Source organism: Comamonas resistens, assembly GCF_030064165.1.
Taxonomy (GTDB): Bacteria; Pseudomonadota; Gammaproteobacteria; order Burkholderiales; family Burkholderiaceae_C; genus Comamonas; species Comamonas resistens.
The window spans coordinates 2,782,191-3,012,876 of the sequence record NZ_CP125947.1; the positions used below are offsets into that span (position 1 = coordinate 2,782,191).

Consider the following 230,686-nt stretch of genomic DNA (forward strand, 5'->3'; position numbering starts at 1 on the left):
CAGCTGGCTCAACAGCTGCGGCTGGGCTGCGGATTGATCCCGGGTTTCGCCGCGATCATTCTCCAGATCGAACAGCTCCCAGTGACCGTCAACCGGGCCCAGTGGCGGTGCGGTCCAGCGCGCCTTCCAGCGGCCGTCGGCGCTTAGCAGCATGGCGTGGCCATAGCTTTCCTCGCCGAAGGGGGTGTTGCGCACCGGCCCCGATGCGGCCACCTTCAGTGCCTCCACCAGTGAATGGCCGGTCACCGGGTAGACATTGCGGCCCTGGTAGACCACCTTGCCCTTGTTCTTGTCGACGCCGGTTTTCGGATCGATTTGCGCCGCTGCCGGCTTGCTGGGCGCCTGCACGCCCGCCAGCGCCAGGAACGTCGCGGTGTTGTCGGTCACATGGGTGAACCGGGTGAAGGGCGGCAAGCTCTTGGCCTGGCCCGGCAACTTGACAATGGCTGGCACGGAGATGCCACCTTCGCCCATGGTGCTCTTGTACAGGCCCAGCGGTGCCGCGCTGACCTCGGCCCAGCGGGTGCCGTAGGTCAAGCCGAACGGGAAGCGGATGGTCTGGGGCCGGCCATAGTCGGTGCCCAGTTTCTCGTAGGTGCCCGGCTGTGCGTTGGCGATGTCGGTCGCGGTCGGATCTTCTCCCGAGTCCATTGCCCAGCCCTCGGCGCCATTGTCCGACTGGAACATGATGAAGGTGTTCTCATACTGGCCTGTGTCCTTGAGGTGCTGGATCAGCCGGCCGATGTTCCAGTCGAGATTCGACACCATGCCCGCATAGATCTCCATGTAGCGCGCCTGAGACTTTTTCTCGTCCGCAGACAGGCTGCTCCAGGACTTGATCACGCTGCCCGCGTCATAGTCCACGTAGCCGCCCGCCGGGCTGTTCAGGGCGTTGATGTACTTGGCGTTGGGTTTGCCGTTGTTTGGCGTTGCTGGCGAGGCGGTCAGTGTCTCGGGCAAGCCGGCATTGGGCGTCAGATTGCCGGAGATCACGCCCAGCGCCTGCATGCGGGCGATGCGCTCCTGGCGGATGGCGCCGTAGCCACCGTCGTAGCGGCCCTTGTACTTGCTCAGCCAGGGCTCCGGTACTTGCAGCGGCCAATGCGGCGAGGTGTAGGCGGCATAGGCGAAGAAGGGCTTGCCGTCCTTGCGGTTGGAGTCGATGTAGGAGATCAGCTTGTCGGTGAAGAAGTCCGTCGAGTAGAACTGCGCCGGGCTGCCACCTGCGCCTCCCGGCTGGCCGGGCTGGCCCGGCTGCACATATTTTCCGTCTTCGGTGTAGTTCTTCGAGCCCGCCGGCTCATGGCCGAAATGGTTGACCGCCGCACCGCCCAGCAAGGTGAAGCTGCGCTCGAAGCCCCATTGATCGGGCGTCTTGCCCGAAACCAGCGCCCCGGCTGTATCACCAGCCAGCGCCGAGCCCAGATGCCACTTGCCGGCGATATAGGTGTGGTAGCCGCCGTCCTTGAGCAGCTGTGCCACCGACAGCGCGCTGTCGTTCAGATAGCCCTCGTAGCCCGGCAAGCCCTTGCGCTCGTCCTGCGGCGCGCCCATCGTGCCTTCGCCGACCAGGTGGTGGTCCGTGCCGGAAATCAGCATGGAGCGCGTAATGGCGCTGACGGTACCGGTATGGTGGTTGGTGAGAATACGGCCGTCGGACACCAGCGCGTTCAGATTGGGAGTCTCGATCTCGCCGCCGAAGGCCTGGATGTCCGAATAACCCAGGTCATCGGCCATGATGTAGAGAATGTTGGGCCGTTGCGGCGCCTTGCTTTCCTGCTCTACGGGTTGGGCCACCGCAGCCTCCTGATCGGAGCCGCAGGCGGACAGCGCCAGGCCGACCGCCACCGTCAACGCAGCGACGGTGAAACCGTGCTCCCCTGCCGAAAAATGCTTACCTGTTGCCATGTAGCGTAAATCCCTCTGGTTGATATTGCGAAAGCGCCAGATGCTATGACCAGGTATTGAGAAAACAAAATACCGATACGCTGTTTCAATATTCCCAGGCACATTAAGATGTTTTCCTTATTTTCAAATACTGAAAATATCCAACATCACCCAACCACACCGCAATCATCAGATTCTCACCACATCTCCTCTCGAAAACGAGCTATGACAAGGCTTACACAGAGGTTGAGGCTTCAAGAACTTTCTCAAAAAATGTCATGAACCCTGCATATTCGGCCATTCAAGACCTGCAACCCATTTTCTAGCTTCAATAAACAAGCCTATTTTCAGTTGATATTCTTATAGACTCTATAAGATATATTCAATATCAAATTCAACGGCCACTTAACCCAATCCACAAAATAAATCCGAGTCGTCGAGACCACGGCTGGAACCTATGGGTGCTTTACAGCGCACCGGCGGTAGCGGTGGCTGGCATTGCCAGCCAAACCTGACAAGCGCCGTAGGCATGACAACGACAATGCGCTTGTGTTCTGGGCTGCCCATGCCCTGGCCCGCGCAAAAGCCTCGCGCAATCCACCAACGGTCTTGCTTTTGCCGCAATCCGCTCCAACTACCGGCGACGGCCTCATTTGCCGACATCCGAACCGTGACCCAACCCTCGCTCTTTCAGGCTGCCATCGGCGGCTACCCCGATTCGCCCCAGTACGCGGGCGGGCGCTTTCGCAACATCCATCCGCGTCCGGCCAACAGTCCCAAGCCCGACGCCAGGACGCTATGGAACTTCTTCTTCAACAAGCCGGCTGACTCCGAGCCCCGCAAGGCGCTGCCTGTGCTGCCCTTGAGCACCGCCGCGCTGGACGCCGCGCCCGAGCGCAGCCTCTACCGCCTGGGCCATTCCACCCTGCTGATGAAGCTGCGCAGCGGCTGGTGGCTGACGGACCCCGTGTTCTCGGAGCGCGCCTCGCCGCTGTCGTTTGCCGGCCCCAAGCGCTTTCATGCGCCGCCCATTGCACTGGATGAACTGCCGCCGCTGCGCGGCGTGCTACTCTCGCACGACCATTACGACCACCTGGACCGCGCCACCATCCGCGCGCTGGCTCCCAAGGTGGGCATCTTTCTGTGCACGCTGGGCGTGGGCGACCGGCTGGCGGCTTGGGGGGTGCCGGCCGACAGGATCGTGCAGCACGACTGGTGGCGGGGCAGCGAGGTGGACGGCCTGCGTTTCACGGCCACGCCAGCCCAGCATTTCTCGGGACGCGGACTGCGCGACGGCAACCGCACGCTGTGGGCCTCATGGGTCATCGAGGACCTGCAGCCGGATCAGCCGCTGCGCGTGTTCTTCAGCGGGGACGGCGGCTATTTCGACGGCTTTGCCGAAATCGGCCGGCGCTTCGGCCCTTTCGACCTCACGCTCATGGAGACCGGCGCCTACGATCCGCACTGGCCCTATGTGCACATGCACCCGGCCCAGACCATACAGGCCCACAAGGACCTGGGCGGCCGGTGGCTGCTGCCCATACACAACGGAACCTTCAACCTGGCCATGCATGCCTGGTGGGACCCGTTCGAGCAGATCCTGGGCCTGGGCCGCCAGCACGGCATTGCTATCGCCACGCCCATGATGGGCGAGCGCCTGGACCTCAATGCCCCCCAGGCAGGAACACCCTGGTGGCGCGCCTGTGCCGACACGGCGACAGATTCGATATCCCCATCTCCGGCCGGCGATGTGACCCGGCTTGATTCCCGGCCTCAGCGTTGAGACATAAAGGCTCGCAAGCCTATATCGGCGCGCGGCACAACACCGTAACTCCACGGAGCAAGGCAGAAAAATGGCATGTTAGAGTTTGTTCGGCACCGCCGACACCAGCTGGCTCCCCCTGATCGGCGCACAACATAAGAACCTGCCCCAAGGAGACGCCCATGCCTTCGCTTGCGCCATGCGCGGTGAACCGGATTGCCACGGATGCTTTTCCCGCCAGCCAGCGCCTGGACCAGTGGGAGGCGTACAACGCGTCTTTTCTGGTCGGATTGCGCTGCTCCTCCTTCTCCGACGAAGGCCTGAAGGCACGGCAGAGCAATATGGCCGTCGGCCAGTTGGCCCTGGCCGACATCGATGGCAATGCCCATGTGATCGAACGCACACCACAACTGGTGCGCCAGCATCCCAAGGAATCGGTCTTCGTCTCGCTGGTGCTGAGCAGCGGCGCCTTCTTCTATCAGGAACACAGCTGCCTCCACCTCGTCCCGGGCGACCTGGTGATCTATGACACCCGGCATGCCTACCTGTTCGGCTTCACCCACCAGATGCACCAGTTCCTCGTGGATACGCCAGCCGACTGGTTCTACCGGGACTGCAGCCGCGCGCAACTGCCAGGCCCGATCCGCATTGCGGGCGAAGCAGGCAGCGGACGCGTGCTCAATCATGCGTTCAAGAATCTGGTGGGCGATGCCATGGCCCGGCCCGAAGGCGTGGATCAGGATCGCATGCAGTTCGAGGCCTGCGATCTGCTGCGCGCCATGATGGCCGGAGAGGCCGCCGGCAGCAGTGCGCTGCGCGCCTCCCACCTGCTGGCCGCGCGCGCCCATATCGACGAACACCTGCACCGCCACTCAATGGATGCCCACGAAGTGGCAACAGCCGCAGGTGTCTCCCTGAGGCACCTGAACCGGCTGCTGCAAGCCGAGGGGCGCAGCGTGACCCAGCTGATTCTCGAGCGCCGCCTGGAGCGCGCAGCCATGGAGTTGCGCCAGGCGGCGCTGAACCGTTACAGCATTGCCGAGATCGCCTACCGCTGCGGCTTCGCCAGCCAGGCCCACTTTGCACGCACATTCCGCTCACAGCACGGCATGACGCCCACGCAGATGCGCGAGCAGCCCGGGCGGCACCGGGCTTCAATCTAACGACAGGCGCCGATAGCCCAAGAGCTACCGGCAGAACGCCCGGCCAGAAACCTCAGGCACAGGCTTCTTGCTGCGGCTGCACCAGCACCTTGATGGCGTCGCCGGCGGAAGCCAGCCGCTCAAAACCGTTCTGTATGGCGGCCTCCAGCGACACGGTATGGGTCACAATCCGCTCGGCATCCACGGCCCCGGACGCCATCAGCTCCAGCAGCTCGGGATACAGACCGCGGTAGCCCACGCTGGAAGTGATGCGCAGTTCGCGGTTGACAAGATCGAAGGTATCGATGCTCGCCTCGGGCATCAGCCCCAGCAGCACGGCTTCACCTCCCTTGCTCAGCACACCGAGAGCCCCTTTCAGCGTCTCGGGACGGCCTACGGCTTCGAACGCTACTGGAACGCCCACCCCGCCCGTGAGTTCACGCACCTGCTGCACCGCATCGCCCAGGCTGGCATCAACCGTGTCGCTGGCGCCCACCTCGCGCGCCAATTGCAAACGCCGGGGATCGACATCGACGGCAATGATCCGGCCAGCCCCATGGTGCCTGGCCATCATCACCAGCAGCAGGCCTATGGCCCCCATACCGAAGATGACGCAGTCATCGCCAGGACGCAGCGCGCTTTGGCGCACCCCATGCAAGGCCACGGCGGCAGGCTCGGCCACCGCAGCCTGCCTGAAGCTCAGTGACCGGGGCAGTACATGGGCCATATAGGCGGGCACCACGGCTTCCTCCGCCATTCCGCCATCTCCCATGAGTCCGACAAAGCCCATGGATTCGCAAAGGTTGTACCGTCCTTCACGGCAATAGGTGCAGTGGCCGCAGCGGTATTCCGGCTCCACGGCAACTCTGTCCCCTAGCTGCAGCCCTGTCACATCGGCAGCCGTCTCCACGACGGTGCCGCAGAATTCGTGGCCGATGACAATGGGCGCCACGCTGTTCGACAAGGGATGCGGAGCCTTGACCGGTATCGAGTCCGGCCCATGCAGGTATTCATGCATGTCGCTGCCGCAGATCCCGCAGTACGCGACCTCGATACGGATTTCTCCGGCCTTCAAAGGCCTGCGCGCGATGATTTCCAGGCGCAGATCGCGCGCGCCATGCCATTTCAGCGCTTTCATGCTTGCGACTCCTTCAAGGCTGCAGCTCGCAGGCCGTTACCAACGCGCCCTGGCGCTGTTTCCACCAAGCCCAGGGAAAGCATGCCTGCCAGCAGGGCTCCCGCCGCCGCCACCCACATCACCACATCCAGCCCCCACCGGTCGGCTGCCAGCCCGGCCAGCGTCGGGGCGACAAAACCGCCGATCAACTCGCCAACGCCCATGATCATCCCCAATGCCGTGGCCATGGCTGCGCGCGGAACGGTCTCGGCGGGAATCGTGGCCATGAAGAGCGTGAAGCAGCCCAGGCCGGTGTAGGTCAGCAACAGCAAGCCACCCAGTACCACCGGCGATTGGGCATATAAAAAGGCCAGCGGACAACCCGCCGCGACAAAGGAGAAAAAGATCAGTGCCGGACGGCGACCTATACGGTCCGAGATGGCAGGTACGGCAAAGCCCCAGATGACCCAGGCCACGCCCATGCAGCTCATCACCGCACTCATCGTGCCCGGCTCGAAGCCCTTGGCATTGATCAGATAGGTTGGCGCAAAGGAAATGATGATCACGAACCAGGCCATGAAGACGCAGCTGATCAGCACGCTCAGCCAGATATTGCGTTCACGCAGCAGGGCCCAGCGTGGTCCGGCCTGCGCCTCTCCAGGCTGGCCATCAGTGCGGTCGCCCTGGGTGTTACGCACATGGCGCCAGATGAGTGCTGCGGCAATCAACCCCGGAATGCAGGTCAGATAGAAAGCCGTGCGCCAGCCATAGGCCACGGCCAGCGAGACGATGACCGGCGGCGCAATCACGGCGCCCAGCAGGCCCGCCGAAGAGCCCTGCAGCAGACCCATGTTGAGACCGCGTCGGCTGGGCGTCGAGGCTTCGACCATCAATGTCTGCGACAGTGGCAGCACCGGCCCTTCGGCCAACCCCATCAGCGCACGCAACAGCAGCAGACCGACAAAGCCGCCCACCAGGCCCGACAGGGCCGAGCACAGGGAGAACATCAGCACCGAAAGAATCAGCACCGTTTTACGGTTGCCCTTGCGATCGGTGTAAGCCCCGAAGAATGCACCGGAGGCCGCCCATGCCAGCGCCAGAATGGACGACAGCATGCCCAGCTGGGCATTATTCAGATCCAGCTCATTGGAAACAAAGGGAAATAGAAATGACAGCGCCAGCCGGTCGAAAAATACAATGCCGAAAGTGAAGAATAGAATGAGCAGCAGCTTGTTCTCATAGCTCATCCACCCGCTCTTCCGGTTTTCATCTTGATTATTCATGTCTCGCTCCATACCTTCTTTGACGTGCTACTTCACCTCACATGAAATGCCCGCATTTTTTTGATGGATTGTTGATATTTTTAATAATTAACGGAAAAGCGTATCCACATAATCTGCACCTATACCGACCTTCTCATAATGCTTTCGGCATAGGTCGATATAGCTGTGGACGTCAAAATATCCATCGGGTTTGCCATCCTCATCCAGCCAGATCAACGGCCCCTTGACGATAAAGAATGCTCGCATGGGCTGCTCGTGCTCATAGGCCACCAGCGTGTGGCCTTCGCCAGGCGTCTCGTAGACAAAGTCTCCGGCGTGGGCCGTCCAGTCATGCTCCAGATAGCCCCACTTCCCGGAAATGGTATAGGCGAATACTTCGTGCGGATGGTAATGGCGATTCACCAAGCCAGCTTCCTTGGCCATCAGGATATCGCACCACTTATTTTGCGATGGAGAAATCCAGAGGGGCCGAGAGAAAACAGTTTCGGTGAAAGGAACGTAATAGCGTTCATCTTCAGTAGGCGCATTCTGTATATAAACCTCCGGTTGCGCATCAGGCTGAAAGCAATTGGGAATAGGCTTCAGATATTTCCAGAATTCATTCGTGGCTTTTTCAGGCATTTTGTCTCCTTGGATAAAAATTGACGGACGTCATAATCCTATCCATCAGAAAATTTCTGATTTTCCTCTGCCGGACATGGCGTTTGACTCGTTTGGACACGCCTTGAAATAACGCACCTGAACATGAATGCGGCCAGCCCCTCCGCATCAGATCGATCCATACCACGAGCAATATCGGAAATGCCCAGGACCTGACCGAGAATGTCGCCATGGAAATTTCGCGCACTTCACGCCATCTCGCCGTCTTCGGCATCGCACTGGGCACCCTGCTGCTGGCTGGCTGCAGCACGCCGCCTGGCGGCAATACCGCCGTTTCGCAACAGACGGACCCATCGCAGCCCATACCGGCAATCGAGCCCAAGTCGACACCGACACCTGCATCATTGGCTTCGAGCGACAAACGCCCGGACTGGCCGGCCTGGGTCACTGCCGATTGCACGCCCTCAAGCCAGATGGACCCGGGCCCACAGGCCCGTTACCGCAAATCGCCGGTCATTCGCGCCAACTGGTTTCCCGACGGCTTGCGCACCATGGTGGTGTTTAGGCTTGAAGTGACACCTCAGGGCGAATTGGGCCGTGTGGCCTATCTGCCTGCCGATACCGATCCGCGTATCGTGAAAGCCATCACACAGTCGCTCAGGAGCTGGAAGTTCAAGCCCGGCATGCGCCAGGGCCATGCCGTCACCAGCTGCGTCGAGCAGCCCTATGAGCTGATATTCCCACCCCAGCCCATCCCTGCAGGCCCGGATAGCGCACCTTAGGACCTTTGTATCCTCGTCCCGAGAAACATAGATGCTGGCTACTCTTGTTTTTCCTTCATCGAAAACCCCATATCCGGCAAATTGCAGTGGTGCGGCCTGGTATTCGGCAGCTAGAATTCCACTGGTCAGGAGAGAGTGCCAGCGGCTTCAAGCCGTCCGGCACCGCCGAAGGCGCAGACAGCTCATAGCGGCTGTCAAAACGCTCAGGCAAAAGGACTGACAAGCGCTGCAAGCCAATAAGGCCCAGCGTTCCTTGCTGGAGAGAGATGCCAGACACCAGCGCTGGCATCCACCGAAGGAGCAAACCACTCGTGTTCATCGCGTGGTGAATCTCTCAGGTAAAGCGGACAGCAGGGCAAGCCCGCCATTCACGGCATGACCTTTGGGGTTCAGCCGTGCATGGCCACTCATCTTGGTTTGACCACCGGAGCGCTTGCCTGTGACTGCTGCCACTTCTTCCGATTCCGATCTGCGTTCCACACCGCTGTTTGCCCTGCATCAGAAACTGGGCGCCCGCATGGTACCGTTCGCCGGTTACTCCATGCCGGTGCAGTATCCGCAGGGGCTGATGGCCGAACATTTGCATACCCGCAAGGCCGCCGGCCTGTTCGATGTTTCGCACATGGGCCAGTTGCTGTTGCGCGGCCCCGATGCCGCCGCCGCGCTGGAGTCGCTGATGCCCGTGGATGTCATAGGCCTGGGCCTGCACAAGCAGCGCTACGGCCTGCTGCTCAATGAGCAAGGCGGCATTCTGGACGACCTGATGTTCGTCAACCGTGGCGATGACTTGTTCCTTATCGTCAACGGTGCCTGCAAGCAGGCCGACATCGCCCATATCCAGGCGCATATCGGTCAGCGCTGCGAAGTCATTCCCCTGCCCGATCGCGCCCTGCTGGCACTGCAGGGCCCCAAAGCGGCAAGCGTGCTCGAGCGCCTGATTCCGGGCGTCAACACCCTGGTCTTCATGACCGGCAATCATTTCAGCTGGCAGGCCCAGGACTTCTACATCACGCGCAGTGGCTATACGGGCGAGGACGGTTTTGAAATTTCGCTGCCAGGTGATGCTGCCCAAGCCTTTGCCGAAGCCCTGCTGGCTCAGCCCGAAGTGGCGCCTGTGGGCCTGGGCGCGCGCAATTCGCTGCGCCTGGAGGCAGGATTGTGTCTCTATGGCAATGACATAGATACCACGACCACCCCGGTGGAAGGCGCTCTGAACTGGGCCATCCAGAAAGTGCGCCGCAGCGACGGAGAGCGCGAAGGCGGCTTTCCCGGCGCAAGCATCGTGCTGGAGCAGTTGCAGAATCCCGAACAACTCAAGCGCAAGCGCGTGGGTCTGATTGCACTCGAGCGTATTCCCGTGCGCGAACCTGCGGTGCTGGAAAACATGGACGGTCAGCACATAGGCCACATCACCAGCGGCCTGCTCAGCCCCACGCTGAACCAGCCCGTGGCATTGGCCTATGTAGAGCCTGACTACGCGACCGCGGGCACCGAAATCTTTGCCATGGTGCGCGGCAAGCCCGTGCCCATGAAAGTTGTGGCCACACCGTTCGTGCCCACCAACTACTTCCGCGGCTAAGCCTGCCCACGCACAAGAGACAGACCAGTTTGCCGAACAGTGCTCAGAACGCCGCTAAAGTGCGCACTGGACCTTTCTCAAATCTCTGATTCCCCCTGAATCCCCCATCTGGAGCCTCCATGAGCATCAAGTTTTCCAAAGAACACGAGTGGATCAACGCCGCTGACACCAATGCCGCCATCGTCGGCATCACCGTTCATGCGCAAGACGCGCTGGGCGATGTTGTGTTTGTGGACCTGCCTGCCGTGGGCGCCACCTTCAAGGCCGGCGATGTGGCTGGCGTGGTCGAGTCCGTCAAGGCGGCAGCCGACGTCTATATGCCCGTGACCGGCGAGATCGTCGAAGTCAACGAAGCCCTGCGCGATGACCCTTCGCTCGCCAACAGCGACCCGCTGGCTGCGGGCTGGTTCTTCAAGGTCAAGATGAGCAATGTGGGCGAGCTCGAAGGCCTGATGGAAGAGACCGCCTACAACGATTTCGCCAAGGACAACTAAGCATATCAACGGCCTTTGCATTGCAAAGGCCGTTTTTGCATGCTGCCATGAACACCACTTTGTACTTCGACGACTCTGAAGTCGGCCTTGCTCGCGAAACCAGCCATCCGGCCTTTGTGCGCATTGCAGGTCAGGACTTCTATTACGACTGCGGCGATGATTTCAGCCCCTTCGGCAATGATGACGGCAGCGACACCCTGGCCGCTCTTGAAGAGTGGTATCAGGAGCAGGCGCACGGCAAGCCCGTCAAGGCTTCGCGCTTTCTGCGCCAGCAACTGAGCGACTGGGATCTGCCTGTGCCCAAGGATATGCTGACCCGTGACGATGCGGCCAGGGCCCAGTGGCTGGCTCGCGATGACATGAACCAGAGCTATCTGCGCTCGGTCTGCCGCGCCCATGTGGCCACTGCCTTTGGTCAGCTCAAGATCACCGGCAGCATCGATGCCGATCTGCAAAAGCAGGCCCTGCTTGCCCTGGCCTGCCAGCAATGGCTGAACACCGTGGCACGCAGCAAATATCCCGATTGGGAATATGCCGACCAGGAAAGCGAACGCCTGGCTCTGATGAACACCGCGCTGGAACAAGCCAGCGCTGCTTGAAGCACCGGCTGTATGTCTTGAGGCATATGGCATTCACGCATGCCCGGCATGCAAACTGTCAGTCACAGTATTTGAGAATAGGTCCCTCCCATGCTGATGTCGCCCCCCGCCCCTGTCGCTTCGCTGGAGTCTCTGGAAAACGCGAGCGAATTCATTCCCCGCCATATCGGCCCAGATGCCGATGAGCAACAGAAAATGCTGGCCGCCATCGGCAAGCCCACATTGGATGCCTTGATTCGCGATGTGATGCCCGACTCCATCGCTCGCGCCAAGCCCATGGATCTTCCCGCTCCGGTGACCGAAGCCGCTGCACTGGCCGAGCTCAAGACCATCGCCGGCAAGAACCAGGTTCTGAAAAGTTTTATCGGCCAGGGCTACTACGGCACGCACACACCGGGTGTCATCCTGCGCAACATCCTCGAAAACCCCGCCTGGTACACGGCCTACACCCCTTATCAGGCCGAAATTTCGCAAGGCCGCATGGAGGCACTGGTCAACTTCCAGACCATGGTGACCGACCTGACCGGCATGCCTATCGCCAACGCCTCCATGCTGGACGAGGCCACGGCCGCCGCCGAGGGCATGACACTGGCCAGGCGCTCGGTCAAGTCCAAAAGCAACCGCATTGTGCTGGCCGGTGATCTGCACCCGCAAACGATCGAAGTCATCCAGACCCGAGCCCAGCCCATCGGTATCGAGGTGCTGGTAGCCAACAGCAAACAGGAATGGGAAGCTGCTTTGGCAGGCGACTTCTTTGCCGCCGTCATCCAGTACCCGGCTTCGAGCGGCTGGATTGTGGACTGGAAGGCCGATGTGCAGGCCATCCACGCCAAGCAGGCCGCCGCCATCGTCGCCACCGACCTGCTGGCCCTGACCCTGCTGACACCACCCGGCGAATGGGATGCCGACATTGTGGTGGGCAATACCCAGCGCTTTGGCATGCCCATGGGCGCGGGCGGCCCGCACGCGGCCTTCATGGCTTGCCGCGACGAGTACAAGCGCAGCCTGCCCGGCCGCCTGGTCGGCGTCAGCGTCGATGTGCATGGCAAGCCCGCCTACCGCCTGGCGCTGCAAACACGCGAGCAACACATACGCCGCGAGAAAGCCACTTCCAATATCTGCACGGCCCAGGTGCTGCCTGCCGTGATCGCCAGCATGTATGCCGTCTACCACGGCCCGCAAGGTCTCAAGCGCATTGCCCAGCGTGTGGCACGCTTCACGGCCATCCTGAGCCGAGGTCTGGCACAACTGGGCTATACGGCCCACCACCATGACACGGCGTTCGACACCATCAGCCTGCACACCAGGGACGCTACAGACTCCATAGCTGCCCGTGCAGTTGCCAAGGGCGCCAACCTGCGAAAAGCCTGGAACGAGTACCTTTGCATCAGCCTGGACGAAACAACCACCCGCGCCGATGTGGAGCTGATCTGGAGCATCTTCGCCAAGGACGGCCAGCAGATCCCCACCATCGAAGCCATGGACGAAGGCCCGGCCTCGCTGATCCCCGAAGCCTTGCAGCGCAACTCGGCTTATTTAAGTCACCCGGTCTTCAACACCCACCATTCCGAAACCGCCATGCTGCGCTATATCCGCAGCCTCAGCGACAAGGATCTGGCGCTGGACCGCAGCATGATCCCTCTGGGCTCTTGCACCATGAAGCTCAACGCCACCAGCGAGATGATTCCCATCACCTGGCCCGAGTTTGCCAACATGCACCCGTTTGCACCCGCCAGTCAGTTGCAGGGTTATGCCGAACTGGACCGGCAACTGCGCGACTGGCTGTGTCAGGCCACCGGTTACGCGGGAATCAGCCTGCAGCCCAATGCGGGCTCGCAGGGCGAATACGCAGGCCTGCTGGCCATCAAGGCCTTCCATGAATCACGCGGCGAAGCACATCGCAATATCTGCCTGATTCCCAGCAGCGCCCACGGCACCAACCCCGCCAGCGCGCAGATGGTGGGTCTGCAGGTTGTCGTCACCAGGTGCGACGACAACGGCAATGTGGACATGGACGACCTCAAGGCCAAGTGCGAGCAGCACAGCGCCAATCTGGCCTGCATCATGATCACCTATCCCAGCACGCACGGCGTGTTCGAGACCCAGGTGAAGGAGCTGTGCCAGCTGGTTCACAGCCATGGCGGCCGCGTCTATGTGGACGGCGCCAATATGAACGCCCTGGTCGGCCTGGCCGCGCCCGGCGAGTTCGGCGGCGACGTCAGCCACCTGAATCTGCACAAGACCTTCTGCATCCCCCATGGCGGTGGCGGCCCCGGCGTAGGCCCCGTCTGCGTGGTGGAAGACCTGGTGCCTTTCCTGCCCGGCCATGCAACGGCAGGAGACACTCGCAAAGTAGGAGCTGTCAGCGCAGCGCCACTGGGCAATGCGGCCGTGCTGCCTATCAGCTGGATGTATATACGCATGATGGGCGAACCCGGCCTGAAGCTGGCGACCGAGACCGCCATCCTCAACGCCAACTACATCAGCGCGCGGCTCAAGGAGCACTTCCCCACGCTGTACGCGGGCGAATATGGTCATGTGGCACACGAGTGCATTGTGGATCTGCGCCACTTCAAGGAGACCTGCGGCGTGATGGCCGAAGACGTGGCCAAGCGCCTGATCGACTACGGCTTCCATGCGCCCACGCTGTCCTTTCCCGTGCCCAATACCTTGATGGTGGAGCCGACGGAGAGCGAAAGCCTGTACGAACTGGACCGCTTTATCGACGCCATGATCGCCATCCGCGCCGAGATCGCGGAGATCGAAGCCGGCAGACAGCCCCAGAACGACAACCTGCTCAAGAACGCACCGCATACGGCGCAAACCTTGCTGAGCGCCGACTGGAATCACAGCTACAGCCGCGAAGCCGCAGCCTACCCCGTGCCCGCTCTGCGTCGCGCCAAGTACTGGAGCCCCGTGGGCCGCGTGGACAACGTCTATGGCGACCGCAATCTGTTCTGCAGCTGCGTGCCCATGGAGAGCTTTGCGGATTCCGCCAAGTAAACCTGCCAACGACCGCCGGCGCGGGCAAGCCGCTCGCGCCGCCGTCTCACCCCGGCGCCATCCGAGTTGTCCGCCCCACCAGTCCGGCAGCTCTGCTCATGAACCATTTCATTGACGAAAACAGCTGCCACCTCAATACCATATTGCGCATCCAGCTACGAAAATTAGAGCTGAACTGAAGCCTACGCCAATCCGCTCCACGGCCTGGTCAGCCGCGCCAATACCAGACAGCGGCAAGCGCAAGTGCTTGTGATGCGCCTCACTGGCAGCTTACACTGCCAAGCCCATCCAAGCCTGCGGGTCCGCAGCCCCATGTCTTCGCCCTTGCCCTCAACACCCGACTTGCCCATCGGTTTGACCGATACGGCCTCCGCCGAGCCTGCAGAGCTGCCCTTGCACGCACTGCTCTCCCCCCTTGGCGCAGCAGCAGGCACAGTCACAGAAATCCGCCCCATCATCCCCGAGGATGACGACCCGCTGCACGCCCTGGTCGCGGAGCTGCGCAACTACCAGCACGAGCTGGAGCTGCAAAACGAGGTGCTCAATTACAGCCAGGCTGTGGCCGAAAGTGCCTCGGAGCGCTTCGAGACCCTGTTTGCCAGCATTCCGCTGCCGCTGCTGGTGGTCGACGAATACGATCTGGTGGTACAGGCCAACGCCATGGCCCACCGCGCTTTTCAACCCACGGAAAAAGACCGGCTGCTGATCAACTTCAAGCCCTTTGTCCATGGACAGGATGCGCTGCGTGTCGAGCAGGCCTTTGAGCGCGCCCGCGGCACGGGGCGCGCAGAAGTGCACGAGGTGGTCTTTCAGATCACCGACAACGAGCAGCTGTGCGGCGACCTGCATGTGGCCGGCGTGGCCGTGCCCCAGCAAAATGGCCCGCCCACGCTGCAATATCTGTGCGCTGTCGTCAATCAAGGCCCTTTGCTGGCCGAGCGCCAGGCGCTGCAGGAGCGCAACCAGCAGCTCTATGCCAGCGAGAGACGCCTGGAATCGGTCATCAACTCGGCGCTCGACGCCATCATCTGCCTGGACAGTCGCCAGCGCATCACCGTCTTCAATCCCACGGCTGCGGCCTTGTTTCTATGTTCGCCCAACGACGCGCTGGGCAAGCCGCTTGAGCAGTTTCTTCCCGACGCCTCGCGCGCCCTGGCTTTTGCACCGCTGACCACCCAGGCGGTGCTGGGCGAGATGACAGGCATCACCTCCAACGGGCTTGAGATTCCGGTCGAGGTCAGCATCTCGTTCGAGCGTCACACCAACGGCGATACCACCACGGTGTTCGCCCGCGACCTGACCAGTCGCAAGCGCGCCGAAGCCCAGCGCGGCGCGCTGGAAAACCAGTTGCGCGAATCACACAAGATGCAGGCCGTGGGCACCATGGCCGGCGGCATTGCCCACGACTTCAACAATATCGTGGGAGCAATTCTCGGCAATGTGGAGCTGGCCAAGGCCGACTGCCTGGACAACCCCGCGGCACAGGAAAGCCTGCGTGAGATTGAAAAAGCCGGCCGCCGCGCGCGCGATCTGGTGCGTCAGATCCTGACTTTCAGCCGCAACGACCAGCCCGAGCGCCGGCCGGTGCAGGTACGCGAGATCATGCTGGATACCGCGAGGCTGCTGCGCGTGTCGCTGCCGCCTGCCATCGAGTTGCAGGTGCACGAACCTGTCGGCAAGCTGCCAACCCTGCTGGCAGACCCCACTCAAGTAGAGCAGGCGCTGTTCAACCTCTGCAACAACGCCATGCAGGCGCTGGGCGATGAACGCGGCCAGATTCAACTCAAGGTATTTTGCCTGACGCCCGACAGCTATCACTGCGAGCGCATGGGCCTGCCCGTTGCCGAATACATGGTCTTCATGGTGCAGGACTCGGGCCCCGGCATGGACGCCACCACTCAGCGCCGTATCTTCGAGCCCTTTTTCACCACCAAGCCCGTGGGTCAGGGCACGGGCCTGGGCCTGTCCGTGGTCCATGGTGTCATGCGCACCCATGGTGGCGCCGTCGATGTGCACAGCGAGCCCGGCCATGGCAGCTGCTTCATGCTGTACTTTCCCGTCTCTGCCGGCCACCCTGCCGAGCAGAGCACGCCCTCTGCGGCACCCGCGGCCAGCTCGCCAGTCACGCCGAGCCCCGCAGCTGCCGAACGCCACGTCATCTATGTGGACGACGATCAGGCCCTGGTCTTTCTGTTCCAGCGTCTGCTGCGCCGTCGTGGCTACCAGGTCAGCGGCTTTACCGACCCCCGCGAGGCCGTGGCGGCGCTGCAGGCCGACCCCAAACGCTACGACCTGCTGGTGACCGACTACAACATGCCCGGCTTCAGCGGCGTCGACTTGCTGATGCAGGTCAGGGAGATTCATCCCGCGCTGCCCGTGGCACTGGCATCCGGCTATGTCACGGCCGAAATCGAACAGGCCGCCCTGGCCGCCGGTGCCAAGGCCCTCATCCACAAGCCCAACGATGTGCAGGAGTTCTGCATGACCGTGCACGAACTGCTGAACCCATGACGGACTTGATCTGCCACTATGAAGACGACTGCCTGCTGATTCTCGAAAAGCCCTCGGGCCTGTTGTGCGTGCCAGGGCGTGGCCCGGACAAGCAGGACTGCCTGAGTGCCCGCGCCCTGCAGCGCTGGCCCGATGCCCTGGTGGTGCACCGGCTCGATCAAGCCACCTCGGGCCTGGTGTTGATGGCCCGTAATATCGAGGTTCAACGCCGGCTCGGTCAGGCCTTTGCCGAACGGCAGGTTCACAAGCGCTATGTCGCCGTGGTCGCCGGCCGACTGGGCATCGATCGCCTCCCCTCAGCCGCATGCAGCGCCCCTTTCGCCAGGGACGCCGAGCAAGAGCCGCCTCTCGGCGAAGGCGTCGTCCCCCTCCAGGAGGGAGGCCGCGCAGCGGCTCAGGGGGGATGGAACACAATCGACCTGCCCATTGCCGCCGACTGGGAACGCAGGCCTTTGCGCGTCATCAACCATGAAACCGGCAAAAGCAGCCAGACCCTGTGGAAGCTGCTGGGCCATGAGACCAGCGCCAGCGGCCAGCCCTGCAGCCGCGTGCTGCTGAGCCCCCTGACCGGCCGCACCCACCAACTGCGCCTGCATATGGCCGCCACAGGCCACCCCATATTGGGCGACGCCCTGTATGCGGATCAGGTATTGGCCGCCAGCGCACCGCGTCTGCTGCTGCATGCGGCCGAATTGGCGTTCACGCATCCGGTCAGCGGGCAGACATTGCAGCGGCAATCTGCGCCGGACTTTTAAGCAACATCAATACCCGCTTCGCACCACGGCCACAAGAAGTTGCTGCGTCGCAACATATCACCTTGAAATTGGCATCTTTCGGGTGTGAATTGTCTGTTTTTAAGAGCGTTTGCAAATAGGCACAAATTCATGCCCGTCAATCGCACCCCAAGCTATAGCCTGTTTGCGCTAGCTGCTATGCCCGGCATAGCAAAAAGGCAAGCCTCACGCCAGCCCCTGCATACCCTGTTGCCTTCGGTAACCACTCGTTTAACCTGAACTTCTTTCTGCAGCCCTGTGGGCTGCTTTGTTTGAATAAACGCTTATCGACGTTGAAGGAAGTCCACATGAACGTTCCGTTCCGTATGCACACTGTTGTTGCAGCCCTGGGCCTGGCTGGCGCCGCCCTGTTTTCCACGGCCCACGCCCAGATCAAGATCGCCCTGGTCATCCCCACGACCGGCGCTCTGACGCAGTACGGTGACATGGTCAAGGAAGGCGCCACCACAGCCGTTGAAATGGCCAACGCGGCTGGCGGCATCGGCGGCAAGAAAATCGAACTGGTGCCCGTGGACGATGCCTGCGAACCCAAGCAAGGCCCGGTGGCCGCCAACCGCGTGGTCAACAGCAAGATCGGCTATGTGGTCGGCCCCGTCTGCTCAGGTGCATCCATTGCAGCTGCTCCCATCTATAACAACGAAGGCGTGGTGGTCGTGACTCCCTCGGCCACATCGCCTGCGTTGACCGACGGCAAGAACTACCACTTCATCTTCCGCACCATCGGCCGCGATGACCAGCAAGGCCCTGCCGCCGCGAAGTTCATCATTAGCAACATCAAGCCCAAGAAGGTTGCCGTGCTGCACGACAAGCAGTCCTACGGCCAGGGCATTGCTTCTGCCGTGCGCGATGACCTGAAGAAGGCCAATGTGCCCGTGGCGCTGTTCGAAGGCATCAACGCCGGTGACAGCGACTACTCCGCCGTGATCACCAAGCTCAAGGGCGCTGGCGTGGACTTTGTCTACTACGGCGGCTACCACCCCGAAATGGGCCTGCTGCTGCGCCAGGCTGCCGAGCAGGGCCTGAAGGTCAAGATGATGGGCCCGGAAGGCGTGGGCAATCCTGAAGTCAACGCCATTGCCGGCCCTGCCGTCGAAGGCATGCTGGTGACCCTGCCCGCCGACTTTGCCGCCAACCCCAAGAACGCTGCCGTGGTGAAGGCCTTCCAGGACAAGAAGCGCAACGCTTCGGGCGCCTTCCAGTTGACCTCGTTCGCTGCCACCCAGTCTCTGCTGGCCGCCATCAAGGCTGCCGGTGACAACCCCGCCAAGGTGGCCGACTGGATGCACAAGACCACAGGCGTGGACACCGTTCTGGGCCCCGTGTCCTGGAACAAGCAAGGCGACCTGAATTCCTTCGACTTCCAGGTCTTCCAGTGGCACAAGGACGGCAGCAAGTCCCTGGCCAAGTAATTCCACCGCTTCTTCCGGGGTGCGTAAGGCCAAGGCCCTATGTCCCCGGATGCTTGCTATATGGCCCTCGGGCCTTTTCCTGTTTCAAGGGTGGCATTGCATGTCAGACATTTTTCCCCAGCTGATACAACAGCTATTCAATGGGCTCTCACTCGGAGCCATTTACGCTTTGATCGCCATTGGCTACACCATGGTCTACGGCATCATTGGCATGATCAACTTCGCGCACGGTGACATCTACATGATCGGGGCCTATATAGGCCTCGTCACGCTTTCAGCGGTGGGTACGCAAAGCGGCCTGCCCATCTGGGCCATCATCGGCCTGATGCTGGTGGTCTCGGTCTTCGTGACCGGCGTCTACGGCCTGGTCGTGGAGCAGGTGGCCTACAAGCCGGTACGTCAGAGCCCGCGCCTCGTGGCACTGATCTCGGCCATCGGTATGTCCATCTTCCTGCAGAACTGGGTCGCCCTGGGCCAGGGTGCCCGCGACATGGCCGTGCCTTCGCTGCTGCCGGGGGCCATCAACTTCCACATGGGTGACAACTTCGAGATCTTCATCCCCTACACCCGCGTTCTCATCATCGTGGTGACCGTGGTGCTGATGATTGCCCTGACCATGTACATCAAGCATTCCCGCATGGGCCGCGCCTCGCGTGCCTGCGCACAGGACATGCACATGGCCAATCTGCTGGGCATAGACACTAACAAGGTCATCTCCTTCACCTTCATCCTGGGAGCCATGCTGGCCGCCGTCGGCGGCGTGCTGATTGCGCTGGCCGTGGGCAAGCTCAACCCCTTCATCGGCTTTCTGGCCGGCATCAAGGCCTTCACGGCTGCCGTGCTCGGCGGTATCGGGTCCGTGCCTGGAGCCATGCTGGGCGGAGTGATCCTGGGCGTGGCGGAAACCTTTGCGGCTGCCTATATCTCGTCGGAATACAAGGACATCGTGGCCTTCGGCCTGCTGGTGACCATCCTGATGTTCCGTCCCTCGGGCCTGCTGGGCAAACCTGAAGTGGAGAAAGTCTGATGAAGTACAGCTTTTCCTCCTCCTTCCGCGATGCGCTGATCGCCACGGTGATGACAGCCATCGTCGTCACCCCCATCTTCAGCCTGCACCTGGAGCGCGCCGGCGTGCGCACCGTCATCACTCCCAACTGGAGCATGACCGGCTGGGCCTGCCTTGCCATCTTTGTCGTGCAGATGCTCAAGCCCCTGCTCGCCGGCAAGCTGCCCAAGGTCAACTTGCCAGCCATGCCGCAGATGAAATCGGGCACGCGCAATGTCGTCATCTTCGTGGTGCTGATGATGGCCGCCTCCTGGCCATTCTTCGCCGGCCGCAACGCGGTGGACATTGCCACGCTGGCCATGATCTACGTGATGCTGGGCCTGGGCCTGAATGTGGTGGTCGGCTTTGCCGGCCTGCTGGATCTGGGCTTTGTGGGCTTCTATGCCGTGGGCGCCTACACCTATGCGCTGCTGTTCCACTGGGCTGGCTGGACGTTCTGGGAAGCTCTGCCTCTGGCTGGCGCAGCCTCGGCCCTGTTCGGCTTTGTGCTGGGCTTTCCCGTGCTGCGCCTGCGCGGCGACTATCTGGCCATCGTGACGCTGGGTTTTGGTGAAATCATCCGCCTGCTGCTGACCAATCTGACCAGCTTCACGGGCGGTCCCGACGGCATCTCCAGCATTCCCAAGCCCTCGGTGCTGGGCCTGCCCATGACCCGCTCGCCCCTGACCGAGGGCGGCACGACCTTTCACCAATTCTTCGGTCTGGAGTTCGACTCCATGCACATGGTGATCTTCGTCTATCTGATGGCCCTGTTGCTGGCCATGGTGACGCTGTTCATCAGCAACCGGCTGATCCGCATGCCCATAGGCCGCGCCTGGGAAGCGCTGCGCGAAGATGAAATCGCCTGCCGCTCCCTGGGTCTGAACCCCATGAAGATCAAGCTCTCGGCCTTCACGCTGGGTGCCATGTTCGCGGGTTTCGGCGGCGCCTTCTTCGCCGCGCGCCAGGGCATCGTGAACCCCGAATCCTTCACCTTCATCGAATCGGCCCTGATCCTGGCCATCGTGGTGCTGGGCGGCATGGGCTCGCAGCTGGGCGTGATCATTGCGGCCATCATCCTGACCGTACTGCCCGAGCTGGCCCGCGAGTTCTCCGAGTACCGCATGCTGATCTTCGGCCTGGTCATGATTCTCATGATGGTCTGGCGTCCGCAAGGTCTGCTGCCCATGAAGCGCCACCAGGTGGAGGTGCAGTCATGATCGACCGTGACGCTATCGATTCAATAACTACAACCACAGGCAGGGCAAGCGCATGAGCGAGTATTTGCTGGAAGTCAAAGACCTGTGCATGCGCTTCGGCGGCCTGCTGGCCGTGGACAACGTGGGCTTCAACGTGCGCCCGCAGGAAGTGTTTGCCATCATCGGCCCCAACGGTGCGGGCAAGACCACGGTGTTCAACTGCATCAGCGGTTTCTACCAGCCTTCGGGCGGCTCCGTGGTGCTGGGCGGGCAAAGCATTGCCGGGCAGAGCAGCCACCAGGTGGCCAATCACGGTGTGGTGCGCACCTTCCAGAACGTGCGTCTGTTCAAGAACATGACAGCGCTGGAAAACCTGCTGGTGGCTCAGCACCGCCAGTCCAAGGCCACTCTGCTGGGCGGCTTGTTCAACACCCCCGGCTATCGCCGGGCCGAACAGGAAAAGATAGCCAACGCCCTGCAATGGCTGGATGTCATGGGCCTGCGCCAGTTCGCCAACCGCGAAGCCGGCAATCTGGCCTATGGCCACCAGCGCCGCCTGGAAATCGCCCGCTGCATGATCACCAAGCCGCGCGTGCTGATGCTGGACGAGCCCGCAGCAGGCCTAAACCCCCAGGAAAAAAAGGACCTGCAGCAGCTCATCGACCATTTGCGCCAGCAATATGGCGTGGCCGTGCTGCTGATCGAGCACGATATGAGTCTGGTCATGGGTGTGTCCGAGCGCATTCTGGTCATGGAATACGGCAAGCCCATCGCCATGGGCCTGCCCGATGCCATTCGCAACGATGAACGGGTCATCAAGGCCTATCTTGGAGAAGCCTGATGAGCCAGCATATGTTGCAACTGGAGCAGGTCTCCACCCACTACGGCGCTATCTGCGCGGTCAACCAGGTCAGCCTGCATATCAATCAGGGCGAAATCGTCACCCTGATTGGCAGCAACGGCGCGGGCAAGACCTCGCTGTTGATGACGGTCTGCGGCAACCCGCGAGCCAGCGGCGGGCGCATTGTGTTCGAGGGCGAGGACATCACCCAGATGTCCACCCACCACATCATGCGCCGCGGCATTGCCATCTCGCCCGAAGGCCGCCGCGTCTTCAAGGACCTGACGGTGACCGAGAACCTGCAGATGGGCGGATTTTTTCTGAACAAGACCGAGATCGCCGAAGGTATAGAGCATGTGTTTCAGCTCTTTCCGCGCCTGAAGGAACGCGCCCTGCAACGCTCGGGCACCATGTCGGGCGGCGAGCAGCAGATGCTGGCCATTGGCCGCGCGCTGATGAGCAAGCCGCGCCTGCTGCTGCTCGATGAGCCCACACTGGGCCTGGCGCCGCTGATCATTGCGCAGATCTTCGAGATCATCCAGACCATACGCGCTGCGGGCGTGACGGTGTTCCTGGTCGAGCAGAACGCCAACCGCGCCCTGCAGATTGCCGACCGGGGCTATGTGCTGGAAACCGGCAAGGTGGTGCTGGAAGACAGCGGCGCCAATCTGCTGACCAACGACGAAGTGCGCAAGGCCTATCTGGGCCATTGACGATAGCGAGGGAGCCAATCGCACTCGCCTCAGGGGCCTGGCAGGGAATGTTCTCCGCCAGGCCTTTTTTTTGTTGTCATGAATCGCCCGTAAGATGGCCTGCATGACCAAGCATTTGACGATTCTGACCGGCGGCTCCCGCGGCATGGGTCTGGCCATGGGCCAGCAGTTGCTGCAAAAAGGTCACCACCTTCTGAGCATTTCTCGCAAGACCAGTTCCGAGCTGGCAGCTTCTGCCCGCGAGGCCAGCCAGCTCCTTCAATGGGAGCAGGACCTGGCCCAAAGCGCCACGGCAGCGCAGCGCCTTGCGACCTGGATCGACACGCTCAACAGCGGTGACTGGGCCAGCATCACCTTGATCAACAACGCAGGCATGATTCCGCAGATTGCGCCACTGTCGCAGCTGCCTGCGGCAGACATGATCAATGCGCTGCGTGTGGGCCTGGAGGCGCCGATGGCCATGACAGCTGCATTTCTGGCCGCCACCGAAAGCTGGAGCATGCCCCGCAAGGTGCTCAATATCTCCTCGGGCCTGGGCCGTCGCGCCATGGCCTCGCAGGCCAGCTACTGCACGGCCAAGGCCGGCATGGACCAGTTCAGCAGTTGTGTGGCCCTGGAAGAAGCGGCCAAGCCCCATGGGGCAAAGATCGTGTCTCTGGCACCGGGCGTCATCGACACCGACATGCAGGTGCATTTGCGCAGCGCCGCCAGCGATGACTTCCCCGATGTGCAGCGCTTTTCCCAGTTGCATTCTGCAGGCCAGCTGAGCTCGGCCCAGGACGCAGCGGCTCGCGTGCTGGCCTGGCTGGAGCGCCCGGATTTTGGCACCCAGGTTGTGGCCGACGTGCGCAATCCCTGAGCACCCTCACATTCATCAAAACCATAGCTGCCCGCGCAACTCACCTCTGCGCTGGCAGCTATTTTTGCTTTGGACGCCTAACACAGACCAAGGCCTTGCCGCCGCAATGACAAAAGCCTGTCCGTCCCGCACAGAATCTTGTATCTACATACGCCGGCAGCGGCAATCGGCATGGCAGAATGGTTCACCTGTTTTGGAGTCAGTGCCTGCGCTGAACTGCAAAACCGCAATCCGCGCCGTGGGCCACATCGGCAGCGCTACCTGATCGGAACGCTGCCACCGTGCTAGCTTTTGCAGCCACCCTGCAAGGCAGCGCGCGCGATTGCCAACCCGCCGTGCCGGTACCGCATGGCGCAGGTCTCTTCGGTAAAGACAAATACCCATTGATGGCGGAACCACCCTCCCCGATCATCGAAAAGCCCACCTTCCGTGACTTGGCCCCAGGGCCAGGAGCGTTCCTATTCCCGCATATCCCGAATATTGCGCACTGAGACACTCCGACCTGACAGCCGTTCGCGTCCGTTTTCTCACCCCGCCATAAGCCGGGTGCCGAGGCCGCCGCACACCCTTATCGTCTCTGGAGCTTCTTTTTCATGTTTCGCCAACTGATCACCTGCACCGCCATGGTTGCGGCCACCGGCCTGAGCTTTTCCGCTGCCGCACAAGACCCCGTCAAGGACTACCCGAACAAGCCTGTTCGCATGATCGTTCCCTTTCCGCCAGGCGGAGGCACAGACATCCTCTCTCGCGTGATCTCCAACAAGCTCACCGAAGTCAGCCACTGGACCGTGGTGCCCGACAACCGCGCAGGCGCGGGCGGCACCATCGGCATCACCGAAGCCGTGAAGGCCGCCCCCACCGGCTATGACATGGTCATGGGCCAGAAAGACAATGTGGTTCTGGGCCCCTATCTGTACAAAAGCCTGCCCTGGAACCCCACCAAGGATCTGACGCCCGTAGCCCATGTGGCCTACACCCCCATCGTGATCGCCACGGCTGCCAACTCGCCCTACAAGACGCTGGCCGATGTAGTGGCCGCCGCCAAGAAGAACCCCGCCAAGATCACCTATGGTTCTCCCGGCAACGGCACCAGCATTCATCTGGCTGGCGTGATGCTGGAAAAGGCCTCGGGCATTCAGCTGACCCATGTGCCCTACAAGGGCTCCAACCCGGCCATGATGGACGCGCTGGCCGGCAATGTGGATCTGCTGGTGTCTTCCGTGCCTTCGGCCATCGCCCAGATCAAATCGGGCAAATTGCGCGCCATTGCCGTGACCTCGGCAGCCCGCTCGTCCTCGTTGCCCGATACGCCCACCTTGGCCGAATCCGGCCTCAAGGGCTTCAACGTGAGCACCTGGTACGGCATCTTCATGCCCAAGAACACGCCGACACCCATCGTGAACAAGGTCAATGCCGAAGTGAACAAGCTGCTGGCCATGCCCGAAGTCAAGGAAGCCATCCTGACCCAGGGCGCCGAGCCACAGGCCATGAGCGTGGAAGCCTTCGACAAATTCTTCCAGGCAGACTTCAAGGCCAACAAGGCTATCGTTGAGGCTTCTGGCGCAAGCATTCAGTAACCCCCTGAGCCGCTTTGCTGCTCCCCCCTAAAAGGGGGACGGCAGCATCGCCGCGAGGCGGCTCTTGCTTGCTGCCCTGGCTTGGGCCGTGACAGTTTTATAGACTGCGCCCAGTGGACCAAATCCACTCTTATAAAAAGAAAGACCTCTTGCGAGGTCTTTCTTTTTATCGCCATGGGGAATATGCGCTTATTCGCGCACAACCAGAACGGGAATCTTGACGGCGCCCAGCACGCGCTGGGTGACGCTGCCCAGCATCAGCTTTTCCAGGCCACGGCGGCCCTGAGAACCCATGACGATCAGATCGGCGCCCACGCTGTCCATGGTGTTGACGATGCCGTCGTGCACGGCATGACCTTCGCCAACCAGGGTGTTCACGTTCACGCCTTCGGCTTCCATGATGGATTTGACGGCGTCGAGGGCCGTGTTGGCTTCGGCGGTCGCTGCGCTCAAGTATTGCGACTGGCCATAGGCGAAATCGGCGCCTACACCGGTGAAGGGATAGGGGTCGACCACGTACACCGCCGTCACGGCACTGCCAAAGACCTTGGAGAGTTCCGCAGCCTTGCGTGCCGCCAGCAGCGAAGGTTTGGAGCCATCAACCGGAACCAGGATGTGATTGAACATGGACATGAGCTTCTCCTTTTTGGGTAGCTTGGCGACTCTGCATGCAGGTGCCGCCGTTTCAACAAAGCGAGTCTGCTCCCATCATGCCCCAGCGTCCTGACCTGCATCAACCCCGAAGGGAAATCAGAGGCGCAATGGCTCAGAGGCAGACATGAGCCGCGTCATAGGCATAGCACTTGTCCAGCAGCTTGTGCGATTTATCGGTAATGGTGATGCGAGAGCCGTCGGGGCGCAGCAACGAGACATACTTGAACGCGGGCTCATTGGGCTGGCTTGGCGCATCGCGGCGCACCGACCAGTCTTCCCTTACCGGACCCGATGGCAGCTCCAGCATCACCTGGATTTCCTTGGTGTCGTCAGCCAGACGAATGCACTTGGCACCATCGACCACCGAGACGGCGCCTGCCGGTGCGGCCAGTCCATAAGGGCATTCCTGCAAACCATGAATCGGCACTGCCTCGTCGTTCACCGTGATTTCCAGACCATTGCGAAAGTAGATCGTGGGCTCCTTGAAGGAGGCCTTTACGGAATGGTCTTCAGAAGGCGTGCAGGCTGCGATGGCAGCCAGAGCGGCAAGCGAGGTCAGAAAAAAAGCAGGAAAACGTTTCATGCAGAAAATCGGCTGCACACGATGCGCAGCCCGGGCCTGTTGGAGTTGGTGTGAAGAGTCGCCTGAGGTTGTTCGCCGGGTTTTCTTGGCTTGACAACATCAAGGTGGCGCATCATGCCGCAGAAATGCGTGACTCTTTGTTAACTACACACCTAACATTTTTGTTCAGGCCACCTGTTCTTCAGCGCCTTGAAAGTTGCCGCGCCTGTAGGTCAGCACCAAGGTATCGCGCACGCCACTCTCGCCCAAAGGCTGGATGGGCGTGGTTTCATGAATCATGCGGGCATCGTCGAGCAGCAGCACAGACCAGGGCTCGGTCAAGGTGAAACGCTGGCCGCTAGGACCGGTTGCCTCAAAGACACGCGTCTCGCCACCCTTGACGCCCTGGCGCTGTACCACCACCACCACCACCAGGTCCACGCCATCGCGGTGAGCACCTTCCGGCGTTGGGCGGCCTATGCCATCCGCCGTGTCGATACGGAACTGGTGCGCCTCTACAAACCATTGCTCATGCTGGCCCGCCGGGCAGAACACCTCGTCCGACAGCTCGGCCAGCGACTGCAGCATTTGTGCCCAGACCTGGCTTTGCACGGTTGCCGCCTCCATGGGAGCAAACAGGCGCTGCATGCCGCCGTGCAAGGCGTTGTATTCCACCGGCTGCCAGTGCGCGCGGTGCGGCACCTGGCTCAGATCGTCTGACCTGGCGACAAAGCAGGAATGGCGGCGGCGTCGATAACGACCTCCATCCTTGAGGAATTCATCGGGTGGCAGCGTCTGCCAGTCGGCACTCAAGGCCTGCAGCTCCTCGAGATTCACGCCCATCCATTGCGCAAAATCATCGGGCTTCAGCACGGCAAAACCCTGAGCACGCAGGGACTGTGCGGCGTCGCAGGCCGCTGTGTAGGGAGGAAGAAACGAGATATGCGCCATAAGGTCGGCTAGCTTACTCCTGCAGGCGCCCCGGAAGCCCGGGTGCAACAGCAAAATTTACGCAAGGCTGCATCAACCAAATTGCATGGATGAAAAAACTGCCTGCACCCCCTCGGGAGTGCGGCAGCCAAAGGCGGGCACCAGGTCCGGGGCCCGCCGTTCATCACCACGGTGATGAGAGCAATGCAAATGCCGAATTACACCAGGGGCAGGCCTACATAGTTTTCGGCCAGCGAGGTAGAGCCGGCCTCGGAGTGGACGATGTAATCCAGCTCGGCTTCCTGCACCTTGGTATTGAATTCGCCCTCATTGGGGAAGTTGTGCAGCATGGAGGTCATCCACCAGGAGAAGCGCTCGGCCTTCCAGACGCGGCGCAGGCACTGTTCGGAGTAACGGTCGATGCCGGCTTCGGACTTGTCTTGGTAGTACTCCGTGAAGGCCTGCGACAGATAGCCAACGTCGGAAGCAGCCAGATTCAGCCCCTTGGCGCCGGTGGGAGGCACGATGTGCGCAGCGTCGCCCGCCAGGAACATGCGGCCGAAGCGCATGGGCTCGGTCACAAAGCTGCGCAGCGGTGCAATGCTTTTTTCCAGCGATGGGCCGGTCACCAGATTGGCACGGGCCTCGGGGTCCAGGCGCTTCTTGAGTTCTTCCCAGAATGCCTCATCGCTCCAGTCCTCGACCTTGTCGGTCAGCGGCACTTGCAGATAGTAGCGGCTGCGCGTGGCGCTGCGCTGGCTGCACAGCGCAAAGCCGCGCTCGGTGTTGGCGTAAATCAGCTCGTGCGACACGGGAGGCGTATCGGAGAGCAGGCCCAGCCAGCCAAACGGATAGACCTTCTCGAAGGTCTTGATCTTGTCCTGGGGGGCACTGGCGCGGCAGATGCCGTGAAAGCCGTCGCAGCCGGCAATGAAGTCACATTCGATTTCATGCACCTGGCCGTCTTTTTCGTAGCGCACCTTGGGCTTGTCGCTCTCGAAATCCACGGGCTGCACATTGCTGGCCTCATACACCGTGGTCAGACCCTCTTCGGCACGCACTTCCATCAGGTCGCGGGTCACTTCGGTCTGGCCGTAGACCATCACGCGCTTGCCGCCGGTCAGGCCGTTCAGGTCGATGCGGTGACGCTTGCCCTTGAACAGCAGCTCGATGCCGTCATGGGGCAGACCTTCCTCATTCATGCGCTTGTCGGCGCCAGCCTTCTTCAGCAGGTCGACGGTCACCTGCTCGAGCACACCGGCGCGGATGCGGCCCAGCACATAGTCGGCGCTGCGTTGCTCGATGATGATGTTGTCGATGCCTGCCTTGTACAGCAGTTGGCCCAGCAGCAGACCCGAGGGACCTGCACCGATGATGGCGACTTGTGTGCGCATGATGTATGACTCCTTGTTATGGCTCAAAACCTCGTCAACCGGCTCGCTTGCAATAGCGGTTGCGACATGCCTGCAAGACTAAGTTTTGTGCTGCATCAAGGCACGGGGTTCATGCACTTGTTTGCGCGATAATCGCACAACAAGATCGATAATCGCACAAAACCCTCACCCTACCCTGCCATGACAGACCGCAGCCCCGCCTCCATCGCACCCGCAGACTTCATTGCTGGCCTGGCCAAAGGCCTGGCCGTGCTGGAGAGTTTCGACACCGAGCGCCAGCGCCTGAACGCCACCATGGCCGCGGAGCGTGCGGGCATCACAAGAGCCGCAGCGCGCCGCCACTTGCTGACCCTGGCCCATCTGGGCTATCTGGAAACCGATGGCAGCCACTACTGGCTGGCGCCCAAGGTGTTGCGCCTGTCCGGCAGCTATCTGGCTTCGGCCCGGCTGCCACGCATCGTCCAGCCCATATTGCACCGCCTGGCCGCGCAGACCGGCCTGTCGTATTCCTGCGTGGTGCGCGAAGGGCGTGAGGTCGTCATCGTGGCGCGCAGCGCCGTTCATGAAAAAGGCGAGCGGCTGATGGCCCACGGCCTGCATCTGGGCACGCGTCTGCCCGCACATGCCACATCCACCGGCCGCGTGCTGCTGGCATCGCTATCGCCCGTCGAGCTCGATGAATGGCTGCGCACCTATGACCTGCCCAAGCTGACCGCGCACACGGTCACCGATATCGATGCCCTCAAAAAAGTGCTGGACGAGGTGCGGCGCCTGGACTACTGCCTGGCGCAGGAAGAGCATGAACTGGCCATTCAGGCCGTGGCCGTGCCGCTACGCGATATGCAGGGCCGCACCGTCGCCGCTCTGAATATGGTCACCTCGGCCAAACGTATGAGCGGCCAGGTCATGCAGCAGGAAATCCTGCCCTTGCTGCAGGAAGGCGCGCGAACGCTGCGCCCGCTGGTCTGACGCTATGTTTTTAAAAGCTGCTGGCGCTTGATCAGCATGAATTTCAGATGCCTGAGAGTCTGAGTTCATTGCACCTTCAGCGCCAACAGCCCTCATATCCATAGCAAACACTATGAATGTGCGCAGCCGGACCGCCAGGGGATCGCCGGGCTTGAGGCCTAGATATGCCCGCTCTCCACAGAACAGACCTGCACACTGAGACGACGCAGCAGTTCGGCCGTGCGGCGAATCAGCGGCGTGGACTTTTTCTTGGCCGACTGCACCAGACACAGCGTGCTGACGATATGCGGCGATTTGATGGGCACCTCGACCAGGGCCGAGTCCGTGGCATGGCTGTGCATGGCACTGTCGGTCAAGGCAGCAAAGCCATAGCCACCGCGCACCAGATCCAGAATGGCCGGCACGCTGGACACCTCCCACACCACATTGAGCTTGACCTGGGACAGCGTCGCCTGGGCCTCCATGAGCTTGCGAAAGATCTGGCCGCGCTGGGGCATGATCAGCGGAAATTCGTCCAGATGCTCGAAAGGAATACTGGTACGCCCGGCCAGCGCACTCGCAGGGCCGATCAGGTTCAGCCTCTCTTCCAGAATCGGCGTGACTTCGATATGCGCATGGGGCTCTGGCGTGTAGACCAGCCCCAGGTCCATACGCCCTGAAGTCAGCCATTCCGAGATATTCACGGAAAAGCCTTCCACCACCGCCAGCCTTGCCTTGGGCATCTCGCGGCTGAAGCCATCGATGAGCGGCAGGGTCAGCCGGCGCGCCAGACTGGGCGGCAGGCCCACGGTGATGCGCCCCACAGGTTCGTCCCGCTGACTGCTCAGATCTTCCTTGGCCATGGCCACGCGCTGCATGATGGCGTGGCCATGCTCGAGCAAACGGCGCCCCGCGTCGGTCAGCGTCACACCGCGCCCGGTGCGTATCAGCAAGGTCTCGCGCAACTCCGTCTCCAGTGCTCTCACCTGGCGGCTGAGCGCGGGCTGGGCAATATCCAGCAACACCGCTGCCTTGCTGAAACTACCGACCTCCGCCACCTGAACAAAGGTTTCTATCTGCTGCAAATTCACCGCGCCACCCTCCAAGAAGCCATGCCATTCTGCTATAGCTGCTAGCTTCAGGTAGAACTGCACAGATAGATCCCAGGTGACACAATGGGATACAACTGGGCATAGAAGAATCAAGACAACAAGCCGACGAGATCAACAATGCGTGACAACAACACGCAGCTCACCATCGACAGTCCTATCCAGGGAGACAAAATGACCCATAAGCTCAATATGAGCCGCCGCCAAGCTGCATTCGCACTGGGCGCCATCGCCGCATCCGTGGCAGCCCCCTCGTTCGCCCAAGGCGATCTGAAGTGGCCCACCAAGTCCTCGCGCATCATCAACCCCTTCCCCGTAGGCGGCGGTCCCGATGGCCTGTCGCGCCTGGTGGCCGACAAGCTGGGTCGGGCCTGGGGTCAGCCCGTGGTGGTGGAAAACCGCCCCGGCGGCAACGGCTTCATCGCCATCAATGAATTCAAGCGTGGCGCTACCGACGGCACGGACATGATCCAGCTGGACAATGTCCACATCGCCGCCTACCCCCACCTGTTCAAGAAGCTGCCCTATGACTTGAACAAGGACTTCGAAATCCTGATGCCCTTGTTCCGCAACTTCTTCTTTGTCTGCGTGCCGGTCAACAGCCCTTACAAGACCATCGGCGACCTGATTGCCGACGCCAAGGCGCACCCCGGCAAGCTCAACTACGGCTCCTGGTCCGTGGGCAACCCCGTGCACCTGGGCTCGGCCCTGCTGGAAAACCAGACCGGCACCAAGATGGAACACGTCATCTACAAGGAAACCAGCCAGCTGTACCAGGGCGTTGCCAATGGCGAGCTGACCTTTGCCCTGGGCTCTCTGGGCACTGCAGGCCCGCTGGTGCGTGGCGGCAAGCTGCGCTTCCTGGCCGTGGCGGCGCCCAGCCGCATTGCCGGCTTCGAGAACGTGCCCACCGTGTCCGAATCGGGCGGCCCCAAGGACTTCACCGCCATCGGCTGGAATGCCCTGGCCGTGCGCCCCGGCACACCTCCCGCCGTGATTGAAAAGATCCGCACCGATGTGCGCCAGGCCCTGACAGGCCAGGACGTCAAGGACAAGTTCGCAGCCTTTGGCTACGAATCCTTCAATCCCACGCCTGCCGAGTTCAAGGCCTTCATGGCTTCCGAAAGCAAGCGCTTCGGTGATGTCATCAAGAAGGCAGGTCTGGCACTGGACTGATCTTCCGAGTTCCTGACATCAAAAGCCGCCTTCCCAGGCGGCTTTTTTCATCGTCGGGCGACCCCAAGGTGCCCCTCTTGGAGGGGCCGCGATCCACACGCTGTGGGGAGCTGGGGTGTTTTTTCATGCCCCACTCCATCAACAAAAAAGCCCAGTGCTCAGCGCCGGGCTTTTTTGTTGAACAGCAAGCTGTATGTTACTGGTCGCGCGCCTCAATGGCACGGTTGATGCCCAGGGCCGCCAGCGTGCATAGCGCTCCCGACAGCAGATAGATACCCAAGGCCACCAGACCGAATTTGGCCGACACCCCCAAGGCCACTAACGGGGCGAACGCCGCACCGATCAACCATGCCATATCCGTGGACAAGGCCGCACCGGTGTAGCGGAAGTGAGGCGAGAAGTTGGAGGTCACGGTACCCGATGCCTGCCCGTAGGACAATCCCAGAAGGATGAAGCCCACAATGATGAAGACATTGTTTCCCACCGTACCGCTGCCCAGCAGCCAGGGCGCCAGGAAACTGAAGATACCGATCAGGCAGGCCATGGTGCCCAGCGTATTGCGGCGGCCCACACGGTCGGCCAGCCAGCCAGAGAGCATGATGGCCATCCCCGCCAGAAGTGCGCCAATGATCTGCACCACCAATACATCGGTCACCGACTGATTCGAGTACATCGAGATCCAGGACAGCGGGAACACGGTGACCAGATGGAACAGTGCAAAGCTGGCCAGCGCCGCAAACGCGCCAATCATCACATTCCGGCCTTCGCTGGCCATCAAACGTGTGACGCTGACGGGCTCCAGCTCACGCTCCTGCAGCGCCTGTGTGTAGGATTGGCCCACAACCAGGCGCAGACGAGCAAACAAGGCCACCACGTTAATCGCAAAGGCAACGCAGAACGGGAAGCGCCAGCCCCAGCTGAGAAAGTCGTCGGCACTCAGGCTCGAATACAGATAAGCGAACAGCGCTGCGGCAATGATGAAGCCCAGCGGAGCCCCCAACTGCCCGATCATCGAATACCAGCCGCGCTTGTCCTTGGGCGCCGACATGGCCAGCAGCGAAGGCAGACCGTCCCAGGTGCCGCCAAGAGCCAGGCCCTGCCCGACGCGCAGGATCACCAGCGCCCAGACCGCTTTCATGCCGGCGACTTCATAGCTGGGCAAGAAGGTCATGCCCACGGTGCAGACGCCCAGCAGCAACAAGGCCAGAGTGAGCTTGGTGGCTCGCCCCCAGCGGCGCTGCACAGCCATGGATAGCGCCGTACCGACAGGACGGGCCACAAAGGCCAGCGAGAAAATGGTAAACGCCGCCAGCGTGCCATCGAGCTTGGACAGATCGGGAAACAGCAGTGATGGAAACACCAGCACGCAAGCAATGCCGAACACAAAGAAGTCAAAGTACTCGGACGAGCGTCCGATGATCACGCCAACCGCAATCTCACCGGGTGTGACATCCTCATCGGTATCCGCATAGGCCAGCGTTTCCGAGTTGTCATAGTCTTGCTGAGTAAGACCAATGGATGGATTCATGCTACTCATATAGATACAGCTCCTTGTCTTACTTGTCTTGTCTCACGGACACTTCCGTTCTACGCCCAAGCATGTGCAGCTGCAATAGAGTTTTTGCCCTCGGTGCTGTCGGCAACCGCCTGACCTGATGGCTCTCATGGGGTGACTTTTGACATTTACAAGAGCTTTCTCACCCCTCAATGCGCAGACCTCTGACAACGCTAAGCCCTTGTCGCGTAGCGGATTTTGAGAACTGAAGTCTTGACCTTGGACAAAATGTCCAATGGACAAACGCCTATCCCGTATTACATTTGCCGAGATCCAGTAATCCGCGTTTACACCTAAGCGCGACTTTGTCACGCCCAAAGCATGTTAAAAATCAAGGAAATCCGTGGGCCCGCGTGGCTCTCAGCGGCCGCTTTGACCGCAACCCTCGCCGGTTGCAGCAAGGCCGTCGTCCTCAACCCAGCTGGCGATGTCGCCAAGCAGCAAGGCGATCTGGTCATTACGGCCACTTTGCTGATGCTGCTCATCATCGTTCCCGTCATCTTTTTGACGCTGCTGTTTGCCTGGAAATACCGCCAGTCCAACACAGAGGCCAAGTACGACCCCGAATGGCACCACTCCACAGCGCTGGAACTGGTGATCTGGACGGTTCCTCTGCTCATCATCATCGCTTTGGGCGCCATTACCTGGATCAGCACCCACAAGCTCGACCCCTATCGTCCCCTGGACCGTATCTCCGCCACCAAGGCTCTGGACCCCAACGTCAAGCCTCTGGAGATTCAGGTCGTGTCGCTGGACTGGAAGTGGCTGTTCTTCTACCCCGAGCAAGGCATTGCCACCGTCAACGAAGTGGCCGCCCCGGTGGATCGCCCCATTCACTTCAAGCTGACCTCCACCCACACCATGAACGCGTTCTACGTTCCTGATCTGGCCGGCATGATCTACACCATGCCCGGCATGCAGACCGAACTGAACGCCGTGATCAACAAGGCCGGTGTCTATGGCGGCAAGTCTTCGCACTACAGCGGCGCAGGCTTTGCCGGCATGACCTTCAAGTTCCACGGTCTGGAAAACGAGCAGTTCGATCAGTGGATTGCCAAGGCCAAGACCGAAGGCAAGGCCCTGACACGCGATGCCTACCTTGACCTGGCCAAGCCCAGCGAGCGCAACCCCGTTGAACGCTTCGCCAGCGTGGACGAAGGCCTGTACAACAAGGTCCTCAACCGCTGCGTGGAAGACGGCAAGATGTGCATGAGCGAGATGATGGCCATCGACGCCGCCGGCGGCAAAGCCCATCACAAGACCTCCAGCGTGACCCTGCCCCTGGACGTCTGCACATCCAAAGACGCTGACCGCGTTGTAGCCCTGCTCGACGAAGTCGCCTCCTCCGGAGCTGTCGCACAGCAATAAGTAGCTCACGGTGCGGATGCGCTCACCGCTCAGCCGCTCCAATACGACAAAAGAGACTCAACATGTCTGAAACAACAACCCCGGCCGCCCACTGGCTGTTGGGCCGTATCACATGGGACCAGATTCCCATGACGCATGAGCCCATCGTGCTCATGACCTTTATTGCCGTGGTGCTTGGCGGCCTCGTCGTGGTCGGCGGCATCACCAAGTTCCGCCTCTGGGCTCCGCTGTGGAACGACTGGATCACCTCCATCGACCACAAGAAGATCGGCATCATGTACATGATCCTCGGTCTGGTCATGTTCCTGCGCGGCTTTGCCGATGCCGTGATGATGCGTCTGCAGCAGTCCATGGCCTTCGGCGACAACATGGGCTATCTGCCTCCTCACCACTACGACCAGATCTTCACGGCCCACGGCGTGATCATGATCTTCTTCGTGGCGATGCCCTTCGTGACCGGCCTGATGAACTATCTGGTTCCTCTGCAGATCGGCGCACGTGACGTGTCCTTCCCGTTCCTGAACAACTTCAGCTTCTGGATGACCACAGGCGGCGCCGTGCTGGTGATGATCTCCCTGTTCCTGGGTGAGTTCTCCACCTCCGGCTGGCTGGCTCTGTCCAATCTGGGGCACCAGAGCGGCAGCACGGGTCTTGATTACTACATCTGGGGCTTGCAGGTCGCCGGTGTCGGCACGACCTTGTCAGGTATCAACCTGATCGTGACCATCATCAAGATGCGCGCCCCCGGCATGAACCTGATGAAGATGCCCGTCTTCACCTGGACTGCCCTGTGCACCAACGCCCTGATCGTGGCGTCCTTTCCCGTGCTGACCGCAGCCCTGGTGCTGATGTCGCTGGACCGCTACGTCGGCACCAACTTCTTCACGAACGAGCTGGGCGGCAACCCCATGCTGTACGTGAACCTGATCTGGATCTGGGGCCACCCCGAGGTTTACATCCTGATCCTGCCCTGCTTCGGCGTGTACTCCGAAATCGTGGCTACGTTCAGCCGCAAGCGCCTGTTCGGCTACACCTCGATGGTTTACGCCACCGTGTGTATCACCATCCTGTCCTACCTGGTGTGGCTGCACCACTTCTTCACCATGGGCTCGGGTGCCAGCGTGAATACCTTCTTCGGTATCACCACGATGATCATCTCCATCCCCACGGGCGCGAAGATCTTCAACTGGCTGTTCACCATGTACCGCGGCCGCATCCGCTTCACAGTCCCCATGCTGTGGACCATCGGCTTCATGGTCACCTTCGCCATCGGCGGCATGACCGGCGTGCTGCTGGCCGTGCCCCCTGCAGACTTCGTGCTGCACAACTCGCTGTTCCTGATCGCCCACTTCCACAACGTGATCATCGGCGGCGTGGTGTTTGCCGTGTTTGCCGCCATCAACTACTGGTTCCCCAAGGCTTTCGGCTTCAAGCTCAACGAGTTCTGGGGCAAGGCTTCGTTCTGGTTCTGGCTGGTCGGTTTCTGGGTTGCCTTCACTCCCCTGTACATCCTGGGCCTGATGGGCGTGACTCGTCGTGCCAACCACTTTGACGATCCTTCGCTGCAGATCTGGTTCATCATCGCCGCCTGCGGTGCTGCCCTGATCGCTGCCGGTATCGGCTGCTTCTTCATCCAGCTGGCCGTGTCCATCTGGAAGCGCAAGGAACTGCGTGACGTGACCGGCGACCCATGGGAAGGCCGTACCCTGGAGTGGGCCACTTCCTCGCCTCCTCCCCAGTACAACTTTGCCTTCACCCCCGTGGTGCATGACATCGACGCCTGGACCGACATGAAGAAGCACGGCTATCAGCGCAAGCTGTCCGGTTTCGAGCCCATCCACATGCCTGCCAACACTGGCGCCGGCGTGGTGATTGCCGGCCTGTCCACCGTTCTGGGCTTTGCTCTGATCTGGCACATGTGGCCTCTGGCGATCGCTTCGTTCGCTGCGACCATCCTGGCCTCGATCATTCATACCTTCAACTACAAGCGTGACTACTACATCCCTGCGGCCGAAGTGGCCACAACGGAAGAAGCACGTACCAAGCAGCTTGCAGCAGCCCATGTCTAATACACATATCAACGCTGGCGGCTCAGCCGCCCTGGCTCCACGCGAGTACCACCTCGCGCATGAGCCCCATCCGGAAAACGGCACCTCGCTGGGCTTCTGGCTCTACCTGATGAGCGACTGCCTGATCTTTGCCGCACTGTTCGCCACCTACGGCGTGCTGGGCCGCAACTATGCGGCAGGCCCCTCGGGCAAGGATCTGTTCGATCTGTCGCTGGTGGCTGTCAACACGGCCTTCCTGTTGACCTCGTCCATCACCTTCGGCTTTGCCATGCTGCAAAAGCAGAAGAAGAACGTCAACGGCACCCTGCTGTGGCTGGCTGTCACCGGTCTGCTGGGCGCGGCCTTCCTGGCCGTGGAACTCTATGAGTTCCATCACCTGATCGAACACGGCGCAACGCCCCAGAGCAGCGCCTTCCTGTCGTCCTTCTTCACACTGGTCGGTACCCACGGTATCCACGTAACCTTCGGCCTGATCTGGCTGATCACCCTGATGATCCAGATCAAGAAGCACGGCCTGATCAACGAGAACGTGCGCCGTATCAACTGCCTGTCCATGTTCTGGCACTTCTTGGACGTGGTCTGGATCGGCGTGTTCACCTTTGTGTATCTGATGGGGGTGCTGTAAATGAGCGCACACGATATCCACGCCGGTCACGACGATCATCACGATCACGACGATCTGCACGTCACCATGGGTGACTATGTGAAGGGCTTCATTCTGGCGGTCATCCTGACTGCCATCCCCTTCTACCTGGTCATGAACAACGTCATCACCGACCGCAGCACGGCTGTGGCCGTGCTGGGCCTGTTCGCGGTGGTTCAGGTGCTGGTGCACATGGTGTACTTCCTGCACATGAACGGCAAGATCCAGGGTGGCTGGACCATGCTGTCCACCATCTTCACGGTGATCTTCCTGGCGATTGCGATTGCCGGCACCTTGTGGGTCATGTTCCACATGAACACCAATATGATGCCCGGCCATGAAATGCACCAGGCTGCAGGCCATGCCGATCATGCCGGCCACACGGCTCCAGCCGCCGTCACACCTTGACTGACGACATGAAGAACCAGAGCGCTGCGCAGCAGCGCTCTCCCTTCGCCAAGGCGATGCTCGCGTTTGTGGGCATCGCCTTGTTTTTAGGGTTCATGGCACTGGGCACCTGGCAGGTGCAACGCCGCGCCTGGAAACTCGATCTGATCGAGCGCGTGGACCAGCGTGTGCATGCCGCTCCCGTAGCCGCGCCGAACTCCGCGCAATGGCCGCATATCAATGCAGCCAGCTACGAATACCTGCCCGTCACCGCGCAAGGCATCTGGCTGGACAAGCAAACGGTGCTGAGCAAGGCCTTGACCGAAGCCGGTGCCGGTTTCTGGGTCATGACCCCGTTGCAGCAGCCCGATGGCTCGCAGATTCTGGTCAACCGCGGCTTCACGCCCGAGAAGATGCGCGCCGAGTGGCTCAAGCAGATTGCAGAGGCTGGCCCATCGGGTGAAACCGTCACGGTCATCGGCCTGATGCGCATGAGCGAACCCGGCGGAGGCTTTTTGCGCAAGAACGACGGCAGCACCGGCCAATGGTTTTCACGCGATGTGACAGCCATGACCGAGTCCATGGGTTTGAAGCATCCCGCCCCCTACTTCATTGACCAGGGCGTGCCGGCAGGCAATCCTGCCTACACCCCGCCAGACGCGAATGCCGATGTTCTGCGCCCCGGAATGACGGTCATCCAGTTCTCCAACAGCCATCTGGTCTATGCTCTTACCTGGTACGGGCTGGCAGCGATGGTTGTAGGCGCCGCATGGCTGGTACGCAGACACCACAGAGCCGTGGCACCAGGCTGAAGCCATACACAACCGCCCCAAGCGCCCATCAAGGGCGCTTTTTCATGCCTGCAGTAAAGCCCACTGCGTGCAGTTGCTGTCCCGGCAGGCCTCCTATTGCCTTGGGATGGCCCGGCGGCAATAAATGCCAGCTCGCTCACATACACCAGAACGGCATAGCCCCAAGTCCTGCGGCAGTTGCCAGCTCAAGGACAATGGCGCGGTGAGCAAAAATTCCGATTCCCTATTCCGCGTACAGCGCCTGACCGAGCGGCAGAACATGCAGCTGCTGATTCAGCTGCGCTGGATCGCTGTCGTGGGTCAGGTCATCACGATCTCGCTGGTGCACTATGGTTTTCATATCACCCTGCCCTTGCTGCCCATGGCTTTGGTGCTGGTGGCGCTGGTAGCCACCAATCTTGCCTATATCTACTGGAGCCAGGGCCTGCACCGGGCCGTGACCTCGCGCAGCGTCTTCTACGCCTTGCTGGCCGATGTGCTGGCCCTAACCATACAGCTGTATCTGAGCGGCGGCGCCAGCAACCCCTTTATCTATCTGTATCTGCTGCAAGGCATTCTCAGCGCCGTGCTGCTCAGGCCCCACTACACCTGGTGCGTGGTGGCCGCTTCGTTCGTCGGCGTAATCGGCCTGACCCTGTTTCACCAGCCGCTGCATGTGCAGTTCGAAAGTCAGGAAGGCCTGCCCAGCCTCTATGTAGTGGGCGTGCTGATCAGCTTCGGCCTGACCAGCATTCTGACCATCGTCTTCCTGACCCGCATCGTGGACAATCTGCGCCGCCGCGACACCCGCATCTCCGACATGCGCCAGAGGGCCAGCGAAGAAGAGCACATCGTGCGCCTGGGCCTGCTGGCCACGGGCGCCGCCCATGAGCTGGGGACGCCCATGGCCACCATGTCGGTGATTCTGGGCGACTGGCAGCACATGCCGGCCCTCATGCAGGACGAAGACCTGCGCGAAGACCTGCAGGAGATGCAGCGCCAGTTGCTGCGTTGCAAGTCCATCGTCTCGGGCGTGCTGCTGTCGGCCGGCGAGACGCGCGCCGAGGGCACGGAGAGCACCACGTTCGTGAGCTTTGTGCAGGGCATAGTCAGCCACTGGCAAAGCCATAACAGCCTCGCTCACTTCGCGCTCCACGACCGGGGCGTGGCGGACTTCGCCATGCTCTCAGATACTGCGTTGCAGCAAATGATTTGTAATTTGCTGGACAATGCGCTCGAAGCTTCTCCAGGCTGGGTGGAACTGAGCATGGACAGCGACGGCCAGCAAGTGCTGCTGCAAGTGCGCGACCATGGCCCCGGCTTTGATGCAGCCGTGCTGCAGCAGCTGGGACAATGTCATGTCTCCACCAAGCAGGAGCGGCCTGGCCGTGGCCTGGGGCTGTTTCTTGTCATGAATGTGGCGCGTGCACTGGGCGGTCGCGTTCAGGCCCGCAACCTTCCCGCCAACGAAGGCGGCGGAGCCCTGGTGGAAGTGCGGCTGCCCCAGTCTGCCATGGCGATTTGAAGCGTTTGTTTGCATGCAAGAAGACCGATTACTGCTGCTGGTCGAGGACGATGCAGCTTTTGCCCGAACCCTCAAGCGTTCCTTTGAGCGCCGGGGCTACCGCGTGCTGCATGCCGTCAGCGGCGAAGACGTGCACTCTCTGCTGCTGCACCATCAACCCCAGTACGCAGTGATGGACCTCAAGCTGGCGGGCAATGCCTCGGGCCTGAACTGCGTGCAGATGCTGCACCAGCACAACCCCGAAGCCCTGATCGTCGTGCTCACCGGCTATGCCAGCATTGCCACGGCCGTCGAGGCCGTCAAACTGGGCGCCTGCCACTACCTGGCCAAGCCTTCCAACACCGACGATATCGAGGCCGCCTTCGGGCGCATCGAAGGCCGCACCGATGTGGAAGTCAGCAACCAGACCACCTCCATCAAGACGCTGGAGTGGGAACATATCCACGAGACCCTGGCCGAGACCGGTTTCAATATCTCCGAGGCCGCACGTCGCCTGGGCATGCACCGCCGCACACTGGCACGCAAGCTGGAAAAGCGTCAGGTCAAATAAGCGGCTTAAGCGAGCATTTTTTGATAGCTGACAACGCCTGATCTGCATGACTTTCAGGCACGATTCCATCTGAAACATAGATACAACCAGCGCCAGCCGCTCTTCCAACAAGAGCAGGCATGAAAAAAGCCGACAGCTTCAAGACTGTCGGCTTTGGCTTTTTTGCGCAGCGGCTTATTCGGCAACCACGTTTTCGGGCTCGGGCTTGGGCTGATCCTTGGGCAGCTCGGTGATCTCAAGCTTGACATCACCCTTGCCGTCATTCGCAGCTTCGTCCCACTCCACTTCCAGCCGGCCGCCATTGACCAGACGCCCGAACAGCAGTTCATCGGCCAGCGAGCGGCGGATCGTGTCTTGGATCAGGCGCTGCATGGGGCGTGCACCCATGAGCGGATCAAAGCCCTTCTTGGCCAGATGCTTGCGCAGACCGTCGGTAAAGGTGACATCCACCTTCTTCTCGGCCAGCTGCTGCTCCAACTGCAGCAGGAACTTGTCGACCACGCGCAGGATGATCTGCTCATCGAGCGGCTTGAAGCTGACGATGGCATCCAGACGGTTGCGGAACTCGGGCGTGAACAGGCGCTTGATATCGCCCATTTCGTCACCGGCTTCACGGGGATTCGTGAAACCGATGGTCGCCTTGTTCATGGTCTCGGCGCCCGCATTGGTGGTCATGATGATGATCACGTTGCGGAAGTCGGCCTTGCGCCCGTTGTTGTCGGTCAGCGTACCGTGGTCCATGACCTGCAGCAGCACGTTGAAGATGTCCGGATGCGCCTTCTCGATTTCATCGAGCAGCAGCACCGAATGCGGCTTCTTGGTGACGGCCTCGGTCAGCAGACCGCCCTGGTCAAAGCCCACATAGCCGGGAGGCGCACCAATCAGGCGCGACACCGCATGACGCTCCATGTACTCGGACATGTCGAAGCGGATCAGGTCCACACCCAGAATGTAGGCCAGCTGCTTGGCGGCTTCCGTCTTGCCCACCCCCGTGGGGCCGGAGAACAGGAAGGAGCCAATCGGCTTGTCCGGCTTGCCCAGACCCGAACGCGACATCTTCACGGCGGACGACAGCACCTCCAGCGCCTTGTCCTGGCCGAACACCACGCTCTTCAAGTCACGCTCCAGCGTCTGCAGCTTGCTGCGGTCGTCGTTGCTGACATTGGCCGGCGGAATGCGGGCGATTTTTGCAACGATGGCCTCGATCTCGGCCTTGCCGATGGTTTCCTTGCGCTTGCCTTCGGGGGCAATGCGCTGGGCGGCACCAGCCTCGTCGATCACGTCAATCGCCTTGTCAGGCAGGTGACGGTCGTTGATGTACTTGGCCGACAGCTCAGCCGCAGCCTGCAAAGCCTCCTGCTCATACTTGATGGCATGGTGCTCTTCAAAGCGCGACTTCAGGCCCTTGAGGATGTCCACGGTTTCTGCCACGGTAGGCTCGACCACATCCACCTTCTGGAAACGGCGCGACAGGGCCGCGTCTTTTTCGAAGATGCCACGGTATTCCGTGAAGGTGGTCGCGCCTATGCAGCGCAGCTGGCCGCTGGACAGCGCGGGCTTGAGCAGGTTGGACGCATCGAGCGTGCCGCCCGAGGCTGCACCGGCACCAATCAGCGTGTGGATTTCGTCGATGAACAAAATCGCGTGCGGCTTGTCCTTGAGCGACTTGAGGACGCCCTTGAGGCGCTGCTCGAAATCGCCACGGTACTTGGTGCCAGCCAGCAACGCACCCATGTCCAGCGAGTAGACCACGCCATCCTTGAGCACCTCGGGCACCGTGCCTTCGGTGATGCGCCAAGCCAAGCCCTCGGCAATCGCCGTCTTGCCCACGCCGGCCTCACCCACCAACAGCGGGTTGTTCTTGCGGCGGCGGCAGAGGATCTGGATCGTGCGCTCAACCTCGTATTCGCGCCCGATCAGCGGATCGATCTTGCCGTCCTTGGCAGCCTGGTTCAGGTTCAGGGTGAACTGCTCCAGCGGCGACGCCTTTTCATTGCCGCGTTCGCCACCGGCCCCCTCCTCGGACTCGGCGGGATTCTCGGCCTTGGCAGGCTCCGGGGGTTCACCCTTTTTGATGCCATGGGCGATGAAATTGACCACATCCAGACGCGTCACGCCCTGCTGGTGCAGGTAATACACGGCATGTGAATCCTTTTCACCGAAGATGGCCACGAGCACATTGGCGCCCGTCACCTCCTTCTTGCCACTGCCTGTGGACTGCACATGCATGATGGCGCGCTGGATCACACGCTGGAATCCCAGCGTGGGCTGCGTATCCACCTCTTCGGTGCCATCCACCTGCGGCGTGTTGTCCTTGATGAAGTTGGACAGCGATGCACGCAGATCGTCGATATTGGCCGCGCATGCGCGCAGCACTTCGGCTGCACTGGGATTGTCCAGCAGGGCGAGCAGCAGATGTTCCACGGTGATGAACTCGTGGCGCTGCTGACGGGCCTCGACAAAAGCCATGTGCAAGCTGACTTCCAGTTCTTGAGCGATCATGTGCGACTCCTTTCGGCTTGCTTGGTAATACTCACTGCTAACTAATCTTGGGGCGACTGCCGCTTATTCAACAGGCTCGAATGTCGCCTGCAACGGATGACCGGCTTTCTGGGCCGCCTGCAGCACCTGCTCTACCTTGGTGGCAGCCACGTCCTGCGAATAAACGCCGCAGACACCACGGCCATCGAGATGGATCTTGAGCATGATCTGGGTCGCGGATTCCCGGTCCTTGCCGAAGAATTCCTGCAACACCACGATGACGAACTCCATGGGCGTGAAGTCGTCGTTGAGCATGACGACCTGATACATGCGCGGCGGCTGCAAGCGCTGCCGGCGACGCTCCAGCACCAGGGAGCCACCATCGTCAGGCGTGTTTCTGACCGCTGGTGAGACCGGGGGGATTGACGGAAGTTGGGTTGCCATGAAATCCATTCTAGCGAGCCATAGCGCTGTTTTTGCGCTGGCATATGCAGAGCATTGTTAGGGATTTCAAGGTCGCTTGTGCGGAATCAAGGACTTAGACCAAAAACCACGGTCAAACCCTTATGAACAAAGCGCCTACCGCTATGAAATTAAGTAGCAAGAGCTTTGTGGATTTGCGCAGCATTGCCCGGCGTTGCAGATGAGGGCCGCCAATTGCCGATACCTGCGAACGCCAGGGAACTTTCCAGGCCGGCTAACGACCACAGATCAATCGTAAACAACCTTGACCTGGCCCGTGCCCACCGAGCCATACCAGGCAGCCAGAGCTGCATCACTGGGGTAGAAGCGACTGCTCTCGCCCAGCGCCAGCTCGCAACTGGCCGAGCCGCGCTCATCGCGGCATATCAGATCCAGGCGCACCTTCACGCCATGGTGGATATTGCCGTTTTCGGTCTCTTCGACCTTGGCCGGGAACTGGCACAGCAGCGCCGGCACATCGGGCATGTGCTCGCCGACACTGACCTGCAGATAGCGGGCAAAACGGCAGCGTGCATCGGCCAGGCTCCACATCTGCTGCACCTTCATGCGCAGGCCACCGCTGAAACGGTCGAGCTGCAGGCGGCCCGAAACCACGACAAACTCGTCCTCCTTGAGCACTTCGGCGCAGGCGGCCATGGCTTTTTCGTCAATCGAGGCTTCAATCGTGGCCGATTTGTCGTCCAGCGCAAAAATGCTGAGCTTGCCACGTTGCCCGTTGATGGTGCGCAGGCCGCTGATGATGCCGGCCATGACCTGGGGTTCGCGGCTGTCGCGCATCTCGGCTATGGGTGTGCGCACAAAGCGACGCACCTCCGCCTCGACCTCATCGAACAGATGGCCGGTCAGGTAAAAACCGATGGCTGTTTTTTCCAGCATCAGCTTTTCCTTCACCCCCCAGGGCAGCACGTCGGCCATGGGCGGCTCTGCCGTGCTGGAACCCAGCGCGTCGTCGCCCATCATGTCGAACAGCCCCCCCTGATCCGCATTGGCAATCGAGGTGGCGGCAAAGCCGAAGGCCGTATCCAGCGTGGCCAGCAACGAGGCGCGGTTCATGTCGATGCTGTCGAAGGCACCGCCCTTGATCAGCGCCTCTACCGTGCGCTTGTTAAGCTTGCTGCGGTCCACGCGCAGGCAGAAGTCGAACAGGCTCTTGAACGGACCTGTTTCATGACCGTTGGGGCCCGTGCCCACGCCGTTACGCGCGGCCACTATGGCTTCGATAGCAGCCTGCCCCGTGCCCTTGATGGCTCCGAGACCATAGCGTATGACCTTGTCCGTCACGGGCTCGAAACGGTGCACGCCGCGGTTCACGTCGGGCATCTCGAAGGTGATGCCCATCTTGAGCGCGTCCTCATAGAGCACCTTGAGCTTGTCGGTGTTGTCCATTTCCACGGTCATATTCCCGCAGTAGAACTCGGCCGTGTAGTGCACCTTGAGCCAGGCCGTGTGGTAAGCCAGCAGCGAGTAGGCAGCCGCGTGCGACTTGTTGAAGCCGTAGCCCGCGAACTTTTCCATCAGGTCGAACACCTCGTCGGCCTTGGCCTCGTCGATGCCATTCTTGGCGGCACCCTCGCGGAAGATTCCGCGGTGCATGACCATTTCCTCGACCTTCTTCTTGCCCATGGCGCGGCGCAGCAAGTCGGCGCCGCCCAGCGAGTAGCCACCCAGAACCTGGGCGGTCTGCATCACCTGCTCCTGATAGACCATGATGCCGTAGGTTTCGGCGAGCACCTTCTCCACCAGCGGGTGCGGGTACTCCACCACTTCCTGCCCGTGCTTGCGGGCAATGAAGCTGGGAATCAGGTCCATGGGGCCTGGACGGTACAAGGCGTTCAACGCGATCAGGTCTTCCAGACGTGAAGGCTTGGCCTCCTTGAGCATCTGCTGCATGCCGCGCGATTCAAACTGGAACACGGCTTCGGTCTTGCCGTCGGAGAACAGCTTGTAGGTCGGGTAGTCGTCCAGCGGAATGTTCTCGAAAGCGAAATTCTCCTGGCCCTTGTGGCGCTTCATGATGAATTCGCGCGCAATTTCCAGAATCGTCAGCGTGGCCAGACCCAAGAAGTCGAACTTCACCAGGCCCACGGCCTCCACGTCGTCCTTGTCGTACATGGCCACGGCCGAGGTGCTGCCGGGCTGCTGGTACAGCGGGCAGAAGTCGGCCAGCTTGCCGGGCGCAATCACCACGCCACCGGCGTGCATGCCGATATTGCGGGTCATGCCCTCCAGGCTCTGTGCCATCTCGATCAGGGTCTTGACGTCTTCCTCGCGCTCGATGCGCTCGGCCAGGATCGGCTCTTCCTTGATGGCGTAGGTGTATTTGTCGCCTTCCTTGGGCGGATTGGGCGGATATTTGAGCGTGACGTGCAGACCGGGCTTGTTCGGGATCAGCTTGGAGATACCGTCGCAGAAGGTATAGCTCATGTCCAGCACGCGGCCCACGTCGCGGATGGCCGCACGCGCGGCCATGGTGCCGAAGGTGGCGATCTGGCTCACGGCGTCGCGGCCATAGAGCTGCTTGACGTACTCGATGACACGGTCACGGTTTTGCTGACAGAAGTCCACGTCGAAGTCGGGCATGGACACGCGCTCAGGGTTCAGGAAACGTTCGAACAGCAGGTTGTATTCCAGCGGATCAAGGTCCGTGATCTTGAGCACATAGGCCACCAGCGAACCCGCACCCGAGCCACGGCCCGGGCCCACGGGACAGCCGTTTTGCTTGGCCCACTTGATGAAGTCGCCCACGATGAGGAAGTAGCCCGGGAAGCCCATCTTCAGGATGGTGTCCAGTTCGAACTCCAGGCGCTCCACATAGCGCGGCCGCTCGGCGTCGCGCTTGGCCGGATCGGGATAGAGGTGGGCCAGGCGCTCCTCCAGGCCTTGATAGGACTCCTGGCGAAAGAACTCGGCCTCCGTCATGCCCTCGGGCACGGGGAAGTTGGGCAGTTGGGGCTTGCCCAGTACCAGCGTCAGGCTGCAGCGGCGCGCAATTTCCACCGTGTTTTCGATGGCGCTGGGAATATCGGCAAACAGCTGCTCCATCTCGGCAGCCGTCTTGAAGTGCTGGTCACGCGTGAATTTACGCACACGCTTGGCATTGCCCAGGATTTCGCCCTCGGCGATACAGACGCGCGCCTCGTGGGACTCGTAATCGTCGGGCTTGAAGAACTGGATGGGGTGGGTGGCCACCACGGGCAGGTTCAGGCGGCTGGCCAGCTTCACGGCGGCCACCACATGCGGCTCATCATCGGCGCGGCCCGCACGCTGCAGCTCGATATAGAAGCGGTGCGGGAACATGCTGGCCAGACGCTGGGCAATCTCGGCCGCGCCTTTTTCATCGCCACGGGTCAACGCAATGCCCACGGGGCCGGCCTGCGCGCCGGACAGCACGATCAGCCCCTCACCGAGTTCCTGCAGCCATTCCCATTTGTGCTGGGCCTGGTCGCGCACCACATTGCGCGTCCAGCCACGAGCCAGCAGCTCGGCGATATTGTGATAGCCCTGCTTGCTCTGCACCAGCACGATGATGCGCGAAGCAGGCGCCTCCCCCACGCCCTCCATGACGATCTCCGCGCCCAGCACGGGCTTGACGCCCTTGGATCGTCCCTCGCGGTAGAACTTGATGCCGCCAAACAGGTTGTTGAAGTCGGTGATGGCCATTGCCACCTGCCCGTCTTCGGCAGCCGCCTTGATCATGGCATTGACGCGGTTGGTTCCGTCAACGACGGAAAATTCGGTGTGCAGGCGCAGATGGACAAACATGGGCGCTATTGTAGAAAGAGCGCGCTGTCCCTGCCCGCTCAATGACTCTGCAAAAAGCAGCAAATGACGCAAACGGTCACGACTTCCACAAATCAGGTTCAGACAGGACGCTTGCACCATGGGCGCATTCCTTGTGCATCCTTGCTTGCGTAAGTCCTCACGGTAAAGACTGGCCCAAGTGGCAGCTCATGGCCGCAGCACCCCATTACAATGCCCTGCTTCCGATCCCCCTGTTGCGCTGGTGTATGGTGTAGGTTTCACGCCATCTCGCAGCGCCAGACCGGCCTGCTTCACTTCCAGCCAATGTTTGTCAGAAAACTGTCCACCATGCCGCGTATTTCAACGACTCTAGTCCCTGCCGTGTTAGTCGCCGCTGCCCTGGCGGGCTGCTCCAGCACCAAGGACGATCCAACGGCCAAGTGGACACCCGATCGTATCTATACCGAAGCGCGCGACGAATCCTCTTCCGGGGCCTATGACAAGGCCGTACCGCTGTTCGAGAAGCTCGAAGGCCGCGCTGCCGGCACGCCTCTGGCCCAGCAGGCCCAGCTGGAAAAAGCCTACGCCCAGTACAAGGGTGGCGAGAAAGTGCAGGCCCTGGCGACGCTGGATCGTTTCACCAAGCTGCACCCCGCCAGCCCCGCCATGGACTATGCGCTCTATCTCAAGGGCCTGGTCAACTTCAACGACAACCTGGGCATGTTCGGCTGGCTGACGCGCCAGGATCTGTCCGAGCGCGACCAGAAGGCTGCCAAGGACTCCTTCGAGTCCTTCCGCGAACTGGTGACGCGCTTTCCGGACTCCAAGTACGCTGAAGATTCGCGCCAGCGCATGCAGTACATCGTGAACTCGCTGGCCCAGTACGAAGTCCATGTCGCCAAGTACTACTACAGCCGCGGAGCCTATGTGGCGGCCATCGCCCGCTCGCAGGCTGCCATCAAGGACTACCAGGGCGTGCCCGCCGTACGCGACGCCATGGTGGTGCTGATCAAGTCCTATGACGCTCTGGGCATGACCCAGCTGCGCGACGACGCCCAGCGCGTGCTCAGCAGCACCTATGGCGACAATGCCGAGCTGAAATTCAGCTCCGAAGACAAAAAGTCCTGGTGGAAGCTCTGGTAACAAGCCACGAATAAGAAGCAAAAAAGGCTGCACTTGTTGCAGCCTTTGTTTTTTGACATCGAGGGGTCATCAGCAACCTGCATGGCCCCCTGCCCGCCCAGTTATCCGCCCACTTATCCGGCCTGCTCCAGCGGCTGGGTCAGCTGCTTCAGGGCCGCTTCAAACTCCTGCGCACTGCCCAGCATCCGCATGGGCGGCAGTGCGGCAATCAGCTCCACGCCATAGCTTTTGTTCAGCAAGCGCGGATCGCACACCACCAGTACCCCACGATCGGTTTCGCTGCGAATCAAACGCCCGGCACCCTGCTTGAGTGCCATGGCTGCCTCGGGCAGCATGTAGTCGTGAAACGCAGCCCGGCCGACGCTCTCCAGCCGTCTTGAACGCGCTTCGACCAGCGGGTCGTCCGGCGGTGGAAACGGCAGCTTGTCGATCACTACCAGCTGCAGCACATCACCGGGCAGGTCCACCCCCTCCCAGAACGTGGCCGAAGCCACCAGAATGGCGCCTCGCTGCGAGCGAGCCGCACCAGCTGCCGTGAATCTCTCGACCAGAGCCAGTTTGGGCGCCTCTCCCTGCACCAGCACATCCAGATCGGCAAACAGCCCCAGCGCCGTACGCAACGATTCGCTGATGGCTTGCAGGGCTCTGAGAGTGGTGGTCAGCACCAGGGTGCGCCCACCTATGCGCTGGGCGGCATCGAGCACCAGCTGAGCCGTCTGCTGGCTGTGCTGGGCACTGCCCGCTGCAGCAAAGGCCTGCGGCACATAGAGCGCGGCATGGTTGGGGTAATCAAAGGGGCTGTCCACCGTCAGCACGCGTGCACCCCGCAAGCCACAGGGCTCGGTAAACCAGCTCAGCTGCGCATCATTACCGAGCGTGGCTGAGGTAAAAATCCAGCTCTTTTGCTCATCGGTATTGCGCTGTGCGCTATCAGTTTCTTGACACGACTTGCGCAAATCAGGTTCAGGCAAGACGTTTGCCCTATGGGCATATTCCTTGTGCATCCTTGTTTGCGTAAGTCCTGCTTGAATCTCATCGCCGCTCCTCTGCAGCAAGCGTTCCTGCATGATGCGGGCAATCGACAGCGGGGACTCCAGCATGCGCAGGTGCTGGCGGCCGACCTCCAGCCAACGCACCGAATCCTCCTCGGCAGCAGCGGCAAAGCGCGCAAGCCTGACCAGCAGTTCGCTGCCGCGCTCATACAGACGCCGCAAATCGGCAGCCATGGCCTCCATGAGCGCCAGCGACTTCAACAGGGCCCGCAGACTCTGGCCCAGCCTCACCAAGGCCGCGCGCCAGAGTGTGGCATCCAGACCTTGAGGGGTAACGGCCTGCCAGGGCAGTCGTCCGCCAGCCGGCACCTGCCCCGCCTGCAGCCGCAGTTCGCGCACGGCCTGCTCCAATGTGGCGCACAGCACCAGCCAATCGGCCATGCCGCGTGCATGCTCCTGGGTGATGCGCAGTGCATCGCGCGCATAGCCAATCAGTTGCTGACTGGACAAGGCCTCGCCCGCAAACTGCACGCCGGTGTCGTTGAGCTGGTGGGCTTCATCGACCACCACCACGCCAGCGCTGGGCAAAAGCTGGGCCACACCTGAATCGCGCACATCCAGATCGGCAAACAGCAGGTGATGGTTGATGACGACCACATCAGCCTCCAGGGCCTGCTGCCGCGCCTGATTGACATGGCAGCCTTGCCAGTGAGGACAGTCCGAGCCCAGGCAGTTGTCCTTGGTCGACGTGACCAGCGGCACCACGGCAGAACGCTCATCCAGCGCCACCATTTCCGCCATATCGCCGGTAGAGGTGATTCTGGCCCAGCGCTCCACCTCCGCCACCTGGCGCAGCACCTGCGGGTCTTGCGGGGCGGTGCGCCCTTGCCTCACGCGCTCCAGCCGCTCCACGCACAGATAGGCAGAGCGCCCTTTGAGTCTGGCCATGCGCAGCGGCAACCCCAGGCCATGCACAAGTCGCGGCAGGTCGCGGGCAAACAACTGGTCCTGCAAGGCCTTGGTGGCCGTGGAGACCAGCACGCGCTGGCCGCTGTAGAGCGCCGGCACCAGATAGGCATAGGTTTTGCCCACACCGGTGCCTGCCTGAACCACCAGCACCGCGCTGTCCTCAATGGCCTGGGCCACGGCCAATGCCATCTGCGTTTGCCCCTCGCGAGGACGAAACGCGGGCTCCGCCGCGGACAGAACTCCCGAAGGAGAAAAAGCGGCAGCCACGGTATCCAACAATTGACTCAAGACAGTTTCACTTTCCAGGCGACAAGGCTCTCACATACCCGATGCACCTGCCGGCCAACGATAAAATGCAAGCCTCGCAGACTCACGCACCAAAGCCCCGCATGCCACCCAGCTACCGCATCCAGGCCTCCACCGGCATACACCGTGGCGACCGGGAATATCAGCAAGACCAAGTTCTGCTGATGGCTCACCCCTATGCCAAGGGCTGCATTCTGGGCGTTGTGGCGGACGGCATGGGTGGACGCAGCGGCGGGCGCAAGGCATCCGATCAGGTCATGCTGACGGCACGCCAGCTGTTCGAGCGCTTCGAGCCTTCCCATGAGGACTGCGCCCGCATGCTGCGCACCATTGTGCAGGATGCGCACACCGTCATCCGGCTCACGGCCATTGCCTCCGAACAGGAGCCCCACAGCACCATCGCTGCATTTGTGGTTCTGCCCGACGGCATCTGCCACTTCATGCATTCCGGAGACTCGCGCCTCTACCACTTTCACGGCACTCATCAAGTGCATCGCAGCAAGGATCATTCCTATGTGCAAGCGCTGGTGGATCGCGGCGACATCACTGCGGATGAAGCCCACAATCACCCGCAGTCCAACATCTTGCTGGGATGCCTGGGCGCCGTCACGGCACCGCCCATCGAACACCATGTGATTGAAAAGCTGCAGCCCGGCGATACCTTGATGGCCTGCTCGGACGGCGTCTGGCATTACTTCAGCAGCCAGGAACTGGGCACGGTGCTGCAGGCGCTTTCGCCACGCGAAGCATCGCAATTTCTCATTGAAAAAGCCCGCAAGCGGGCCCAGGGTGGAGGCGACAACCTGTCGCTGGCCATTCTCAAGCTGGAAGCTGCGACTGCCGCCGATTGAGTTTTTCAATCAGAAAGCAGTCCGACCCTTGATGGGCATGCGCTGGCAGCTTCTTTTCCAAGAGCAGCGGGCATGCATCAAGCCTGTAACCGACGTTTTCAGGGCGCAGGCGGCGGCAGCGGTGCTGCCTTCTTCTGGCCAGCCTCCTGCGCCTTCTTCAAGGCACTGGCCTTGTGCGCTGCGGCCTCTTTTTGCTTGGCCTCAAAATCGGCACGGGCCTTGGCCTCGCGCTCGGCACGCCCTTCATCGGCGTGAGCACGGTTTTGCTCGTGGCGACGCACATAGTCGGACTGCTTGGCGGCACGTTGCTGGGCTTCGCTCTGGCGCTGCGCCTGAGCGGCCGCCTCATCCACATCAGGCTTGGCTCCCGCCCCCCTGGGGCCCGATGCCTTTCCTGACGCCTTTTCGCGTTGCTGGGCCTTCATGGGGACAGCGGCGTTCTCGGCCTTTTTTTCCTCGATGGCTTTCAGGCGTTCGGCCGCTTTTTCCTTGCGCTCCACAGCGTTGATTTCCAGCTCGCGCGCACGCAAAGGCGCGTCTTTCTCACGCGCCTCGGTGCGGGCTTCCGCCAGGCAGCCTTCCACGGCAAACTTTTGATAGCAAAGCTTTTCAGCATCCAGGCGCTGTTGCTCTATCACCTCGCGCTTGCCCTGAATCTCCTTGCGTTCAGCCTCCCAGCTCTTGTGCAGGCTCTCGCGCTCCCTGGCGGCCTGCGCCTTCTGCGCCTGCTTGGCTTCTGCGCTGGCGGCGGGTGCCGGAGCAGGTTGAGCAAGCGCGGCGGTGCTGGTCAAGCACATGGCCGCGGCCGAAAAAGCCGAAACTGCCACCAGGCGGCCAAAGCGATCAAGGGAAGCGGAAATCGAGGCAGAGAGTTTGGACATCTTCTTGAACAGGAGACAGGGCACGCGGCCCAACAAGCAGCATCTTAGAACGTGTTCATGATCTCTACGCCGCCGCGTTGGAGCGCAATCGGGATGAGTTCGAAGCGATGGCTCGCTGCTTGCACCGGGGTGCAAGCAAGAGTCAGCGCGAAGAAATCGCCCGATTGCACTCCAACCCTTCGGGACAGAGACTTTGCGGGCGGTCTGCGGCGTTGCAAATCCTCGCAATAGCTCGGCTATTGCTGCGGTGTTGCGCGCGGGGGGCCGCCCCCTAGCATCCCATCCCGCAAAGCCACTGTCGCGGCGCGAGGAGATCATGAACACGTTCTTAGAGCCCCAAGGAATATCGCTCAGGTCAACCGGGTGTCCACCACCCTGCGTTCCAGCGACAGATACTCCTTGGACTGCATCTCGTTGAGACGCGAAACCGTGCGCGGAAACTCGTGGGCCAGCGGGCCTTCGGTATAGATCTGCTCGGGCGGCACGGCGGCCGACATGATGAGCTTGACATGGCGGTCGTAAAGCACGTCCACCAGCAAGGTGAAGCGCCGTGCGGCCGAGGCCATGTTGACATGGAGTTCGGGCACATCGGACAGCAAAATGGTATGGAACTGCGTGGCAATTTCCAGGTAATCGTTCTGCGAGCGTGGGCCACCGCAAAGTTCGCGGAAATCGAACCAGATCATGCCACCCGCACGGCGCTTGGCCGCGATCTTGCGGGTCTCGATCTGCATCACGGGCTCTTCGTCATGGGCTTCGGCCAGACGGTCGAAGGTCTGCTGCATCGCAGCATCGGCCTCCGGACCCAAGGGGCAGTGATAAAGCTTGGCATCTTCCAGCGTGCGGCGGCGGTAGTCGGTACCGTTGTCCACGTTCACCACCTCCATGCGGTCCTTGAGCAAGGCAATCGCAGGCAGTATGCGGTCACGGTGCAGGCCACCGGGGTAGAGGCCGTCCGGCTCGAAATTGGAGGTGGTCACAAAACCCACGCCATTGGCAAAAAGCGATTCGAGCAGCTTGTAGAGAATCATGGCGTCCGTGATGTCGGAGACATGGAACTCGTCAAAGCAGATCAGCTTGTATTTCTTGGCGATCTTGGCACCCAGCGCATCCAGCGGGTTCTGCGTGCCTTGCATGAGGTGCATCTCGCGGTGCACCTCGCGCATGAATTCGTGAAAGTGCAGGCGCACCTTGCGCTTGATCGGCACGGCGTTGAAGAAGCAGTCCATCAGAAAACTCTTGCCGCGCCCCACCCCGCCATACATATAGACGCCCTTGGGCAGATCGGGGTGGTTGATCAGTTTCTTGAGGGCATTGGAGCGCTTGCCCTTATATACAGTCCACGCGTCCGCGCAGCGCTGCAGCGCCTCGACTGCACGCAGCTGTGCAGGATCGCTTTTGAAACCCTTGGCAGCCAGTTCTGCCTCATAGGCCTGTCTTACGTTCACCGTCTTGTCTCCAGATGCTCAAAAAACAATAGCTGCTAGCGCTTATCTATCAAGCGTTAGCAGCCATTTTTATCTGAATTTCAAAAGAAGCTTCAGCTTGCGCGCCGGCACATCACAGCCATGTCATAAACCTGCGCGCAAGGCTGAAAAAACTTAGAAATTCAGCGTGCGCTTGTCCACGGCCAGGGCAGCTTCCTTGGTGGATTCGGACAGCGAGGGGTGAGCATGGCAGATGCGGGCGATGTCTTCGCTCGATGCCTTGAACTCCATGGCCACCACGGCTTCGGAGATCAGCTCGGACACCATGGGGCCGACCATATGGACGCCCAGGATTTCGTCGGTCTCGGCATCCGACACGAACTTGACCATACCCGTGGTATCGCCCAGAGCGCGTGCGCGGCCATTGGCCAGGAAGGGGAAGGAGCCGGCCTTGTACTTCACGCCATCGGCCTTGAGCTGCTGCTCGGTGCGGCCCACCCATGCCACTTCGGGGCTGGTGTAGATCACGAAGGGGATGGTGTTGAAGTTCACATGACCGTGCTGGCCGGCAATGCGCTCGGCCACGGCCACGGCTTCTTCCTCGGCCTTGTGCGCCAGCATGGGGCCACGCACCACGTCGCCCACCGCCCACACACCAGGCAGATTGGTCTTGCACAGATCGTCCACCACGATGGCACCGCGCTCGTCCAGAGCCAGGCCCACGGCTTCCACGTTCAGGCCGTTGGTGTTGGCGGTGCGGCCAATCGAGACGATCAGCTTGTCCACGTCCAGCGTCTGAGCTTCGCCCTTGGCATTGGTGTAGGCCACGGACACGCCCTTCTTGGAGGTCTTCACTTCGCCGACCTTCACGCCCAGCTCGATCTTCAGACCTTGCTTGTCGAAAGCCTTCTTGGCTTCCTTGGCGATCTGTTCGTCCACGGCGGGCAGGAACTTGTCCATGCCTTCGAGCACGGTCACTTCCGCACCCAGGCGGCGCCAGACCGAACCCATTTCCAGACCGATCACGCCGGAGCCGATCAGACCCAGCTTCTTGGGCACCTTGGCCAGATCCAGAGCACCGTCGTTGGACAGGATGAACTCCTCATCGAACGGCAGGCCGGGCAGCGCACGGGCGTTGGAGCCGGTGGCGATGATGATCTGCTTGCCGGTGATGACTTCCTCTTCCTTGCCTGCGACCTTGATGGCGTAGCCGCCTTCAACAGCCTTCTCGAAAGAACCGCGGCCGTGGAAGAAAGTGACCTTGTTCTTCTTGAACAGGTAAAGGATGCCATCGTTGTTCTGCTTCACGATGCCTTGCTTGCGGGCAATCATCTTGGCCACGTCCATCTCGACCTTGCCGGTGGAGATGCCATGGTCGGCAAAGTGCAGCTTGGCATGCTCGAAATGCTCGGAAGACTGCAGCAGCGCCTTGGAGGGAATGCAACCCACGTTGGTGCAGGTGCCGCCAGGAGCAGCGCCACCGGCGGCGTTCTTCCACTCGTCGATACAGGCGACGTTGAAACCCAGTTGTGCTGCGCGGATGGCAGCGATGTAGCCGCCGGGGCCGGCGCCGATCACGACGACATCAAATTGCTTGCTCATGATTCAAATCTCTTGTGTTTGGTGCTTTAAAAAACCCACCACAGGGCTGCGTGGCCAAGGGTGGGTTTACTGCTTGATCGTTAAGGACTCTTGAAGTGGGCGGGGCCGAAAATCAGCAGCCACCCAGCAAGGGCCGTCCCGCAGCGCAGGTGGCGTCCCCCTTCCCGAATTGCAACGCAATTCGAGAGAAGGGGGAAGGCGCGCAGCGCCACAGGGGGTTGATCACAGATCGAACAGCAGGCGCGAAGGATCTTCCAGCGCATCCTTCATGGCCACCAGGCTCAGTACGGCTTCGCGGCCGTCGATGATGCGGTGGTCATAGGACATGGCCAGGTAGTTCATCGGACGGATCACGATCTGACCGTTTTCGACCACGGCGCGGTCCTTGGTGGCGTGCACACCCAGGATGGCGGACTGAGGGGGGTTGATGATGGGGGTGGACATCATCGAGCCGAAGGTACCGCCATTGGAGATCGAGAAGGTACCGCCGGTCATTTCTTCAATGCCCAGCTTGCCTTCCTTGGCCTTCTGACCGAACTCGGCAATCTTCTTTTCGATGTCGGCGAAGCTCATCTGGTCTGCATTGCGCAGGATGGGCACCACCAGACCGCGAGGCGAGCTCACGGCGATACCGATGTCGAAGTAGCCGTGGTAGACGATGTCGTTGCCGTCGATCGAGGCGTTCACGGCGGGGAACTTCTTCAGGGCATGCACGGCAGCCTTGACGAAGAAGGACATGAAACCCAGCTTCACGCCATGTTCCTTGGTGAACTGGTCCTGGAACTTCTTGCGCAGTTCCATCACGGGAGCCATGTTCACTTCGTTGAACGTGGTCAGGATGGCATTGGTCGCTTGCGACTGCAGCAGACGCTCGGCGATACGGGCACGCAGACGTGTCATGGGCACGCGCTGCTCGGGACGGTCGCCCAGCTCTTCCTTAGAAGCGGGAGCTGCCACCTGGGGCAGAGCCACCTTGGGAGCGCCGGTGGGGATGACAGCGCCAGCCTTGATGGCGGACAGTGCGTCACCCTTGGTCACGCGGCCGTCCTTGCCCGTGCCTGCCACATTGGCAGCGGACAGGTTGTTGTCGGCCAGGATCTTGGCGGCAGCGGGCATGGCCACGCCGCTCTTGTCGGCACCGGCGGGAGCTGCAGCAACTGGCGCTGCGGCAGGAGCCGAGGCGGCGGCTGCGGGGGCAGCAGCAGGAGCTGCGGCACCAGCGACGGCTTCGGAGTCGATCTTGGCGATGACTTGCTCTGCAGCCACGGTGGCACCGTCGCCTTGCAGGATTTCGGTGATCACGCCAGCCGAGGGAGCTGGCACTTCGAGCACGACCTTGTCGGTTTCGATTTCGATGAGGATTTCATCGACCGCCACAGCCTCGCCAACCTTCTTCTTCCAGGTCAGCATGGTGGCTTCGGTAATGGACTCGGACAGCTGGGGAACTTTGACTTCAACGATAGCCATTTTGATTCTTTCCAAAAAGTGTTTTGTCTGATACGTGTGCGAACGTAGATAAAGGGGTTACGGCCTTACTTGGTCAGGACAAAACCCTTGAGTTTGGCGAATGCGCCTTCCACCAGTGCCTTTTGTTGCTCTTGGTGCAGATGCGAGTAGCCCACCGCTGGCGAAGCGGACGCAGCGCGGCCCGAATAGCCCAGCTTCTGGCCTTCACGCATGTTCTCGTGGATATTGTGCTGGATGAAGAACCAGGCGCCCTGGTTCTGTGGCTCGTCCTGGCACCACACGATTTCAGTTGCGTTGGCGAATTTTTTCACTTCGGCCGCAAAAGCCTTGTGCGGGAAAGGATACAGCTGCTCGACGCGGATGATGGCGACGTCCTTGCTTTCCTTCTCGGCACGCTTCTTGACCAGGTCGTAGTACACCTTGCCAGAGCAGGCAATGATGCGCTTGACCTTGGCAGCGTTCTTGACCACAGCTTCGTCCTGCTCGGGAATCACGGTCTGGAAACCGCCAGAGGTGAACTCGGACAGCGGCGAGGTCGCATCCTTGTTGCGCAGCAGCGACTTGGGCGTGAAGATGACCAGAGGCTTGCGCAGGGGGCGAACCATCTGACGACGCAGCACGTGGAAGATCTGGCTGGCGGTAGTGGGCTGCACGATCTGCATGTTGGCGTCGGCGGCCAGCTGCATGAAGCGCTCCAGACGCGCCGAGCTGTGCTCGGGGCCCTGGCCTTCATAGCCGTGAGGCAGCATCAGTGTCAGGCCATTGATGCGGCCCCACTTCACTTCACCGGAGGCGATGAACTGGTCGATCACGACCTGGGCACCGTTGGCAAAGTCACCGAACTGGGCTTCCCAGATCACCAGGGTGTTGGGATCGTTGGAGGCATAGCCGTATTCAAAGCCCAGCACCGCCTCTTCGGACAGGATGGAGTCGATCACGACAAACGGAGCCTGGTTGTCGGCCACGTTCTGCAGGGGGATGTAAGTGCCTTCGTCCCACTTTTCACGCTTTTGATCGTGAATCACGGCATGACGGTGCGTGAAGGTGCCGCGACCGGAGTCTTCACCCGACAGGCGCACGGGATAGCCCGATGCCACCAGAGAGCCCAGAGCCATGGTCTCACCCATGCCCCAGTCCACGTTCACATCGCCACGGCCCATGGCAGCGCGGTCGTCATAGACCTTCTTAACCAGAGCGTGAGGGTTGACGGTTGCGGGTAGCGTGGTGATCTTTTCGGCCAGACGCTTCCACTCGGTCAAGGGAATAGCGGTGTCGCCGGCATCGGTCCAGGCCTTGCCAATGAAGGGGCTCCAGTCCACCGCGTACTTGCTCTTGAAGTTGGTCAGCACCACTTCCTGGGTGTGACGGCCTTCGTCCATGGCAGCGCGATAGGCCTTGACCATATCGTCGCCCAGCGTCGCGCCCAGGCCCTGGGTCGCCAGCTTGTCGGCGTACAGCTTGCGCGTGCCGGGATGCTGGCCGATCTTCTTGTACATCAGAGGCTGCGTCAGAGCCGGAGTGTCCTGCTCGTTGTGGCCCAGCTTGCGGAAGCAGATGATGTCCACCACCACGTCCTTGGAGAATTCCATGCGGAATTCCAGTGCCAGCTGCATGGCCAGGCACACGGCTTCGGGATCGTCGCCGTTCACGTGCAGCACGGGAGACTCGATCATCTTGACGATGTCGGTGCAATACAGCGTGGAGCGCAGGTCGCGCGGGTCAGAGGTGGTGAAACCGATCTGGTTGTTGATGATGATGTGAACCGTACCGCCCGTGGTATAGCCACGGGTTTCGGACAGCGCCAGAGTTTCCTGGTTCACGCCCTGGCCGGCAAAGGCCGCGTCGCCGTGCACCAGCACGGGCAGCACCTGCTTGCCGTGGGGGTCATCACGACGGTCCATGCGCGAGCGCACCGAACCTTCAACCACGGGGTTGACGATTTCCAGGTGGGAAGGATTGAACGCCAGGGACAGGTGCATGGGGCCGCCCTTGGCGGACACATCGGAGCTGAAACCCTGGTGGTACTTCACGTCACCGGCAGGCAGATCTTCGGGAGCCGTGTGATCGAACTCGGCAAACAGGTCCTTGGGCATCTTGCCCAGGGTGTTGACCAGCACGTTCAGGCGGCCACGGTGGGCCATGCCGATCACGACTTCCTGCACGCCACGGGCGCTGGCGGAGTTGATCAGCTCGTCCATGGCGGCGATGAAGGACTCACCACCTTCCAGCGAGAAGCGCTTCTGGCCCACGTACTTGGTGTGCAGATAGCGCTCCAGGCCTTCGGCGGCCGTCAGACGGTCCAGAATGCGCTTCTTCTCGTCGGCATTGAACGAGGGCTTGCTGCGGATGCTTTCCAGCTTCTGCTGCCACCAGCGCTTCTGGTTCTGGTCGGTGGCATACATGTACTCGGCACCCAGAGTGCCGCAATAGGTTTCGCGCAGCGCGTTGAGCAGCTCGCGCAGCGTCATGGAGTCCTTGCCAAAGAAGGTGTTGCTGGTATTGAACACCACTTCCTGGTCGGCATCGGTGAAGCCGTAGAACGCAGGCTCCAGCTCGGGAATTTCGGGGCGCTCGGTACGCTTCAGAGGATCGAGGTCCGCCCAGCGCTGGCCGACGTTACGGTAGGCAGCAATCAGTTGCTGGACCGCCGTACGTTTGCGACCCAGTTCGGAATCTGCACCGGAGGCGACGACTACCTTGGTACCACCCTGCTTTGCACGCTCGGCAAAGGCATTGATGACTGGCAGATGAGGAACGTCCTTGGCGTCTGTACCATCCACTGCAGGCACGTGCTGCAGCGCATCGAAGTACTCGCGCCACGAATCCGGCACGCTGCCGGGATTGGCCAAGTAGCCTTCGTACATTTCTTCGACATAGGGCGCATTGCCGCCGAAGAGGTAAGTGTTGCCTTGATAGGCTTTGTAAACCGATGACTGATCGCTCATCTTGCGCTGACCTCCGCTTTCCTTCAGAAAGCATTAGCTGGTTTGTGGAACCTTCCGCGACACGGCTGTACCGATTGGCGGATGCGACTGTGGCTGGGAAGGGCCTTGAGTTGCTCGCGCCATTGTGCCACTGTTCCAAGTTCAACTCTTATAAAAGACCCATATGTTTACGTTCGCAAGCCTCGCTTACATTGAGCGAGCCCGTTGAACAAGGAAAACCATGCCACTTCTACCCCTGCACAAACGCAGCTTCATTCTTCTTTTGATAGCAGTTACCACTGCATTCATCTGGGTTCTATCGGAATATTCCTTGGCAATTTTCTGGGGCGTCGCGTTTGCCATCGTCTTTTCCCCCTTTCACAAACGGGTTGTTGCGCGCATGCCCAACAAGCCCACGCTGGCTGCGATCCTGACTTTGCTTCTCAGTCTTTTCGTCGTCATCCTGCCCATGGTTCTGATCAGCCTCTCGCTGGTCAAAGAGACCTCTACGATCTATGAGCGCATCAATAGCGGCAACACTTCCGTCGGCAGCTATCTCCAGCAAATCTTCAACGCCCTGCCCTCCTGGCTGACGCCATGGCTGGAGAAGCTGCACCTGGGCACGCTTGAAGAGATGCAGTCCAAGCTCTCCAATATTGCTCTGCAGGCCAGCAAGCTGGCCGCCAGCAAAGCGGTAGGACTGGGCCAGAACACTCTGGGCTTTGTCGTCGGCTTCGGCGTGATGCTCTATCTGATGTTCTTTCTGCTGCGTGATGGCAAGTCGCTGACGGAGCGCATCTGGCGCTCCACACCCTTGGCCCCGGAGCACAAGCGCGAGCTGGCAATCAAGTTCACGACCGTGATTCGCGCCACCGTCAAGGGCAATCTGGCCGTGGCCGCAGCTCAAGGCGCCTTGGGCGGCCTGATTTTCTGGATTCTGGGCATTCAGGGCCCTGTGCTCTGGGCCGTGGTCATGGCGTTCCTGTCCCTACTACCCGCTGTCGGAGCAGGCCTTGTCTGGGGGCCGGTAGCCATCTATTTCCTGGCCACAGGCGACACCACCAAAGGGCTGGTGCTTGCAGCCTATGGCACGCTTGTCATCGGCTTTGTCGACAACATGCTGCGCCCTCTGCTGGTCGGCAAGGACACCAAGATGCCCGATTACATCGTGCTGATCTCCACGCTGGGCGGCATGGCGGTATTTGGATTGACAGGCTTTGTGCTGGGCCCGGCGATTGCGGCCCTGTTCATGGCAACCTGGGACATGTTTGCAGAAATCCAGCAGCAGGAAGAGGAAGCTGCAGCAAGGAATGCAGCTCAAAACCCGGTCCAACCGCAGGCAGAACTCCTTGCCGAACCTGTTTCAGTCCCCGCAGCAAATCCAGTGGACGCCAGCCCCGAGCAGAAGAAGCCAGCGACAGAACCCCCAAACCTTTCCTCGGACAGCAAATAAAACGCTTGTTTCCTGCTCCTCGAACGCCGCATTCACACCATTCCTGCGCCATCTGCAGCTATAGATTTTGATTATCAACATCATTGGAATTTCAAAAAATGCTGACATTCAAGAACTTGCAGTTAAAGGCGCACGCCAGCGCTCAAGAATTAAGGGATTGTTAGCACAGCGAATTCATTGTCAAAACGTAAAATTTGCTTTCACATAAAAGCGTTATTTTGAAAAGGTACCCCACAATGGTCCAATTCTCCAGACGCCAGTTCATGAAAGTGACTGGTTCGACTCTGGCGGGTTCCAGCCTGGCGCTGATGGGTTTCTCACCCACAGCTGCTCTGGCCGAGGTGCGGCAATACAAGTTGTCAGCCACCACCGTGACTCGCCAAACCTGCACCTACTGCTCCGTAGGCTGCGGCATCCTGATGTACTCGCTGGGCGACGGTGGCAAGAACAGCCGCCTGTCCGTGATGCACGTGGAAGGCGACCCCGATCACCCGGTCAATCGCGGCACGCTGTGCCCCAAGGGTGCATCGCTGCTGGACTTCGTGCACAGCCCCAACCGTCTCAAGTACCCCGAGTACCGCGCCCCCGGCTCCAGCGAATGGAAGCGCATGTCCTGGGACGAAGCCCTGGATCGCGTTGCCAGGCTGCTCAAGGAAGACCGCGACGCCAACTTCGTTGAAACCAACGAAAAAGGCCAGAAGGTCAACCGCTGGCTGACCACCGGCATGCTGGCCGCCTCGGCCTCCAGCAACGAAGCCGGCTACATCACGCACAAAGTGGCCCGCTCCTGGGGCCTTCTTGCACTCGACAACCAAGCACGTGTCTGACACGGCCCGACGGTGGCAGGTCTTGCCCCGACGTTTGGCCGTGGAGCGATGACGAACCATTGGGTCGACATCAAGAACGCGGACGTTATTTTGATCATGGGCGGCAATGCCGCCGAAGCACACCCCTGCGGTTTCAAATGGGTGACCGAAGCGAAGGAGCACAACAAGGCTCACTTCATGGTGGTCGATCCGCGCTTCAACCGCTCGGCATCCGTGGCTGACTTCTATGCCCCAATCCGCTCGGGTTCGGACATCGTCTTCCTCGGCGGTGTGATCAACTATCTGCTGACGAACGACAAGATTCACCACGAGTATGTGAAGAACTACACGGACTTCTCATTCATCGTGCGCGAGGACTTTGCGTTCGACGAGGGCATCTTCTCGGGCTACAACCCCGAAAAGCGCACCTACGACAAGGGATCCTGGGACTACGAGCTCGGTGACGATGGCTTTGTGAAGGTCGACCCCACGCTGGAGCACCCGCGCTGCGTCTATCAGTGGCTCAAGAAGCACTACGCTGGCTACACCCCCGAGAAGGTGGAGTCCATCTGCGGCACGCCCAAGGAGAAATTCCTGCACGTGTGCGAGAAGCTGGCTTCGACCGCTGAAGCTGGCCGTGTTGCCACCATCATGTACGCCCTGGGCTGGACTCAGCACACCACAGGCGCACAGATTCTGCGCACCGGCGCCATGATCCAGCTGCTGCTGGGCAATATCGGCATCGCTGGCGGCGGCATGAACGCGCTGCGTGGCCACTCCAACATCCAGGGCCTGACGGACCTGGGCATTCTGTCTGCTTCGCTTCCCGGGTACCTGACGCTGCCAAACGAAGCCGAACAGGACTATGGCCAGTACATCGCCTCGCGCACGCCCAAGCTGCTGCGCCCTGGTCAGATGAATTACTGGGCCAACACGCCCAAGTTCCATGTCAGCCTGATGAAGGCCTGGTGGGGCCCTGCTGCGACTGCCGAAAACAACTGGGCATTTGACTATCTGCCCAAGCTGGACAGGCAGTACGACATGCTGCAGATCTTTGAACTGATGACTCAGGGCAAGGTCAATGGCTATATCGCCCAGGGCTTCAACCCCCTGGCGGCTCTGGCCAACAGCAACAGCGTGCGCGAAGGCCTCAAGAAGCTCAAGTTTCTGGTCATCATGGATCCGCTGGTGACCGAAACCTCCGAGTTCTGGAAGAACCACGGCGAATTCAACGATGTGGACTCCGCCTCCATCCAGACCGAAGTGTTCCGCCTGCCTACCACCTGCTTTGCCGAAGAAGACGGTGCGGTAGTGAGCTCCTCGCGCGTACTGCAGTGGCACTGGAAGGCGGCCGAACCTCCAGGAGAAGCCAAGACCGACATTGCCATCATGTCGGCCCTGCATCTGCGCCTGAAGGCCCTCTATCAAAAGGACGGCGGCAAGTTCTCCGACCCCATCACCAAGCTGTACTGGCCCTATGCCCAGGCTGACCACCCTTCCTCGGAAGAAGTGGCCAAGGAGTACAACGGTCGTGCGCTGGTGGACCTGACCGATGCCGAAGGCAAGGTCATCCGCAAGGCAGGCGAGCAGCTGAGCAGCTTCGGTGAAATGCGCGATGACGGCTCCACCCTGGGTGGCTGCTGGATCTGGACCGGCTCCTGGACGTCTTCGGGCAACCAGATGGCTCGCCGTGACAACAGCGACCCCACCGGCATCGGCAACACGCTGAACTGGGCCTGGGCCTGGCCGGCCAACCGCCGTGTGCTGTACAACCGTGCGTCCTGCGACCGCGAAGGCAAGCCGTTCAACCCGAACCGCGTGCTGATCAAGTGGAACGGCAAGACCTGGGGTGGTGCAGACGTGCCCGACATGGGCCCGACCATGCCTCCGGAGACAACCAACCCCTTCATCATGAATCCCGAAGGTGTGGCGCGTCTGTTTGCTCGCAAGGGCATGGCCGAAGGTCCGTTCCCCACCCACTACGAGGCGTTTGACAACCCGCTGGGCTACAACCCCATGTACCCCGACAACAAGCAGGCCGTCACCAGCCCCGTGATGCGTATCCTGGCCACCGCCAAGGACACGCAGGGCGACCCCAAGGACTATCCACATGTGGGTACGACCTACCGCCTGACCGAGCACTTCCACTACTGGACCAAGCATGTCCAGCTGAACAACATCGTTCAACCCGAGCAGTTCGTGGAAATCGGCGAGGCACTGGGCAAGGAACTGGGCATCGAGACCGGCCAGAAGGTCAAGGTTTCGTCCAAGCGTGGCTTCGTGAAGGCCGTGGCCGTGGTGACCAAGCGCATCAAGCCCATGAAGATCGATGGCAAGACCATCCATCATGTGGGCGTGCCTATTCACTGGGGCTTCTCGACAACGGGACGCAAGGGCTATCTGGCGAACAACCTGACAGCCTCCGTGGGTGACGGTAACAGCTTGACCCCTGAATCCAAGACCTTCCTCGTGAAGGTGGAAAAGATCTAAGGAGCAGCTGATGTCATCAACCATGTCTTTAGATATCAAGCGCCGCTCGGCCACCACCACGCCCGCCCCCAGCGCGCGTGGTGCCCACTCGGGCGAAGTGGCCAAGCTGATTGACGTTTCCAAGTGCATTGGCTGCAAGGCTTGCCAGACAGCCTGCATGGAATGGAACGACCTTCGTGACGAAATCGGCACGGTCGCAGCCGGCGTCTACGACAACCCGACGGATCTGACGTCGGAGTCGTGGACCGTGATGCGCTTTACCGAGTACGAAAACGAAGCCACAGGCAACCTGGAGTGGCTGATCCGCAAGGACGGCTGCATGCACTGCGAAGACCCGGGCTGCCTGAAAGCCTGCCCTTCGCCTGGCGCCATCGTCCAATATGCCAACGGCATCGTGGACTTTCAGCAAGACCAGTGCGTGGGTTGCGGCTACTGCGTGACCGGCTGCCCGTTCAACGTGCCTCGCATATCCAAGAAGGACAACAAGGCCTACAAGTGCACCTTGTGCTCCGACCGCGTGGCTGTCGGCCAGGAGCCTGCCTGCGTCAAGACCTGCCCTACTGGTGCCATCCAGTTTGGCACCAAGGAAGCCATGAAGGAACACGCCGCACACCGTGTCGTGGACCTCAAGGAGCGCGGTTACGACAAGGCCGGCCTGTACGACCCGCAAGGCGTGGGCGGTACCCATGTGATGTACGTGCTGCATCACGCGGACAAGCCATCGCTGTACAAGGGCCTGCCGGACGATCCCAAGATCAGCCCCATGGTCTCTCTGTGGAAGGGCGTTGCCAAGCCTCTGGCCATGGCAGCGCTGGGTGCGGCCGCAGTTGGCAGCCTGTTCCACTACATCACCAAGGGACCGAACGACGTGTCCAAGGACCTGGAGGATGAAATGGAGCGCAAGGATGCCGAAGCGCTGAATAAGGAGTCAGGCAAATGAAACGCAACCCTCGCGACCTCGTGCGCTACAACGCATCGGAGCGCGCCAACCACTGGGTGGTAGGCATTTGCTTCATCTTGCTGGCTCTGTCCGGCCTGGCATTCTTTCACCCGGCCTTCTTCTGGTTGACCAATCTGTTCGGCGGCGGCCCCTGGACTCGTATCCTGCATCCTTATATCGGGGTTGTCATGGGCGCGTTCTTCGTCATCATGGCCTGCCGGTTCGCCAAGCTCAACCTCGTTGAGCCGCGCGATATCGAATGGCTCAAGAACGTCAACAAGATGATCGACGGCGACGACCATGACATGCCCGAACAAGGCAAGTACAACGGCGGCCAGAAGCTGCTGTTCTGGGGTCTGGTGATCGGCATGCTGCTCATCGTGACCACGGGCTTTATGATGTGGCGCGCCTGGTGGACCTTGCCCATTGATGTGGTGCGAGCCGCTTCGGTGGTGCACGCCATTGCCGCCGTGTGGATGATTGGCCTGATCATCATGCACGTGTATGCCGCCATCTGGACCCGGGGCACCATTCGGGCCATGCTTTATGGCACAGTGACCCGTGCCTGGGCCAAGCAGCACCATCGCGGCTGGTACCGCAAGATGACGGGTGACAACGACTAAGACCTTTAGTCTCATCCCCTAGCAACCCAGCCGCCAAGCGTTTACCGGCGCTCGGCGGCTGCTTCATTTGGAAACCCTGTCAATGCAACGCATTCTTCAACCTGGCGAGATCGAAGCGCTGGATCACACCAGCTTCCCCCGCGTTCTTCTGCCACAGGCCAGCATCCTGTTTGCCGAGCGCGCCGCGCGCCTGCGCCAGCTCGCCAATGGCAACCCCATTGCCGACTATCTGCTGTTTGTCGCGCAAATCATGGATGCGCAGCACAAGGCGGCCACCAGCAGCGCCGTTGCAGCACCAGACGCCGAAATCATTGCGCGCGCGCAGCAGCACTCCATGCCCTTGCTGCCCGCCGTCGACCATATCGACCCCGCGTGGCAAGCCGTGCTGGATACTATGCTCGATAGCCTGCAATCCGGCGACCAGGCTCTGCCCGAGCCCCTGCAACCGCTGATCCAGGAGCTGCGCGCCATGGGCAGCACCGAGCGCGACGACATTGCCAAAAAGCTGCTGCAAAAAGAAGTAGCCGCCCGCCATGTCGGCATGGCCCCCTTCATCATGGCGGCCCTGCAAGTCGTGTTCACCAAGCGCGCTGCCGACATTGCCCTGCGCGATGTTCCCATGACGGACCCCGCCAGCATCTGCCCCATCTGCGCCAGCGAACCCGTTGCCAGCGTCATCCGCATCGGCGGCAAGATGGCTGGCCATCGCTATCTGCATTGCGGCACCTGCGCTTGCGAATGGCAGATGGTGCGTGTCAAATGCTCGCACTGCGAATCGACCAAGGGCATCCACTATCAAGGTGTCGACGGCGCTGGCGAAGCCGTACTGGCCGAAACCTGCGACGAATGCGGCAGCTACCGCAAGATCGTGAACCAGGAAAAAGACCCCATGGTTGACCCATTGGCCGACGATCTGGCCAGCCTTATGCTGGATCTGCTGATGAGCGAGACGCCCTTTCAGCGTGCCAGTGCCAACCCCCTGCTCTTCGTCGCCGTGGCCCAAGAGCGTCAAGACGAGGCCGACACCGGCCTGATCGATCCTGCAGCCTGAAGGCACAGCTCGGAACCATTCAGGCTCTGGGCCACAATAGCAAGGGCGGCGGGATGCAATCCGGCCGCCCTTTTGCATAGCCCTTCGCAGCACGGTTCATCTTTGACCCAAGCCCCTCTTTGAATCGCATCGTCTCGAAACCTGTTCAAAGTCGCTCTCCTCTATCGCACCTCATGCAGTCCACCGCCGATTCCTCGCAAGCCCAGCAGCCTCTCATCAACCACCCATCGCAACTGCCGGCCGTGGACAAGCTGCTGCTGAGCGAGGCCATGCAGCAGCTGCGCCAGCACTACGGCCTGGACGCCTGCACCCAGGCCGTGCGCGAGGTCATTGGCGAGCTGCGCACACGCGTGCTGGCGGGCGAGGCACTGCCTTTGGACCACTCCCAGATGCTGGCGATGGCTCGGCAGCGGCTGGAAAAGCGCTTTGCCCCACGGCTGCGCCCGGTCTTCAACCTCACGGGAACCGTGCTGCACACCAACCTGGGTCGCGCCCTGCTGCCTCAGGCGGCCATTGATGCCGTGGTGCAGGCCATGAGCGCTCCGGCCAATCTTGAATACGATCTGGAAGACGGCGGACGCGGCGACCGGGATGACCTGGTCGAGTCGCTGATCTGCGAGCTGACGGGGGCCGAAGCCGCCACCATCGTCAACAACAATGCTGCGGCCGTGCTGCTGGTGCTGTCCACTCTGGCTCTGAACAAGGAAGTCATCGTCTCCCGTGGCGAGCTGGTGGAGATAGGCGGCGCTTTCCGCATCCCCGACGTGATGACGCGTGCAGGCGCCAGGCTGGTGGAAGTTGGCACCACCAACCGCACCCATGAGAAGGACTATGCAGGCGCCATCGGCGACAACACCGCCGCGCTGATGAAGGTGCACTGCAGCAACTACGCCATCACCGGATTCACCAAATCCGTCAGCGATGCCGATGTGGCTCGCATCGCGCGTGAGCATCAGCTGCCCAGCTTTGTAGATCTGGGCAGCGGCACGCTGGTTGATCTGCGCGACTGGGGCCTGCCGCATGAAGTCACCGTGCGCGAGACCGTGGAGTCTGGTGCCGACATCGTCACCTTCAGCGGCGACAAGCTGCTGGGCGGCCCTCAGGCCGGCATCATCGTCGGCAGGAAGGCGCTGATCGCGCAAATCAAAAAAAACCCGCTCAAGCGCGCACTGCGCGTGGGCAAGATCACCATGGCCGCGCTGGAGCCCACGTTGCGCCTGTACCTCCATCCCGAAAAACTGGCGCAGGAACTGACCACGCTGCGCCTGTTCACCCGCAAGGCCGCCGATATGCAAGCGCAGGCCGAGCAGCTGCAAGCGCCGCTGCAAGCCGCCCTGGATAATGCCTTCAATAAGGCGTTCGTCGTAGAGACGGCGCCCATGACCAGCCAGATCGGCAGCGGCGCCCTGCCCGTGGAAAGCCTGCCCAGCCATGGGCTCAAGATCCATCCCGCCAGCGGCAAGCAGGCCGGACGCCAATTGACCGAGCTGGAAGCCCGCCTGCGCGCGCTGCCGCGCCCCGTGATCGGAAGGCTGCATGACGACGCGCTATGGCTGGATCTGCGCTGCCTCGAAACCTCGGCTCAGTCAGAATGGCTGGAGCAACTGCCCGGGTTGGCACGGCAGCGCAAGGTTTGACATCGAAAACCGTAGCTGCTTGCGCTTGATGGGTATGCGCTACAGGCCAATTTCACCCTAAGATATTTCAAGATTTCGATAGGCAGACTTCATGATCATTGGCACAGCAGGCCATATCGACCACGGCAAGACCACCCTGGTGGGCGCACTCACCGGAGTTGAAACCGACCGTCTCAAGGAAGAAAAGGCGCGTGGCATCTCCATCGAGCTCGGTTATGCCTATGCGCCTCTACCCAATGGCGATGTGCTGGGCATCATCGACGTGCCCGGCCATGAGAAATTCGTGCACACCATGGCCGCCGGCGCCGTGGGCATTGACCATGCACTGCTGGTGATCGCGGCCGATGACGGCATCATGCCGCAGACTCTGGAGCATCTGGAAATCCTGCAACTACTGGGCGTGAAGCAAGGCACGGTGGCCCTCACCAAGGTGGACCGCGTGCCGCGTGAGCGCATCGATGAGGTGCGCGAGGAAATCGCCGCCATTCTGTCGGTGACGGCTCTTGCAGATTCACCGATTTTCGAGACTGCAGCCGCCCAGCCCAGCGACCCTGGCGTCTGGGCGCTGCGCCAGCACCTGGACCTGCAGGCTCAGCAAATGCCCGCACGTGCACGGGATGGCCTGTTTCGCCTGGCCGTGGATCGCGTCTTCACGCTGCCCGGCCAGGGCACGGTGGTCACAGGCACCGTCTTTGGCGGGCAGGTCAAGGTGGGCGACACGCTGATCCACTCCGCCAGCGGCCAAAGCGTGCGGGTGCGAAGCATCCATGCGCAGAATCAGGCCAGTGAATCCGGCGTGGCCGGCCAGCGCTGCGCTCTCAACCTCGCAGGCATCGCCAAGGACGAAATCGAGCGCGGCGACTGGATGGCCGATGCACGCGTGCTGCAGGCCACTCAGCGTATCGATCTTCATCTGCATCTGCTGACCGAGGCACCACCCATGCAGCAGTGGACACCGGTTCATGTCCATCTGGGCACGCGCCGCACCACGGGCCATATCGCCCTGCTGCAGGACAGCGCCATCGACCCGGGCACCGAAGCACGGGTGCAACTGGTGCTGGACACCCCTGTCTTCACCGTGCCCGGCGACCGTCTGATCCTGCGCAACGCCCAGGCCAGCCGCACCATTGCCGGCGGCATGGTTCTGGACCCCTACGCACCTGCCCGCAAGCGCCGCAGCGCAGAGCGCATGGCCTATCTTGACGCGATGGAGCAGCTTGCGACCCATGGCGACTTTGCCGCGCTGATTGTGCAAGCCCCGCACGGCGTTGCCCTGTCCCAGCTCATGCGCCTGAGCGGCCATGCGCTTGATGCAGCAGCGCCGCTGCCCGGTACGGTAGCCCTGCCCATCGGCAGCGGTGTCGCTGGCGATGCCCTGGTGCTGGACGAACAGCGCTGGCTGGCGCTGCAGCAGCAGATGCTGCAAACCCTGTCCCGCTTTCACGAAAAATCGCCCGACGAACCTGGTGTCAACGCCGCGCGCCTGCGCCGCATGGCTCTGCCCGGCTTGCAGCAGGCCGCCCATGATGTGCTGTATCAGGCGCTGATCGATACGCTGCTGACGCAAAAGCGCCTGGCCAGCAGCGGCGCCTGGCTGCACCTGCCCGAGCACCGCGTGCAACTTTCCAAGGCTGAGCAAGCGCTTGCGCAAAAGCTGCTGCCAGCCATTGATGCGGGTCGCTTCGATCCCCCCTGGGTGCGCGATCTGGCCCGCGATCATGGCGCGGGCGAGGAAGTGGTGAGGCAGTTGCTCAAGAAACTCTCGCGCCAGGGTCTATTGTTCCAGGTGGTCAAGGACTTGTTCTATGCACCCGCGCGCATGGATGAGCTGGCTGCGCTGATCGCGGAGCTGGCTCAAGCCAGCAACAACGGTGAAGTCGAAGCGCGAGCCTTTCGCGACGCTACCGACCTAGGACGCAAGCGAGCCATCCAGATCCTTGAATTCTTCGACCGCATCGGCTACACCCGCCGCGTGCGCGACGCACATATGTTGCGCCCGGACGTGAAATGGCAGATCTCACAGGCTTCAAACACTTCAGGCCTGTAGCCCATGACCCAGCTGCGCTAGCAGCTATGAGATTGATAGAAGACTATTCTGCAGGCCATAGCGCTGCCAGCTCTGATTGCCACTCAATGCTGGCTACAATCCTCTATCTTCTACAAGAGTGAGGCCAAGCCTTCGCTGCTTGCTCAAGGAAGGCAATCGTGCCCGGTGGCGCGGCCGGGCTTCAAACCCGGTGGGGGGCGTCAGCCGCTCCCGGGTTGGTTCGACTCCAGCTGCTTTCCGCCACCCCGCCTTCAGAGCAGCGGCACCACGATGGCCACGCGCCGGTTCTCTGCGGCATTGCCCGAAACCACTGGCGAGGCGCTGCCCAGGCCCTTGACCTCCACGTTCTGCCTGGGCAAGCCGGCCTCCATCAGCACATCGGCCACGGCCTGCGCCCGGCGCAGCGACAGCCTCAGGTTGTAGGCATCACTGCCGCGGTCGTCGGTGTACCCCTCCACGCGCAACCGGTCTATGCCCTCCTTCATCAGCGCCCGGGCAAGCTCAGTGACCTTGGTACGCGCCGATTCCCCCAGTACGGAGGAGTCGAACTCGAACAGCAGCTTGCCCGGCATCTGCAGCTCCCAGCCCTGCTCCGCCGGCTCAAAGCCCTGTGCGCGCAGCACCTGTTGCTGATGGGGTGTCAGCCCCTTGGGCTGCGGGGTCTGACATGCGGCCAGCATCAAGGCCAGCGCCGTGGCCGTACACCAACGCCCCCAGACACCCAAGCGTCCACCATTCCTGACTTTCATCATCCATCCCATATTCATTCCTTGAGTTCTGCCCGTTCTGCACGGCGTGCGAGCTTGGCTTCATACATGGCCTGATCCGCGTAATCCATCAACGCTTCCATCTCCTGTCCGTGCTGGGGAAAGACGGCGATACCGGCACTGACAGAAGGGCTCAGCACCACGCCATTGCCAGTGATCACCGGCTCCAGCATGGCGTCCTGTATCTTGTTCGCCACCACCTGGGCATCGGCCGCATCGCCCACCGGATACAGCAGGATGGCAAACTCGTCTCCACCCAGGCGTGCCACCAGGTCGGTTTCACGCACCAGCGACTGCAGGCGGTCCCCCACGGCCCTGAGCAGGGCATCGCCCGCAGCATGACCGTGAACATCGTTGACCTGCTTGAAGCGATCATTGTCGAGAAACAGCACAGCCAGCTTGCGGCCGCTCTCTTCGGCATCGACCAAGGCCTGCTGAAGGCGTTGTTCGAAATGGGAGCGATTCGCCAGCCCCGTCAGACCATCGCGTGAAGCCTGTAGTTCCAGCGCCGAATTCTGCTGCTTCAGCCTCTCGTGACGCACCTGCAGCTCAGACAGCAGCGCGTTGAAGTCATCCCCCAGTTCATGCAACTCCGCAATGCGAGCCGGGGGCACGCGCTGGTCCATGGAGCGGTCATGCCGCACAGCCCTCGCCACCCTGGCCAATTGTTCCAGCGGCTCGCCGATATCGGCCAGCATGCGGCGCGACTGGCGCATGCCCAGGTAGCCGCTGATGCCCACGCACAAGGCCAGTACCGCAAGGCCGGCGCAAAGAAAGCGCACAAACCCGGCGCCATCGCTGTAAAGCAGCACACGCCCGACCGGCTTGCTGTCCTGGCTGACCACGGCCTCACCGGGCCGCATGCCAATGACGGCGGCCAGCACCTCCCCAACGCCACCCGTTGCGGATTTACCGGAGGACCAGCGCACAAAAACCTGCCCCTGAGCATCGAACACCAATGCTCTGGCCACGTCCTCGCCACGCAGCAGTTGCTCCAGCATCCGGCCCGCCTCGTCGCGATCGTTGAAGACCAGCGAAGCCTCGGCCGTATAGGCCAGGGAACGTGCCATCAACTGCAGGTTGTTGAGCAGATACAAACGCAGCACCACCAACCCGACCAGAAGCAGCAGCACGCCGGCCAGTGAAATGGCCATGCCTGCCATGCGCAAATGGGCGCGGCGGATCACCGCATGCAATGAGGCGTTGCTGCTCATGGCGCCGCCTTGGTTCGGGCCAGCTGCAGCACCTTGGGGCTGATGCGCAGGCTGCTGCGGGCCACCGAATCCAGATTGACCTCAAAGCCCGGCCCTTCCCCCTGGCGCCGCAGGCAGAACATCGCACCGATGCGGCACAGCGCACTGCGTTCGCTGATCGTCAACAAAGTGCGGCTGGCCTCCTGCTTCATCAGGTTGCGCCACTGCTGCTCGTCCACTTCGCCGGCATAAATGCCATCGCAGTCGGAGGTCTTCAGACGCTCGAAGTCCACCTTTCTGACATCGAGGCGCTGGCCGCCAACGGCCTGCCCGGAGCCCTGAATCAATCCGGCCGCATATTCCGTGGCTCCAACCACGCATAGATGCAGCACAGCGCTTTCAGCCGGCCACCGCGTATAGCCCAGAATGCCGATCACGGTGCGCGTCACGGCCTGCACATGCTCATCGCCTGCCGCATCCGCACGGGCCGTCGCGGACGTCCAGGCCAGGCTCGCAGCTAGCAGCCAGGCCCATACACCTATGCGGCGGGCGGGCAGTATTTCTTTGTCTTGACCGGGCTTGCAATCCGACAACATCGACTCCATGAACACAGCGGACTCTGGGCAGGAGGAGTAATACATGTCGGCATGTATTCTCACACTTTGAATTTCGTACATTTTTTCACATTTTTGAGGTGCGCCATGTAAGTCGTTCCCCTGCACTTGGCGCCTTGGCGCACCGCCTGCGGGATACTTGCTGGCTCTCTAGCCCTCTGCCGCGCAGAGAATGCACGGCCTGCCGATAATAGAACCACTTTCGACCGGCCTGCATACCGAACCCCGTTCAAGATCCGCAGACCGGCACGCTAACGCCGTCAGCCAGATTGCATCCATGACCACAGACATCTCTCAAGCTCCCCGACTCACTTCCCTGTCCCATGGCGGCGGCTGCGGCTGCAAGATCGCGCCCGGCGTGCTGTCCGAGCTGCTGGCCAAAAGCAATCTGCCCAAGCAGTTCTTTCCCCATCTGCTGGTGGGCACCGAGACGGCTGACGATGCGGCCGTCTACCAGATCAACGACGAGCAAGCCATCGTCGCCACGACGGATTTCTTCATGCCCATCGTGGACGATCCATATGACTTCGGCCGTATCGCCGCGACCAATGCGCTGTCCGACATCTACGCCATGGGCGGCACGCCGCTGATGGCACTGGCCATTGTGGGCATGCCCATCAATGTGCTGCCCCATGACGTGATCGCCAAGATCCTGGAAGGCGGCGAATCGGTCTGCCGCGATGCCGGCATTCCTCTGGCCGGTGGTCACTCGATTGACTCGGTCGAGCCTATCTACGGCCTGGTCGGTATCGGCATCGTCAATCCCAAGCAGATGAAGCGCAACGCCGATGCCAAGGCCGGCGACGTGCTGATTCTGGGCAAGCCTCTGGGCGTGGGCATTCTGTCGGCCGCGCTCAAGAAGAATCTGCTGGACGACGCAGGCTACCGCGCCATGGTCGATGCCACGACCAAACTCAACCGCCCTGGCATGGAGCTGTCCAAGCTGGCCGGCGTGCATGCGCTGACCGATGTGACCGGCTTTGGCCTGCTGGGCCACGGCCTGGAGCTGGCTCGCGGCGCGGGGCTGACGGCCCGTATCGACAGCGCCAGGCTGCCCGTGCTGCCCGGCGTGCAGGCGCTGGCCGAGCAAGGTATTTTCACCGGCGCATCGGGCCGCAACTGGGCCTCGTATGGCGCGCATATCGAGCTGGGGGCCACTGTCGGAGATGCGCAGAAGGCCCTGCTGACCGACCCGCAAACCTCAGGCGGTCTGCTCGTGTCCTGCGCACCCGATGCTGTAGCGCAGGTGCTCAAGGTCTTCGCCGACGCAGGTTTTGCCGAGGCAGCCATCGTGGGCCAGATGGAGTCCGGCGAAGCCAAGGTTGTTGTCGACTGATCGTCAGCGGCTGCAAAAAAAGGAGCTTTCAGCTCCTTTTTTAATGTCACAACGAGCCACTGCCCTCAAGCAATCTGAGCGCCCAGGCCGCAACCAGACCTCCAATTTCGGCAGCCAGGACTACGTCCCGCAATCGGACTGAGCAATCGAGCCGACAATAGGGTCCGCATTTTTGGACTCTCACCGTGGCAACGCGACCGCCGCGCCACGCCCTCTCATGACAGACAACACAGTGGCCGTTCTGGGCGCCGGCATGGTCGGCGTCACAACGGCCTTGGAATTGCAGCGCCGCGGCATGCGCGTCACGCTGATGGACCGGCGTGCGCCAGGGCTGGAAACTTCGTATGGCAATGCCGGCGTGATCGCACGCAGCTCGCTCATGCCCTTCAACCACCCCAAGCTATGGGGCACTTTGCCCAGCCTGCTCAGGAACCAGAGCACAGGCTTTCGCTACAGCCCGTCCTTTGTCGCCAGCAACCTGGGCTGGGCTCTGGGCTTTGTGGGCCGGGCGCGCCAAAGCGTGTTTGAGGAAACCACGGCCGCGCTCGACGACCTGATTCGTCTGTCAACTGCCGAACACCGGCGACTGCTGGGCGAAGTCAACGCCCTGCACCGTCTGCGCGACAACGGCTGGCTGTTTCTCTACCGTAGCGCCCAGGCTTTTGATGCTCCCGGCGCCCAGCTGGGCCGTGAAACCATGGCCCGCTTCGGCATAGCCACCCAGGCCCTCAACGCCGGCGAGCTGCGCGACCTTGAGCCCGTGCTGCAACCGGTGTTTGCCAAGGCGCTGTGGATTCGGGATAGCTGTTCCGTCAACAGCCCTGGCGCGGTCGTCAAAGCCTATGCCGATGCCTTTGTGGCCCGCGGCGGCCAGTTGCAAACCTGCGAATTACGCACCCTGCGCAGCTCGGGCGAAGGCCGCTGGCAGATCGTGGATGGCCACGGCAATGCGCAGGAGTTTGGCCGTGTCGTGATCGCTCTTGGTCCATGGAGCCAGAAGTTCATGGCCGAGCTGGGCGTGGACATTCCCATGGGCTTTGAGCGTGGCTATCACATGCACTACGCGCCCGGCAGTGCGGAAAATTCGCTGCAGCGCCCCATTTATGACACGGCGGGCGGCTATGTGCTCTCGCCCATGGAGCAAGGCCTGCGCCTTTCCACCGGTGTGGAGCTCAATCGCTGCGACGCGCCCATGAAGCCTGTGCAACTGGACATCACCGAAGCCGCCGCCCGCCAGGCTCTGCCTCTGGGCCAGCGCCTGGAGCACCCGCTATGGATGGGCCGCCGCCCCACCCTGCCCGACAGCCGCCCCGTCATCGACGAAATGCCCGGCCGGCCTGGCCTGTGGCTGGCATTTGGTCACCAGCACATCGGCTTCAGCACCGGCCCCGGCACGGCAGCACTGCTGGCAGCCATGATGCTGGGCGACAAACAGTTGCCCATGAACCCCCATCCATTTCGCGCCAGCCGCTTTCTATGAATATGGTCAAAACAGGCTCCAGCGCTTACCCAGAAAGCGCTGGCAGCTCCTTTTTTAGGAGCATGACAGAGCGGAGACCTCCTATGCACACATCGCCTTAGAATTGCGGCTTCCGAGAAAGAACCGTCATGGCCGTGGCCATGAAGGGCTTTCATTCTTGCAACCAAATGTGGTGAAGATGAGCAAGCCTTTCATTTCGCTATGCCCGGAAATCACTCGGGCAAACGCACTCAATGTGATGGACTGGTTGGAAGACGAGAGCGTGACCCGCTACCTCAGCGATTCCCGCCATGTCTCCCGGTTTATCGAGCAGGTCCTGGACCGGGTCCAGCTGCCCATACTGACCCATCTGTTCAATCAGGGCGGCCGTTTCTTCATGGCCTGCGACCGGCATGACGCTCCGGTAGGCTTTGTCCGTCTCGTCAAGACAGGCCCCGATTGCGAAATGGTGCTGGTTATCGGCGACCGCGAACAATGGGGCCGCAAGCTGGGTGCCAGCGCCATCCGCGAAGGCATGAAACTGGCCTTCTTCGATATGCGGGCCGAAAAGCTCATTGCCAGGATCCACGTCGAGAATGCCCGCTCCCTCAACGCCTTTGTGCGCTGCGGCTTTGTGCTGGAAAACGAAACCTCATCGCTGAAGTCCTTTTCCATGACATCGGAGCACTATCTTCGGTGCCTGCGTGAAAGTGCGATCGACGACCCCACGGGCATCCATATCACCGAGATCGACGAGGCCAGACTCAGAAGCGTCGTGGCGCTGGAGTGCGGCTCGGACATGGTCGAGCTGGAGCACGAGATCGAGCGCGCCATCGTCGTCGATGCCAGGCAGGTCGCTCCCGATATCGTCACCATGAACTCCAGAGCCTTGCTGCGGCTGGACGACGAGGAAATGGAGGTTGCCCTGGTCTACCCGCAGGAAGCAGACCATCGCGCCGGAAATCTATCGGTTTGCTCCGATATAGGCACGGCCATTCTCGGTTACAAGGAAGGGGACGCCATCGACTGGCGCATGCCGGACCGCACCTGCCATATCTGGATCGAGAAGCTGCTCTACCAGCCTGAGGCAGAAGGCGATTTTCATTTGTAGACCCGGTGCCCTCTCAAAACCAGGTGCTGGATTGCGCCCTGTGGTAGGCCACCAGGGCGTTCGCATGCCCATGACCCAGGCCATGTTCAAGCTTGAGGTGCGCGACCTGCTCCATATGTTTTTTATCGCGCAGTCCGTCGAGGACCGCTATCCAGTGCGCAATCGGCTTGCCGTAAGTCTTCTCGATAGACGGGAAGTAAGACGCGGGACCTTTGATCTTTGCTTCATCTGCCATGGACAGCTCCGGTGACTGGAGCTCAACCTTACCGCATACATCGCCTAGATCGCAGCTCTTCGATCAATCCGCAACAAGCTGCGCCATTGCGCTTTACAGCAAATCCGCAGCAGCTTTGATTTCTGCCCGATGTTGCCCTAGCCCTTTATGCGATGGACTCTGGCAGAAGCACAAGCCAGCAGCGCAAGGTAGATGAGAATGGCCGGACCACTCCGTTTCATCCGCCTCACCGATCATCTGCGCCGGTTTGGTCCATGCTCAATGCTCTCGCAACCAGTCAGACCCCAAAGGGTCAGGATAGCGGCTGGTTCACCACTTCTGCCGTGGTGCGGCGGTCGATCTTGCGGCTCAGCACCACCGAGGTATAGGTCTGCTGGATGCCGTCGATGAGGCCGATGCGGTCCAGCAGCGCATCGAGTTTTTCATTGCTTTCGCAGCGTACAAACACCATGTAGTCATACTGGCCGCTGACGGCAGATACCTCCTCCACCTCGGTAAAGCGGTTGAGCGCCTGCATGACGGAAGTCGCCGTCTTGGGCAGAACCCGGATGCCGCAGTAGGCGCGCACGGCAGATTGCTCCATGCGCGAGCCCAGCCTCACACCGTAGCCGGCAATCACGCCCTCTTGCTCCAGCTTCGCGATACGTGCCACCACCGTGGTCCGTGCCAGATTCATCTGCCGCGCCAGATGCGCGGTGGAAGCACGCGCGTTGGTCTGCAGCAGGCGCAGCAATTGGCGATCGGTTTCGTCGAGTCGATATTCCATAAATGGTCCGTTTCTTGTTCTGACACTCAGACTTGGGTCGCCGCAGGGCTGCGGCCCAGAATCCGCCCTAGAAAACTGCGAGTGGCCTCTTGCTGCGGGTTGTCTATGACTTGCGCGGGTGGCCCGGCCTCCACCACCACGCCGTCGCGCATGAAGACCACCTGGTCTGCCACCTCGCGGGCAAATGCGATTTCGTGCGTGACCAGAATCATGGTCATGCCCTCTCGCGCCAGCGCTTGAATCACGCCCAGCACCTCGGCCACCAGTTCGGGGTCCAGCGCCGAGGTTGCCTCGTCAAACAGCATGACCGATGGCTCCATGGCCAGCGCACGCGCGATGGCCACGCGCTGCTTTTGGCCGCCGGACATTTTGTCAGGGAACATATCGGCACGCTCCGCCAACCCCACCTTGGTCAGCAGCTCACGCGCCTTGGCCTCGGCCTCGCGCTTGCTTTTCTTGAGCACGGTGACCGGGCCCTCCATCACGTTCTGCAGCACCGTCATGTGCGGGAACAGATTGAAGTGCTGGAACACCATGCCGGTGCGCGCCCGAAAGCCCGCCAAGACCTTGTCGCCAGGCAGCTCGGTAGCCTTGCCGCTGAAGCTTAAAGACTGCTCGCCCACGCGAATTTCCCCGCCATCGGGCACCGTGAGCAAATTCACGCAGCGCAGCAGCGTGGACTTGCCCGACCCTGAGGGGCCTATCAGCGCAACCACGGTGCCACGCTCCACGGACAGCGAGATGTTTTTCAGGACGGCCAGATCAGCAAAGGATTTCCTGAGGTTCCTGATCTCAATAACAGGAGCATTCATCGCTTACGCCTCCTTGGCTTGAGTGTGATTCTGCTCAATCCGCTTGGCCCACATGGTGGCAGGCAGCAGAATGATGAAATAGGCCACGGCGATAAAGGTATAGACCTCCAGCGGGCGATAGGTTTCATGTGCAATCACCTGACCCTGATACAGCAGATCGGGCACGGCCAGCACCGACAGCAGCGAAGTGTTCTTGAGCTGCATGATGGACTGGCTCATCAGCGGCGGCACCATGCGCTTGAAAGCCTGGGGAAGGATGATGCGGCGCATGACCTGAAAGCGCGTCATGCCGATGGCCTGACCCGCCTCGGTCTGGCCGGGGTCAATGGAGATGATGCCGCCGCGAATGATCTCGGAATAGAAAGCACCGCCGTACAGCGACAGGCAGATGCCTGCAGCCATGGGGGCCGACATTTCGATGCCCGTGAGCACCGGCAACGCGTAATAGAACCACACCAGTTGCACCAGCACGGGCGTGCAACGGAACACTTCGACAAAAGCGCGCAGCGGTGCGGTAACCCATGGATTGCCGGACAGACGGCCCAGACCCACAACCAGGCCCACGGCCAGACCGCCCGCCACACAGATCGCCGTGAACAGCAGCGTATAGCCGATGCCTAGCAGCAGCACCGATTTGTAAGTCCACAGCAGGGAAAAATCCCACTCGTACATCTATCAACTCCCCAGGCTACGCGCTTTGGCAAAGTCGCGGCCCCTATCAAACGAGCAACGGCCACCGCGATCCGGTGGCCGCCATGCTCCTGCACCCGCGCCCGGCCCATGCCCTGCGCGGGCTGTCGCTTAGAACTTCACCTGTGTGGGGAAGCTCTCAGGCTTCACGCCCGCCAGTTTTTCCATGTTCTTGACGATGACAGACTGCACCTCGCCCTTGGCGCGCGCTTCCTTGAGCCAGGCGTTGACGGCGTTCTCCAGGTCCTTGTTGGCGCTCTTTGGCAGACCGATATGGGTGGGCGAAGTGGTCACTGGCTCGGGCACGAACATGCTGCCCACATCGGGGCGCTTGGCCAACAGCGGCTGGGCCAGCAGCACCATCAGAATCTGGCAGTCCGCACGGCCCGTCTGCACGGCCATGGAAGCAGCGCCTGAGCTGTCCAGGCGCGAAATCGTCGCCTTGGGCAGCATCTTGGTTGCGTACTGGTCCTGGTTGGAACCCACATCCACCACGATCTTCACCTTGGGGTCGTTGAGCTGCTCCCAGGTCTTGACCGGACCAAAGCCTTTTTTGCACACGGCAGTCAGCGTGTTGTTGAACAGCATGTCCGAGAAATCGACCATCTCGCGACGCGCCGGTGTAGGGCCCATGCCGAACATCACATCGATCTTGTTGGCCTGCAGATCCATCACCGAGTTGCCCCAGGTGGTTTCCACCAGCTCGACCTTGGTGCCCAGTTTCTGCGCCAGGCTGGCCGCGAAGTCAGGACCAAAGCCCTGCCACTTCTGGCTGACCAGATCTTTGTGGAAATATGGCGTGGCCCCGGAGATCACGCCCACGCGCAATGTCTTGGTGCGCTCCACACGCTGCATGGAAGTCTCTTGCGCCATGGCGGCCGTGCCCACGCACAGGCTCGTGGCCAGGGCCACGGATTTGAGAATTGAAAACTTGCTGACCATACGCCCCTCAGGAATTGAAGAATCAACTTCGATCTGATCCGAAAAAATATCGAACACATCTCGAACCAAAGTGCGCAAAGTCTAAAAGCATTTTTTGATTCTCATGTGAAAGAAGCGACGATATGACGAAAGCATGTCGCCGATATGCATGGAATCAACTAATGTTTATCGACATATAGGTAATATCACTGATGTTTTTGAACCTAGATGATGTGGCTCCACGGCTTGCCATAGCTGCTGATTCGTCACTTGGGACAGGCAAATCGTTGAACATGGTCGACGAGGCTTGCAGACAGGGCTGACAATCTGTTCTCACCCATCGGCGTCCTGGCACAAGATCAAAAAGTGGCGGGAGCGCAGACTGGCTTTGCGCAGGCCGCTATCTTTTTTTGATTTTCCGCACGCAAAGTGCCGGAAAAATCAAAACGACAAAAAACCCCGTTCATTTCCATGAACGGGGTTTTCAATTTTGGCAGGGGAAGAAGGATTCGAACCTTCGCATGCTGGAATCAAAATCCAGTGCCTTAACCAGCTTGGCGACTCCCCTACGATGGACGCAATTGTACAACGACTTTCAGCTACCAATTTCGAAGTAGCCAAAAAATGTGCGCTTGCACAAAAATCGGCGTTTGGAGGCCTCCGCCTTACTCCACCACCACGGCCGTGCCGCTGGCAGACACCATCAGCATGCCATTGCCCTGGCCCAGCACCTCAAAGTCCAGATCCACACCGACCACGGCATTGGCACCCGCTTCGCTTGCGCGCTGTTCCAGCTCTCTGAGCGCGATTTCGCGCGCACGCTGCAACTCCTTTTCGTAGGTACCGGAGCGCCCGCCCACGATATCGCGGATGCCGGCAAAGAAATCCTTGACCACGTTGGCGCCCAGAATCGCCTCGCCAGCGACCACGCCGCAGTAACGGATGATGCGCTTGCCTTCAATGCTGGGAGTGGTTGTCACGATCATGATCTGTCCTGAAGATTGAGATAAGTGCCGCACATGCTACGCCATCTTCATATCCGAAGCAGACATGAAAACAGGCTCTAGCCCATATATTGCATACGCTTGCAGCTACGAAAGATGCACTATGCCCGCTACTGCGCAGGGCATAGCTGAGCACGCATGGACTGCACCGCATCGCGCAGGAAACTCCAGGTCGTGGCGATACGGGGAATCTGGCGTGATTCCGCAGGCATGCTCATCCAGAAGGTGCGGGTAAAACAGGCTTGCTCGGGCAGGACCCGGCTGAGGATCGGATCCTTGTCGGCCACAAACGCTGGCAGCACGGCCAGCCCGGCCCCGGCACGCACGGCTTCGTACTGGGCAGTAATGCTGGTGCTGCGCAGGGCAAAGCGCTCGGGCCGATGCAGGGTGTCTAGCAGTTGCAGCTCACGCGTGAACAGCAGATCGTCCACATAGTGCACAAAACTGTGGTGGCGCAAATCCTCCGTGCGAGCCACCAGCGGCTTGCGCGCCAGGTATTCACGCTGGCCGTAGAGATAGAGACGGTAGTCGGCCAGCTTGGTCACGATGATGGAGCCGCGCCTGGGCCGCTCCAGCGAGATCACGATATCGGCCTCGCGACTCGACAGATGCAGCATGCGCGGCAGCGCCAGCAGATCCACGCTGAGCAAGGGGTAGCGCTGAGTGAGCCGCGCCAGCTCCCCCGCCAGCATCTGCGTGCCAAACCCCTCTGTCGCGCCTACACGCACCAGACCCGCCGGGCCTTCGCTGGCGGAGGACTGTGCCAGCGGACCGCGCTCCAGCCCATCAACCGCGCTTTGCATGGCGTCGGTCACCGTCAGCAACTGGCGCCCGGCTTCGGTCAACCGCCATTGCCCGGACTCCCGCGCAAACAGCACCGCGCCTAGCTGCTTTTCCAACGCCTGTATGCGGCGCGACACCGTGGTGTGCTCCACGCCCAGGCGCCGGGCGGCTGCGGCCATGCTGCCGTTGCGCGCCAGCTCGCCAAAGAAACGCAGATGGTCCCAGTCCATGGCCCTGCCCGCAGCTTATTCGGCCGCAGCCTTGTTCTTGCCGGCCAGCGCCTTGACGGCCTTCACGGCCGCCGTGCGCTTGCGCTCCGCGCTGCGCTCGGCCACGGCGCTGGGCGCCCGCGCGAATTCGTCGTTCTCGTGGATCAGCAGCGAAATCATTTCCATGAACTGGGCTCGCTTGTCGTCAGGCAGGGGATCAAGCATGCGGCGCTGGGCGCGCAGCACCGCCGGCTCGGCCTGCTGCAGCAGCTGGCGGCCTGCATCGGTGAGCGTCAGCAGGCGCACGCGGCGATCTGCCGGGCTGGCGTTGCGCACCATCAGGCCACGCGCTTCCAGCCGGTCGATCACGCTGCCGATGGTCGAGGTGTCGAAGCCGATGGAACGGGCCAGCGTGCGCTGGTCAATGCCGGGCTGGCGCAGTACAGCCGACAAGGAAGCGTACTGCACGGGCGTGACGCCAAAGGCATCCACCTCTTCCATGAACACGGCCACAGCGATCTGCTGCAGGCGCCGGATGTGGTAGCCGGGATAGTTTTCCAGTTCTGCGGGTTGGTATTGCATGTTGTCCTGAGAAATGCCCTGAGTCGCTTCGCGCCCTCTCCTCCAGGCGCGCTTGCGTGCCGCGTCAGAGCCCTGGATCGCGGGCGATATGTAGCGGCCCAGCGATGTTCTCACGTTCGGACGCTGTTCCGGACAAAACCCGTCATCCAGAGCCATATGCAGAAAACCTAGGGTTTACCCAATGTCTTTTTGAATTAAATCAAAACCACACTGATCATCAGCACACTGTTTATTTGCTTTCGGAAAAAGCGGCTGAAAACAGGACGCGATAGGCACCTGGCATCAACCGCTCCGCAAGCCCCCGAGAAAGTGACCCGTATGACCATCAACCCCAGTTCTTCGACTCTTCCCGTTCTGATCGCCGGCGGCGGCATCGGCGGCGTGGCGGCAGCCCTGTCGCTGGCCCGCCAGGGCTATGCGGTCAAGGTGCTGGAGCAGGCACCGCAGCTGGGCGAGATCGGTGCCGGCATCCAGCTCGGGCCCAATGCGTTTGCAGCCTTCGACGCGCTGGGCATCGGCGAGCTGGCCCGGGACCGCGCCGTCTATACCGACGAGATGGTCATGCACGATGCGCTGGACGAGCGCCTGTTGGGCCGCATCCCCACGGGTCAGGGCTTTCGCGAGCGCTTCGGCAATCCCTATGCGGTCATCCACCGCGCAGACATCCACACCTCGCTGCTCGAAGGCGCCCGGGCGTTGGGCAATATCGAGACCCTGACCGGCACGCGCATCGAGCGCGTGGAGCAGGACGGCGAGACCGTCACGGTTTACGACCAGCATGGCAGGGCCCATCGGGGCCAGGCCCTGATCGGCGCCGACGGCGTGAAGTCGGTGGTGCGCCAGCAATATGTGGGCGATCCGGCCCGCGTCTCGGGCCATGTGGTCTACCGCGCCGTAGTCGAAAAGAACGACTTCCCCGAGAACCTGCGCTGGAATGCGGCCAGCATCTGGGTCGGCCCCAACTACCACCTCGTGCACTACCCGCTGCGTGGCGGCGAGCAGTACAACGTGGTCGTCACCTTCCACAGCCGCGAGCAGGAGGAATGGGGCGTGCGCGAAGGCAGCCGCGAAGAGGTGCAGAGCTACTACCGCGACTGCTGCCCGCGCGCCCACCAGCTCATTGACATGCCCAAGAGCTGGAAGCGCTGGGCCACGGCCGACCGCGACCCCATAGGCCAATGGAGCTTCGGCCGCGCCACGCTGCTGGGCGATGCCGCCCACCCCACGCTGCAATACATCGCGCAAGGCGCCTGCATGGCGCTCGAAGACGCCGTGACGCTGGGCGAGGCCCTCAAGCGCTGCGATCACGACTGGCCCCGGGCCCTGCAGCTGTATGAGCGCTCGCGCATCGCCCGCACGGCGCGCGTGGTGCTGTCGGCGCGCGAGATGGGCCGCATCTTCCACGCCAAAGGCGTGGAGCGCCTGGTGCGCAACGACCTGTGGAAGGGCCGCACGCCCGAGCGCTTCTACGACGCCATGGAATGGCTCTACGGCTGGACGGTCGACAAGTGCCTGGCCGAAGACTGAGAGAAGCGGCCCCCATGCAGGAACAGACAAGAAAGAAACCGAAATGAGCATGACCGAAGCCATTCCCTCTCCCGTCAAACTTTCGGCCGTGGCCGCCCCCGGCCAGCCCGAGCCCACGCCGGCGCTGGAACAGCTGTATCGCGGCTTCGAGCAGGAGATGCTGGTGCCACTGTGGACGCAGATCGGCGACCTCATGCCCGCCCATCCCAGCAGCAAGGCCGCCGACCACCTGTGGCGCTGGGACCACCTGCTCAAGCTGGCGGACGAAGCCGGCCGCATCGTGCCCGTGGGCCGCGGGGGCGAGCGCCGCGCCATCGCGCTGGCCAACCCGGCGCTGGGCGGCCGTCCGTTTGCCACGCCCACGCTGTGGGCCGCCATCCAGTACCTGATGCCCGGCGAGGATGCTCCCGAGCACCGCCACACCCAGCACGCCTTCCGCTTCGTGGTCGAAGGCGAAGGGGTGTGGACCGTGGTCAACGGCGACTCGGTGCGCATGTCGCGCGGCGACTTCCTGCCCCAGGGCGGCTGGAACTGGCATGCCCACCACAACGCGGCCAGCGAACCCATGGCCTGGATAGACGGCCTGGACATTCCGTTTGCCTACTACGGCGAGTCGCAGTTCTTCGAGCACGGACGCCTGCACCTGGACCCGCACGAGCGCGCCACGCCACGGCATTCGCGCTCCGAACGCCTGTGGGCCCATCCCGGCCTGCGCCCGGTGGCCCACCTTGAAGAGGCCCCGGTCACCCCGCTGCTGGCCTACCGCTGGGTGGATACGGACCGGGCCCTGAACGAGCAGCTGGCGCTGGAAGCCGAAGGGTACGCCGCCACCGTCAGCCCCGGCCACGCCGCCGTGCGCTACACCAATCCCACGAACGGCCGCGACGTGCTGCCCACCATCCGCTGCGAGATGCACCGCGTGAAAAGCGGCGCCAGCACCCGGCCCAAGCGCGAAGTGGGCTCTGCCGTGTTCCAGGTCTTCGATGGCCAGGGCACGGTCGCCGTGGGCGAGAAGCAATGGCAGGTGCGACGGGGCGACCTGTTCGTCGTGCCCTCGTGGCAGAGCTTCACCGCGCGCTGCGATGCCGGCCAGGTTCCCCTGGACCTATTCCGCTTTGCCGACACCCCGATCTTCGAGGCCGTGCACGCCTACCGCTGCCAGCCCGGCTGATCCATCCATCCCACCGCTGAAAGGAATTTCCCATGTCCCAAGCCAACTACCTGTGGGCTCCCGCCCCTGTCCAGTCCCTGCCCGTGCGCGGCAGCGATCAGCGCCTGCCCATCAACCGCCTGTTCTTCGTGGGCCGCAACTACCATGCCCATGCCGTGGAGATGGGCCGTCCCGTGGACAAGAGCGTGGAGCGTCCCTTCTACTTCACCAAGTCGCCGCAGACGCTGACGCCTTCAGGCGCCACCGTGGCCTACCCGCCCGAAACCCAGAACTACCACTTCGAGATGGAACTGGTCGTGGCCATCGGCAAGCCGGGCTTCCGCATTCCGGCCGAACAGGCCCATGAATACATCTACGGCTACGCCTGCGGCCTGGACATGACCCGCCGCGACCTGCAACTGGTGGCGCGCGACAAGGGCCGCCCCTGGGACCTGGGCAAGGACGTGGAGCAGTCCTCCATCGCCACCGAAGTGGTCCCCATGCCCGGCAAGGTCATCGAATCCGGCGCGATCGAGCTGTCGGTCAACGGCGAAGTCAAGCAGCAGTCCGATGTGGACAAGCTGATCTGGAACATCCGCGAAATCATTGCCGACCTGTCCCTTTTCTACCACCTGCAGCCCGGCGACCTGATCTACACGGGCACGCCCGAAGGCGTGGGTGCCGTGCTGCCCGGCGACAAGATCACGGGCCGCGTGGAAGGCGTGGGCGAGATCGCCCTGACCGTGGGCCAACCTGAATAAGACACGACTTATGCAAATCAGGTTCAGGCATGAGCTTCACCTCAAGAAAGCAGCCTTGGCGAATCCTTGTTTGCGTAAGTCCTATTAAGAGATACACCATGAAGCTCTACAGCTTTTTCCGCAGCGGCACCTCGCACCGGTTGCGCATCGCGCTCAACCTCAAGGGCCTCACGCCCGAGTATGTCCCCGTGGACCTGCGCGTGGACGAGCAGGCCGAGGCGCCCTACAAGGCCGTGAACCCGCAAGGCCTGGTGCCGGCCCTCACGCTGGACAGCGGCGAGACGCTGATCCAGTCGCCCGCCATCATCGAATGGCTGGAAGAGCGCCATCCCACTCCGCCCCTGCTGCCCGCAGAGCCCGAGGCCCGCGCCCACGTGCGCGCCCTGGCGGCCATCGTGGGCTGCGATGTGCATCCCATCAACAACCGCCGCATCCTGCAGACCCTGCGCCGGCAGTTCGGCGCCGACGAGGCCGCCGTCAACGCCTGGTGCGCCACCTGGATCACGGCAGGCTTCGATGCCATTGAAGCCCTGCTGGCCCAGGACAAGGCACGCGGCGTCTTCTGCTGGGGCAACGCACCGACCCTGGCCGATGTCTACCTGATTCCCCAGGTGGAAAGCGCGCGCCGCTTCGGCGTGGACCTGACCCGATGGCCGCTGATCGGCGCCGTGGACCAGGCCTGCGCCGCCCTGCCGGCCTTTGCCCGGGCCGCGCCCCTGGCCCAGCCCGACGCGGCCCGATAAGCACCGTCACCCCATGAATCGGGGAATCCGTAGCGCAAGTCAGCCATGCACGCGGCTGGAAACAGGCCATGTTGGCCTGTTGCGCCACGGCCACCTGCGCCAGCAGCTACCAAAAATGCAGCAAACGCGGGATGCAAGGAGATAAGCAAATGACAGCAGCGAACGCAATCGACGTTCAGCAATTCATCAACCAGCACAAGTTCTCGCGCACGCAAATCGTCACGTTGCTGCTGTGCTTTCTGATTGTTGCAGTGGACGGCTTCGACACCGCCTCCATCGGTTTCATCGCGCCGGCCATAGGCAAGCAGTGGGCGCTGGACCCGGCCCATATGGCGCCCGTACCCGCAGCGGTTGCCTCGGTGTGCGTGCTGTTCATGCAAAAGCGCAAGGACTGAGCCACGACAAACACCCCTCGCCTCTTGCCAAGCCCTGGCGTAGCCCCTTCATATGCCAGGTCTTTTCCCCCAGGTGACCCGCCACACCGGCAGGTCGCCGTTTGGCCCATCCGCAGTACCGAAAAACTTTCAACCAGGAGACAAGCTGTGAAAAACGACCAAACCCTTACCTTTTCTGCGCCAGCCGCTATCAAATCCGGCATTCCATCCGGAAGGCGCACCCTGCTGGCGGCAGCCGCCCTGCTCTCGCTAGGCGGCCCGGCACTGGCGCAGAACGATCCGGCGGCCGGCTTCCCCAGCCATCCGGTCACCGTGATCACGGCCTTTGCCGTGGGCAGCGGGCCCGACGCGGTGCTGCGCATCGTGGGCGAGAAGCTGGCCGCACGCTGGAAGCAGAGCGTGACCGTGGACAACCGTCCCGGCGGCGGCGGCTTTGTAGCCATCGAGGCGGCGCGCCGCGCCAAGCCCGACGGCTATACGCTGCTGCAACTGGACAGCGAACATGTCTCGGCCCTGCCCTATCTCTACAAGAAGCGCAATTTCGTTCCGCTGGAGCACTTCGACCCCGTGGCCCCGTTATTCCTCACGCCGTTCTTCGTGGCCGTGCCCACGAATTCGCCATGGAAGAACATGGGCGACCTGATCAAGGCCGCCAAGGCCGAGCCCGGCAAGGTCAGCTATGGCTCCTGGGGTGTGGGCAGCCCCGGCCATCTGGGGGGCGAATGGCTGGATTACCTGACGGGCAGCAAGATGACGCACGTGCCCTACCGCGAGGTCAGCCAGCTCTTTACCTCGGTGGCCAACGGAGACCCCGCCTGGAGCTTTGCCAGCCTGCCTTCCAGCCAGGGCATCTACAAGTCAGGCAAGATCCGCTACATCGCGGTGGCTGCACCCAAGCGCATTGCCCAGATGCCCGACGTGCCCACCGTGGCCGAAGCCGGCGGGCCCGCCGAGCTGGATGTGAACTCGTTCGTCTCCCTGCTCTCGCCCAAGGGAGTCGACCTCAATGTGCGCAACAAAATCCGCAGCGATGTAGTGGCCGTATTGCAAGACCCTCAGGTCAAAGAAAAGTTCTCTACCTTCGCTTTCCAGCCCATGATCTTCACAGTGCCCGAGATGCAGCAATTCGCCAGGAAAAAGTCCGAGCAATACAAGCTGCTGATTGACAAAGCGCAGATCAGTCTCGATTGAGAACTGCTTGCGGCCATCGGGCCAAGCACCGCCCGGACATATGCTCGCAGCCAGCAAAGCCCCGTCAGCGCCAACTGCGCGGGGCTTTTTTCATTGCAGCGCTTCAGCGGATTTCCGTTCGGCCTATCGAGTGCCCTCAAGGCTGCCGATCAGGACTTCTCCAGCGAAGTCGCCAATCTGGTTCTACCCCTGTTCCCCGAAGCCCAGTTCAATAATCTCGAGGCTCCGATGGAAGCTCTGAAGTGCACCGTTCAGCAGGCTCACCAGAAATCCGAATGCAAGGCCACAGCGTAGCCTGACCTTGAACTCCTGCTGCTGCAGATGCGAATACCGGCCGCCGCATATAGGCGCGATATTTGCCTATTCCCGGCAAAAGTTGCAGCGCCCAAAACGGCTCGTGCACCGCGCTGCAGCTTCCAACTGCGCTCAGGGAACCAGGGCCTTAGTGGCCTGCTTAACCTGATCGGATGCGGATTCAAGCCATACCGGCCCGTCCCATTTCGAGCGGCATGAGTGGAAAAGCTATTCTCCGGAGGAAATCATGCGACGGATCTTTGCCGCTTTTTCAAAGTGATCAAGCTTGTGCCGCTTGATCCACCATTCAGCCGCCTCCATCAGCAGGTCTGGATCATCATTTTTATTGGCGAAGAAAGCGTAAAACGAAAGACCTACGGTCTCCCCTTTCTTCAAGATTTTCTCATCGCAGATGGCAATAGCCTTGGCTCTTAAGCTCGATCTCATACTATTTTTGATCCTGAACCGTTCACAAAACAACTGTCATACAGGCCAGCGACTCCGGCAGCAATTCGCCAGCCTTTCTTATTGGCGGCCAGCATTGCCTCAATACACAGGAGCTGATGCTCAGCGGGTTTATCTGCCCCGATGGTGGCCACAACCACCACCCGCAAGGCGGCTGCCTCTTCCGGCCGAGCCGGTGTCATTCATCTGTCCGCTCCAGCTTGCGCACCTCGGACTGCTCAGGCAACAACTCGGCCCCCTGCGCATCCAGCACCCGCATGATGGGCACGGGCTGGCCCGTTCGACGGTCCAGCAACTGTGAATGCGCCTCGCCCGGCGCAAACAAATGGGTTTCTCCCCATTGGCGCAGGGCCAGCACCAGAGGGAACAGGCTTTGGCCACGCGGCGTCAGCACATAGGCCTGATAGGCCGAGCCTTCGGCAGCGGCCTGCGTTTCCAGAATTCCGGCCTCGACCAGCTTGCGCAGCCGGTCGGAGAGGATGTTGCGGGCCACACCCAGGCTGCGCTGGAAATCGCCGAAGCGGCGCATGCCATCAAATGCGTCGCGCACGATCAGCAGAGACCAGCGGTCGCCTATCAGCTCCACGGAGCGCGCAACGGGACAGGGTTCGGGATTCCCGGATTGGCGGCTGGACATGGAACCTCCTGAATATGCCGATGCGAGCGGACGCATCGCTTGTTGAACGAATTTTGGTTGCATTTTAAAACTACATCGCATAGCATGCAATTGGTTTTAATTTGCAACCAAAATCGCACCATGTCGCTCCTCCATCCAGACTCGGCCCTTCAGACTCAAGCAACTGCGCACATGCGCGCCAGCCTGGTGCTGCTGCTCGCCGCAGTCTGTGGGCTGAGCGTGGCCAATGTCTATTACGCCCAACCGCTGCTGGAGACTCTGGCCAGCGACTTTCAAATCCCGCTGGCCGCCGTGGGAGGCGTGATCACGGCCACCCAGGCCGGCTGCGCTCTGGCCTTGCTTCTGCTGGTACCACTGGGAGACCTGCTGAACCGGCGCCGCCTGATGCTGGCCCAGTTGCTGGCTCTGGTGGCTGCGCTGGCGCTGGTGGGACTGGCCTCGTCCCGGCCTGTGTTGCTGGCAGGCATGCTGCTGGTGGGCCTGCTGGGCACGGCCATGACTCAGGGACTGGTTGCCTATGCCGCCAGTGCAGCCAGTCCGCATGAACAGGGCCGCGTGGTGGGCTATGCGCAAAGCGGCGTCTTTATCGGCCTGCTGCTGGCACGAGTCTTTGCAGGTGCAGTCAGCGACCTGGCCGGCTGGCGCAGCGTTTATCTGCTCGCCGGACTGCTGATGCTTGGCATGGCGCCGCTGCTCTGGAAGCAACTGCCATCGCTCCCGCGTTCTGAGGCGGCCATCGGCGGACTGCGCTATCGCGATCTGCTCGCCTCCATGTTCACACTGCTGCGGCAGGAAAAAGTGCTACAGGTGCGCGGTCTGCTGGCGCTGCTGATGTTTGCGGCTTTCAATATCTTCTGGAGCGCGCTGGTTCTGCCGCTGAGTGGCGCTCCCTATCATTTCTCGCGCACCGCGATTGGCGCTTTCGGACTGGCCGGCGTGCTTGGTGCGCTGATGGCAGCCCGCGCAGGCCGCTGGGCCGACTGCGGCCATGCACAGCGCACGACTGCCGCGGCCTTGCTCACCCTGCTGCTGGCCTGGTGGCCGCTTTCACTGCTGCAGTCGTCACTATGGGCCTTGCTTATAGGCATTGTGCTGCTGGACCTTGGTGGCCAGGCTCTGCATGTGACCAATCAGAGCCTGATTCTGCGCTCACGCCCCGAGGCGCAAGGCAGACTGGTCGGCCTGTATATGCTGTTTTATGCCGTGGGCAGCGGGCTCGGAGCCCTCTCCAGCACCATGGCCTATGCCCGGACAGGCTGGCAGGGCGTATGCCTGCTGGGCGCGGCGGTCAGCCTGCTCGCGCTATGGGTCTGGTGGCTGACAAGGCAGATGGTGCAGCCAGCCTCTGTCTCGCTTTGCAGGCCTGGCCCGCGATGAACGAGGTCGGCCCCGGAGTTGGGACAGGCAGGCCGAGTTGACTACCGCATGGCAGAAAAATTCTATGGACCCAAGAATGGCGGTCTTCCCCTCTATTCGTGCAAATTTGCACACCCTATGTGCATCAAAGAATATTGCATGAGCAAAAGCGCACACATACCATGGGGTACAAATTCACCAACGGAGACACGTCATGAACGCACCTACTTCCGCCAAGGTCCTGGCGCCCACGGTCAAGCTGCTCATCAACGGGCAGATGGTCGAATCCCAAACCACACAGTGGCGCGACCTGATCAACCCCGCCACGCAGGAAGTGCTGGCGCGCGTGCCCTTTGCCACGCCCGCCGAGGTCAATGCTGCCGTGGCCAACGCCAAGGAAGCCTTCAAGACCTGGAAGAAGACTCCCATCGGCGCCCGCGCCCGCATCTTCCTGAAGCTGCAGCAGCTGATTCGTGAAAACATGAAGGAGCTGGCAGCGCTGCTGACGGCCGAACAGGGCAAGACCCTGCCCGACGCCGAGGGCGATGTCTTCCGCGGCCTGGAAGTGGTGGAGCATGCGGCCAATATCGGTACGCTGCAGCTGGGCGAGCTGGCCAACAACGTGGCCAACGGCGTGGACACCTATTCGCTGCTGCAGCCGCTGGGCGTCTGTGCGGGCATCACCCCGTTCAACTTCCCGGCCATGATTCCGCTGTGGATGTTCCCCATGGCGATTGCCACGGGCAACACCTTTGTCCTGAAGCCTTCGGAGCAGGACCCCATGGTCACCATGCGCCTGTGCGAGCTGGCACTGGAAGCCGGTGTGCCGCCCGGTGTGCTCAACGTCATCCATGGCGGTGAGGATGTGGTCAACGCCATCTGCGATCACCCCGATATCAAGGCCATCAGCTTCGTGGGCTCGACCAAGGTCGGCACCCATGTCTACAACCGCGCCTCGCTGGCCGGCAAGCGCGTGCAATGCATGATGGGCGCCAAGAACCACGCCATCATCATGCCCGACGCCAACAAGGAGCAATCGCTCAATGCCTTGCTGGGTGCGGCTTTCGGCGCGGCGGGCCAGCGCTGCATGGCGGTCTCCGTGGCCGTGCTGGTCGGCGATGCGCAGAAATGGATTCCCGATCTAGTGGCCAAATCCAAGACCCTCAAGGTCAGTGGCGGCACCGAGCCCGGCACCGATGTCGGCCCCCTGGTCTCCTGCGCGGCGCTGTCGCGCGTGGAAGGTCTGATCGAGCGCGGCATTGCCGAAGGTGCGGTGCTGGAGCTCGATGGCCGCAGGCCTGCCGTGACAGGCTATGAAAAGGGCAATTTTGTCGCTCCCACCATCTTCAGCGGCGTCAAGCCCGGCATGAGCATCTACGAGCAGGAAATCTTTGGCCCGGTACTGGCCATCGTAGGAGCAGATACGCTGGATGAAGCCATTGCCCTCATCAATGCCAACCCCAATGGCAACGGTACGGCCATCTTCACCCAGTCGGGCGCGGCCGCACGCAAGTTCGAGGAAGAGATCGACGTGGGCCAGGTCGGCATCAACGTGCCGATTCCCGTACCCGTGCCCCTGTTCTCCTTTACCGGCAGCCGTGCTTCCAAGCTCGGCGACCTGGGCCCCTACGGCAAGCAGGTTGTGCTGTTCTACACTCAGACCAAGACCGTAACGGCCCGCTGGTTTGACGATTCCACCACCAGCCAGGGCGTGAACACCACCATCAGCCTGAAGTAAGAACAAGACATGCGACTGCGCCAGCCTCCCGACCTCAAACTATCACCATGGTTTCGCAGCAGGAGGATTGGCGCGGTTCTGCTTTGTCTGGCAGCCGCCGGTGTCGCAGCACAGGACAAGGCGGTTCAGACTGCCAGCGCAGCATGCGATCCAGCCCAGGCCCATCTGCTGTGCCTGAATGAGAAAGCCGCCGCTGCCGAGACTGCGCTGGAGCACAGCCTGAAACAGCTCAACGACCTGATGCCTCCCGAACGAAGCGAGCAACTGCAGGCCCGGCAGCGTGATTGGGCCCAGCGTCGCGACAGGGAATGCACGCCCATGGGCAAATCCGCATCCGACGGCAATGCCCTGGCCCAGGCCGCACTGTGCCGCAGCAAGATGGCCATACAACGCACCGAGTTGCTAGAAAGCCTTCTGCCGTCCACCCAGCAACCGCCAAAGGACGGCCTGGACTGCGCTGACGCGCAAAAAGGCACTCTGGCCTGCCTGAAACAGCAACAGGCCACCATCGAATACGGTGTACATATGCTCTATATCTCCATGGCGCTGGACATGCCCGAGTTCCAGGCCCAGAGATTCCATGCCGAGCAAAAGCGCTGGCTTGAGGAACGCGAACAAAGCTGCAAGCTCAACGGCTACGTGCATGAAAAGGAAGACCAGGTCATCTGCCAGTTCCGCATGGGGCTGGAACGTGTAAAGGCATATCGGCAAGACTGGCAACCTCTGATCAAAGCCGGGGCAAAGCCATGAGTCACAAGCCTCGTTCCACCCAGCTCTGCTCGCCCGGCCTCCCTCTTTCAGCTCGTTCTGCAAATGCGCTGGCAACCATGCTTTTGGCAGCAGCTTTCAGCACCTATGCACATGCCCAGGCCGGCGCCGACTGCGTGCCCGGTGGCACGGTGCAGCAGACCAATGCCTGCGCCATCAAGGATTTTCAGCAGGCGGATACCGACCACCAGATTCTCTATGGCGATGTGATGCGCGCCCTCTCGGCCCATGAGCGCCCGCTCCTGCGCAAGGAGCAAAGCGAGTGGACACGCCACCGCAACACTCTGTGCAAGCAATCGCAGGCTCCATTCGAGGCCCAAGCCGACTGGCCGCGCCGCTATCACCAATGCTTGATCCAGCAGATCAGAGCCCGCGACGATGTACTCAAGCAGTGGCTGCACCAGGGCCCGCCACCATAACTATGAATTCAATAGCTGCCGACGCTTTCCCAATAAGCCCTGCAGCCTCATAAAACAATAAAGGAGACAGAGATGGACTTTGAACTGACAGAAGATCAGCATGCCTTTGCCGACACGGCCCGCGCCTTCGCCCAGGCAGAGCTGGCACCGCATGCGGCCGAATGGGACCGCGAGCATATTTTTCCGCGTGAGGCCATTGCCAAGGCCGGTGAACTGGGCTTTTGCGGCCTGTATGCGCCCGAAAGCGCCGGTGGCCTGGCCCTGCCACGCCTGGATGCGACCCTGGTCTTCGAGGAGCTGGCCGCCGTCGACCCCTCCACCACGGCCTTCATCACCATCCACAATATGGCGACCTGGATGCTGGGCACCTGGGCCACCGACGAGGTCCGCGCCGAATGGGGCGAGCTGCTGACCAGCGGACAAAAGCTCGCCAGCTACTGCCTGACCGAGCCCGGCGCGGGCTCGGACGCCGCTTCGCTCAAAACCCGGGCCGAACTGGTGGGCAACGAATATGTGATCAACGGCGCCAAGGCCTTTATCAGCGGCGCCGGATCGACGGACATGCTGGTGCTGATGGCGCGCACGGGCGATGCACAGTCTGGCGCCAGCGGCATCTCGGCCTTTGCCGTGCCGGCCGACCTGCCTGGCATCAGCTATGGCAAAAAGGAGGAAAAGATGGGCTGGAACAGCCAGCCCACGCGCGTGATCAGCTTCGACAACGTGCGCATTCCCGCCCGCAACTTGCTGGGCCGCGAGGGCGAGGGCTTCAAGATCGCCATGAAGGGGCTGGACGGCGGGCGCATCAACATCGCCACCTGCTCGGTGGGCGCGGCCCAGGGCGCCCTGACCCAGGCGCAAAGCTATATGCAGGAGCGCAAGCAGTTCGGCAAGCCCATCGCCAGCTTCCAGGCCCTGCAGTTCAAGCTGGCCGACATGGCGACCGAACTGGTGGCCGCACGCCAGATGGTGCGCCTGGCCGCCAGCAAGCTCGACGCCGGCGCGCGCGACGCATCCACCTATTGCGCCATGGCCAAGCGCTTTGCCACCGACGCCGGCTTCATGGTCTGCAACGAGGCGCTGCAGTTGCACGGCGGCTACGGCTACATCCGCGAATATCCGCTGGAGCGACTGATGCGCGACGCCCGCGTGCACCAGATCCTCGAAGGCACGAACGAGATCATGCGCGTCATCATTGCGCGGCGTATGCTGGAAGGCGACGCCCCCGAGGCCATCCGCTGACCGTCCATGCCCGCCAAGCCCCTCTCCCCCGAAACCCTGGTGCTGATCGACGCGTTGCGCGAGGCGCTAGGGCATCGAAACGACGTAGAAGAACGCATGCTGTTCGGCAGCTACTGCTTCTTCGTGGACAGCAAGCTGTGCCTGGGCGTGAAGCACGGCGAACTGCTGGTGCGCCTGCCGCCCGAGCGGCATGCCGAATTCATGGAAATGCAGAACACCCGCGAACTGTCACCCGGCGGCGGCATGCAGGGCTACTTCTGGGTGGAGCCCAATGGCTTTGCCACACGCGAGCACTGGCAGTTCTGGCTTGACGAAGCACTGGCCTATAACCCGCGCGCCAAGGCATCGCCGCGGCGCAAGACAGCGGTAAAAACCACACCCCAAACCACCACCGGCCGCAAGCGCCACAGCGTGTTCGACAGCGATCTGTAGGAGACCCCACCATGCCCATCCGCATCGTCCGACTCGGCACACCGCGCACGTCCGGAGAAGGCCTGCGCATAGGCACGGTGCGCCGCCCACCGCGCGGCGTGCCCAAGGCCGAATTCGCCAGCCGCGATTTCTACGATGTGTGGTATCCCGAACTCTCGCCCGAACCCGAGACCATGCAGATCGCGCTGCAGTCGCACCACCAGCAGGACCAGGGCCAGACCGCCGAGGCCGACAAGCTGTGGAAGCAGTTCGACAAGCTGTTCCGCAGACAACTGGCCGAGGCGCCCGCCAGCCGCACGCTTGATGTGCTGGCCGCGCTGTCGCACCACGCCGCGTTCTCGATGGGCTGCTATTGCGAGAACGAGGCGCGCTGCCACCGCAGCATTCTGCGCAGCCTGCTCCAGGACAAAGGGGCGGACATCGTTAGTTAACGAGAAACTCGCCTCAAACGCATTCATACAAAGCGCCAAAAGCTACATATTCAATAGCAAACAAAGGAGACAAATATGCAGATCGCTTTCATCGGCCTGGGCAATATGGGCGCCCCCATGGCCATCAACCTTGCCAAGGCCGGCCACAGTGTCAAGGCCTTTGACCTCAGCGCCGATGCGCTGGCCAAAGTCAAGGCCGAAGGCAGCCAGACCGCAGCCAGCGCCCAGGACGCAGTGCAAGGCGCCGAGGTGGTGATTTCCATGCTGCCCGCCAGCCAGCATGTGGAAGGGCTGTATCTGGGTAGGGACGGCGCACCCGGTCTGCTGGCCAGCATTGCCAAAGGTGCACTCATCATCGACAGCTCCACCATTGCTGCAGCCACCAGCCAGAAGGTGGCGCAGGCGGCTGCTGCTGCGGGCCTGGGCTTTATCGATGCGCCGGTTTCGGGTGGCACGGGCGGCGCCATTGCAGGCACGCTGACCTTCATGGTGGGCGGCACCGACGCCGACCTGGAGCGCGCACGGCCGCTGCTCGAAAAAATGGGCAAGAACATCTTCCACGCCGGCGCCGTGGGCGCAGGCCAGACCGCCAAGATCTGCAACAACATGCTGCTGGGCATTCTGATGATAGGCACCAGCGAGGCCATCGCCCTGGGCGTGGCCAACGGGCTGGATCCCAAGGTCCTGTCCGAGATCATGCGCCGCAGCTCGGGTGGCAACTGGGCACTCGAGGTCTACAACCCCTACCCCGGCGTGCAGGAGGCCAGCGCCGCCACGCGCGGCTACACCGGCGGCTTTGGTACGGATCTGATGCTCAAGGATCTGGGCCTGGCCCAGGAAAGCGCCATGTCCGTCAAGGCCAGCACGCCGCTGGGCGGCATGGCCCGCCAGATCTATGCTGCGCACAGCATTGCGGGCCACGGCCCCGAGGATTTCTCCAGCGTCATCAAGATGCTGCAGAAAAAGGGCTGAAGCCATGGCCCTGCACCATGCCCAACCCGGTGTTCCTGTCCCGGTGCAGCCCTTTGGTGCTTCGCTGCAGGGTCAGAAAACCAGCGCGCTTTTCAAGTCGGAAACCCTGGAGGTGATTCGCCTGGTGCTGATGGCGGGCAAGCGCCTGCCTGTGCACCAGGTTCCCGGCGAGATGACGCTTCAGTGCCTGGAAGGCCAGCTCACCCTCAGCCAGAACGGGAACCACCAGACACTGAGTGCGGGACAGCTGCTGTTTCTGCCAGCCCAGACTCCGCATGAGGTCGAGGCCGTGCAGGACTCGTCGGCCCTGATCACCATCGTGTTGCAAGGCCACGACCGTTAGCCGCCCAGACACATCACTTCGTTAGTGCCGATTTTCGGACTTTTATGCTTCCAGCCCTTGTCCATCAAGCGCTGGAAGCTATTTTTTTTGAGGACATCAACGCCGCCTATCTTCTGGCCTACATCCGCAAGCCGGCATCTGCAGCGTGGCACAAACCGCGGACCTGCGTTTAAGATGCCCCCAGAGGACATGACAGTTACGTTGCTCTCAAGGAGTTATCCATGATGAAGCTGACTGGACAAAGCATTCTCATCCTCGGCGCAGGCAAGATAGGCTCCACCATCGCCGACATGCTGGCCGAGCTGCATTCCGCCACCGTCACGCTGGCCGATATGCAGCCCCCCTCCGCCGGTGGCGATCCCCAGATCCGCACGGTACAGCTGGACATACAGGACGATGCAGCACTGGCCGGCGTTCTGCAGCAGCACTCTCTGGTCATCAACGCCCTGCCGTTTTTCTGCGCCGCACGCGTGGCCCAGGCCGCAGCACAGCATGGCGTGCACTATTTCGACCTGACCGAAGACGTGGCCGCCATGCGTGCCATTCAGTCCATGGCGCCGCAGGCGCGCTCGGTGCTGATGCCGCAGTGCGGGCTGGCACCGGGGCTGATCAGCATTCTGGGCAGCCATCTGGCCCAGCAGTTTGACGAGCCTTTCGACCTGCAGCTGCGCGTGGGCGCACTCTCACGCCACGCCACGAATGCATTGCGCTACCACTTCACCTGGAGCGTGGATGGCGTCATCAACGAATACTGCAAGCCCTGCAACACCATCGCCAACGGCCAGCCTGTCCTGGTACCGCCGCTAGAAGGCATGGAAACACTGGTTCTGGACGGCGAGACCTTCGAGGCGTTCAACACTTCGGGAGGCCTGGGCACGCTGTGCGAGACGCTGCAGGGTCGCGTGCGCAATCTGAACTACAAGACCATACGCCACCCCGGCCACCGTGACGCCATGCATCTGCTGCTGCACGGCCTGCGCCTGATCGAGCGGCGTGATCTGCTGCGTCAGGTACTCGAAGGTGCCATACCCCACAGCCGCGACGATATGGTGGTGATTGCAGCCATGGCCAGCGGCATGCACGGCGGCAGGCTGGAACAGATCACGCGCACGGCCCGCATCTTCGGCGCACCGCTGCGCGGCAAGCAGCGCACAGCCATAGAGCTGATCACCGCCGCCGGCATGCTTGGCGCTGTGGAGCTGTTTGCCACGGGCCAGTTGCCGCAGCAAGGCTTTGTACGTCAGGAGCAATGCACGCTGACGGCCTTGCTGGGTACCTGCGTAGGCTCCTATTTCCAAAGCCTGGCGAGCTGAACTCCCGCGCTTGACCCGCACCACGACCACTCATGCCCATGACCGACACTCTTTCCACCCAGTTTCAGGCCGCACTGACACGCTGCGGCATCGATTTGCAGGCCCTTCAAGGCACGGATATCACCGTGCGCTCGCCTATCGACGGCTCGCAACTGGCGCAACTGGCCGCCCTGCCTGCGGCCCAGATGCCCGAGCTCATGGAGCGCGCCACGCAGGCTTTCAAGCAATGGCGGCTGGTGCCGGCACCGCTGCGCGGCGAGCTGGTGCGCCTCTGGGGCGAGGAGCTGCGCCGCACCAAGGCAGATATCGGCCATATCGTCTCGTGCGAGGTCGGCAAGATCGTGCAGGAAGGCCTGGGAGAGGTACAGGAAGCCGTGGACATCTGCGAATTTGCGCTGGGCCTGTCGCGCCAGCTCTATGGCAAGACCATGGTGTCCGAGCGCCCCGGCCACCGCATCATGGAACAGTACCATCCACTGGGTCTCGTAGCCGTCATCACGGCCTTCAACTTTCCCAGCGCCGTGTTTGCCTGGAATGCGGCGATTGCACTGGTTTGCGGCAACCCCGTGATCTTCAAGCCCTCGGAGAAAGCACCGCTGTCGGGCCTTGCCACCTTCAAGGCGCTGGAGCGCGCCATCGCTCGATTCACGGCTCAGCTCGGCAAACAGGCACCGGCGGGCCTGGCCCAGATTGTTCTGGGCCGCAGCGATGTGGCCGAAGCCTTGGTGGACAGCCCGCAGATCGCCCTGGTATCCGCCACCGGCTCCAGCCGCATGGGCCGTACCGTGGGGCCCAAGGTGGCTGCGCGCTTTGGCAAACGCATTCTGGAGCTGGGCGGCAACAATGCCATGGTGGTCACGCCGGCGGCCGATCTGGACATGGCCGTGCGCGCCATTGTGTTCAGTGCCGTGGGCACGGCCGGCCAGCGCTGCACCACACTGCGTCGGCTGATCGTGCATCGCGAGGTCAAGCAAGCCTTGCTGGACAAGCTGCTGCCCACCTATCGCAGCCTGCCCATAGGCAACCCCTTGCAGTCAGGCACGCTGGTGGGCCCGCTGATCGACAAAGCGTCATTCGATGCCATGCAAAACTCGCTGGCGCAAGCTCTGCAGGATGGCGGCCAACTGCTGACCGGCGGCCAGCGCCAGCTGCAGCAAGAGTTTCCCAAAGGCTTTTATGTGACGCCGGCCATCGTGGACATGCCTGCGCAGACCGCTATCGTTCGGCACGAAACCTTTGCGCCCCTGCTCTATATGCTGACCTATGAGGAACTGGAGCAGGCCATTGCGCTCAACAACGATGTGCCCCAGGGCCTGTCGTCCTGCATCTTCTCCAATGATCTGCGCGAGGTGGAGGCCTTTCTCGGGGCCGCCGGATCGGACTGCGGCATGGCCAATGTGAACATCGGCCCCAGTGGCGCAGAGATAGGCGGAGCCTTTGGCGGCGAGAAGGAAACCGGCGGCGATCGAGAAAGCGGCTCGGATGCCTGGAAGCAATATATGCGCCGCACAACCAATACCATCAACTTCTCGCGCGAGCTGCCACTGGCCCAGGGCATTCAATTCGGCTAGAGGCTAGATCCAGCCAAGCCTTTGCCCCTCAGCGAGAAAACGGATGCGCGTGCCAAGGCATGGGGATAATGAACAGGTTCCGCAGCAATCCGCATTCTGACTGCATGTTTCTGACCTCGATACTTCTGTCCCTATTGTCTCTGCCGCTGCTGTGGCTGGTGCTGCCCATTTTTGTCATGCCACCTCTGGCGTTCTAGCTGGGCTGGATCGGCTTCAAACGCGCAGTGCTGCAAGCCCCGGAACCCGTCGGAACCTTCATGACGGTGCTATATGCCCTGCCCATGGCGCTGGCTATCGCCGTGCTGGTGACAGAACTGTGGATCATGAATACGGGCTACAAAGCCTGAGAAATCACCGAAAAACCGATCCGGAATCTCGCCATTTTCCGCACTGTCATCCAGCAGCGATTGATGCCAGCGCCCAAGCGCGTGACAATGGCTTGTTGTCGCTTGTGCAAGAGGTGTCGTCATGGACCATATTCTCTCCATGCCTGCTCAACCGCTGGATGTCGCGCCGTTTGGCGCCAGGCTCACGAGCGCGCGCTCTGCGGTACTGTTCAAGGCCGAAGATTTGGAGGTTATACGCGTGGTGCTTCGCAAGGGTCAGTCCCTGCCACCGCATCGCGTACCTGGCAGCGTCAGCCTGCACTGCCTGGAAGGCAGGCTTGAGGTGATGCTGGGCCAGAGCATTTATGAACTCCAGCGCGACCAGCTTATCCATCTGCCCCCGGGTCTGCCCCACGCGGTGCGAGCGCTGGACGATTCGTCCGCCATCGCCACCATCGTGCTGTGCAGCAGCGAGTGAGCCGCTGAGCGAAATCAGCGAACCGGCAGAAACTGCATGAATGGCCCGGCCAGCAGCCCCTGGCCGTAGCCGATCACCGCCCGGCGATAGCGCTCCGTGGTGTAGCTTGCGATCAGGTCTAGCCGGCCGATGATCTTGCCCATCTCACGCTCGAAACTCAGGTTTCGGCCGTCGTCTCCCAGCTGGTTGGAGAGCAGCAGGGGCTTGCCGTCCTGTGCACGGCGTGAATTGAGGATCCAGTTGGCAATCTCCAGATTGCGCGCTGCGTTGAAGACATGCTGCGGATCCAGCCCGTCAACCAAGGTGAACGAGGTACGGCCGCCGTGCGAGGTAATCATCATGTCGGCCGCCGCATAGATGAAAGCCGCGACGCGGTCGCCCTCAAAGTCGGGCTGCAGCGCCAGCGACAGGGCTGCGACATCGCGCTTATCCTGCAGCTCATGCCAGGGCTGACGCTCCATGACGGCAATACGCACATAGGCAATGGCCGCCTCGCGGCTCTCGGCAGTCTTTCGCCATTGGGCAGGATTGCGGCGGTACAGCTTGTCCATGATGATAAACAGGCTGTCCAGGTTTTCCTTCATGGCGATGGTCGCCATGCGATTGCTGTCCGACTGCACCAACTCACTGCCGCGAAAGCTCTCCCCTTCGACCTTGCCATGGTTGGTCGGCACGCTGGAGCAGCCTGCCAGCAGCAGCAGGCACGGCAAAGCCAGTGCCGGCCTGAATGGCGAGCCTATCAATGCGGTCTCATGGCAATGGGCATGGGCTGCAGTCATGCAGCAAACATAGCAGCAGAAATGGCGCAGTTGCTGGGTTTTGCGCTACTGCTTTGTTATCAATCGTGAATCCAGCACCCAAGCCCAGGCGATGCGACTATCGACGCAGCTGGCCCAATATCTGCTCCAGCAACTTCCAGGGTGCGATATGGTCGGCCATGGCCACCGGCACACGCAGCATGCTGCTGGTGGCTTGCCTGGGGGAAAACAGCACACCAGGTGCCAGCAGCAACTGGCTGGCTGCCGCCTGCCGGGCCAGCACCTCGGTATCCACGCCGCAGTCCACCCAGGCAAAAGTTCCAGCCACCGGCTCATGCTCGGCATGGCAGCCCAGCGCCTCAAGCTTGCGCAGACAGCGGTTGCGCGCACGGTCCACGCGCTCGCGCAGACGGTCCACATGCTTGCGAAAAGAGCCATCGGCCAGGATATGGTGCACCACCTGCTCCGCAGGCAAGGACGATGTCAGCCCTGCCAGCAGCTTCATGTCGGTAAGTCGGTGCACATACTCGGGCTTTGCCGCCAGGTAACCGACTCGCAGCCCGCCGGACAGGGTCTTGGAATAGCCGCCCACCAGAATGACGCGTTGCAGCCTGTCCATGGCCGCCAGCCGCAAGGGCATGGCGCCCAGAAAATCGGCATAGGTGTCATCCTCGACCAGCAGAAAGTCATGCCGCTCGGCAATGCGCAGCACCTCGTGAGCCACGCCCGCCGACAGGCTCAGCCCCGTAGGGTTGTGCACCGCCGTGTTGAGAATGAAAAGCCTGGGCTTGTGCGCCTGGGCCAATGATTCCAGCGCCACGACATCGGGGCCGCCGGGCAGGCGCGGCACACCGACCACATTGACCCCCATGTACTTCAGCCGTCCGAAGATCAAAAACCAGGCCGGGTCTTCGACCAGCACGGTATCGCCAGGCTTGAGAAAACAGCGCACGATCAGATCCAGACCCTGGGTCACGCCGCCCACGGTCATCAGATTGGCTTCGGGGTGCGCCGGCACTTCCTGCGCCTGCAGGTTGGATGCGATCTGCTGACGCAGCGGCAAAAAACCCTGAGGATGGCCATAGCTGAGAAAGCCCAGCTCCGCACGTGCCCCCTGGCGGCTGATGGCACGCATGGCGCCGGTGATCAGGCCCTGGTCCATCCAGCTGGGCGGCAGACAGCCCGCACCGCCCGTGTTTTCGCCATCATCACGAAAAATGCCGCGCAGCAGATAGGCGGTATCGAACTCCACGACTTCTGCCGGGGCCACGGCCACCGCGGCAGGCTCCATGACGCGGCGCTGTGCCGCCACATAAAAACCGCTGCCGCGGCGCGACTGCAGCAGCCCCTGGGCTGCCAGCTTGTCATAGGCCTGCACCACCGTATCGCGGCTGACGCCAGCGCTCTGTGCCAGTGCCCGCACCGAGGGCAGACGCATGCCCACCCGCAGACCGTGATTGCGGATCAAGCCTGCGAAATGCTCGACCAGTTGCTCGACCAAAGCGGTGCCGCTGGAGCGCATGGGCTGCCAGCCCATGGAGGCGGCAGCCGAATGTGCCGTGGGCTGCACAGGGGCCGCCAGAAGGGGCTCCGCCACTGCGGTGTCAAATTGCATGTGTTGCACGAAAGCTCGCTTCAAAGTGTCATGCTGATGAAAGCAGGCCAGCTCATCAACTGGCCTGCACAAGTGTACCGGCACTGTACTGATTTTAGCAATTAGCATGAGATCCACAAAACGTAACGCTTCAAGGCCCTCATGTCTTACCTGCCTGATTCCGCTGCCTTCATCCTGCCATTGGCCATGTTTGCCTTTGTCAGCTCCGTCACACCCGGCCCCAACAATGTGATGCTCACAGCCTCCGGGGCCACCTTCGGCTATCGACGCAGCATTCCCCACATGCTGGGCATCTGCCTGGGCGTGGTGGTGATGGTGTTGCTGATCGGCGCCGGCCTGGGCAAGCTGTTCGAGGCCGAGCCGCGCATCTACACCCTGCTCAAATATGTGGGTGCGGCCTATCTGATCTGGCTGGCCTGGAAGATTGCCAAGGCTGGCGGCGTCGACCAGGGCCAGTCAGGCAACCGTCCGTTCAGCTTCTGGCAGGCCGCCGCTTTCCAGTGGGTCAACCCCAAGGCCTGGATCATGGCCGTGGGCGTGGTCGCCACCTATACCCCCCGCGAGGGCTTCTTCATGAACCTGCTGCTGTCCGCCCTGGTGCTGGGTCTGGTCAACTATCCCAGCATCAGTGTCTGGACCCTGTTTGGCAGCACCGTGGGCCGCGCACTGCGCACGCCCCAGGCCTTGCGCACCTTCAATGGCGTCATGGCTGCCCTGCTTCTGCTGTCGCTGGCGCCGATCTTCATGGAGCATGTCTAAACTCGGGCCATGCAGCACGCCATACGCCCACTGACCGAATCCGACCTTTGCAGCTATCGCGCCCTGCGCCTGCAGGCACTGAGGGAATGCCCCGCAGCCTTCGGTGCCTCGCCCGCCAGCGAACAGGCACTCAGCGATGCACAGATACTGGGCCGCTTTGCAGGCGCTGCCGGACAGATCATGTGGGGTAGTTTCGACGATATTGGCAGGCTCTGCGCCACCCTGGGCCTGTACCGCGATCTGGGAGAAAAGACGGCGCACAAAGGCCATCTCTTTGCCATGTATGTGGCGGAGCAGGCCCGCGGCCAAGGCCTGGCCCGTCGCCTGCTGGAGGCGGCCATCGAGCATGGCCGATCGCTGAACTTGCGGCAATTGATGCTGGGCTGCAATGCCAGCAATACTGGCGCGCTACGCCTGTATGAGCAAGCCGGCTTTCGCCCATATGGGCTGGAGCCCGCCGCTCTGCATGTGGACGGTCGGTTTTTCGACGAGGTGTTGATGGTGCTTGAGCTGGGCTAGCCCCGGCTCCGCTTCACACCATTCAGCGGCCCACGCCAAGACGCTCCTGGCTCAACCTGCCTGCAGCGCAATGACTTGCTCGGCCAGCCGGGCAATGGCCTCGTCCGAAAGATCATCGGCTTCCAGCACCTGGCGCTGCGGCCACTGCACAAAATGGTTGGACTGCGAGCGCTCGTAATGTGGGTCGTAATGGCGCAGCATCAGCTCCTCAAATAGCGGGGAAAGCTCCCTGGCTCTCGCCCATTGCTGCCAGCGGCCTATGGTTTCCTTGCCTTGCAGCTCCTTGAGCCAGCCCAGCTTGGTGGCCAGCGCTTCGGGGTCATCGCCCAGATAGGCATAGTCGCGCAGAAGATAGGACAGGCGTGCGGCCGTGGTCGCACGTACCTCGATGACAGGGGCCTTGTGCAGATGCTGCACCAGTACCAGCGGCAGGCCCACGCGGCCGATCTTGGCGCTCTCTCCTTCCAGATAGACGGGCTGCGATAGGTCGAATTTTTCCAGCTGGTCGGCCAGCAATGTCTCGAAACGCTTCTGACTGGGCTGCTCAATGCCTGGCAAGCCGCCCAGCAAAGAGCCTTTGTGGTTGGCATAGCCCTCCAGGTCCAGCACCTGCTCGCCGCGTTCGGCCAGCGCGTGCAGCACGCGGGTCTTGGCCGAACCTGTGGCACCGCAGAGCACGCGCATCTGCAGCTGAGGCACCAGGGTTTCCAGCTTTTCGATCACATGGCCGCGAAAGGCCTTGTAACCGCCAGCCAGCTGCTGCGCGTCCCAGCCCACCAGGCGCAGCCAGGTCACCATGGAGCCGCTGCGCAGGCCGCCGCGCCAGCAGTAAACCAAGGGCTTCCAGTTGGCGGGCTTGTCGGCAAAGGTTTCGCGCAGATGGCGCGCCAGATTGGCCGAGACATAGGCCGCGCCCAGGCGCTTGGCCTCGAAAGGACTGACCTGCTTGTAGATGGTGCCGATCTCGGCCCGCTCTTCGTTGCTGAGCACCGGGCAATTGATGGCACCGGGAATATGGTCGAGTTCGAACTCGGCGGGCGAGCGGGCATCGATCAGGGCATCGAACTGGTGACGTTCAGGAACACGAACGGGCTGGCGGTGGGACACGGCAAACTATCCATGGCTGCGCCCATGGCCGCCTCGCAATCGTTGGCAGCCGGGCGATGACAGACGGTCGGGCGCAAGCAATGATCTCTGGCGATCTGGCTCGAAGCTCGGCGACATGAAAAACCCGCCACCCCATCAAAACAAGAGCGCAGCGGGCCACGAAGCAAGGGCGTGGATCGAGCCTCGATACGCACAACGGCCGCGCAATCTGCGCAGATTCGTCATTCCTTGAAAGTCGGTATTTTCGCAGATAGTGCCGAGTCCATCGGCCTCGCCCCCCAAAACCGCACAGGGCGCAGCTGCTTGCACAACTGCGCCCTGTTAGTTCAGAGAAATTTGCCTCCAGCCCTTGTGTATCAAGCGCGGCAAGCTATCAAATCAGAGATTCTCGGCTCTAGCGATCTTGCTCCTTGCGGGCAAAGTATTCTCGCGTGAGCTTCACGATCACGGGCGAGAGCAGCAGCAGCGAGATCAAATTGGGAATCGCCATCAGCGCGTTCAGCGTATCGGCGACCAGCCAGGCAAAGTCCAGCGTGGCCACGGCACCTACAAAGGCGCTGATGGTCCAGAAGATACGAAAAGGCTTTTCGCAGACCGTGCCGACCAGATAGGTCCAACACTTTTCGCCGTAATAGGCCCAGCCCAGGATGGTGGTGAAGGCAAACACGGACAGCGAGACGGCCAGCACATATTTGCCCACGCCGGGCATGGCGGCTTCAAAGCTCTGAGTGGACAACACGGCACCCGTGGCACCCGAGCTCCAGACACCGCTGACCACAATGGCCAAGCCTGTCATGGTGCAGACGATGATGGTGTCGATGAAAGTGCCCATCATGCCCACCAGACCCGAGAACACGGGGTCGCGCGTGGCGCCTGCAGCCTGGGCAATACCGGCTGTTCCCAGCCCGGCTTCGTTCGAGAAGATGCCACGCGCCACGCCCATGCGGATGGCCATCAGCACCGTGGAGCCCAGGAAACCGCCTGTCGCTGCCGTGGGGTTGAAGGCCTGCTCGAAGATCAGCGCAAACGCCGCTGGTATGCGGTCGAAGTACACGCCCAGCACATAAAGCACGCAGATCACATAGGTCACGCACATGGCGGGCACCAGCTTTTCCGCCACGGCGCCGATGCGGGTGATACCACCCAGCACCACGGCACCGGTCAGCACGGCCAGACCTACGCCTGTCACCCAGTTTTCCAGGCCGAAAGCCGTGTGCAACGCCGAAGCAATACCATTGGACTGCACCATGGAGCCGATGCCGAAACCGGCCAGGCCGCCAAACAGCGCAAACAGCGTACCCAGCCATTTCCACTTGCTGCCCAGACCGTTCTTGATGGCGTACATGGGGCCGCCGACCCATTGGCCGTGGTCGTTCTTTTCACGGTACCTCACTGCCAGCACCACTTCACCGTACTTGGTGGCCATGCCCAGCAGCGCCGTCATCCACATCCAGAACAGCGCGCCCGGGCCGCCCACGGCAATGGCCGTGGCCACACCGGCGATATTGCCCGTACCCACGGTGGCCGACAGCGCCGTCATCAGCGCTGCATAGGGCGTGATGTCGCCATCAGCCTTGTCGCCAGGGCGGCGACTGCGCCAGATCATGCGAAAGCCATGCACGATATTGCGCAGCGGCATGAAGCCCAGGCGAATCTGCAGATAAAAACCCGTGCCGAGAATCAGCACGATCATGGGAACGCCCCAAACAATGTCGTTGAGGGTTTTGAAGAGTTGGGTTAACCAGTCCATCGAATGTCGTCAGCCGCCTCCCGTCCGGGCCTGCGGTCCCTTGAATGGCAACAGTCCAGAACATGTCTTTCACCCATGAGCTTGGCCAGCACGGCCGCCGAGATAGACCGGGTAAGTCTGTGGCGCGCCGCACATTTCCTGTTTACCTGTTGGTAAAGCGCCTAACTTTAATGCAGCCAGCAGCCGCTTTCAGGCTTCAGAGGCCTGTTCTTGCAATTCCCCCGTGAATTCCCCAAGCCGGCAAGCGGCCAGAGTCAGGACAGGCGTGACGGCAGTGCCCATGCCCTGCCCAGAAAGCTCTATTTGCGTGAACGCAGCAGCATTTCATCGCCGCTCATCTGCACATCGAAGTGACGCAGAAAATTCTGTCCCAGCAGCGCATCGTCGCTGTCATCGCCGGTATAGCCCGTGCCCACTCGCACATCGCGTACCACCAGGCTGGCCACGCGCACCTCATCGGCCACCACGATGCGACCATCGCGCTCGCCATTGGCCGTACGAAAGCGGGTTTTCTCGCCCCCCTCCAGCCCTGCCTTGGCCGCCAGTTCATCGGTCACGCTGACGGACGAGGCCCCGGTATCGACCAGAAAAGTCACTGCCTGACCATTGACATAGCCTTTCGCGCGAAAGTGGCCATCCACGCCGCGCTCTATGCGTACGCTGCCATCGGCCTGCACCTTGGCCTGGGCAGGCTTGAGGAAATGCTGCATAGCCAGATACATCAGCCCCATCACCACCAGCCAGAACAGCAAAAACATCATGGTGCTGCGCCGCGCCACCGATTGCGGTGTGGGTTCGGAAGAGGAAGTCTTGGGTGGAGGCGTGGCGTTCAGGCGCATGGGCAGATCAGGCAAAGAGTGACCGGAGCATTTTGCCAAGTTCAGGGCCAGGGTCATCATCAATCTGCACCCAGCCTTCTTTGCATCTGCGCGTACATTGCAGGCTGTCTGCATTTATCCACGGCTTGCGCAAACTAGATTCAGGCCAGAGCTTCGCCTCAGAGCAGCAATCCTTGGCGCATCCTAGTTTGCGCAAGCCCTATCCCATATCTTTAGCGCACCATGAACAACAACGCCCTCCCTCCACTGGTTCTGCACTATGTCTTCGACCCCTTGTGCGGCTGGTGCTATGCCGCTGCGCCCTTGGTCAAGGCAGCGCGCAGCGTGCCCGGTGTCACCGTGCAGTGGCACGCGGGCGGCATGCTCACAGGCCCTCACACCCGCACCATCACCGCCGACTGGCGTGAAAAAGTCATGGCCAGCGACCAGCGCATTGCGGAGATGACGGGCCAGCCCTTTGGCGACGCCTACTTCAACGGCCTGCTGAACGACATCGGTGCCCCGCTAGACTCCGAGCCTCCCACCACTGCTCTGTTGGCTGCCGAGGCGCTGAACGGCCAGGGCCTGGAAATGCTGGCTGCCGAGCAAAAAGCCCATTACGTCGCTGGCCGTCGCATCAGCGATCCCGCCGTACTGCGCGAACTGGCTGTCAGCATCGGCCTGGACGCTGCGGCCTACGACACCGCCTACGCAGAGCAAAGCGGCGCGGCAACCCAGAAACATATCGCCGAAAGCCGTCAGTGGCTGAACATGCTGCAGGGCCAGGGCTTCCCCACCCTGGGCCTGGAGTTCGACCACCCCGAGCAGCCCGGCCAGCGCGCCATCCAGCGTATCGATCTTGGCGAATGGCTGGGCGACGTGGATGGCTGGCAGCAGCAGTTGGCCGACTGGGCCGAGCAGGTAGCCGACCTCAAGCAGCAAGTGAGCGCCGATAGCGCACCTGATAGCGCACCCAATGGCGACCCAAGCTGCGGCCCCGACGGCTGCGAACTGCCCCAGCGCTAAGACGCGACGACTCCAAAAACAAGAACAGCCCTGGTAAGGGCTGTTCTTGTCGAGCGAGTCCCAAGCCAGAGACACCAGGCAAGCGCCGCCTCGCGGTGGGGGCGCCTAGCCGAGGGTGTCGTCCCCCTTAGGGGCGCCCGGCCAGGGGAAGGCGCAGGGCCGCCTAGGCAAGCGCCTCGGGGGTAGACAAATTAATCCATCATGGAGATGACCACGTCGCCAAACCTTGAGCAGGAAACCTGGGTCGCGCCATCCATCAAGCGGGCGAAGTCATAGGTCACATGCTTGCTCTGGATGGCTTTTTCCAGGGAAGCCACGATCAGATCGGCGGCCTCGCGCCAGCCCATGTGGCGCAGCATCATTTCGGCGCACAGAATCATGGAGCCGGGGTTCACATAGTCCTTGCCCGCATAGCGTGGCGCCGTGCCGTGCGTGGCCTCGAAGCAGGCAATGCTCTCCGACATATTGGCACCCGGCGCAATGCCGATGCCGCCCACCTGGGCGGCCAGCGCATCCGAGATGTAGTCGCCGTTGAGGTTGAGCGTGGCCACCACCGAATATTCGGCCGGACGCATCAGGATCTGCTGCAAAAAGGCATCGGTGATCGAGTCCTTGATGATGATGTCCTTGCCCGTATTCGGATTCTTGAGGCGGCACCAGGGGCCGCCGTCGATCAGCTCGGCACCGAACTCGCGCTGCGCCAGCGCGTAGCCCCAGTCACGGAAAGCACCTTCCGTGTACTTCATGATGTTGCCCTTGTGGACCAGGGTCACGCTGGGCTTGTTGTTGTCGATGGCGTACTGGATGGCCTTGCGCACCAGGCGCTCCGTACCCTCGCGCGAGACCGGCTTGATGCCGATACCCGAGGTTTCAGGGAAGCGAATCTTGTTGGCCCCCATTTCCCGGGACAGGAAGTCGATAAGCTTTTTGGCGCTGTCGCTGCCGGCTGCGTACTCGATGCCCGCGTAGATGTCTTCCGAGTTCTCGCGGAAGATCACCATATTGGTCTTCTCGGGCTCCTTGAGCGGCGAAGGCACGCCCTTGAAGTACTGCACGGGCCGCAGGCAGACATAGAGGTCCAGCTCCTGGCGCAGCGCCACGTTCAGCGAGCGGATGCCGCCGCCCACGGGCGTGGTCAGCGGCCCCTTGATGGACACGGCATAGTCACGCACGGCAGCCACGGTTTCCTCGGGCAGCCACATGTCAGGGCCATAAATACGCGTAGCCTTCTCACCGGCAAAGATCTCCATCCAGGCAATCTTGCGCTTGGCGCCATAGACCTTGGCCACAGCCGCATCGGCTACCTTGCGCATCACCGGCGTCACGTCCATGCCAACGCCGTCGCCTTCAATGAAGGGGATGATGGGCTGGTCGGGCACGTTCAGCGAACTGTCCTTGTTGACCGTGATCTTCTGGCCTTGCGCCGGCACCTGGATATGCTGATTACCGCTCATGTATACGAATCTCCTGAATCATGAATTTGTATGCAGCGGCATGACCGCCTGCGCTGCGTCCATTCTGTCACCAATGGGTACAGAATTTTTCCGGGAAAGCGGCAAAAGTCGGTCAACGGGGCGACAGGCCCGCCGTTAGATAAGCGTGATGCGGAAGGTCTGCATCGCATTTCAACCTGACCACTGGCTTTACCGCTTTTTTAGGAAATTGGCACACATGAAAAAACTACTCGCTGTCCTGATTGCTGGTTCCTTCGCTGCGGGCGCTTTCGCCCAGGCAGCTTCCACCCCCGCGCCTGCAACTCCTGCGGCGCCTGCCGCCACCGCTCCTGCAGCAACTGCCCCGGCAGCACCAGCAGCCGCTGCAGCAGCTCCCGCCGCCAAGGAGACCAAGGCCAAGCACCACACCGCCAAGAAGCACACCAAGCATTCCGCCAAGAAAGCGGAAAAGGCCGAGAAGCCCGCCGCAGAAAAGCCTGCCATGTAATTTGCAGCGCCTGCACTTCGGTGCGGGCCTGTGAACCATCTGAAAAACCCGCAGCGGCTTGGCCCTGCGGGTTTTTTGATGCCTGACAATGAGGGCGACTCTACCCGATTCAGCCGTTGTTCAGTTATCTGCATTAGGCTTGCAGCTTTCCCCTTTCTCTTCTTTTTGCCCAGCACTTCCCTTCGCCACGCTTATGAAGTCTTTCGCTCTGTTCGCCGCCCCGGGGCGCGCCATTTTCTCCATGCGCTCGCTGCTGCTGGCCGCCGCCGTGGCCGCCGGACTTGCGCAAGTGCCGGCCATGGCGCAAGGTGCCGCGCCGCAGATGAACCTGTCCCGCACCGACCTGACGGCAGGCATGTTCCGCCTTGATGTCCAACTGGCCCAGACGCCGCAACAGCGCGAGATCGGCCTGATGTTCCGCAAGGAAATGCCCCAGCAGGAAGGCATGCTCTTTGTCTTTGAGACACCAGGTGTGCAGTGCTTCTGGATGCGCAACACCTTGCTGCCGCTGACCGCAGCCTTTGTGGCCGACGACGGCACCATCGTGAATCTGGCGGACATGAAACCCCAGTCCGATGACTCGCACTGCTCGGCCAGGCCCGTGCGCTATGTGCTGGAGATGAACCAGGGCTGGTTTGCCAAGCGCGGCATCAAGGCCGGGGCCAAGCTGGGCGGAAAGATTTTTAGTACCCCCTGAGCCGCTGCGCGGCTTCCCCCACGGGGGACGGGGGCGGCCCTTGCTGGCCGTCCCTAGCCTAGGCCACGCCCATTTCATGCGCTCTGGATGACTCCTGCATCCAGGCAACTTGCTGCCATAATCGGCGCCCATGCATATGCTTCGCTCATCGTTTTGGCTCTCCAGGCTGGTTCTCGCCTGGTTTGTCTTGACCATGGGCGTATCCATTGCCGCACCTTTCGTGCAGCCTCAGTCGCTGGAGCTGGTCTGCTCGGCCAGCGGTGAAATCAAATGGGTGCAGGTCGGCGCCGATACGGATAGCAGCCCAGATGCGATGGGCACATCCCATCACCACATCGATTGCGCGCTATGCCTTTCGGTCACTGCGCCGCCGCCTTTGTTCCTGCTGGACCTGAACAGCTCCCAGCAATCGCTTTCCTATGCGCTACGGCCCGTGCCAGCCGCGCATATCGCCTCCGTCACGCGGGCGCCGCTGCCGGCGCGCGGGCCACCTTTCTTCTCCTGATCGTTTTCTCTTAAGCATCGGTCCGGCGATCCGCTGGATGCTGACTGCTGCCCATTCCCGGCGCTGTGTTCCAAAGCAGCCTGCGCCCGCTCAGGAGTTTTCCGTGATTCGTTCTTCCGTCCCCGCGGGGATTGCGGCCAGGCCACGTCTGCGCTTTGCCTCGTCTTTTTCCCATTCACCTCGACTGCTGGCCGTTGCGCTGAGCTCGCTGGGCTCGCTTGCGCCTCTTTATGCCGGCGCCGCCCCCCCAGAGGCCGAACTGGCCACCGTCCAGGTCACCGGGAGCAGCACCCCCATGCCGCTGGGGCCACTGCCGCTGCACCAGAGCGCCGGCACCGGCAGCCGCCTGGGCCTGAGCATTCTTGAAACACCGGCCAGCGTGCAGGTGGTCGACCGCGCCACCATCGAAGCCACGGGCGCGCAGGACACCCAGGAGATGCTGCGCGCCGTGCCGGGCGTGACCGCCTACAGCCCGCCCGGCAATCCGGGCGTGAGCTGGCGCGGCTTCAGCGGAGCCTCTGTCAGCCAGCTGTTCAACGGCATCAATGTGCAATATTCGATTGCCGCGCGCCCGGTGGACAGCTGGATCTACGACCGCGTCGAGGCCATAGGCGGTGCATCGAGCTTTCTCTACGGCGCCGGCGGCGTGGGCGGCACGCTCAACTACATCACCAAGCTGGCCGAGCCCGGCGATTTTTCCGAAGGCCAGCTCACATTGGGCAGCCACGGCCGCAAGCAGGCCAGCCTGGGGCTGAACCGCCGCCTGAGCAATCCGGATGCCGCCAACCGCCACGATCTGCGCCTGGATCTGAGCCACAGCGAGGGCGGCAGCGCCGTGGACGGCGTGCGGCGCCATGCCACGCAGCTCGCAGCTTCGCTGCGCTCGGAGCTGGGCTCCGGCCTCACGCACACGCTGGCTTATGAATGGCAGCGCGAGCGTGTGGACCGGCCCTACTGGGGCACGCCGCTGCGCAATCCCATCGCTGGCGCGGGCACCGGCGCCGTGTCCATAGACCCGGCCACGCGTGAGAAGAACTACAACGCCACGGATGGACTCTATGCCCAGCAGGTGCAGTGGCTGCGCTCCATCACCGAATGGCGTGCCAGCGACCGCCTGCAGTGGAGCAATACCTTCTATGCCTATAGCGCGCTGCGCGACTACCGCAACGTGGAAAACTACCGCTTCAACGCGGACAACAGCGCCGTCATCCGCTCCAGCGCCCTGCTGCAGCGCCACGACCAGCACCTGGTGGGCGACCGCGTGGAAGGCCGCTACCGGGGCGAGCTGGCCGGCCACCGCAGCGACTGGGCCTTCGGCTTCGATGCCAGCGTGAACCGGCAGACGCGCTACCCCAACAGTACCTCGGCCACGATCAGCACGGTCAACCCCTACGACTTCAGCGTGGGCGACTTCTATGCCAGTTCGGGCCTGCAGCCGGGCTTTAACGCCGACCGGGAAAACCGCATCCGCAACCTGGCCCTGTACCTGGAAAACCGCACGGCGCTGACTCATGCCTTGAGCCTGGTGACGGCCCTGAGGCATGAGCGCATCGACCTGGACCTGACCAACCGGCGCAGCGTGACGCCCAGCATGCCCGCCAGCTTCTCGCGCAGCTACCAGCCCACCACCGGGCGCGTGGGGCTGGTGTGGCAGCCTTCGCCCGAAGCCATGCTCTACGGCCAGTTCGCCACGGCGGCCGATCCACCCTCGGGCATGCTGGCCACGGCCTCGTTTGCCGATGCCATGAACAACACCGGCCTGACCACGGGGCGCCAGTGGGAGCTGGGCGCCAAACAGCAGTTCTGGCAGGGCAAGGGCACGGCCACGCTCGCCGCCTACGACATCCGCCGCCGCAATATCGCCACCCAGGACCCGCTGGACTCCACGCGCACCCTGCTGGTTGGCCAGCAATCCTCGCGCGGGCTGGAGGCCGCCGTGGGCCTGGCCATCACGCCGCGCTGGAACCTGCGCGCCGACTGGAGCGTAAACCGCGCCCGCTATGACGACTACCAGCAAGCCGGTGTTTCCATGGCCGGCAAGCGCCCCGTCAACACACCGGCCACGGTAGCCAATCTCTGGACCAGCTACCGGTTCACCCCGGCGCTGCAGCTGGGCGCCGGCCTGCGCCATGTCGGCCGCATCTACGGCGACGCGGCCAACACCCAGTACTGGCCAGCCTATACCTTGCTGGACCTGGGCCTGGCCTGGCGCATCGATCCGCGCATGACGCTGCAAGCCCGATTGCGCAATGCCACGAACAAGGTCTACGCGGCCAGCCTGTCCGGCACCATGGTCTATCTGGGCACGGCGCGCGCGGCGGAGCTGAGCCTGCACGTCGCCTTCTGAGGAGCGGCCATGCAAGCTTCCTTGAAGCGCTGGCTGTTTCTGCTGCACCGCTGGCTGGGTGTGGCGCTGTGCCTGCTGTTCGCCCTGTGGTTCGTCTCGGGCGTGGTGATGATGTATGTGGGCTACCCCAAGCTCACCGAGGCCGAGCGGCTCGCTCATCTGCCCGCGCTGGACCCGGCCTCCACGCTGCTGGCCCCGCAAGAGGCCTTGCGCAAGGCCGGCGTAACGCAACCGCTGGCCGAGCTGCGCCTGAACATGGGCAGCGCCGGCCGCGCCACCTATCTGGCCACGCCCCAGGGTGCGGGCACAGGCAAGACCATCGCCATCGATGCCGCCACCGGCCAGCCGCTGGGGCCGGCCAGCGCGCAAGCGGCCCTGGCCAGCGCGCGCAGCTATATGGCAGGCAACGCAGCGGCAGAGCCCAGCTATGCCGGCACCGTCACGGAAGACGCTTTTACCCATTCGCGCAATCTCGACGCGCACCGGCCTTTGCATGTGGTGGAGCTGGGGGATGCGGCCGGCACGCGCCTGTATGTCTCGGGCAGCACCGCCCAGGTGGTGCGCGATGCCTCGCGCTCCGAGCGCGGCTGGAACTATGTGGGCGCCTGGCTGCACTGGCTGTATCCGCTGCGCGGCGGCCTTTGGGACCGCTACTGGGCCGATACCGTGAACGGGCTATCGCTGGCCGGCATCGCGCTCGCGCTCAGCGGCACCGTGGTCGGCATCTGGCGCTGGCGCTTTGCCACGCGCTACCGCAGCGGCCGGCGCACGCCCTATCCGGGCCGCATGATGCGCTGGCACCATGTCTCGGGCCTGCTGTTTGCGGCCGTCACACTGACCTGGATTTTCAGCGGGCTGATGTCCATGAACCCGTGGAAGGTCTTCGACAGCCCGCGCCGCGCCGTGGATATGAAACTCTGGCAGCCAGAAGGCCTGACGCTGTCGAACGCAGTGCCACCAGCCATGCTGCTGGCTTCTGGGGAGCTGAAACAGCAAACTGTGCGGGAGCTGCGCTGGAGCCAGGCTCCGGGTTCCAGGCTTCAGGTTGTCGCCCATTCGGCTAATGGCAGTCGGCAAGTGCTCGATGCCGCAACCGGCCAAGCCTTGTCATATGACAAGGAGCAACTGCTGGCCGCTGCGGCACGGCTGTCGCAGGCACCCGTGGTGGATAGTCAGTGGCTGACTGGCTATGACTTCTACTACTACGCACGCGCCGACCACACCATGATGGGCGGCAGCGGCAAGCCTTTGCCCGTGCTGCGCGTGATATACGGGGATGAGCGCCGCACCTGGCTGCATATCGACGCACAGACCGGGCAGCTGCTGGGTCAGCTGGACCAGCGCCAGCGCCTCAAGCGCTGGTTGTTTGCGCTGTTGCACAGCTGGGACTGGCTACCTCTGCTGGAGCGCCGCCCCTTGTGGGACGGCGTCTTGATCGTGCTGAGTCTGGGCGGGCTGCTGCTCAGCGGCACCGGTGTGGTGGTGGGCTGGCGTCGATTGCGCAGAAAAGCTGCCTTCTCCAAAAAGAGAGCTGCCAGCGCCTGACACTGAATGATTTCAGAGGCCTTTTCATCTGAAATATATGTCTATTCAGCGCATGCAGCTCCCTTATCGATAGTACCCAGACGCAAAAAAGCCGGCAGCAAGCTGCCGGCTTTTGGCTAGTCAACGACTCAGGCTACCGAGGCGATGGCTGCGTTGAAGGTTGCGCTGGGGCGCATGATGGCATCCATCTTGGCCACGTCAGGCATGTAGTAGCCACCGATATCGGCAGCCTTGCCTTGCACGTCCTTCATCTCGGCCACGATCTTGGCTTCGTTCTCGGCGAGTTGCTTGGCCAGAGGCGCAAACTTGGCTGCCAGTTCTGCGTCCTCGGTCTGGGCGGCCAGAGCCTGGGCCCAGTACAGAGCGATGTAGAACTGCGAACCACGGTTGTCCAGCTCGCCGGTGCGACGTGAAGGCGACTTGTCCTCGTCCAGCAGCTTGCCCGTGGCCTCGTCCAGGGTCTTGGCCAGCAGCTTGGCGCGGCTGTTGTTTTCCTTGATACCCAGGTCTTCCAGCGACACGGCCAGAGCCAGGAACTCGCCCAGCGAATCCCAGCGCAGGTGGTTTTCTTCCACCAGTTGCTGCACATGCTTGGGCGCGGAGCCGCCGGCACCGGTTTCGTACATGCCGCCACCGGCCATCAGAGGCACGATGGACAGCATCTTGGCCGAGGTACCCAGCTCCATGATGGGGAACAGGTCGGTCAGGTAGTCGCGCAGAATGTTGCCGGTCACCGAGATGGTGTCCAGGCCGCGGGCCACGCGCTCCAGCGTGTAGCGCATGGCGCGCACTTGCGAGAGGATGTGGATTTCCAGGCCCGTGGTGTCGTAGTCCTTCAAGTAGGTCTGCACCTTCTTGATCAGCTCGGCTTCATGGGGACGGTAGGGGTCCAGCCAGAACACGGCAGGCATGCCGGAGTTGCGGGCACGGGTCACGGCCAGCTTCACCCAGTCGCGGATGGGAGCATCCTTGACCTGGCACATGCGCCAGATATCACCCTCTTCCACGTTCTGGCTCAGCAGCACTTCGCCGGTGGCGATGTCCACGATATTGGCCACGCCGTCTTCGGCGATTTCGAAGGTCTTGTCGTGCGAGCCGTACTCTTCAGCCTTTTGCGCCATCAGACCCACGTTGGGCACGGTGCCCATGGTCTTGGGGTCGAAGTTGCCGTGCCACTTGCAGAAGTTGATCATCTCCTGGTAGATACGGGCAAAGGTGGACTCGGGCATCACGGCCTTGCAGTCGTAGGGCTTGCCATCGGCCGCCCACATCTTGCCGCCCACGCGAATCATGGCAGGCATGGAGGCATCGACGATCACGTCGTTGGGCGAATGGAAGTTGGTGATGCCCTTGGCGGAATCGACCATGGCCAGACGCGGACGATCTTCCTGGCACTTGTGCAGGTCACGGATGATCTCTTCGCGCTGCGATGCGGGCAGGGTTTCAATCTTTTCGTACAGATTGGCCATGCCGTTGTTCACGTTCACGCCCAGCTGATCGAACAGCTTGCCGTGCTTCTCGAAAGCTTCCTTGTAGAAAATCTTCACGCAGTGGCCGAACACGATGGGGTGAGACACCTTCATCATCGTGGCCTTGACGTGCAGCGAGAACAGGATGCCGGACTCTTTGCAGTCTTCGATCTCCTTTTCATAGAAGGCGCACAGGGCTTTCTTGCTCATGAACATGGAGTCGATGACTTCACCGTCCAGCAGCTTGACCTTTTCCTTGAGCACGATGGTCTTGCCGGACTTGGTTTCCAGCACCATCTTCACGTCACGGGCCTTGTCCAGGGTCATGGACTTTTCGCCGTGGTAGAAGTCGCCCTCGCTCATGTGCGACACATGGGTCTGCGACCACTGCTTCCACTCACCCATGGAGTGAGGGTGCTTCTTGGCGTAGTTCTTGACGGCGGCAGGGGCGCGGCGGTCGGAGTTGCCTTCGCGCAGCACGGGGTTCACGGCAGAGCCCAGGCACTTGCTGTAGCGCGCCTTGATGTCCTTTTCTTCGTCTGTCGTGGGGTTCTCGGGGAAGTTGGGAATCTTGTAGCCCTTGAACTGCAGCTCCTTGATGGCAGCAGTCAGCTGGCCCACGGATGCCGAGATATTGGGCAGCTTGATGATGTTGGCTTCGGGAGTCAGCGTCAGCTTGCCCAGCTCGGCCAGGTTGTTGGGAGCGCGCTGCTCTTCGGTCAGGAAGTCGGGGAACTCGCCCAGAATGCGGCCGGCCAACGAGATGTCGCTGGTTTCCACATTGATGCCGGCAGGAGCCGCAAATGCGCGGATCACGGGCAGGAAGGCACTGGTGGCCAGACGAGGTGCCTCGTCCGTCAAGGTGTAGATGATGGTGGGTTGCTGCGTACTCATCTCTTGTCTCAGGTAATGAAAAGGTGGGGCGTGCCTTGGGCCTTCATCCCGAGCTTGCGCAATGGGGCCTGACACAGCAGGAAGCATTGCTATTTTTTTGCAATGCGTTCCCACGATACAAAATTCTAAGCGCAACCGGTGCAAATTTTTTAAGTCTTGTACAAGACCTAGGGTTTTACATTCACTTTGCCACCCGGTTTTCATTGGGAAATCGGCCAATATCCTTCATTTTCCAACATGTAAAAAATACCGCACTTGATTTGCAAGCAGCTTCACGCTTGCGCACTGCAATATAATTTCGCAATTCGAAAAGCAGGTCTTTGCGTCTTCTGGCAAGACTTGCGTTTCGAAAGCAACAGGTGCCCGAATTCCATTCGGGTTAAACGGGAACAGGGTGCAAAGCCCTGGCTGCCCCCGCAACGGTAAGCAGATCAAACTGTTTCAAGGCTCGCGTCTGACGCGCGGGCCAGTCACTGGTGTTCTACGTGGCCTCATCGACGAGGTGCGCGGCAGCACCGGGAAGGCGAAACAGCATGCCTCGCGCAATCTGCCAGCCCGGATACCGGCCTGTTGAGCGCTGCGCCGCGCGGGCCTTGGCCCAAGGGCCAGCATGTGCAACGACCGCCTGCGGGGTGCAGCGTGATGGCAACAAGCTGATCGCAGGCGCTTTGCAGCGCGGTGCGCCCCAGCATGAAATCGTCACAAGCAAGCAGGCCGGTCAGCTCTCGCTGAACCATGAAATATCTTGTCCTGCCTGCCGTGATGATCGGCCTGGCACCTGCAGCACTGGCTATTGCCGCAGAAACCCGCGCCGAAGAACGAACCGGCCTTCCCCCGGCGCAGCTGCCCACAGTACAGGTCACCGATACCGCCGAAGGTGGCCTCGGTCTGTCTCTGCCCAGCACCTCGGGCAGCCGTACCGGCATTGCCACCCGTGACCTGCCAGCCAGCCTGGAGCATGTGAGCGAGCAGACCTGGCAGGAGCGCGGTGACAGCCGCATGGCCGACATCATCGGGCGTACCGTGGGCATGACACCTTTGTCCCCCACCAGCTACAGCAGCCTGTCCTTTGGTTCGCGCGGCTTCACCGGCACCAACTCGGTCGGCATTGCCGAAGACGGCGTACGCCTGGGCGTGGCGTCCAGCACCACCCCCTACCCTGCCAACAGCTGGGGCTACGAGCGCGTGGAAGTGCTGCGCGGCCCTGCCTCCATCGTCTACGGCACGGGCACCGTGGGCGCGACCGCCAATATCGTGCGCAAACAGCCCACGCGTGAGAGCGTGCGTGAAGTTCTGCTCGGTACCGGATCGCACGGCAGCGCCAAGCTGGGTCTGGGCGCAGGCGGCGCCCTGAGCGACACGCTGAGCTACCGCCTCGATGCCTACGGCCACTACACCCGGGGTGAACATGACATGGCGCGCGCCAGCGGCGGCAAGCTGATGAGCACGCTGCGCTGGCAGCCCACGGCGGCCCTGCGCATGGAGCTGCTGGCCGATGTCAGTGACGAAAAACCTGCACACTACTTCGGCACGCCCACCGTGAACGGCGCCATCGTGCCCGAGCTTCTGGGGCGCAACTTCAACACCGCCGACAGCGATATCCGCATCAAGGACAAGCGTGTCCGTGCCCGCGCCCAGTACCAGATCAATGACTGGGTCAGCGTGAGCAACGAGCTCTATCGCTTCAAGGCCGACCGCTACTGGCGCAATATTGAGGCGTACCAATATCTGCCAGCAACGCAGCAGCTGAGGCTGGGCGATTACCTGGAGCTCTCACATGACCTGGAGCAGACCGGCAACCGCCTGGAAACCGCCGTCAACGCAGGCGCTCACAAGCTGGTTTTGGGATGGGAGGTCAACAGGGCCAAATTCAACTTTGCCCGCAACGACTATGCCGGCAGCGACCTCATCGGCGTGAACAGCCCTTCGCTCACCTACTGGCCTAATTCATCGCCCTTGCTGCCCAGCTTCACCACGGCGGCCACTACCCACGACTTCTACGCCGAAGACGCATGGTCGCTCGGCGATCGCTGGCTGCTGCTGGCCGGCATTCGCCGCGACATGACGGACTTTGACCGCAAGGATCTGACAGGGCCTAATTCTTTCGGCAAAAACCTGGGCGGCACGGCATGGCGTCTGGGCCTGACGCACAGGCTCAACGCGCAAACCAGCCTCTACGGCCAGATCTCGCAAGGCCATGACCCCGTCACCAATGTGCTGACGCTGAATCTCGCCAACAAAGACTTCAAGCTGACCACCGCCCGCCAGGTGGAAGTGGGGCTGAAACAGCAGTTTGCCCAGGGTCAGGGCGAGTGGACGGTCGCTGCCTACCGCATTGAGAAAGATGACATTGTCACCACCGACCTCATCACCAAGCTGCAGTATCAAGGTGGCAGGCAGCACTCTCAGGGTCTGGAGCTGAGCGGCGTTCTTCGCCTTTCCCCCAACTGGCGTCTGGAGGGCAACTACGCCTTGGTCAGTGCCCAATACGATGAACTCGTCAAGAGCGGTGTCGATCTCAGCGGCAAACGCCCGTCGAACGTGCCGCGCCAGACCGCCAACCTCTGGGCTCACTACACCGCCGCAAGCGCCATCGGACGCTGGCAGGCATCGCTAGGCGCTCGCACCGTCAGTCAACGCTTTGCAGATGATGCCAATACCGCCAGTTCTGGTGGCTACACCGTCTGGGACGCAGCGCTGAGCTGGAAGCCTCAGCCGCGTGCGACTTATCGCCTGTCGCTGCGCAATCTGAGCGACAAGCTTTACACCTATTCAGCGATCTCCGGCACTCAAGCCTACCCAGGCGAAGGTCGCCGCGTGGATCTGACTGCAGAGTTCACGTTCTGACCGCGGCTGTCGCAACCATAGCGATTTGATATCAGGAGCTGCTACCGCATGTTGTTCCTTGCATTGACCCTTGTTTAACAATGAAAAACTGTTGCTGCAAGCGTAGAACGCTCTCCTATCTGAAGCACTCCACGGTTGCAGTGCTGGCATGTCTGGCACTGCAGGCCTGCACCGACCATCAAAGCCCGACAGCAAGCCCATCTGCAGGCGGCATGGCCAGAGCGCCCATCACGGTGGAGGTCTGCGGCCAGAGCGTGGTCTATGACAAGGTACCGCAGCGCGCCGTCACCCATGGCATCAACATCACCGAGATGTTTCTGGCCCTGGGCCTGCAGGACCGCTGGGCGGGCTACGGAGGCCTGCGCGACATCAAGCGTCTGCCCGCAGAAATGCGACCGCTGCTGGCCCATGTGCCCGACCTGTCCAACCAGGGCATGAACCTGGAGACGCTGCTCAATGTTCAGCCCGACTTTGTCTTCAGCGGCTGGGCCTATGGCTTTCGCCCCGGGCAGATCACGCCCGCCAGTCTCAAGGAGATGGGCATTGCCAGCTATGTGCTCACAGAATCCTGCATACGCCAGGTTCAGCGCGAAAAGGTATCGCTGGAAGACACCTTCAACGACCTGCTCAACCTGGGCCGCATCTTCGATATCGAAGCCAGGGCAGAAAAGCTGGTGCAGACCCAGCGCCAGCAGCTGCAGCAGATTCAGGATGCGCTCAAAGACGTTGACTACAGGCCCAAGGTGTTTGTCTTCGACAGCGGCACCGACATCCCCGTGACCACGGGCCGCTTCGCCATGCCGCAGGCCATGATAGAGGCCGCTGGCGGGCGCAATATTTTTGATGATCTGGACAGCAGCTGGATGCGCGGCAACTGGGAAGACGTGATTGCACGCGACCCGGACTGGATTGTGATCGTCGATGACGACAGGCCCACACCCAGCGGTAAAACCCAGTTTTTGCTGAGCAAGCCCGAGCTGGCCCAGGTCAAGGCCATACGAGAGAAAAAGCTGCTGCGCCTGGAATTTGCCGAGGCCACGCCCGGCCCGCGCAATGTCGCCGCCGTGCAGCGTCTGGCCCATGCGCTGCATCCCGAGAAAGTGGCGCTGCCATGAATGTCCTGCCCGGGATCGCCGCCCCTTCGGCATTTTTTGCACGGCAGCGCCAGCAGCTGGCGCTATGGATACTGGCCTTGGGCGCCGCTTTGCTGATCTCGCTGACGCTGGCCATCACCCTGGGGCCGGTACGCATTGCGCCGCTGCAAGCCTGGCAGATCACCGCGCATGAGCTGGGCCTGCATCTGGGGCTGGATTGGCAGCCCGGTCAATGGAGCATTGCCCAGCACCAGATCGTCTGGCGCGTGCGCCTGCCCCGCGTGCTGCTGGCGGCCCTGGCGGGCTCCGGGTTGGCACTGGTCGGCGTCGCCATGCAGGCCATGGTGCGCAACCCCCTGGCCGACCCTTATCTGCTGGGCGTGTCCTCGGGCGCATCGGTAGGCGCCGTCAGTGTACTGGCCTTTGGCGCCCTGGCTTTTGCGGGCGAGCTGGCCCTGCCCCTGGGCGCTTTTGGCGGTGCCTTGGCCGCCTGCACCGCCGTCTATTTTCTGGCGCTGGCCAATGGCCGGCTGATGGCAACGCGTCTGATTCTGGGCGGCGTGGCCATTGCCTACTGTCTGGGTGGCATCACCAGCCTGATCGTGCTCACGGCCGATCAGCGCGAGCTGGCCAACTCCGTGCTGAGCTGGACGCTGGGCAGTCTGGCCGGCACCCGCTGGGACGAGCTGGGCCTGCCCGCGGCCCTGCTGCTGGCAGGCATCGTCCTGCTGCTGGCCCAGGCCCGCTCGCTCAATGCCCTGCTGTCTGGCGAAGAAACCGCCGCAACGCTGGGCGTGGACACCACCAACACGCGGCGCTGGCTGTTTGTGCTGGTCTCTTTGGTCACCGGCGTGCTGGTGGCACTGACCGGCCCCATCGGTTTTGTGGGCCTGATCGTGCCGCATATCACCCGCATGCTGGTGGGTTCGGAGCACCGCCGGGTGCTGCCCGTCGCGGCACTGATAGGAGCCATCTTTCTGGTCTGGGTCGATGTGTTTTCCCGCATCAGCTTTGCCCCGGCAGAAGTGCCCGTGGGCGTCATCACCTCGCTATTGGGTGGCCCGTTTTTCATCTGGATGCTGATGCGCAAAAGTGCGCGAGAAAGGCTGAACGCATGAGCCGCCCGGCCGTTCCGAAGGCTCATAGCACCGCAGCGCATCAGCGCGAAGGTACCCCAGTGAGCGAGCCTTCGGTCTCCCCTCTTCTTCAGGCCCAGGCATTGCACTGGAAGGCCGCCGCCGCGCATATCGTGCGCGACATCAGCCTGCAGGTGAGCCGTGGCGAATTCGTGGGTTTGCTGGGCCCCAACGGCAGTGGCAAGTCCACGCTGCTGCGCATGATCTACCGCATCCTCAGACCCGCCAGCGGCACGGTCTGTATGCAGGAGCGCGACGTCTGGCGGCACAGTGCCCGCGACAACGCCCGTGCCATGGCCGTGCTGGCACAGGAAAATGCCAACGAGTTCGATCTGCGCGTGCGCGATGTGGTGCTGATGGGACGCACGCCGCACCAAAGCGCCTTTGACAAAGACAGCGCGCAAGACTTTGCCATCGTCGCCCAGTCGCTGGCGCGAGTGCAGGCCCAGCCACTGGCCGAGCGCATGTTTTCCACCCTCTCGGGCGGTGAAAAGCAGCGCGTGCTCATGGCCCGCGCACTGGCCCAGCAGGCACCGCTGCTGGTGCTGGATGAGCCCACCAACCACCTCGACGTGCGCCACCAGTTCGAGCTGATGAATCTGATTCGCGGCCTGAGCCTGACCACTTTGGCCGCTCTGCACGAGCTGCCGCTGGCCGCGCATTACTGCGACCGCATCTACCTATTGCAGCACGGTGCACTGGTGGCGCAAGGCACTCCGACCGAGGTGCTGACGCCCGAGACCATTGCCCGTGTCTACGGCGTGCGCGCCCAGGTGCACACCAGCGCACGCACGGGCAAGCCCGTGATCGAATTCATGCCGGATGAGCTGCTATGACCCAGACCTGCACTGAGCCCACGCCCTCTTTACCTGCAGCCAACGCCTGCCTGGCCATCGTGGTGCTCAGCCGCGGTGCGGCCTATGCGGGCGGCCTGACGGAACTGAGCGACCTGGCAACACAGCTTGAGGCGCGGCTGGCCGCTGCACAAACGCCCGTGCTGCGTGTGCAACCCGCCTTTGTGGACCGAGCACAGCCTGCCCTGCCCGAAGCGCTGGACCTGTGCGCCGATGCCGATCAGATATTGATCCTGCCCGTCATGGTGCCCGACGAGCCTTCGCTGCGCCGCTGGCTGCACAAGCTCATCATGCGCTGGCGCGCCAAGCAACAGGCTGGAGGGCAAACCGGCAAACACGCCCCTCGCATCGTGTTTGCTCAACCCCTGCTGCAGTTGCCGGCGTTGGCCGAGCTGCTGGCCGCCACCATTCCCAGCGCGCTGCAGCAGCCCGATGTGCCGCAATTGCTGGCCGATGAAGACTGGGAGCGCGACCCCAAAGCCTGGTCCCAAGTGCCGGAGCACCAGCACCATGTGCTGTGGTGCGTGGGCCCGCGCTGCGCGGCCAAGGGAGCCGTCGCGCTGTGGCCGCAACTGGCACGCACCGTGCAGCAAACCCCGCTGCTCAAAAAGCAGGTGATGCTGCTGCAAACCAGCTGCCAGTACCCGTGCAACCACGGCCCGCTGATGATCGCCTACCCCGAAGGCGTGTGGTACGGCCCCATGGATGCCGCGACGATCGAGCCCGTGCTGACAGCCCATGTCCAGCAGCAGGACTGCCCTCACGAACACCTGCGCGTGCATGGACCACAGCCCGCACTGCACGAATAATTTTTCCCTGTCGAATTTCCCTGTTGATCCCCATCCGGAGAGTGATCCATGCAAACCACCAAAATTCCCGCCACCATCGTCACCGGCTTTCTCGGCAGCGGCAAGACCACCTTGATGCGCCATATTCTCGAGCAGGCCAAGGGCCTGCGCGTGGCGGTCATCGTCAACGAGTTCGGCGAACTGGGCATTGACGGCGAAATCCTCAAGACCTGTGCCATAGGCTGCAAGGAAGAAGGCGGCGCGGATACACAGTCGGGCCAGATCTACGAGCTGGCCAACGGCTGCATGTGCTGCACCGTGCAAGAAGAGTTCTTCCCCGTCATGAAAGCCCTGGCCGAGCGCCGCGCCGACATCGATGTGCTGCTGATCGAGACCAGCGGCCTGGCCCTGCCCAAGCCCCTGGTCCAGGCCTTCCAGTGGCCCGACATCGCCAATGTCTTCACTGTCGATTCGGTAGTCACCGTGGTCGATACGCCCGCTGCGGCTGCCGGCCAGTTTGCCCATGACCCCCATGCCGTCGATGAACAGCGCCAGGCCGACCCCAATCTGGACCATGACGCCAGCCTGCATGAGCTGTTCGAGGATCAGCTCTCGGCCGCCGATCTGGTGGTGCTGTCCAAGGCCGATCTGGTCACGCCCGAGCAGCTCGGCCAGGTGCGCGCCATGGTGGCCGAAGAAGTACCGGCCAGCGTGAAGATGATCGAAGCCGTGCAGGGCCAGGTGCCGCTGAACGTGCTGCTGGGCCAGCATCGCGCCGCCGAGCTGTCGATCGACGACAAGCACAGCCACCATGACCATGACGAAGACCATGACCACGATGCCTTCGACTCCCTGCACCTGGACCTGGGTGCCGTGGACCGTGAGCGCCTGATGCTAGCGTTGCAAGCCATCGTGGAGCAACATGGCGTGCTGCGCGTCAAGGGCTTTGCCGCTCTGCCTGGCAAGAAGATGCGTCTGCTGGTGCAAGGCGTGGGCCGCCGCTTTGATGCCTATTTCGACCGTGCCTGGGCCGACGGCGAAGCTACGGCCACGCGTCTGGTGTTTATCGGCAAGCAGCTGGACGCCGCCGTGCTGCGCCAGGCCTTGCTGGGCGCCCAGGCATAAAATCCCAGCAAAATCAGCCTCTATCGCTTTACTGGCAAGCGGATAAAGCTATCTTTTTGAATCATGCACCTGCTCAGCTCCCGCCCCGGCGGCTTTGTCGAAGACGACAGCATCATCACCCGTCTGGACCAGACGCCTGCCGACATGGTGGTGCTCAGTTCCGCCGACACCACGCTGTCGCTACTGGCCGATGCCTACCGGATGTGGCTGCAGGCCGAGCCCCGGGCCGCTGGGTCCACGCCCACGCTGCGCCTGGCCAACCTGCTGCATCTGCGCCAGAGCGCCTCGCTCGATCTGTATATCGACGAGGTGCTGCAGCATGCCAGGCTGGTCATCGTCGATCATCTGGGAGCCGAGTCCACCTGGCCCTACGGCATAGAGCAGCTGCAAAAGCTGGCGCGCCGCAAGGGCCAGAAGCTGGCCATGTTCTCTGGCGACAACCAGGAAGATCCCGAGCTGCTGGCCAAGGGCACGCTTGAGCCCGAGCAAAGCCGTGCGCTGTGGCAATACCTGCGCGCCGGCGGCCTGGGCAATGCACGCGAGTTCCTGCGCATGGCTGCGGCCTGGGGCCTGAACCTGGGCCGCGAGGGCGCGCCCGTGCGGGTGCTGCCCCCCGTGGCCGTGCATGTGCCGCAAAGCTGGCTGGATGACGCTGCAGGACATCTTCCGGGCCTCGACGACCTGCAGGCCCGCTGGACGCCCGGCGCCCCCGTGGCCATGCTGGTCTTCTACCGCTCGCATCTGCTGGCGGCCAATACCGAGGCCTTCGATGCCATGGCCGACGCCCTGCTCGCACGTGGCCTGAACCCGCTTCCGCTGGCCCTGGAGTCGCTCAAGGACGGGCTGTGCCTGCAGACGCTGCGCTCACTGTGCATCACCCACCAGGTGCAGATCATTCTCAACACCACGGCGTTTGCGGCTCTCGGAGAACATGCGCGCACCGGCGAGGCGTCCGACGCGCTGGCGGGCGACATTCCCGTGCTGCAGGTGATTGCCAGCGGCAGCAACCGCGAGGACTGGCTGGCCGACAGCCAGGGCCTGCGCCCGCGCGACATTGCCATGCAGGTGGTGCTGCCCGAGATGGATGGCCGCATCATGACGCGCGCCATGAGCTTCAAGGGCCTGGCCCATCGCTGCGAGCTGACGCAGACCGATGTGATCAGCTACCAGGCCGAGCCCGACCGCATCACCTGGATTGCCGAGCTGGCCTGGCGCTGGTGCCGGCTGCGCAGCAAGCCTGCGGCGCAGAAGAAGGCCGCGCTGATACTGGCCAACTACCCGGGCAGCGAAGCACGGATGGGCAGCGGCGTGGGCCTCGATACACCCGAGTCCGTCATGGCCCTGCTGGAACAGCTGGCGCGCGATGGCTGGAACCTGGGGGATGCCTCCGCCCTGCCGGCATCGGGTCTGGCGCTGATGAAGCAGTTGCAGCAAGGCATTGCCAATGACCCCAAGAAATGGCCGCAGCGCCCTGCAAGCCAGGGCTATTCGCTGCAGGCCTATCAACAGCGCCTGGCACAGCTGCCCGGCGATATGGCCCAGACCATCGCCGAGCGCTGGGGGACGCCCGAGCAAGACCCCATGCTGCGCGATGGCTGGTTCATGATTGCGGGTCTGCAGCTGGGCCATGTCTTCGTGGGCATACAGCCTGCGCGCGCTCTCGATGGACGCAATGACTACGCCAGTTACCACGACGCCGAGCTGGTGCCGCCCCATCACTATCTGGCGTTCTACTTCTGGCTGCGCGATGTATTCGGCGTGGACGCCATGGTCCATGTGGGCAAGCATGGCAATCTGGAATGGCTGCCGGGCAAGAGCCTGGCGCTGTCGCAGCAATGCTGGCCCGATGCCATTCTCGGCCCGCTGCCGCATGTCTATCCCTTCATCGTCAACGACCCCGGCGAAGGGGCGCAGGCCAAGCGCCGCAGCCAGGCCGTAATCATCGACCATCTGATGCCGCCGCTCACGCGCGCCGAAAACCACGGCCCCATGCAGGAGCTGGAACGTCTGGTGGACGAATACTACGAAGCCCTGCTGGTCGACCTGCGCCGCTCCAGCCTGCTGCGCAAGCAGATTCTGGACTGCGCCAGACAGCAGGATCTGCTGCGCGAGCTAGGCCTTGAAGCTGCGGGCGCGCAACCCGATGCCGACGAGCAGTTGCTGGAACGCATCGATGCCTATCTGTGCGAACTCAAGGAAACCCAGATTCGCGATGGCCTGCATATCTTTGGCCATTCGCCCGAAGGCGCTCTGCGCGACTCCACGCTGCTCTCGCTGGCGCGCTATCCGGGCAGTGGTGGCAACGAGCAGGGCCTGCTCAACGCACTGGCCGCCGACCTGCTGCCGGCCATGGACTGGAACCCGCTGGACATGGATGCCGCCGCGCCCTGGAACGGCCAGCGTCCGGCCGTGCTGCAGCAGCAGGACGCCGGCACCTGGCGCCACGGCGGCGACACGCGCGAGCGGCTCGAGCTGCTGGCCCTGCAGGTCATAGCCCGGCCCGGACTAGCCCGCAGCTGGCCGCACACACTACAAGTGCTGACGCGCATAGAGCAGCAGATTGCACCGTCACTGGACGCCTGCGGCCCGCAGGAGCTGCTGCAGTTCTCGCGCGCACTGCAAGGGCTCTTTGTGCCGCCCGGGCCCAGCGGCTCACCCTCGCGCGGGCGCTGCGACACCTTGCCCACGGGGCGCAACTTCTACACCGTGGACACCCGCGCCATACCCACCCAGACCGCCTGGGCGCTGGGGCAGCAGTCCGCACAGCGCCTGCTGGAGCGCTATCTGCAGGAGCATGGCGAATATCCTCAGGCCATCGGTCTTTCCGTCTGGGGCACGGCCACCATGCGTACCGGCGGTGACGATATCGCCCAGGCATTTGCCCTGATCGGGGTGCGTCCCAAATGGGCCGCCGGCAGCCAGCGCGTGACCGACTTTGAAGTCATTCCCGCCGTGGGCCTGCGCCGCCCGCGCATCGATGTGACGCTGCGTATCAGCGGCTTCTTCCGCGATGCCTTTCCCAACGTGGTGCAGATGTTCGATGCTGCGGTACGTGCTGTGGCCGAGCTGGATGAGGACGCCGAGGACAATCCCATCCGCGCGCGCGTGCTGCGGGATACGCAGGCTGCCGTGGATCAAGGCCTGAGCGCCGACGCGGCTCGCGAACAGGCGCTGTGGCGCGTATTCGGATCGCCCACCGGCAGCTATGGTGCCAGCATGCATGAGCTGCTGCGTACCGGCCAGTGGACCGATGCGGGCGACTTTGCACGCCACTATCTGGACTGGGGCGCCTATGCCTACGGCCAGCAGGCCGATGGCGTGCCGGCCCGCGCCGCGCTGGAGCGGCGTCTGCAGGCACTCGATGTGGTGCTGCAGAACCAGGACAGCCGCGAGCATGACCTGCTGGACTCCAGCGAGTACTACCAGCATCAGGGCGGCATGGTGGCGGCCGTGCGGTACCTGGGCGGAGCCGAGCCTGCCGTCTATCACGGCGACCATGGCAATCCTCAGTCGGCCAGAATTCGCTCCCTGGCCGAGGAGATCGGCCGCGTGGTACGCGCCCGCGTCACCAACCCCAAGTGGATTGCCGGCGCCATGCGCCACGGCTACAAGGGCGCCTTCGAGATGGCGGCGACGGTGGACTATCTGTTCGGCTTCGATGCCACCACCGCGCTGGTCTCGGACCAGCATTACGCCATGGTCACCCAGGCCTATGTCGAAGACGAGAACGTGCGCCAGTTTCTGCGCCAGCAAAATCCTCAGGCGCTTGGCGATATCGTCTCGCGCCTGCTGGAAGCCATAGACCGTGGCCTGTGGGAGCAGCCCGGCGAGCATCGCCAGAGCCTGCTGGCCCAGATGCTGGAGCACGAAGAATTCATGGAAGGACAGGTTTCCCAATGAGCACCAACCACGATCCGGCACCCGTATTTCCACTCTCGGCCATACAAGGCCAGCCCGCGCTGGTGCAGGCCTTGCTGCTGGCTGCGATAGAGCCGCAGCTGGGAGGCGTGCTGATCCAGGGCCCGCGCGGCACGGCCAAGTCCACGGCGGCCCGTGCGCTGGCAGATTTGCTGACGCCAGCGCCCTTCGTCACCCTGCCGCTAGGTGCCTCCATCGAGCATGTGACCGGCAGCCTGGACCTGTCCAAAGCTCTGGCGGGCCATGAAGTGGCTTTTGCGCCGGGCCTGATCGCCAAGGCGCACGAAGGGGTTCTCTATGTCGATGAGATCAATCTGCTGCCCGATGCCATCGTCGATGTGCTGCTCGATGTGGCAGCCTCCGGCATCAATCGCATAGAGCGCGACGGGATCTCGCACAGCCATGCGGCGCGCTTTGTGCTGGTCGGCACCATGAACCCCGAGGAAGGCATGCTGCGCCCCCAGTTACTGGACCGGCTGGGCCTGTGCGTGCAGCTGGACAATGCCCAGGATCCGCAGCTGCGCAGCAGCATTGTCAAGGCCAGGCTGCGCTTTGACCTGGACCCCCAGGGCTTTGCCCAGGCCCATGCCGCGCAGCAGCAGGAAATACGCACACGCTTGCAGCAGGCCCGCGCCCGCAGTCAAGATGCGACGCAACTGCCCTGGAGCGATGCCGTGCACGAAGCCGTGGCCCGGCAATGCATTGCGGCCCAGGTCGACGGCATGCGCGCCGACCTGGTCATGTTGCGTGCCGCCCGTGCTCTGGCAGCCTGGCAGGGCAGCTCGGCCATTACAGCCGAGCATGTAAGCGAGGTTGCGCCGCTGGTGCTGCAGCACCGCGCGGCCGAGTCCCGACAATCCGTTGCCAGCCAGGCTCCCCAGCCAGTGCCGCCCGCCGAGCCGCCAAATCCAGCTACAAGCCCTGCCACAAGCCCGACCAACCAAGGCCCTCGCACGGAATCGGCAGCAGACCGCTCATCGCCATCCCCTGCCCCCGCGCAGCAGGACATGAACCAGCCGCCTCCCGGCTGGGGCCGACCACTGCCGGTTGCCACCGTCTCTTTTGACAGCAGCCAGGCCGATGCCATGGCCCAGGCTGCCATGGAGGCCCTGGCCGCAAAAAAAGCCCGCGCCCCCGGCCAAAGCATTTAGTCGCTGCAGCGCAGCGCAGCAGCCGGGGGCCAAGCACGGCAGCGCCGCATGGCCTGGCCACCACCAGCCTTGCCGCAAGATCAGGTGGCGCCCAGATCGACTGGCCGGCCAGCTTGCGCGCGCGCCAAGCCCTGCCGCTGGCGGCCGAGCATCTGCGCTGGCGCCAGCCCCAAGGCCGCAGCAGCAGCCAGCACCTGTTCCTGCTGGACTGCTCGGCTTCCATGGTCGAGAGCTGCGCCTTTGCCCGGGCCAAGGGACTGCTGCTGCAATGGCTGCGCTGGGCTTATCTGCGGCGCGAATGCGTGGCCCTGCTCTGTTTTGGTGCAGGTCAGACCCATTGGCTGCTGCAGCCCACCCGCGCGCCGCGCTGGAATGCCGAGCTGATCGAGCCCCTGCCGGGCGGTGGCGGCACCCCTCTGGCCGCCGCGCTGCGGACAGGCTGGGACATGGCCGCCCGGCACGGGCAGCGACCGTCCTGCCTGTGGGTCATCAGCGACTTTCGCAGTCCCGATGTGCTGCAGCTGGAACGTCAAGCCGACCCAGGACTGTCCCAGATCTGGGTGGATTGCGAATCGGTATCCGCAAACTCCTTGAAGCCGTTCGAGGGCGCAGAGCGTTTGAGCCAAGCCTGGCCTGCGTCCTTCAGGCTCACGCTTTGAAATTTAAGAGAAATCTCACGCAAACCCTTAGCTATCAAGCGCAAGCAGCTCTTGTTTTTGCAGTCGTCCATGCAAAACAGGCCGCAGTTGCGGCCTGTTGGAGACAGTGGTGAGCCTGGCTTCAGTGCTTTGCGGCGGCCACGGCTATGGCCTCGCCATCCTGATCTACATAGTGCATGCCCTTGGGCGAAATCGCCCAGTAGATCACCGCACCCAGACCGGCGGCGATGAACCAGGAGAAGGCCGAGACCGACTCCAGCGCAGGCACGAAGGCAAACGCCAGGGAGATGACCGAAGCCGGGATCAGTGCCTGAATCGCACGGGGGTTGAAGCCGTTGCGATAGTGGTAGGGGCTGCTGATGTCCTGGGTATAGAGTGCGGGTACATCCACGCACTGCTTGCGGATCAGCCAGTAATCAGCCATGACGATGCCGAACAGCGGGCCAAGGAAGGAGCCCAGGCCACCGAGGAAGTAAACGATCACGACGGGTGAGCTGTAGAGATTCCAGGGCAGGATGACAAAGCCCAGAACGGCGCTGAGCAAGGCCGCGCGGCGGAAGTTCAGCAGCTTGGGGGCCAGGTTGGTCAACGCCAGCGCAGGCGCCACGAAGTTGGCCATCAGGTTGACGGCAATCGTCAGAATCAGCAGCGAGAAGCTCGCCATCACCAGCAAGGGCTTGTTGGGGATCTTCTGCACCACGTCGATGGGGTTGTTGATCAAGGTGCCGTCGATGGACAGCTGGCCCCCGGTCAGGATCACCACGATCATGCCGAAGATCATCATATTGATGGGAATGCCCCAGAAGTTGCCCTTGACCACGGCCTTGCGCGAGGTCGTGCCGCGCGTGAAGTCGCAAAAGTTCAGCACAAAAGTGCCGTACAGCGCCACCCACAGAGAGGCGGCCCCCAGCACATGTACCCAGACCGGACCATTGACCGTGGCGAAAGGTGCGGACCAGTGCAGCTTGCCGCCCGTGGTGTAGAGAATCCAGCCGGCCAGCGCGATAAAGGTCATGAAAATCACGGGGCCCGCGAAAGCCTCATATTTGCGAATGCTCTCCATGCCCCAGCAGGCAATCACCACCTGCACCGCCCACAGAATGCTGAAGCTGATCCAGCCCAGCAGCGGCAGGCCCAGCAGGCCCTGCTGGGTCAGGGACTCCAGGCCCGGGAACAGCATGATGAGCAACACATCGAGCACCTTGGACGCCAGATAGGTCTGGATACCAAACCAGGCGATGGCCACACCGCCACGGATCAGCGCCGGGATCTGCGCGCCGCGCGTGCCAAAGCTGATGCGACTCATGACGGGGAACGGGATGCCGGTCTTGGTGCCCATGAAGCCCGACAGCGTCAGCAGGATGAATAGAAACGCCGCCCCCAGAAGCAGGGCCGTCAGAATCTGCCAGCCACCAAGGCCCAGGGTGAACAGGCCAATGGCAAAGGAGTAGTTGCCAAGGTTATGGACGTCGTTGACCCATAAGGTGAACAGGCTGTAGGCACCCCATGAACGTCCTTTTTTTGCAGTGGGAGCCAGGTCATGGTTGTACAGGGCTGGGGAGACTCCTGATGGCAGAGCCTGATCTCGCTTCGGCGTCTGCGCGCCGTGGGGGGAAGCGAACTGCTCGCCCGGATTGATTGCTATGTCTCGCATGTATTGCCTTCGATAAGGGGGCTATATCTCCTTCTGTGCATGCGGCCCGGTCCTTGCGGCCGGGCACGCATTCACCACGACACGGCACAAGCGCGTCGGGTTGCCTCTGCTCGGGCGTTTCGATGGATGCATTGCCGCCATGCCAGGGCGCAGGACAAACAGGTCTCCGCACCTTGAACATCACCTTGTATACATGCAGAAAGAAATGCATGTGAATCAACAGCATCCCTCTAAAGCGCCTTGCACAGACCCGCCTGAGAGCTCAAAGCTCGGACCCGCAGCTTGCTCTTTCAAACACCTGCTCGGCCCGGGCCGCAGTCAAATTCAGGCTAGGGAGGAATCACTTGCATTTATCCCATGCATCTTGCACTTCATCTTGTATACAAAAAGAAAAACAATATGTCCCGGCACATACAAAAAGCGTTTGAACCTTTCCTTTGCCCAGCGCTCGCACGGCCTCAGATCGCCATCAAGCTGCTCTTTTCAGCACCGTTCCTGCTCTCCGTCAGGCCGTGCCCACAGGCCAATCCAGAGCTGCAGGATGAATCCGGGCTCAAAGCGGCCTGCCCCAATCCCCATTCAAGGCCTGATCCACTCGCATAGAATCATTCGATGAAATGGGTACTGCTGTGATCATCAAGGCAACGATTGCCGAGCGTCTGACCGAGTCGATCCTCGCAGGCAAATTGCTGCCGGGCGACCGGCTGGGCGAGCAGGAAATTGCGGACTTGTTCGAAGTCAGCCGCACCCTGGTGCGTGAAGCCTTGATGCAGCTGCGCACCAGAGGCTTTGTCGAGGTGCGCTCAAGAGTCGGCTGGTATGTGGCCGAGCCCTCGTTTGAAGAAGCGCAAGAGACCTTTGCGGCCCGCCGCGTCATCGAGCCCGGCATTCTTCGCAATGCCGGCCGCCCCCTGCAGTCCACGCTCAAGCGTCTGCGCGCGCATATTGCAGAGGAAAACAAGGCCGCACAAAGAGGCGATACCATCGTGCACAGTGCGCTGCTGGCCGATTTTCACGTCTGTCTGGCCGAATGCCTGGGCAATCGCTTTCTGAGCAATATGATGGTCGACCTGTCGGCCCGGACGACCCTGGTTGCCGCCATGTATCAGTCCAGGGTCGAGGAATCCGAGCATTTCAACGACGACCATGCCCGGATCGTCGATGCGCTGTCCGAGGGCGATAACGCCCGGGCCGAGCAGCTGATGCTGGCCCATATCGATGCGCTGGCCGCCCGTCTCGATGAAAGCATGGCCAGCAAAGGCAGCGCCCGCGACCGCTTGCGCTCCATCTTGCAGCCTGAAAGCGCCCCCTCCTCAAGCTGAGCGCTGCACCGCACCATCAGTGGCGCGCACCGGCGCCGAGCAAGATCTCTTCAATCTGCTTGTAGCCGCGCTTGCGCGCATGCTGCAGCGGAGTCACGCCTTCACCGTCGGCCAGATTCACATCGGCCTTGGCTGCGACCAGCTGGCGCACGATCTCCACATGCTCGGGACCGCCCCGGCCCAGCAAAATGGCTTCGAGCAGCGCCGTCCAGTGCAGATTGTTGACATGGTTCACATCCACGCCTGCGGCAATCAGGAGGCGCACGGTTTCCACATGGCCGCGCTCTGCCGCCGGGATCAGCGCCGTGCCGCCATAGCGATTGGTGCTTTTGAGGTCCGCACCATGGGCCAGTGTCGCCCTCAGAATTTCGTTATGTCCGCGTGCACCAGCGTAGAGATAGGGGCTGTCCTTGATTCTGTCCTTGGCATTGACATCGGCACCGGCCTCGATCAGCACCTTGGCAGCAGCCACCTGATTCTTGTGCGTGGCGATCAACAGCGGCGTGGCACCGCTGCTGTCTCTGGCGTCGATGCTGGCCCCCTGCTTGAGCGCAGCCTCTACCTGCGCTGCATTGCCATGCTCTGCAGCAGCGCGTAGCTGCTCTTCAAGAACACCGCCATTGGCGGCAGAGGTGATGGAAGCGAACATGGCGGCAATCAATCCCAGATAAACGGTCAGGCGCTCAAAGAGCATGCGGTTTCTCCAATCAAAGCAATCCAACGAGAGGCTCATGAGGGGCCCTGCTTCTGCCATGATAGAAGCCCGCTTACACATTCAAAAATTAAATTTCAGCATGACAGGCAGCGAAAAACCAAATAGACCACCTCTGGATCTGGACCTGCTGCGTGCTGTGGTCATGGTGGCCGATTGCGGCAGTTTCACCACCGCTGCGACTCGCCTGCATTCCACGCAGTCCACGATCAGCCAGAAGGTTCGCCGCCTCGAAGAATTGGTGGGCCACCAACTGCTGACACGCGGCCACCGCGATGTGCATCCCACGGCTGCCGGTGAAATTCTGCTGATTCATGCGCGCCACCTGCTGGCCGTCAGCGAGCAGCTGCGTGAAGCCCTCGCGGGCGAAGCCGGCGCGACCGTGCGCCTGGGCGTACCCGAGGATTTCGTACGCGACAAGACCATCCCGGCACTCGCGGGCTTCAAACGCCAGCACCCCGGCGTACGCCTGGAAGTCACCAGCGGCCTGAGCCGCGATCTGCTGGCCAGCTTTGATCGTGGCGAGCTGGACCTGATCCTCATCAAGCAGCGCCGTGCCAGCCGAGCCGCCAATGCCTGCCGCCCCGAGCGGGTGCAATGGATTGACAGCGCCGAACACCCTTGCTGGCAGCAGGACCCCATTCCCCTGGTCACTTTTCCGCTACGCGGCCTGTATCGCGACGACATGATTGCAGCCATCGAGGCCATGGGCCGCAGCTGGCGCATCAGCTTTACCAGCACCAGCCTGACCGGCATTCAGGAAGCAGTGGCCAGCGGCCTGGGCATCAGCCTGCTGCCGCCCCGCGCCGTGAAGGCGGCCCATCGGGTCCTGGGCACCGGGCAGGGTTTTGCCTCCGTTGAAGGCTTTGAAATCGCGATCTACCAACGCGCTGCAGCGGATGCCATGGTCAAGGAACTGGCGGCCCTGCTCGAAGAGATCGTCGAGCGCGAAACCCGCTAACTCACCTTCAGGACTCGAATTCAGGCTTGAAAGCCCGCTGATCCGGGTCTCCCCAGACACGGCCATCCCAGAAGCGCCCATGTCGAACGATGGCCCGCTCATAAGGTGCGGCAGCCACGGCCGCCGCAGCGTTGGGTGCACGCACCACCACAAAACTGGCTTCGTTGCCCACCGCCAGGCCATAGCCGGTCTTGCCCAGCACGCCAGCGCCCGCCGTCGTCGCCATATCCAGTGCCACCTGCAGGGCCTCGTCGGTATAAAAACCCGAACGGTAGCCAATCAGCATGGCCCGTTGCAGCATGTCGCCATTGCCATAGGGCCACCAGGCATCCTGGATGTTGTCATTGCCGGTGAACATGCGCACGCCGGCCTCGCGCAGACGCAGGATCGGCGGGAAACCATGGTCGCCCGGCGCATTCGTCATGATGGAGATACCCGCCTGAGCCAGCATCTGGGCCACGCGGTCCAGTTCGGCCTCGCCCAGATCGCCCAGGCCGTAGGCATGGCTTACCGCCACACGGCCTTGCAGGCCCAGGGCCCGGGTGCGCAAAGCAATACGGTCCATCTGGGCCGCGCAGGTCTCGCCAGGCTCGTGCAGATGGATGTCGATCTTGGCACCGCGCCTGTCGGCTATGCCGAAGAGGATGTCGAGCTGACCATCGGCATCGCCGTCCAGCGTCGTCGGGTCAATACCGCCCACCACCTGCGCGCCTTCACGGATGGCTGCGTCCAGATACTCGGCCGTGCCGGGGCAGGTCATGACGCCTGCCTGGGGGAAAGCCACCAGTTCGATATCGATCAAATCCTTCCATTTCTCGCGCGCCTGCATCACGGCACGCAGATTGACCAGGCCTGTGGTCGCATCCACATCCACATGACTGCGCATGGCCATGGTGCCAAACGATGCTGCCTGACGAATCAATGCATCGGCACGCTCGGCAATGGGCTTGGCCGAAGCCAGCGCGCTTTTCTCGATGGCCAGGCGCTCGCGCAGACTGGATACCGGCTGATGCGGACGCCAGCGATCGCCCACAAAGCTCTTGTCGAGGTGAATATGTCCGTCCACAAAACCGGGCAGCACCAGATGGCCAGCGAGGTCTATGACCTCGGCCTGCGCCAGCACCGGGCGTTCCCTGCCCAGGCTGGCAATGCGGCCATCCTGAACGGCAATATGAAGGGGGGAGCCATCTGCAGCGACGGCGTTCACGAACAAGCGGTCATTCATGGAGAGTCTTTGTCTGAACAAGGACCGCCACGCTGACAGAGGCAACACAAGCCATCTCGGCAGCACGCGATCCTCGGGGTTTGAAAACCAGGGAACCGCACGATACGCCGCACGCCAAGCATCTACAAATTAAATATCAAAATGAAATTTATTTGATTTTCAAATGCATTAGCAACTGATCCGCCTGATGGCCCAGCACTCAGACAGGCTCCAGTTCCAGCCTGGCCGTCAGCGCTGTGCGGCCTGCACGGGAGTCGATATTCAGTGTTCCGCCGACACGAGCCATGCGTACCGACATGGAGCGCATGCCAATGCCCAGCCCCGATGCATTGATGGCTGCCACATCAAAACCCACGCCGTCATCCTCTATCTCCAGCAGCAGCTCATCGGCCTCCGGTTGCCTGAAAGACAGCCTCACATGCCTGGCCTGGCTGTGCTTGATGACATTGGTCAACGCTTCTTCAATCAGCCTGGTCATCGCCATGTACTGGGAGGTGCTGGGCGGTGTACGCCAGGTTTGTTCAAACTGCCAGTCGCTGTTCACGTTGAGAGCATCGAACAGATTGTTGAATCTGCGGCGCAGCGGAGCCAGCCACTCCTGCGGCGAGGCCGGAACACGGACTTCCCCCGAAGAATTGCTGTCAATGGTCTGGCGCAAATCATTGCGGATGAGCTTGAGCATGGACAGAACCTGCGGCCTGGTCAGCGCCCCATCACCCTGCTCTATCGAGGCAATCATGTGCACCAATACACCGCCAAGGCCGTCATGCAAATCATGGGTCAAGCTCAGACGTTCTTGCAGACGAGCATTGGACAGCTTCTGCGCCTGAAGCTCCGCCTGCAATTGCTCGGTCTTTTTCTGTTCGCTGATGTCAAAGGTGAAACCGATCAAGGCCGTGGTCTGGCCATGCTCATCACACAGCACATGCACCACCTCTCTGACCCAGATATAGCGGTTGTCCTTGGTCAGGGCACGGTACTCTGCATCATGGTCCACACCGGCAATGGACAGCTCAACACAGCGGGCCACTGTTTGCTCACGCTCTTCCGGATGGATGCGCGCAGCCCAGTCATTGACGGTCTGCCAGCTGTCCTGACTCCAGCCCAGCAAAGCTTCGATCTGCGGGCCTACATAAGCGTATTTCTTGCTGGCCCAGTCAATCTTGAAAGGGATGGCCAGGGTGGACTCCACCAGCGTCTGATACAGACCGTTATCCGTATCGGGTTCAAGGGTACGCAAGCGTTGAATTGTGTCGAACATGGTCAGTCCAGTTGGCTCATGAGAGGGTGCTTCGTAGGTAGATCATTCCAGAACCAGTGAAAAAAACCACCATTAACCTGAAGCAGGGTCTGAGTTCGGATGCGATCCGGCCCCCAGCCGCGCCAGCATGCAAGCGCTGAATTTCGGTTGCCGTGCAGATCAAGATGGCTCTGCCCCTCGGGCTTGGGCGGCACATACAAAGCACTCCCGCAGGGTACCCAAAGATCCGCCAAGTAGATCTTGGCCTCATTTGGCCAATAGCGTCCCACAGAAATCACCAATGGCAGATGCGGGTCTATGGCAGCAAAGACATGCGGAAATCCATGACACTCCAGATCCGTGCAAACTCGGTTCAGCAGGCTATATCCGGTGCCCCGATATGGCGATCTGTGCCCTGCATACATGCCGTACTCATAGTCAATCTGCGAGAGTTTTGGCACGGGGCTGCTCACCCGAATGCCCTGCCCTCTCGCCACCAAGACCATGCCAAACGCGGCAGCAGACTCGGCGGTAGCCCGCATGGCTTTGTAAACCACGGTATCGGCCACAAGCTCCAAACGGGTTTGCTCGCCGTAATCGGATGGGAGACACCTGCACTCTTTTGCGCTGACTTGATACTTGGTTCCCAAGCGGTCGGCAAGCTTGCCTGTCGCTGGCTTAACTTCCTTTATGCCATCAGGAAGCTTTTTCACATAGACCGGTCGCTCGCCGATATTGCAGAAAAACGGGGTCTGCGAAAGGTTCACCTCTGTTCGTTCACACTCTCGAATGAAAAGAGGCGCGTCAAAATATTCCTGTGTCATGTCCAATCCGTCTCAGATAAGGGCATTTGAAGATGCGTGCCTCGCATGCATTCAAGCTTCAGGCAGCACAGTGTCGTAGATATTTGGACCTGAACGCCCTCGCTCTGCGGGAAGCTGAGCTTGAATGAACAGCCGACTGGCCGTCAGTTGGAGCCCCACGGGCTACGAAAAGCCTGCTTCCACGAAATGCGAACAGGGGTTCCAGAAGTTGGGCCGCCATGGCCACGGCTTGTTTGATGGCACGCCCCAGGGTCCAAGCATGAACGCGCCGACAGGACTAAGGCAAGCACGCGCTGCTTAGCTCATCACACGCTATGGATGTCATAGCTTTTAGCGCTTATTCAGAGCGCCCTGAAGCTTGTTTTCACCATAAAGACAGGATCAAAGACACCCAACGCCACTGGCCTTTGCCTCAGGCCATGAGCGTGACCCCGTGCACCACGCAATAGCGGGTCTGGCTACTGCCCGCCAACAAGAGGGTCTTCATGCCAAGGCGCTCACCTGGCTGAAGCTGTGCCGGCTGCGCGACCGCCGCTTCGTCTGCTCCATCGCCGCCGCTGCAAGCGGCTACCAAGCCAGCGGCCAGCACGGCGGCACACAGGCTGGTCCGGGGGGTTCGTTGCTGTCTCCCGCATGTTTTGTTTCATGGGCAGGCATTGGGCCCGAGCCGACGCAAGCTGCCTATCCCTGAATTCAGGTATTTTTCAAGACCTTGATGTCGAAGCATTCATGACGCCTCGCTCCACTCAAAATTCAAGAGGCCATCTAGCAAAAATTTCTGCATGGAGGACCCGGATTCAGAGCAGCCATTCCGAGGGTCAAGCAGTCGTTCAGGATGGGCAGCCCACACCAAAGCAAACTTACCAAAGCGTCCCAAGACTACCCACACTCAAGCGGGACTCGGCAATGCACCAGAGGTTGAGACCTCCGGTGCATCTATGCCGGTTTACTCAGATAGAGAGCTGAGACGACTGGCGCGTTGCGACGGGGTTTCCTCCAGCAACTGCTGGATGACTTCCTGGCGAGTTAACGAAGAACCCGAGGCTTGATAAGTCGCAGGATATCTTTGACCTGTGAATCTTGAGGAGCCGCCTTGGGCTACTGCTTCACGGGCCTGGGCTATGACTTCGGCTCTTGTGACTTCGCTGCGAAAGTGATCGGGGTACACCTTGTAGCCCTGTTCCGTGGTGGTGGCGTGGATATAGCTGTCAGCCATGGCTGGGGCCGCCATCAGGCTCATTGCGAGAGCGGAGAAAGTGACAGCGAAACCCTGGCGAATATGAAGCATGATTGACCTTTCATTGAATAACTCATCTCGCTTCGGACTGAATCGAGATGAGTCATTCTTGAAAAATCACCCCAACAAAATGCCAATAGAACAATGACATTTGAGTCATGTCATTTCGCCTTGTGTGGAGACGATGCTGCTCAGCCTCCTGCAATTGCCAGACGCTCAGGCAATTTATCCACCAGTGCATCCACCGCCAGTCGCGTCTTCAGCGGCAGATGCACGGTATACGGCCACAGCGCATTAATCGCATAGGACACGCTGGGCTGGCCCGGCAGCACCTCACGCAACTCGCCGCTGTCCAGATGCCTGCGCGCCAGCCAGGAAGGTAGCCAGGCAATACCGAAGCCGGCAATCGCGGCATCGGCAATGGCGCGCAGGTCATCCATCTGCAAGCGGGACTTGGGCCGAATGGCCTTCACCTGCCCATCGACGAGAACCTGCCAGTCATGCACCCGCCCCTGGCGCATATAGGCCAGTCCGTCGTGCTGCAGCAAGTCCTGCAGCGTGGCGGGTTCACCATGGCTATGCAGATAGGACGGTGCAGCGCAGAACACCATGTGGTGTTCGCCCAGCCGACGGGCCGCGAGGTCACCGCTGTCCGGTGGCACGCCGTTGCGGATGACCAGATCCAGGCCCTCCTCCACCAGGTCCACCATGCGGTCGCTGAAGGACAGTTCCAGCGTCAACCCCGAATGCTCTCTTGCCAGCTCAAGCAGGATGGGCGCGATGCACAAATGCCCGAACAGCACCGGCATGGAGACCCGCAGCCGGCCGTTGACATGGCCCTTGCCGCTTTCCAGTGCCGCCTCGCCGGTGCGCACGGCCTCCAGCGCCCGCAGGCAGTGGTCATAGAACAGCGAGCCCTCCTCGGTGAGGCTCTGGCTGCGCGTAGTGCGGTGAAACAGCAGCACGCCCAGGCGCTGCTCCAGGCGGGCCACGCTCTTGCCAACCGCAGAGCGGGTGATATGCAGTCCCTGCGCCGCCTGGGCAAAGCTGCCAGCATCAACCACGGCCACGAAAACATCGATGCCGCTCAAGCTACCAGCCACGTATTGCATCCTTTTTGGAACCAATCATGAGAAATACTATCACCACCAAAGACAAAAAGCGCTTGATAAGCTCGATGCATTGATAAAACCACTCTGCATGGAGCATTTCCGTGAGCAAAATCCTCGTTCTTCAGTCCAGCATCAACGGCGCCCATTCCCGAACCAACCATCTGATCAACAGCTTCCTCACCGAGCGCAAGGCCCGCGGCCATGTCGATGAAGTGGCGGTGCGCGATCTGCCCGGCATGAACCTGCCGGTGCTGGACGACGAGCTGTTCCATGCCCTGCGCGGCGCCGAAAACTCCAGCGAGCGTGTCCAGCAAGAGGTGGCGCTGTCCGACCAGCTGATTGCCGAACTCAAGTCCAGCGACCTGCTGCTGATCGGCGCGCCCATGTACAACCTGAACGTGCCGACAGCGCTGAAGAACTGGTTCGACCTGGTGGCCCGCGCCCACAAGACCTTCCGCTATACCGAAACCTATCCGATGGGCCTGGTGGAAGGCGTCAGCGCCGTGGTCTTCAGCTCGCGCGGTGGCATTCATCAGGGGCAGATGACCGACGCCGTCACGCCCTATCTGCGTTCGGTGCTCGGCCTCATGGGTATCGACGAGGTGGAGTTCGTCTACGCGGAAGGCATGGACATCCGCCCACATGGCGTGGAGCAAGGCATGGCCAGCGCCCATGCGCAGATCGCCGAACTCACGGCCTGACAGAAATAGAAATGCCCCACTCCCCTCTGGACGACTCTTAGATAGGAAGATACGCCGGCTTAAAACTCCATGAACTGGAGCCTGCGCTGCACTGCTCGGTAGTCGGCAACTGCCTATGCCCATCCGAGCAGCGAAAGCTATTGGCCAAGCATATGGATCTCGCCGGGAGAAGCGACCTAGAAATTCACAAGAAGGCCGTGAGCGCAGTAGGACAACGAGGTGACCTGTCCAAGCAGCTGAACAAACCGTAGCGACGCCGCATCCCGATTTGCTCTGTGCCTGCGCCATAGCTGAGCAACAAACACATCACATGTACTGCGGCAGCCTAAGGTCTACGAACCAGGGCCACTATCTGCTGTATCTCTTCGCTGCAGGCCTGGGCAGACTGCTGCTCGATCTTTCGATACAACTCAACAACCTGATGCCCTGTCTCTGTAAGCGCCGAGCCTCCGCCGCGCGCACCACCGGTGGTGGCCGCCACTGCAGGGCTGCATAAGGCCTGATTCAGCTCGTCAACCAGCAACCACGCCCGGCGATAGGACATGCCGAGAGATTTTGCCGCAGCGGCAATGGATCGCGTCGCATCTATGGCCTCCAACAACTCGATCTTTCCCGGCCCGATGGCATTGGTTTCCCCTGCGATGACCCGCATACGCAATTTCAGGAATGGCGCATCAACAGCCTCCGGTACTGCTAGCGAGGATTGCACTGTCCTGTGTGAAGTCGACGATCTCGATGACATGTCTGGAAGTGTAATGCGCCCTCTACCAAGTCAGGCTGGCTGCCGCAGAGCATGCACAAATGCGTCGCAAGGCACCCAAGTGGACAATCTGGTGCTTGGCTGCATGCTTTTTCTGGCCGGCGCTGCCTTCGCAATACTGCCCAGACATACAAAGCAGGCCAGGTGTTCCCAGTCTTCGAGGCCCAGCTCGGAACAGAAGGTAGCGTCAAAAGTACGTTCGCCACTAAGCGCAATGGCGCCATAGCCAAGCTGATGAGCCGCATTCAGGAAATTGCTCAGAGCAGCGCCGGCCGCCAGCAGTTGCTCACGTTCGGGTACCCGGGTTCGCGCTTTGGGCGATATCACAAAAGCGAGCAATGCAGGACTACGAGTAGCGTGCTCTCGGGCTCGCTGAAGATCCTTGTCGGATGCCAGAGGATCTCGCCGCAGTTTCTCTCGCTCGAATATGTTCGCCAACACATCTCTCAGAGCCGGAGGAAACATGATGATGCGCCAGGGATGCAGCCCTCCATGGTCTGGTGCACTCATGGCGGCAGCAATCATCAACCCGATCGCTTCATCATCCGGTGCTGGCTCACATAGGCGTTTGGGTGAGACAGAGCGACGCTCCAACAAAGAAGCCACGGCATGCTTTCTTTGACCATATCTAAAGCACTGCTCCAGCGCCCCAAAAGCGCGCGATAAAGCATGGACTTGTGCCATGACCTCGTGCCCCTCTGCCGTCAAGCCAGCAAACCGCCCCCCTGGCTTGAACAGCGCGCAACCGTATTCGCTTTCTACAGCCTTCAGCACTCTTACCAACTCCTGTTCGGAAACAGCACAGGCTTGAGCCGCCCTGGCCCAGTCCTGTTCACGCGACAGGGCCAGAAAGTAGCGAATCTGATCTTGCTTCATGAGTGCTAGTGTCTTCTTGGATGAGGATCGGCATTTGTTCTCACCACGGAGTTTCCAAAATCTCCCGAAATTCCGTTCAGAAGATGTGCTCCATCTTACATTCGTTATATCTTTAAAAATATAACGCTTTCTTTCTGAATGCTATTGCTTGCCATCTATCGGCAAGCCTCTGCTTCGCATTGCACCTACAGCTGTCCAATCGGAGCGCCAGGGTGGTATTGCATATGGATGCCATGACTTACAAGATCAGCCCTTCAAGAAAAGTAGCCGACCGGCTGCCTCAGGCCGGTTGCAACTGTCGCAGCTCGGCCCGGAGCGAGCGTTGGCTTGCCCTGCTCACATGCCGGTCTTCCCGCATCTCCGCTTTCGCGCGCAATCTCACGATGCCTGGTTTTCGGGACAACTAAACCACGGCAGTACCGAATGGCTCGGGCCGCCGCGCAAGCAGATGGGACAGCCGCTGAAGCCCCTTTTGCAAGCGTCCACGGTCCTTGATGCTGCCCAATGAGATGCGAATGGCATTCACGGGGTCGTTGCTGGTTGCGCCAGTGACGAATGCCTCCGCTGGCGTAACTGCTATGCCCTCGCTTTCGGCTGCAAGCGCAAGCTGCGAGGAGCGCCAATACCCCGGCAGCTCAAGCCATACATGCAGGCCGTCTCCAGCACCGCTGTATCGCCCCGCCAAAATATCCCTGGCCATCCGGTGGCGCAGACGTGCCTCCTTGCGTACACCATCCATCAATCCGTCAGCCGAGCCGTCGAGGATCCACTGCGTGGCGAGGGCTGCCGTCAGAGGGGCGACCATCAACGCAAATGATCTGAGCGCGGTCAGGAAACGTTCGCGTTCCTGCGGGTCACGTATGAGCACGAAGGCGACGCGCAAACCGGGCGTCAGGCATTTCGACAGGGTTGAGATGTAGTACACCTGTTCCGCAGCAAACGTGGCAATAGGCGGTGGCGGGGCATCGGCAAGCAGCCAGTAGGGATCATCCTCGACGATGCCAACATTGCAGCGCTTGGCGACCTGGGCAAGCTCCTTGCGTCGGTGCTCAGGAATGGTGATGGCGGTCGGATTCTGCAGCGTCGGGTTGAGGTAGACCAGCCCAGGCTGATGCTGGTGGCAAGCCTGCTCCAGCATCTCAGGCACCATCCCATACTCATCGGCCTGCACCGCAATAACGTGCCGGCCGAATTGAGCTGCGGCCTTGCACAGACCGGGGTAACTTGTGGGCTCGGCCAGGATCACATCGCCAGGCTCCGTCAGCGCAAGTATCAGTGCAGCGATCGCTGCTTGAGCGCCCGGGCAAACAACGATCTGCTGCGCATCCAGCGATCCAAACATCGGTGCGAGCCACCGGGCTCCGGCCTGACGATCAGAGTCACTTCCCCCGCCCAGGTGATAGTTCATCAGCAATGCCGCATCTGTCCTCATCAGCACCTGCGACAAACCTTGTTTCAACAGGTCGTCGAAGTCCACGCCATCCGGCGGTGGTGGGGTGTTCATGCTGAGGTCGAGGACAGCGGTCAATTCGACCTTCGGCGCCGCAACATAAGTGCCCCGAGCGCCGCGGCCTTCCAGCAAATGGCGGCGCCTGGCTTCGTCGTATGCGCGCGTGATCGTTGTCAGGTCGACGTCCAACTGTGCTGCCAACAGACGCTGTGGAGGCAGACGATCACCGGGCTGCAGCGATCCGTCCGCCACTGCCGCCTGCAAGGCATCCGCGATCTGCAAAAAACGTGGCCCACCTTGCGCGGCCAATCGCGGCAACCAGATGGGCGCATGATCATCTTGCATGGATTCTTGCCAGGACATTTTGTCCCGATGTATGGAAATTGCTTTTGATTAGTATGTCCCTGAACGTGCAGCAACACCATTCTTGTATGGCCGTCGCTGACGTTTGTGCCTCCCTCATCTGGGAGGTAGAGCGCATCGCGCTAGATAGTGCCAAATCATTGGCTGGAAATTCTCAAAATGATGATCGATTGGGTCCCTGTAGTCTTCGTTGCGTTCAAAGCTCTTATCTTTGGCGCATGCATGTTCTTCGCCATCAAATGGCATTACGACCAAGGGAAGAAGAAGGGTGTGGAAACGCGTGCGCTGCTACTCACAATGGGCAAGGTGGCTGCCGTTTTCGTGCTGGCACTCCTGGGCGTGCTGACGTTTACCTTCGGCATTGCCAAGATGCTTGACATGGATTTGAGCCTTCCATGATGGCAAAGACCGCTCAACCGGTATCCAGTGGTGCGACAAACCTTGCATCCGCCGGACGACCATGATTTGCAGCTGCACTGCCCCCTAGCCAGATCGGATGAAACCCAAAAGACTCCGAGCCATTGTTTTGGTTTAGAAATAAATCTTAAAACAGATGGCATTGGAGGTCATCGCACTCAAAGCAAGACGATATCGTATTGCTCCTGCGCCATCACGGTTTCCGACTGCAACGAGATAGGCTTGCCGATAAAGTCCGACAGGCTGGCCAGATGCTGGCTTTCCTCGTCGAGGAACATTTCCACGACCTTGGGCGAGGCCACGACGCGGAATTCACGCGGGTTGAACTGGCGGGCCTCGCGCAGGATTTCACGCAGCACTTCATAGCAGATGCTGCGCGCGGTCTTGACATTGCCCTTGCCCGAGCAGGCAGGGCATGGCTCACACAGCATATGGGCCAGCGATTCACGCGTACGCTTGCGCGTCATCTCGACCAGGCCAAGTTGCGAAAACCCTCCCGCCATGGTCTTGACGCGATCGCGGCCGAGCTGGCGGCGGAACTCCGACAGCACCTCGTTCTGATGGTCCTCGCGTACCATGTCGATGAAGTCCACGATGATGATGCCGCCCAGGTTGCGCAGACGCAGCTGGCGCGCGATGGCATGGGCCGCTTCCAGATTGGTCTTGAAGATGGTGTCGTCAAAATTGCGCGCACCCACATAACCGCCGGTATTGACGTCAATCGTCGTCAGCGCCTCGGTCTGGTCCACGATCAGATAGCCACCGGATTTCAGGTCCACGCGCCGTCCCAGTGCGCGGGCAATTTCCTCGTCAATGGAGTACAGATCAAAGATGGGGCGTTCCCCCTTGTAGAGCTGCAGCTTGGGCACTGCGGCCGGCATGTACTCCTGGCCGAAGGTCTTGAGCAGAGCAAACTGCTCCTTGGAGTCGATGCGAATGCTCTGGGTGTTCTCTCCGACCAGATCGCGCAGCACGCGCTGCAGCAGGTTCAGGTCCTGATGCAGAACCGACATGGGCGGCAGCTTTTGCGCGGCATCCTTGATGCGGGTCCAGGTCTTGCGCAGATAACGGATGTCATCGGCCAGCTCCGCGTCGCTGGAATCTTCTCCATTGGTGCGCAGGATGAAGCCGCCTCCTCCACCCGCCTCCTTGGTGCCCACCAGCTCCTGCAGGCGTGCACGCAGGGCATCACGCTCGTTTTGCGGGATCTTCTGGGAGATGCCGATATGGTCATCCTGCGGCAAAAACACCAGCAAACGGCCTGCAATGCTGATCTGCGTAGACAAACGTGCGCCCTTGGTACCAATCGGATCCTTGATGACCTGCACCAACAAGGTCTGGCCTTCAAAGACCTGTTTTTCAATCGGCACCTGAGGTTGGTCCTTGCGCGCAAACATCGGGGCTTCACCGCCCTCCTGGCGCTGCCAGACATCGGCCACATGCAAAAAGGCTGCTCGCTCAAGCCCGATATCGATAAAGGCTGACTGCATGCCAGGCAACACGCGCGAAACCTTGCCCAGATAGATATTGCCGACCAGTCCACGCTCCAGAGGCCGCTCCATATGCAGCTCTTGCACCGCGCCGCTTTCGACTATCGCCACCCGCGTTTCCTGCGGCGACCAGTTGATCAAAATATCTTGCTGCATTGACTGTCGTTCTTTCTTTATCGATCTTGCTGTTTGTCTGCACCAGTGTGCGACGCGCGCATGGCAGGCGCAAGACGGCCAGCATGCAGAGCAACCCTGAGGGGTTGGAGCACCGAACCTGCGCTTGGTTCAGGCAATATTCATTAAAGAGGCCAGCCCAGTTGGCGCAGCAGTTGCGCCGTCTCATAGACCGGCAAGCCCATGATGGCGGAGTAACTGCCGCGAATCTCGGCAATATGTGCAGCAGCCAGACCCTGTATGCCATAGGCACCAGCCTTGCCCATGGGCTCGCCAGACGCCACATAGGCATCGATCTGCGCCTCGCTCATGGGCGCAAAGCGTACGGTGGAGACCGACAGCGCCTGCAAACGCCGTGCACCACTTTGCAGGGCAATAGCAGTCAGCACCTCATGCTCGGCACCGGAGAGCAAGCGCAGGATACGGCGTGCATCGGCCGCATCAACAGGCTTGCCCAGAATCTGCATACCCAGCGCCACCGTCGTGTCCGAGCACAGAATCGGTGCATCCGCCAATCCACGACGCGCGTGGCGCGCCACCGCAGCATCGAGCTTGCCGGCAGTCACCCGCTGCACATAGTCGCGCGGTGCCTCGCCGGGGCGCTCTGCCTCGATGGCCTCGGCATCTTCCGCAATATCACCTGCCGCATTGGGCAGCAATAACTCATGCTCCACGCCCAGCTGTTCAAGCAGCTGACGACGACGAGGGCTTTGGGATGCGAGGTAGATGAAGGGTGCCATGACTTTGAATCAAAAAGGCCGTCAGAGCTTGTACATCAAGCGCAAACGGCTATCAAAATCATAGTATCACGCGTTGCGTGATATTGCACGCCACGCAGATTGAGAGTGAATCACTCGCGGTGATAGGGATGACCGGCATTGACCGACCAGGCACGGTAGAGCTGCTCGATCAATAGCACTCGCACCATGGCATGCGGCAGGGTCAGATCCGAGAGGCGAATGCGCTCATGCGCAGCAGCCTTGAACTCTGGATCCAGGCCGTCAGGGCCGCCAATCACCAAAGCCACATCGTCGCCTTCAAGCTGCCAGCCCTTGAGGCGCTGGGCCAGCGCCTTGGTCGTCTGGTTGGCGCCCCGCTCATCCAGCACCACAATGCGGGTGCCACGCGGAATGGCAGCCTCGATACGCTTGCGCTCGGCAGCGTACAAAGTCTCCAGCGTCTTGGATCCACGAGGCTCGGTCTTGACGGCCTTGAGCTCGACCTTGAGCTCGGGCGGAAAGCGCTTGGCGTAATCGTCATAGGCTGTCTGCGCCCAGTCAGGCACATGCAGACCTACGGCCACGATCGTCAGCTTCATCAGGCCTTGGCGCGAGGCGCGCGCTTTGCAGCGGGCTTGGCGGCCATGTCGGCCTTGGCAGTGCGAGGTGTGCTGGGCTTGACGACCACGGTCTTGACCGTCTTGGCGGCAGCCTTCTTCGCTGCGGGCTTCTTGACCGCGGGCTTGGCAGCAGCGGCGGTCTTCGCTGCAGGCTTCTTCACGGCTGCCTTCTTTGCTGCGGGCTTCTTCTCGGTCACGGTATTTTCGGCAGCAGCCTTGGCCACAGCCTGCTTGGCGGCCAGCTTCTTGGCGGCCAGCTCGGCGGGCTTGGGCTTGGCGGCGCCGATCTTCAGGCGAACCGGTGTTTCGCCCCAGATTTCTTCGAGTCGATAGTACTGGCGGATGGCGGGCTGCATGATGTGGCACACAGCAGCGCCGCAGTCCACGATGATCCATTCACCGTTTTGCTCACCTTCCTGGCGGGGCACGGGAAAGCCGGCTTCCTTGACGGCTTCGCGCACGCTAGAGGCCAGCGCCTTGGTCTGGCGGTTGGAAGTGCCCGAGGCCACGATCACGCGCTCGAACAGCGGCGACAGGGCTTCGGTGTTGAACACCTGGATATCGTGGGCCTTGACGTCTTCGAGGCCGTCAACAATGGCTCGCTGGAGTTTGGTGACGTCGCGCTTGGCTGCGGAATCCGATTTGGTGGAGGTGGTCATCAGGCGATGGAATCAGTAAATGATGGGATCAATATAGCGTGTGCTGCGCCACACCCGTATCAGGGTTGGATTAGCCCAAGCGTACAAACAGGCAAAGCCTGCGCTTTTCACGCATTGAAAAAGGTTGATGCGCCAATTAATGGTTGCGCATCCAGCTATGGAAATTATAGTTTTCTAAAAATTTCCCTGCTGACAGGGCTTTATGCAGCGTCAACAGGGAAACAAGGCTGATGCGATAACAGCCGATCAGAGATATCAGAGCCAATCCCTGCGAATCAGGAATTTCTCCAGCAGTTCACGTTCGGGCGTGCCGGACTCGTCCACGCGCTGGTAGCTCCAGTCCGCATGAGGCGGCATGGACAGCAGAATGGACTCTGTACGACCACCGGACTGCAGACCGAAGTGCGTGCCGCGATCCCAGACCAGATTGAACTCCACATAGCGGCCACGGCGATAACGCTGGAAGTCCACCTGCTGCTGCGAGTATTCGGCATGCTGGCGACGCTCCACGATGGGCAGATAGGCCTTGAGGAAGGCATCGCCCACGGACTGCAGCATGGCAAAGCTCTGCTGCTGACCCAGCTCGCTGAAGTCGTCAAAGAAGATGCCGCCGATGCCGCGCTGCTCGTTGCGGTGCTTGAGGAAAAAGTACTCGTCGCACCACTGCTTGAAGCGGGGATAGAGCTGATCGCCAAACGGCGCCAGCGCATCGCGGCAGGTCTGGTGAAAGTGCACGGCATCTTCTTCAAAGCCGTATACCGGCGTCAGATCCATGCCACCGCCAAACCAGCATGTCTTGGGCTGACCCGCGTGGCCGGCGGCGATCATGCGCACATTCATGTGCACCGTAGGCACCATAGGATTGCGCGGATGAAACACCAGCGACACCCCCATGGCCTCGAACGGCGCACCGGCCAGCTCGGGGCGGTGCTGGGTGGCCGAAGGCGGCAGCTGCGGCCCGCGTACATGCGAGAAGCCGCAGCCAGCGCGCTCGAACACACGCCCGCCTTCCATGATCCTGGTGATGCCGTCGCCTTGCAGCTTCTCGCCCGGCTCCTTATGCCAGACATCGGCCAGAAAGCGAGCACCGCCCTCACCTTCGATCGCTTCCAGCGCCTCGGTGATACGGGTCTGCAGACCCATCAGGTACTCGCGCACCTCGGCCGCAGGCAGTTGGTCAGTCACGGAAGATGAGGATGCCTGGTTCATCAGTCGGCCTTCTTGACGGCGCGAAAGCCAATGTCGCGGCGGTACTGGGCACCATCGAAATGGATGCCACGGGCCACGTCATAAACCTTCTGCTGCGCCTGCTTGACGCTGTCGGCCAGCACGGTCACGCACAGCACGCGACCACCACTGGTCACAGGCTGGCCGTCATCGCCCAGCTGCGTACCGGCATGGAAGACCATGGCATCGTCGGCTGCGGCGGGCAGGCCCGTGATGACATCGCCCTTGCGCGGATCTTCGGGATAGCCGGCAGCAGCCATGACCACGCCCAAGGCAGTACGGCGGTCCCACTGCAGCTCCAGCTGATCCAGTTTGACTTCGGTCGCGGCCAGCATCACATCCACCAGATCGCTCTTGAGGCGCATCATGATGGGCTGAGTCTCGGGGTCGCCCATGCGGCAGTTGAATTCCAGCGTCTTGGGATGGCCGGCCTTGTCGATCATCAGACCCGCGTACAGAAAGCCGGTATAGGGAATGCCGTCTTTTTCCATGCCACGGATGGTGGGCAGGATGATTTCGCGCATGGCACGGTGGTGCACATCGGCCGTCACCACGGGCGCGGGCGAATATGCGCCCATGCCGCCGGTGTTGGGGCCTTCGTCGCCATCCTTGAGACGCTTGTGATCCTGGCTGGTGGCCAGCGCCAGCACATTCTTGCCGTCGCACAGCACGATGAAGCTGGCTTCCTCGCCGTCGAGGAATTCCTCAATCACCACGCGCGCGCCACCTTCGTTGTGGGTCACACCGTATTTATTGTCCACCAGCATGAAGTCCACGGCGTCATGGGCTTCCTGCAGCGACATGGCCACGACCACGCCCTTGCCGGCCGCCAGGCCATCGGCCTTGATGACGATGGGTGCGCCCAGGCGGTCCACATATGCGTGGGCAGCGACGGGGTCGGAAAAGGTTTCATATTGCGCCGTAGGGATGCCGTGGCGCGCCATGAAGTCCTTGGAGAATGCCTTGGACGACTCCAGCTGGGCAGCAGCTCTGGTCGGGCCAAAGACCTTGAGGCCATGAGCACGGAACTCATCGACCACGCCTGCGGCCAGGGGAGCCTCGGGACCCACCACGGTCACAGCGATCTTTTCGGCCTGCGCCCATTCGCGCAAAGCCTTCACATCGGTGATGTTGAGGTTTTCCAGCTTGCCGCCTGCCAGGGCGGTGCCGCCGTTACCAGGGGCCACATAGACCTTGGTCGACTTGGGCGACTCGGCCAACTTCCACGCCAGGGCGTGTTCACGGCCACCGCCGCCAATCACAAGAATTTTCATAGTTCTGCGTTGTGGTAGACGTCTTGCACGTCATCCAGATCTTCAATCATATCGAGCAGCTTTTGCATGCGCGCTGCATCATCGCCTTCAAGAGCGATTGTATTTTCAGGGCGCATGGTTACCTCTGCCATATCGGGTGCCAGACCAGCGGCCTGCAGTGCATCACGCACCGCTTCAAAGTCGCCGGGAGCTGTCAGCACTTCGATACCGCCTTCGTCATCGGTGATCACGTCGTCGGCACCGGCTTCCAGTGCAAGCTCCATGACTTTTTCTTCGTCCGTGCCGGGAGCAAACAGAATCTGCCCCACATGCTTGAACTGGAAAGCCACCGAGCCCTCCGTGCCCATATTGCCGCCGTATTTGCTGAAAGCATGGCGAACATCGGCAACAGTTCGTACGCGATTGTCCGTCATTGTGTCGACGATGATGGCCGCACCGCCTATGCCGTAGCCTTCGTAGCGGATTTCCTCGTAGGTCACGCCTTCGAGGTTGCCTGTCGCCTTGTCGATATTGCGCTTGATATTGTCGGCCGGCATATTGGCGGCCTTGGCCTTGTCCACCGCCAGACGCAGACGCGGATTGGCCGTCAGATCGCCGCCGCCCTGGCGGGCTGCCACCATGATTTCACGAATGATGCGGGTCCAGATGCGGCCACGTTTTTCATCCTGGCGACCCTTGCGGTGCTGGATGTTGGCCCATTTGCTGTGTCCTGCCACAGAGAATCCTTTGATATTTGATTTAACCTAGCGGGAGCGATTTTACTTTTGACTGCAAGCCCCCCTCAGAGGAAACCCGAAATGGCCTCACCCCTTTTGATTGCCCAGCACTCTGCCACAGAATGCGCACTGCTGCCCGGACTCGCCAATCGACATGGACTGATCACTGGCGCCACAGGTACCGGCAAAACCGTCACCCTGCAAAAACTGGCTGAAAGCTTCTCGCAGATTGGCGTTCCTGTTTTCATGGCCGACGTCAAGGGCGACCTCAGCGGCATCAGCCAGAGCGGCAAGATCGGCGACAAGCTCGCGGCTTCGCTCAAGGACCGGGGCATTGCCCTGCCCGATCCTCTGGCCTGCCCGGCCACGCTATGGGATGTGTTCGGCGAGCAGGGCCACCCCGTGCGCGCCACCATCTCGGATATGGGACCGCTCCTGATCGGGCGCATGCTCAATCTCAATGACACCCAGATGGGCGTGCTCAATCTGGTCTTCAAGATTGCCGACGACAACGGCATGCTGCTGCTGGACCTCAAGGACCTGCGCGCCATGCTGCAATATGTGGGCGACAACGCCAAGCAGTTCACCACGCAGTACGGCAACATCAGCTCGGCCAGCGTGGGCGCCATCCAGCGCGGACTGCTGACCATAGAATCCCAGGGCGGCGACAAGTTCTTTGGCGAGCCCATGCTAGACATCAATGATTTGATGCAGACCGATGCCAACGGCATGGGCGTGGTCAACATCCTGGCGGCCGACAAGCTCATGAATGCGCCGCGCCTGTACTCGACATTTTTGCTGTGGCTTCTGTCCGAGCTGTTCGAGCAGCTGCCCGAAATCGGCGACCCCGAAAAGCCCAAGCTGGTCTTCTTCTTCGACGAAGCTCACCTGCTGTTCAACGATGCGCCCAAGGTGCTGATCGAACGTATCGAGCTCGTTGTGCGTCTGGTTCGTTCCAAGGGCGTGGGCGTGTATTTCGTGACCCAGAACCCGCTGGACATCCCAGATTCCGTGCTGGGCCAGCTCGGCAACCGCGTGCAGCACGCCTTGCGCGCCTTCACCCCGCGCGACCAGAAGGCCGTGGCTTCGGCAGCGTCTACCATGCGCCCCAACCCTGGACTCGATATTGCAGCCGCCATTACCGAACTGGCAGTGGGCGAGGCGCTGATCAGCTTCCTCGACGAGAAAGGCCGACCCAGCGTGACCGAGCGGGTATTCGTGATCCCGCCCGGCAGCCAGATCGGCCCCATCACGGTCGAACAGCGCAAGGCACTGATCGGCAGCTCCCTGGTTGCAGGCGTTTATGAAGAGATGGTCGATCGCGAATCTGCCTTCGAGATCCTGCGCGACCGCGCAGGCAGCGCCACTCCAGCCAAGCCTGGCGAAGCACCTGCGGCAGCGGGAGCAACCCAGCAGGCTGGTGCTACGGACTCCATGATGGATGGCCTCAAGGAGCTGCTGTTCGGCCGCACCGGCCCGCGCGGCGGCCAGCACGATGGCTTGGTCCAGACCATGGCCAAGTCCACCATGCGCACCGTGGGCAACAACCTGGGCAAGGAAATTCTGCGTGGCGTGCTCGGTGGCATTCTGGGCAATAAAAAGCGTTGAGATTCAAGCTTTTCCACCGCGATCAAGGCCTGCATCCGCAGGCCTTTTTCATGGTTTTTGCAAAAAATCCTCAAGATGGCTGTCATTATGTCGATACATAAAAGTCCATCTCTTCGGTGCCCGCCACCGCTCTCTTGGACATCTGCGCGCTGCTTGTCTGCAGACACACAGCCGCTTCTTCCATCTACGCTAACCACACTGATCAGCCCCGCTGCCACCCTCTGTGCCGCGCGGGCCTGGCAGTGCTTTTGCAAGTTTTCAGCCAATGCAATTCAATCAATGGCGTGTATCCACCAAGCTGTGGTGCACACTCGGCGGACTTCTGGCCATGATGCTGGCCGTCTCGCTCTGGAACCAGCACGCGGCCTCCCAGGCCATGCAAACCGGCATGCATACCCTGGCCGACTATGACAACCGCATCAACCTCGCCCTCCAGTGGAAAGGTGCGACGGAAACCACGGGCGAGCGCGTGCTCACCAGCAATATGACTACCGACGAGGCGCTGACCCAGAGCATGGACGAGCGCGTCAAGCAAGGCGTGGCCGTCAACGCTGCGCTGCAGGCCCAGATCATCGAATTGGCGCAAAGCGACGCCGACAAGGCCGCTCTGCAGCAGATTGCCGCCATACGCTCCGAAGTTCTGGCGCTGAACAAGCAGGCCCGTGAAATCAAGCTGAGCGGAGATATCGAAGCCATGCGCAGCTTCATCCGCCAGCAATACCTGGGAGCCATTGGCCGCTATGCCAGTTCGCTGCAGGACTTTGTGAAGCTGCAGGAGCAGCAGCGCGACGCCGCCAATCTGCAGCTGCAGCAGGCCCAGCAAAAAGCGATCTGGCTGTCCTGGGCCGTGCAGGCCATGGTGCTGCTGGCAGCGCTGGGCCTGGCTCTGACGCTGACCCGCTCCATCACCCAGCCGCTGAATCAGGCCGTGGAACTGACCCAGGCCATCGCCCAGGGCGACCTTACCGTGACAGCCAGCAACCATCGCCACGATGAATTCGGCAACCTGCTGAATTCCGTCTCCGCGATGGCAGCGCAACTGCGCGGCCTGGTGACCGATGTGCGCGACAGCGTGCATTCCATCAGCACCGCGTCAACGGAAATCGCCACAGGCAACCACGACCTGTCCGCACGCACCGAACAGACTGCCTCCAATCTGGAAGAAACAGCTGCCAGCATGGAGCAGCTGACCGCCACCGTCGCCCAGGCCTCGGACACCGCGCGCCAGGCCACCCATCTGGCGGGCAACGCCGCACAAGCGGCCCAGCGCGGCGGTCATGTGGTGCAGTCCGTGGTCAGCAGCATGGGCCGCATCAGCGAAAGCGCCCACCGCATCTCCGACATCATCGGCGTGATCGACTCCATCGCCTTTCAGACCAATATCCTGGCCCTCAATGCTGCCGTCGAGGCGGCGCGTGCCGGTGAGCAAGGCCGTGGCTTTGCCGTGGTGGCCAGCGAAGTGCGCGCCCTGGCTCATCGCAGCGCCGAAGCCGCCAAGGAAATCAAGGCGCTCATCAACACTTCCGTGAACGCTGCCCACGAAGGCGCCGACCAGGTCAACCAGGCGGGCCGCGTGATGGAGGAGATCGTCAGCAGCGTCAGCAAGGTCTCCGACATGATTGGCGAGATCAGCGCTTCTGCCACGGAGCAGCACGACGGCATCAGCCAGGTCAACCAGGCCGTGACCAATCTGGACCAGATGACGCAGCAGAACGCAGCCCTGGTCGAGGAATCCACGGCTGCCGCCATTTCGCTGCGCGACCAAGCCCAGCGTCTGACCGGCATGGTCGCCGTGTTCAAGGTCCAGAGCAGCACGGTCCCATCGCTATAGTCCTGATCCAACTTCTTCGTGACCTTTTCTGCTGGCCGGGCCATTTCCATAAGGAGCGGCCTGCAGAAAATGGTCTGGGGCACTTCGGGCCGTCACGCAAGTGACTGGCAGGGCTTGAACAGAGAGACAACATGTCTTCATGCCCCATATCTCTGACGACTTCTTGCCGACCACCGATCTGAGCAGCTTTCGCCTGGACCTGGTCGATCACATTGCCCATCTGGTGCTCAACCGCCCCGATGCCCTCAACACCCTGAACCCCAAGTTCTGGCAGGAGCTGGACCAGATACTGGACACGCTGCACCGCAGCGGCGAATCTCGCGCCCTGGTCATCAGCAGCACAGGCAAGCATTTCTGTGCCGGCATGGCGTTGGACACCTTTGCCGACCCGAACTTCGCCCCCAACGATCGCACGCCCGAAGGGCGGGCCGCCATCATCGACACGCTGGCCCAGCTGCAGTCAACCTTCAACAAGCTCGAAGCCCTGCGCATGCCCGTGATCTGCGCCATACAGGGCGGCTGCGTGGGCGGCGGGCTCGATCTGGTGGCCACGGCCTGCATACGCTACGCCAGCCGCGAGGCATTTTTCTGCGTGCAGGAAATCAATATCGGCATGACGGCCGATCTGGGCAGCCTGCAACGCCTGCCCAAGCTCATGCCTCTGGGCATCGTCAAGGAACTGGCTTATACAGGTCGGCGCATGGGCGCTCAGGAAGCCGCCAACTACGGCCTGGTCAACGCGGTCTACGAAACGCCCGAGGCCACGGTCACCGCGGCCCTGGCCTGTGCCCGCGAAATCGCGGCCAAGCCGCCCGTAGCCATCTGGGGCAGCAAGCAGGTCATCAACTACGCGCGCGACCACAGCGTGCAGGATTCGCTGCAGCAAATGGGCTGGGTGCAGAGCGGCATCTGGAGCAACCAGCATGTCATGGAAGCCGTAAGTGCCATGCAGGCCAAGCGCGCCGGCGATTTTCCGCCACTGGAGCCACTGCGCGCATGGAGAGTCTCAGATGAATCTTCCTGATTTCATAGCTTCCAGCGCTTGACCAGCAAGGGTTTGAAGCCAATTTCACTGAAACCCCTTCAAATCCGGACCAGCGCATCCACATGCTGCGCATGCGCTCCCGCTCGCCCTGCCCCGCTATCATGGACTCAGTCTTTCACTTCGCCTGAATACCATGAGCATCACCCCCCAGCAGCTTCCCACCTATGACGATGTTGTGGCTGCGGCCAAGCGCCTGCAGGGTGTGGCCCACCGCACGCCCGTGCTGACCAGCCGCACCATGGACGACCAGCTGGGCGCACGCCTGTTCTTCAAGTGCGAGAACCTGCAGCGCATCGGTGCTTTCAAATTTCGCGGCGCCTACAACGCCCTGTCCCAGTTCAGCCCCGAGCAGCGCGAGGGCGGTGCCCTGGCCTTCTCCTCGGGCAATCATGCCCAGGCCATTGCCCAGGCGGCCCAGTTGCTGGACATGCCGGCCCTGATCGTCATGCCCGAGGATGCGCCTGCCTCCAAGATGGCGGCCACACGCGGCTATGGTGCCCAGGTCGTCACCTACAACCGTTTCACCGAAGACCGCGAGGCCATCGCCCACAAGCTGGCGACCGAGCGCGGCATGACGCTGATCCCCCCCTACAACCACCGCGACGTGATTGCCGGCCAGGGCACGGCCGTCAAGGAACTGCTGGAAGAAGCCCCGGACCTTGACTACCTGTTTGTCTGCCTGGGCGGTGGCGGCCTGCTCTCTGGCAGCCTGCTGTCGGCCAACGCGCTGGCCCCCGACTGCAAGGTCATAGGCGTGGAGCCCGAAGCGGGCAACGACGTACAGCAATCGCTGCGCGCCGGTCATATCGTCAAGATAGCCACGCCCCACACCATCGCCGATGGCGCCCAGACCCAGGCGCCCGGCGATCTGACCTTTGCCATCATCGAGCAGCGCGTAAGCGAGGTCGTCACCGTCAGCGACGAGCAACTGGTCGAAGCCATGCGCTTTTATGCCGAGCGCATGAAGATCGTGGTCGAGCCCACGGGCGCGCTCTCGCTGGCAGCAGCCATCCATGCCGGCCTGCCACTCAAAGGCAAGCGCGTTGGCATTGTGATCAGCGGCGGCAATGTGGATTTACAGCTTTTTGCCAGCCTGCTGTCCGACTGAAGGCGAAAATAAGCGCTGCTGCGGAATGCTCCGCATCTCAAGCAATCCCTGTTTGCAGGCAGGCTGCAGCCACAAGCGCGCCTGCCGCTTTTCAACTCAAAGACCAAGAACATGAGCACTTTGCATTTGATCGACCACCCCCTGGTCCAGCACAAGCTGACGCTGATGCGCCGCAAGGAAGCATCGACCAACAGCTTTCGCCGCATGCTGGGCGAGCTGTCCACGCTGATGGCCTATGAGCTGACACGCGACTTCCCGTTGCAGGACGTCGAGATCGAAACCCCCATGGAAAAGACCATGGGCAAGGTCATTGACGGCAAGAAGCTGGCTCTGGTCTCCATCCTGCGCGCCGGCAACGGCTTCCTGGACGGCATGCTCAACGTGGTGCCCGGCGCGCGCATCGGCCACATCGGCCTGTTCCGCGACCCCGAGACTCTCAAGCCCGTCGAGTACTACTACAAGATGCCCGAAAACATGGGTGAGCGCGACGTGATCGTGGTCGATCCCATGCTGGCCACCGGCAACTCGGCCGTGGCCGCCGTGCAGCAGCTCAAGGACAAGAGCGCTCCCAAGTCCATCAAGTTCATGTGCCTGCTGGCCGCCCCCGAAGGCGTGAAGACCATGCAGGCCGCCCACCCCGACGTCGACATCTACACCGCCGCCGTGGACCGTGAGCTGGACAGCCATGGCTATATCCTGCCCGGCCTGGGCGATGCCGGTGACCGCATCTTTGGCACCAAGTAAGCACCCAACTCGTTCCCGACAAAAAGCCCCATGGTTCATACCCTGGGGCTTTTTTATGCAAGAAACGCTTGAAGCGCTTACCAGTCAAGCGCCCAAAGCTATCAAATCAGGAATTCCCCAATCCGGCGGCCTATGCAAAAGCCACCGGACTTGACCTTCAACCCTGCTTCAAGCTTAAGTTTGCGTCATGGCCTTGTCTCTTCAGGAATCCCTGCCATGCCGCCACGCATTCTTCATGTCGTCACCAATGTTGCGCACTACACGGACCCTAGCCAGCCTACGGGACTGTGGCTGTCCGAACTCAGCCACGCCTGGGATCTGTTTGCCGGGCAAGGCTATGTGCAAACCCTGGCCAGCCCGCAGGGCGGCGCTGCCCCGCTGGAGCCGCGCTCCCTCAAATGGCCGAATCTGGACGGCACGGCCAGAGCCTGGCTGGCCGATGCCGGGCGCATGGATTTGCTCAGGCACACGGCCGCCGCAAACGACATCAGAGCCCAGGACTTCGACGCCATCTACTTCACCGGCGGCCATGCGGTGATGTGGGACTTTCCAGGCTCGCAGCCGCTGCAGCGCATCACCCGCGACATCTATGAGCACGGCGGCGTGGTCGCTGCCGTCTGCCACGGGTATTGCGGACTGCTGGAAACCCGGCTGAGCAACGGACAATGGCTGGTGCAGGGCCGCAGGTTGACGGGCTTTTCCTGGCGGGAGGAAATGCTGGCGGGCGTGGCCCGCAAAGTACCTTATGACGCCGAGGCCCGCATGCGCGAGCGCGGCGCCCTGTATGAAAAAGCCTGGCTGCCGTTTGTGTCCAAGGTGGTGGTCGACGGGCGCCTGATCACCGGCCAGAACCCGCAATCTGCCAGGGCCACGGCTCAGGCCGTGGTGCAGCAACTGGGCTAATCCGCAGCCTCGCCAGACTTTTTCTTGCGGCCGGGCAGCTGCATCTGCGCAATCACACGTCTGGCATTGCCCGCGCAGTCCAGGCCCTGAGGCCTGGCCTCTATCTGCACCATCAGCGCCTGCAGTTCCGCCCGGTTTCGTGTGAGCTGCGCCAGCAGCTGATCAATGCTGGCCACTTTCTGTCGGAGAGTGCCCAGCAGCTCATCATGCCGCCACTGCGACAGATTGCCGGGCAGCAACTGACGCAACTCCTCCAGGCTGAAGCCGGCTTGCTGTGCCGTGGCGATCAGCCCCAGAGTCACCACGGCCTCTTCGGGATAACTGCGGTAGCCATTGGCCTGGCGCTGCGGCGGCCGCAGCAGACCGATGCGCTCATAAAAGCGGATACGCGATGCGGCAAGACCGGTGCGCTGGGCCAGTTCTCCAATTTTCATCAGCGTATTTTCTGTGAATCCTCCGAGCTTGAAACGCTTGACCTTGAACCAAGGTTCAAACTTAGGCTAGTGGGCATCGCAATGAATATCGCAGTCAAGGAATACCAACCATGCAAACCATTCTGGGCGCCAACGGCCAGATCGCCATCGAGCTGGCGCGCGAACTGCAGCGCAGTCGGCCCGGGCCATTGAAGCTGGTCAGCCGCAATCCTCGCCTCGTGCACGAAAGCAATCTGCTGCAAGCGGCCAACCTGCTCGATGCCGAGCAAACCCGACAGGCCGTGCAAGGCAGCCACATCGTCTATTTCACCGCCGGCTTGCCGCCGGATACCGAGCTGTGGGAACGGCAGTTCCCCACCATGCTGCGCAATGCGCTGGCGGCCAGCCGCGCCGCGGGTGCCCGCTTTGTCTATTTCGACAACACCTATATGTATCCGCAGGATGAACGCCTGCAGACCGAGACCACGGCTTTTGCCCCTGTGGGCCGCAAAGGCCAGGTGCGCGCTGCCATGGCCCAGATGGTGCTCTCGGAAATGACGCGCGGCGAGATTCCCGTGCTGATTGCCCGGGCGCCCGAGTTCTATGGTCCGGCCCAGACGCAGAGCATTACCAACACCCTGGTGATCGACCGGCTCAAGGCTGGCAAGACGCCGCTGGCCCCCGTGCGTGACGACCGGCTGCGCACCCTGATTTGGACGCCCGATGCCAGCCGGGCCCTGGCGCTGCTGGGCAATACGCCCGAGGCCTACGGCCAGACCTGGCATCTGCCCTGCGACGATGATCGCCCCACCTACCGGCAGCTGATTCAGTGGGCCGGCCAGAGCTTTGGCCGCGCCTCCACTTCTTCGCGCCATCACGTGCTGTCCCGCTGGGCGCTGAACGCCGCGGGCCTGATCTCCAGGCCCGTGGCCGAGCTGCGGGAGCTGCTGCCCCGCTATGCCCATGACAATCTATTTGACTCCAGCAAGTTCAAACAAGCTTTTCCGGAGTTTGCCGTGACCCGCTATCAGCAGGGGCTGGCGCTAATTGCCGAGGAATTTCAACAAAATCAGCCCTGAATCCTTACCCATCATGCGCCAGCAGCTATTAAAAAATCACTCCTATTTGAGGATTTACCAGCTCAGCGCCTGAGCCAATTGCTCGGCTCGGGTTTCCTCACGCGGCGTGGTCACGGAGGCTCGAAGGATGGAGCGGCTTGTACCCTGGTCGACCATCCAGAAGATCACGCGCTTGACGGGGGCCACGCCCGGCTTGGGCTCCTGCGGACTGACTTCAAACGTCCACTGACGGCCTTCAGGCTTGCGCTCCTTGCTGCGCACCTGCGGGGCAAAGCCGCGCTTTTTCAAAGTGCCCACCTTGAGGTGGAACTGCTTTTCCAGCGCCGTGCGCAGCAGCTTTTCCTGCGCCGCATCGGAGTCGGGAATCTTCAGCCCCGTGGTCAGACCCAGTTGCTGCTCGGTCATCAGATCGCGGTACATCATGCGCTGCGAATCCCGCGGCTCCTGCAGATGAAAGCCTGCTGCACGCATGGGCAGCACCATGCCTGTGCGGCGGTTTTCAAGCTCGGCCACTTGCGGGTTCCGGGCCTGGCCCCAGATGTTCTGCAGCCCACCGGCATTGCGCAGGTACTGGCGCATCAGCCGCGCAGCGTCGGCCTCGCGGCCCTGCAGCGCCGCCAGCTCGGCCCCGTATTGCTGGGCCTGGTCCACGAGCTCGGACTCCAGCCTGAACAGGCTGACATAGGGCCAGGCCTTGAGTGCCTGCTCCAGATAGCGGCTGGCCTCGGCCTGCTGACCGGCCTTGAAGGCCGAGATGCCCGCCACCGTATTCAGGCGCGCCAGCTCGGCTGGATATTGGGCATCCGCCAGGGCTGCGCGGGCCAGTTGGCCGGCCTTGGGCCAGTCTTCATCGGCTTGCCAGGCACTGGTCACCTCGCGCTCCTGGCGCGGCAGTTGCGGCGGCAACTCGGGCGCTTTGGGCCATTGGATGGCCTGCCAGAGCTGGGGCAGTTGCTGCAGCGCGGTATCACGCTCGCTATCCGACTGCTCTGCCCCCAGACTCAGGCTCCAGTTGCCGCGCAGCAGGGCCCAGTCCAGATGCAGGACATCTGGCCGTTCCTCTCTTTTCTCACGGCCGGCCTGCTGGCTTTGCACGGCATCGGCAAACGGCAGCGCGGGCAGTTTGATTGATGGCTCGGGCACCTGTTCTCTGGCAAAAATGTCCTGCCTGTCCCGTAGCCATTGCTGTTTGGCCGGCGCATCCATGTCTGTTACCCGCTCTTCATAGCCGAGCCGAATGCGGGCCAGCAGGCGGCGGCCATCGGGCTTCAGATAGAGATATTCGAGATGGGCGATGTCCTTGCGATCCTTGGCGGGTTCCAGCTGAAACAGAACCCAGCGCCCCTGCACCAGCGGCACGCTGAACTGCGCCGCCTGATAGTGCAGCTGGTTGCGCGCCGTATCCCATTGCCACAGTGGCGCAAAAGGCTTGGACTCCTGCTTCAACGCCTGCAGATAACGCGTCAATGCACTCTTGTCATCGGCCATCATGGCAGCCGCCAGGCCGCGCTGGATCAGCGCCTGCATCTGGCCGTTCACCGGGTCATAACCGTCTGTCGCGGCCAATGCCATCATCTGATCGGTCTGCGCCACGGCCTGCGCATACAGCCCCTGCTGATAGAGCAAGGCATAGAGCAGATCGGAGGCATCCAGCTGCTCATAGGGATTGCCGCGTGGCAGTGTCATCTCCAGCAGCTTGCGTGCCTGGGCAATGGCATCGTCCCAACGCTTGGCCTGGGCGGCCTCGACGATGGCTCGGCGCTGCTTGAAAAAAGGCGAATCCTGCTCGGCAGGCTGCTGCGCCTGCCTGGTCGACTCGGCCGCGTGCAATATTGGCGGCAGGGCCAGCAGCGCGGTCAGGGCAAAAACGGACAGCGAGGCCGACAAGGAAGTGGGCAAGGAAACAAGCGCAGGAATGCGGGGCAAAAAATACATGAAGACAATCAACAAGGCAGTTCCGTAGCCTTGCAGTATAGAAAGCCGCAGCCCGCCCATTGATCTGGACAAAAAAAGAGCGGCCCCAGGCCGCCCTCTTTGGAAAATAGAGAGACTATTTCAGTCCACCAGACCGGCGTAGACATGCTGCACGTCGTCGTCGTTTTCCAGGCCGGCCAGAAAGTCCTGCACTTCTTCCTGCTGCTCGGCGGACAGGCTGGACATGCTGATGGGGTTCTTGGCCTTGTAGCCCAGCTTGGCCGACAGCACCTTGATGCCATGAGCGGGCAGAGCCTTGCTCACCAAGTCCAGATCGGTGGACTCGGTGATGAACAGCGTCACGCCTTCGTCATCAGCAGGCTCGAAGTCCTGGGCACCGGCTTCGATGGCGGCCATTTCCACGTCGGCGCCGTTTTCGGGTTCGCCTTCGATCATGCCCACATGGTCAAAGTCCCATGCCACGGCGCTCATCTGGCCCTTGCGGAAGCACACGCGCATATTGGGGGCCGTACGGTTGGGGTTGTCGGTCAGGCACTCGACCATCACGGGCACGCGGTGGGGGGCGTAGCCCTCGAACAGCACGCTGGAGTAGTTCACGGCGTCGGCGCCAGCGCCCGAGCCCTTCTTGATGGCGCGATCCAGCGTGTCCTTGGGCATGGAGGCCTTGCGGGCTGCTTCCACCGCCATGCGCAGGCGCGAGTTGGCAGCGGGGTCGCCGCCGCCCAGACGGGCGGCGACCATGATTTCCTTGACCAGCTTGCCAAACAGCTTGCCCTTGGCATCAGCGACCAGCGCCTTGCCCTTTGCTTTCCATTGCGCGCCCATGGGTGCGATTCCTTGTTGATTTGGTGGGGGATGGACGCACAGCGCACCCATCCGCAGAAAAACTCGAACCGCAATTTATACACCCGCCAAGCCGCCAAGGTTGGCCTGTTGCCAAGTTCTTGACATGGCTTCATGCCAAAGCCGGCCGATACGCCTCCTCGCACCCGCTCAACCCAGCAGATTTTTGGAGCGAAGAAGATTCAGATGGATCCAGGGTAGAACGGTCGCCACCAGGCCTGCCAGCGCCAGCAGCCAGGAGTCGAGGTTCAGCTACGCAGCCGCGCTGGAGATCGTAGACAAGCTCTTAGGCCGCCCAGAACCAGGCACATAGCGCGGCCAGGGTTGCGGCCGGTGCAGCCACTGCCACCACCCTGGGCATGACAGCAAGTCCTGCCACTGTGAGCAAGGCTCCGGCGGACAAGTGGCCCAGCCAGGCCACCATGCCGACCTGGCCGCCCCAGGCCTGCACGCAAGGGCCGGCGGCAGTTGCCAACAGCAACACACCACCAGCGCGCAACATTCGACAGCGCCAGGGTGTCAAGTCCAAGCGGCAGTCCAGTGCTCCATGGTGGCGCTCCATGGCCAGCGCGAGGGTCGCCATTCCAGCAAAAGCCAGGGCCCAGGCCAGCAGCGATGCCATCAAGGTCGTCATACGCCCTCTCCCCTCTGCTCCTGTGGCTTCAGCTGCCCTACCTTTTGATGTGTAGGGACTCTGGCTACCTTGGGTTGGGACATTGCGCGCAACGCCAGCAAAGCCAGCACGCCAAAACTGAGCGCTACCAACTCCACCCCGGCGCTTTCCCAGTCGCCGCGATCTATCTGGGCCAGCACATGGTCGCCCACGGACAGGCCATTGAGCACAGGCAGCAGCAGGCACAGGGCGGCCAGGGCCGCCAGTTGCTCTTTCCAGGCCGCAACGGGTGGTCGGCACAGGCCGTGCATCAGTGCCAGCAACCACAGACCAAAGAACACGGCCAGCTCCCCGTCATGGCGATGCGCCAGATCCAGCGGCAGCAGGCGGTTGGCCCATAGATAGCCAATGCAGGCCAGCGCCAGCCCGGCAATGGCAGCCACATTCAGCGCCTCTATCCACCGGTACACCCTGGCCGTGGCCCGGCCAAACTCGCCCTGGTGCCTGGAGCGGCGCTTGACCATGAACAGCACGGCCCCTGTGGCCAGCATGGCCGAGCCCGCCAGGCCGCACAGAAAGTACAGCCACTTGAGCGCCAGCCCGCCGTACTTCAGTGTGTGCAAGCTGCCCATGACGGACTTCGCCAGCGCAGCACCGCCGCCATCCACCTGGCCTGGCAGCCGCACCTGGAGCAACTCGCCAGTCGCAGCCGAAAACAGGGCCATGCCGCTGTTCTCGTTCAGGCGCCGCAGCAGACTTTCCTCATCGTTCCAGCCATATACGCCAATACGGGCCTGTGCATCACCGGGGTGCTCAATCACCACGGCTCGCACGGGCTGGCCCATGAGCTGTTGGCCACGCTGCACGAATGGCTCCAGATCCGGCACGGCCATGGGTTGGCCGGAGCGCGCCGGCTTGCCGGGCTCGTTCAACGCCGCGTAATAAGCCCGGACCCCGTCCTTGCCCTCGCAAAAAAAAGCATGTACGCCTGTCGGCATAAAGCTCACGCCGGAGATCGCAAGGCCGGTATAGACAATCATCAGCTGAAAGGGCAAGGTCAGCACGCCGGCGGCGTTGTGAGCGTCCAACCAGCTGCGCTGCCCCTTGCGCGGGCGGAAGGTGAAGAAATCCTGAAAGATGCGCCGGTGCGTGATGACCCCGCTCACCAGAGCCACGAGCATGGCCAAAGCGGCAATGCCCACTAGCCACAGCCCCACATTCCCAGCATGCAGCCGGTAGTGAAAATCGACAAAATGGTGACCGCCCAGCGTGTCGCGCCCCGTCTTGGGGCGGGCCGACAGAGCTTCGCCGGTCACCGGATCCAGGCGCGCCTGGGCATAGGCACGGGCGGCATCAAACCAGTACACGGTCAGATTGCCCGCGCCCCGTGCATCGGCCGGCCACAGCTCCCACATCTCTGCGCCAGGATGATGCTGCTCCATATACGCCAGCCCCCATGCCAGGCGCTGAGCCATGGTGCCCCCGCTGTCTCCCGGTGCTGCGTGCCGCGCAGCTGCTTCTTCGGCATGGTGCTCAGGCGTCATCCAGTGGCTGATGGGCTCCTCGAACACTGCCAGCGTGCCAGTCAGAAAGATGGCGAACAGCAACCACGAAAACCACAGTCCGCACCAGGTGTGCAACCAGGCCTGCGCCTGGCGAAAGCGGCCCTGACCCGCGCCGCGACCAGAAGCGGTGGTACCCATATCAGCCGCCTCCCGCAGGGCCCAGCACCACGCTGGCCGCCAGCAGCAGAGCCACCAGCGTCAGCAAGCCACCCCAGACGCGGCTTGGTGACACTGGCGAGAAAGCCCAGATCACTGCCGCCACATGGGCCGCAAAGCTCCACTGGATGCCGGCCAGCACGGCTTCGGCACGGGGCGCCGGCAAGACCGCGCCCAGCCACAGGGCCAGTGCGCTGGCGAGTGCATAGCCTCCCAGCACCGCAGCCAGCAGGCGAGACAACAGAGACAGGCCCGAATGGGCGGCGAAGGAAAGAGTCATGCTGCGGTTACCTCGAGCTGAATGCGAAAAGCCAGTGAATCAGGAACAGAAACAGCGATGCGGCCGCCTCTGGCAGTGGCTAAGGAGCCATGCCTGGCAACCAACCAATCAGAAGTCGTAACGTGCGCCCAGACTCACGCTGCGCGGTGCGCCCCAGGTGTAGTACAGGCCGCCCAGGCTGCTGACACCGGAGAAATACTGTTTGTCCAGCGCGTTGTTCACGTTCAGGCTGAAGGACAGGTGCTTGTCCACCTGGTAGCGCGCCATCAAATCCAGCACGGCATAGGACTTTTGCCCCAGGGAGTTGTGACTGTCGCTGACCGAGGTCTTGCTCTGCCAGCGGGTCGATGCACCCACGGTCAAGCCACGCAGCGCGCCATGGTCGAAGCGGTAGCTACTGCCCAGCTTGAGCTGGTGCTTCGGGTACAGGCTGGCGCTGGACAGCGAGTTGTTTTGCTGCACAAGACTGCCTTGCACCTGCCAGCCCCGGGCCAACTCGCCAGACAGCTCCAGCTCCCAGCCATGCCGGGTAGCGCTGTTCACCGCCCGGTAAGCCATGTCCCCGCCGGGCGTGAAGCCGCCAGTCTCCTGCGCCGTATTGATGGTCTTCATCCAGAAATGGGCAATGCTGGCGTTGAGTCGCTTGTCGAAGAACTCGCCCTTGGCGCCCACCTCATAGGTCTTTCCCTGCTCTGGGTCCAGCACCCGGCCCTGCTCGTCCTGGGCACTTTGCGGCTGGAAGATGGTGGCGTAACTGCCATAGAGCGACACATTGGGGTTCAGCTCGTAGACCAGGCCCGCATAAGGTGTGTTCACCGTCTCGCGCATATCGTAGTTCCACCAGGTCGGCGTCACATCCTGCTGGCGATACTGAGTCACACGCAGGCCCGCAATCAGCTGCAAGGGGTCGCTGAGTCGAAAACGGCCCGCGGCATAGGCGTAGCGCTGGCGCTGGTTGAATTCATGCCGGTCGTATTTCCAGTTGCTGAAATCGGGTCGCAACAGCGCGCCGCCACCCTGAGCATAGACCAGCCCCAGATTGGCCAGCGAAGCATTCTTCGAGCTGCCATAGAGCAGACCGCTGTGGTAGCGCGACATGCCCACGCCAGCCAGCAGCTCATGGGTGCGGCCCAGCAGGGTGAACGGGCCTTTGACGTCCAGATTCACCGACCAGTTGCGGTTTTCCACGTCCTGCCAGGGCAGGTAGGCCGCTGTCGTGCTGTTCCACAGATAGCCCAGCGTCATGTCGTCCATGGTCACACGCTGATGGAAGAACTTGAGCGTTGCCGTCCAGTCATGAGCCAGTCGCTGCTCGATGCTGCCGAACAGCTCGCTGCTCTGCTGCTCATAGCCCGACCAGGGTGCGCCGTTGTTGAACGAGCCCGGCAACCATGCCACTTCCGCGCCGCTGCTGGTGTAGCGCTGGTTGGGGCGGGTCGTGCCGAAACCGCGGGCCTCGCGCTGGCGCAGGGTGAAGCCCAGATTCACCTGCGTATCGGGCGTCAGGTCCGCTTCCAGCGTGCCAAACAGCATCTTGCTGCGGCTTTTTTCGTGGTCGCGAAAACTGCCTGCATCCGTCATGGACGCCACCACACGCCCACGCAACGTTCCGGTCTCGTTGAGCGCACCGCTCACATCGGCCTGGGCACGATAGGTGTCCCAACTGCCCGCATTGACCCGCATGCTGGCCTGGAACTCGCGTGTGGGGCGCTTGCGAACCACATTGACGGTGGCGCCATAGCCGCCCTTGCCCACGACCAGACCTGACGAGCCTTTTAGCACTTCGACACGGTCCATTTCCGCCATATCGTCCAGCGCGTACATGGTGCTGGTGACAAAGTACCAACCATTGGTGAGCTGGGCCATTCCATCGACCTGCAGGTTCACCGTCGAGCCACGGGCCTGAAAATCGGTGGCATTGTTCTGGCGATAGACGCCGATGCCCGGTGTCTGCTCCAGCACCTCGGTCAATGTCTCAAGCTGGAAGTCATCCATGCGCTGGCGGGTCATCACGCTCACCGATTGCGGCGTCTCGCGCAGCGACAGACCCAGCCCCGTAGCCGTGCGGCTGGGGCCAGTCTGGGTATAGCTTCCCGTGCCTTCCGTTTCTGCGCTGCGCTCAACCAGCGCTGTCACCTGTACCTCGGCCAGACTGGCCTCCTCACGGGAGACTGGTGCGGCGGGCTGCTTTTGCAGGCTGTAGCTCCCGTCGGGGCGCTGCACCAGGACAAGTGGGCTACTTGCCAGCAGGCGCCGCAGCGCTTCATGGGGCGTGAAACTGCCAACGACGGCGGGGCTGCTCAGTCCCTGCGTCAGCGCGGGGTCAAACGACAGGGCCACACCAGAGGCCGCAGCCACCTGCGCCAACGCACGACCCAGTGGGCCGGCGGCAATCTGGTAGCTCTGGACAGTTGCTGAGGCCGCAGATGCGGATGCTGGTTGGGCCGAATGGGCAGCGCCAGCCGCCAGGGTGCAGCCAAGCACGGCCAGACGCACAGCCTGGGCCACCGGATGAAAAACAGGGCGCGAAGCCTCGAAAGCGGGCATGAAGAACGGTCCTTGCGCAAAAGTGAAGAGATGGGTTTCACCTCCTTTGCCAAGCGAATCGAAAAAAAGTCTCAGGGGAAATGCAAAAAACTACGCAAAGACTGGCGCGAGGGAGCTGCCATAGAGGAAACAAGCTCTCGACAGCGCCCGGCCGACAGCACCTAACGGGGCAGCAGCGTGACCCAGTGTCCCCGCCAGCGCTGGCGCACCTGGATGGGATAGGTCGCTTCCAGCATGGCCAGGGCGCGATCGATATCGGTGAGCGGATAGGCACCCGAAACCCGCAGCCCCGCCACCTCGGGCGCACACTGCAAGATGCCGCTGCGGTACCGCGACAACTCCGCACAGACATCGGTCAGCGACAGGGCATCAGCCATCAACATGCCATGCACCCAAGCCTGTTGCGGCGGCGAAAGCGGTGTCAGTGGCGCCAGGCCCTGCTTGCTCAGCTCAGTCTGCTGACCGGCTTGCACCACGGCATGAGGGGCCAACTCGCCGGACAGCGTTACTTCCACCGCGCCCTCGGTCACGGCCAGATGCACCGCAGCCTCGGTGCTGCGCACCGTAAAGCGCGTCCCCAGCGCCCGCAGCCGCCCCCGACTCGTCTGCACCGCAAAAGACCGCTGCAGACCGCTGGGATCGGGTGCGGTTTCAATCGAAATAGCCCCGTAACGCAGATGAATCAAGCGTTGCTTGCTATCAAAAGCAATGTCTACGGCGGTGTTGGTGTCCAGCAGCAGCCGACTGCCATCGGCCATGGTCAGGCGGCGCTGCTCGCCGGTGGCCGTGCGCATATCGGCGCTCCAGCCTTGCGTATCCACCACACGCCAGCCCAGCCAGCCTGCCGGGGCCACAGCCAGCAGCAGGGCCAGCTTGGCCACCACCTTGCGGCGGGAAGCCGCGGCATGGCGCACCGGGCGGTCCAGCACGGGCATGGCCCAGCGAGCGGACAACTCCCCAAATTGGTTCATCAGCAACTCTGCACGGGCCCAGGCCTGGCGATGGGCCTCACTGCAGGCATGCCAGCGCTCGAAATCTGCGCGCTCGGCCGCGCTTAGCTCCTGGTCATGCAAACGTACCAGCCAGTCGGCGGCTTCGTCCAGAATACGGCTATCAATGGGACCGTACGGTCTGACACTCGACACCATGGCCCGGCTCACTCCATCAGTTGCAGACATTGGCGAAATGCCTGCGCCATATAGCGCTTGACGCTGCTCAGCGACAGTTGCAGCTGCAGGGCAATCTCTTCGTACTTCAGACCATCTAACTGCGAGAGCAGGAAAGTGCGGCGTACCAGCGGTGGCAGTGTGTCGAGCATGGCGTCGATCTGTTGCAGCGTCTCCAGCACCAGAGCCCGCTGCTCAGGCGATGGCGCCTCGGGTTCAGGCAGCAGGGCCAGCGCTTGCAGATAAGCCTGCTCCAGTGCCTGACGCCGGTACCAGTTGATCAGCACGCCCTTGGCCACGGTCGTGAGATAGGCACGCGGTGTTTCTATCGCCTGCACATCCCTCGCCCCCAGAATACGCACGAAGGTATCCTGGGCCAGATCCGCGGCATCGCTGGCATTGGCCAGCCTTCGATGCAGCCAGCTCTGCAACCAGCTGTGATGGTTGATATAGAGGCTGGCAAGGTCCCTCGAAGAGGACTGGGAGCGGTAAGGCATGGCGAACCCGGATGATGAACGAAAAGCAAACACGAATAATTCTTATTTATTCTATTTCATCGACCGCCAAGGCTGCGCCTATTGATACATTTCCGTAACACTACCCAGACGATTTACCCGCTGTTGTGGTCCATCGCCATCCAGTAAGTCGGTTCAGAGAAAAACGGCGTAAAGCATGCGGGCCTGCCAGCGCTTGGACCGCTCCGGCAAAACGCATAATCGACGCCACTTCAGGACTCGGATCGATTTTTTATGCTCAACGCCTTGTGGCTGGGTTTCTTTCTGGTGGCAGCCGTGGCCGCATTCGCGCAATGGCTGATAGGCGGCCAGGCCGAGGTGTTTGCCACCATGGTGCAGGCCTTGTTTGCCATGGCCAGGCTCTCGGTAGAAGTCATGGTGCTGCTGTTCGGCACGCTCACGCTGTGGCTGGGCTTTCTGCGCATTGCCGAAAAAGCCGGCATCGTGGAGTGGCTGGCGCGCATGCTGGGCCCGCTGTTTGCCAAGCTCATGCCCGAGGTACCGCGCGGCCACCCGGCCCTGGGTTTGATCACGCTAAACTTCGCTGCCAACGGCCTGGGCCTGGACAACGCGGCCACGCCCATGGGCCTCAAAGCCATGCGCGCACTGCAGGAACTCAACCCGCGCCCGGACACCGCCACCAATGCGCAAATCCTGTTCCTGGTGCTCAATGCCTCCTCGCTCACGCTGCTGCCGGTCACCATCTTCATGTACCGGCTGCAGCAGGGCGCGCCAGACCCCACACTGGTCTTTCTGCCGATTCTGCTGGCCACCTCGGCTTCCACGCTGGTCGGTCTGCTGAGCGTGGCCGTGGTGCAGCGGCTGCCGATTTTCAGCCCCGTGGTGCTGGCCTATCTGCTGCCCGTGGCGCTGGCCCTGGCGACCTTCATGGCTTTTCTCACCACGCTGAGCGCCGCAGCGCTGGCGCATCTGTCCTCGCTGATGGGCAATCTCACGCTGTTTGCGCTGGTCGTACTGTTCGTGGCCCTGGGCGCGTACAAAAAGGTGGCCGTGTACGACAGCTTCATCGAAGGGGCCAAGGAAGGCTTTGACGTGGCCAAGGGGCTGCTACCCTATCTGGTGGCCATGCTCTGCGCCGTGGGCGTATTCCGCGCCTCGGGGGCGCTGGAATATGTGCTCTCGGCCATACGCTGGGTGGTCGATACCGTGGGCCTGGATGCGCGCTTTGTCGATGCCCTGCCCACGGCACTGGTCAAGCCCTTCTCGGGCAGCGCCGCGCGCGCCATGCTGATCGAGACCATGCAAAGCCATGGCGTGGACAGCTTTGCCGCGCTCACCGCCGCCACTGTGCAAGGCAGCACCGAGACTACTTTCTACGTGCTGGCCGTGTACTTTGGCGCCGTGGGCATACAGCGGGCTCGCCATGCCGTGGCCTGCGCCCTGGTGGCCGAGCTGGCCGGCGTGGTGGCCGCGATTGCCGTGTGCTACCACTTCTTTGGCTGATACCTGGCAAGGATGGCTGCATGACAAATTCAGAACCGCTGTTCGAGCGTTCCTGGCAGCGCGCCTGGCAAGGGCTGGGGGTCACACCGCCCGCGGGCCTGCTGCCAGCACTGCTGGCCGCTTACGCCGAGCCCCAGCGCCACTATCACACACAGCAGCATCTGGCCGAATGCCTGGCGCACTTCGAAGCCGTGCAGACACAGGCGCTGTACCCGGCCGAAGTGGAGATTGCGCTGTGGTTCCACGACGCCGTCTACGACGTCAAAAGCAAGGACAACGAGCTGCGCAGCACCCAATGGGCCGTCCAGGCCCTGGGCGAGGCCGGCCTTGCCGAAGCCATCTGCGGGCGCGTGCATGAACTCGTCATGGCCACGCGCCACGAAGTCCTGCCCGAGCATGACGATGCGAGGCTGCTGGTGGACATAGATCTTGCGATTCTGGGCGCGGACTCCGAGCGCTTTGCCCAATACGACGCCCAGGTGCGTGCCGAATATGCGTGGGTGCCGTGGCCGATCTATGGCATCAAGCGCAAGCAGGTGCTGCAGGGCTTTCTGCAGCGCAAGGCCATCTACGCAACGCCGTATTTCCACGCCCGGCTCGAGCAGCAGGCCCACGCCAATCTGTGCCAGGCCGTTGCGTCGTAAACATCTGCTGAGCTGGCCTTTAATGGCGAGCGCCATGCACGGTTGCTGATTGCTGCCGCCGATCACGGCGCTACAATCCATGCCATGTCGCGTGCGATCCAGAGACTTTCTCTGCGGAGCGCGGTGCTGCTGCTGATCATGGTGGCGCAACTGCTGATTCCGCTGCTGCACGGCCATTTCGGAACCCCGAATCAAGCTGGCCTGCATGTGCACACGACGCCCTCGAGAATGGCTGATTCTCATTTCCATCTTTTCGCCGCGCACGACTCTGGCGACGACCTGCATGAGCATCTGGCCCAGGCCGAGCCTTTCGAGGTCGATGTCCAGGATGCGCTGCAACCCCTGGATCTGCTCCCCCTGCCACTGTTGGCCGTCATAGGCCTGGCCCTGCTGACTTTGGGCCTGCGCGCCGCGCGCATGCGCTGCATCGCCCCCCGGCCCGCACCGCGGCCCGAACCCGCGCGCCGGCTTTCGCTCTGGCGCGGCCGCGTGATACGGCCGTCACCGGCCCAGGCCCCGCCTCTCGCCTCCTGACCTCCCAAGCCTTGCACGGGCTTGCCAGCATCCCTGCACGCGCGGGGATGGCTTTCATTGTTTTTCCGGAGTCAGGAATGTTCTTCCACCGATGGCTGCTGGCGGGCGCACTCGCGCTGCCGGCTTGCGTCCCCATTTTTGCCATGGCCGCCGAGGCCGTGACCCTCACCCCCGAGCAGGCGCAGACGCTGGGCGTGCGCTTCCAGTCCATGCAGAGCTCTGCCGAGCTCGAAATAACGGCCCATGCGCGCGTGGTGCTGCGGCCCGATGCCCAGGCTGTGGTCGCCGCGCCCTATGCGGGTGCCGTGCCGCGCGTGCTGGTGGCCCTGGGCCAGACGGTGCGCGCCGGCCAGGCCGTGGCCGTATTCACCAGCTCCCAGCTGTATGAAGCGCGGCGTGCGCTGGCCGAGGCCGAGTCGCAGTCACGCCTGGCCCGGCAATCGCTGGCGCGCGACCGATCGCTGTACGACGACGGCATCATCGCAGCCAGCCGCTGGCAGGCCACCCAGGCCCGTGCCACGGAAGCCGCAGCCATGACCCAGGCCAGACGCGCCGAGCTGGCGAGCAGCGGCGTGACGCTGGCGGGCAACGAGGCCCAGCTGCTGACGCCTCGCGCCGGCATCGTGACCGAGGTCTTGGCCCAGCCGGGCGCGCGCGTCGAGGCTTCGGCGCCGCTGGTGCGCGTGGCCGACCCGAAGGCATTGGAGCTGGACCTGCTGCTGGGCCGTGAAGTGCCGCTGCCCGCCATCGGCGACCGCGTGCAGGTGGGCTTTCGCGGCGCTGCGGGCCAGGTCGCGGGCATGGCGCCCGTGGGCGATGGCTCGGCCGGCATGCGCGTGCGCGTGGCCTTGAGCAAGAGCGGCGATCTGCGCCTGGGCGAAAGCGTCACGGCCACGCTGGCCCTGAAGAATGCGGCCCAGACCGGAGAACGGCTACGCATTCCGGCCGCAGCACTTGCGCACTGGCAGGGCCAGACCGGTGTGTTCCTGGCCACCGACAAAGGCGTGCGCTTTGCTCCGCTGACGCTGGAAGCCAGCGACGAAGCCACGGCCGTGGTGCGCGGGGCGCTGCCGCCCAAGGCGCGCATTGCGGTCACCGGCATCGCCGCGCTCAAGGGCTTGCTGTCCGGAGGTGAGTGATGCTGGCCAGACTGATCGATTTCTCGCTGCGCCAGCGGGCTCTGGTGCTGCTTGCGGCCCTGGCGCTGGCGCTGGCCGGCGCCAGGGCCTATGTCCATCTGCCCATTGACGCTTTCCCCGACATCTCGCCCACCCAGGTCAAGGTGATCCTCAAGGTGCCGGGCATGACGCCCGAGGAGGTGGAGCAGCGCGTCTCCACGCCCGTGGAGCAGGAACTGCTGGGCCTGCCACACAAGACCATTGTGCGCTCGGTCTCCAAGTACGGCATCAGCGACGTGACGGTGGACTTCGCCGAGGGCACGGACGTGTACTGGGCACGCCAGCAGGTGTCCGAACGGCTGGCAGGCATACAGCGCGAGCTGCCGGCCACGGCCGAAGGCGGGCTGGCCCCCATCACCACGCCGCTGGGCGAGATGTTCATGTTCACCATTGATGGCGAGGGCTACTCTCTGGCCGAGCGTCGGCGCGTGCTGGACTGGGTGATACGCCCCGCCCTGCGCACCGTGGCCGGCGTGGCCGATGTGAACGCACTCGGCGGTGCGGTGCGCGGCTACGAGGTGATTCCCGACCCGGCCCGGTTGCGTGCGCGCGGCGTGACACTAGACCAGTTACGCCAGGCGCTCGAAGCCAACAACCGCAATGACGGTGCAGGCCGCCTGGACCGCGGCGAGGAGCACTGGGTGGTGCGCGTGGAAGGCGGGGTGCGCGGGCTTGAAGACCTGCGCGCCATCGTGGTCGAGCCTGCCCGGGAGGGACGCGCCGCGGCCACCGTGGGCGATGTGGCCACGGTGCGACTGGGCGAGGCCACGCGCAACGGCGCCGTGAGCCGCGACGGCCAGGGCGAGGCCGTCGAGGGGCTGGTGCTGGGCCTGCGCGGCGTGGATGCGCGCAGCCTGGTCGAGGCCGTGCAGGCCAGGCTCGACGAGCTCGCCCCGCGCCTGCCCCGGGGCATGAGCACCCAGGTGTTCTACAACCGCGGCGAGCTGGTCTCGCGCGCGGCCGGCACCGTGGTGCGCGCGCTGGTCGAGGCCAGCCTGCTCGTGGTGGTCACGCTGTACCTGTTCCTGGGCGGCGTGCGTGCCGCTCTGGTGGTGGCGGCCACGCTGCCGCTGTCCATGCTGGCCACCTTCTTGCTCATGCACTATGTGGGCCTGACCGCGAATCTGATGAGCCTGGGTGGCCTCGCCATCGCGCTGGGCATGCTGGTCGATGCCTCGGTGGTGGTGGTGGAAAACATAGAGACCGCGCTGGCGCACAGGCCCGACGGCGCAACGCCGGCACAGCCCGCAGACCGTCTGGCCCTGATCCGGGATGCCGTCTCCGCCGTATCCGCGCCCATGCTGGCCGGGGTGTCCATCATCGCCATCGTGTTCCTGCCGCTGCTCACGCTGCAGGGGCTCGAGGGCAAGCTGTTCTCCCCCGTGGCGCTGACCATAGTCCTGGCCCTGGGGGCTTCGGTACTGATAGCCTTCACCGTGGTTCCGGCGCTGGCTTCGCTGCTGCTGCGCGCCCATGCCGGCGACGCGCCCTGGCTGATGCGCAAGCTGGGCCATGGCTTTGCACGCCTGCAGCTCTGGAGCCTGGCGCACCGCCCCATGGTGTTCGGCATCGCGGTGGCGGCGCTGGCGGCCGCCGCCGCCCTGTATCTGTCGGTGGGCAAGACCTTTATGCCCACCATGGACGAGGGCGATCTCATCGTCCAGCTGCAGAAGGCGCCCTCCGTCTCGCTGGCCGCCTCGCTGGACATGGACCGGCGCGTGCAGCAGGCATTGCTCAGGGAGGTGCCCGAGATACGCTCCATCGTCGCGCGCACGGGCTCGGACGATCTGGGCCTGGACCCCATGGGCCTCAACGAGACCGACACCTTTCTGGTGCTCAAGCCGCGTGCCGAATGGCGCGGCAGCAAGGAAGACATTGCCGTCGCCATACGCCGCGTGCTCGAAGGCTTTCCGGGCCTGATCTACGGCTTTACCCAGCCCATAGAGATGCGCGTGTCCGAGATGCTGACCGGCACGCGTGGCGACGTGGCCATCAAGATCTTCGGCGCTGACCTGGCCAAGATCGATGCGGCGGCCCAGGCGATTGCGGCCAGCATGCGCGCCGTGCCCGGGGCCTCCGAGGTCATCGCGCCCAGCAACAGCGGCGTGCAATACCTGCAGGTGGTGCTCAACCGCGCCGCCGTCGGCCAGTCGGGTTTCTCCGGCGACGCCTTGCAGGCCCAGCTGCGCGTCCTGGTCGAGGGCGAGCGCATAGGCATCGTGCCCGAGGGCATGGTGCGCACGCCGCTGCTGCTGCGCGGCGGCACGGCGCTGCGCCAGTCCCCCGAAGGTCTGGCCGGCCTGCTGGTGACAGCGCCCGACAGCACGAACTGGCCGCTGACCTCGCTGGCCACGCTGGCCGCCCAGGACGGCCCGGTGCGCATAGACCACGAGGACGGCGCACGCTTTGCCGTGGTCCAGGTAAACGTCGAAGGGCGCGACCTGGCCGGCTTTGTGCGCGAGGCCCAGGCCGCCGTGGCCAAGGACGCCAGCCTCAAGGACCTACGCATCGTCTGGGGCGGCCAGTTCGAGAACCAGCAGCGCGCGGCCGCTCGGCTGGCACTGGTGGTGCCGCTGGCGCTGGCCGCCATCTTCGTGCTGCTGGTGCTCACCTTCCGCTCGCCGCGGCAGGCGCTGCTGGTCATCGCCAACATTCCGTTCGCGCTGGTGGGCGGCATGGCGGCGCTGCGCGCGGCGGGGGAATACCTGTCGGTGCCGGCCTCGGTGGGCTTTATCGCGCTGCTGGGCATTGCCGTGCTCAACGGCGTGGTGCTGGTCTCGCACTTCAACGCGCTGCTGGCGGGCGGCATGGAGCTGACCCGGGCCGTACGCCAGGGCGTGCGCGACCGCTTGCGCCCCGTGCTGATGACGGCCTGCATCACCGCACTGGGCATGGTGCCCCTGCTGCTGGCCAGCGGGCCGGGCTCGGAAATCCAGCGGCCGCTGGCCGTGGTGGTGGCCGGCGGCCTGGTCAGCTCCACGGCGCTGACCCTGTTGCTGCTGCCGCTGCTGTTCGAGCGCTTCGGCGTTCCCCGCGCAGCCAAGGAGTCTCAAAAATGAGAGCTATCAGCACTTTACAGACAAGGGCTGAATGCCTTTTTTACCGAGTTTTCAAGAAGATGAGCATGAAACCTCTGCTGCCTGTCTGGGTTGCGGCCCTGCTGCTGGCGGGCGCGGCCCAGGCCCAGAGCTATCTGCCGCCCGAGGCTGCGGTGCGCCAGGCCGTGGAGCAGTCCCCCACGGTGCAGGCCGCCGATGCGGCCCGGCGCGGCACCCAGGCCAGAGCCGACGGCCTGCGCGCCGGCCCGCATGAGACCGTGGTGCGCGCCATAGGCCAGCGCCGCTGGGTGCGCGATGGCTCGGGTCAGCGCTTTGGCGAAGGTCAGATCGCCATCGAACGCCCGCTGCGCCTATGGGGCAAATCCGAGGCCGATGCCGAGCTTGCCGACGCCACCCTGGCCACGGGCCGCGTGGCCGCGCAGGACGCACGCCACGAAACCGCGCGCCAGTTGCTGACGCTGTGGTTTGCGGCGCTGCGCGCGAGCCAGGCCCGCCAGGCCGCGCAGGACAATGCGAGCGCGGCCGCGGAGCTGGCGCGCATTACCGAGCGCCGCCTGCGCGCGGGCGATGCAGCCCGGCTGGAGGCCGAACTAGCCGCGGCCGAGCAGGCTCGCATGCAGGCCGCGCTGGCGGCCGCCGAGGCGACGGAAACCGCGGCCCTGGCAGAGCTGCAGGCACGCTTTCCCGGCCTATGCCCGCAGCGCTGCGCGCCCGCCGAAGCCCCGGTCGCCTTGCCCGAGCCGCCGACCCAGCCAGCGGCACCGTCTGTGACCCAGATGCGCGCCCACTATATAGAGCACAGCCATGAGTACCTGCTGGCCCAGGCCGAGGAAGCGCTGGCACTGCGCCAGGCCCGCCGCACCGACCTGGAGCGCCACCCCGACCCCACGGTCGGCGTGTTTGCCACCAGCGAGCGCGGCGGCGCCGAGCGCCTTGCCGGTGTCAGCCTGAGCCTGCCGCTGGGTTCCGTCCACCGCGAAACCCAGGCCGCTGCGGCCCTAGCCGATGCCGACGCAGCCCTGTCGCGCCGCCTGGCCGCCGAGCGGCGCCTGGGCGCGGAGTTCGATGTGCTCTGGAGCCTGCTGGGCGGCAAGCGTGCGGCGGCCCAGGCCCAGGCCCGGGCCGCCGCGCTGCAGCGCAGCGCTGCCGACCGCGCGCTGCGCGCCTACCGTGCCGGTGAATCGGGCTTGAGCGAGCTGCTGGCCGTGCGCCGCGTGCTGGCCGACGCGCTGCTGGCCGAGCGCCTGGCGCGCAGCGAGGCGCTGGAGAGCGACAGCCGCCTGCGACTGGATCTGCACGAGCTCTGGGACTTCGACGATTGATCTCCACTCCGGGCCGTCTCGGCGTCTTGCCCCAAGGACCTGATCGCGCCGACCTTGCTCCCGGCGCGATCAATGACAGACATCAATAAGCTGTTTAACTAAAGCGAAAAGAATCCATCATGACCCGTTCAGACAACTACCCCCGCCCCCTGGTGCTGCTGCACTGGCTGGTCTTTGCCGCGGCCGCACTGGCTGTGGCGGCCATAGAAATCAAGGGCTTTTTCCCCAAAGGCTCGCCCGAGCGCGCGCAGATGACTCTCTGGCACGAAAGCTTCGGCCTCGCCGTGCTGCTGCTTATGACGCTGCGCCTGATGGTGCGCGCCAGCGTCAAAGTGCCGCCGCTTCCGCCCGGCCCGCGCTGGATGGAGCTCTCAGCCCAGGCCATGCACTGGCTGCTGTACCTGCTGATGTTGGCCATGCCGGTGCTGGGCGTGCTGGCCCTGGCCTGGTCGGGCAAGCCCGTACCCTTCTTCGGAGCGTCCTGGACGCTGCCGCTGACGGTGGATGTGCCGCTGGGCCGCAGCCTCAAGAATATCCACGAGGCGGGCGCCAACCTGGTGTTCGCCGCCGTGGGCCTGCATGCGGCGGCCGCACTATGGCATCAGTTCGTGCTCAAGGACGGGCTGCTGCGCCGCATGAAATAAGTACGACTCACGCAAATCAGGTTCAGGCAAGACGTTTGCCCTATGGAAATGCCTCTGATGCAGCCTTGTTTGCGTAAGTCCTCAGAAGTACCTCTGGCCGGCCCCTGCTGCGGGCCGACCTCAAGCCTCAATCCGCTTCCGGCAGGATGGCGTCGGCGTAGTCGTAGAGTTCGCCCAGGATCTCCTCGCCGCGCTCGTCGGCGGTTTCGGACAGGGCGTCGATCATGGCGAACATCTGTTCGGCCGTGCGCGCCCCGCCCTCACCTTCGATCAGGCAGGCGGCGCGATGCTGCTCCCAGCGCCGCTGCTCGGCCTCGGTCAGCGTCTGCGGGAAATTGCGCGCACGGTAGCGCCAGACCAGCTCCGTCAGGCGCGCATCGTCAAAGCCCGTCTTGTCCAGCGCCAGTTCCTGCGGAGAAAGCTTTTTGATCTGCAGGAGGCGGCGGCGGTCTTCATTGCCCACGAAGCCGCCATACAGGTCCTGGTCGGCATCCAGCGGCTCTCCTGCCTCGCGCGTGAAGACGGCCTTCCATTGCCCGCTCATGTCGGGCAGGTCGCGGGCAATCGCCGCATGCTGCATCGCCAGCGCCATGTCCACGCCCCATTTTTCGGCCATGGCCGGGCTCAGGGTCTTGAGGCTTCCCACCACCATGGGCGACTTGTTGACATGGATGCTCTTGATGGGCAGGCGGCTCACGCCCTCGGGCAGCTCGGCCTGGCGCGTGAACATTCGCAGGCGCAGGTCGTCGATGCTGATGCCGGCCAGCTCGCTCGGGTCGGCGGCCAGATCCCAGCAGATCACCTCGTTCTTGTTCGTCGGATGCGTGGCCAACGGCCACATCACGGCCAGACAGCCGCGTGCGGGGCTGATCATGCCAGTCACATGCAGAAAGGGCCGCGCATGCTCCTGTGTGGCGGGCAGGCCCATTTCGCGCAAGGCGCCGTCCTTTTTATGCAGGCCAAAGGCAAAGTCGAACAGGCGTGGCTGCTTGTCACGGATCAGTCTGGCCAGGGCAATCGTGGCACGCACATCGCTGAGCGCATCGTGGGCCTGCTCGTGCAGCAGGCCATTGGCGCGCGCCAGATCCTCGAGCTTGAAGCTCGGCGTGCCGTCTTCCTTCTTGGGCCACTGAATGCCGTCGGGGCGCAGCGCATACACCATGCGCACCACATCGAGCAGATCCCAGCGGCCGCAGCCGTTCTGCCATTCGCGCGCATAGGGATCGATGAGATTGCGCCAGAACATGAAGCGCGTGATCTCGTCGTCGAAGCGTATGGTGTTATAGCCCACGCCCACGGTGCCAGGCTGGGCCAGTTCGGCTTCGATGCGGGCCGAGAACTCGACCTCGGGAATGCCTTGTTCCAGTGCCCGCTGGGGCGTGATACCCGTGATCAGGCAGGACTGCGGATCGGGCAGATAGTCGTTGGCCGGCTGGCAGTACCACATCACGGGCTCGCCGATTTCGTTGAGCTCGGCATCCGTGCGGATGCCGGCGAACTGCGCAGGCCGGTCGTAGCGCGGCTGGGCGCCAAAGGTTTCGTAGTCGTGCCAGAAGAAGGTATGAGCCATGGGCCCGAAGTATGCCTGCGAACCGGCACAGCTTACGGCTTGCGGCCCATCAACTTCATGCCTTTTTGGCCTCTAGCGCTGATGGGAAAAGCGCAAGCAGCTATCAATATGATTGTTTGACCTGCTCCCAATTCAAGCCAAATTTGTGCAGAAACTTGCGCAACCTGTCCGCGTCGTTGACCACGGCTTTTTGCTGGCGTGACTGGTCAAACAGCTTGCGCCCCGCATCGGACAGCGTGCTCGATACGCGGCAGACGGCAATCACGGACTGCAGCTGCAGTCGATCAAACAGGTCCAGCTGAGCCACCGCGTCTTCAGGCAGATAGTCGGCCAGACTCAGCTCGGCAGGAGGCAGATGGCTGGCCTGAGAGTGTTGCCACAGCCAGCCCAGCCGGCCAATCTCGGCCTGCACCTGCTCTATGGTGATGCGGCCGCTGTCGGCCAGCGTGGCCAGACGCGTGATACTGGCCGAGAGGTCGCGGAAATTGCCACTCCAGGGCGCGGCGGCAGATTTGGCAAATTGCAGATAGACGGCCCTGGCCTCGGCGTTGAAGCGCACGGCGCTGCCGGTCTCGCCCGCCGCACGCAGCAACAGATGATCGATATTGGGCTCCAGGTCCTCGGGACGCTGTGCCAGGCCCGGCAAGGTATAGGACCAGAGATTGATACGCGCAAACAGATCTTCGCGGAAACGCCCTTCGGCCACATCGACGCGCAGATCGCGGTGAGTGCCGGCGATGAGCTGGAAGTCGCTGCTCACCTCCTTGTCGCTGCCCATGGGGAAAAAGCGCTTTTCCTCCACAGCCTTGAGCAGCATGGCCTGCTCGTCCGGGCCCAGCTCGCCGATTTCGTCCAGGAACAGCACTCCCTCATGCGCGGTGCGCAGCAAGCCCGCGCGGTCTGCCGCCGCGCCCGTGAACGCCCCTTTCCTGTGGCCGAACAAGGTGGAGGCCGCGCCATCGCCGCGCAGTGTGGCGCAGTTGACCTCGACAAATTCGCCCTGCACCTGATGGCGGGATTTTTTCAGCTCATAAATGCGCCGTGCCAGATGCGACTTTCCCGCGCCCGTGGGGCCGGTGAACAGAATGGGCGCGCGCGAACGGATCGCCACGCGCTCTATCTCTTCGATCAGCCTGTTGAACTGCGGGTTGCGCGTGGCGATGCCATTCTTGAGGAACTCCAGCGCCTCGGTCTGGGCCTGATGGAAGCGCTGAGCCAGGGCCTCGTAGCGCGACAGATCCAGGTCGATCAGAACCATGCTGCCCGGCGATCCTGCCTGCTGCTTGCGCGGCGGCGAGGTCTGCAGCAGCACGCCCGGTATCTGGCGCGACTCCACCATGAGGAACATGCAGATCTGCGCAACATGGGTGCCCGTCGTGATGTGTACCCAGTAGTTCTCGCGCTCGGTGTCAAAGCGATAGTTGCGTGCCCAGTCATAGAGCGCGGCATACATCTCGCCAAAGTCCCAGGGGTCCTGGACTTCCGAACAGACCAGATTGACCTTGGTTTCCGGCGAGACATTGGAAATGTCCTGCACCAGGATCTGGGCCAGCTTGTCATGGCGGCTGGAGTACAGCAGCTCCAGCCTGTCTATCACGGTGTCTTCATGCTGCATCAGCGACACCGTGGGCCGCCATTTCTCCCAGCGCCCCGCACCCTGCCCTGAATCAAGCTGCGTGCCCATGAAACCTATCACCACGTTCTTTTTAGACATATTTTTTTAGATAAATTTCTATATTTTTATCTATTTTCTCAGAACAATCGCAAAACCTCAATTTCTTCAAAAAATCAATGAAAAAGAGATTTTTTGAATGAATTCAACAACATAACAATCAAGAAGACCATCCACAGAAAAGTTGGCACACCACTTGCAATAAGGAAAGCATCTGCAAGTTGAATGCAAACAAGGAGAACACAAATGGTCAACACGCAACTGTTTCAAACCCGCCGCGGCGCACTGGCTACGGCCACCAACACGATCAACCATGAAGGCGCTGGCGCCTATGCGTACAGCCCCCGTCACCAGTTGGCCCAGATGGCCGTGACCGGCTGCCTGAGCCAGACTTTCTATGCAGGCGGCCAGGATCAGCTCGACCAGCTGGCCAATCTGGTGCTGACGGTGGACAGCCGCTTTACGGCACAGACGGCGATCTATGCCCGCCAGCGCGGCTATATGAAGGACATGCCTGCCGCTCTGGCTGCAACCCTTGCCGTATGGGATACCGCGCTGCTGGCCCAGGTGTTTGGCCGCGTGATCGACAACGGCAAGATGCTGCGCAACTTTGTACAGATCGTGCGCAGCGGCGCCATGGGTCGCAAGTCCCTGGGCTCTGCCCCCAAGAAGCTGGTGCAGAACTGGCTGCTGAACGCTAGCGAAAAGCAGCTGCTCAGCGCAGCCGTGGGCAACCAGCCCTCGCTGGCCGATGTGGTGAAGATGGTTCACCCCAAGCCTCAGGAGGCCTGGCGTGCAGCCTGGTTTGCCTGGCTGATCGGCAAGCCTTTTGATGAGGCGGCGCTGCCACCCGTCACCCAGGCTTTTGAACGCTTCAAGCGTGATGCTGCCCAGGGCCTGGTGAGTTCCGAGCTGCCTGAAGTACCGTTTCAGATGCTGACCGCACTGGAGCTGAACGCCCGGCAATGGGCGCAGATTGCCCGCAACGGCTCATGGCAGATGGTGCGTCAGAACCTCAACACCTTTGCACGCCATGGCGTGTTCGAGATCCAGGGGATGACGGATCTGATCGCCCGCAAGCTGGGAGACGCCAGCGCCGTGGCCAAGGCCCGCGCCATGCCCTACCAGTTGCTGTCGGCCTACCAGGCTGCTGGCGAGCAGGTGCCCGCCCTGGTGCGTGATGCCTTGCAGGACGCCATGGAGCACGCAATTGCCAATGTGCCCCGCTTTGCGGGCGCCGTGGTGGTATGCCCCGATGTCTCCGGCTCCATGCAAAGCCCTGTGACTGGCTACCGTGCAGGCGCCACCACGGCAGTGCGCTGCATCGACGTGGCAGGCCTGATGGCCGCCGCCGTGCTGCGCAAGAACAGCACGGCACGCGTGCTGCCTTTCGAGCAGAAGGTGGTGAAGCTGCAGCTCAACAGCCGCGACTCGGTGATGACCAACGCCCACAAGCTGGCAAAGATCGGCGGCGGAGGCACCAACTGCAGCGCACCTTTGAAGCAGCTGGCCGATGAGAAGACGCAGGTGGATATGGTGATTCTGGTCTCGGACAACGAGTCCTGGGTCGATGGTGTGCGCCGCGGTGCCACCGAGACCATGTTGCAGTGGGGGCGCATCAAGCAGCGCAACCCCGATGCCAGGCTGGTATGCATCGATATGCAGCCCTACGGCACGACGCAGACGATGGAGCGCACCGATATCTTGAATGTCGGCGGCTTCAGCGATGCGGTATTCGATGTGGTGGCGAGTTTTGCCGAAGGCAAGCTTGGCGCCGATCACTGGGTCGGCGAGATCGAGAAGATCGCGATCGAAGCCCAGTGAAGCAAACGGAAAAATTGAGGATAAGTGGAGAAGTTAGTGGGTGCGGCAGCGAATGCCCGCAGGAGTACAGCACCATTAGCCACGCGGACCTGCAAGTCTGCAGTTGCTGAAACATGCAACCGGCGCTCTTGTGAATCTGGTCGCTGTTGCATCCCACCTTATTGAAGCGCTCATCTGCCACTGGCGAATGCCGGTGGGACTACATTCCAAACTGTCACGTCTCACCAATTCCTGGTCGCCAGCGACGGATGTCCGATTGAGTTTGAAACGGTTTTGAATGACTGGCTGCGAATGCCGGTGGAACTACATGGGGACTTGAGGTCGCGGGTTCGATTCCCGCCAGCCTGGCAAACCGGGCTGTAGCTCAGTGGCGGAGCGCAGGTGAATGTTTCACCAAATCCTTGTCGCAGCAAGGCATTCATCACCATGGTTTGAGTTTGGCGCGAATGCCAGCAGGACTACATCCGGATGCCGGGGTTCGATTCCCCAGCCGGGAAACCGGTCATGGCTATGTCTTGCATCTCTAGTCGCGCCGCCTTTTTGAACACGACTTGCGCAAGCGCAAGTCCCATTGAATTTTCGGTTTGGCAGTCCTTCAGCGAATGCCGGTGGAACTACAGACTTTTAATCTCGTGGTCGCGGGTTCGAATCCCGCCAGCAGTTGAAAAGCTGTTGTAGCTCAGCCTGGTAGAGCACGATGTTTCACCAACCCTTGTCGCTGCAGGGCCGCCATCAATGCCATGAACAACGAGGAGATCAATATGTCCGAACAGAATTACCAACTGCTGGAAGTCGCCGGCGGCGTGCCCGTCAAGATGTGGACCAAGGGCGTGCCCGTAGAGGCCGAGGCCCAGCAACAACTGGCCAACGCCGCGCGCCTGCCCATTGTTTTCAAACATATCGCCGCCATGCCCGATGTGCACCTGGGCATAGGTGCCACCATCGGCTCGGTGATTCCCACGGTCAAGGCCATCATCCCCGCTGCCGTCGGCGTGGACATCGGCTGCGGCATGATGGCCGCCAAGACCACGCTGCGAGCCGAAGACCTGCCCGACAGCCTGGCCACGCTGCGCTCGGCCATCGAGAAAGCCGTGCCCCACGGCTCGGCACCCAAAAGCCGGGGCCGTGATCCTGGCGCCTGGGAGAACCCTCCCGACCTGGTGGACCAGAAATGGGCCACGCTGGCGGACGAATTCGACGCGCTGTGCGAGCTGCACCCACGCCTGGAAAAGACCAATAACCGCAAGCACCTGGGAACCCTGGGAACCGGCAATCACTTTGTGGAAGTGTGCCTGGATGAGGTCGGCTTTGTCTGGTTCATGCTGCACTCGGGCTCGCGCGGAGTGGGCAATGCCATCGGCAATCATTTCATCGAACTGGCCAAGAAGGATGCCGAGCTGCACCAGCGCAATCTGCCCGACCAGGATCTGGCCTACTTCGAAGAGGGAGCCCGCTACTTTGGCGACTATGTGCGCGCCGTGTCCTGGGCGCAAAAGTTCGCCATGAGCAACCGCGAAGTGATGATGGCCAACCTGATCGCCACCGTGCGCCAGCTGATTGCCAAACCTTTCGAGGCCCATGTGGAGGCCGTGAACTGCCACCACAACTATGTGCAGAAGGAGCATCACTTTGGCGAGGACGTGTTCGTCACCCGCAAGGGTGCCGTGAGCGCCAGACGCGGCGAGATGGGCATCATCCCCGGCAGCATGGGCGCGCGCAGCTATATCGTGCGCGGCCTGGGCAACCCCGAGAGCTTTGAAAGCTGCAGCCACGGCGCAGGCCGTGTGATGAGCCGCACCAAGGCCAAGAAGCTGTACTCGGTAGCCGACCAGATCAAGGCCACCGAAGGCGTGGAATGCCGCAAGGACGAAGGCGTGATCGACGAGATTCCCATGGCCTACAAGGACATAGACGCCGTCATGGCCGCCCAGAAGGACCTAGTGGAAGTGGTCCATACCCTCAAGCAGGTGATCTGCGTCAAGGGTTAGCAAATGCAGCGGGAGCATGAGTTCTCGCTGCTTGTCAAAGAACGAGAACCATCATGCAAACCGTTGAGCGAGAATTCAAACTCAAAGAGAGCGTGCTGAGCGCGCACCCGGTATCCGATGCCATGCGCAGCGCCGTTCAGGCCCAGCTTGAGGCACTCGAGCAGAAGCACGATGTGACGGTGCTGTTTGCCTGCGAGTCAGGCAGCCGCGGCTGGGGCTTTGCCTCGCCCGACAGCGACTATGACGTGCGCTTTGTCTATGTGCACCGTCTGCCCTGGTATCTGCGCACACGCTCAGGCCGCGACGTGATAGAGCTGCCGGTGAGTGCCGAGCTGGACGTGAGCGGCTGGGAACTGCGCAAGGCGCTGCAGCTGATGCAGGCCTCCAACCCGGTGCTGCTGGAATGGCTGCGCTCACCCGTGGTCTATTGCAGCGTAGCGGCCTGGGTACCGCGCCTGCGCGAGCTGGCGCTGCAGAGCTTTTCACCGGTGCGCGGCTATCACCATTACCTGTCCATGGCGCGCAAGACCATGAAAAACCATCTGCGCGCGGACAGCGAAGTCGTGAAGTACAAAAAATACTTTTACGCACTCCGCCCCTTGCTGGCCGCGCGCTGGATACGCGAGCTCGGCGGCGTGCCGCCCATGCGCTTTGCCGAGCTGGCGACCGCGCTGCTGCATGATGCCGACCTGCTGGCCGAGCTCAACGCCCTGCTGGCGGTCAAGATGCGCGCCGGCGAAGCGGCCACCAGCGCACCCTGGCCTCGCATACAAGCCTTTCTGCAGGCCGAGCTGGCCCTGGCCGAGCAATATGCGCCGCAGGCCAAGCCGCTGAGCGCCGAGCTTGTACAAGCCACCGATGCTTTTTTGCTCGATGCCGTAGCGCATTTCAACACTCAATAATCAAGAACAAGAGGAAAAGAACAATGATGGAAATCGACGGCTCCCAGGGCGAAGGCGGTGGCCAGATACTGCGCAGCGCATTGGCCCTGTCCATGTGCACGGGCCAGGCTTTCAAGCTGACCCGCATCCGCGCCGGCCGCGCCAAGCCCGGACTCATGCGCCAGCATCTGACCTGCGTGAATGCAGCCGCCGAAATCAGCGGCGCACAGGTAGACGGTGCAGAGCTGAACTCACAGTCGCTGCAGTTCACGCCCGGCGTCGTGCGCGCGGGCAGCTATGCCTTCAATGTAGCTTCGGCCGGTAGCTGCACGCTGGTATTTCAGACCATCTGGCCCGCTCTGATGCTCGCTGCGGGTGAAAGCCGCGTGCAGCTCAAGGGCGGCACGCACAACCCAATGGCTCCGCCATTCCATTTTCTGGAACGCAGCTACGCGCCACTGCTGCGCCGCCTGGGCGCGCCCGTGCAACTGGCACTGCAGCGCCATGGCTTCTACCCGGCTGGTGGCGGAGAGTTCGAGGCCGTGATCGGCGGCGCCAGCGAGACCTTGATGCCATTTGACCTCAATGAGCGCGGAGGCCTGCTGGAACAATATGCAGACTGCCTGGCTCCCGCCCTGCCTTCGTCAATTGCAAGGCGCGAGCTGAACAAGCTCGGAACCATGATGGGTTGGCAACCCGAGCAACTGCGCAATGCCGGCGTGCGCCAGAACGAAGGCCCGGGCAACGCCCTACTGGGTACGCTGGTGCACGAACATGTGACCGAGGTCTTCACCGAATTTGGCGAAAAGGGCGTGACGGCCGAAGCCGTGGCCACCCAGCTGGCACGCGATATGCGCAAATACAAGCTCAGCCAGGGCGCGCTGGGCCCGCATCTGGCCGACCAATGGGCGCTGCCGCTGGCGCTGGCCGTGCACCTGCGCCAGCAGCCCGCCAGTTATAGCTGCACGGAGCTGACACCCCATGCTTTGAGCAACTTCGAGGTCATCCAGCACTTTCTGCCTGTGAGCATCCGCACCGAGCCGCTGGGCAATGCCCACCAGGTGCTGCTCACACCAGCCTAGCCAGCTCCATCAGGGCCTGCCCCACATCGCCAGCGTACTTGAAGTCCAGCAGCTCGTCGGCACGAGTTCTGCCCTGATTGACGGCCACCAGGCTCTTTTCCTGCCCTGCGGCGGCCAGCGCGAAGCGGTAGCCCGAATACACCATCAGCGAGGAGCCCGCGATCAGCACGCCGTCGCAGCGCGCCACGGCATCCAGGCCGGCCTGCACGCGCTCGCGCGGCACGCTCTCGCCGAAGAACACCACATCGGGCTTGAGCAGACCCGTACCGCAATGCGGGCAGGCCGGCACCTCGAAACCGTCGAAATCCTGGTGTTCCAGGTCCGCGTCTCCGTCGGGCGCTGGCGCCGCGTACAGGCGAGCCCACAACGGGTTGCGCTCCAGCAGGCACTGCTGCAGATGGGCACGCGCATGGCGCTGACCGCAGTCCATGCAGCGCACGGTGTCGATGCGGCCGTGCAGATCCAGCGTCTGCTGGTTGCCGGCCGCGCTGTGCAACCCGTCCACATTCTGTGTCAGCAGCAGCTCGATGCAGCCTTTTTGCTCCAGCAGGGCCAGGGCCTTGTGGGCCGTGCCGGGCTGGGCCTGGCCCATGACGCGCCAGCCCAGCATGCTGCGCGCCCAGTAGCGTTTTCTGACCTGCTCGTCACCCATGAAGGCCTGAAAGGTCACGGGCTGGGGGCGCTTCCAGGCGCCGTCCTCGTCGCGGTAATCGGGAATGCCGACCTCGGTGCTACAGCCAGCGCCCGTGATCACCAACAGACGCTTGCGCGCTAGGCCCCAGTCCAGCCAGCGCTGGCGGGTATTGATCGAGGTATCGAGCATGGCGGTTTCCATGAGAGTTCCTGGCATGTTCAGAGCAGTGGCGAGCATAGCCGCGCCGCCGAGCTGAACAGCCGTCGGCCCAGACCTTTTTCGCTCTTGTAGGAGACCTGGTGGGATTGCCGCAGATCGCTCAGGAACTGGCGGGCCAGATGCCGGTTCAGCTCGGGGCCGTAGCCGATCAGACAGACCTCGAAATTGAGAAAGAAGCTGCGGTAGTCGAAATTGGCAGTGCCGATGATGGCAATGTTCTCGTCCACCACCAGGGTCTTGGAGTGCAGCATGCGGGCTTCGTACTCGTAGACACGCACGCCGCTGCGGATCAGCTCATCAAAATAGGAGCGCGCAGCGCCCGTCACCAGTGCCGAATCAGACTTTTTGGGCACAAGAATCTGCACATCCACGCCACGCAACGAGGCATTGGTGAGCGCTGCCAGCGCGGCCTCGGTGGGCACAAAATACGGCGTGGTCAGCCAGATTCGCTGCTCGGCCGCATTGATGGCCGCCAGATGGGCACGGTAAATGGCATGCAGTCCGCTATCCGGCCCCGAAGTGATGACCTGCATGGGAATGTCGCCTTCGGGCATGTCTGGCAACAGCGCTTCCATATCCACATCGACCGCAAGCTGAGCCGGCTCTTTCTCCAGCGCATAGGCCCAATCCTCCATGAAAACCGTCTGCAGCCAGTTCACGATGGGGCCTTGCACATGCAAATGCACGTCGTGGTAGGCATCGCTGCGGATGCGCTCATTTTCCTCATCGGTGACGTTGACGCCCCCCGTGAAGCCCACCAGTCCGTCGCAGACCAGTATCTTGCGGTGGGTACGAAAATTGATCACAGGCCGCAGGCGCCGGCCGATCCTGGTGTCGTGAAAGCGCGCCACCTGGGCACCGGCGTCCAGCAGGGGCTGCAGAAACTTGCGCCCCAGCTTCTTGGAGCCCAGGGCGTCTATCAGCAACCGCACCGTCACGCCGGCTCGGGCCTTTTCCACCAGCAGATCACGCAACGCCGTACCGGTCTGGTCCGGCTCGTAGATGTAGTACTCCAGATGCACATGATGGCGGGCGGCCCGCACCGCCTCGGCAATGGCATCGAAAGTGGCGGCGCCGCCCGTCAGCAGGCGCATGCCGGTGGCGCTGCTGACCGGAAAATCGCTGGTCGCTGCCACCAGCCGTGCCACCTGATGCAGCCGCTGATCCCCGTCCAGCATGCGCTCACGCAGCCTCTGCATGCTGGCCCTCACCTTGGAGCGCTTGCGCGAGCGCAGCCGCTTGATGCGCTGGCGCTTCAGCCGCTGGGGCCCGAAAAAATAATAGATCGCCAGGCCCAGACCGGGCAGCGCCGCCATGGACAGCAGCCAGCTCAGCGTGGCAACCGGCGCACTGCGCTGCAGCAAAATCCAGATGCTGACCACGACCACATACAACGACCAGCCAATGGACAGCCACCACTTCACACCGTCGTGGCTGATCTGGGAAGCTATCCAATCCAATTGAAAACTCCTCGAATGGTGCAGTGCACCTATTCTCTCCCGAGCCGGCACATTGCACGAGTTCACGCATCCGCCAGTCGAAAAGATATTTTTTGTATGCATTTTCTCAAAAAAGCATACATTAATGATCATGACTTCCGATCTTATCCAAACCCTGTCCATGGCGCGCAAGGCTGCCCACATCACCCAGGCCGAGCTGGCCCAGCGCGCAGGCCTGTCGCGCATGGCCGTGCAGCGTACCGAAACCGGCGATGTGGACCCGCGCTTTTCCACGCTGCAGGAGATGGCGCGTGTGCTCGACATGGACCTGATTGCCGTGCCCACGGCCCTGCGTGCGCAGCTCCAGGCCTTCATACAGTCGGGCGGCAAGTTCCTGGCCCAGCCCCAGGGAGCCGATGCACCGCCCTCCATCGTCGACAAGCTTTAAGCCACCGTCACCACCATGACCACCGCCATCCGCTATCTGCGTCTGTACATGCACCGCCCCGCGGCCCAGGGTGGCGGGCGGCGCGGCATAGGCTATCTGTCCCAGTATGGCGACATATTGCGCATCTCGTTCGACGAGGACTACATAGCGGACAGCGAGCGCCCCACTCTTTCTCTGAGCTATACGGGCGAAACCGAGGCCGCGACGCGGCAGATCCTGGCGTCGGCACGCGATGCGCGCCTGGTGCGCACCGATGGCCGCTGGCCCGTGTACTTCCAGAACCTGCTGCCCGAAGGCCACAACCGCGAGCGACTGGCGGCCGAGCGCGGCTGCGCGCCCGACGACGAATTCGAGCTGCTGGCTGCCGCCGGCCACGACCTGATGGGCGCACTGGAGGTGGAACCCATGCCGCCGCAAGCCGGCATACCCGACACCGTGCGCTACTGGCACACCACGCAGGGGCTGGACGTGCTGGAGCCGGGCTTTGTGGAGTTTCCCGTGGCCGACGCGGCCTCCCTGCCCGGCGTGGTCACCAAGTTCAGCGCCGTGCACAACGGCCGGCGCTACACCGTTCACCGCCAGGGCCAGGCCGGCAGCACCATCCTCAAGCTGCCCACCAGCCGCCACCCCGATCTGGTGGTCAACGAATACATGGGCTACCAGCTGTGCGAAGCCCTGGGCTTGCACTGCGCCCGGGCCAGCATCTTGAACCGCACCGAGGCCGAGCTGCCCGAGCAGGTGCCGTTCGACACCATCCTGGCCGTGGCGCGCTTCGACCACCTGCCGGGCGGCGAGCGTGTCCATATGGAGGAATTCAACCAGGTGCTGGGCTATGCGCCGCGCCAGAAATACGGCCGCAACCATGGCACCGAGCCGCTGCGCGACTGGGCCACCATGCTGCGCGTGCTCAACCGGCTAAGCCCCGAGCCCGTGCAGGACACGCGCGAGTTCCTGGCCCGCATGCTGGCCTTCATGCTCATGGGCAATACCGATGCCCACCTGAAGAACTGGGCCCTGATCTACCCCGACGGCCGCCATCCGCGGCTGGCACCTGTCTACGATCCGGTCTGCGTGGCCGCTTTCTTCGCCGATGCGCCGCCCGGCCAGTATGCGGTCAACCGCGCCATCGACGAGCGACTGCGCCACCTTGACTGGGACGGGTTGCGCGCCCTGATGCAGGCCGGCGGGCTGTTGCGCATTCCGCGCCATATCAGCCTGCTCAAGGACCTGCTGCGCCAGGCCCAGGCGCTGTGGCCGGCGCTGCTCAAGGACGCACCGGCCAACATGGCTGCCGCCATCAGCGAGCGCCTGCAGGGCGGCATGGCGCTGACGCGCTAGCGCCGTGCCACTGCCGAGTACGGCTTATCCCGGCAAAGCTTCGCAGACCAGGCGTTGCTCGCCCAGGCCATCGGCGCCCAGACGCATCACATCGCCAGGCTTGAGGAATACCGGCGCGGGCTTCTGTCCCAGGCCCACGCCTGCCGGCGTGCCGGTCAGCACCACGTCCCCTGGCTCCAGCGTCATGAACTGGCTGATATACGAAATGAGCGTGGGCAGGCTGAAAATGAAGTTGGCCGTATTGCCGTTCTGCATGCGCTTGCCGTTGACTTCCAACCACAGGCCCACGCGATGCGGATCGGTAATTTCGTCGGCCGTCACCAGCCAGGGGCCCAACGGCGCAAACGTGTCATGGCTCTTGCCCTTGGTCCAGGTGCCGCCACGCTCCAATTGCCAGCCGCGCTCGGACACATCGTTGGCCAGCAGATAGCCGGCCACGTGCGACAAGGCCTGCGCCTCGGTCACGCGCCGCACGCGGCTGCCGATGACCACGCCCAGCTCCACCTCCCAGTCGACCTTGTCCGCGCCCGGCATCATCTGCACAGCATCGTTCGGGCCGCAGATCGCCGTCACGGCCTTCATGAAGAGCACGGGCTCGGCCGGCGCGGGCAGTCCCGCCTCGGCCGCGTGGTCGGCATAGTTGAGGCCCGCACAGACCAGCTTGCCCACCTGCGCCACAGGGCAGCCCAGGCGTGGCGTTCCGTCAACCTTGGGCAGACGGCTCCAGTCCGTATGCCGTATGCGCTCCAGCGCATCGGGGCCCAGTTGCCCCGGTACCCAATCAGGCACCAGGGACGATGCATCACGCAGCACGCCATCGGCGTCCAGCACGCCCGGGCGTTCCGCACCCGCGCTGCCATAGCGAAGCAGTTTCACGATGTTTGTCTCCTCATGAATCGGTCAGGTTCGTCGTCGCTTGCCCACATCATGCAACATCGAACAGGCGGCCCCAGCCCTTGACGGCGGAAGGATCGCGCCCGGCCGCGCGCAGCATGCCCCAGACCGTGGTGCTCACGGTATCGAGCAGCGGCACGCCCCAACGGCGCTCCACCTCTTCGGCCAGGTGCGCAGCGCGCAAATTGGTGCAGTAAGTCACGACGGCGTCAGGTTTGCCTTCTTCGATCACGTTGCCGATGAGTTGCAGCAGTTGCTCGGGCTCCACCAGCGCAAAGCTGTGGTTGACCGAGATGTCCAGATGGCGCTCTGCCGTGGTCTCGACGCCTGCGACGCGGTAGTTGTTCACGATGCATTGCTGCACGTCCGCCGTGTACGGGCTGACGATGGCCAGCTTCTTCACGGAGAGCTTTTCCATCAGTTCATTGAGTGCCAGGATGGCCGTCGTGGCCTTGATGCCGGTGCGCTCGGTAATACGCTCGCACAGCCGCATATCGGTCTCAAAGCCGCGCCAGCCTGCGGCCGTGCCACTCCAGCCGATCACGTCCACCTTGGCATCGGCCAGCAGCTCGGCGGCGGCCAGGATCTTGCTGTCGTCGAACTGGTTCAGTGCCCCCTCGGCCAGCGAAATCTCAGTCACCGTGAAGCGCGAAAAGTGGGCCGAGCAGTTGCCGGCACTGGCAGCCAGCGCGCTGGTCAGAGGCTCCAGCGCGGTGTTGGAAGAAGGCGTGAGCACGCCCAGGCATGTCGTAGTTGCAGTCATCTTGCTTGTCTCCGTTGTATGGCCAACCGGCAAACCGGTTGGCCGGCATTGTTCACCTCGCCCAACAAAACGTCAACAATATTGTTGACAATAAATCAAATTCCAATCGCTCAAAGTTATCCGACAAAAAAATCTTCACTGCGTCACCGCCTTTCGCCTCACAGCATATTTCAGAGAAAATTCCCAAATAGGTGTTTACGATATTGTTGACAACATTGTCGACATTTAGATTTCAACCTCACATCGAACAACCAACCAACCGATGGAGCGAGACCCGAGATGCAAAACCCCACCACACTTGCCGTGCCACAGGCGGCGGCAGCGCCGACCAAGGTGCGCTGGAAGATCTTCCTGATGATGCTTTTCCTGATCGCAGTCAATTACATTGACCGCGCATCGCTGTCCGTGGCCATGCCCATGATCGCCAAGGAGTTCGATCTCAGCCCTGCCGTTCAGGGCCTGCTGATGAGTTCCTTCTTCTGGACCTATGCCTTCATGCAGATTCCCGGCGGCATGCTGGCCGACCGTTTCGGCCCACGCGTGGTCATCGTCTGCTCCACCCTGGGTTGGGGCTTCTTCCAGGCCATCGCCGCAGCTTGCACCGGCTGGGTGTCGCTGCTGATCACCCGTCTGGGTCTGGGCGCCTCCGAGGCCCCCATCTACCCCGCAGGCGGCAAGCTCAACGGCATCTGGATGACCCAAAACGAACGCGGCCGCGGCGCCACACTGCTGGACGGTGGCGCACCTCTGGGTGCCGCCCTGGGTGCGCTGATCATCGCCGGCCTGCTGACCCACTTCGACTCCTGGCGTGTGTCCTTCGTCGTCGCGGGCGTTGGCACCATGATCGCGGGTGTCTTTGCCTGGTGGTATATCCGCAACCATCCCCGTGAGCACGCCGGTGTCAATGAAGCCGAAGCTGCCTTCATCGAGGAAGCACATGCCGCCGACCTTGCCGCCGAGCCCGCCCATGCCAGCGGCAAGGTGATGGACTTCTTCAAGTACCGCTCGGTATGGGGCATGTTCTTCGGCTGGATGTGCTTCAACGCGCTGTTCTATGGCCTGCTGACCTGGATGCCCACCTACCTTTCCAAGGTGCATGACATGGACATCAAGCAGATGGGCGGCGCCGTGTTCATCATGTTCTTCTCCGGCTTCGTCGGCGAGATGGTCGGCGGCTGGATTGCCGACAAGTGGAAGGCTGCGGGCGCTTCGCAAGCCAAGGTGCTGCGCACGCTGTTCGGTATCGCCTCAATCATCGCCACCATCGCCATCTACAACGTGGCCCGCTTCAAGGACCCCGTGACCATCGTGATCCTGCTGTCGGTAACGCTGTTCTTCCTGCGCTGGTGCGGTCTGTTCTGGTGCGTTCCTTCGATTCTGGGCACCCGCAAGCGCGTCGGCTTCCTGGGTGGCGTCATGAACCTGGGCGGCAACTTCGCCGGCATCGGCGTACCCATTCTGGTGGGCGTGATCGTGCAGGCCACCGGCTCCTATGACATGGCCATGATGCTCTTCGCTGCTGCGGGCGCAGGCCTCTTCGTCTGCTCGTCGATCCTGATCGACTACAGCAAGAAGATCCCGGTCTAAGTACCGCCCCGCCTCGTCTGGACACTTTGATGGAGAACCCCATGCCTTTGCCCACACGCCGAGCCGTGGCCCTGACCTGCGCCACGGCCATCGCCTCAACCCTGAGCGCATATGCCGCCACACCAGCCAGCCGCAACTCCGTCGCCGTCCAGGCGAGTCCCGATTTCCCTGCGGCCGCCCCCGAGTCCGTAGGCGTGGATTCACGCCCTCTGGTGCAGTTGTCCGAGATGATCCGCAAGGAAAACCTCGACGTGCGCAGCTTTCTCGTCGTCAAGGACGGCAAGCTGATCTATGAGCGCTACAGCCAGGGCCTGACGCGCAACCACAACTACGAGCTGTACTCCATCACCAAGAACGTGACGGCCCTGGCCGCCGGCGTTCTGGTGGACGAGGGCCGCAGCAAGCTCGACGAGAAAGTGGCGCCCATCCTGGCCAAGGCCCGCCCCGACCTCCAGGACGCCTTCTCCGACAAGCAATCCATCGAACTGCGGCATGTGCTGTCCATGTCCACGGGCCTGGTCTACAACTTCAAGCCCACCGACGACCCCATCTACTACGGCGCCCCCGACCGCCTCAAGCTGGCGGCCGAAACTACTCCCAAGGTAGCGCCCGGCACGACCTTCGACTACACCGACGTCAACCCCATCCTGGCCAGCGCCACACTGGGAGCCGACGCCGGTATGCCACTGCAGGACTTTGCGAAGGAGAGACTCTTCAAGCCCATGGGCATGAGCCATTACGCCTGGGAGCGGGCTGACGACAAAGGCCTGGTCTCCTCCGGCTGGGGGCTGCGCCTGCGCGCCGTGGACATGGCCAAGCTAGGCCAGTTGGTGCTGACCGGCGGCCGCTGGGACGGCAAGCAGATCGTCTCCCAGGCCTGGGTCCGCACCATGACCGCGCCCGCCTCGGCGCCATGGTATGGCTATTACTGGTGGATCAACGACATCGTCGCCACCGAGCCCGAAACCCACGCCATGGGCTTCAAGGGCCAGTTCATTGTGATATTGCCCGAGCGCAATGCCGTGGTGGTCATGACCAGCATGCTGCCCATCGAAGGCGGCCTGCGCGAATCCCGGAACGTGCTGGCCATCCGCCGCATGGTCAATGACTACGTGCTGCCTGCGCTGAGCAACCAGGCCCATGCCAAACCCACGCCCGCCCGCCACAAGGCGTTGGCGCGCGAACTCAAACTCGCATCACAACACCAGGGCCAGTCCGGAGCACCGGCAGACCCTACCGACACCCCGAAACTCTGATATTCAGCATGAAATCCAGCGAATTTGATCTCGTAGTGCGCAATGCGCGCGTTGCCACCGCCAGCGACATCTTTGAATCCGATATAGCCATCCGCGACGGCAAGATTGTCCAACTGGGCACCAACCTGCCCGCCGGCGCCCGCGAATATGACGCTGCCGGCCGCGTGGTCACGCCCGGCGGCATCGACGCCCACTGCCACCTGGACCAGCCCATGGAACCGCCGGTGCGCATGGCCGACGACTTCGACAGCGGCACGCGCGCCGCGGCCTGCGGCGGCACCACCACCGTGATTCCGTTCGCGGCCCAGGCCAAGGGCCAGTCGCTGCGCGCGGCCGTGGAGGACTACCACCGCCGCGCCGACGGCAAGGCCCACGTGGACTATGGTTTCCACATGATCGTCAGCGACCCCACACCCGAAGTTCTGGAGAAGGAACTGCCCCAGTTGATCCGCGAAGGCTATACCTCCTTCAAGATCTACATGACCTATGACGATCTGAAGCTCAACGACGGCCAGATCCTCGACGTGCTGGACGTGGCGCGCAAGTACGACGCCACCGCCATGATCCATGCCGAGAACGCCGACTGCATCCAGTGGCTGACCAAGCGCCTGGAAGCCAGCGGCCGCTCCGCTCCGCGCTACCATGCGGTCTCTCGCCCCATGCTGGTGGAACGCGAAGCCACCCACCGCGCCATTGCCCTGTCCGAGTTGGCCGACGTGCCCATTCTCATCGTCCACGTGTCGGGCCGCGAGGCTGTCGAGCAGATCCGCTGGGCCCGCTCCCACGGCATGAACATCATGGCCGAGACCTGCCCGCAATACCTGTTCCTCAGCGCCGAGGATCTGGGCATAGACGACAGTTACCAGGGCGCCAAGTGCGTGTGCAGCCCACCGCCGCGCGATCAGGCCAACCAGGAAGTGATCTGGAACGGGCTGAACGACGGCCTGTTCACCGTGTTCTCCTCGGACCATGCGCCGTTCAACTACGACTCACCCGAAGGCAAGAAACCCAATGGCGAGGAGGTGTCCTTTGGTCACATTCCCAACGGTATTCCTGGCATCGAGACCCGCCTGTCGCTGCTCTACACGCATGGTGTGCTGACGGGCCGCATGACACTCAACCGCTTCGTGGAGCTGACCTCCACCAACCCGGCCAAGGTCTACGGCCTGCATCCGCGCAAGGGCAGCATCGCCATCGGCGCCGATGCCGACCTCGTGGTCTGGCAGGAAGGCGAACGCGCCATCAGCAACCGCGATCTGCACCACAACGTGGACTACACGCCCTATGAAGGCCAGCAGCTCAAGGCCTGGCCCTGCCTCACCCTGTCTGCGGGACAAGTAGTCTGGGACGGCGAGCAATTCCACGCCCGCGCCGGCAGCGGCCGCTTCCTGCAGCGCGGCGCGCCCACACTGCTGCCCAAGCGCCACCAGGCCCGGTTCTGAAACTCCCGCACGAACACACCATGAAACTGCTCATCATCAACCCCAATATCTCCGAGAGCGTGACCGCGCTCATCGAGAAAGAGGCCAGGCTGGCCGCCGCGCCGGGCACGGAGATCACCATGATGACCGCGCCCATGGGCGTGGCCTATATCGAGACGCGTTTCGAGGCCATGATCGCAGCCTATGCCGTGGCCGAGCTGGCCGCCAAACATGCGCACCAGCATGACGCCGTCATCCTTGCGGCCTTTGGCGATCCCGGCCTCGAAGGCCTGCGCGAGGCGCTGGACATCCCCGTGCTGGGCATGACCGAGTCCGCGCTCATGAGTGCCTGCATGCTGGGCAAACGCTTTTCCATCGTCGCCATCTCCAGGCGCATCACGGCCTGGTACCGCGACATGGTGGAGCGCAATGGCCTGATTGACCGCCTGGCCAGCATCCGCTGCCTGGACGAGCCGCTACGCGACATTGGCAGCGTTCAGGACGACCATGCAGCGCGCCTGCAGTCCCTGTGCGAAGCCGCCGTTCATGATGACGGCGCCGATGTGCTGATCATCGCCGGCGCGCCGCTGGCGGGCCTGGCCCGCTCCATCAAGCACCAGTTGCCGGTGCCTGCGGTTGACGGCGTCTCCAGCGCCGTCAACCATGCGCAAAGCCTGGTCTCGCTGGCTCCCGCGCCGGCCCGGGCCGGCAGCTTCGCCAAGCCGCCACGCAAGGACTTCAAGAACCTTCCTCCAGGGCTGACTCAGCTCCTGAGCAAGCTGCCGTAAGGCTTGAAAAGAAGCCTCATACTGAGCGTCTATCGGGAGGCTTGCCAGCCGATACTAGAATTCACCCACATGTCGACAAAAACGGCTTTTAAAGTGAACAATCGAAACAGCGCCTCCCGCTCCGAAATCACCGTAGATGAAATGGCTTCGCGCATTGCGACTGCCATCCATGAACATCGTTTGCTACCGGGCACCAAGCTGGGAGAAGACAGGCTGGCCAGCATCTTCAACACCAGCCGCGCCCGGGTTCGTGAGGTTCTGGCCCGCATGGCCCGCGAGCAGATGGTGGAACTCTTTCCCCAACGCGGTGCTTTTGTCGCCAAGCCGAGCATTGATCAGGCCTTGGATGTGTTTGAAGCGCGCCGCCTGATCGAACCCGGCGTGGTACAGCGTCTGGTCAAACATGTCGACAATACCAAGATTCGCAGGCTCCAGGCCCACCTCAAGGCCGAGCGAGACGCTAGAAAAAATGCGGACAAGCGCGCTACCGTCCGCCTGTCAGGAGAGTTCCACGTGCTGCTGGCCGAGCTTGCGGGCAACTCTGCACTGCTTCGCAGCATGCGTGAGCTGTCAACGCTGACCTGCCTGACCATTTCTCTCTACGAGTCGGCCGTCAATACCTGCTGCCTAGTGGACGAACATGAAGCCGTTGTCAACGCCATCATTGCAGGCAACAGCGAGCAGGCCGAACAATTGATGCTCAAGCACCTTGATCACATTCAGGGCAGCCTGCGTCTGGAGGCCGATGCAGACGGAACAGATCTCGAAGAAATTCTGGGCGACATCTAGGCAGTCACTTTTTGATACGGCCCTGGCTTGCGCCATCTGCGCAACAGATACCCCTGTCTCCACTGAAGATGGCTTGGCCGCACGGAATATCTATCTGCAGGGTTAGCATGAGCGGCACTGCCCGATCACCCGACATCCGCCCCCGGGGCACTTATGAGCACCACCCCTGCCCCAACCGCCATCTCACGCCCTCGGCCACGCGATCTGCGCGAGCTTTTCTGGTCGCTGACCTTTCTGGCCTTGCAGGGCTTTGGCGGCGTACTGGCCGTGGTCCAGCGCGAGTTGGTGGAAAAGCGCCGGTGGTTGAGCAACGAAGAATTCATCGAGGACTGGGCCGTGGCGCAGATCATGCCCGGCCCCAATGTGGTGAATCTGTCCATCATGCTGGGCGAGCGCTATTTCGGCTGGCGTGGCGCCATCGTTGGACTGTGCGGCATGCTGGCTTTCCCCATGCTGGTCGTCATCAGCCTCACCCTGATCTATACCCAGTTTTCGGATAGCCCGGCCGTGGCTGGGGCCCTGCGTGGCATGGGCGCAGTGGCCGCCGGACTGGTGGCAGGCATGGGCCTCAAGCTCGCAAGCACCTTGCGCCATCACCCCTTGGGGCGCTGGTACTGCGCCGGCCTGGCCATTGCGGCCTTTGCCCTGGTCGCCGTGCTGCGCATGCCGTTGTTCTGGGCCCTGCTGCTGGTTGGTGGTAGCGGCTGTCTGCTGACCTACCGAAGGCTGGCCGCATGAATACGCTGGTGATCCAGATGCAGGCAATGGACTGGCTGCACCTGCTGAGCTATTTTCTCTCGCTCTCTTTGATGGCCGTTGGCGGTGCCATTGCCACCGCCCCCGACATGCACCGTTTTCTGGTCGGTGGCAACCACTGGCTGACCGATACCCAGTTCACCAGCTCCATCGCCATTGCCCAGGCCGCACCCGGGCCCAATGTGTTGTTCATCGCCTTGCTGGGCTGGAATGTCGGGCTGAACGCTGGTGGTGGCAGCGGCGCGGTGGCCTGGTCGCTTGGCGCGCTGGGCGTGGCGGTCTGCATGATTGGCATCCTGCTGCCCAGCTCCCTGCTGACCTGGCAGGCTTCACGCTGGGGCCAGCGCAACCGCGACAAGCGCGGCGTGCGCGCCTTCAAGCAGGGTATGGCGCCCTTGGTCATTGGCCTGCTGCTGGCCACAGGCTGGCTGCTGGGCAGCGCCAGCGGCAACCCGGCCCGGGACTGGCGGGTATGGCTGCTGAGCTTGGCTTGCACCTTGCTGGTGTGGCGCACCCGCATACACCTGCTGTGGTTGCTGGCTGGCGGCGCACTGCTGGGAGCTCTGGGCTGGATCTAGGCATTCGCGCACTCCATACGGCGCACTCGACAAGCGCCACGGCTAGGGTATAAAAACACCCTCTTGTTCAAGGAGAGCCCCATGTCCGAGACACCTCTGGATCCCGTAGGCGAACATGTTCGCGACCTGCTCATCACCCGGCTGATTCCGGCCAGCGCCCACACGCTTTACCGTTGCTGGACCGAGCCCGAGCTGCTCAAGCAATGGTTTGTACCCCGTCCCTGGAGCATTGCCAAAGCCGATCTCGATGTACGGCCGGGCGGCCACAACCTCATCGTCATGCGCGATCCAGACGGCAAGGAATACCCCAATCAGGGTGTCTATCTGGAGGTGGAGGCCGACAGGCGTCTGGTGTTCACCGATGCCTACAGCGCCGGCTGGATTCCATCCGAAAAGCCGTTCATGACGGCCATCATCAGCTTTGAACCCGAGGCCGGGCAAACACGTTACACGGCACGCGCCCGCCACTGGAGCGAAGAAGCACGCCAGCAGCATATCGCCATGGGATTCGAGACCGGCTGGAACCTGTGCGCCGATCAGCTGCAAGAACTGGCGGCCACACTGCAGTCGTGACAACCTGGGCAAATCGCAATCATATTAATAGCTGCCAGCGCTTTCCCACAAAAGGCTGCGCAGCATTCAAAGCTGCAATAGCTGTGGCAGGGCAATGGCGGAGGCTTGTGGAATCAGGCAATCTGCAACGGAATCCAGCTCGCTGGCATGGGGGTTGACGACCACCACCCTGGCTCCAGTTCTATGGGCCAGCTGAGCCAGGCCCGCCGCGGGGTAGACGGCACCCGAGGTCCCCACGACCAGCATCAGATCGCAGTGACTGGCGGCCTCCTCGGCCTCGGCCCAGATGCCTGCGGGCAGCATTTCGCCAAACCAGACCACGGCCGGGCGCAGCATATTGCCGCAAGCGGGGCAAAACGGCGGTTCTCCGGCAGAGGTGCGCTCCAGATCGCATTCGGCGCAGCGGCGATTGAGCCAGCGGTTTTTCATCAGCTCTCCATGCAGGCACAGCACGCCCTGACTGCCGGCCCTCTAGTGCAGGCCGTCCACGTTCTGGGTGACCAGCGTCATGCGCCGGGGATGCATCGCTGCCCATTGCGCCAGGGCCCTATGCCCTGCATTGGGCTGAACCTGGGCCAGACGCTCACGCCGATGCTGGTACCAGCGCCAGACATGGGCCGGATCACGGCGGTAGCCCGCCTCGCTGGCCATCTCTTCGGGCTTGAACTGCGACCAGTAGCCTGATTCATCATCCCTGAACGTGGGAATGCCTGACTCGGCACTCACACCCGCGCCCGTCAGCACGCATACCCGACGGGCCTGTGCCACCCACTCTCCTGCCTGTGCAATCCGCTCTTTGTGCTCCATCAATTGCCGCCTGCCATCATTGGCTGTCAAGGTTTATCGGTAGCGCCCATCACCCGGGCCTCGCTGTCAGTCCACACTTTTTTCGCAATGACCGGAGCTGGCTTGAGGCAGAGCATGCCAAAGGCCGGGCAGACCAGCCTGCGGAAAAGTCTATAGGTGGACCCGCCATAAAAAAGGCGCCTCCTGCCTGGGCAGTTGCGCCTTGTGAACCAGATCCAAAGATCAGGCCTTGGCAGCCAGACGCTGACGCAGCGCTTCGTACAGGCACACGCCGCTGGCCACCGACACGTTCAGGCTTTCCACCGCGCCCTGCATGGGGATGCTGACCAGCTCGTCACAGGTCTTGCGAGTCAGCTGGCGCATGCCATCGCCTTCGGCGCCCAGCACCAGGGCCGTAGGGCCTGTCAGGTCCATTTGATAGAGGTGCTTGTCCGCATCGCCGCTGGTGCCGATGACCCAGATATTGCGTTCCTGCAATTCCTTCAAGGTCCGCGCCAGATTGGTGACCATGAAGTAAGGCACGGTCTCGGCAGCGCCGCTGGCCACCTTGGCCACGGTGGCATTGATGCCGGCCGCATGGTCCTTGGGGGCAATCACCGCATGCACGCCAGCACCATCGGCCACGCGCAGGCAGGCACCCAGGTTGTGGGGATCTGTCACACCGTCCAGCACCAGCAGCAACGGCGCCTTGACGCCCTCGGCTTCCAGATCATCCAGCAATTCGTCCAGCGTGCGCGTGTCCTTGACTTCCTCGACCCGCGCGGCCACGCCCTGATGGCCGTGAGAACCGGCAAGCTTGGCAATGCGCATGGCATCGGCCTCGATCAGGCGCACCCCTGCTTCCTTGGCGCGCTCCAGAAACTGGCGCATGCGCGCATCGCGGCGCGAAGCTTCGAAATAGACTTCGATGATGGACTGGGGGGCGGTTTTCAGACGCACGCCGACGGCGTGAAAGCCGAAAAGAACTTTGGGGGACGACATGGGGCGACATTATCCCGGCCTTTTGCCTTGCCTTGCTGTACCTGGGGCCATGTCTGGGCCCACGGCTGTGTTTTTGCCAAGCCGCTAAACTGCCGGCTCTTCGGGTGGAGCCATCGGGCCAGAGCTAGATCAGCTTTGGCGCCTGTCAGCACAGGCCTTCCCAGATGCAGCAGAGCCGCTTGCGATCAGCGGCTCTGATCGCCCGACATTGCCGGCGCAAATTTGCCTGTCTGCCCCCGCAATTGACGCAGTGCCCGGCCCATCTCGCCAGGCATTTCACCTAGCTCTTACACGTCTTCCTGCATGCTCAAAGCCCTGCTCGATTGGTTCAACCGCACCAGCCTGGTGCTGCAGATCATTGTCGCCCTGATTCTCGGCGGTCTTGTCGCCTGGCTCTGGCCCTCCGCCGCCCAGCCCGTCTCCCTGCTGGGCACGCTGTTCATCTCCGCACTCAAGGCCGTTGCCCCGATACTGGTGTTCCTGCTGGTCATGGCTGCCATCAGCGGCCACCGCCCCGGCCAGGAAACCCAGATCAAGCCCGTGCTCACCCTGTATCTGATCGGCACCCTGGCCGCGGCTTGCGTGGCCGTGGCTGCCAGCGCGCTGTTCCCATCGGTCATTCACTTTCGCGAAATGCCCGAAGTCCAGGGCGTACCCAGCGAAATCAGCCAGGTGCTGATCTCCGTGCTCAAGAGCGCTTTCGACAACCCCGTCAACGCACTGCTGAACGCCAACTACATCGGCATTCTGGTCTGGGCGATTGCGCTGGGCATCGCACTGCGCCATGCCAGCGCATCGACACGCACCATGGTGGACGACTTCGGCCAGGCCATCACCGTGGTGATCCAGTCCGTGATCCGTCTGGCGCCTCTGGGCATCTTCGGCCTGGTGGTCTCAACCTTCTCCTCAGGCGGACTGGAAGCACTCAAGGACTATGCCCATCTGCTGGGCGTACTCGTGGGCTGCATGGTTTTTGTGGCGCTGGTGGTCAACCCCATCATTGTCTGGACGCAGACCCGTCGCAACCCCTACCCTCTGGTGCTGACCTGCCTGCGCGAAAGCGCCGTCACGGCCTTCTTCACACGCAGCTCGGGCGCCAATATCCCCGTGAACCTGGCGCTGGCCAAGAAGCTCAATCTCGACGAGCACACCTACAGCATCTCCATCCCTCTGGGTGCCACCATCAATATGGCCGGTGCGGCCATCACCATCAGCGTGCTGACGCTGGCCGCCGCTCACACCCTGCATATCTCGGTGGACATTCCCACGGCCATCCTGCTGTGCGTGGTCTCTGCCGTCTGCGCCTGCGGAGCTTCGGGCGTGCCCGGCGGCTCGCTGCTGCTGATTCCACTGGCTTGCAGCCTGTTCAACATCCCCAACGATGTCGCCATGTATGTCGTGGGCGTGGGCTATGTGATCGGCGTGGTCCAGGATTCGACCGAAACCGCCCTCAACTCCTCGACTGATGTACTGTTCACCGCCGCCGCCTGCCGCGCCGCCGAGCGCAAGGCGGGCCTAGAAGTGCCGCGCATCTGAGAAGCTCCTGTTTTCATAGCCTCCAGCGATCGCCCCACAAGCGATAGACACAAAAAGGCCTGTATGCGTACAGGCCTTTTTTATCGCCGCAGAGCCGCCCCCAGGCGATAAACAGCCCCCTTGGGGACAGCGGGCAAGCGTTGGGGGGCCTTGTTCAGATGGCCCGCCCAGCCTCGATGGTGATGCTGCGATCACACTGCGCCGCAATGCTGCGGTCATGGGTGACCAGAATCAAGGTCGTGCCACGCTCGCGATTCAAGGCAAACATCAGGTCCATGATGGTCTGCCCCGTGGCGAAGTCCAGGCTGCCCGTGGGTTCATCGGCCAGCAGCACGGCCGGCTCCACCACAAAGGCACGGGCCAGCGCCACACGCTGCTGCTCGCCGCCGGACATCAGCTTGGGGTAGTGATTGAGGCGCTGGCCCAGGCCCACGCGCTCCAGCATCTGCGTGGCGCGTGCACGGGCTTCACGGGCACCGGCCAGTTCCAGCGGCAGCATGACGTTTTCCAGCGCCGTCAGATTGCCCAGCAACTGAAAGCTCTGGAAGACAAAACCCATCTTCTGCGCGCGCAGCGCCGCGCGTCCGTCTTCGCTGAGCGCAAACAAATCCTGACCCTGCAGCCGCACCGCACCCCGGCTGGGGGTATCCAATCCCGCCAGAATCGACAGCAGCGTGCTTTTGCCGGAACCCGAGGCCCCCACTATGGCCACGGTCTCGCCTGCGGCGAACTGCAGGTCGATATCCCGCAAAATGTCCAGCACGCCAGCCGAGTCCTGAACGGACTTGGCGAGCTTCTCAACAACGATCAAGGAAGAGGTGGAAGTGTCTGGCATGAATCAATCGGGAAGCAGGAACATCAGAATGGACCGCCGCCACTGTATCGCGCTTGCCCTGGCACTGGGAATTTCGGGGCCATGGGGCATGGCTGGCGCGCAGAACAAGACCGGCCCGGTACTGGTGCTCGGCGACTCGCTAAGCGCCGAATACGGCCTGAACCGCGGCAAGGGCTGGGTCAAGCTGCTGGAGCAGCGACTGCAGGCGGAGAAAGCGCCGCGGGCCGTAGTCAACGCCAGCATCAGCGGCGATACGACCTCGGGCGGCCGGGCCCGCCTGCCCGCCTTGCTGAGTCAGCACCAGCCCTCCATCGTGATTCTGGAGCTGGGCGGCAACGACGCCCTGCGTGGCCTGGCATTGCAGAGCTCGCAAGGCAATCTGGACGCCATGATCAAGGCCAGTCAGGACGCGGGCGCCCAGGTGCTGCTGGTCGGCATGCAGGTACCGCCCAATTACGGCGCCAGCTATACCGAGCAATTTGCGCAGATGTTCCAGGGCACGGCCAACCGGCACAAGCTGGCGCTGCTGCCGTTTCTGCTGGCCGGCTTCGGGGATACGCCCGACGCGATGCAATGGTTTCAGGCCGACCGCATCCACCCCAATGCCCAGGCCCAGCCGCTGATGCTGAACAATGTCTGGCCCAAGCTCAAGCCCTTGCTGAAGTGACAACGCAAGGTGCGGATGGCTCAGTCTGCGCCGCCTCCTCCATCGCCTCCGCCGCCGCTGTCCGAGCTACAGGAGCTATCGGAACTATCCGAGCTGCTGCAACTGGAGTCATATGAGCTGCCGTGGTGGTTGCCGAAGCTCGAAGAGTCGCGGTAATAGCGGATGTCGGGAGTCTCGCAGGCATGTACAGCCGGGCCGCTTCCAGCCTTGCCTGTACGCAGTGCAAAGCGCTTCTTGAACCGGTTCCACAATTCCATCGATCTCCACTTTCCAGCTTCAGGCCGCCTCGGGCTGCGCTTCAGGCAGCTCCACGCTGGCCCGATATGCATGCCAGCTGGCACAGCCCAGCACAGGGCCCACGATCAGCAGGCCCGCGCCATAGGGCATCAAGGATACCGCCACCAGCACGGTGATGATGGCCGCCCACAGCAGCATGACCCCGATATTGAGTCCCACGACACGCATGCTGGTGATGCAGGCGGTCAAGGCATCGGCATCCCTGTCCAGAATGGTAGGCAACGCCACCACCGTAAAGCCAAAGACCAGTGCCGCAAACACACCGCCCACCGCCGTGTAGATCAGCAGAAATTCCCAGTTTTCGCGGCGCACCACAGTTTGCAGCACACTGGCCGTAGTGGGCATACCGGTGTCGAAGGAGATGGCAAACACCACCATGGAGGCGCGGCCCCAGAGCATCTCCAGCACCATCAGCACCATGACCAGCATGCCCATGCTCTGCAGATGACGGCTCCAGCACAGCAGCGACGCCCCCAGCTGCGGCCGCTGCCCCTGCTCCAGCCGGCGGCTGAGCTCGTACAGTCCCATGGCCAGAAACGGCCCCAGCAGCAGGCAGCCGCTGGCCATGGACATCACATACTCGGGGCTGGCACGAAACACCCAGCCCAGCAGCAAGGCCATGGCCCAGAAGCACAGGCCATAGAACAGCGCGATCAGCGGTGCACGCATCGCATCACGCGCTCCCAGCACCAACCATTGCCAGGGCTGGGCAAAGCTCAGGCTGCGCACCTGCAACGCGGCAGGATCGGCTTCATGGCTGGAAACAGGGGAAGCTTGCATGCGGCGGGTCCTCCTTGTTGGCCTGGCTGCACCGCCGAACCGGTGCGTGCCGATGCATCACAAGTTAACCTGCCGGACAGGGCTTGGCATTGCGGAAAGCCCGTAGCCTCCAGCCTGCCACACTATCCATTCAGTAGCTTCCTGCGCTTGCTCCCTATTGATAATCGAAGGAAATCCTCTTCAATTTCATGAATAGCAAGCGCAGGCAGCTTCCCTATTCATAGCAGATCAGGTGAATGCCTTTTGCAGCGCCTGGGCCAGATCGGCCTGCAGATCGGCCACGTCCTCCAGACCGATGGCAAAGCGCACCACCGTGCCCGCCTTGATATGCGGCGTGGCGCGGCTGCGCATCTCGGCCAGCTCGTAAGGCACGACCAGACTGACCGGGCCGCCCCAGCTGTAGCCGATCTTGAAGAATTGCAGGCTGTCGCAGAAGCGGTCCACGGCCGCCTGATCAAAGCGCTCGTCGATCACCACGCTGAACAGACCGGCGGCCACGCCTTCGCTGCCGTTTTGCGCGCATAGCTGCTTCCAGTACGAATGGCCGGGCGCTCCCGGCATGGCGGGGTGCAACACCTGCACCACGGCGCTTTGCGCCGCCAGCCACTGTGCCAGCTGACGCGCGGCCCTGTCCTGGGCGTGGTAGCGCAGGCCGATGCTGGGCAGATTGCGCAACACGGCCTCGGCGTCATTGCCGCTGACGCCCAGGCCCATGCGCATATGCGAGAGCTTGATGCGCATATGCAGCGGCTGGTTGCGCGTGATGATGCTACCCATGAGCACATCGCCGCCGCCGCTCGGATATTTGGTCAGCGCATGGGCTGTAACATCCACTCCCAGGCTGCCGCCGTCACCCAGCAGGTCGAAAGGCTTGAACGCCAGACCCGCGCCCCAGGTATTGTCCAGAACGGTGGTGATGCCTTTTTCACGGCACAGGCGCACCTGGGCCATCAGATCGGGGAACTCCATAGTCACCGAGCCTGGAGCCTCCAGCCAGACCAGCCGGGTCGCGGGCGTGATCTTGGATGCCAGATCTTCCACGCTCATGGGGTCGTAGTACTGATGGGTTATGCCGAAGTGGGCCAGTTCGCCCTCGGTCATCGTCTTGTTGGGGCCGTAGACGTTGTCCGGCACCAGCACCTCGTCCCCGGTTCTCAGCAGCGCCAGCGAGGTGGTGGCGATGGCCGCCAATCCGCTGGGCACCAGCAGGCACTGCAGACCGCCTTCCAGCGTGGCCAGCCGCTCCTCCAGCGTATAGGTCGTGGGCGTGCCGTGCAGCCCGTAGGTATAGCTGCTCTTGTCCAGCCAGCGGCGCTCGCGCATGGCCTGCACGTTCTCGAAGAACACGGTCGAGGCCTTGTGCACCGCGGGCTGAGGGCCGGCAAAGTCCGCGGGCGCCTGATAAGGGTGGTGGATCAGATGGGTGGAGAGCTTGGTATCGGCTTGGGTCATGCGGGGAATCTTAGGGCCTGTTCTTATCCCCTAAGCCGTCGCGCGGTGCAAAGCTGTGATGGCATGGTCGGCTGCAGCGAGCCCAGAAAGTCAAGAGACGCAAAAAAGCCGGAGGGCTTGCGCGCTCCGGCCTTGCGGGTGATGGTCAGAAAGATCAGCCGGCCTTGACCGTCAGATTGTTGGTCACCGAGGTCACGCCCTTGGCGGCCTTGGCGATATCGCCGGCCTGGTTCTTCACAGCTTCGGAGGGAACGGTGCCGCTCAAGGTCACGGCGCCGTCCTTGGTGTCCACATTGATTTGCAGCGCGCTGATTTCGGGAGCCTTGATCAGCTCGGTCTTGACGGCGGCCGTGATGCCTGCGTCATCCAGAGCCGCTCCGACACTGGCAGCACCGGCCTCGACCTTCTGGCCGGCCGTCTCCGCAGCGCCAGCGATCTTGTCACCGGCCTTGTCCAGTGCGTTGGCAGTCGCCTCGCCAGCCTTGGCAGCACCTTCTTCAATCTTGCTGCCGGCGTTTTGCGCCGCCTGCTCGGTCTGAGCAATGGCGGAGTCCAGCTTCTGACCGGCTGTATTGTTCTCGTCGGACTTGCCGCAGGCGGCCAGGCCGAAGGCCAGAGCCGTCACAGCCAGAACATGAACGGAACGCTTGAAAACGATAGATGCCATTTTTGGTTCTCCCTTAATGCCTCAACAAAACTGAACGGTTAATGTATACAGCTGTCTCAAGGCAAGGCATGCGAACAGCCCTCAGTTGCCTGTAGGACAAATCTGGATGCGGAATTTGCCGATTCCGATCACGGGTGACATCCAGGTCATCTGCTTACCCTGACAATGTGATTCATGCACTCCCTGGCCCGCTGGTTCCCTTTTCTTCAATGGCCCAAGCCTGGCGCTGCGCTGCTGCGTGGCGAATTCTGGGCCGGGCTCACCGTGGGCCTGATGCTGCTGCCTCAGGGCGTGGCTTATGCAGCGCTGGCGGGCATGCCGTTGATTACCGGCATCTACGCCTCCATCATTCCCGCCGCGGTCGCCATTCTGTTCAGCCCCTCCCCACGCCTGGGCGTGGGCCCCACGGCGCTCAGCGCCCTGCTGATCGGCGCCTCGCTGACCGGCATGGCCGAGCCCGGTTCGGCCCAATGGGTACAACTGGCCGCCTGGATGGCCATTCTGTCGGGCCTGGTACAGGCGGTACTGGGCGTGGTTCGCGCCGGCTGGCTGTTGAATCTGGTGACCTCGCCGGTGCTGGCAGGCTTCACCCAGGCTGCAGCCCTGCTGATTCTGGCCTCGCAATTGCCCACGCTGCTGGGCATGCGTGCGGACTGGGCCACGGTCTGGCATTCCCCATCCATCTATCTGTTCGACTGGCGCTCGATCGCCTTCGGTCTCAGCAGCATGGCACTGCTGATGGTGGCCAAGAAATGGCGTCCGGCCTTTCCCTCGGCCATTTTCATCATTGCACTCACGGGGCTGGTCAGCTGGGCCACCGGTTTTGCGGATTCCAGCGGTGCCGTCGTCGGGCATCTGCCGGCAGGTCTGCCGCACTTTCTATGGCCAGACCTGCTGGACTGGGATCAGTTCGGCGCACTGGTCATGCCTGTGCTCGTGCTGTCGCTGGTGAGCTTTCTGGAAACGGCCTCCAGCGCCCAGGTCGAGCACCAGCAGGCAGGAACACGCTGGAACGAGAATCAGGATCTGGTGGCACAAGGGCTGTCCAAGGTCAGCGCCGGCCTGTTCGGCAGCTTTGCCACCAGCGCCTCCTTCTCGCGCTCGGCCGTCAATCTGCTGGCTGGCGCCAAGACCGGCTACGCCAATGTGTTCTCCATCCTGCTGGTGGTCGTGGTCGTGCAGTGGTTCATTCCCTGGCTTTACCATGTGCCTCAGGCCGCACTGGCGGCCATCGTGGTCACGGCCGTCCTCAATCTGATCAAGCCCATGCAGATCCTGGGCCTGTTCAGGGTCTCCCGCGTGGAAGCCTGCATCAGCGTGACCACGCTGGCTCTGACGATTCTGACGGCACCGCGCATGTACTGGGGCGTGTTTGCCGGGATTGCGCTGACCCAGGCCTATTTCATCTACCAGCACCTGCACCCGCGCATCATTGAGGTCGGCCTGCACCCCGACGGCAGCCTGCGCAGCCGCCAGCTCTGGCAGTTGCCCCCGCTGGCGCCCCGCATCATGGCGCTGCGCATGGATGCCGACCTGGATTTCGCCACCGCTTCGGCGCTGGAGCGCTATGCGACCGAGGCCTTGCAGCAAAACCCCGGCTGCAGCGATATCGCTTTGCTCATGGAGCCCGTCAACAGTATCGACATCACAGGCGTGGAGACCTTTGCCCGGCTCGAGCGCATGGTGGCCAAGCGCGGCGGCACCCTGCATGTGGTGGGGCTGAAGCTGCCCGCAGAAAAGCGCCTGCAGCGCGCCGGCCTGCTGCTGCAGCAGGGCTCCATCATCGCGCTCTATCGCACCAGCAGCGAATTTCTGAGCCGTGTTTGCGCCAAAGAGCAAGACCCGCCAATGCCATAGTGCACTATTTGTCACAAACCCAATACAGGCGATGGCCACTGCTACACTTGTTTGAAATTTCGTAGCAAGCCGTGACTTCCTCCGCCCCCCATCAATCCGTGTTTTTACGCGATCTGCGTCTGGCCACTGCCCACAATCTGGTGACCCGTGCAGGAGGCAGCGAGATGCGCTTGCCCACGGACACTCCCACCCAGTATCTGCAGGCCCTGATTGATGGCCTATGTGCGCTGTCCCTGCGCGACCCGCTGACAGGGCTTGGCAACCGGCGCCATTTCCGCACCGTCATCGAACGCGAAATCGACCGCGTGGCACGCTCGGGCGAAACCGCCTTGCTGCTGATGCTGGACATCGACCATTTCAAGCAGATCAACGACGAGCACGGTCATATCGCAGGCGACATGGTGCTGCAGTCCGTGGCGCACACCCTTGCCGATGGCATACGCCCCATGGATACGCTGGCGCGCTATGGCGGCGAGGAATTCGCCATCGTGCTGCCGGTCTGCCCCGCCCACTTTGGCCACTCCGTGGCCGAGCGCCTGCGCCAATCCATTGCCGAGACACCGATCCAGGTCTCCCCCAGCACCTCGCTGAACATCACCGTCAGCATCGGAGGCGTCTATGCCCTGCAGTGGATTCGCAGCACCGCCCAGCTCTGGACCGAGCGCGCCGACCGCCAGCTCTACCTTGCCAAATCCGCAGGTCGCAACTGCGTACGCATCGAAGAGCCGCCCGACAGTACCGTGAGTGCAGAGGAAAAAAGCCTGCTTTTCGGCCCTTTAACCCCTGATGCCATCGCAGAAAATGGCTCAGAGAGCAATACAGCCCACGACGTAAGCACCGACGCCAAAAGCCAGGTCATAACGCCTTGAGACGATGGATACCTTGGCCCCTCACCCTCACTTACCTGCCCATATTTCCATGGAAGATGCCCTGCGTGCACCCGGTCGCACCAAGCAGGCGCGCATCATCGCCGTGACCAGCGGCAAGGGCGGCGTCGGCAAGACTTTTGTCTCTGCCAATCTGGCGGCTGCCCTGGCTCGCCACGGCTTCAATGTGCTTGTGCTCGACGCGGATCTGGGCCTGGCCAATCTAGACGTGGTGCTCAACCTCTACCCCAAGGTGACGCTGCACGATGTCTTCACGGGCCGCGCCACGCTGGAAGACGCCATCCTGCCCACACCCGGCGGCTACTCCGTGCTGCTGGCAGGCTCGGGCATGATCGAATACTCGCGCCTGACACCTGAGGTGCGCAGCCAGTTCATGCTCACCATCGACACGCTGCGCCCGCGCTACGACATCATCTTGCTGGACACCGGCGCCGGCATCTCCGATGTGGTGCTGTTCTCGGTCTCCATGGCTTCCGAGGTACTGGTCGTAGCCACGCCCGAGCCCACCTCGCTGACCGACGCCTACGCCGCCATCAAGGTGATGGCCACCCAGCAAAAGCGCCAGCAGATACGCCTGGTCATCAACCAGACCCAGCGCCCCGGTGACGGCCGTGCCATTACCGGCCAGTTGCAGCAGGTGCTCAACCGCTTTGTGACCACCGATTCGGGTCAGCCCCTGCAGCTCACGCACTGGGGCGATATCCCCACCGATCCCGCCGTGCGCGATGCCGTGATGCGGCGCCAGTTGCTGCTGCAGTCCATGCCCGGAGCGCCCGCATCGCTGGCAGTGGCGCAGCTGTCTAATAAAATCAAGGCTGCGCTGACGGCCCCGGCCTAAGCTCTGCCACTGTCGGCCGAGCTGCCGAGTGGTCGCCGCCCCGGATATCGACGTGGCCGACATACTCAACATCTCCTGCTACAAATTCACGCCCCTGCCCGACGCCGACGCACTGCGCGAGACGCTGCTGGCACGCGCCCAGGAACTGGACCTCAAGGGTACGGTGCTGCTGGCCGAGGAAGGCATCAACTTCTTTCTGGCCGGGCCTGCTGCGGCCGTTCGCAGCTTCATCGCTCAGCTCAAGCTGGACCCACGCTTTGCCGATCTGAACCCCAAGGAAAGCTGGTCCGACCATGTGCCGTTTCGCAAGATGCTGGTCAAGGTCAAGCGCGAGATCATTCGCATGGACCACCCCTCCATCCGCCCCGCCAGCGGGCGCGCCCCCTCGGTCGCGCCGGCCACGCTACGCCGCTGGCTGGAGCAGGGCCATGACGACGAAGGCCGTGAAGTGGTCACCCTGGACACGCGCAACGACTACGAAGTCGACGAAGGCGCGTTTGCCGGCACCATAGACTGGCGCCTGACCAAGTTCACCGAATTCCCGCCCGCGCTGCGCGAGCACAAGGCCGAATTTGCCGGCAAGACCGTGGTCAGTTACTGCACAGGCGGCATCCGCTGTGAAAAAGCCGCCATCCTGATGCAGGAAGAAGGAATCGAGAACGTCTACCAGCTCGAAGGCGGCATCCTCAAATATTTTGAAGAGACCGATGGCAAGTTCTACGACGGCGGCTGTTTTGTCTTCGACGGCCGCGACTCTCTGGGCACGGACCTGGAGCGCACGCCGCTGGTCCACCCCCGCCCCGTGAAAAAGCACCTGCTGTAAGCACTCTCAAAAACAAAGCGTCTGGCGCTCTCTGCAATATGGTTTCAGGTAATTTTCAACCTGAAATCCATATACAGAGAGCGTCAGGCGCTTTTGTTTCAATAGCGGCGCCAGCTACTTATGCTGTTTACTTGGTCAGGCGCCTGGCCGTACTGGCCACACGCTCGCCAAACTGCCGCGCCGTCTCCAGGTCGCCTGGCAACATCTCTGCCACCGAGGCATCGGAAGGCGTCTGGGCCATGGCGCCCGAGTAGGCGCCCATCCAGTTGGCATCGTTGCGCTGCGCCGCCTTGGTGTTGGACGGCAACATGCCCAGGCCCACCCAGATGCCGCTGTGCTGCATGGCCAGGTGGTAGAAATAGTCCAGCGTCACCTGCTTGTCGCCCTGCACGCCGGCGCTGTTGGTGAAACCGGCAAACAGCTTGTCTTTCCAGGTCTGGGCAAACCAGGGCTTGGACGAGGCATCGGCAAACTTCTTGAACTGCCAGCTCGGTGCGCCCATATAGGTAGGTGCGCCAAAGACGATGGCCTCGGCCGCTGCCAGTTGCGCCCAGCCGCCTTCGGGCAGATTGCCATCAGCGTCAATGGCCAGCAGCTGCGCACCGGCGCCCTGGGCCACGGATTGCGCCATGCGCTGGGTATGGCCGTAGCCCGAGTGGTAGACAACAACGATATTGCTCATGAAAGGTTTCCAGAGAGAGTCTGCGCAGACATTCATAACGGTCACGCAATAAAAAAGCCTCAAGCTTACCCACTTCGTGTGCTTGCTTTCCTGAGGGGCCGCTTATTACCTTGGGACGGCACGACGACAATAAAACAGCCCCCACGCTTGCCCACTGACGTGTGGCCGCGGCCCCCAAGGGGGTTTATTGCCTTGGGGCGGCCCGACGGCAATAAAAAACCCGCCGGAAGGTCGCCCGGCGGGTGGGTTTGGGACTGCGCAAGCCTATCAAATTTATAGCAGCTTGCGCAGCTTTGCAGTGCCTCAGTGCTTGCGGCCGTCCACACTCCAGGCACCAGCACCATGGGCAGCGTAGCCCAGCAGGCCGCCCACGACAGCGATGTTCTTCCAGAACAGCAGTTGCTGCATGCCTGCGGCCTCGGCAGGCACGCCCCAGAAATTGTGGAAGAAGAAGCTGGCCACCAGGGTGAAGAAACCCAGGATCAGCGCGGCCCAGCGGGTATGCCAGCCCAGCAAAATGGCCAGGCCACCCAGGATTTCAATCACCAGGCCTATGCCCACGGCAAGCTGCGGCATGGGCATGCCCACCGATGCGGCATAGCCCACGGTACCGGCAAAACCGGTGATTTTCTGAAAACCTGCGGGCAGGAACAGCAGCGCAATCAGGATACGACCGATCAGATCGAGAGGATTCTTCAGTTGGTTCAGCATTTCTAACTCCCTTGTGAGGATTTGAGTTCAGTGCGATATGGCAGATTTTTCGAAGCTCACGCTTGCAGATCAAACACCAGTACTTCGGCGCTCTTGCCCTGCCCCAGGCTCAGGCGAGACTCATTTTCAATAAGCGCCGCATCACCGGCTGTCAGCTTTTGTCCATTCACCACCAGCTCGCCCTTGACCATGTGCACATAGGTCTTGCGGCCAGCGGGCAGCGCCATGTCAAAGGTTTCGTCGCCGTCGAACAAGCCGGCAAACAGCCGGGCATCGGCATTCATGGTCACCGAACCTTCGGCACCGTCGGGCGATGCCACCAGGCGCAGCTTGCCGCGCTTCTCGGCCTCGAGAAAAGCCTTCTGGGCATAGCCGGGTTCGATACCGGTGCGTGCAGGCAACAGCCAGATCTGCAGAAAATGGGTGGTGCCGCCATCTGCATGGTTGTGCTCGCTGTGCACCACGCCCGAGCCCGCACTCATGCGCTGCACCTCGCCGGGCACAATGGTCTGTTCGTTGCCCATGCTGTCCTTGTGCGACAGGCCGCCGTCCATCACATAGCTGATGATTTCCATGTCACGGTGGCCGTGGGCGCCAAAACCGGTGCCGGGGGCAATGCGGTCTTCGTTGATCACGCGCAGGTTGCCAAAGCCCATGTGGCGGGGGTCGTAGTAGCCCGCGAACGAGAAGCTGTGGAAGGACTTGAGCCAGCCGTGATCGGCGTAGCCACGTTCCTGGGATTTGCGCAGAGTCATCATGGTGAGGTCCTTTCGTTCAGAGTTGTTTGTCTCTATGGCTCTACTGTAGAAGCTCGCCTCTCTCAGGTGGCTGAATGCCATTGATGGCATCATTCAAACTGTTTGAACACTCAAAAACGCCCCATGCCCAGTTCCCGCGATGTGCTCACCCCCGACAGCCTGGCCATGCTGCAGGCCATTGCCGAGACCGGCAGCTTCGCCGCCGCAGCACGTTCCCTGGGGCTGGTGCCCAGTGCGCTGACTTATCGGGTGCGCCAGATCGAGGACGCGCTGGACGTGCTGCTGTTTGACCGCAGCTCGCGCCACGCCCAGGCCACCGAGGCCGGTCAGGCCTTGCTCCACGAGGGCGCACGCCTGTTGCAGGAGATCGACGCCGTGGCCCACCGCGTCAAGCGCGTGGCCACGGGCTGGGAGCCCCAGCTGACCATCGTGGTCGACGGCGCGATTGCCCGCACACCGGTGTTCGAGCTGATCGAGGCTTTTTATGCGCTGAACCCGCCCACGGCGCTGAAGATCAAGGACGGCATTCTCAGCGGCACTCTGGAAGCGCTGACCAGCGGCCAGGCCGATCTGGCCATAGGCATTGCCGTCAATGCCAGCAATGCCGCCGAGCTGCAGACCCGTGAAATCGGCGAGATGGACTTCATCTTTGCCGTAGCGCCCCACCATCCGCTGGCCAGCGCGACCGAGCCCATCTCCGACGAAGAGCTGCTGCGGCACCGCCTGATCGCCGTTGCCGACTCGGGCGTGCGCAGCAACATCAGCTTCGGCCTGGTCAGCGGCCAAGATGTGCTCACGGTGGACAGCATGCACGCCAAGGTCGAGGCGCAGATACGCGGTATTGGCGGCGGCTTTCTGCCGCGCGGCATGGTGCAGTCCTATCTGGACGCAGGCCTGCTGGTGACGCGCCAGGTCCAGCGCGCCAGCCGCAATCTGCGCCTGCACTACGGCTGGCCCGGACCGGCCCACCGCACTCCGGGCCGGGCGCTGCAGTGGTGGCTGCAGCAACTGGAGAGCCCCGCCACGCGCCGCGCCCTCATGGAAAACCATCATCGCCAGTGAAGCCGCGCAGAGCAAAGCAGTCACGGCGCGGGTGTAGAGTGGAACGCGCAAGACTGGCTTGTCAGCAAATGATGCTTGCTCTCTTTTAGATAGCTGCTACGCTGCGAATCAACGGTGTTGAAAAGGCTTTTCATGAATGCTTCCCATGCACGAGTGACCCGCACGGACTCCGCGTCCGGCTCTGCTTCCCCTTCCCGCATTGCCGTCATCGGCGCAGGTATTGCAGGCATTGCCTGCGCACGCACCTTGATGCAGGCCGGACATGATGTCCATGTCTACGAGCGCCTGACCCAGGCCGGCGGACGCATGCGCTCGGTCAGCGGCCCCTACGGCAGCTTCGATATCGGCGCCCAGTTTTTCACGGTGCGCGACCCACGCTTTCAGCAGGCACTGGACACCGTGCCGCAAAATCTGCTGGGCTGGAGCCTCAACAGCATCCAGACACGCAATGCCCAGGGTCGCAAGACCAGCACTCCCGCATCGCCACGCGAAACCCATTGGGTCGGCCTGCCCGACATGCAGGCCCTGCCCCTGGCCTGGGCTGCCCCGCTGTGGGATGCAGGCCGCATGCATCTGGGTCAATCCGTGCGTGCGCTCGGCCACCATATCGCCAGCGGCAGCAAGCACAGCAGCCATCAATGGACGCTGATGCTGGACACCGAAGACCATGGTGCCCAGACGGCCAGCGGCTTCGACACCGTCATCCTCGCCCTGCCCGCGCCACAGGCCGTGCAGCTGCTGCAAACCGCCCCGCAAGGCATGGCGTTGGCCAAAAGCCTGTCAACCGTGGAGATGGCACCCTGCTGGGCCATGACCCTGTCCTACCCCATGGCTGCCCAGGCGGGTCTGAACACCCTGGGGCCCCAGTGGAATGCGGCCCGCAGCACACATGAGCGTGTGGCCTGGGTGGCGCGCGAGTCCTCCAAGCCCGGCCGTGCCCAGACCGAGCGCTGGACCGTACATGCCAACCCGCTGTGGTCCAACGAACACCGCCACGACGACCCTACGCGCGTTCTGTCCAAGCTGCAAAAGGCCTTTGGCGAGATCACCGGCATCCGCGTGGCTCCGCGCCATGCCAGTGTCTACCTCTGGCAACATGCCCAGACGCTCTCCCCGCTGGGCCAGCCCTTTGCCTATGAGCGTGCCGCAGGCCTGGGCCTGTGCGGCGACTGGTGCATAGGCAGCCGCGTCGAGGACGCGTTCATCTCCGGGCTGGAGATGGCGCTGGCCCTTGCCTGAGGACGCGCCACGACTCGGGAGGCTGAGCGCTCCCTTGTGCGCCCCTTGTGCACTGAGTGAGCCCGTCTGGTGAGCAGCCGGCCGTCTGGCATCGCCTCCGCTCAGCGTAAGATGGCGCCCCTCATGACCTCGGCCACCGCTTCTTCCCGCGCCCGCTATATCGGGCGCTTTGCACCTTCTCCTACCGGTCCGCTGCATGCGGGCTCCCTGGTCGCCGCGCTGGCCAGCTGGCTCGATGCCCGCGCCCATGGCGGCCAGTGGCTGGTGCGCATCGAAGATATCGACCCGCCGCGCTGCCAGGCCGGTGCCGATGCGGAAATCCTGCGCCAACTGGCCGCTTGCGGCCTGCATTCCGACGCACCCGTAGTCTGGCAGTCCGCGCGCCACGCACTGTACGAAGCCGCTCTGCAGCAATTGCAAAACCAAGGCTTGTGCTACCCCTGCGGCTGCACGCGCAAGGACGTCGAGGCGGCCTGGCAAGCCATGGGGCTGCCACATGAGCGCCATGTGGAACGCCCCTACCCCGGAACCTGCCGTCATGGACTGCACGGCAAGCCCGCCAGGGCCTGGCGGTTTGCAATTGAGCAGCAGATTCAGGAGCTTCAATCAAAACCGCCTAAAACGATTACGCATCATGCGCAACCAGCTACATCATCCATAGCAATAGCATCTGCGCAGCTGGAATCGGCAGCTCCCGTGCTGCATTGGCGGGACCGTCGTCTGGGCCCTCAGCAACAAAACCTCGGTGCCCAGGTCGGCGACTTTGTGCTGCGCCGCGCCGATGGGCTTTGGGCCTATCAGCTGGCCGTGGTCGTGGACGATGCCGCGCAAGGCGTCACCCATGTGGTGCGCGGTGAGGACCTGACGGACAATACGCCGCGCCAGCTGATGCTGCAGCAGGGGCTGGCCTTGCCCCAGCCCAGCTATCTGCATACGCCGCTGGTACGCATGGACAATGGCGAAAAGCTGTCCAAACAGCATGGCGCGCCGGCCGTGGATGTCAGCGCCCCACTGGCGGCGCTGCAAGCCGCAGCGGCCTCGCTGGGCCTTGCCGCCCTGCCACAAGCGCCAGACGGCGCCCATCGAGGTGCACAAAGCCCCGCCGCGGCCTTGACTTTGGCGCTGGACTTCTGGGTCGCCTGCTGGCGTCAAACCTACAATATCGCCCCGTGACTTCTTCTATTCCAACTTCCCATACCGACATGGCCGACAACGCGCCCGCCCAAGACCAAGCTGCAGCACCGCAGGGCCAGGCGCCCGAAGGCGTGGCCTACCCCAAGACCATCAAGAGCTATGTGCGCCGTGCCGGCCGCACCACCACAGGCCAGGCCAAGGCCTTTGAAGAGCTGGGTCCGCGTTTTCTGCTGCAATACCACAAGGCGCCCCTGGATGCCGCTGCAGTCTATGGCCGCGAAGGCAAGCTGATCCTGGAAATCGGCTTCGGCATGGGCGAGGCCACGGCCCATATTGCCCGCGTGCGCCCCGACGACAATTTCCTGTGCTGCGAGGTGCATGAGCCCGGCGTGGGCGCGTTGCTCAAGCGCATCGGCGAGCAGGAGATCGAGAACATCCGCATCCTTCAGCACGATGCCGTGGAAGTCATTGACAACATGCTGCCCGAGGCCTCAATCGACGGCGTGCACATCTTCTTCCCCGATCCCTGGCACAAGAAAAAGCACAACAAGCGCCGCCTGATCCAGAGCCCGCTGATTGCCAAGCTGGCAGCCCGCATCAAGCCCGGTGGCTATATCCACTGTGCCACCGACTGGGAGCCCTATGCCGTGCAGATTCTGGAAGTGCTCAATGCCGAACCCACGCTGCAGAACACAGCAGACAGCTACGCCGAAAAGCCCGACTATCGTCCGCTGACCAAGTTCGAAAACCGCGGCATCCGCCTCGGTCATGGTGTCTGGGATCTGGTGTTTCGCCGCAAAGCCTGAGCCACATCACCTAGCAAGCGGCAAGCCTGTCTTTGAGCTACTGGGGGCCTTTGCGAAAGCGCCGGCGGCCTGACTCAGGCTTGTGCGGCGCTTTTTCCTGTCTGCGCAAATGTGCGCCCGAAAATCGCACACAGTCCCGCCCCGCAGCCTTGGCCTCATACAGCGCCGCATCGGCACGGTGCAAAAAGCTGTCCATGGCCTCCCCCTCCTGCAGTTGGGCAATGCCAAAGCTGGCCGTCACATGCAGGCTCAGGTTATCGATATCAATGGACTGGTTGCGAATCACCGAGCCCAGTCGCAGTGCCAGCTGATGGGCTTGCGCCGCTTCCGACTCCGGCAGCACGATGAGGAACTCCTCCCCTCCATAGCGGGCCAGCCAGTCCACCTGGGTTTTCAGCTCACGCTGGCAACGCAGGGCCAGCTCCTTCAGCACAGCGTCTCCTGTCGCATGCCCGTATTCGTCATTGATGCGCTTGAAGTGGTCCAGATCCATGAAAACCACGCTCAGTGTTCTTGCATAGCGCAGGCAACGCTTCACTTCGACATTCAGCCGCTCATCCAGCGCACGGCGGTTCCAGCAGCCCGTCAGCGCATCGGTCAGTGACAGGCTCTTGACCTCTTCCACCACCTGCTCCAGCTGCGCCGTGCGCTCGGCCACCAGACGGTCAAGGTGGGCAATATGGCCTTGCAGATCGCTTTGCAGCTGCACAAAGCCTCTAGCCACCAGATCGATTTCATCGACATAGTCGCGCTGCGGCCTGTCCAGCACCAGCACCTGTTGCAGGCCGTTGGGCTTGAGGTCGCTGGCAAAGCCGGCAATCTGCCTCAGCGGTGCTTGCAGCTGCCTGCGCATCACCACCATGACCACGGCGCAGACCATCACGGTAAACAGCCCATAGCCCAAAACCACGCCCAGAATCGAATTGCGAATCTGCTCGAAGTAGTAGCGACGACTCTCCCAGATCTCCAGCGTTCCCAGTGGAATGCTGGCAGCGGCCTTGACGGCCTGCGGAGCAGGAATGTCCACCTTCAACACGGCCGGCCTGTCTGCAGCTGGTGGAATGCCTGCTTCAAAAAGCTCCCCCGTCGTCGTCGCCCGCACACGCACATAGCCGACCTGCGGCAGCGCACCCAGCCACTTCACCTGCTTTCCAACCATGGCAGGGTCTATATCCCACAGAGCGCTCGACAGCAGCAGCAAACTGCTGTCGGCATGCCGCTCCATGTCCGCCTTGAAGCTGCGTTTGCCCGACTCATATTCCCAGGCTGCCAGCAAGCTCACAAACAGGCTCATGCCAATCAGCGCCAGCAATACGATGCGGGAGACCAGATGGGTGGCGATGGAGCGGAAACGCTTATGGAACATGGCCGTCAGCGCAGCTGCTTTTCGATTTCAAAGCTGTAGCGGTCCAGCTTGGGGTTCAGTGCCTTGCTGTACTTGCGAAAATCCAGCGGTTTTTGCGAAGCACTGAAACGCCGCTCGAACCTGTCCGCGAGCAATGGGTCGAACAACACGAACATGGCTTTTTGGAGCTCCAGCCCTTCCGGTTTGAAATCCCTGCCATGCGCGTAGTCGTAGAGCATGACCAACGCCCAAGCTCCTGCCATGAAATGGCCGCCCGCCAAGGCAGCCAGTTCTCCAGAACGGACGGCCGTCAAAGCCGCCGCCGAGGTGTTGATGGCGCCAAAAAAGCCGTCGCGCCCGGGCTTGCCCCCCGCTTCGCGCCAGGCATCCATGGCTCCCAAAGCCATCTCGTCATTGCCTGCCCAGACCGTGCGCACTTGCGGGTAGCGCTGCATGAGAACGCGCATCTGCTCCGCAGCGCGCTCTCTGCTCCACCCGCCAAAGACTTCCTGCTGCAGCACCACATCCCCAGCCTCGGCCACCGCGCGCCGCATGCCCGCGTTGCGCTCGATGGAGCTGGAGGTGGATCTGTCCCCTGCAATGGCCAGCATTTGCAGCTTGCCATCAGAGGCCTGTGCAACTCTGGAAGCCCTGGCGACCTCGATCAGGGCCTTGGCTGTCAGATAACCGGCCTCCTCGGCCTGAGGCTCCAGACTCCCCAGCCAGTGCCTGAATGTCTCCCGAGGCCTGCCCAGCTGCGAGCGCGCAGACTCCTGGATACCGTTGAACGCCATGAAACTGTCGATCTGCGCTGCTTCCAGGGTGCGCAAAATCTCGGGAGCCACACTGCTCTCGTTGACAAACATCACAAAACGGGGACGACTGGCTTTGGGTCTGGCCGCCAGCTCGCGGGCAATCGAGATGGCCTGCAGGGGATTGCGCTCGGCGTAGCGAATCTCCAGCGGCATTCCGAGACTGACCGCCGCTGCGGCCATGGCGTCCGAAGCCGTGCGCCAATAGGCTTCGTTGCTGCGCCCCGGATTGATGAAAACCACACTCTGAGCCCAGCCCCATTGCGGTGCGAGGGCCAACATCAGCAACAGCCATGCCGCCCAGCCACGCTGGGTGAAAGCGTTCATGCCGAACCGGGCCTGGCGCGTTGTGAAAGAGAGGGATCGATTGAAAATGCGCTCCTGCCGACTGACTAGGCCGATGGCTGGATGTCACCAACTGTAAACAGCACAATGGTAACAAAAACACCCCGGCCAGCCGGGGTGTCCTCACGCATTGGCGGCACTCTCACACCGCCAATGAATATGATTTACAAACGCTCTGCCGCCCAGGCCTGGACCGAAGCCAGGGCTGCAGGCACGGCTGCTGCATCGGTGCCGCCGGCCATGGCCATATCGGGTTTGCCGCCGCCCTTTCCGCCCACTTGCTGGGCCACAAAGTTCACCAGCTCGCCGGCCTTGATCTTGGCGGTTTCGGCCTTGGTCACGCCCGCCGCCAGCTGCACCTTGTCGCCGTCCACGGCAGCCAGCACGATCACGGCCGCACCCAGCTTGTCCTTGAGCTTGTCCATGGTGTCGCGCAGCGTCTTGGCGTCAGCGCCTTCCAATCTTGCAGCCAGCACCTTCACGCCATTGACGTCTACAGCGGTGGTTGCCAGCTCGTCGCCCTGGCTGGAAGCCAGCTTGCCCTTCAGAGCAGCAATTTCCTTTTCCAGCGCCTTGATCTGATCCAGCGCACCGCCGATGCGGTTGCTCAGCTCTGCCACAGGAGCCTTGAAAGCAGCTGCTGCCTGATCCACAGTGGATTCCAGCGACTGCAGATAGGCCAGTGCATTCTCGCCAGTGATGGCTTCGATACGACGCACGCCAGCAGCCACGCCGGATTCGCCCACCACCTTGAACAGACCGATGTCGCCCGTGCGGTGCACGTGGGTGCCGCCGCAGAGTTCGCGGCTGGTGCCGATGTCCAGCACGCGCACGGTCTCGCCGTACTTTTCGCCGAACAGCATCATGGCGCCGGTCTTCTGGGCACTTTCGATGTCCATCACGCGCGCATCGGTGGCAGTGTTAGCCAGGATTTCAGCGTTCACACGAGCTTCGATCTCGCGGATCTGCTCGGCCGTCACAGGAGCGTTGTGGGCAAAGTCGAAGCGCGTGCGCTCGGCATTGACCAACGAGCCCTTTTGCTGCACATGGCTGCCCAGCACTTCGCGCAAGGCCTTGTGCATGATGTGGGTGACCGAGTGGTTGCGCATGGTGGCGGCACGCACAGCGGTATCCACCTGCGCCTCAACGGCATCGCCCACCTTGAGGCTGCCAGCTTCCAGCACGCCATGGTGACCGAATACATCGGCCTTGATCTTGAGCGTGTCTTCCACAGCAAAACGGTTGCCGCCTGTGGCAATCACGCCCTGGTCGCCGACCTGACCGCCGGACTCTGCATAAAAAGGAGTGACGTCCAGAACAACCACGCCGTTTTGACCCGCTTTCAGCTCGGAAACCGATACACCGTCAGCGTAAAGCGCTACGATCTTTGCAGCTTCTGCCAGCTTGTCGTAGCCGACGAAGGTATTGCCTTCACCGGTGTATTCCAGTGCGCGGTCCATCTTGAACTTGCCGGCAGCGCGGGCAGTGTTTTTCTGATGTTCCATGGCGGCGTTGAAGCCGGCCTCGTCCACGGTCACGCCGCGCTCGCGCGCCACGTCGTTGGACAGGTCCAGCGGGAAGCCGTAGGTGTCGTGCAGCTTGAAGGCCACATCGCCGGGCAGCACCTTGACGTCACCGGCCAGCGCGCCGTCCAGAATTTCCATGCCATGGGCCAGGGTCTCGAAGAAGCGCTCTTCCTCGGCCTTGAGCACGCTGGTGATATGCGCTTCCTGCTCCTTGAGCTTGGGATAGGCATCGCCCATTTGCTGCACCAGATCGGCCACCAGCTTGTGGAAGAAGGGAGTCTTCTGGCCCAGCTTGTAGCCGTGACGGATGGCGCGGCGGATGATGCGACGCTGCACATAGCCACGGCCTTCGTTGGAAGGAATCACGCCGTCGGACACCAGGAAGGAGGTCGCGCGAATATGGTCGGCAATCACCTTCAGCGAAGGAGTGCTCAGATCTTCGGTGTGGGTTTCGCGGCCGGCAGCCTTGATCAATGCCTGGAACAGATCGATCTCGTAGTTGCTGTGCACATGCTGCAGGATGGCTGCCAGGCGCTCCAGGCCCATGCCGGTGTCCACGCAAGGCGCGGGCAGCTTCTTGGCGTCAAATTCGACGTACTGCCAAGTAGCACCCTCGGCTACCACCTTGTAGTTGGCATTGCGTGCACGAGCATCGGCCTCGAGAGCGTCGACCTGTTCACGGTTCAAGCCACGCTCATTGCGCTTTTCGAACATGTCGAACTGCATAAACACGTGGTTCCAGATCTCGATGAAGCGGTCGCCGTCTTCTTCCGGGCTGCCGGGAGGGCCACCAGCAATATGCTCGCCGTGGTCGTAGAAGATTTCCGAGCAGGGGCCGCAAGGGCCGGTGTCGGCCATCATCCAGAAATTGTCGCTCTTGTACTTGCCGCCCTTGTTGTCGCCGATGCGGATGATGCGCTCGGCAGGCAGGCCGATGACGTTCTTCCAGATGTCATAGGCTTCGTCATCTTCGTGATAGACCGTGGCCAGCAGCTTTTCAGCGGGCAGGCCGAAAACCTGGGTCAGCAGCTCCCAGCCCCACTCGATGGACTCCTTCTTGAAGTAGTCGCCGAAGGACCAGTTGCCCAGCATCTCGAAGAAGGTGTGGTGGCGGGCGGTATAGCCCACGTTTTCCAGGTCGTTGTGCTTGCCTCCGGCGCGCAGGCAGGCCTGCACCGATGTTGCGCGGTTGTAGGGGCGCTTGTCCGTGCCCAGGAACACGTCCTTGAACTGCACCATGCCCGAGTTGGTGAACATCAGCGTCGGGTCATTGCCGGGAACCAGCGAGCTGGACGCCACAACGGTATGACCCTTGGAAGCGTAAAAATCCAGGAACGTCTTGCGGATGTCCGCAACGGAAAAAGTGGGTGTGCTCATGGTGTTTGGTATGAAGACGCCTGCATGACGTCTGCGATCGGTACGGCCAGGCGCGACTTTGAGTCAAAACCACGCGCCAAGGCAAATCAGCCGAACATTATAGGTTTGCGGCTGCAGACCCGCGCCGCGCTATGGCGTTGATATCGATACAGGCTTTTCATGAGCTTGGTTAAGCTTGCCCGCACCCGCATCCGGATAATGAGTGGTTGATATGAAGCCCACATCCCCTCCCGAAGGCAGCAATACCGCTGCCGCCCCCAAGAAAAGCCCGATTGTTGCCTGGCTGATCGGCTTGCCCGTCGTCATCTTTGCAGTGCTCATGCTGATCGGCAAACTCATGGACGACCCGCAAAGAGAGCAGCGCTGGGTGGACAGCGAGACCATCAAGATCTGCTGGAAACAGATAAGCAAGCCCGAAGCCGAGCGCAAGACCCAGGAGTTTCACTCGCAGGAGGATTGCGATCAGCTGGAGCTGGCTTTCAAGCAAAAGTACAACGAAAACCCCTGAGAGGGTCTTCCCGCCATGCCGGGCCTTTAGTCCTCTTCGACCTCGCCCTCGTCATCAGCCAGGTGCGCCAATGCCAGCATGCGGTCGAAAGTGGCGACCAAGGTGGCGCGCCGCTCCCGCTTGTATTCCTCCGAAGGCTCCAGCTCATCGATGCTGGAGTCCCAGGCCTGCAGGAAAATCTGCTTCCATTGAGCCAGCAACTGCACATCGGGCCATTGTGGGGGCATACCTTTTTCCGCCATGGCGCAAAGCAGCTCGATACGGCAGGGCACCAGATCCGCGTCCAGCTCGTCGGCCTCAAGCAGCTCGGGCGACTCCATGGCCTCAGCGATTTCATCGAGCAACTGGCCGGTGATATCGTCCAGCCAATCCAGCGCCGTGTCGTTGTCGAAATTCCCGTGTGCCCAGGTTCCCATGGCATGCCTCCTTGATAGTGTCGCCCGCCAACATAGCGAGCTTCAACGTCAATTCCGTGACAGAACCGTCTTTGGCCCGACCACCTGCCGATCAGCGATTGCGGCTTTTCAGCGCCCTCTCGACCTCGCGCTTGCCTTCGCGGTCCTTGATCACATCGCGCTTGTCGTGCTCGGCCTTGCCCTTGGCCAGGGCAATCTCGCATTTCACATAGCCGTTCTTCCAGTGCAGATTGATAGGCACCAGGGTATAGCCTTTTTGCTCGACCTTGCCGACCAGTCGCTTGATCTCGTCCTTTTTCAGCAGCAGCTTCTTAATGCGGGCCGCATCGGGGCTGACATGGGTGGAGGCCGTCTTGAGCGGATTGATCTGGCAGCCGAGCAGGAACAGCTCACCATCCTTGATGATGACGTAGCCGTCCGTCAGCTGCACCTTGCCGCTGCGCAGCGCCTTGACTTCCCAGCCGTGCAGCACCATGCCGGCCTCGTGACGTTCCTCGAAGAAATAGTTGAATGCAGCTTTTTTATTGTCGGCAATGCGCGACGAAGTTTCTGGTTTCTTGGCCATGGAGTATTAATTGCAGCGCA

Annotated in this window: 201 protein-coding genes, 2 tRNA genes, 1 pseudogene and 3 riboswitches (1 of these 207 running past the window's edge); of the genes and pseudogenes, 116 read left to right on the forward strand and 88 right to left on the reverse strand. The window is 62.2% G+C overall.

The features are described 5' to 3' along the window. A protein-coding gene (locus QMY55_RS13030; protein ID WP_283484631.1) for an arylsulfatase crosses the window boundary here: on the reverse strand, positions 1-1,908 show its 5' portion. Its footprint begins 63 nt before the window's first position; only the first 1,908 of its 1,971 coding nucleotides appear in the window; its start codon is at positions 1,906-1,908; the stop codon falls past the left edge of the window. Positions 1,909-2,557: 649 nt separating this feature from the next. Here QMY55_RS13030 and QMY55_RS13035 point away from each other — a divergent pair. Together QMY55_RS13035 and QMY55_RS13040 are read left to right on the forward strand one after the other, a co-directional pair. After that, on the forward strand, positions 2,558-3,670 hold the full coding sequence (locus tag QMY55_RS13035; RefSeq protein WP_283484632.1) for an MBL fold metallo-hydrolase: 1,113 nt from the start codon (positions 2,558-2,560) through the stop codon (positions 3,668-3,670). A gap of 161 nt (positions 3,671-3,831) precedes the next feature. Further along, complete coding sequence (locus QMY55_RS13040; RefSeq protein ID WP_283484633.1) at positions 3,832-4,812, forward strand: helix-turn-helix domain-containing protein; 981 nt, start codon at positions 3,832-3,834, stop codon at positions 4,810-4,812. Positions 4,813-4,864: 52 nt separating this feature from the next. Here QMY55_RS13040 and QMY55_RS13045 read toward each other — a convergent pair whose 3' ends face one another. From QMY55_RS13045 to QMY55_RS13055, 3 genes are all read right to left on the reverse strand, one after another. Next, complete coding sequence (locus QMY55_RS13045) at positions 4,865-5,929, reverse strand: 2,3-butanediol dehydrogenase (protein ID WP_283484634.1); 1,065 nt, start codon at positions 5,927-5,929, stop codon at positions 4,865-4,867. Beyond that, complete coding sequence (locus QMY55_RS13050) at positions 5,926-7,191, reverse strand: MFS transporter (protein WP_283484635.1); 1,266 nt, start codon at positions 7,189-7,191, stop codon at positions 5,926-5,928. Before QMY55_RS13050 ends, QMY55_RS13045 begins: the two co-directional genes overlap by 4 nt. 87 nt (positions 7,192-7,278) lie before the next feature. Continuing rightward, positions 7,279-7,812: a 2,4'-dihydroxyacetophenone dioxygenase family protein gene (locus tag QMY55_RS13055; RefSeq protein WP_283484636.1), complete on the reverse strand. Its 534-nt coding sequence runs from the start codon at positions 7,810-7,812 to the stop codon at positions 7,279-7,281. A 209-nt stretch (positions 7,813-8,021) separates the two neighbouring features. Between QMY55_RS13055 and QMY55_RS13060 the strand changes: the two genes are divergently transcribed. The 14 genes from QMY55_RS13060 (at position 8,022) to QMY55_RS13125 (ending at position 25,196) form a co-directional block, all read left to right on the forward strand. After that, positions 8,022-8,573 carry a hypothetical protein gene (locus tag QMY55_RS13060; RefSeq protein ID WP_283484637.1) on the forward strand — a complete coding sequence of 184 codons (552 nt, stop codon included), beginning with the start codon at positions 8,022-8,024 and terminating at the stop codon, positions 8,571-8,573. A gap of 116 nt (positions 8,574-8,689) precedes the next feature. Further along, positions 8,690-8,802, forward strand: a riboswitch (glycine riboswitch). 17 nt (positions 8,803-8,819) lie between these two features. Beyond that, a riboswitch (glycine riboswitch) is annotated at positions 8,820-8,934 on the forward strand. 78 nt (positions 8,935-9,012) lie between these two features. Further along, the gene (gene gcvT / locus QMY55_RS13065) at positions 9,013-10,152 is read left to right on the forward strand and encodes a glycine cleavage system aminomethyltransferase GcvT (RefSeq protein ID WP_283484638.1); all 1,140 of its coding nucleotides are present in this window, start codon (positions 9,013-9,015) and stop codon (positions 10,150-10,152) included. Positions 10,153-10,271: 119 nt separating this feature from the next. After that, entirely contained in the window at positions 10,272-10,646 is a 375-nt protein-coding gene (gcvH, locus tag QMY55_RS13070; protein WP_283484639.1) for a glycine cleavage system protein GcvH, read from the forward strand. A 47-nt stretch (positions 10,647-10,693) separates the two neighbouring features. Further along, positions 10,694-11,245, forward strand: a complete 552-nt coding sequence (locus tag QMY55_RS13075; RefSeq protein ID WP_283484640.1) for a MolR family transcriptional regulator — start codon at positions 10,694-10,696, stop codon at positions 11,243-11,245. 90 nt (positions 11,246-11,335) lie between these two features. Beyond that, positions 11,336-14,248: an aminomethyl-transferring glycine dehydrogenase gene (gene gcvP, locus QMY55_RS13080; RefSeq protein ID WP_283484641.1), complete on the forward strand. Its 2,913-nt coding sequence runs from the start codon at positions 11,336-11,338 to the stop codon at positions 14,246-14,248. Between the two features lie 312 nt (positions 14,249-14,560). Then, positions 14,561-16,759 (forward strand): PAS domain-containing hybrid sensor histidine kinase/response regulator, encoded by a 2,199-nt coding sequence (locus tag QMY55_RS13085; protein WP_283484642.1) that lies wholly within the window; start codon positions 14,561-14,563, stop codon positions 16,757-16,759. Continuing rightward, complete coding sequence (locus QMY55_RS13090; protein WP_283484643.1) at positions 16,756-17,514, forward strand: RluA family pseudouridine synthase; 759 nt, start codon at positions 16,756-16,758, stop codon at positions 17,512-17,514. Before QMY55_RS13085 ends, QMY55_RS13090 begins: the two co-directional genes overlap by 4 nt. Positions 17,515-17,840: 326 nt before the next feature. Further along, positions 17,841-18,962 (forward strand): high-affinity branched-chain amino acid ABC transporter substrate-binding protein, encoded by a 1,122-nt coding sequence (locus tag QMY55_RS13095; RefSeq protein ID WP_283484644.1) that lies wholly within the window; start codon positions 17,841-17,843, stop codon positions 18,960-18,962. A gap of 100 nt (positions 18,963-19,062) precedes the next feature. Continuing rightward, the gene (gene livH / locus QMY55_RS13100; RefSeq protein WP_283484645.1) at positions 19,063-19,989 is read left to right on the forward strand and encodes a high-affinity branched-chain amino acid ABC transporter permease LivH; all 927 of its coding nucleotides are present in this window, start codon (positions 19,063-19,065) and stop codon (positions 19,987-19,989) included. Beyond that, positions 19,989-21,227 (forward strand): high-affinity branched-chain amino acid ABC transporter permease LivM, encoded by a 1,239-nt coding sequence (locus QMY55_RS13105; RefSeq protein WP_283484646.1) that lies wholly within the window; start codon positions 19,989-19,991, stop codon positions 21,225-21,227. The genes livH and QMY55_RS13105 overlap by 1 nt, the downstream gene beginning before the upstream one ends. 52 nt (positions 21,228-21,279) lie before the next feature. Next, complete coding sequence (gene livG / locus QMY55_RS13110; RefSeq protein ID WP_283484647.1) at positions 21,280-22,047, forward strand: high-affinity branched-chain amino acid ABC transporter ATP-binding protein LivG; 768 nt, start codon at positions 21,280-21,282, stop codon at positions 22,045-22,047. 11 nt (positions 22,048-22,058) lie between these two features. Next, entirely contained in the window at positions 22,059-22,760 is a 702-nt protein-coding gene (locus QMY55_RS13115; RefSeq protein WP_283488949.1) for an ABC transporter ATP-binding protein, read from the forward strand. A 94-nt stretch (positions 22,761-22,854) separates the two neighbouring features. After that, positions 22,855-23,619, forward strand: a complete 765-nt coding sequence (locus QMY55_RS13120) for an SDR family NAD(P)-dependent oxidoreductase (RefSeq protein ID WP_283484648.1) — start codon at positions 22,855-22,857, stop codon at positions 23,617-23,619. A 593-nt stretch (positions 23,620-24,212) separates the two neighbouring features. Then, positions 24,213-25,196: a Bug family tripartite tricarboxylate transporter substrate binding protein gene (locus QMY55_RS13125; protein ID WP_283484649.1), complete on the forward strand. Its 984-nt coding sequence runs from the start codon at positions 24,213-24,215 to the stop codon at positions 25,194-25,196. Between the two features lie 189 nt (positions 25,197-25,385). On the opposite strand, the gene QMY55_RS13130 is transcribed toward QMY55_RS13125, so the two are convergent. The 4 genes from QMY55_RS13130 to pobA all read right to left on the reverse strand — a co-directional run bounded on the left by QMY55_RS13130 (position 25,386) and on the right by pobA (position 28,736). Next, entirely contained in the window at positions 25,386-25,823 is a 438-nt protein-coding gene (locus QMY55_RS13130) for a universal stress protein (RefSeq protein WP_283488950.1), read from the reverse strand. Between the two features lie 139 nt (positions 25,824-25,962). Beyond that, complete coding sequence (locus QMY55_RS13135; RefSeq protein WP_283484651.1) at positions 25,963-26,433, reverse strand: hypothetical protein; 471 nt, start codon at positions 26,431-26,433, stop codon at positions 25,963-25,965. A 165-nt stretch (positions 26,434-26,598) separates the two neighbouring features. After that, positions 26,599-27,363 carry a 2OG-Fe dioxygenase family protein gene (locus QMY55_RS13140; protein WP_283484652.1) on the reverse strand — a complete coding sequence of 255 codons (765 nt, stop codon included), beginning with the start codon at positions 27,361-27,363 and terminating at the stop codon, positions 26,599-26,601. A 197-nt stretch (positions 27,364-27,560) separates the two neighbouring features. Continuing rightward, positions 27,561-28,736 (reverse strand): 4-hydroxybenzoate 3-monooxygenase, encoded by a 1,176-nt coding sequence (gene pobA / locus QMY55_RS13145; protein WP_283484653.1) that lies wholly within the window; start codon positions 28,734-28,736, stop codon positions 27,561-27,563. 180 nt (positions 28,737-28,916) lie between these two features. Between pobA and QMY55_RS13150 the strand changes: the two genes are divergently transcribed. Then, positions 28,917-29,705, forward strand: coding sequence for an IclR family transcriptional regulator domain-containing protein (locus QMY55_RS13150; RefSeq protein ID WP_283484654.1), 789 nt, complete (start codon positions 28,917-28,919; stop codon positions 29,703-29,705). 158 nt (positions 29,706-29,863) lie between these two features. Here QMY55_RS13150 and QMY55_RS13155 read toward each other — a convergent pair whose 3' ends face one another. Further along, entirely contained in the window at positions 29,864-30,775 is a 912-nt protein-coding gene (locus QMY55_RS13155; RefSeq protein WP_283484655.1) for a LysR family transcriptional regulator, read from the reverse strand. A 192-nt stretch (positions 30,776-30,967) separates the two neighbouring features. Here QMY55_RS13155 and QMY55_RS13160 point away from each other — a divergent pair, with 192 nt between their 5' ends. Beyond that, complete coding sequence (locus QMY55_RS13160; RefSeq protein WP_283488951.1) at positions 30,968-31,969, forward strand: Bug family tripartite tricarboxylate transporter substrate binding protein; 1,002 nt, start codon at positions 30,968-30,970, stop codon at positions 31,967-31,969. A 196-nt stretch (positions 31,970-32,165) separates the two neighbouring features. Here QMY55_RS13160 and QMY55_RS13165 read toward each other — a convergent pair whose 3' ends face one another. Next, positions 32,166-33,506: an MFS transporter gene (locus QMY55_RS13165; RefSeq protein WP_283484656.1), complete on the reverse strand. Its 1,341-nt coding sequence runs from the start codon at positions 33,504-33,506 to the stop codon at positions 32,166-32,168. Positions 33,507-33,845: 339 nt separating this feature from the next. On the opposite strand from QMY55_RS13165, the gene cyoA reads away from it, so the two are divergent. The 7 genes from cyoA (at position 33,846) to QMY55_RS13200 (ending at position 40,857) form a co-directional block, all read left to right on the forward strand. After that, entirely contained in the window at positions 33,846-34,892 is a 1,047-nt protein-coding gene (gene cyoA / locus QMY55_RS13170; protein ID WP_283484657.1) for a ubiquinol oxidase subunit II, read from the forward strand. A 62-nt stretch (positions 34,893-34,954) separates the two neighbouring features. Next, positions 34,955-36,961 (forward strand): cytochrome o ubiquinol oxidase subunit I, encoded by a 2,007-nt coding sequence (gene cyoB, locus QMY55_RS13175; RefSeq protein ID WP_283484658.1) that lies wholly within the window; start codon positions 34,955-34,957, stop codon positions 36,959-36,961. Continuing rightward, complete coding sequence (gene cyoC, locus QMY55_RS13180) at positions 36,954-37,586, forward strand: cytochrome o ubiquinol oxidase subunit III (protein ID WP_283484659.1); 633 nt, start codon at positions 36,954-36,956, stop codon at positions 37,584-37,586. The genes cyoB and cyoC overlap by 8 nt, the downstream gene beginning before the upstream one ends. After that, positions 37,587-38,012: a cytochrome o ubiquinol oxidase subunit IV gene (gene cyoD, locus QMY55_RS13185; protein ID WP_283484660.1), complete on the forward strand. Its 426-nt coding sequence runs from the start codon at positions 37,587-37,589 to the stop codon at positions 38,010-38,012. It begins immediately after the preceding gene. 8 nt (positions 38,013-38,020) lie between these two features. Continuing rightward, positions 38,021-38,803, forward strand: coding sequence for an SURF1 family protein (locus QMY55_RS13190; protein ID WP_283484661.1), 783 nt, complete (start codon positions 38,021-38,023; stop codon positions 38,801-38,803). Between the two features lie 202 nt (positions 38,804-39,005). Then, a complete protein-coding gene (locus tag QMY55_RS13195) occupies positions 39,006-40,307 on the forward strand; it encodes an ATP-binding protein (RefSeq protein WP_283484662.1) in 1,302 nt (433 codons plus the stop codon). A gap of 13 nt (positions 40,308-40,320) precedes the next feature. Continuing rightward, positions 40,321-40,857: a response regulator transcription factor gene (locus QMY55_RS13200; RefSeq protein WP_283484663.1), complete on the forward strand. Its 537-nt coding sequence runs from the start codon at positions 40,321-40,323 to the stop codon at positions 40,855-40,857. 174 nt (positions 40,858-41,031) lie between these two features. On the opposite strand, the gene clpA is transcribed toward QMY55_RS13200, so the two are convergent. The 3 genes from clpA to dnaE all read right to left on the reverse strand — a co-directional run bounded on the left by clpA (position 41,032) and on the right by dnaE (position 47,583). Then, positions 41,032-43,359: an ATP-dependent Clp protease ATP-binding subunit ClpA gene (gene clpA / locus QMY55_RS13205; protein ID WP_283484664.1), complete on the reverse strand. Its 2,328-nt coding sequence runs from the start codon at positions 43,357-43,359 to the stop codon at positions 41,032-41,034. Between the two features lie 63 nt (positions 43,360-43,422). Next, positions 43,423-43,782, reverse strand: coding sequence for an ATP-dependent Clp protease adapter ClpS (gene clpS, locus QMY55_RS13210; protein WP_283484665.1), 360 nt, complete (start codon positions 43,780-43,782; stop codon positions 43,423-43,425). A gap of 267 nt (positions 43,783-44,049) precedes the next feature. Beyond that, a complete protein-coding gene (gene dnaE / locus QMY55_RS13215) occupies positions 44,050-47,583 on the reverse strand; it encodes a DNA polymerase III subunit alpha (protein WP_283484666.1) in 3,534 nt (1,177 codons plus the stop codon). 327 nt (positions 47,584-47,910) lie between these two features. Between dnaE and QMY55_RS13220 the strand changes: the two genes are divergently transcribed. Further along, positions 47,911-48,705 carry an outer membrane protein assembly factor BamD gene (locus QMY55_RS13220; RefSeq protein ID WP_283484667.1) on the forward strand — a complete coding sequence of 265 codons (795 nt, stop codon included), beginning with the start codon at positions 47,911-47,913 and terminating at the stop codon, positions 48,703-48,705. Between the two features lie 113 nt (positions 48,706-48,818). Here QMY55_RS13220 and QMY55_RS13225 read toward each other — a convergent pair whose 3' ends face one another. Then, positions 48,819-50,945, reverse strand: a complete 2,127-nt coding sequence (locus tag QMY55_RS13225; protein WP_407650694.1) for an ATP-dependent DNA helicase — start codon at positions 50,943-50,945, stop codon at positions 48,819-48,821. Positions 50,946-51,055: 110 nt separating this feature from the next. Between QMY55_RS13225 and QMY55_RS13230 the strand changes: the two genes are divergently transcribed. Continuing rightward, on the forward strand, positions 51,056-51,823 hold the full coding sequence (locus tag QMY55_RS13230; protein WP_283484669.1) for a PP2C family protein-serine/threonine phosphatase: 768 nt from the start codon (positions 51,056-51,058) through the stop codon (positions 51,821-51,823). A gap of 98 nt (positions 51,824-51,921) precedes the next feature. On the opposite strand, the gene QMY55_RS13235 is transcribed toward QMY55_RS13230, so the two are convergent. The 5 genes from QMY55_RS13235 to QMY55_RS13255 form a co-directional block, all read right to left on the reverse strand. After that, positions 51,922-52,704, reverse strand: a complete 783-nt coding sequence (locus QMY55_RS13235) for a hypothetical protein (protein WP_283484670.1) — start codon at positions 52,702-52,704, stop codon at positions 51,922-51,924. 350 nt (positions 52,705-53,054) lie between these two features. Beyond that, entirely contained in the window at positions 53,055-54,152 is a 1,098-nt protein-coding gene (gene zapE / locus QMY55_RS13240) for a cell division protein ZapE (RefSeq protein ID WP_283484671.1), read from the reverse strand. 153 nt (positions 54,153-54,305) lie between these two features. Then, positions 54,306-55,733 (reverse strand): dihydrolipoyl dehydrogenase, encoded by a 1,428-nt coding sequence (lpdA, locus tag QMY55_RS13245; protein WP_283484672.1) that lies wholly within the window; start codon positions 55,731-55,733, stop codon positions 54,306-54,308. Between the two features lie 222 nt (positions 55,734-55,955). Then, positions 55,956-57,200 (reverse strand): 2-oxoglutarate dehydrogenase complex dihydrolipoyllysine-residue succinyltransferase, encoded by a 1,245-nt coding sequence (gene odhB / locus QMY55_RS13250; RefSeq protein ID WP_283484673.1) that lies wholly within the window; start codon positions 57,198-57,200, stop codon positions 55,956-55,958. 65 nt (positions 57,201-57,265) lie between these two features. After that, on the reverse strand, positions 57,266-60,145 hold the full coding sequence (locus QMY55_RS13255; RefSeq protein WP_283484674.1) for a 2-oxoglutarate dehydrogenase E1 component: 2,880 nt from the start codon (positions 60,143-60,145) through the stop codon (positions 57,266-57,268). 220 nt (positions 60,146-60,365) lie between these two features. On the opposite strand from QMY55_RS13255, the gene QMY55_RS13260 reads away from it, so the two are divergent. The 8 genes from QMY55_RS13260 (at position 60,366) to QMY55_RS13295 (ending at position 71,414) form a co-directional block, all read left to right on the forward strand. After that, positions 60,366-61,577, forward strand: a complete 1,212-nt coding sequence (locus QMY55_RS13260; RefSeq protein ID WP_283484675.1) for an AI-2E family transporter — start codon at positions 60,366-60,368, stop codon at positions 61,575-61,577. 236 nt (positions 61,578-61,813) lie between these two features. Continuing rightward, complete coding sequence (gene fdnG, locus QMY55_RS13265) at positions 61,814-64,873, forward strand: formate dehydrogenase-N subunit alpha (protein WP_283484676.1); 3,060 nt, start codon at positions 61,814-61,816, stop codon at positions 64,871-64,873. Positions 64,874-64,883: 10 nt separating this feature from the next. Continuing rightward, complete coding sequence (gene fdxH, locus QMY55_RS13270) at positions 64,884-65,813, forward strand: formate dehydrogenase subunit beta (RefSeq protein WP_283484677.1); 930 nt, start codon at positions 64,884-64,886, stop codon at positions 65,811-65,813. Next, entirely contained in the window at positions 65,810-66,436 is a 627-nt protein-coding gene (locus QMY55_RS13275; RefSeq protein WP_283484678.1) for a formate dehydrogenase subunit gamma, read from the forward strand. The genes fdxH and QMY55_RS13275 overlap by 4 nt, the downstream gene beginning before the upstream one ends. An 82-nt stretch (positions 66,437-66,518) precedes the next feature. Continuing rightward, positions 66,519-67,487 carry a formate dehydrogenase accessory protein FdhE gene (fdhE, locus tag QMY55_RS13280; RefSeq protein WP_283484679.1) on the forward strand — a complete coding sequence of 323 codons (969 nt, stop codon included), beginning with the start codon at positions 66,519-66,521 and terminating at the stop codon, positions 67,485-67,487. A 173-nt stretch (positions 67,488-67,660) separates the two neighbouring features. Beyond that, positions 67,661-69,124 carry an L-seryl-tRNA(Sec) selenium transferase gene (selA, locus tag QMY55_RS13285; protein WP_283484680.1) on the forward strand — a complete coding sequence of 488 codons (1,464 nt, stop codon included), beginning with the start codon at positions 67,661-67,663 and terminating at the stop codon, positions 69,122-69,124. 91 nt (positions 69,125-69,215) lie between these two features. Then, entirely contained in the window at positions 69,216-71,171 is a 1,956-nt protein-coding gene (gene selB, locus QMY55_RS13290) for a selenocysteine-specific translation elongation factor (RefSeq protein ID WP_283484681.1), read from the forward strand. A 147-nt stretch (positions 71,172-71,318) separates the two neighbouring features. Then, positions 71,319-71,414: transfer RNA gene (locus QMY55_RS13295), tRNA-Sec, on the forward strand. Positions 71,415-71,422: 8 nt separating this feature from the next. On the opposite strand, the gene QMY55_RS13300 is transcribed toward QMY55_RS13295, so the two are convergent. The 3 genes from QMY55_RS13300 to QMY55_RS13310 are packed head-to-tail and all read right to left on the reverse strand — an operon-like array spanning position 71,423 to position 73,772. Next, the gene (locus QMY55_RS13300) at positions 71,423-71,932 is read right to left on the reverse strand and encodes an OmpA family protein (RefSeq protein WP_407650507.1); all 510 of its coding nucleotides are present in this window, start codon (positions 71,930-71,932) and stop codon (positions 71,423-71,425) included. Positions 71,933-71,934: 2 nt separating this feature from the next. Next, on the reverse strand, positions 71,935-73,152 hold the full coding sequence (locus tag QMY55_RS13305; protein ID WP_283484682.1) for a sensor domain-containing diguanylate cyclase: 1,218 nt from the start codon (positions 73,150-73,152) through the stop codon (positions 71,935-71,937). Then, the gene (locus QMY55_RS13310) at positions 73,149-73,772 is read right to left on the reverse strand and encodes a YfiR family protein (protein ID WP_283484683.1); all 624 of its coding nucleotides are present in this window, start codon (positions 73,770-73,772) and stop codon (positions 73,149-73,151) included. Before QMY55_RS13310 ends, QMY55_RS13305 begins: the two co-directional genes overlap by 4 nt. Before the next feature lie 262 nt (positions 73,773-74,034). Between QMY55_RS13310 and selD the strand changes: the two genes are divergently transcribed. From selD to QMY55_RS13325, 3 genes are all read left to right on the forward strand, one after another. Beyond that, positions 74,035-75,081 (forward strand): selenide, water dikinase SelD, encoded by a 1,047-nt coding sequence (selD, locus tag QMY55_RS13315; RefSeq protein ID WP_407650695.1) that lies wholly within the window; start codon positions 74,035-74,037, stop codon positions 75,079-75,081. A gap of 217 nt (positions 75,082-75,298) precedes the next feature. Next, positions 75,299-76,561: an NAD(P)/FAD-dependent oxidoreductase gene (locus QMY55_RS13320; RefSeq protein WP_283484685.1), complete on the forward strand. Its 1,263-nt coding sequence runs from the start codon at positions 75,299-75,301 to the stop codon at positions 76,559-76,561. Positions 76,562-76,739: 178 nt separating this feature from the next. Continuing rightward, positions 76,740-77,651 carry a bifunctional GNAT family N-acetyltransferase/nucleoside diphosphate kinase regulator gene (locus QMY55_RS13325; protein ID WP_283484686.1) on the forward strand — a complete coding sequence of 304 codons (912 nt, stop codon included), beginning with the start codon at positions 76,740-76,742 and terminating at the stop codon, positions 77,649-77,651. Positions 77,652-77,664: 13 nt separating this feature from the next. Here the strand turns inward: QMY55_RS13325 and QMY55_RS13330 are convergent, their stop codons facing one another. The 9 genes from QMY55_RS13330 to QMY55_RS13370 form a co-directional block, all read right to left on the reverse strand. Next, entirely contained in the window at positions 77,665-77,886 is a 222-nt protein-coding gene (locus tag QMY55_RS13330; RefSeq protein ID WP_283484687.1) for a DUF4287 domain-containing protein, read from the reverse strand. Between the two features lie 292 nt (positions 77,887-78,178). Further along, positions 78,179-78,652 (reverse strand): Lrp/AsnC family transcriptional regulator, encoded by a 474-nt coding sequence (locus tag QMY55_RS13335; protein ID WP_283484688.1) that lies wholly within the window; start codon positions 78,650-78,652, stop codon positions 78,179-78,181. A 26-nt stretch (positions 78,653-78,678) separates the two neighbouring features. Beyond that, on the reverse strand, positions 78,679-79,464 hold the full coding sequence (locus QMY55_RS13340) for an amino acid ABC transporter ATP-binding protein (RefSeq protein ID WP_283484689.1): 786 nt from the start codon (positions 79,462-79,464) through the stop codon (positions 78,679-78,681). Positions 79,465-79,467: 3 nt separating this feature from the next. Continuing rightward, positions 79,468-80,136 carry an amino acid ABC transporter permease gene (locus QMY55_RS13345; RefSeq protein ID WP_283484690.1) on the reverse strand — a complete coding sequence of 223 codons (669 nt, stop codon included), beginning with the start codon at positions 80,134-80,136 and terminating at the stop codon, positions 79,468-79,470. A 129-nt stretch (positions 80,137-80,265) separates the two neighbouring features. Further along, positions 80,266-81,096: a transporter substrate-binding domain-containing protein gene (locus tag QMY55_RS13350; protein WP_283484691.1), complete on the reverse strand. Its 831-nt coding sequence runs from the start codon at positions 81,094-81,096 to the stop codon at positions 80,266-80,268. 470 nt (positions 81,097-81,566) lie between these two features. Then, a tRNA-Gln gene (locus QMY55_RS13355) sits at positions 81,567-81,643 on the reverse strand. Positions 81,644-81,740: 97 nt separating this feature from the next. Next, positions 81,741-82,061, reverse strand: coding sequence for a heavy metal-binding domain-containing protein (locus QMY55_RS13360; protein WP_283484692.1), 321 nt, complete (start codon positions 82,059-82,061; stop codon positions 81,741-81,743). 128 nt (positions 82,062-82,189) lie between these two features. After that, positions 82,190-83,092 (reverse strand): LysR family transcriptional regulator, encoded by a 903-nt coding sequence (locus QMY55_RS13365; RefSeq protein WP_283484693.1) that lies wholly within the window; start codon positions 83,090-83,092, stop codon positions 82,190-82,192. 15 nt (positions 83,093-83,107) lie between these two features. Continuing rightward, entirely contained in the window at positions 83,108-83,653 is a 546-nt protein-coding gene (locus tag QMY55_RS13370; protein ID WP_283484694.1) for a MarR family winged helix-turn-helix transcriptional regulator, read from the reverse strand. 318 nt (positions 83,654-83,971) lie between these two features. Here QMY55_RS13370 and QMY55_RS13375 point away from each other — a divergent pair, with 318 nt between their 5' ends. The 6 genes from QMY55_RS13375 (at position 83,972) to QMY55_RS13400 (ending at position 89,420) form a co-directional block, all read left to right on the forward strand. Continuing rightward, positions 83,972-85,180: a 3-hydroxybenzoate 6-monooxygenase gene (locus QMY55_RS13375; protein ID WP_283484695.1), complete on the forward strand. Its 1,209-nt coding sequence runs from the start codon at positions 83,972-83,974 to the stop codon at positions 85,178-85,180. A 43-nt stretch (positions 85,181-85,223) separates the two neighbouring features. After that, the gene (locus QMY55_RS13380; RefSeq protein ID WP_283484696.1) at positions 85,224-86,351 is read left to right on the forward strand and encodes a cupin domain-containing protein; all 1,128 of its coding nucleotides are present in this window, start codon (positions 85,224-85,226) and stop codon (positions 86,349-86,351) included. A 32-nt stretch (positions 86,352-86,383) separates the two neighbouring features. Beyond that, complete coding sequence (locus tag QMY55_RS13385; protein WP_283484697.1) at positions 86,384-87,091, forward strand: fumarylacetoacetate hydrolase family protein; 708 nt, start codon at positions 86,384-86,386, stop codon at positions 87,089-87,091. A 98-nt stretch (positions 87,092-87,189) separates the two neighbouring features. Continuing rightward, the gene (maiA, locus tag QMY55_RS13390; RefSeq protein WP_283484698.1) at positions 87,190-87,834 is read left to right on the forward strand and encodes a maleylacetoacetate isomerase; all 645 of its coding nucleotides are present in this window, start codon (positions 87,190-87,192) and stop codon (positions 87,832-87,834) included. Between the two features lie 149 nt (positions 87,835-87,983). Next, entirely contained in the window at positions 87,984-88,229 is a 246-nt protein-coding gene (locus QMY55_RS13395; protein WP_283484699.1) for a hypothetical protein, read from the forward strand. Between the two features lie 189 nt (positions 88,230-88,418). Further along, complete coding sequence (locus QMY55_RS13400) at positions 88,419-89,420, forward strand: Bug family tripartite tricarboxylate transporter substrate binding protein (protein WP_407650696.1); 1,002 nt, start codon at positions 88,419-88,421, stop codon at positions 89,418-89,420. A gap of 522 nt (positions 89,421-89,942) precedes the next feature. Here QMY55_RS13400 and QMY55_RS13405 read toward each other — a convergent pair. Genes QMY55_RS13405 through QMY55_RS13415 form a run of 3 tightly spaced genes read right to left on the reverse strand, consistent with a single transcriptional unit; the run spans position 89,943 to position 90,816 of the window. Further along, positions 89,943-90,161: a DUF6500 family protein gene (locus tag QMY55_RS13405; protein WP_283484700.1), complete on the reverse strand. Its 219-nt coding sequence runs from the start codon at positions 90,159-90,161 to the stop codon at positions 89,943-89,945. Then, entirely contained in the window at positions 90,158-90,361 is a 204-nt protein-coding gene (locus QMY55_RS13410; protein WP_283484701.1) for a hypothetical protein, read from the reverse strand. Before QMY55_RS13410 ends, QMY55_RS13405 begins: the two co-directional genes overlap by 4 nt. Continuing rightward, the gene (locus tag QMY55_RS13415; protein WP_283484702.1) at positions 90,358-90,816 is read right to left on the reverse strand and encodes a winged helix-turn-helix transcriptional regulator; all 459 of its coding nucleotides are present in this window, start codon (positions 90,814-90,816) and stop codon (positions 90,358-90,360) included. The genes QMY55_RS13410 and QMY55_RS13415 overlap by 4 nt, the downstream gene beginning before the upstream one ends. 171 nt (positions 90,817-90,987) lie before the next feature. Between QMY55_RS13415 and QMY55_RS13420 the strand changes: the two genes are divergently transcribed. From QMY55_RS13420 to QMY55_RS13475, 12 genes are all read left to right on the forward strand, one after another. After that, positions 90,988-92,193 carry an MFS transporter gene (locus tag QMY55_RS13420; RefSeq protein ID WP_283484703.1) on the forward strand — a complete coding sequence of 402 codons (1,206 nt, stop codon included), beginning with the start codon at positions 90,988-90,990 and terminating at the stop codon, positions 92,191-92,193. 193 nt (positions 92,194-92,386) lie between these two features. Next, positions 92,387-93,910, forward strand: a complete 1,524-nt coding sequence (locus QMY55_RS13425; protein WP_283484704.1) for a CoA-acylating methylmalonate-semialdehyde dehydrogenase — start codon at positions 92,387-92,389, stop codon at positions 93,908-93,910. A 9-nt stretch (positions 93,911-93,919) separates the two neighbouring features. Further along, the gene (locus QMY55_RS13430; protein ID WP_283484705.1) at positions 93,920-94,660 is read left to right on the forward strand and encodes a lysozyme inhibitor LprI family protein; all 741 of its coding nucleotides are present in this window, start codon (positions 93,920-93,922) and stop codon (positions 94,658-94,660) included. A gap of 77 nt (positions 94,661-94,737) precedes the next feature. After that, positions 94,738-95,097 (forward strand): lysozyme inhibitor LprI family protein, encoded by a 360-nt coding sequence (locus QMY55_RS13435; RefSeq protein WP_283484706.1) that lies wholly within the window; start codon positions 94,738-94,740, stop codon positions 95,095-95,097. Between the two features lie 72 nt (positions 95,098-95,169). Then, complete coding sequence (locus QMY55_RS13440) at positions 95,170-96,336, forward strand: acyl-CoA dehydrogenase family protein (RefSeq protein ID WP_283484707.1); 1,167 nt, start codon at positions 95,170-95,172, stop codon at positions 96,334-96,336. A gap of 6 nt (positions 96,337-96,342) precedes the next feature. After that, positions 96,343-96,768 carry a TfoX/Sxy family protein gene (locus QMY55_RS13445; RefSeq protein WP_283484708.1) on the forward strand — a complete coding sequence of 142 codons (426 nt, stop codon included), beginning with the start codon at positions 96,343-96,345 and terminating at the stop codon, positions 96,766-96,768. An 11-nt stretch (positions 96,769-96,779) separates the two neighbouring features. Further along, a complete protein-coding gene (locus QMY55_RS13450; protein ID WP_283484709.1) occupies positions 96,780-97,199 on the forward strand; it encodes a DUF488 domain-containing protein in 420 nt (139 codons plus the stop codon). Positions 97,200-97,274: 75 nt separating this feature from the next. Further along, entirely contained in the window at positions 97,275-98,171 is an 897-nt protein-coding gene (gene mmsB, locus QMY55_RS13455) for a 3-hydroxyisobutyrate dehydrogenase (protein WP_283484710.1), read from the forward strand. 4 nt (positions 98,172-98,175) lie between these two features. Continuing rightward, positions 98,176-98,514 (forward strand): cupin domain-containing protein, encoded by a 339-nt coding sequence (locus QMY55_RS13460; protein ID WP_283484711.1) that lies wholly within the window; start codon positions 98,176-98,178, stop codon positions 98,512-98,514. A 221-nt stretch (positions 98,515-98,735) separates the two neighbouring features. Beyond that, complete coding sequence (locus tag QMY55_RS13465) at positions 98,736-99,827, forward strand: saccharopine dehydrogenase NADP-binding domain-containing protein (protein ID WP_283484712.1); 1,092 nt, start codon at positions 98,736-98,738, stop codon at positions 99,825-99,827. A 38-nt stretch (positions 99,828-99,865) separates the two neighbouring features. Then, positions 99,866-101,398, forward strand: a complete 1,533-nt coding sequence (gene amaB, locus QMY55_RS13470) for an L-piperidine-6-carboxylate dehydrogenase (RefSeq protein WP_283484713.1) — start codon at positions 99,866-99,868, stop codon at positions 101,396-101,398. 468 nt (positions 101,399-101,866) lie between these two features. Then, positions 101,867-102,202, forward strand: coding sequence for a cupin domain-containing protein (locus QMY55_RS13475; RefSeq protein WP_283484714.1), 336 nt, complete (start codon positions 101,867-101,869; stop codon positions 102,200-102,202). Positions 102,203-102,216: 14 nt separating this feature from the next. Here QMY55_RS13475 and QMY55_RS13480 read toward each other — a convergent pair whose 3' ends face one another. Further along, positions 102,217-102,981: a hypothetical protein gene (locus QMY55_RS13480; RefSeq protein ID WP_283484715.1), complete on the reverse strand. Its 765-nt coding sequence runs from the start codon at positions 102,979-102,981 to the stop codon at positions 102,217-102,219. A gap of 97 nt (positions 102,982-103,078) precedes the next feature. After that, a complete protein-coding gene (locus tag QMY55_RS13485) occupies positions 103,079-104,497 on the reverse strand; it encodes an aminotransferase-like domain-containing protein (protein WP_283488954.1) in 1,419 nt (472 codons plus the stop codon). Positions 104,498-104,716: 219 nt separating this feature from the next. Here QMY55_RS13485 and QMY55_RS13490 point away from each other — a divergent pair, with 219 nt between their 5' ends. Further along, a complete protein-coding gene (locus QMY55_RS13490; protein WP_283484716.1) occupies positions 104,717-105,334 on the forward strand; it encodes a LysE family translocator in 618 nt (205 codons plus the stop codon). 9 nt (positions 105,335-105,343) lie between these two features. Further along, positions 105,344-105,853 (forward strand): GNAT family N-acetyltransferase, encoded by a 510-nt coding sequence (locus QMY55_RS13495; protein ID WP_283484717.1) that lies wholly within the window; start codon positions 105,344-105,346, stop codon positions 105,851-105,853. Positions 105,854-105,904: 51 nt separating this feature from the next. Here the strand turns inward: QMY55_RS13495 and mnmH are convergent, their stop codons facing one another. The 3 genes from mnmH to QMY55_RS13510 form a co-directional block, all read right to left on the reverse strand. Next, entirely contained in the window at positions 105,905-106,960 is a 1,056-nt protein-coding gene (gene mnmH / locus QMY55_RS13500) for a tRNA 2-selenouridine(34) synthase MnmH (RefSeq protein WP_283484718.1), read from the reverse strand. Between the two features lie 394 nt (positions 106,961-107,354). Continuing rightward, positions 107,355-108,710: an alanine/glycine:cation symporter family protein gene (locus tag QMY55_RS13505; RefSeq protein WP_283484719.1), complete on the reverse strand. Its 1,356-nt coding sequence runs from the start codon at positions 108,708-108,710 to the stop codon at positions 107,355-107,357. 299 nt (positions 108,711-109,009) lie between these two features. Next, entirely contained in the window at positions 109,010-109,549 is a 540-nt protein-coding gene (locus tag QMY55_RS13510) for a retropepsin-like aspartic protease family protein (protein ID WP_283484720.1), read from the reverse strand. 222 nt (positions 109,550-109,771) lie between these two features. Here QMY55_RS13510 and QMY55_RS13515 point away from each other — a divergent pair, with 222 nt between their 5' ends. Beyond that, positions 109,772-110,554, forward strand: a complete 783-nt coding sequence (locus tag QMY55_RS13515) for a DsbA family protein (protein ID WP_283484721.1) — start codon at positions 109,772-109,774, stop codon at positions 110,552-110,554. A 191-nt stretch (positions 110,555-110,745) separates the two neighbouring features. Here the strand turns inward: QMY55_RS13515 and icd are convergent, their stop codons facing one another. Next, positions 110,746-112,008, reverse strand: coding sequence for an NADP-dependent isocitrate dehydrogenase (gene icd, locus QMY55_RS13520; RefSeq protein ID WP_283484722.1), 1,263 nt, complete (start codon positions 112,006-112,008; stop codon positions 110,746-110,748). Between the two features lie 217 nt (positions 112,009-112,225). Between icd and QMY55_RS13525 the strand changes: the two genes are divergently transcribed. From QMY55_RS13525 to QMY55_RS13545, 5 genes are all read left to right on the forward strand, one after another. Beyond that, on the forward strand, positions 112,226-112,495 hold the full coding sequence (locus QMY55_RS13525; RefSeq protein WP_283484723.1) for a hypothetical protein: 270 nt from the start codon (positions 112,226-112,228) through the stop codon (positions 112,493-112,495). A gap of 241 nt (positions 112,496-112,736) precedes the next feature. Continuing rightward, the gene (locus tag QMY55_RS13530; protein ID WP_283488955.1) at positions 112,737-113,192 is read left to right on the forward strand and encodes a DUF192 domain-containing protein; all 456 of its coding nucleotides are present in this window, start codon (positions 112,737-112,739) and stop codon (positions 113,190-113,192) included. Between the two features lie 130 nt (positions 113,193-113,322). Then, a complete protein-coding gene (locus QMY55_RS13535) occupies positions 113,323-113,697 on the forward strand; it encodes a DUF2946 family protein (protein WP_283484724.1) in 375 nt (124 codons plus the stop codon). A gap of 184 nt (positions 113,698-113,881) precedes the next feature. Beyond that, the gene (locus QMY55_RS13540) at positions 113,882-116,044 is read left to right on the forward strand and encodes a TonB-dependent receptor (protein WP_407650697.1); all 2,163 of its coding nucleotides are present in this window, start codon (positions 113,882-113,884) and stop codon (positions 116,042-116,044) included. A gap of 9 nt (positions 116,045-116,053) precedes the next feature. After that, positions 116,054-117,589, forward strand: coding sequence for a PepSY domain-containing protein (locus QMY55_RS13545; protein WP_283484725.1), 1,536 nt, complete (start codon positions 116,054-116,056; stop codon positions 117,587-117,589). A 128-nt stretch (positions 117,590-117,717) separates the two neighbouring features. Here QMY55_RS13545 and QMY55_RS13550 read toward each other — a convergent pair whose 3' ends face one another. Then, on the reverse strand, positions 117,718-119,952 hold the full coding sequence (locus QMY55_RS13550) for an NADP-dependent isocitrate dehydrogenase (RefSeq protein WP_283484726.1): 2,235 nt from the start codon (positions 119,950-119,952) through the stop codon (positions 117,718-117,720). A gap of 340 nt (positions 119,953-120,292) precedes the next feature. Then, positions 120,293-120,537: riboswitch (cobalamin riboswitch) on the forward strand. A gap of 150 nt (positions 120,538-120,687) precedes the next feature. Here QMY55_RS13550 and QMY55_RS13555 point away from each other — a divergent pair. The 9 genes from QMY55_RS13555 (at position 120,688) to QMY55_RS13595 (ending at position 133,524) form a co-directional block, all read left to right on the forward strand. Beyond that, entirely contained in the window at positions 120,688-122,799 is a 2,112-nt protein-coding gene (locus QMY55_RS13555) for a TonB-dependent receptor (RefSeq protein ID WP_283484727.1), read from the forward strand. A gap of 212 nt (positions 122,800-123,011) precedes the next feature. Beyond that, the gene (locus QMY55_RS13560; RefSeq protein WP_283484728.1) at positions 123,012-123,914 is read left to right on the forward strand and encodes an ABC transporter substrate-binding protein; all 903 of its coding nucleotides are present in this window, start codon (positions 123,012-123,014) and stop codon (positions 123,912-123,914) included. After that, positions 123,911-125,011: a FecCD family ABC transporter permease gene (locus QMY55_RS13565; RefSeq protein WP_283484729.1), complete on the forward strand. Its 1,101-nt coding sequence runs from the start codon at positions 123,911-123,913 to the stop codon at positions 125,009-125,011. The genes QMY55_RS13560 and QMY55_RS13565 overlap by 4 nt, the downstream gene beginning before the upstream one ends. Next, complete coding sequence (locus QMY55_RS13570; RefSeq protein ID WP_283484730.1) at positions 125,008-125,865, forward strand: ABC transporter ATP-binding protein; 858 nt, start codon at positions 125,008-125,010, stop codon at positions 125,863-125,865. Before QMY55_RS13565 ends, QMY55_RS13570 begins: the two co-directional genes overlap by 4 nt. Further along, on the forward strand, positions 125,862-126,692 hold the full coding sequence (locus QMY55_RS13575; RefSeq protein ID WP_283484731.1) for a (2Fe-2S) ferredoxin domain-containing protein: 831 nt from the start codon (positions 125,862-125,864) through the stop codon (positions 126,690-126,692). Before QMY55_RS13570 ends, QMY55_RS13575 begins: the two co-directional genes overlap by 4 nt. A gap of 48 nt (positions 126,693-126,740) precedes the next feature. Continuing rightward, a complete protein-coding gene (gene cobW / locus QMY55_RS13580; RefSeq protein ID WP_283484732.1) occupies positions 126,741-127,796 on the forward strand; it encodes a cobalamin biosynthesis protein CobW in 1,056 nt (351 codons plus the stop codon). Positions 127,797-127,859: 63 nt separating this feature from the next. Next, positions 127,860-131,696 (forward strand): cobaltochelatase subunit CobN, encoded by a 3,837-nt coding sequence (gene cobN, locus QMY55_RS13585; protein ID WP_283484733.1) that lies wholly within the window; start codon positions 127,860-127,862, stop codon positions 131,694-131,696. Further along, complete coding sequence (locus QMY55_RS13590; RefSeq protein ID WP_283484734.1) at positions 131,693-132,865, forward strand: ATP-binding protein; 1,173 nt, start codon at positions 131,693-131,695, stop codon at positions 132,863-132,865. The genes cobN and QMY55_RS13590 overlap by 4 nt, the downstream gene beginning before the upstream one ends. 53 nt (positions 132,866-132,918) lie before the next feature. Continuing rightward, entirely contained in the window at positions 132,919-133,524 is a 606-nt protein-coding gene (locus QMY55_RS13595) for a vWA domain-containing protein (RefSeq protein ID WP_283488957.1), read from the forward strand. A gap of 121 nt (positions 133,525-133,645) precedes the next feature. Here QMY55_RS13595 and QMY55_RS13600 read toward each other — a convergent pair whose 3' ends face one another. After that, on the reverse strand, positions 133,646-135,178 hold the full coding sequence (locus tag QMY55_RS13600) for an NCS1 family nucleobase:cation symporter-1 (RefSeq protein WP_283484735.1): 1,533 nt from the start codon (positions 135,176-135,178) through the stop codon (positions 133,646-133,648). 617 nt (positions 135,179-135,795) lie between these two features. Here QMY55_RS13600 and QMY55_RS13605 point away from each other — a divergent pair. Then, on the forward strand, positions 135,796-136,500 hold the full coding sequence (locus QMY55_RS13605) for a GntR family transcriptional regulator (protein ID WP_283484736.1): 705 nt from the start codon (positions 135,796-135,798) through the stop codon (positions 136,498-136,500). Positions 136,501-136,516: 16 nt separating this feature from the next. Here the strand turns inward: QMY55_RS13605 and QMY55_RS13610 are convergent, their stop codons facing one another. Then, entirely contained in the window at positions 136,517-137,194 is a 678-nt protein-coding gene (locus QMY55_RS13610; protein WP_283484737.1) for an ankyrin repeat domain-containing protein, read from the reverse strand. Positions 137,195-137,294: 100 nt separating this feature from the next. Here QMY55_RS13610 and QMY55_RS13615 point away from each other — a divergent pair, with 100 nt between their 5' ends. Then, positions 137,295-138,173 (forward strand): LysR family transcriptional regulator, encoded by an 879-nt coding sequence (locus QMY55_RS13615; protein ID WP_283484738.1) that lies wholly within the window; start codon positions 137,295-137,297, stop codon positions 138,171-138,173. A 7-nt stretch (positions 138,174-138,180) separates the two neighbouring features. Here QMY55_RS13615 and QMY55_RS13620 read toward each other — a convergent pair whose 3' ends face one another. The 5 genes from QMY55_RS13620 to QMY55_RS13640 form a co-directional block, all read right to left on the reverse strand. Beyond that, a complete protein-coding gene (locus QMY55_RS13620) occupies positions 138,181-139,398 on the reverse strand; it encodes an amidohydrolase family protein (RefSeq protein ID WP_283484739.1) in 1,218 nt (405 codons plus the stop codon). A 199-nt stretch (positions 139,399-139,597) separates the two neighbouring features. Then, positions 139,598-140,659: a sensor histidine kinase gene (locus QMY55_RS13625; RefSeq protein ID WP_283484740.1), complete on the reverse strand. Its 1,062-nt coding sequence runs from the start codon at positions 140,657-140,659 to the stop codon at positions 139,598-139,600. Between the two features lie 2 nt (positions 140,660-140,661). Beyond that, complete coding sequence (locus tag QMY55_RS13630) at positions 140,662-141,462, reverse strand: hypothetical protein (protein WP_283484741.1); 801 nt, start codon at positions 141,460-141,462, stop codon at positions 140,662-140,664. Between the two features lie 946 nt (positions 141,463-142,408). Further along, positions 142,409-142,750 carry a DUF4148 domain-containing protein gene (locus QMY55_RS13635; RefSeq protein ID WP_283484742.1) on the reverse strand — a complete coding sequence of 114 codons (342 nt, stop codon included), beginning with the start codon at positions 142,748-142,750 and terminating at the stop codon, positions 142,409-142,411. Between the two features lie 140 nt (positions 142,751-142,890). Beyond that, complete coding sequence (locus tag QMY55_RS13640; protein ID WP_283484743.1) at positions 142,891-143,802, reverse strand: LysR family transcriptional regulator; 912 nt, start codon at positions 143,800-143,802, stop codon at positions 142,891-142,893. A gap of 110 nt (positions 143,803-143,912) precedes the next feature. On the opposite strand from QMY55_RS13640, the gene QMY55_RS13645 reads away from it, so the two are divergent. Beyond that, positions 143,913-144,512, forward strand: a complete 600-nt coding sequence (locus QMY55_RS13645; RefSeq protein WP_283484744.1) for an FMN-dependent NADH-azoreductase — start codon at positions 143,913-143,915, stop codon at positions 144,510-144,512. A 325-nt stretch (positions 144,513-144,837) separates the two neighbouring features. Here QMY55_RS13645 and QMY55_RS13650 read toward each other — a convergent pair whose 3' ends face one another. From QMY55_RS13650 to QMY55_RS13660, 3 genes are all read right to left on the reverse strand, one after another. After that, the gene (locus QMY55_RS13650; protein WP_283484745.1) at positions 144,838-145,164 is read right to left on the reverse strand and encodes a winged helix-turn-helix domain-containing protein; all 327 of its coding nucleotides are present in this window, start codon (positions 145,162-145,164) and stop codon (positions 144,838-144,840) included. A gap of 120 nt (positions 145,165-145,284) precedes the next feature. Then, on the reverse strand, positions 145,285-146,148 hold the full coding sequence (locus QMY55_RS13655; RefSeq protein ID WP_283484746.1) for a nitroreductase family protein: 864 nt from the start codon (positions 146,146-146,148) through the stop codon (positions 145,285-145,287). Between the two features lie 403 nt (positions 146,149-146,551). Beyond that, positions 146,552-147,943, reverse strand: a complete 1,392-nt coding sequence (locus tag QMY55_RS13660) for an aminotransferase-like domain-containing protein (protein ID WP_283484747.1) — start codon at positions 147,941-147,943, stop codon at positions 146,552-146,554. 180 nt (positions 147,944-148,123) lie between these two features. On the opposite strand from QMY55_RS13660, the gene QMY55_RS13665 reads away from it, so the two are divergent. After that, positions 148,124-148,360, forward strand: coding sequence for a hypothetical protein (locus tag QMY55_RS13665; RefSeq protein ID WP_283488958.1), 237 nt, complete (start codon positions 148,124-148,126; stop codon positions 148,358-148,360). Positions 148,361-148,536: 176 nt separating this feature from the next. On the opposite strand, the gene rng is transcribed toward QMY55_RS13665, so the two are convergent. The 7 genes from rng to QMY55_RS13700 form a co-directional block, all read right to left on the reverse strand. Then, on the reverse strand, positions 148,537-150,024 hold the full coding sequence (gene rng / locus QMY55_RS13670; protein WP_283484748.1) for a ribonuclease G: 1,488 nt from the start codon (positions 150,022-150,024) through the stop codon (positions 148,537-148,539). 143 nt (positions 150,025-150,167) lie between these two features. Beyond that, entirely contained in the window at positions 150,168-150,782 is a 615-nt protein-coding gene (locus QMY55_RS13675; protein ID WP_283484749.1) for a Maf family protein, read from the reverse strand. A gap of 110 nt (positions 150,783-150,892) precedes the next feature. Next, entirely contained in the window at positions 150,893-151,360 is a 468-nt protein-coding gene (gene rlmH / locus QMY55_RS13680; protein WP_283484750.1) for a 23S rRNA (pseudouridine(1915)-N(3))-methyltransferase RlmH, read from the reverse strand. Continuing rightward, positions 151,360-152,040 (reverse strand): ribosome silencing factor, encoded by a 681-nt coding sequence (gene rsfS, locus QMY55_RS13685; protein WP_283484751.1) that lies wholly within the window; start codon positions 152,038-152,040, stop codon positions 151,360-151,362. Before rsfS ends, rlmH begins: the two co-directional genes overlap by 1 nt. A 255-nt stretch (positions 152,041-152,295) precedes the next feature. Beyond that, positions 152,296-153,249, reverse strand: coding sequence for an oxygen-dependent coproporphyrinogen oxidase (gene hemF, locus QMY55_RS13690; RefSeq protein WP_283484752.1), 954 nt, complete (start codon positions 153,247-153,249; stop codon positions 152,296-152,298). Next, the gene (purD, locus tag QMY55_RS13695) at positions 153,249-154,541 is read right to left on the reverse strand and encodes a phosphoribosylamine--glycine ligase (RefSeq protein WP_283484753.1); all 1,293 of its coding nucleotides are present in this window, start codon (positions 154,539-154,541) and stop codon (positions 153,249-153,251) included. The genes hemF and purD overlap by 1 nt, the downstream gene beginning before the upstream one ends. Beyond that, positions 154,538-155,257 (reverse strand): YebC/PmpR family DNA-binding transcriptional regulator, encoded by a 720-nt coding sequence (locus QMY55_RS13700; protein ID WP_283484754.1) that lies wholly within the window; start codon positions 155,255-155,257, stop codon positions 154,538-154,540. The genes purD and QMY55_RS13700 overlap by 4 nt, the downstream gene beginning before the upstream one ends. An 81-nt stretch (positions 155,258-155,338) precedes the next feature. Between QMY55_RS13700 and QMY55_RS13705 the strand changes: the two genes are divergently transcribed. From QMY55_RS13705 to QMY55_RS13730, 6 genes are all read left to right on the forward strand, one after another. Further along, entirely contained in the window at positions 155,339-156,865 is a 1,527-nt protein-coding gene (locus QMY55_RS13705) for a helicase HerA-like C-terminal domain-containing protein (protein ID WP_283484755.1), read from the forward strand. A gap of 265 nt (positions 156,866-157,130) precedes the next feature. Beyond that, a complete protein-coding gene (locus tag QMY55_RS13710; protein ID WP_283484756.1) occupies positions 157,131-158,696 on the forward strand; it encodes a methyl-accepting chemotaxis protein in 1,566 nt (521 codons plus the stop codon). Positions 158,697-158,835: 139 nt separating this feature from the next. Next, positions 158,836-159,720, forward strand: coding sequence for an enoyl-CoA hydratase-related protein (locus QMY55_RS13715; RefSeq protein WP_283484757.1), 885 nt, complete (start codon positions 158,836-158,838; stop codon positions 159,718-159,720). Between the two features lie 154 nt (positions 159,721-159,874). Beyond that, entirely contained in the window at positions 159,875-160,849 is a 975-nt protein-coding gene (locus QMY55_RS13720) for a threo-3-hydroxy-L-aspartate ammonia-lyase (protein ID WP_283484758.1), read from the forward strand. A gap of 111 nt (positions 160,850-160,960) precedes the next feature. Further along, positions 160,961-161,593 (forward strand): uracil phosphoribosyltransferase, encoded by a 633-nt coding sequence (gene upp / locus QMY55_RS13725; RefSeq protein WP_003062768.1) that lies wholly within the window; start codon positions 160,961-160,963, stop codon positions 161,591-161,593. Between the two features lie 216 nt (positions 161,594-161,809). After that, positions 161,810-162,496 (forward strand): type 1 glutamine amidotransferase domain-containing protein, encoded by a 687-nt coding sequence (locus QMY55_RS13730; RefSeq protein ID WP_283484759.1) that lies wholly within the window; start codon positions 161,810-161,812, stop codon positions 162,494-162,496. Here QMY55_RS13730 and QMY55_RS13735 read toward each other — a convergent pair. Beyond that, a complete protein-coding gene (locus tag QMY55_RS13735) occupies positions 162,493-162,930 on the reverse strand; it encodes a MerR family transcriptional regulator (protein ID WP_283484760.1) in 438 nt (145 codons plus the stop codon). The two genes, QMY55_RS13730 and QMY55_RS13735, sit on opposite strands and share 4 nt — an antisense overlap. 110 nt (positions 162,931-163,040) lie before the next feature. Here QMY55_RS13735 and QMY55_RS13740 point away from each other — a divergent pair, with 110 nt between their 5' ends. Continuing rightward, the gene (locus tag QMY55_RS13740) at positions 163,041-163,988 is read left to right on the forward strand and encodes an NAD-dependent epimerase/dehydratase family protein (RefSeq protein ID WP_283484761.1); all 948 of its coding nucleotides are present in this window, start codon (positions 163,041-163,043) and stop codon (positions 163,986-163,988) included. Between the two features lie 54 nt (positions 163,989-164,042). Here the strand turns inward: QMY55_RS13740 and QMY55_RS13745 are convergent, their stop codons facing one another. The 8 genes from QMY55_RS13745 to QMY55_RS13780 form a co-directional block, all read right to left on the reverse strand. Continuing rightward, complete coding sequence (locus tag QMY55_RS13745; protein WP_283484762.1) at positions 164,043-165,923, reverse strand: hypothetical protein; 1,881 nt, start codon at positions 165,921-165,923, stop codon at positions 164,043-164,045. A 120-nt stretch (positions 165,924-166,043) separates the two neighbouring features. Beyond that, a complete protein-coding gene (locus QMY55_RS13750; protein WP_283484763.1) occupies positions 166,044-166,748 on the reverse strand; it encodes a YebC/PmpR family DNA-binding transcriptional regulator in 705 nt (234 codons plus the stop codon). A gap of 304 nt (positions 166,749-167,052) precedes the next feature. Beyond that, the gene (locus tag QMY55_RS13755; RefSeq protein ID WP_283484764.1) at positions 167,053-167,400 is read right to left on the reverse strand and encodes a DUF3325 domain-containing protein; all 348 of its coding nucleotides are present in this window, start codon (positions 167,398-167,400) and stop codon (positions 167,053-167,055) included. Next, positions 167,397-169,082, reverse strand: coding sequence for a PepSY-associated TM helix domain-containing protein (locus QMY55_RS13760; RefSeq protein ID WP_283484765.1), 1,686 nt, complete (start codon positions 169,080-169,082; stop codon positions 167,397-167,399). Before QMY55_RS13760 ends, QMY55_RS13755 begins: the two co-directional genes overlap by 4 nt. A 1-nt stretch (position 169,083) precedes the next feature. Further along, complete coding sequence (locus tag QMY55_RS13765) at positions 169,084-169,380, reverse strand: hypothetical protein (RefSeq protein ID WP_283484766.1); 297 nt, start codon at positions 169,378-169,380, stop codon at positions 169,084-169,086. A 108-nt stretch (positions 169,381-169,488) separates the two neighbouring features. Continuing rightward, positions 169,489-171,927, reverse strand: a complete 2,439-nt coding sequence (locus QMY55_RS13770; protein WP_283484767.1) for a TonB-dependent siderophore receptor — start codon at positions 171,925-171,927, stop codon at positions 169,489-169,491. A 161-nt stretch (positions 171,928-172,088) separates the two neighbouring features. Next, entirely contained in the window at positions 172,089-173,105 is a 1,017-nt protein-coding gene (locus QMY55_RS13775; protein ID WP_283484768.1) for a FecR domain-containing protein, read from the reverse strand. Further along, a complete protein-coding gene (locus QMY55_RS13780) occupies positions 173,084-173,590 on the reverse strand; it encodes a sigma-70 family RNA polymerase sigma factor (RefSeq protein ID WP_283484769.1) in 507 nt (168 codons plus the stop codon). Before QMY55_RS13780 ends, QMY55_RS13775 begins: the two co-directional genes overlap by 22 nt. Positions 173,591-173,842: 252 nt before the next feature. Here QMY55_RS13780 and QMY55_RS13785 point away from each other — a divergent pair, with 252 nt between their 5' ends. From QMY55_RS13785 to QMY55_RS13815, 7 genes are all read left to right on the forward strand, one after another. Next, positions 173,843-175,072 carry a nucleoside recognition domain-containing protein gene (locus tag QMY55_RS13785; RefSeq protein ID WP_283484770.1) on the forward strand — a complete coding sequence of 410 codons (1,230 nt, stop codon included), beginning with the start codon at positions 173,843-173,845 and terminating at the stop codon, positions 175,070-175,072. Positions 175,073-175,092: 20 nt separating this feature from the next. Continuing rightward, the gene (locus tag QMY55_RS13790) at positions 175,093-175,716 is read left to right on the forward strand and encodes an HD domain-containing protein (protein WP_283484771.1); all 624 of its coding nucleotides are present in this window, start codon (positions 175,093-175,095) and stop codon (positions 175,714-175,716) included. Between the two features lie 84 nt (positions 175,717-175,800). Beyond that, a complete protein-coding gene (locus tag QMY55_RS13795) occupies positions 175,801-176,250 on the forward strand; it encodes a hypothetical protein (protein WP_283484772.1) in 450 nt (149 codons plus the stop codon). Positions 176,251-176,327: 77 nt separating this feature from the next. Further along, positions 176,328-177,389 (forward strand): efflux RND transporter periplasmic adaptor subunit, encoded by a 1,062-nt coding sequence (locus tag QMY55_RS13800; RefSeq protein WP_283484773.1) that lies wholly within the window; start codon positions 176,328-176,330, stop codon positions 177,387-177,389. Beyond that, positions 177,389-180,487 (forward strand): efflux RND transporter permease subunit, encoded by a 3,099-nt coding sequence (locus tag QMY55_RS13805; RefSeq protein ID WP_283484774.1) that lies wholly within the window; start codon positions 177,389-177,391, stop codon positions 180,485-180,487. The genes QMY55_RS13800 and QMY55_RS13805 overlap by 1 nt, the downstream gene beginning before the upstream one ends. A gap of 65 nt (positions 180,488-180,552) precedes the next feature. Further along, positions 180,553-181,809: a TolC family protein gene (locus QMY55_RS13810; RefSeq protein ID WP_283484775.1), complete on the forward strand. Its 1,257-nt coding sequence runs from the start codon at positions 180,553-180,555 to the stop codon at positions 181,807-181,809. A 119-nt stretch (positions 181,810-181,928) separates the two neighbouring features. Beyond that, positions 181,929-182,453, forward strand: coding sequence for a cytochrome b (locus tag QMY55_RS13815; RefSeq protein WP_283484776.1), 525 nt, complete (start codon positions 181,929-181,931; stop codon positions 182,451-182,453). Between the two features lie 127 nt (positions 182,454-182,580). Here QMY55_RS13815 and sbcB read toward each other — a convergent pair whose 3' ends face one another. Next, a complete protein-coding gene (gene sbcB, locus QMY55_RS13820; protein ID WP_283484777.1) occupies positions 182,581-184,023 on the reverse strand; it encodes an exodeoxyribonuclease I in 1,443 nt (480 codons plus the stop codon). Positions 184,024-184,126: 103 nt separating this feature from the next. Continuing rightward, entirely contained in the window at positions 184,127-185,737 is a 1,611-nt protein-coding gene (gene rtcR, locus QMY55_RS13825) for an RNA repair transcriptional activator RtcR (protein ID WP_283484778.1), read from the reverse strand. A 204-nt stretch (positions 185,738-185,941) separates the two neighbouring features. On the opposite strand from rtcR, the gene QMY55_RS13830 reads away from it, so the two are divergent. The 4 genes from QMY55_RS13830 to rtcA all read left to right on the forward strand — a co-directional run bounded on the left by QMY55_RS13830 (position 185,942) and on the right by rtcA (position 191,470). Beyond that, positions 185,942-187,519 (forward strand): vWA domain-containing protein, encoded by a 1,578-nt coding sequence (locus QMY55_RS13830; protein WP_283484779.1) that lies wholly within the window; start codon positions 185,942-185,944, stop codon positions 187,517-187,519. Positions 187,520-188,280: 761 nt separating this feature from the next. Next, positions 188,281-189,507, forward strand: coding sequence for an RtcB family protein (locus tag QMY55_RS13835; protein ID WP_283484780.1), 1,227 nt, complete (start codon positions 188,281-188,283; stop codon positions 189,505-189,507). Between the two features lie 53 nt (positions 189,508-189,560). Further along, on the forward strand, positions 189,561-190,409 hold the full coding sequence (locus tag QMY55_RS13840; protein WP_283484781.1) for a nucleotidyltransferase domain-containing protein: 849 nt from the start codon (positions 189,561-189,563) through the stop codon (positions 190,407-190,409). A 23-nt stretch (positions 190,410-190,432) separates the two neighbouring features. Further along, entirely contained in the window at positions 190,433-191,470 is a 1,038-nt protein-coding gene (gene rtcA / locus QMY55_RS13845) for an RNA 3'-terminal phosphate cyclase (protein WP_283484782.1), read from the forward strand. On the opposite strand, the gene QMY55_RS13850 is transcribed toward rtcA, so the two are convergent. Beyond that, positions 191,457-192,293 (reverse strand): NAD-dependent protein deacetylase, encoded by an 837-nt coding sequence (locus tag QMY55_RS13850; RefSeq protein WP_283488959.1) that lies wholly within the window; start codon positions 192,291-192,293, stop codon positions 191,457-191,459. The genes rtcA and QMY55_RS13850 overlap by 14 nt on opposite strands. Before the next feature lie 29 nt (positions 192,294-192,322). Beyond that, the gene (gene cls, locus QMY55_RS13855; RefSeq protein WP_283484783.1) at positions 192,323-193,783 is read right to left on the reverse strand and encodes a cardiolipin synthase; all 1,461 of its coding nucleotides are present in this window, start codon (positions 193,781-193,783) and stop codon (positions 192,323-192,325) included. Positions 193,784-193,913: 130 nt separating this feature from the next. On the opposite strand from cls, the gene QMY55_RS13860 reads away from it, so the two are divergent. Both QMY55_RS13860 and QMY55_RS13865 read left to right on the forward strand, forming a co-directional pair. Next, positions 193,914-194,210, forward strand: coding sequence for a helix-turn-helix transcriptional regulator (locus QMY55_RS13860; RefSeq protein ID WP_283484784.1), 297 nt, complete (start codon positions 193,914-193,916; stop codon positions 194,208-194,210). Positions 194,211-194,225: 15 nt separating this feature from the next. Beyond that, complete coding sequence (locus QMY55_RS13865) at positions 194,226-195,548, forward strand: type II toxin-antitoxin system HipA family toxin (protein WP_283484785.1); 1,323 nt, start codon at positions 194,226-194,228, stop codon at positions 195,546-195,548. A 24-nt stretch (positions 195,549-195,572) separates the two neighbouring features. Here QMY55_RS13865 and QMY55_RS13870 read toward each other — a convergent pair whose 3' ends face one another. Together QMY55_RS13870 and QMY55_RS13875 are read right to left on the reverse strand one after the other, a co-directional pair. Beyond that, on the reverse strand, positions 195,573-196,424 hold the full coding sequence (locus tag QMY55_RS13870; RefSeq protein WP_283484786.1) for a fumarylacetoacetate hydrolase family protein: 852 nt from the start codon (positions 196,422-196,424) through the stop codon (positions 195,573-195,575). A 49-nt stretch (positions 196,425-196,473) separates the two neighbouring features. Beyond that, positions 196,474-197,205: a maleate cis-trans isomerase family protein gene (locus QMY55_RS13875; protein ID WP_283484787.1), complete on the reverse strand. Its 732-nt coding sequence runs from the start codon at positions 197,203-197,205 to the stop codon at positions 196,474-196,476. A gap of 279 nt (positions 197,206-197,484) precedes the next feature. Here QMY55_RS13875 and QMY55_RS13880 point away from each other — a divergent pair, with 279 nt between their 5' ends. From QMY55_RS13880 to QMY55_RS13915, 8 genes are all read left to right on the forward strand, one after another. Continuing rightward, on the forward strand, positions 197,485-198,792 hold the full coding sequence (locus tag QMY55_RS13880) for an MFS transporter (protein WP_283484788.1): 1,308 nt from the start codon (positions 197,485-197,487) through the stop codon (positions 198,790-198,792). A gap of 29 nt (positions 198,793-198,821) precedes the next feature. Continuing rightward, complete coding sequence (locus tag QMY55_RS13885) at positions 198,822-200,048, forward strand: serine hydrolase domain-containing protein (protein ID WP_407650511.1); 1,227 nt, start codon at positions 198,822-198,824, stop codon at positions 200,046-200,048. Positions 200,049-200,056: 8 nt separating this feature from the next. After that, the gene (gene hydA / locus QMY55_RS13890) at positions 200,057-201,490 is read left to right on the forward strand and encodes a dihydropyrimidinase (protein ID WP_283484790.1); all 1,434 of its coding nucleotides are present in this window, start codon (positions 200,057-200,059) and stop codon (positions 201,488-201,490) included. A 20-nt stretch (positions 201,491-201,510) separates the two neighbouring features. Beyond that, complete coding sequence (locus tag QMY55_RS13895; protein WP_283484791.1) at positions 201,511-202,257, forward strand: aspartate/glutamate racemase family protein; 747 nt, start codon at positions 201,511-201,513, stop codon at positions 202,255-202,257. Positions 202,258-202,398: 141 nt separating this feature from the next. Further along, positions 202,399-203,046: a GntR family transcriptional regulator gene (locus QMY55_RS13900; RefSeq protein ID WP_283488960.1), complete on the forward strand. Its 648-nt coding sequence runs from the start codon at positions 202,399-202,401 to the stop codon at positions 203,044-203,046. Positions 203,047-203,199: 153 nt separating this feature from the next. After that, positions 203,200-203,784, forward strand: a complete 585-nt coding sequence (locus QMY55_RS13905; protein WP_283484792.1) for a chromate transporter — start codon at positions 203,200-203,202, stop codon at positions 203,782-203,784. Continuing rightward, positions 203,781-204,380: a chromate transporter gene (locus QMY55_RS13910; protein ID WP_283484793.1), complete on the forward strand. Its 600-nt coding sequence runs from the start codon at positions 203,781-203,783 to the stop codon at positions 204,378-204,380. Before QMY55_RS13905 ends, QMY55_RS13910 begins: the two co-directional genes overlap by 4 nt. Before the next feature lie 81 nt (positions 204,381-204,461). After that, positions 204,462-204,953, forward strand: coding sequence for an SRPBCC family protein (locus QMY55_RS13915; RefSeq protein WP_283484794.1), 492 nt, complete (start codon positions 204,462-204,464; stop codon positions 204,951-204,953). A gap of 66 nt (positions 204,954-205,019) precedes the next feature. Here the strand turns inward: QMY55_RS13915 and QMY55_RS13920 are convergent. Together QMY55_RS13920 and rlmB are read right to left on the reverse strand one after the other, a co-directional pair. Then, positions 205,020-205,760: pseudogene (locus QMY55_RS13920) on the reverse strand (SIR2 family NAD-dependent protein deacylase). Positions 205,761-205,982: 222 nt separating this feature from the next. Further along, a complete protein-coding gene (rlmB, locus tag QMY55_RS13925; RefSeq protein WP_283484796.1) occupies positions 205,983-206,741 on the reverse strand; it encodes a 23S rRNA (guanosine(2251)-2'-O)-methyltransferase RlmB in 759 nt (252 codons plus the stop codon). A gap of 303 nt (positions 206,742-207,044) precedes the next feature. Here rlmB and sstT point away from each other — a divergent pair, with 303 nt between their 5' ends. Then, entirely contained in the window at positions 207,045-208,277 is a 1,233-nt protein-coding gene (gene sstT / locus QMY55_RS13930; protein ID WP_283484797.1) for a serine/threonine transporter SstT, read from the forward strand. A gap of 154 nt (positions 208,278-208,431) precedes the next feature. Here the strand turns inward: sstT and QMY55_RS13935 are convergent, their stop codons facing one another. Then, positions 208,432-209,112 (reverse strand): ABC transporter ATP-binding protein, encoded by a 681-nt coding sequence (locus QMY55_RS13935; protein WP_283484798.1) that lies wholly within the window; start codon positions 209,110-209,112, stop codon positions 208,432-208,434. On the opposite strand from QMY55_RS13935, the gene QMY55_RS13940 reads away from it, so the two are divergent. Further along, on the forward strand, positions 209,111-209,779 hold the full coding sequence (locus QMY55_RS13940; RefSeq protein ID WP_283484800.1) for an arylesterase: 669 nt from the start codon (positions 209,111-209,113) through the stop codon (positions 209,777-209,779). The two genes, QMY55_RS13935 and QMY55_RS13940, sit on opposite strands and share 2 nt — an antisense overlap. A gap of 20 nt (positions 209,780-209,799) precedes the next feature. Here QMY55_RS13940 and QMY55_RS13945 read toward each other — a convergent pair whose 3' ends face one another. From QMY55_RS13945 to QMY55_RS13960, 4 genes are all read right to left on the reverse strand, one after another. After that, complete coding sequence (locus QMY55_RS13945) at positions 209,800-210,036, reverse strand: hypothetical protein (RefSeq protein WP_283484801.1); 237 nt, start codon at positions 210,034-210,036, stop codon at positions 209,800-209,802. Positions 210,037-210,055: 19 nt separating this feature from the next. Continuing rightward, on the reverse strand, positions 210,056-210,856 hold the full coding sequence (locus QMY55_RS13950; RefSeq protein ID WP_283484802.1) for a DUF2189 domain-containing protein: 801 nt from the start codon (positions 210,854-210,856) through the stop codon (positions 210,056-210,058). Positions 210,857-211,084: 228 nt separating this feature from the next. After that, positions 211,085-212,308, reverse strand: coding sequence for a PLP-dependent transferase (locus tag QMY55_RS13955; RefSeq protein ID WP_283484803.1), 1,224 nt, complete (start codon positions 212,306-212,308; stop codon positions 211,085-211,087). 154 nt (positions 212,309-212,462) lie between these two features. Then, positions 212,463-212,975 (reverse strand): BON domain-containing protein, encoded by a 513-nt coding sequence (locus QMY55_RS13960; RefSeq protein WP_283484804.1) that lies wholly within the window; start codon positions 212,973-212,975, stop codon positions 212,463-212,465. A gap of 174 nt (positions 212,976-213,149) precedes the next feature. Between QMY55_RS13960 and QMY55_RS13965 the strand changes: the two genes are divergently transcribed. From QMY55_RS13965 to QMY55_RS13980, 4 genes are all read left to right on the forward strand, one after another. Next, a complete protein-coding gene (locus tag QMY55_RS13965) occupies positions 213,150-214,832 on the forward strand; it encodes a SulP family inorganic anion transporter (RefSeq protein WP_283484805.1) in 1,683 nt (560 codons plus the stop codon). 71 nt (positions 214,833-214,903) lie between these two features. Further along, the gene (locus tag QMY55_RS13970) at positions 214,904-215,701 is read left to right on the forward strand and encodes a GGDEF domain-containing protein (RefSeq protein ID WP_283484806.1); all 798 of its coding nucleotides are present in this window, start codon (positions 214,904-214,906) and stop codon (positions 215,699-215,701) included. Positions 215,702-215,705: 4 nt separating this feature from the next. Further along, positions 215,706-216,557: a MinD/ParA family protein gene (locus tag QMY55_RS13975; RefSeq protein ID WP_407650512.1), complete on the forward strand. Its 852-nt coding sequence runs from the start codon at positions 215,706-215,708 to the stop codon at positions 216,555-216,557. 52 nt (positions 216,558-216,609) lie between these two features. Beyond that, positions 216,610-217,380: a sulfurtransferase gene (locus tag QMY55_RS13980; protein WP_283488962.1), complete on the forward strand. Its 771-nt coding sequence runs from the start codon at positions 216,610-216,612 to the stop codon at positions 217,378-217,380. 127 nt (positions 217,381-217,507) lie between these two features. Here the strand turns inward: QMY55_RS13980 and QMY55_RS13985 are convergent, their stop codons facing one another. From QMY55_RS13985 to QMY55_RS13995, 3 genes are all read right to left on the reverse strand, one after another. Next, positions 217,508-218,062, reverse strand: a complete 555-nt coding sequence (locus tag QMY55_RS13985; protein ID WP_283484807.1) for a flavodoxin family protein — start codon at positions 218,060-218,062, stop codon at positions 217,508-217,510. A 303-nt stretch (positions 218,063-218,365) separates the two neighbouring features. Further along, the gene (locus QMY55_RS13990) at positions 218,366-218,773 is read right to left on the reverse strand and encodes a DoxX family protein (protein WP_283484808.1); all 408 of its coding nucleotides are present in this window, start codon (positions 218,771-218,773) and stop codon (positions 218,366-218,368) included. Positions 218,774-218,829: 56 nt separating this feature from the next. After that, positions 218,830-219,531 (reverse strand): pirin family protein, encoded by a 702-nt coding sequence (locus tag QMY55_RS13995; RefSeq protein WP_283484809.1) that lies wholly within the window; start codon positions 219,529-219,531, stop codon positions 218,830-218,832. A gap of 123 nt (positions 219,532-219,654) precedes the next feature. On the opposite strand from QMY55_RS13995, the gene QMY55_RS14000 reads away from it, so the two are divergent. The 4 genes from QMY55_RS14000 to trmB all read left to right on the forward strand — a co-directional run bounded on the left by QMY55_RS14000 (position 219,655) and on the right by trmB (position 223,772). Next, entirely contained in the window at positions 219,655-220,593 is a 939-nt protein-coding gene (locus QMY55_RS14000; protein WP_283484810.1) for a LysR family transcriptional regulator, read from the forward strand. Between the two features lie 132 nt (positions 220,594-220,725). Then, complete coding sequence (locus QMY55_RS14005) at positions 220,726-221,832, forward strand: NAD(P)/FAD-dependent oxidoreductase (RefSeq protein ID WP_283484811.1); 1,107 nt, start codon at positions 220,726-220,728, stop codon at positions 221,830-221,832. 123 nt (positions 221,833-221,955) lie between these two features. Beyond that, the gene (gluQRS, locus tag QMY55_RS14010) at positions 221,956-223,005 is read left to right on the forward strand and encodes a tRNA glutamyl-Q(34) synthetase GluQRS (protein ID WP_283484812.1); all 1,050 of its coding nucleotides are present in this window, start codon (positions 221,956-221,958) and stop codon (positions 223,003-223,005) included. Between the two features lie 29 nt (positions 223,006-223,034). Then, entirely contained in the window at positions 223,035-223,772 is a 738-nt protein-coding gene (trmB, locus tag QMY55_RS14015; RefSeq protein WP_283488963.1) for a tRNA (guanosine(46)-N7)-methyltransferase TrmB, read from the forward strand. 37 nt (positions 223,773-223,809) lie between these two features. On the opposite strand, the gene QMY55_RS14020 is transcribed toward trmB, so the two are convergent. The 3 genes from QMY55_RS14020 to alaS form a co-directional block, all read right to left on the reverse strand. After that, the gene (locus QMY55_RS14020) at positions 223,810-225,138 is read right to left on the reverse strand and encodes a GGDEF domain-containing protein (protein ID WP_283484813.1); all 1,329 of its coding nucleotides are present in this window, start codon (positions 225,136-225,138) and stop codon (positions 223,810-223,812) included. A 5-nt stretch (positions 225,139-225,143) separates the two neighbouring features. Next, positions 225,144-226,256, reverse strand: a complete 1,113-nt coding sequence (locus QMY55_RS14025) for an ABC transporter substrate-binding protein (protein WP_283484814.1) — start codon at positions 226,254-226,256, stop codon at positions 225,144-225,146. A gap of 182 nt (positions 226,257-226,438) precedes the next feature. Continuing rightward, entirely contained in the window at positions 226,439-229,177 is a 2,739-nt protein-coding gene (gene alaS / locus QMY55_RS14030; RefSeq protein WP_283484815.1) for an alanine--tRNA ligase, read from the reverse strand. Positions 229,178-229,388: 211 nt separating this feature from the next. Here alaS and QMY55_RS14035 point away from each other — a divergent pair, with 211 nt between their 5' ends. Continuing rightward, positions 229,389-229,685, forward strand: a complete 297-nt coding sequence (locus QMY55_RS14035) for a hypothetical protein (RefSeq protein WP_283484816.1) — start codon at positions 229,389-229,391, stop codon at positions 229,683-229,685. Between the two features lie 26 nt (positions 229,686-229,711). On the opposite strand, the gene QMY55_RS14040 is transcribed toward QMY55_RS14035, so the two are convergent. Then, entirely contained in the window at positions 229,712-230,101 is a 390-nt protein-coding gene (locus tag QMY55_RS14040; protein ID WP_283484817.1) for a DUF4259 domain-containing protein, read from the reverse strand. Positions 230,102-230,192: 91 nt separating this feature from the next. Then, positions 230,193-230,666 (reverse strand): SsrA-binding protein SmpB, encoded by a 474-nt coding sequence (gene smpB, locus QMY55_RS14045; RefSeq protein WP_283484818.1) that lies wholly within the window; start codon positions 230,664-230,666, stop codon positions 230,193-230,195. Between the last annotated feature and the right edge of the window lie 20 nt (positions 230,667-230,686).

Bases quoted from the DNA above. Each gene is read 5' to 3' on its own strand.
- QMY55_RS13040 (WP_283484633.1), top strand. From the start codon at position 3,832: ATGCCTTCGCTTGCGCCATGCGCGGTGAACCGGATTGCCACGGATGCT.
- QMY55_RS13045 (WP_283484634.1), bottom strand. From the start codon at position 5,929: ATGAAAGCGCTGAAATGGCATGGCGCGCGCGATCTGCGCCTGGAAATC.
- QMY55_RS13050 (WP_283484635.1), bottom strand. From the start codon at position 7,191: ATGAATAATCAAGATGAAAACCGGAAGAGCGGGTGGATGAGCTATGAG.
- QMY55_RS13055 (WP_283484636.1), bottom strand. From the start codon at position 7,812: ATGCCTGAAAAAGCCACGAATGAATTCTGGAAATATCTGAAGCCTATT.
- QMY55_RS13060 (WP_283484637.1), top strand. From the start codon at position 8,022: ATGGAAATTTCGCGCACTTCACGCCATCTCGCCGTCTTCGGCATCGCA.
- gcvH (WP_283484639.1), top strand. From the start codon at position 10,272: ATGAGCATCAAGTTTTCCAAAGAACACGAGTGGATCAACGCCGCTGAC.
- QMY55_RS13075 (WP_283484640.1), top strand. From the start codon at position 10,694: ATGAACACCACTTTGTACTTCGACGACTCTGAAGTCGGCCTTGCTCGC.
- gcvP (WP_283484641.1), top strand. From the start codon at position 11,336: ATGCTGATGTCGCCCCCCGCCCCTGTCGCTTCGCTGGAGTCTCTGGAA.
- QMY55_RS13085 (WP_283484642.1), top strand. From the start codon at position 14,561: ATGTCTTCGCCCTTGCCCTCAACACCCGACTTGCCCATCGGTTTGACC.
- QMY55_RS13090 (WP_283484643.1), top strand. From the start codon at position 16,756: ATGACGGACTTGATCTGCCACTATGAAGACGACTGCCTGCTGATTCTC.
- QMY55_RS13095 (WP_283484644.1), top strand. From the start codon at position 17,841: ATGAACGTTCCGTTCCGTATGCACACTGTTGTTGCAGCCCTGGGCCTG.
- livH (WP_283484645.1), top strand. From the start codon at position 19,063: ATGTCAGACATTTTTCCCCAGCTGATACAACAGCTATTCAATGGGCTC.
- QMY55_RS13105 (WP_283484646.1), top strand. From the start codon at position 19,989: ATGAAGTACAGCTTTTCCTCCTCCTTCCGCGATGCGCTGATCGCCACG.
- livG (WP_283484647.1), top strand. From the start codon at position 21,280: ATGAGCGAGTATTTGCTGGAAGTCAAAGACCTGTGCATGCGCTTCGGC.
- QMY55_RS13115 (WP_283488949.1), top strand. From the start codon at position 22,059: ATGTTGCAACTGGAGCAGGTCTCCACCCACTACGGCGCTATCTGCGCG.
- QMY55_RS13120 (WP_283484648.1), top strand. From the start codon at position 22,855: ATGGCCTGCATGACCAAGCATTTGACGATTCTGACCGGCGGCTCCCGC.
- QMY55_RS13125 (WP_283484649.1), top strand. From the start codon at position 24,213: ATGTTTCGCCAACTGATCACCTGCACCGCCATGGTTGCGGCCACCGGC.
- QMY55_RS13130 (WP_283488950.1), bottom strand. From the start codon at position 25,823: ATGTTCAATCACATCCTGGTTCCGGTTGATGGCTCCAAACCTTCGCTG.
- QMY55_RS13135 (WP_283484651.1), bottom strand. From the start codon at position 26,433: ATGAAACGTTTTCCTGCTTTTTTTCTGACCTCGCTTGCCGCTCTGGCT.
- QMY55_RS13140 (WP_283484652.1), bottom strand. From the start codon at position 27,363: ATGGCGCATATCTCGTTTCTTCCTCCCTACACAGCGGCCTGCGACGCC.
- pobA (WP_283484653.1), bottom strand. From the start codon at position 28,736: ATGCGCACACAAGTCGCCATCATCGGTGCAGGTCCCTCGGGTCTGCTG.
- QMY55_RS13150 (WP_283484654.1), top strand. From the start codon at position 28,917: ATGACAGACCGCAGCCCCGCCTCCATCGCACCCGCAGACTTCATTGCT.
- QMY55_RS13160 (WP_283488951.1), top strand. From the start codon at position 30,968: ATGACCCATAAGCTCAATATGAGCCGCCGCCAAGCTGCATTCGCACTG.
- QMY55_RS13165 (WP_283484656.1), bottom strand. From the start codon at position 33,506: ATGAGTAGCATGAATCCATCCATTGGTCTTACTCAGCAAGACTATGAC.
- cyoA (WP_283484657.1), top strand. From the start codon at position 33,846: ATGTTAAAAATCAAGGAAATCCGTGGGCCCGCGTGGCTCTCAGCGGCC.
- cyoB (WP_283484658.1), top strand. From the start codon at position 34,955: ATGTCTGAAACAACAACCCCGGCCGCCCACTGGCTGTTGGGCCGTATC.
- cyoC (WP_283484659.1), top strand. From the start codon at position 36,954: ATGTCTAATACACATATCAACGCTGGCGGCTCAGCCGCCCTGGCTCCA.
- cyoD (WP_283484660.1), top strand. From the start codon at position 37,587: ATGAGCGCACACGATATCCACGCCGGTCACGACGATCATCACGATCAC.
- QMY55_RS13190 (WP_283484661.1), top strand. From the start codon at position 38,021: ATGAAGAACCAGAGCGCTGCGCAGCAGCGCTCTCCCTTCGCCAAGGCG.
- QMY55_RS13200 (WP_283484663.1), top strand. From the start codon at position 40,321: ATGCAAGAAGACCGATTACTGCTGCTGGTCGAGGACGATGCAGCTTTT.
- clpA (WP_283484664.1), bottom strand. From the start codon at position 43,359: ATGATCGCTCAAGAACTGGAAGTCAGCTTGCACATGGCTTTTGTCGAG.
- clpS (WP_283484665.1), bottom strand. From the start codon at position 43,782: ATGGCAACCCAACTTCCGTCAATCCCCCCGGTCTCACCAGCGGTCAGA.
- dnaE (WP_283484666.1), bottom strand. From the start codon at position 47,583: ATGTTTGTCCATCTGCGCCTGCACACCGAATTTTCCGTCGTTGACGGA.
- QMY55_RS13220 (WP_283484667.1), top strand. From the start codon at position 47,911: ATGCCGCGTATTTCAACGACTCTAGTCCCTGCCGTGTTAGTCGCCGCT.
- QMY55_RS13230 (WP_283484669.1), top strand. From the start codon at position 51,056: ATGCCACCCAGCTACCGCATCCAGGCCTCCACCGGCATACACCGTGGC.
- QMY55_RS13235 (WP_283484670.1), bottom strand. From the start codon at position 52,704: ATGTCCAAACTCTCTGCCTCGATTTCCGCTTCCCTTGATCGCTTTGGC.
- lpdA (WP_283484672.1), bottom strand. From the start codon at position 55,733: ATGAGCAAGCAATTTGATGTCGTCGTGATCGGCGCCGGCCCCGGCGGC.
- odhB (WP_283484673.1), bottom strand. From the start codon at position 57,200: ATGGCTATCGTTGAAGTCAAAGTTCCCCAGCTGTCCGAGTCCATTACC.
- QMY55_RS13255 (WP_283484674.1), bottom strand. From the start codon at position 60,145: ATGAGCGATCAGTCATCGGTTTACAAAGCCTATCAAGGCAACACTTAC.
- QMY55_RS13260 (WP_283484675.1), top strand. From the start codon at position 60,366: ATGCCACTTCTACCCCTGCACAAACGCAGCTTCATTCTTCTTTTGATA.
- fdxH (WP_283484677.1), top strand. From the start codon at position 64,884: ATGTCATCAACCATGTCTTTAGATATCAAGCGCCGCTCGGCCACCACC.
- QMY55_RS13275 (WP_283484678.1), top strand. From the start codon at position 65,810: ATGAAACGCAACCCTCGCGACCTCGTGCGCTACAACGCATCGGAGCGC.
- fdhE (WP_283484679.1), top strand. From the start codon at position 66,519: ATGCAACGCATTCTTCAACCTGGCGAGATCGAAGCGCTGGATCACACC.
- selA (WP_283484680.1), top strand. From the start codon at position 67,661: ATGCAGTCCACCGCCGATTCCTCGCAAGCCCAGCAGCCTCTCATCAAC.
- selB (WP_283484681.1), top strand. From the start codon at position 69,216: ATGATCATTGGCACAGCAGGCCATATCGACCACGGCAAGACCACCCTG.
- QMY55_RS13300 (WP_407650507.1), bottom strand. From the start codon at position 71,932: ATGGGATGGATGATGAAAGTCAGGAATGGTGGACGCTTGGGTGTCTGG.
- QMY55_RS13305 (WP_283484682.1), bottom strand. From the start codon at position 73,152: ATGAGCAGCAACGCCTCATTGCATGCGGTGATCCGCCGCGCCCATTTG.
- QMY55_RS13310 (WP_283484683.1), bottom strand. From the start codon at position 73,772: ATGTATTACTCCTCCTGCCCAGAGTCCGCTGTGTTCATGGAGTCGATG.
- QMY55_RS13320 (WP_283484685.1), top strand. From the start codon at position 75,299: ATGACAGACAACACAGTGGCCGTTCTGGGCGCCGGCATGGTCGGCGTC.
- QMY55_RS13325 (WP_283484686.1), top strand. From the start codon at position 76,740: ATGAGCAAGCCTTTCATTTCGCTATGCCCGGAAATCACTCGGGCAAAC.
- QMY55_RS13330 (WP_283484687.1), bottom strand. From the start codon at position 77,886: ATGGCAGATGAAGCAAAGATCAAAGGTCCCGCGTCTTACTTCCCGTCT.
- QMY55_RS13335 (WP_283484688.1), bottom strand. From the start codon at position 78,652: ATGGAATATCGACTCGACGAAACCGATCGCCAATTGCTGCGCCTGCTG.
- QMY55_RS13340 (WP_283484689.1), bottom strand. From the start codon at position 79,464: ATGAATGCTCCTGTTATTGAGATCAGGAACCTCAGGAAATCCTTTGCT.
- QMY55_RS13345 (WP_283484690.1), bottom strand. From the start codon at position 80,136: ATGTACGAGTGGGATTTTTCCCTGCTGTGGACTTACAAATCGGTGCTG.
- QMY55_RS13350 (WP_283484691.1), bottom strand. From the start codon at position 81,096: ATGGTCAGCAAGTTTTCAATTCTCAAATCCGTGGCCCTGGCCACGAGC.
- QMY55_RS13360 (WP_283484692.1), bottom strand. From the start codon at position 82,061: ATGATCGTGACAACCACTCCCAGCATTGAAGGCAAGCGCATCATCCGT.
- QMY55_RS13365 (WP_283484693.1), bottom strand. From the start codon at position 83,092: ATGGACTGGGACCATCTGCGTTTCTTTGGCGAGCTGGCGCGCAACGGC.
- QMY55_RS13370 (WP_283484694.1), bottom strand. From the start codon at position 83,653: ATGCAATACCAACCCGCAGAACTGGAAAACTATCCCGGCTACCACATC.
- QMY55_RS13375 (WP_283484695.1), top strand. From the start codon at position 83,972: ATGACCATCAACCCCAGTTCTTCGACTCTTCCCGTTCTGATCGCCGGC.
- QMY55_RS13380 (WP_283484696.1), top strand. From the start codon at position 85,224: ATGAGCATGACCGAAGCCATTCCCTCTCCCGTCAAACTTTCGGCCGTG.
- QMY55_RS13385 (WP_283484697.1), top strand. From the start codon at position 86,384: ATGTCCCAAGCCAACTACCTGTGGGCTCCCGCCCCTGTCCAGTCCCTG.
- maiA (WP_283484698.1), top strand. From the start codon at position 87,190: ATGAAGCTCTACAGCTTTTTCCGCAGCGGCACCTCGCACCGGTTGCGC.
- QMY55_RS13395 (WP_283484699.1), top strand. From the start codon at position 87,984: ATGACAGCAGCGAACGCAATCGACGTTCAGCAATTCATCAACCAGCAC.
- QMY55_RS13405 (WP_283484700.1), bottom strand. From the start codon at position 90,161: ATGAGATCGAGCTTAAGAGCCAAGGCTATTGCCATCTGCGATGAGAAA.
- QMY55_RS13410 (WP_283484701.1), bottom strand. From the start codon at position 90,361: ATGACACCGGCTCGGCCGGAAGAGGCAGCCGCCTTGCGGGTGGTGGTT.
- QMY55_RS13415 (WP_283484702.1), bottom strand. From the start codon at position 90,816: ATGTCCAGCCGCCAATCCGGGAATCCCGAACCCTGTCCCGTTGCGCGC.
- QMY55_RS13420 (WP_283484703.1), top strand. From the start codon at position 90,988: ATGCGCGCCAGCCTGGTGCTGCTGCTCGCCGCAGTCTGTGGGCTGAGC.
- QMY55_RS13425 (WP_283484704.1), top strand. From the start codon at position 92,387: ATGAACGCACCTACTTCCGCCAAGGTCCTGGCGCCCACGGTCAAGCTG.
- QMY55_RS13430 (WP_283484705.1), top strand. From the start codon at position 93,920: ATGCGACTGCGCCAGCCTCCCGACCTCAAACTATCACCATGGTTTCGC.
- QMY55_RS13435 (WP_283484706.1), top strand. From the start codon at position 94,738: ATGCTTTTGGCAGCAGCTTTCAGCACCTATGCACATGCCCAGGCCGGC.
- QMY55_RS13440 (WP_283484707.1), top strand. From the start codon at position 95,170: ATGGACTTTGAACTGACAGAAGATCAGCATGCCTTTGCCGACACGGCC.
- QMY55_RS13445 (WP_283484708.1), top strand. From the start codon at position 96,343: ATGCCCGCCAAGCCCCTCTCCCCCGAAACCCTGGTGCTGATCGACGCG.
- QMY55_RS13450 (WP_283484709.1), top strand. From the start codon at position 96,780: ATGCCCATCCGCATCGTCCGACTCGGCACACCGCGCACGTCCGGAGAA.
- mmsB (WP_283484710.1), top strand. From the start codon at position 97,275: ATGCAGATCGCTTTCATCGGCCTGGGCAATATGGGCGCCCCCATGGCC.
- QMY55_RS13460 (WP_283484711.1), top strand. From the start codon at position 98,176: ATGGCCCTGCACCATGCCCAACCCGGTGTTCCTGTCCCGGTGCAGCCC.
- QMY55_RS13465 (WP_283484712.1), top strand. From the start codon at position 98,736: ATGATGAAGCTGACTGGACAAAGCATTCTCATCCTCGGCGCAGGCAAG.
- amaB (WP_283484713.1), top strand. From the start codon at position 99,866: ATGACCGACACTCTTTCCACCCAGTTTCAGGCCGCACTGACACGCTGC.
- QMY55_RS13475 (WP_283484714.1), top strand. From the start codon at position 101,867: ATGGACCATATTCTCTCCATGCCTGCTCAACCGCTGGATGTCGCGCCG.
- QMY55_RS13480 (WP_283484715.1), bottom strand. From the start codon at position 102,981: ATGACTGCAGCCCATGCCCATTGCCATGAGACCGCATTGATAGGCTCG.
- QMY55_RS13485 (WP_283488954.1), bottom strand. From the start codon at position 104,497: ATGGGCTGGCAGCCCATGCGCTCCAGCGGCACCGCTTTGGTCGAGCAA.
- QMY55_RS13490 (WP_283484716.1), top strand. From the start codon at position 104,717: ATGTCTTACCTGCCTGATTCCGCTGCCTTCATCCTGCCATTGGCCATG.
- QMY55_RS13495 (WP_283484717.1), top strand. From the start codon at position 105,344: ATGCAGCACGCCATACGCCCACTGACCGAATCCGACCTTTGCAGCTAT.
- QMY55_RS13505 (WP_283484719.1), bottom strand. From the start codon at position 108,710: ATGGACTGGTTAACCCAACTCTTCAAAACCCTCAACGACATTGTTTGG.
- QMY55_RS13510 (WP_283484720.1), bottom strand. From the start codon at position 109,549: ATGCGCCTGAACGCCACGCCTCCACCCAAGACTTCCTCTTCCGAACCC.
- QMY55_RS13515 (WP_283484721.1), top strand. From the start codon at position 109,772: ATGAACAACAACGCCCTCCCTCCACTGGTTCTGCACTATGTCTTCGAC.
- icd (WP_283484722.1), bottom strand. From the start codon at position 112,008: ATGAGCGGTAATCAGCATATCCAGGTGCCGGCGCAAGGCCAGAAGATC.
- QMY55_RS13525 (WP_283484723.1), top strand. From the start codon at position 112,226: ATGAAAAAACTACTCGCTGTCCTGATTGCTGGTTCCTTCGCTGCGGGC.
- QMY55_RS13530 (WP_283488955.1), top strand. From the start codon at position 112,737: ATGCGCTCGCTGCTGCTGGCCGCCGCCGTGGCCGCCGGACTTGCGCAA.
- QMY55_RS13535 (WP_283484724.1), top strand. From the start codon at position 113,323: ATGCATATGCTTCGCTCATCGTTTTGGCTCTCCAGGCTGGTTCTCGCC.
- QMY55_RS13545 (WP_283484725.1), top strand. From the start codon at position 116,054: ATGCAAGCTTCCTTGAAGCGCTGGCTGTTTCTGCTGCACCGCTGGCTG.
- QMY55_RS13550 (WP_283484726.1), bottom strand. From the start codon at position 119,952: ATGAGTACGCAGCAACCCACCATCATCTACACCTTGACGGACGAGGCA.
- QMY55_RS13555 (WP_283484727.1), top strand. From the start codon at position 120,688: ATGAAATATCTTGTCCTGCCTGCCGTGATGATCGGCCTGGCACCTGCA.
- QMY55_RS13560 (WP_283484728.1), top strand. From the start codon at position 123,012: ATGGCCAGAGCGCCCATCACGGTGGAGGTCTGCGGCCAGAGCGTGGTC.
- QMY55_RS13565 (WP_283484729.1), top strand. From the start codon at position 123,911: ATGAATGTCCTGCCCGGGATCGCCGCCCCTTCGGCATTTTTTGCACGG.
- QMY55_RS13570 (WP_283484730.1), top strand. From the start codon at position 125,008: ATGAGCCGCCCGGCCGTTCCGAAGGCTCATAGCACCGCAGCGCATCAG.
- QMY55_RS13575 (WP_283484731.1), top strand. From the start codon at position 125,862: ATGACCCAGACCTGCACTGAGCCCACGCCCTCTTTACCTGCAGCCAAC.
- cobW (WP_283484732.1), top strand. From the start codon at position 126,741: ATGCAAACCACCAAAATTCCCGCCACCATCGTCACCGGCTTTCTCGGC.
- cobN (WP_283484733.1), top strand. From the start codon at position 127,860: ATGCACCTGCTCAGCTCCCGCCCCGGCGGCTTTGTCGAAGACGACAGC.
- QMY55_RS13590 (WP_283484734.1), top strand. From the start codon at position 131,693: ATGAGCACCAACCACGATCCGGCACCCGTATTTCCACTCTCGGCCATA.
- QMY55_RS13600 (WP_283484735.1), bottom strand. From the start codon at position 135,178: ATGCGAGACATAGCAATCAATCCGGGCGAGCAGTTCGCTTCCCCCCAC.
- QMY55_RS13605 (WP_283484736.1), top strand. From the start codon at position 135,796: ATGGGTACTGCTGTGATCATCAAGGCAACGATTGCCGAGCGTCTGACC.
- QMY55_RS13610 (WP_283484737.1), bottom strand. From the start codon at position 137,194: ATGCTCTTTGAGCGCCTGACCGTTTATCTGGGATTGATTGCCGCCATG.
- QMY55_RS13615 (WP_283484738.1), top strand. From the start codon at position 137,295: ATGACAGGCAGCGAAAAACCAAATAGACCACCTCTGGATCTGGACCTG.
- QMY55_RS13620 (WP_283484739.1), bottom strand. From the start codon at position 139,398: ATGAATGACCGCTTGTTCGTGAACGCCGTCGCTGCAGATGGCTCCCCC.
- QMY55_RS13625 (WP_283484740.1), bottom strand. From the start codon at position 140,659: ATGTTCGACACAATTCAACGCTTGCGTACCCTTGAACCCGATACGGAT.
- QMY55_RS13630 (WP_283484741.1), bottom strand. From the start codon at position 141,462: ATGACACAGGAATATTTTGACGCGCCTCTTTTCATTCGAGAGTGTGAA.
- QMY55_RS13635 (WP_283484742.1), bottom strand. From the start codon at position 142,750: ATGCTTCATATTCGCCAGGGTTTCGCTGTCACTTTCTCCGCTCTCGCA.
- QMY55_RS13650 (WP_283484745.1), bottom strand. From the start codon at position 145,164: ATGCGGGTCATCGCAGGGGAAACCAATGCCATCGGGCCGGGAAAGATC.
- QMY55_RS13655 (WP_283484746.1), bottom strand. From the start codon at position 146,148: ATGAAGCAAGATCAGATTCGCTACTTTCTGGCCCTGTCGCGTGAACAG.
- QMY55_RS13660 (WP_283484747.1), bottom strand. From the start codon at position 147,943: ATGCAAGATGATCATGCGCCCATCTGGTTGCCGCGATTGGCCGCGCAA.
- QMY55_RS13665 (WP_283488958.1), top strand. From the start codon at position 148,124: ATGATCGATTGGGTCCCTGTAGTCTTCGTTGCGTTCAAAGCTCTTATC.
- rng (WP_283484748.1), bottom strand. From the start codon at position 150,024: ATGCAGCAAGATATTTTGATCAACTGGTCGCCGCAGGAAACGCGGGTG.
- QMY55_RS13675 (WP_283484749.1), bottom strand. From the start codon at position 150,782: ATGGCACCCTTCATCTACCTCGCATCCCAAAGCCCTCGTCGTCGTCAG.
- rlmH (WP_283484750.1), bottom strand. From the start codon at position 151,360: ATGAAGCTGACGATCGTGGCCGTAGGTCTGCATGTGCCTGACTGGGCG.
- rsfS (WP_283484751.1), bottom strand. From the start codon at position 152,040: ATGACCACCTCCACCAAATCGGATTCCGCAGCCAAGCGCGACGTCACC.
- hemF (WP_283484752.1), bottom strand. From the start codon at position 153,249: ATGAACCAGGCATCCTCATCTTCCGTGACTGACCAACTGCCTGCGGCC.
- purD (WP_283484753.1), bottom strand. From the start codon at position 154,541: ATGAAAATTCTTGTGATTGGCGGCGGTGGCCGTGAACACGCCCTGGCG.
- QMY55_RS13705 (WP_283484755.1), top strand. From the start codon at position 155,339: ATGGCCTCACCCCTTTTGATTGCCCAGCACTCTGCCACAGAATGCGCA.
- QMY55_RS13710 (WP_283484756.1), top strand. From the start codon at position 157,131: ATGCAATTCAATCAATGGCGTGTATCCACCAAGCTGTGGTGCACACTC.
- QMY55_RS13715 (WP_283484757.1), top strand. From the start codon at position 158,836: ATGCCCCATATCTCTGACGACTTCTTGCCGACCACCGATCTGAGCAGC.
- QMY55_RS13720 (WP_283484758.1), top strand. From the start codon at position 159,875: ATGAGCATCACCCCCCAGCAGCTTCCCACCTATGACGATGTTGTGGCT.
- upp (WP_003062768.1), top strand. From the start codon at position 160,961: ATGAGCACTTTGCATTTGATCGACCACCCCCTGGTCCAGCACAAGCTG.
- QMY55_RS13730 (WP_283484759.1), top strand. From the start codon at position 161,810: ATGCCGCCACGCATTCTTCATGTCGTCACCAATGTTGCGCACTACACG.
- QMY55_RS13735 (WP_283484760.1), bottom strand. From the start codon at position 162,930: ATGAAAATTGGAGAACTGGCCCAGCGCACCGGTCTTGCCGCATCGCGT.
- QMY55_RS13740 (WP_283484761.1), top strand. From the start codon at position 163,041: ATGCAAACCATTCTGGGCGCCAACGGCCAGATCGCCATCGAGCTGGCG.
- QMY55_RS13745 (WP_283484762.1), bottom strand. From the start codon at position 165,923: ATGTATTTTTTGCCCCGCATTCCTGCGCTTGTTTCCTTGCCCACTTCC.
- QMY55_RS13750 (WP_283484763.1), bottom strand. From the start codon at position 166,748: ATGGGCGCGCAATGGAAAGCAAAGGGCAAGGCGCTGGTCGCTGATGCC.
- QMY55_RS13755 (WP_283484764.1), bottom strand. From the start codon at position 167,400: ATGACGACCTTGATGGCATCGCTGCTGGCCTGGGCCCTGGCTTTTGCT.
- QMY55_RS13760 (WP_283484765.1), bottom strand. From the start codon at position 169,082: ATGGGTACCACCGCTTCTGGTCGCGGCGCGGGTCAGGGCCGCTTTCGC.
- QMY55_RS13765 (WP_283484766.1), bottom strand. From the start codon at position 169,380: ATGACTCTTTCCTTCGCCGCCCATTCGGGCCTGTCTCTGTTGTCTCGC.
- QMY55_RS13770 (WP_283484767.1), bottom strand. From the start codon at position 171,927: ATGCCCGCTTTCGAGGCTTCGCGCCCTGTTTTTCATCCGGTGGCCCAG.
- QMY55_RS13775 (WP_283484768.1), bottom strand. From the start codon at position 173,105: ATGTCTGCAACTGATGGAGTGAGCCGGGCCATGGTGTCGAGTGTCAGA.
- QMY55_RS13780 (WP_283484769.1), bottom strand. From the start codon at position 173,590: ATGCCTTACCGCTCCCAGTCCTCTTCGAGGGACCTTGCCAGCCTCTAT.
- QMY55_RS13785 (WP_283484770.1), top strand. From the start codon at position 173,843: ATGCTCAACGCCTTGTGGCTGGGTTTCTTTCTGGTGGCAGCCGTGGCC.
- QMY55_RS13790 (WP_283484771.1), top strand. From the start codon at position 175,093: ATGACAAATTCAGAACCGCTGTTCGAGCGTTCCTGGCAGCGCGCCTGG.
- QMY55_RS13795 (WP_283484772.1), top strand. From the start codon at position 175,801: ATGTCGCGTGCGATCCAGAGACTTTCTCTGCGGAGCGCGGTGCTGCTG.
- QMY55_RS13800 (WP_283484773.1), top strand. From the start codon at position 176,328: ATGTTCTTCCACCGATGGCTGCTGGCGGGCGCACTCGCGCTGCCGGCT.
- QMY55_RS13805 (WP_283484774.1), top strand. From the start codon at position 177,389: ATGCTGGCCAGACTGATCGATTTCTCGCTGCGCCAGCGGGCTCTGGTG.
- QMY55_RS13810 (WP_283484775.1), top strand. From the start codon at position 180,553: ATGAAACCTCTGCTGCCTGTCTGGGTTGCGGCCCTGCTGCTGGCGGGC.
- QMY55_RS13815 (WP_283484776.1), top strand. From the start codon at position 181,929: ATGACCCGTTCAGACAACTACCCCCGCCCCCTGGTGCTGCTGCACTGG.
- sbcB (WP_283484777.1), bottom strand. From the start codon at position 184,023: ATGGCTCATACCTTCTTCTGGCACGACTACGAAACCTTTGGCGCCCAG.
- rtcR (WP_283484778.1), bottom strand. From the start codon at position 185,737: ATGTCTAAAAAGAACGTGGTGATAGGTTTCATGGGCACGCAGCTTGAT.
- QMY55_RS13830 (WP_283484779.1), top strand. From the start codon at position 185,942: ATGGTCAACACGCAACTGTTTCAAACCCGCCGCGGCGCACTGGCTACG.
- QMY55_RS13835 (WP_283484780.1), top strand. From the start codon at position 188,281: ATGTCCGAACAGAATTACCAACTGCTGGAAGTCGCCGGCGGCGTGCCC.
- QMY55_RS13840 (WP_283484781.1), top strand. From the start codon at position 189,561: ATGCAAACCGTTGAGCGAGAATTCAAACTCAAAGAGAGCGTGCTGAGC.
- rtcA (WP_283484782.1), top strand. From the start codon at position 190,433: ATGATGGAAATCGACGGCTCCCAGGGCGAAGGCGGTGGCCAGATACTG.
- QMY55_RS13850 (WP_283488959.1), bottom strand. From the start codon at position 192,293: ATGCTCGATACCTCGATCAATACCCGCCAGCGCTGGCTGGACTGGGGC.
- QMY55_RS13860 (WP_283484784.1), top strand. From the start codon at position 193,914: ATGACTTCCGATCTTATCCAAACCCTGTCCATGGCGCGCAAGGCTGCC.
- QMY55_RS13865 (WP_283484785.1), top strand. From the start codon at position 194,226: ATGACCACCGCCATCCGCTATCTGCGTCTGTACATGCACCGCCCCGCG.
- QMY55_RS13875 (WP_283484787.1), bottom strand. From the start codon at position 197,205: ATGACTGCAACTACGACATGCCTGGGCGTGCTCACGCCTTCTTCCAAC.
- QMY55_RS13880 (WP_283484788.1), top strand. From the start codon at position 197,485: ATGCAAAACCCCACCACACTTGCCGTGCCACAGGCGGCGGCAGCGCCG.
- QMY55_RS13885 (WP_407650511.1), top strand. From the start codon at position 198,822: ATGGAGAACCCCATGCCTTTGCCCACACGCCGAGCCGTGGCCCTGACC.
- hydA (WP_283484790.1), top strand. From the start codon at position 200,057: ATGAAATCCAGCGAATTTGATCTCGTAGTGCGCAATGCGCGCGTTGCC.
- QMY55_RS13895 (WP_283484791.1), top strand. From the start codon at position 201,511: ATGAAACTGCTCATCATCAACCCCAATATCTCCGAGAGCGTGACCGCG.
- QMY55_RS13900 (WP_283488960.1), top strand. From the start codon at position 202,399: ATGGCTTCGCGCATTGCGACTGCCATCCATGAACATCGTTTGCTACCG.
- QMY55_RS13905 (WP_283484792.1), top strand. From the start codon at position 203,200: ATGAGCACCACCCCTGCCCCAACCGCCATCTCACGCCCTCGGCCACGC.
- QMY55_RS13910 (WP_283484793.1), top strand. From the start codon at position 203,781: ATGAATACGCTGGTGATCCAGATGCAGGCAATGGACTGGCTGCACCTG.
- QMY55_RS13915 (WP_283484794.1), top strand. From the start codon at position 204,462: ATGTCCGAGACACCTCTGGATCCCGTAGGCGAACATGTTCGCGACCTG.
- rlmB (WP_283484796.1), bottom strand. From the start codon at position 206,741: ATGTCGTCCCCCAAAGTTCTTTTCGGCTTTCACGCCGTCGGCGTGCGT.
- sstT (WP_283484797.1), top strand. From the start codon at position 207,045: ATGCTCAAAGCCCTGCTCGATTGGTTCAACCGCACCAGCCTGGTGCTG.
- QMY55_RS13940 (WP_283484800.1), top strand. From the start codon at position 209,111: ATGAATCAATCGGGAAGCAGGAACATCAGAATGGACCGCCGCCACTGT.
- QMY55_RS13935 (WP_283484798.1), bottom strand. From the start codon at position 209,112: ATGCCAGACACTTCCACCTCTTCCTTGATCGTTGTTGAGAAGCTCGCC.
- QMY55_RS13945 (WP_283484801.1), bottom strand. From the start codon at position 210,036: ATGGAATTGTGGAACCGGTTCAAGAAGCGCTTTGCACTGCGTACAGGC.
- QMY55_RS13950 (WP_283484802.1), bottom strand. From the start codon at position 210,856: ATGCAAGCTTCCCCTGTTTCCAGCCATGAAGCCGATCCTGCCGCGTTG.
- QMY55_RS13955 (WP_283484803.1), bottom strand. From the start codon at position 212,308: ATGACCCAAGCCGATACCAAGCTCTCCACCCATCTGATCCACCACCCT.
- QMY55_RS13960 (WP_283484804.1), bottom strand. From the start codon at position 212,975: ATGGCATCTATCGTTTTCAAGCGTTCCGTTCATGTTCTGGCTGTGACG.
- QMY55_RS13965 (WP_283484805.1), top strand. From the start codon at position 213,150: ATGCACTCCCTGGCCCGCTGGTTCCCTTTTCTTCAATGGCCCAAGCCT.
- QMY55_RS13975 (WP_407650512.1), top strand. From the start codon at position 215,706: ATGGATACCTTGGCCCCTCACCCTCACTTACCTGCCCATATTTCCATG.
- QMY55_RS13985 (WP_283484807.1), bottom strand. From the start codon at position 218,062: ATGAGCAATATCGTTGTTGTCTACCACTCGGGCTACGGCCATACCCAG.
- QMY55_RS13990 (WP_283484808.1), bottom strand. From the start codon at position 218,773: ATGCTGAACCAACTGAAGAATCCTCTCGATCTGATCGGTCGTATCCTG.
- QMY55_RS13995 (WP_283484809.1), bottom strand. From the start codon at position 219,531: ATGATGACTCTGCGCAAATCCCAGGAACGTGGCTACGCCGATCACGGC.
- QMY55_RS14000 (WP_283484810.1), top strand. From the start codon at position 219,655: ATGCCCAGTTCCCGCGATGTGCTCACCCCCGACAGCCTGGCCATGCTG.
- QMY55_RS14005 (WP_283484811.1), top strand. From the start codon at position 220,726: ATGAATGCTTCCCATGCACGAGTGACCCGCACGGACTCCGCGTCCGGC.
- gluQRS (WP_283484812.1), top strand. From the start codon at position 221,956: ATGACCTCGGCCACCGCTTCTTCCCGCGCCCGCTATATCGGGCGCTTT.
- trmB (WP_283488963.1), top strand. From the start codon at position 223,035: ATGGCCGACAACGCGCCCGCCCAAGACCAAGCTGCAGCACCGCAGGGC.
- QMY55_RS14020 (WP_283484813.1), bottom strand. From the start codon at position 225,138: ATGTTCCATAAGCGTTTCCGCTCCATCGCCACCCATCTGGTCTCCCGC.
- QMY55_RS14025 (WP_283484814.1), bottom strand. From the start codon at position 226,256: ATGAACGCTTTCACCCAGCGTGGCTGGGCGGCATGGCTGTTGCTGATG.
- alaS (WP_283484815.1), bottom strand. From the start codon at position 229,177: ATGAGCACACCCACTTTTTCCGTTGCGGACATCCGCAAGACGTTCCTG.
- QMY55_RS14035 (WP_283484816.1), top strand. From the start codon at position 229,389: ATGAAGCCCACATCCCCTCCCGAAGGCAGCAATACCGCTGCCGCCCCC.
- QMY55_RS14040 (WP_283484817.1), bottom strand. From the start codon at position 230,101: ATGGGAACCTGGGCACACGGGAATTTCGACAACGACACGGCGCTGGAT.
- smpB (WP_283484818.1), bottom strand. From the start codon at position 230,666: ATGGCCAAGAAACCAGAAACTTCGTCGCGCATTGCCGACAATAAAAAA.